Raw genomic sequence first — 199,913 nt, 5'->3', positions numbered from 1 at the left:
GGTGGGCAGGGTCGCGATGAGGTCGGACATGCCGTCGGCCCCCGTGACCAGGCGGACGCAGCGGGTGTCGCGGCCGCGCTGGTGACGTTCGGTGAGGGTGGTGGGGTGCAGTTTCTCGGCCAGGACAGCCAGCCGGGAGCGCAGGCGGGCGGGGCTGCGGCCCTCGGCGGTGGCGACGGCGAGAAGGTCGAACTCGGCCTTCTTCTCGGGCGGGAGGGCTGAGCCGATGTCGGCGATGACGTGGGCGTGGGCGCGGGTGAGAGCCCCCGCCTCCCACGCGGCGAGGGTGGTGGGGTAGTCGTCGACGAGGGTCATCGCCTGACACATCTGCCGCTGCACCGACCGGTCGGAGAGGTTCTCAGCCGCCGCGAGCTCGGATGCGACCTCGCGCAGGGCCAGTTGCGCGGCGCGGGCGGACGCGCGCCGGTCGGCGAGGACGTCGAGGGCGAGGTGCCCGGCCTCAGCGAGAGCGCGGGTGCGGGCGACCTCCGCGGCGGCGAGCACAGCGCCGGTGGAGCGGACCTCGGCGAGCACCGCGGACAGGCCCCGCGGGCCGTTCCCTGCGGGTGTCGACGAGGTCTCGGATGACATGTTCGCATGCTAGCGACGACCTCCGACATTGAACCCAGGTATCGCGGCGCATCCGGCCTGCTTTGGGCCGATCGAGGAGCAGGAAGGCGCGTCGGGACCGTGCGCGCCGGGGAAATCCCAGGTCAGGCGGCAGCGGGTGATCTTGCGGGTGAAGTCCACCACGGCATCCGGATACGTCCGAAAACCGCCGTGCACCCCCGCTGCCGTGGGCGCGACCATCGCGCGAGGGCTCCTGCGCTCACGACCCGAGAGCGACCGCCGCGACGATGCCCGGCGGTGCCTTCACGTCCTCGCCCCGCCAGACGACGTCGGCGGCCCCCGCCTCCTGCACGCGCGCGCTCCACCCGTGTCCGGTGAGCGAGACCTCCACGCGCGCCGGATCCACCGCGAGCCCCCGCCCGTCGGCTTTGAGCACCGCCTCGACGCGCGCCCACGAGAGCGCGTCACCGCCACCCGGCAGCACGCGTGCGAGCCCCTGGGCGTCGGCGGCCACGGCATCCACTCCGATCGCCGCATGCTCCTGCGTCATCGCGACGACCGTCCACCCGGCCGCGTACGACACCGAGACCGCGGCATCCTCCCCCTCCACCCGCACGCGACCGTGTTCGCCGCCGCACGAGGAGCACCGCGAAACGAAGCGAGCGGACGGCAGGAGCCCCGCCAGCACCGCGCGCGAGACCGTTCGACGGTCGATCCCGGGGGGCACCGCGCGCCAGACGACGCGGATTCCGGGACGCAGCGTCACGCCTGCGGTTCGTGCGTCTCGATCGCGACGATCCCCGCGCCCGGGTGCTCGACGGGAACGTGTACGACCGAGAACGCCGCGGGCTCGAGTGCCGAAGAGCTGCCGAGGTACGAGCCCCGCATGGTGCCGGTGGCCAACGCCAGCTCGTGCATGATGTCGGGGAGCACGGGACCGTGGCTGACCACGACGACGGGCTTGCGGGCGCGGACGCGTTCTCCGACGACAGCACGCGCGTCGGCGGTGCCCTCTTCCCAGGCGTCCTGACCGATCGCGGCGCTCACGACGATGCGCTGGCCGAGCGCCTGCGCGATGGGGGTCGCGGTGCGCACGCATCGCTCGGCCGGACTCGACACGATCCGACGCACGCCGAAGGCGAGGAGGGGGCCGACGATCGCCTGCGACTGCCGGCGTCCGCGGGGGGTGAGGGGCCGGGCGGTGTCGGTGCCGTCCCACTCGTCGCGCGAGCGGGCCTTCGCATGGCGCAGCACCACGATCGGGAACGTCGGCAGTGCGCGTTCGTCGACGATCCGCGTGAACTCGTCGAGGATCTCGGTGTCGACCGGGTAGCTGAGGTGCTTGCGCGCCTTCTTCAGGCTCACCCACTCGATCGCCGCGACCTCTTTGTTGGGCACGAAGCTCGAGGTGCGCACGGCGGCATCGGTGGCTTCGGCGGCCCAGTAATGCACGATCTTGGTGCGCGAACTCGGCATCCGGTACCGAGATACCCCGACCGGCACGCCGAGGCTCACCCGGATGCCGGTCTCTTCGCGGATCTCGCGCACGGCCGTCTCGGCGAGCGTCTCACCGGGGTCGACCTTGCCCTTGGGCAGGGTGACGTCGCGGTACTTCGTGCGGTGGATGACGAGGATCCGCAGCTTGCCCTCGACGATGCGCCACACGACACCGCCGGCGGCGTAGACGGCGGTCTCCGTCACCGCGCCGTCCGCGAGCGTCGCTTGCGCTGCACCAGGCTCATCGTGTGCTCCTGCAGGTCGACGAGCGGGGCGCCCTCGGCGTCGACGCTGTGACGCGTCCACTCGCCCTCCGACCCGAGGTGCCACGAACTCGTGCCGTCGTCCATCGCCAGGTCGAACAGCGAGGTGAGCTCGCGCACCTGACCCGGGTCGACCACGCGCACGAGCGCCTCGACGCGGCGGTCGAGGTTGCGGTGCATCATGTCGGCGCTGCCGATGAACATCTGCGTGTCGCCGTCGTTCGCGAACGAGAAGATGCGCGAGTGCTCGAGATAGCGGCCGAGGATCGAACGCACCGTGATGTTCTCGCTCATGCCCTCGACGCCGGGCTTGATCGAGCAGATGCCGCGGACCCAGACCTCCACGGGTACGCCCGCCTGGCTGGCGCGGTACAACGCGTCGATGATCTGTTCGTCGACCATCGAGTTGACCTTGATGCGCACGCCCGCGGTCTTGCCGGCGAGGGCGTTCTGGCGCTCCTTCTCGATGTGTCGAAGGAGGCCCTTGCGCAGGTGCAGGGGGGCGACGAGCAGACGCTTGAACTTCTTCTCGATCGCGTAGCCGCTCAGCTCGTTGAACAGGCGCGTGAGGTCGCGGCCCACCTGGTCGTCGACCGTGAACAGACCGAAGTCCTCGTAGATGCGGCTCGTCTTGGGGTTGTAGTTGCCCGTGCCCACGTGGCTGTAGTGGCGCAGGCGCCCCTCTTCTTCGCGGATGACGAGGGCGAGCTTGCAGTGCGTCTTGAGCCCCACGAGGCCGTAGACGACGTGGACGCCGGCCTTCTCGAGCTTGCGCGCCCAGACGATGTTGTTGGCCTCGTCGAAACGGGCCTTCACCTCGACGAGCGCGAGCACCTGCTTGCCCGCCTCGGCGGCGTCGATGAGCGCCTGCACGATGGGGCTGTCGCCCGAGGTGCGGTACAGCGTCTGCTTGATGGCGAGCACGTGCGGGTCGCGGGCGGCCTGCTCGAGGAACGCCTGCACGCTCGTCGCGAACGACTCGTAGGGGTGGTGCACGAGCACGTCGCCCTTGCGGATCGCGCCGAACAGATCGGCGCGGCCGTTCTGCTCGGGCGGCTGGAAGGCCAGCGCCGTCTTGGGCACGTGGGGCGGGTAGCGCAGGTCGGGCCGGTCGATGCGCGACAGGTCGAACAGGCCGCGCAGATCGAGGGCACCGGGCAGGCGGTAGACCTCCTGCTCGGTGATGTCGAGCTCGCTCAGCAGCAGCGAGCGGGTGACCTCATCCATGTCCTCGGTGATCTCGAGGCGGATCGGGGGTCCGAATCGACGGCGCAGCAGCTCGGCCTCGAGCGCCTGGATGAGGTTCTCGGTCTCATCCTCTTCGATCGTCATGTCTTCGTTGCGCGTGAGGCGGAACGCGTGGTGGTCGAGCACCTCCATGCCCGGGAACAGGTCGCCGAGGTGGTTGGAGATGAGCTCCTCGAGAGGGAGGTAGCGCACGCCCGGCCCGTCGCCGCCGATCTCGACGAAGCGGGGGAGCATGGGGGGCACCTTGAGGCGCGCGAACTCCTGGCGGCCGGTGCGCGCGTTGCGGATGCGGATCGCGAGGTTCAGCGACAGACCCGAGATGTAGGGGAAGGGGTGCGCCGGGTCGACGGCCAGCGGCATGAGCACCGGGAAGACGTTGCGCTGGAAATATTCGGTGAGTCGCTCGGCGGTGGGCTCGTCGAGCGAGCCCCACGACACGACCTCGATGCCCGACTCGGCGAGGGCGGGGCGCACCTTCTCGGTCCATGCCGCCGCGTGGCGCAACTGCAGACGATGCGCTTCGGCCGAGATGTCGGCGAGAACGTCGAGGGGGGCACGACCGACGTTGGTGGGAACGGCCAGGCCCGTGACGATGCGGCGCTTGAGCCCGGCCACGCGCACCATGAAGAACTCGTCGAGGTTGCTGGCGAAGATCGCCAGGAAGTTCGCGCGCTCCAGCACCGGGACGGTGGGGTCTTCGGCGAGCTCGAGGACGCGCTGGTTGAACGCCAGCCAGCTCAACTCGCGGTCGAGGTAGCGGTGGTCGGGCAGCTGGTCGTCTTCGACTTCTACGGCTTCGTCGAAGTCGTCGTCGTCGGCGTCGCCGAGTCCGGCATCCAGCGCGTCGTGTTCGATCATCCCCACATCATTGCAGGGGTCGGTGACACGCGCGTGAACACGCGGTGCGCGTGGCCGCGATGCGGCCTCAGGCGGGGGCGGATGCCGCGGGCTGGGGGTCGTCTTCGTAGACGTTGAACCGATAGCCGACGTTGCGCACCGTGCCGATGAGCTGCTCGAGATCGCCGAGCTTGGCGCGCAGGCGCCGCACGTGCACGTCGACCGTGCGCGTGCCGCCGAAGTAGTCGTAGCCCCAGACCTCGCTGAGCAGCTGCTCGCGCGTGAACACCCGCGAGGGGTGGGTGGCGAAGAAGTGGAGGAGCTGGAACTCCTTGTAGGTGAGGTCGAGCGGCTTGCCGTGCACCTTCGCCGAGTAGGAGGACTCGTCGATCGTGATGCCCGACGTCGAGATGCGCGTGGAAACCTGTTCAGCACTCCGTCGGCCCATGGCCAGGCGGATGCGCGCGTCGATCTCGGCGGGGCCCGCTCCCACGAGCACGACGTCGTCGATGCCCCAGTCGGTCGAGACGGCGGTGAGACCGCCCTCGGTGATGATGAGCACGAGGGGAGCCTCGATGCCGGTGGTCGAGAGGATCTTGCACAGCGACTTGGCGCCGACGAGGTCGAAGCGGGCGTCGACGAAGATCACGTCGGCGCTCGGCGCGTTGACCAGCTGGGCGGCCTCGGCCGGGATCTGACGGACGCGGTGGCTCAGCAGTTCGAGCGCGGGCAACGCCGCGCCGCCGCCGGGGGCGGAGCTGAGAACGAGAAGCTGAGCCAAGGAGACCTCCCCGCGCGGTCTGCCGCGCACCCGATCATCTTAGGGTGACCCGGCGCGCCGCTCGTGTCACCGGCGTTCCGCGTGCGCGGGAGCGCACCCGTGGGTGATGATGGGGACATGTCGACCCCCGACCTCGCGCCGCGCCGGACCTTCGGCGGCATCGTCGCCGTGTGGGTGCTCGCGGCCGTCGCCGGAGTGCTCATCGGCCTGTTCGTCCCCGCGCACTGGCGCGCGCAGTGGATCAGCGTCGCTCTCGGCGGGTGCCTGATCGTCTCGTTCGCCGTGCAGCTCTGGTACGGCCGCTCGCAGGCCTTCATCCAGCGCATGGCGATCAGCAGTCTGGGCGCCGCGGTCGTGCTGGGTGTCATCACGGCCGGTTTCGCGCTGGCGGCGGTCGTCTCGGGCTAGAGTTGGGGCATGGACCTCCTCGCGCTCGAACTGTTCTTCCTGGGACTCCTCGGCCTCGCCTCTCTTTCGATCGCCTTCGTGTCCGGAACGGTCATCTGGAACCTCTTCCGCGGTCAGCGCTGACGGTCGTCTCGTGATCGAGATTCCGACCGATCTCCCCGCCGACCTCGTCCCGCTCTCGTGGCTCGTCGGCGTCTGGGAGGGCACCGGCGTCATCGACTACGAGGTCGACGGACGTTCCTATTCGGGTGAGTTCGCCCACCGGGTGAGTTTCAGCCACGACGGCGGCGCGTTCCTCAACTACTCCGCCGACGCCTGGCTGATCGACGCGGGCGACCGCCGTCCGCTCGTCTCGGAGATCGGCTACTGGCGCCTCGCCCGGCCCGCGGGCGACGCCGACGCCGGTCCCGCCCTGCTTCCCCCCACCGCTCCCGCCGTCGAGCGCACCGCCGACGACGTCGAGGCCCTGCGCAACGCCGACGGCGGCTTCGACATTGAGGTCAGCCTCGTGCACGCCGATGGGGTGCTCGAGCTCTACGTCGGTCAGGTGAAGGGTCCTCGCATCGACCTCGCCACCGACGCCGTCGTGCGCGCCTCGGGCGCGAAAATCTACACCGCGGCGACGCGACTGTACGGCCTCGTCGACAACCATCTCCTGTGGGCGTGGGACATCGCCGCCCTGGGCCGCGAGCTCGGCTCGCACGCCTCGGCGCGTCTCGCCCGGGCGGAGTGATCATGGCCTCCCTCTCCGAGATCCCCGGAGCCGTGCTCGACGACCGCGGCCTCCGCCACGTGGGCTCGCCCGTCGCGGAGCAGCGACGCCTGGCATCCGGAACCGCCGTCGCGCCCCTGGGCGACCGTCGCGTCGTCTCGGTGTCGGGTGAAGACCGCCGGAGCTGGCTCGACTCGTTGTCGTCGCAGGCTCTCACGCACCTCGCCCCGGGCGTGTCGACCGAGATGCTCATCCTCGATCCGCAGGGTCGCGTCGAGCACGCGGCATCCGTCGTCGACGACGGCGAGACCGCCTGGTTGATCGTCGACGCGGCGGATGTCGAGGGCCTCGCCGCCTGGCTCACGCGCATGCGCTTCCGCCTGCGGGTGGAGGTGCAGGACCTCGCGGCCGACCTTTTCGTGGTGGGCGGCACCCGCGCCGCGGTGAGCGGGCTGGCCGCCGTCGCGCCGGTCTGGATCGACCCGTGGCCCGACGTGTCGCCCGGTGGGTGGGCCTACGCCCGCGTCGATCAGCACCCGGGAGCCGACCGCGACTGGGCCGAGGCGATCCTGGATGCCGCGGAGTTCGACGCCCTCGTCGGGCGCGCGGCGCGCGGCGAGATCTCCGTCGCGGGACTCGACGCCGTCGAGGCGCTCCGGGTGGCCGCCTGGCGCCCGCGCGTGTCGGTCGATGCCGACGAGCGACTGCTCCCGCACGAGATGGACTGGCTGCGCACCGCGGTGCACATGTCGAAGGGCTGCTACCGCGGCCAGGAGACCGTCGCGAAGGTGCACAACCTCGGTCACCCGCCGCGTCGGGTGGTCGCTCTGCAGCTCGACGGCAGTGACAACGTGCTCCCCGCCCGCGGCGACGCGGTTCGCGCCGGTGACGACGTGATCGGTGCGATCACCTCGGTGGCCGTGCACCACGAAGAGGGACCGATCGCGCTCGCCCTGGTCAAGCGCAACGCGCCCGAGGGGGTCCCGCTGATCGTCGACACCGCCGACGGCCCCCTCGCCGCCGCCGCGGAGACCGTCGTCCCCGCCGACGCGGGGGCGACCGCCTCCGTTCCGCGTCTTCCGCGCCTGGGCCGCCGCCGCTCCGCGGAATGACCGACGACGACGCCTCGACGACCGTCGGGGTCGTCGTGCCCCGATCCCGGCTGCGCACCACGCTGCGCCGAAGGGCGCTCCGGGTGCGCGAGTCGCTCCCGGCCGCCGCGCAGATCGTCGTCGCCGCCACCGCCGCCTACGCGTTCGCCCACTTCGTCCTCGGCCACCCCGTGCCGTTGCTCGCGGCCACCGTGACCGTGTCGAGCCTCGGGCTCGTGCGCGACGCGCGGCCGTGGCGGGTCGCCGAGACCGTCGCGGGCATGCTCGTCGGCATCCTGATCGCCGAGCTCGTGCTGTTGCTCGCCGGCGCCGGGTGGTGGCAGATCGCGCTCGCGATGTCCCTGACGCTCGTGGTCGCGCGCTTCCTCTCGCCGCAACCGGGGTTCGCCCTGGCCGCGGTCACGCAGTCGCTCATCGCGCTCGTGCTCGTCACCGGTGCACCGTTCCTGCGTCTCGTCGACGGCGCGGTCGGCGGGCTCGCCGCCCTCGTGGTCACCGCCCTCATTCCCCGTACCCTGCGACGCACCGAGCTGCGCGATGCCGACGAACTTTTCGACGCGCTCGATGCGGCGATGGCGAGCATCGTGCGGGCGCTCCGACGGGGCGACCGCGTCCGCGCGGAGCGCGCCCTCGAGCGCGCCCGGTCACTGCAGACCTACGTCGACGCGTGGAGCGGATCGCTCGAGTCGGGGCGCGAGGTGGCGCGCATCTCGCCGTTCCTGCGGCGCCAGCGCAGCGAGTTGCAGCGGCACGAGCGCGTGCGCGCGGCCCTCGACCTCGCCACCCGCAACCTGCGCGTCGTCGCGCGGCGCGCGGCGTACCTGTGCGCCGACGGCGTGAGTCGCCCGGTTCCGGCCGACCTGCTCGCCGACCTCGCCCGCGGTGCGGCGCTCGTTCGCGAGAGCCTCGACGACATCTCGATCGAGCCGGTCGCGAGAGAGGCCGTCGCCGCGGTTGCGCGCCGCCTCGACCCGGCCGCGCTGCTGCCCGACGGAGGTGTGGGCGAGCTCAACCTCGTGTCCGCGCTGCGACCGCTCGCCGTCGACCTGATGGTGGCGGCGGGCATGCCGGCCGCCGAGGCGCAGGCGTTGCTCCCGCGCATCTGAGCTCAGCGCGGAGCGACCGCGTGCCAGGCGACGCCGACCTCGCCCAGCCGCCACCGCTCGCGGCGCAGCAGCGGCCACCCCGCCTCCTGCAGGGCGAGCATCGCGGTGCGCCAGCGGTGCACGGGACCGAACGGGGCGACCACGGCGGCGCGGACCCACTCGCGCTCCAGGGCCGTGACGAAGGAGTGCACGCGCTCGCCCTCGACGTTGCGGTGGATGAGGGCCTTCGGCAGTCTCTCGGCCGCGACGGCGGGGGAGTCGAGCTCGGCGAGCCGCAGCGACACGGTGAGCGACCGGGGCACGGCATCCGCCCCCACCTCCACCCAGGTGGCGATGCGCCCGATCTCGTCGCAGGTGCCCTCGACCAGGATGCCGTCGGGCTGCAGCCGCGCGCACATGCGGGCCCAGGCGTCGGCCACGTCGGCCTCGTCGTACTGGCGCAGCACGTTCATGGCCCGGAGCACCGCGGGGCGACGCCCACCCGGCAGCGGCACCTCGAACCCGCCGCGCGCGAACGACACGCCCTCGACGCCCGCGGACTGCTCCCGCGCGCGGGCGACGCGGTCGGGGTCGATCTCGAGGCCGAGCACCTCGGCGTCGGAGCGCTGGCTGCGCAGGCGCGCGAGGAGCTCGAGCGGAGTGACCGCGCTCGCGCCGAAACCCAGATCGACCACGAGCGGGTCGTCGGTGCGCCGCAGCACCGGATGCCGCGCGATCCAGCGGTCGATGCGGCGCAGACGGTTGACGCCGGTCGTGCCCCGGGTGGGACGTCCGACGGGCGAGGGGGTCACTCCGACATGATGCCAGCCCGGGCTCGGGTGCGAGGCGCGCGCCTCGATAGCATGGACCCATGCCTCACACGCTGATCCTGCTCCGCCACGGGCAGAGCGAATGGAACAAGACCAACCAGTTCACCGGCTGGGTCGACGTGCGACTCACCGATCAGGGCAAGGCGGAGGCGAAGCGCGGCGGCGAACTGCTCGCCGAGTCCGGCATCCTGCCCGACGTGCTGCACACCTCGGTGCTCAGCCGCGCGATCCAGACCGCCAACCTCGCCCTCGACGCGGCCGACCGCCTGTGGATCCCGGTCAAGCGCTCGTGGCGTCTGAACGAGCGCCACTACGGCGCCCTGCAGGGCAAGGACAAGGCCCAGACGCTCGAGGAGTTCGGCAACGAGCAGTTCATGCTCTGGCGCCGCTCGTTCGACGTTCCGCCGCCACCGCTGCCCGCCGACGACCAGTACAGCCAGGTCGGCGACCCCCGCTACGTCGGCATCGACGGCGAGGTGCCCGACACCGAGTCGCTGAAGATCGTCATCGACCGCATGCTGCCCTACTGGCACAGCGACATCGTCCCCGACCTGCGGGCCGGCAAGACCGTGCTCGTCACGGCCCACGGCAACTCGCTGCGCGGACTGGTCAAGCACCTCGAGGGCATCAGCGACGCCGACATCGCCGAGCTGAACATCCCCACCGGCATCCCGCTGGTGTACCGCCTCGACGACGAGATGAAGCCCCTCGGCCCGGGCGAGTACCTCGATCCCGAGGCCGCCGCCGCGGGAGCCGCCGCCGTGGCCGCGCAGGGCAACAAGCACTGAGACCGCAACGACGAAGGGGGCGGATGCCATGGCATCCGCCCCCTTCGTCGTTCGCGATCAGATGACCGGGCTGGGCTCCACGACGGTGTCGTCGTCGGCCCCGGCCCAATCGCCGGTCGCCAGGTAGATGACCTTCTTCGCGACCGAGACCGCGTGGTCGGCGAAGCGCTCGTGGTAGCGGCTGGCGAGCGTCGCGTCGACGGTCGCCGTGGCCTCGCCCTTCCAGGAGTCGCCCAGCACCTTCTCGAAGACGTTCACGTGCAGCTCGTCGATGGCGTCGTCGTCGTCGCGGATCGCCTCGGCGAGGCGCAGGTCCTGCGTGCGCAGCAGCTCGGCGAGCTTGCGCGCCACCTCGACGTCGAGTTCGCCCATGCGGGTGAAGGTGCTCTTGAGGCCCTTGGGGATCGCACGCTCGGGGAAGCGCGAGCGGGCGAGCTGAGCGATGTGCTCGGCCATGTCGCCCATGCGCTCGAGCGAGGCGCTGACGCGCAGCGCCGTGACGACGATGCGCAGGTCGCGGGCCACGGGCTGCTGGCGCGCGAGGATCTCGATGGCCAGCTCGTCGAGCTCGACGGCCTTCTCGTCGATGATCGCGTCGGCTTCGATGACCTCTTCGGCCAGGGAGACGTCACTGGTTCCGAACGCACGGGTGGCGCGGTCGATCGCGATGGTCACGAGGTCGGCGATCTCGACCAGGCGGCTCTGGACGTCCTCGAGGGACTGGTGGAATACTTCGCGCATCGCGGGTACCTTCCTCGTCGGCGGCACGGCACAGGGAGTCCCGCGGCCTTCGGGGATTCTTCCCAGCGAAGGTTAACGAGTGGTGCAGTGACAGTGAATAGTAGCCTCTGCCGTGCCGGTGGCGGGGGTGAACGGCCGGTGACGCCGAATCGCCCCCTCTACGCTGAACGTATGGAACACACGCAGCTCGTGCTGCTCGCGCTCCTCGCCGGCCTCCTCGTCGGAGCAGCGATCGTCGGCCTCGTGGTCGGCGCCCTCCGCGCTCGCGACCGTTCGATGGCGCAGACCGCGGTCGACGTCCCCGAGGGCGTCGAGGCGATGCTCGACGCGATGGACGACCCCGCTTTCGTCTGCGACACGTCGTCGACGGTGCTGGCGCTGTCGCCCGCGGCCGAGGTGTTCGGCGTGCACGCCGGCGAAGTCATCGCGGCCGAGGAACTCAAGCGCGTGGCGCGCGTCGCCCGCGACACCGGATCCGCCATCGCCGAGAACCTGCGTCTGCGTCGCGGCGCCGCGCCGGCCGAGGCCCGACTCGTGGCCGTGCGCGCGACGCCGATCTCGGCCCGGCTGACGCTCCTCGTGCTGCGCGACATCACCGAGCGCGAGCGCGTCGAGGAGATGCGCCGCGACTTCGTCGCCAACACCAGTCACGAGCTGAAGACCCCCGTCGGCGCCGTGGGCCTGCTCGCCGAGGCGATCGAGTCGGCCGCCGACGACCCCGCCCAGGTGCGGCACTTCGCCTCGCGCATGCAAGCCGAGGTCACCCGGCTGGCGGCGCTCGTCAACCGCATCATGAGCCTCTCGCGCCTGCAGGCCTCCGACGAGTTGCGCGACGTGAGGGACGTCTCGATCGACGAGGTCGTCACCGCCGCCCTCGAGGCCTACACCGTGCAGGCCGATGCCGCCCAGGTCACCGTCGTGCGCGGCGGCACCAAGGGGCTGTGGGTGCGCGGCGAGCCGCAGATCCTCACCGAGGCGCTCGGTAATCTCGTCGCCAACGCCATCGCCTACTCGCCGCAAGGCTCGAAGGTGGGCGTGGGCGTCAAGCTCGACGACACCGTGGTCGAGATCGCCGTCACCGACCGCGGCATCGGCATTCCCGAGACCGACCAGCACCGCGTGTTCGAGCGCTTCTACCGGGCCGACCAGGCGCGCTCGCGTCGCACCGGCGGCACCGGCCTCGGCCTCTCGATCGTCAAGCACGCCGTGCAGCGCCACGGCGGCGAGGTGCGGCTGTGGTCGCGCCCCGAGCGGGGGTCGACCTTCACCATCCGCCTGCCGATGACCGAGGCGCCCGACCTCGACACCGTTCGTCCGAAGCCCCGTCGCAAGTCCCGCAAGACCTCGACGACACCCGTACCCGCGAAGGGAGACACCGCATGACCCGCGTTCTGATCGTCGAGGACGAGCCCGATCTGGCCGACCCGCTCGCCTACCTGCTGCGCCGCGAAGGATACGAGGTGGAGATCGCCGAAGACGGCGCGCTCGCCCTCACCGCCTTCCGCGAGCGCGGAGCCGACATCATCCTGCTCGACCTGATGCTGCCCGGAATGCCCGGGACCGAGGTCTGCCGTCAACTGCGGCTGACCTCGCAGGTGCCGGTCATCATGCTGACCGCGAAGGATTCCGAGGTGGACATCGTCGTCGGTCTCGAGCTCGGCGCCGACGACTACGTCACCAAGCCCTACTCGACGCGCGAGCTGCTCGCCCGCATGCGCGCGGTGCTGCGGCGACGCACACCCGATGACGCCGACCTCGACGACCGCGTCCTCTCGGGCGGTCGCGTGGTGCTCGACATCGACCGGCACACGGTGGCCGTCGACGGAGCCGAGATCAGCATCCCCCTCAAGGAGTTCGAGCTCCTCGAGGTGCTGATGCGCAACGCCGGTCGCGTGCTCACGCGCGGCCAGCTCATCGACCGGGTGTGGGGGACCGATTACTTCGGCGACACCAAGACCCTCGACGTGCACATCAAGCGCATCCGCTCGCGCATCGAGCGCAACCCGAGCGAGCCGGTCATGCTCGTGACGGTGCGCGGCCTGGGCTACCGCTTCGAGGCCTGAGCCCGGGCCCCGCCCGCCGGGAACGACGAAGGCGCCGACGGATCACCGTCGGCGCCTTCGTCGTGTGATCAGGAGGCGGGCGTCGCGCTGGGCGTCGGCGTCACCGTCGGCAGGCCGCCGACCGGGGTCAGCGAGCTCGAGGGCTGCGGGGTCGGCGCGAGCGTCGACAGATACTCGAGGGCGCCGTCGAGCACGGGCACCTGGATGAGTGCGCCCTGGCCGTCGCCGGACTGGAAGTACACGGGCACCGTGGTGCCGGGGGCGGCGTCGATGCCGTCGAGGCGGAGGGGCTCGACGTCGTCGGACAGGTCGCCGAGGCTCAGCGTGCGGTTGGCCGGCACGTTCACCGACGAGCGCACGGCCGAGGAGCCCTCGCCGACCTCGACGCGCAGCGTGAGCGGGTCGGAGGTCGAGTTGACGACGGCGGCGACGAGGTTGCCGGTCGTGCCCTCTTCGTCGACGACGATGAGGGCGTTGCGCACGTCGAGGGGGCCGGAGTCTGCGGGGACGTTCACGCCGTCGGACGCCGAGTACGGGATGGTGGTCGCCTGGGGGGCGATGAGGTTGCACCCGGTCGTGCCCACCAGGACAGCGGCACCCAGGGCGACGGACGCGATCAGGCGCGTTTTCACGGATCCTCCAAGATCGACGGACGGCATCCTGTTCATCCTACGGGGTCCGCGCCGCGCGGCCGTTCCCGCACACATGTCCACGGTCGCCCCGCGTGCGGGTGGGGGAGGGGCCCAGGGTGGGCGGAACCTTAGCGCATGCGGGCCTGTGGTATCCTGGATGTTGCCGAAAGGACATAACTCCATGCTTTTTGAGGTTGGCGAGACCGTCGTTTACCCGCACCATGGCGCGGCCACGATCATCGAGGTCAAAGAACGCGTTATCAAGGGCGAGACGAAGAAATACCTGAAGCTCAACGTCACCCAGGGAGACCTCGTCATCGAGGTCCCTGCTGACAACGTCGACCTCGTCGGCGTTCGCGACGTGATCGGCAAAGAGGGTCTCGACCGCGTGTTCGAGGTGCTGCGTGCGCCCTTCACCGAGGAGCCGACCAACTGGTCGCGTCGCTACAAGGCGAACCTCGAGAAGCTCGCGTCGGGCGATGTGATCAAGGTCAGCGAGGTCGTGCGCGACCTGTGGCGCCGCGATCAGGACCGCGGCCTGTCGGCCGGCGAGAAGCGCATGCTGGCCAAGGCGCGTCAGATCCTCGTCTCCGAGCTGGCCCTCGCGGAGAAGACCGACGAAGACCGTGCGAGCGTCGTGCTCGACGAGGTCCTCGCGTCCTGACGCTCCGGCGCCGCGACCCCCGCGCTGACGCCCCGTCCCCGTCGTCGAGAACCGATGACGCGGGCCGGGGCTTTCGGCGTTCCACGGTGTGCGTCGGCTCGCGCTAGCGTGATCGGGTGACTCTCACCCCCGTCCCCCACCTCGCGGTCATCGTCGTCGCGGCGGGCTCCGGCACCCGCCTGCGCGGGGGAGCGCCCAAGGCGTTCGTGGGCCTCGACGCCCGGTCGATCCTGCACCACGCACTGCGGGGGGTGTTCTCCGCCCCGGCCGCGCAGGTCGTGGTGGTCGTCCCCGAGGGCTACGAGGGCGACGCGACGACCGATGCGCTCGACGCCGCGGGCGACCGGGGCGATCTCGTGACGGTCGTCACGGGCGGAGCGACCCGCCAGCAGTCCGTCGCCGCAGGGCTCGCGGCCCTGTGGGGCGATGTCGACGCCGTCCTCGTGCACGACGCCGCCCGGGCGCTGACCCCGGCCGCGGTGTTCGAGCGCGTCGTGGCCGCGCTCGACGACGGCGCCGTCGCCGTGATCCCCGTTCTCCCCGTCGTCGACACGATCAAGCGCGTCGACGGGGCCGGCCGGGTCGTTGCCGCGGTGGACCGGTCGGAGCTCGCGGCGGCCCAGACGCCGCAGGGCTTCCGTCGCTCCGTGCTCGAGGCGGCCGCGGCATCCGCCGACGCCGACCACACCGACGACGCCGCCCTCGTCGCCGCCGCCGGGCACCCCGTCGTCACGGTCGAGGGCGATGCCCGCGCGTTCAAGGTCACGACCGCTCCCGACCTCGACCGCGCCCGCTCGCTCGTCACGGCCGCCCCCGAGGTCGAGGCCGCGCCGACACCGGCGACCGGCATCCCGCGCGTCGGCCTGGGCACCGACGTCCACGGCTTCGGCGGCGAGGGCACCCTCTGGCTCGCGGGTCTCGAATGGCCGGGCGAGCAGGCCCTCTCGGGTCACTCCGACGGCGACGCCGTCGCGCACGCGATCGTCGACGCCCTCCTTGCTGCGGCGGGGCTCGGTGACATCGGCACGCACTTCGGCACCGACCGGCCGGAGTTCGCCGGCGCTCACGCCACCGCCTTCCTCACGCACACGGTCGGCCTGCTGGCGGCGGCCGGGTGGCGGGTGGGCAACGTCTCGGTGCAGGTGCAGGCCAATCGACCGCGCTTCGCCGCGCGTCGCGTCGAGGCCGAACGGGCCCTGTCCCACGCCCTCGGCGGCGCCCCGGTCTCGGTGAGCGCGACCACCACGGACGGACTGGGCTTCACGGGACGGACCGAGGGGGTCGCGGCCTTCGCGACCGCGCTCGTCGTGCCGGCCTAGAGCTCGCGCGTCATGAAGGTCGACAGCGGATCGGGCGAGTAGGGCGGGAACGCCGGGCACTCCACGAAGCCTTCGCTGGCGTACAGGTTCCGGGCGGCGACGAAGTCGGTCGTACTGCCGGTCTCGAGCCAGAGGCTCCGGATGCCGCGTTCTCGCGCATCGGCCATGATGCGGCGCAGGATCGCTCGGCCCACACCGCGACCCAGGTGCGCCTCGACGACCCGCATCGACTTCAGCTCGGCCCGCTGGTCTTCGAGGTCTTTGCAGGCGCCGATGGCGGCGATCTCGCCGTCGATCCAGGCCGACCACAGGGTCACGCCTTCGGAGGTGAGGCGGTCGACGTCGAGGGCGTGGACGCTCTCGGCCGGGGTGTTCTCGTGCATTCCGGCGAGATGGGCGGCGACGAGGGCGCGCGTCGGTTCTCCGGACAGGTCGTCGGGGCGAATGGTGAGGTCCACGTCGGCACCCTAACCGCTGCATGTTTGACGCACGGGTCGCGGCGAGGGGCGGCCGGTAGGCTGGCCCGGTGACCGTTCGGCTGTATGACACGAAAGCGCAGGAGCTGCGCGACTTCGTTCCCCTCGACCCGTCGAACGTCACGGTCTACGTCTGCGGCCCCACCGTGCAGTCGGGTCCCCACATCGGTCACGTGCGGGCCGCCCTCGCCTTCGATCTGCTGCGCCGCTGGCTCGCCCACCGCTACGGCCGAGTCACGTTCGTGCGCAACGTCACCGACATCGACGACAAGGTGCTCGCCAACGCGAGCGACGACGAGCCCTGGTGGGCGTTGGCCTATCGCATGGAGCTCGAGTTCTCGCGCGCGTATGCCGCCGTCGGCATCCTGCCCCCGACCTACGAGCCGCGCGCGACCGCATCGGTCACGCAGATGCAGGAGCTGATCGCCGAGCTCATCGAGCGCGGTCACGCCTACGCCGCCGCCGGCGACGTGTACTTCGACGTGCGCTCGTGGCCGGCCTACGGCGAGCTGACCCGCCAGAGCCTCGACGCGATGGAGTCGGCGACCGACGCCGATCCCCGGGGCAAGCGCGATCCGCGCGACTTCGCGCTGTGGAAGGGCTCCAAGGCCGACGAGCCCGCCTCGGCCACCTGGGCATCGCCGTGGGGCGCCGGACGACCCGGCTGGCACATCGAGTGCTCGGCGATGTCGCGCCGCTACCTGGGTCCGGAGTTCGACATCCACGGCGGCGGTCTCGACCTGCGCTTCCCGCACCACGAGAACGAGATCGCCCAGTCGACCGCGGCCGGCGACGCCTTCGCCCGCTATTGGGTGCACAACGGCCTCGTCACCGTCGACGGACAGAAGATGTCGAAGTCGCTCGGCAACTTCACGCTCGCCGCCGACGTGCTCGACGCCCACGACCCGCTCGTGGTGCGCTACGCCCTCGCCGCGGCGCACTACCGCTCCAACCTCGACCTGAGCGAGGCGTCGTGGGCCGAGGCCGAGTCGGCCCTCGGACGCATCCGCACCTTCCTCGAGCGCGCCGAGCGCGTCGCCCGGCCGGGCTGGTCGGAGGCCGAGGAAGGCCTTCCGACGGAGTTCGTCGAGGCGATGGACGACGACCTCTCGGTGCCGCGGGCGTTGGCCGCGATCCACAGCAGCATCCGGTCGGGAAATGCGCTGCTCGACGCGGGCAAGTACGATGAAGCGAAGCAGGACGTCTCGGACGTCCAGCAGATGACGCTCCTCCTGGGGATCAATCCGCACTCTCCCCAGTGGAGCAGCGTCGGCGGAGGAGCCGAGACCGCCGCTCTGGACACCCTGGTCCAGACGATGATCACGCAGCGCGCACACGCGCGTGCGGACAAGGATTGGGCGGCCGCGGATCGCATCAGAGACGCGATCGCCGCCGCAGGAATCACGCTGGAAGACACTCCAGCCGGAACACATTGGAGTATCGATGGCTAAGCCTGGACGCCCGGGAGCACGCAACCCCGGCAAGAAGAAGGGGCCGCTCAAGGGCACCGGCGGGCACTCCCGCAAGGCGCTCGAGGGTCGCGGTCCCACCCCCAAGGCCGAGGACCGCGCCTGGCACCCCGCCGGCAAGCGCAAGGCCGCCGAAGAGCGGTACGCCGCCGCCGGCGGCAAGGGCCGCCCGGGTGTGCGTGCGGTCGGCAACCTCAACCGCAAGAGCCCCAAGGCCGCCGACGACACCGAGACGGTCACCGGCCGCAACTCCGTGCTCGAGGCGCTGCGCGCGAAGATCCCCGCCACGGCGATGTACATCGCCCAGCGCGTCGAGATGGACGACCGCGTCAAAGAGATGCTGTCGATCGCGACCAACCGCGGCATCCCGGTGCTCGAGGTCACGCGCCCCGAACTCGATCGCATGGCCGGCTTCGACGGCGTGCACCAGGGCGTCGCGCTCAAGGTGCCGCCCTACTCCTACGCCCACCCGCAGGACCTGCTCGAGCAGATCATCGACCGCGGCGAGGTGCCGCTGCTGGTGGCCCTCGACGGCGTCACCGACCCCCGCAACCTCGGCGCGATCATCCGCTCGACGGGCGCCTTCGGCGGTCAGGGCCTGATCATCCCCCAGCGCCGCTCGGCGAGCGTCAACTCCGCCGCCTGGAAGACCAGCGCCGGAGCGGCCGCCCGCATCCCCGTCGCCCTCGCGGCGAACCTGACGGCGACGCTCAAGGAGTTCAAGAAGCAGGGCGTGTTCGTGCTCGGCCTCGACGGCGACGGCGACGTGTCGCTGCCCGCCCTCGAGCTCGCCGACCGTCCCGTGCTGATCGTCGTCGGCTCCGAGGGCAAGGGCCTGTCGCGCCTGGTCACCGAGACCTGTGACCAGGTCGTGTCGATCCCCATCTCGACGGCGACCGAGTCGCTCAACGCCGGCATCGCGGCATCCGTCGCCCTGTACCAGGTGTCGACGATGCGCGCGACGCGCTGACGGCTCAGGCCGGACGCATCCGGTCGAGCGCGGCGAGGGAGGGCTCGAACTCGCCGCGCTCGATCGCGTGCCCGACCGCGACGATCGCGTCGTTGACGGGAGTCGGGATGCCGAGTCGCCGGCCCGCCGCGACCACGGCGCCGTTGATGTCGTCGACTTCGCTGCGACGCCCCTTTCCCCAGTCCTGCAGCACCGTCGTGGTGGCCCCGGGCACGGTGAAGCGCGAGTAGAGGACGTCGAGCATCGTCTCGACGACGTCGTCGGATTCGGCGATGGACGCCGCGGTGAGCCCGAAGATCGGGAGCACACGGTGCTCACCTGCGACCCGGAGCGCCTCGCGCCCCGCTTCGAGCATGAGCTCGCGCATGCCGGCGACCCGGATCGCGTCGACCATGGGCAGGCCCAGCGCTGCCGTCGGGACGAGGACCGAGGCGTTGCTGACGAGCTTCATCCATTTCGCCGAGCCGATGTCGTCGACCCGGGCGACTTCGCCCGCGTGCGAGAGCACGTCGGCGACATCGGGCCCCCGTGGGGCCGTGATGTCCACGGCGAACCACGAGCGTTCCGGGTCGACGTGGCGATGCACGATCCCCGGCTCGGTCATGGTCGAGGAGATCTCGATGACCGTCCCGACGCAGCGATCGGGGCCGACCACGTCGGCCACCGTCTGCGTCGTCATGCCGTTCTGCACCGCCGCGACGGCCCCGTCGTCCGCGAGGTACGGCTCGATGAGGGCCGAGGCCCATCGCGCGTCGTAGGCCTTCGTCACCAGCAGCACGAGGTCGAACCGCTCCCGCAGGGTCGCCACCTCGCACAGGTGCAGCACCCGCGGGTGCACGTGGCGCGTGCCCGCGGGAGTGTGCACGCGCAGCCCCTCCGCCCGCATGGCTTCGACGTGCGCGGGCCACTGCTCGATGAAGACCGGGTCGAGACCCGCGTCGATGAGGTCGGCGCCGATCGACGCCCCATTGGCGCCAGTGCCCAGCACGGCGATGGACGATATGGACATCGTGCTCCTTCGTTGGAGTGACAGCGAACGCATGACGTATGTGCCGCGACTTCATCCAACAATGCTGAACGAAAAGCGGGCTCTTGCCGGATGTTACGAGAGAGTGTAAACCAGGAACGAACATTCTCGATGGGGAGAAGCCATGACCGAAACCGCACCCGCGGCCGAACAGTTCTCGGCCGACCGCCCGTTCGTCTTCCGAGGCGCCACCGTCATCACGATGGATGAGCAGGGCGTTCTCGACGACGCCGACGTCCTCGTGATCGGTCGCGACATCGCCGCCGTGGGGCACCGACTCGAGGTGCCCGAGGGCACCCTCGAGATCGACGCCTCCGGGGGCATCGTGACGCCGGGCTTCGTCGACACGCACCGGCACATGTGGCAGTCCGCGTTGCGCGGCTTCGGCGGCGACTGGGCGCTGAGCCAGTACTTCGTCTTCTACTACCTCAACTGGGGTGAGGTGTTCCGCCCCGAAGACGTCTACGCCGGCAACCTCCTCAGCGCCCTCGAGTCCGTCGACACGGGCGTGACGACGACCCTGGACTGGTCGCACGGTCTGCGCACCCCCGAGTACGGCGAAGCCGCCCTCCAGGCCCTGCGCGAGATCCCGGGGCGCTTCGTACTCGGATACGGCAACTACCTCGGCGCCCCGTGGGAGTGGGCGAACGCCCCCGAGTTCCGCGACTTCGTCTCGCGGAACTTCTCGAGCCCGAACGACATGATGGGCTTGCAGCTCGCCTTCGACGTGCCCGGTGCCTCCGACTTCCCCGAGCGCGGCGCCTTCGAGGCCGCCCGCGACCTGGGTCTTCGCGTGACCACCCACGCCGGTGTGTGGGGAGCGACCACCGATACCGCCATCACGCAGATGTACGACGCCGGATTCATGACCCCCGAGGTCTGCTACGTGCACTCGGCGTCGCTGAACGAGCAGAGCTACCAGAAGATCGCGGCCACCGGCGGCACGGTGTCGGTGGCCACGGAGTCGGAGCAGAGCGCCGGGCAGGGGTACCCCTCGACCTGGGCGATCCGCAAGCACGGGATCCCGGCCTCGCTGTCGATGGACACGAGCGTGTGGTGGAGCGCCGATTTCTTCTCCGCGATGCGCGCCACCCTCAGCGCCGACCGGTCGCGCGACCACCTCGAGGCCCACGCGCGCGGTGAGACGATCGTCGCCAACCGCCTCCGGGCGGAGGACGTGCTGCGGATGGCGACCATGGGCGGCGCCCTCTCCCTCGGGATGGAGGACCGCATCGGCTCCCTCACCCCGGGCAAGCGCGCCGACATCGTGCTCATCAAGAACGACGAGTCTCCCGCGATGACGCCGATCCTGCACCCGTACGCCCACGTGGTGTACCAGGCCGGCACGGCCGACGTGCACACCGTCGTCGTCGACGGACGCGTGGTGAAGTACCAGGGCGTGCGCATCGGGCTTCCGCTCGCGCCCGTGCGCGACAAGGTCGCCGCCTCGGTCGAATACGTCCGCTCGAAGCTCGGCGAGAAGGCGTGGGCCGAGGGCATGCACCCCGAGATCCCCGTCGACGAGGCGATCGAGAACCCCTACCGCTACACCGACGGCGACGCGCACGTCGTCGCCCGTGCCCAGGACTGAGAGGACCGCATGATCCTGCACGCCGCGCTGTTCACCTGGAAGGCCGACGTCGGCGACGAGGAGGTGGAGGCGCTGACGGCCGCGCTCGAGGACATGGCATCCGCCCTGCCGATGCTGCACACCTATCGCTGCGGACCGAACCTGCGCCTGCGACCGAGCCCCAGCGACTACGGCGTGGTCGCCCTCGTGGACGATGACGCGGCGCTGACGGCCTACCTCGACTCGCCGCAGCACGCGGCGGTCTACGACGCGCACCTCGCGCGCATGATCGAGACGCGCCAGGCCGTGCAGATCGTCGTGCCCGACGGAACCGCGCTGTGACGCGCATGCGCGCCGCGGTGCTCCACGCCGCGGGAGACCTGCGCATCGAGGAGAGGGAGATCCCGACGCCGGGACCGGGCGAGGCGCTCGTGCGCATCACCGGGTGCGGAGTGTGCGGGTCGGATGCCACCGAGTACACCCGCGGACCGGTGCTGACCGAGCTGCCGGTCGTGCTCGGACACGAGTTCACCGGGACCATCGAGGCGGTCGGCGACGGCGTCGATCTCGCCGTCGGGGCGCAGGTGGTGTGCGGAGCGGGGATCTCGTGCGGGCGCTGCAAGCCGTGCCGCGCAGGACGCACGAACCTGTGTCGCCGGTACCGCACCGCGGGGCTCCAGGTCGACGGGGGACTGGCCGAGTTCGTGGCGGTGCCCGCGGCGACCCTGCTCGACGTCACCGCGAACGCCCTCACCGCCGACACCCTCGCCCTGGCGCAGCCGATGGCCATCGCCGTGCACGCGGTCGCCCGCAGCGGACTGACGGCGGGCCAGGATGCCGTGGTCCTGGGCATCGGCGGCATCGGGGCCTTCCTCACCCACGCGGCGGCCGCCGTGGGCGCGCGCGTGCTGGCGGTCGACCGCTCCACGGAGAGATTGGATCTGGCGCGCGCCCTCGGGGCAGAGTCGACGCTGCTCGCCGGAGAGCGCTCGCTCGCCGAGGCTCTCGCGGACGCCGATCGCGAGGCCGACGTGCTGTTCGAGGTGAGCGGGTCGCGGGCCGGCTGGGACGAGGTCGTCGCCGCGGCGCTTCCCGGGGCGGTGCTCGTGCCCGTCGGCATCCAGCGCGACGAGATCCCCGTGCCGCTGGGCGCATGGACCCTGCGGGAGTACACGATCGTCGGCACCGTCGCGCACGCGATGGCCGCCGACCTTCCGCGCGCCGTCGAGCTCCTCGCCGCGCGTGCGGACTGGAGCGACCTCGCCTCCGAGGTCCTTCCCCTCGACGAGGTCGCCGAGGGGGCGCTCGTGCCGTTGACCAACGGGGGCGCGCGTCAGATCAAGACGGTGATCGACCCCGCCGCGTCGGAGCGTCGACCCGCGCGCCACGGATCGGCGCGCTGAGCGCGCTCAGCGGTCGAGGTCGTCCATCGCGCGCAGCACGTCGACGGCGGAGCCGATCGTGTCGCGCGGGGCGCCAAGGTTCTGTCCCGCCGAGGGCATGGCCTGATTGTGCTCGCGGCGGCCGACGACGAACCAGATACCGCGGGCGATCGCGTCGCTGCTGTTGACGTAGAGATGCGGTCGCACGGAGTCGAAGTGCAGGCTGTCACCGGCGTGCAGCGTGAAGGTGTCGAACTCGAGGCGGAGCGTGAGCTCGCCCTCGAGGAGGTAGGCGTACTCCATGCCCGCGTGGCGCATCATCTTGCCCTCGACCGAGCTGGACGCCCCCGGCTCGTAGGTCACGAGGAGGGCGTCGGCGGGTCCGGCCCCGGCGGCGAGGCGCTCCCAGCGCACGCCGTTCTCCATGTCGAGCACGGCGTTGTCGGCCGCGTGCTGCACCGTGGGGTCGCCCGCCACGGGCTCGGGGGCCGGGGCGGCCGCGCCCACGTGCGAGGTGGGCGAGACGCCGAGCAGCTCGTCGATCGAGATGCCGAGGTGGGTGACCATCGCGTACAGGGTCGAGACGGAGGGCTGGGTCTTGCCCGTCTCGACCTGCGAGATCAAGCTCGCCGAAACCCCGAGCGCGGTGGCCACGCTGCGCAGGCTGAAACCCTTCTGCAGCCGTGCGTCGCGCAATCTGCTGCCGATGTCGTCGGTCATCTCGGCGCCTCCTCGTCCGAAGGCGGCGATCCCCGTCACGGAGCCCCCGCCTCTCGGGGGTCCACGCTACCCGCCGCCGTGCGCCGGGTTTGTGCGCCGCGCCTGAACACCCGCGGCCTCAGCTCCGCCGGGGCACGTCGAGGAGGATCTCGAGGTTCGCCGTCGACCGCGGCATCCGCCCCGCCTCGATCTCGCGCGCGAGGTGGACGGTGTGGGCGTTGTAGGGGGCGTCCTGCCCCGCGGCTTCGAGCACCGAGACGATCAGACCGTTCACCTCGGCGTACTCGCCGTGTCGATCCTTCATCCAGTCCTGCAGCACCGTCGTCTTGGTGTCGGGCAGCGAGAAGCTGTCGAGCACCGCCCCGAGCAGGTCGGAGGCGTAGCGGTCGGGATCGGTCACGGCGTCGTCGGTAAGACCGAAGATCGGAACGAGGCGGCTACCGTCGGCGAGGGCCGCGCGTGCCGCCTCCTTTCCGCACTCGATCATGAAGTCGTGCACGCCGGGGAGCGCCACGGCCGACGCGAGGGGGAGGTCGAGGATGGCGGAGGGCACGAGCTCTCCGGCGTTGGCGACGAGCTTCATCCACTTCGAGGAGCGGATGTCGTCGGAGACGTCCACCCGGCCGGTGTGCGAGAGCACGGCCTGGATCTCGGGTTCGCGGCCCCGGGCGGAGTCGTCGTACGCGCCGACGGCGAACCAGGAGCCGGAGACGGGCGTCTGGCGGTTGACGATGCCGGGCTCGAACATGTTCGAGGCGACCTCGATGACCGCGCCCATCGTGCGGTGCGGCCCCACCGCGGCCGCGATCGCGTCCTGCGTCATGCCGTTCTGCAGCCCCACCACGAGACCGTCGTCGGCGACGTGGGGGGCGATGAGCTCGGCGACCCACCGGGTGTCGTAGGCCTTGACCACGATGAACACGATGTCGAACGGCTCGCGCAGGGTCGCCACCTCGCACAGGTGCAGCGGGTGCACCGGCGTCACGTGCGTCTCGTCGGGCAGCCGCACCTCGATGCCGCGCTCGCGCATGGCCTCGACGTGGGCGGGCCACTGCTCGATGTAGGTGACGTCGAGTCCGGCGCGCAGCAGGTCGGCGCCGATACTGGCCCCCTGTGCTCCGGTTCCGAGCACGGCGATCCGGGGGTTCGCTCTGGTCATGGGTCCTCCTCGACTCCGACAAGCGTTTGCTGTGACTTTACAAATCTGCGTGTGACTGTACAGTCGCGTGTAGTTCAGCACAACGTCGGGTCGAGGAAGACCCCACGGATCGCGAAGGAGCGAGCATGCGCACCCTCATCCGCAACGTGGCCGCGGCCACCGTCGACGATCGGCTCGGGGACGTCCCGCGCACGGACATCCTCATCGAGGACGGGGTGATCCGCGAGATCCGCCCCGACATCTCCGCGGCCGACGCCGAGGTGATCGACGGCCGCGACAAGATCGCCATCCCGGGCATGGTCGACACGCACAGGCACACGTGGCAGACGGCGTTGCGCGGCATCCTCGCCGACGGCAACATCCCCGACTACCTGCGCGGGATCCGCCTGCACATGGCGCCGCTGTACCGCGCCGACGACATGTACGCCGGCAACTACGTCGGCGCCCTGGACGCCCTCAACTCCGGCATCACCACGATCGTCGACTACTGCCACAACATCCTCGACCCCGACGGTGCGCACGCCGCCGTCACGGGACTGCGGGATGCCGGCATCCGGGCCCTCTACGCCCACGGGCTCACCCCCATCACCACCAACACCTGGAGTCAGTCGCGCGGCGGCTCGGCGGCCGGGTCGGATCCCGCGGCCCTCGCCACCCGCGCACGGCTGGCGACCGAGATCCGCGAGCGCTACTTCTCCAGCGACGACCAGCTCCTGCGCTTCGGGATCGCCCCCCAGGAGCTCGCGATCGCGCCCGTCGCCGACGTCGCGGCGGAGTTCCGCCTCGCGAGGGAGCTGGGGGCGCGCATTACCTTCCACGCCAATCAGGTCATGGTTCGCCAGCTCTTCCAGGACGTCGAGGTGCTGCACGCGCACGGCCTCCTCGCCGAGGATCTGCTGCTTGTGCACTGCACCTTCAACACCCCGCGCGAGTGGGAGCTGCTGGAGGGGAGCGGGGTGACGGTGTCGGTGTGCGCCGAGACGGAGATGCAGATGGGCATGGGATACCCCGCCATCGCGGAGACCACCGCCCACACGCCCGGGCCGAGTCTGGGTATCGACTGCGTCTCGGGCAACGGCGGCGACATGCTCTCGCACGCGCGTCTGGTGCTGCAGGCCTCGCGATACCGCGCCGACGAGCCCGAGTACGCCGCCATGCGCGCCCCCCAGCGCATGGCGTGGACGACGCGCGACGCCCTGCGGTGGGCGACGCTGAACGGGGCGCGGGCCGCGGGTGTCGACCATCTCGTGGGCTCTCTCACGCCGGGCAAAAGAGCCGACATCGTGCTGGTGGACATGTCGGGCATCAGCCAGGTGGGGTGGAACCGGGAGGATCCGACCGGGGCGGTGCTCTCGCAGGGCAACGCGGGGTGCATCGACACGGTGTTCGTCGACGGAAAGGTGGTCAAGCGCGATGGCGCGCTCGTCCACGTCGACGTGCGCGCGGCGACCGACGCGCTCGAGCGCTCCCACGAGCACCTCTACGCGCAGATGGGCGGGGCGCGGTCGTTCATCCCGCAGCCCCCGATCGATATTCCGCTGTACCGGGAACGCGCCTGAGGTGCAGTTCGACTGCACGTTGTGCAGCAGAGTGGTAACAAATACTTGACATGTTCAGTCAGGCTTTTTAGCATCCAATCACGAAACACCACCGGCGCGACGACGCTCCGGTTCGACGAGGGAGTCACCATTCCATGAGCACGCGCACGCTGCTGCGGGGAGGGACCGTGATCACGGCGGTCCGACCCGGCGAGGTCCTCACCGACACCGACATCCTGATCGGCGCCGACGGCACCATCGAGGCCATCGGTCGGGGGCTGGATGCCCTCGACGCCGAGGTGATCGACGTGCGGGGCCGCATCGTCCACCCCGGCTTCGTCGACACCCACCGCCACACGTGGCAGTCGGTCGTGCGCAACCTCGCGTCGGACTGGTCGTTGACCGAGTACCTCGCCGGACTGCACACGGGCCTCAGCAAGCACTTCCGCCCCGAAGACACCTACACCGGGAACTACCTCGGAGCCCTCGAGGCCCTCGACGCGGGGATCACCACCCTCGTCGACTGGTCGCACAACCTCGCCACCCCCGCGCACGCCGACGCCGCCGTGGCCGCGCTCAAGGACACCGGCATGCGCGCCGTCTTCGCCCACGGCGGCGGAGCCGACCAGTGGGGGAGCCTCCCCTCGGCCAACGTGCACCCCGACGACGCGCGTCGCGTCCGCGACGAGCACTTCTCCTCCGACGACGGCCTGGTCACGATGGCACTCGCCCTGCGCGGACCGCAGTTCGTCACCCCCGAGGTCAACGTCGCCGACTTCCGCCTGGCCGCAGACCTCGACCTGCGCGTCACCATGCACGCGGGAGACGGGTACTGGGGCAAGTCCGGACCGATCCACAAGCTCGCCGCCGACGGGCTGCTGTCGGACCGCATCACCTATGTGCACTGCTGCACGCTGGCCGACGACGAATTGCGCCTCATCGCCGACAGCGGCGGGACCGCCTCGGTCGCCCCCGACGTCGAGATGCAGATGGGACACGGTTTCCCCGCCACCGGCCGCCTGTTGCGCGCCGGCATTCGTCCCACCTTCTCGATCGACGTCTGCAGCTCGAACGGCGGTGACATGTTCGCCACGATGCGCACCGCGATCGGCATGCAGCGCGCCCTCGACAACGCCCCCTCGGTCGACACCGGTGAGGTGCTGGAGCGCATCAGCCTCACGTGCGCCGAGGTGGTGCAGTTCGCCACGATCGACGGCGCCCACGCCGCGGGCCTGGCCGACAAGACCGGCTCGATCGCGGTGGGCAAGGCCGCCGACGTCGTGGTGCTCGACGACCGCTCGCTCGCCCTCACCCCGCTGAACAACCCCATCGGCAGCCTCGTGTACTCGGCTCACCCGGGCCTCGTGCGCGATGTGTTCGTGCAGGGGCGCCGGGTGAAGAAGGACGGCGAGCTGGTCGGCGTCGACATCGCGAAGCTGAAGGCGGATGCCGAGGCCTCGCGCGAATTCCTGCTCGGCGAGATGCCCGAGGCGCGTCTGGACGGCACGTGGCACCCCGCTCTGGTGACGGCATGACCGACCTCGCGGCGCCCCCGCGCACCGCGCCCAAGGACCACGGTCCCGCCGCGCGCACGGTGCTGGCTTGGCCCGGCACCCGCGCGTTCATCGCGGTCGCGGCGCTCTTCGTGATCAGCCCGCTGATCGCCCCGGGGAGTGTCGGACCGACGGCGATCGTGTCGATGCTGCCGTTCGCCGCCCTCATCGCGATCGTCGCGATCGGTCAGACGCTCGTGATCCAGCAGGGCGGGCTCGACCTCTCGATCCCCGGGGCCGTGACCCTCGGCGCGCTCATCGTGGCCCGCTTCGGCGGGGACGATGCGCTGGGTCTGCCCGCCGCGATCGTCACGGCCGTCGTGGCCGTCGCCGCCTTCGGCCTGGCCAGCGGTCTCGTCATCACCCTGTTCGGTCTTCCGCCGCTCGTGGTGACGATCGCGGTCAACGCGCTCATGATCGGCACGGTGCAGGCGGTTTCGGGCGGATTCGCGACGCAGAGCCCCGACGCCCTGAACCAGTTCGCGTTGAGCCGCTGGGGTGGCATCCCCGTCCTGGTGTTCTTCGCCCTCGCCCTGACCCTCGTCATCCACGTCGTCTTGAAGATGACCCGGCTCGGGCGCCGCTTCGAGCTGGTGGGCGAGAACCCGCGCAGCGCCGCGAACCTCGGCATCGGCACCCGCGGGTACACGATCGTCGCCTACGTCCTGTCGGCCGCGCTCGCCGCGGCGGGCGGCATCCTCCTGGCGGGGCTGCTACGCACTCCGACCCTGACCGCCGGCGACGACTACCTCCTGCCCTCGATCGCCGCCGTGGTCCTGGGTGGCACCGCCCTCACGGGCGGACGCGGCAGCGTCGTGGGCACGGCGCTCGGCGCCCTCTTCCTCGCCCAGCTCACCCAGCTGGTCCAGACGTTCACGCAGGCCACCGCCGTGCAGAACATCGTGCAGGCGCTCATCATCGGCGTCGGCATCGTCGCCCAGTTGCAGCTGGGCGGCACCACCTCCCGCATCCGGAACCTCATGCGACGTCGGCCCATGGTCTGACATCCCGATCGCCCTCGCCCGCGAGCCCTCCGCGGCCGGCGGGGCGGTCCGTCGCGCCCTCACCCGTTCTTCCACCCGATCACCACTCGAAGAGGAGTACCCCATGATCACCACAGCACCCGCGCGACGAGCAGGTCTCGCCGCCATCGCCCTCGGCGCCCTCGTGCTCGCCGGTTGTTCGTCGACCAACAGCGCCGGCGGCGGAACCGGCGGCGAAGGATCGAGCAACCTGACCGGCGACATCGCCGCCGGCAGCACCGGCACGATGTCGCAGTTCACCGACATCTCCGGCATCTGCCCCTCCGACGAGAGCGAGAAGGTCTCGGTCGGCGTCGTCGACGGATACGGCACCAACACGTGGTCGAAGACCGTGCTCGCCGAGATCGAGAGCGAAGCGGCCAAGTGCGCCGCGATCTCGGGCGTCGAGTTCATCGCCGGTCGCGGCGACCTCGAGGCCACCACCTCCGGCATCACGAGCCTCGCGGCCAAGGGCACCGACATCATCCTCGTCATCCCCGACGCCGGCCCCGGCGAGGCGCACCTGCCCGCGATCCGTCAGGCCACGCAGGCCGGCTCCACCGTCGTGAACTTCGCCTCCGACCCCCAGGGAACGGCGGGCACCGACTACCTCGACTACGCCGACCAGATCCCCTCGTTCGTGGGCAAGTCGAAGGCCCAGTGGATCGTCGACCGGCTCGGCAGCGCCGGCGGCAACGTCGTGTTCTTCGGCGGCCCCTCGGGCGCCCTGGTCTCGACCCAGGAGTACGCCGGAGCCAAGGAGGTCTTCGACGCGAACCCGCAGATCACGCTCGTCAACAGCGAGCCGATCTGGACGAACTGGGACCCGGCACAGGCGCAGCGGGCCATGGCCGGTGTCCTGTCGCAGGGAACGCCCATCAACGCGATCATCGCGGACTACGGCGCATCCGCCTCGGGCGTGATCCGCGCGTACGAGGCGGCGGGCCAGACCCTGCCGATCCTCACCTCCACCGACGACAACTCCCTCAGCTGCGGCTTCGCCGACCTGAAGGCGAAGAACCCCGGCTACGAGCTGGCCACCGTGTCGTCGCGCACGTGGATCGGCCGCGTGGCCCTGCGCAAGGCGCTCGCCGCGAAGTTCGGCACCGCCGATGACGAGCCCTCGCTGTACGAGCTGTCGCTGTTCGAAGACTCCACCGGTTCGGCCGAGGGGTCCAAGACGCCCGAAGAGGCCTGCCTGCCCGACGCGCCGTCCGACGCGACGCCGTCGACGCTGCTGAGCTCCGACGAGATCACGAAGCTGTTCGGCTGATGAACGAGACCCCCACGGCCGTGGCCTCCGCACTCACTCTCTCGGGCATCACCAAGACCTACCCCGGTGTCACCGCTCTGGACGCGGTCTCGGTCGACATCGCCGCCGGTCGCGTGCACGCCGTGCTCGGCGAGAACGGCGCCGGAAAGTCCACGCTCGTGGGGATCGCGGCCGGATCGGTGGTGCCGGATGCCGGGACCATCGGTCTCGCCGGCCGCGAGTTCGACCGCATCCGCCCCGCCGAGGCGCGTGAGGCGGGGCTGGCGATCGTCTACCAGATCCCCGCCCTGGCGCCCTCGCTGAGCGTGGTGGATGCCGTGCTGCTGCTCCTGCCGGCGAGCAAGCGCCCCTCGCGGCGCACCGCGGCGGCGTGGGTGACCGCCCACTTCGCCCGTCTCTCGCTGTCGATCGACCCGCACGCGCAGGTGTCATCGCTGTCGTTGCGCGAGGCGCACCTCGTCGAGATCGCCGCCGCCCTGGCATCCGATCCCCGGGTGCTCGTGCTCGACGAACCGACCGAAGCGCTCGGACCGGAGGAGACGGCCTGGCTGTTCGGCCAGGTGCGCTCGCTCCTGGCCGACGGGGTGGCGATCGTCTACATCACCCACCGCATCCCCGAGGTGATGGAGATCGGCGACGACCTCACGGTGCTTCGCGACGGTCGTGTCGTGGGCCGCGGTCTCGTCGAGGACTTCTCGGCCGACGAGGTCGTCGAACTCATCGTCGGACGCTCGCTCGAGACGACCTTCCCCGACAAGCCGGCCGCTCCGGCGGCATCCGAGACCCCCGCCCTCGAAGTCCTCGAGCTCAGCGGCGAGGGGTACGAGAACGTGTCGTTCTCGGTCTATCCCGGACAGATCATCGGTCTCGCCGGTGTCGAGGGCAACGGCCAGCGGCGCGTTCTGCGCGGCATCGCCGGCAGCGGCTCGAGCGACGGCCGGGTGCTCGTGGGCGGGCGCGAGATCTCGGTGCGTTCGCGCCGCTCCGCCGCGGCGGCGGGGGTCGTCTTCCTCCCCGGCGATCGCATCGGCGAGGCGATGTTCGGCAAGATGTCGATCCGCGAGAACGCCGTCGCGGGCGCGCTGGGTGCGGCGATGCCCGGCGGTTTCGTCCGCCGTCGCCGCGAGTACTACCTGACCCGTGAGGGAGTGGCCGGTCTGGCTGTGAAGACGCCGCACTTCGAGGTGCCGGTGTCGGCGTTGTCGGGTGGCAACCAGCAGAAGGTTCTGCTGGCGCGGGGCCGGCTCGGCGACCCGAAGGTGCTGCTCGTCGAAGACCCGACGCAGGGAGTGGACGCCGGCGCCCGCGTCGACATCTACGCCTTCCTGCGCGAGCTGGCCGCCTCCGGTGTCGCCGTCGTCGTCCTGTCGACGGATGCCGTCGAGCTCGAGGGACTGTGCGATCGCGTCGTTGTCTTCTCCCGTGGGCGCGTGCAGACCACCCTCGTCGGCGACGAGGTCGACGAGCGCGCCATCACGGGAGCCGCGGTGATGTCGTCGGAGACGGCATCGGTCGAAGTGGCCGTGCACGCGCGACGCTCGCGCTCGCGGAGCCTCTTCGCCGGAGAGACGCAGGCGGTCGTGCTGCTCGGGCTCGCGGTGGCGCTGTCGATCGTGACGTCGTTCGTGTCGTCGGCCTTCCTCAGCCCGTTGAGCATCAGCCAGCTGCTCGCGGCGGCGAGCGTGCTCGTCTTCGTCGGCTTGGCACAGCTCGTGGTGGTGATGACCGGGGGCATCGACCTCAGCATCGGATCCGTCACCGCCCTGTCGGCGGTCATCCTGTCGTTCTTCGCACAACAGGGCCTCGCCTTCTTCCTCATCGGCGTCGTGCTCGCCCTGGCCGCGGGTGCCGCGGTCGGCTTGATCAACGGCCTCCTCGTCACCCGGCTCTCGCTGCCACCGGTGATCGCGACCCTGGTGAGCTCGATCGCCGTGCTCGGGGTGGCCCAAGTGCTCCGCCCGAGCCCGGGGGGTGCGGCCCGCGCCGACGTGCTCACGACCCTCGGGCTCGCGATCGCGGGAGTGCCGATGATCCTCGCCCTGGCCGTCGCGCTCGCCGTCGTGATGTGGTTCGTCATCCAGCGCACCCGCGGGGGCCGCGCGCTGCGCGCCGCCGGGTCCGACCCGGTCAAGGCCAACCGCATGGGCGTGCGCGTGCCGCGCACCCGGCTGCTGGCATCCGTCGCCGCCGGCACCCTCGCCGCCGTCGCGGGCCTCGCGGTGTACTCGCGCTCGGGTATCGGCGACGCGAACGCCGCGCAGGCGCTGACGCTCACCTCGGTGACAGCCGTCGTCATCGCCGGCGCGAGCATCTTCGGCGGGTCGGGGTCGGCGCTCGCCGTCGCGGCGGCAGGGCTGCTCCTGCAGACGGTGACGAGCGCGCTGGCGTTCCTCTCGCTCGGTCTGTCGTGGCAGTACTGGATCCAGGGCGCGTTCGTGCTGTTCGCGGCCGTCGTGCCGCTGGTCATGCTGCTCGTCCGCCGCCGCCGCCCCTCGAGCGTGCGGTCGGGCTGAACGCCTTCTACCGCGACATCCCCTCTTTCAGCCCTCTAGGAAGGCCCAACATGAAGAACACCGGAACCACGGGCACCAACGGTGTCGACTGGGAGGCGCGCGTCGACTTCGATCGTCTGCGCGACGAACGGCTGGCGCGGGTCAAGGCCGAGCTCGACCGCTCCGAGCTCGGGGCGGTGCTCGCCTTCGACTTCTCGAACATCCGTTACATGACGGCGACCCACATCGGCACGTGGGCGATGGACAAGCTGATCCGCTTCAGCCTGCTCACCCGCAACACCGATCCGATCTCGTGGGACTTCGGCTCCGCGGCGAAGCACCACGCGCTGTACAACCCATGGCTCGACGTCACGACCTCGGAGATGGATGCCGACCCCCACGCCCCGCACGAGGGCACCAAGCGTCCGCGCCTCGAGTCGGGGGCCCGCGCGGGCATCTCGACGCTGCGCGGGGCGTTCCCCCCGGATGCCGGCATCGCCGAGGAGGTCGCGCGCAAGATCAAGCGCGAGCTGGAGAAGTTCGGCGTCGCCGACCAGCCCCTCGGCGTCGACGTGATCGAACTGCCGATCCTCTTCGCCCTCCAGCAGGTCGGCATCCGCGTCGTCGACGGCCAGCAGGTGTTCATGGAGGCCCGGCGCATCAAGACCGGCGATGAGATCCGGCTCCTGACCCAGGCCGCGTCGATGGTGGATGCCGCCTACGAAGACCTCTACCGCTTCCTCCGACCCGGCGTCCGCGAGAACGAGGCTGTCGGCCTCGTCGCCAAGACCCTCTACGACCTCGGGTCGGAGTACGTCGAGGGCGTCAACGCCATCTCGGGCGAGAGGTGCTCCCCGCACCCGCACGTCTTCTCCGACCGGCTCATCCGCCCCGGCGACCCCGCGTTCTTCGACATCCTGCACAGTTGGAACGGCTACCGCACCTGCTACTACCGCACGTTCGCGGTGGGGTCGGCGAGCACGAAGCAGAAGGACGCGTACACGCGGGCCCGCGAGTACATGGATCGTGCGATCGCGCTCGTCCGCCCTGGTGCGACGACGGCCGACATCGTCTCGGTGTGGCCCACGGCACAGGAGTTCGGCTTCGCCGACGAGGAGGCGGCGTTCGCGTTGCAATACGGACACGGCGTGGGGCTGTCGATCTGGGAGAAGCCGATCTTCTCGCGCCTGGTGTCGTTCGATCACCCCGAGGAGCTCAAGGAGGGCATGGTCTTCGCCCTCGAGACGTACTGGCCCTCGGCCGACGGATGGGGCGCGGCGCGCATCGAGGAGGAGGTCGTGGTGACGGCCGACGGGTGCGAGGTCATCACCAAGTTCCCCGCCGAAGAGCTGCTCATCGCGGGCCCGCGTTACATCGCCGTCGGCGGTCCCCTCAACAACCAGCGCGACTCGCAGTCGCACTTGAACACCACGTGGGGCCGCGGGGAGCAGTGATGGCATCCGTCGGTTTCCTCGGCCTCGGCTCGATGGGCGCGGCGCTCGCGCGCCGGCTCGTCGACGCCGGTCACGACGTGCACGTGTGGAACCGCTCGCGCGGAGCCGTCGACGACCTCGTCGCGGCGGGCGCGGTGGCATGCTCGGCGCCCGCGGACGCCCTGGCGTTCGAGGTGTCGTTCTCGATGCTCGCCGACGACGCCGCGGCCCTGGGGGTGCTGGATGCCGGCACGGTGGCATCCGCTCCCGGAGGCGTCCACGTCAACCTCGCCTCCATCAGCCCGGCGGCGGCGGCGGAGCTGCGGTCGCGCTTCGCCGCGGCGGGATCGGGGTACGTGGCGGCGCCAGTCCTCGGCCGGCCCGCGGTGGCCGCGGAGGGCAAGCTCAACGTGCTCGTCGCGGGGGAGGCGGCCGCCGTCGAGGCCGCCGCGCCGTTCCTGGAGCTCTTCGCCGCGCGCCTCTGGCCCCTCGGCGCCGAGGCTCCGACGGCCAACGCGGTCAAGATCGCGGTGAACTACGACATCATCCACGCGATCCAGGCGATCGGCGAGTCGGTCGCCCTGGTCGAGGCGCGGGGGGTCGACCCGCGCCTGTTCGTGGAGATCCTCACCTCGACGCTCTTCGGAGGAGTCGTCTACGGCGGGTACGGCGGAATGATCGCTGCGCAGGCCTACGACCCGCCCGGCTTCGCCATCGGTCTCGGGTACAAGGATCTGCGGTTGAGCGCCGAGATCGCCGCCGAGACGGGCACGCACCTTCCGACCCTCGCCGCGCTGACGGCCGTGTTCGAGCGCGCGATCGACGACCCCGACCTGGCCGAACTCGACTGGGGCGCGGCCGCCGAAGTGACCCGCCGTGGTCTGCTCGCGGCATCCGACGACGACGACGAAAGAGGAGGCGCAGCGTGACGCGCAGGTATCTGGTGGTGGGCGGGACCTCGGGCATCGGGCGCGAGATCGCCGCCTCCCTCTCCGCCGACGGACACGAGGTGACCCTGACGGGTCGCGATGCGGGCGTCGCGGCGGCGGTGGCGGCCGAGATCGGACCGAACGTGCGGGGCATCGCCGTCGACATCTCCGAGCCCGAGCACATCGCGCCCGCCCTCGCCGACGTCGGTCCTCTCGACGGCCTGGTGCTCGCCGCCATCGAGCGCGACGCCAACACCGTGCGTGAGTACGACATCGCCCGCGCTCGGCGCCTCGTCACCCTGAAACTCGTGGGGTACACCGAGACGGTGCACGCGCTGCTCGATCGGCTCGTGCCGCAGCGCTCGACGGGCATCGTGCTCTTCGGCGGTCGCGCGAAGGACGCGCCCTACCCCGGGTCTGTCACGGTCTCGACGATCAACGGCGGGGTCGAGGGACTCGCCACCGCGCTCGCCCTGGAGCTCGCGCCCCTGCGCGTGAACGCCCTGCATCCGGGGATCATCGGCGACAGCCCCTTCTGGGCCGGCAAGCCCTCGGGCGTGCTCGAGGGGTACTCGTCACGGACTCCCGGAGGCGAGCTGGCGACGATGGCCGACGTCGTCGATGCGACCCGATTCCTGCTGCACAACGAAGGAGTCTCGGCGGCCAACCTCTACGTCGACCGCGGGTGGCGCATCACCTGAGCGCGGCGTCGGCGTCGAAGATCTCCGGATGCCGTTCGAGCTCGATGCGCGTGCGTCGGATGTGCCGCTCGAGCACGTGCGCCGCCTCCTCGGCGTCGCCGCGGCGCAAGGCGGCGACGAGGAGGCGATGGTCGTGGTGGGCCGCGCCGTCGTGACGCGCGTGCGCGGCGGCGACGAACGCGCGGCGGTAGTGGTGCGTGCGGTTCCAGAGCCCCACGACCGTGTCGCTGAGCATCACGGTGCGCGCGGGGGCGTACGTGAGGAGGTGGAAGGCGCGGTCGTGCACGAGGAACTCCTCGGCATCCGCCCCCTCCATGAGATCGGCGAGACCGTCGAGCTCGTCGAGGTCGGCGGGGGTCAGCAGGGGAGCGCTGAGGCCGAGCAGCACCGGTTCGATCCGCTCGCGCACGAGGTAGAGCTCCTCGCACTCCGCGAGGGTCAGGCGCGAGACCCACGCGCCGGAATTCGCGACCAGGGTGACGAGTCCTTCGGACTCGAGCAGGCGCAGGGCCTCCCGCACGGGGAGGCGGCTCGTGGTGTGCCGGGCGGCGAGGTCTTCTTGCCGGATCCGCGTGCCGGGCGGGTGGACACCGCGCAGGATCTCCTCGCGCAGCACGTCGGCGATCCCGGTGCCGGCTCGCCCGTGATCACGCATCGGGGGGAGGGCACCGCTCATTCGGCGGGCCTCGCGGGGTGCCAGAGCAGCGTGGGCGCGTCGCGCTCGTACGCCTTGCCCTGGGGATAGCTGACGAGCTCGAACTGCATGCCCCACGGCGCGCGGAAGTAGATCCATCGCTGTCCGGCCGATGCGGCCCCGCTGGAGACCGGCTCGCCCATCACCTCGACGTCGTGCGCGCGAAGGTGGGCGATGGCGGCGTCGAGGTCGTCGACGTACAGGGCGAGGTGGTGGCCGCCGATGTCGCTGTTGCGCGGGGGAGGGGCCTGCCCGTCGGCGGCGTCGTAGGCGAACACCTCGAGGTTGGTGCCCATGCCCAGTCGGTAGAAGCGGATCTCGCGGATGGCCGTGCGCGGGTGCACGCCGAGCTGCCGTGTCATCCAGTCGCCTTCGCCGCTGCGGCCCGGAAGGGTGTACACCGGCTCCGCTCCGAGGACGCCGACGAGGAAGGTCTCGGCCTCGTCGAGATCGGGCACGGTGACGCCGATGTGGTCGCTGCCGCGCAGTCCGGGAAGTCCCATGCCGTTCTCCTTCATTGGATCCAGTCGGACGTCTTTTGCGCCCATACTGCCGCACTTCTTCGGTCTCGCGCCTTGTATTGGAGACAATCGCATCGTACAGTGACGGTGAACATTCTGTATAGAAAGACGCAACGACGCGTGAGGAGCGACATGGCCAAGCGGAAGCGGCTGACCACCGGTGTCGAGTGGGTGCAGCTCGAGACGACGCCCGCCGATTGGAAGGCGGCCGACCCGGCCCTGCTGGGCACGATGCTCGGTCAGCTCCACCTCATCCGGGCGTTCGAGGAGGCGGTCCTCGACCTCGCCGGCGCCGGCCTCGTGCACGGCCCCGCGCACTCCAGCATCGGCCAGGAGGGCGGAGCGGTCGGCTCGATCGTCGGCATGCGGTCGACGGATGCCGTGAACGGCTCGCACCGCGGACACCACCAGTTCCTCGCCAAGACCCTGACCCACGTGTCGAACGGAGTGCTCGACCCGAGCGCCCTCGTCACCCCCGACGTGCAGACCCTGCTGGACCGCACGCTGTCCGAGATCCTCGGCTTGGCGTCGGGCTTCTCGGGCGGCCGCGGCGGCTCGATGCACCTGCAGTGGCTCGAGGCCGGGGCCCTCGGCACGAATGCCATCGTCGGCGGAGGTGCGCCGCTCGCCACCGGTCACGCGTGGGCGCAGAAGCACGCCGGCACCACCGACGTCTCGGTCAACTACTTCGGCGACGGCTCGAGCCAGATCGGGTCGGTGCTGGAGTCGATGAACCTCGCCTCGACCTGGAAGCTCCCGGTCGCCTTCTTCATCGAGAACAACCTCTACGCCGTCTCGACGCGCGCCGAAGAGGCCAGCGCCGACACCCGCTTCTCGGTGCGCGGGCAGGGCTTCTCGATCCCCGCCTGGCGCGTCGACGGAATGGATCCCCTCGCCGTGCACCTGGCCATGGGCGAGGCGTTCGAGCGCATGCGCTCCGGTGAGGGGCCCGCGGTCGTCGAGGCCGAGGTGTACCGCTTCTTCCACCAGAACGGCCCGTACCCGGGGAGCGCCTTCGGCTACCGGACGAAAGACGAGGAGGGGCAGTGGCGCGCTCGCGATCCGCTGGAGCGGGTCGCGAGCGAGATGCGACGCCTCGGGCAGATCGACGAGGCCGAGGCGGCCACCGTCCGCGAGCAGGCGGTCACCGCCGTCGCGCAGTCGGTCGCCGCGATCGTCGAGGCCGACCCCGATCGCCCCGGTCGCCGCCGCATCCGCCCCGAACTCTGGCCCGATCCCGCCGTGGTCGACACGGGCATCCGCGGCGACGCCTCCGAACTGGCCGACCTCACGGCGACCGAGCCGAGCGAGTGGTCGGGTCCGTGGCGCGACGCCAAGTTCGTCGAGGCCGTCGCCCAGACGATGGATCGGCGGATGCAGACCGACCCGCGCATCATCGTGCTCGGCGAAGACGTGCACCGCCTCGGTGGCGGCACGAACGGCGCGACGAAGGGACTCGCCGAGAAGTACGGTCCCGATCGCGTGATCGGGACGCCGATCAGCGAGAACGGGTTCTTCGGCGCCGCCGGCGGCATCGCGATGGACGGCCGCTTCCGGCCGGTCGTGGAGTTCATGTACCCCGACTTCATGTGGGTGGCAGCCGACCAGGTGTTCAACCAGGTCGGCAAAGCGCGCCACATGTTCGGCGACAACAACACGATGCCCCTCGTTCTGCGCACCAAGGTCGCGATGGGGTCGGGCTACGGCTCGCAGCACCTCATGGACCCCGCGGGCATCTTCGCCACCCAGGCCGGGTGGCGCATCGTCGCGGCCTCGACCGCCGCGGACTACGTGGGACTCATGAACGCCGCGCTCGCCCTCGAAGATCCGGTTCTCGTCATCGAGCACGTCGACCTGTACGGCACGCCCGATCGCGTGCCCGACATCGACCTCGACTACATCATTCCGCCCGGAAGCGCGGCCGTCCGTCGTGCGGGAGAGGACGTGACGGTGCTGACCTACCTGTCGATGGTGGGACACGCCCTCGAGGCGGTCGAGCAGACGGGGGTGGATGCCGAGGTGATCGACCTGCGCTGGCTCGACCGCGCGTCGCTGGACTGGGACACGATCGGCGAGAGCATCCGCAAGACCAACGCCGTCCTCATCGTCGAGCAGGGCTCCCGCGGTCCGTCGTACGGCGGGTGGCTCTCGGACGAGATCCAACGGCGCTTCTTCGACTGGTTGGACCAGCCCGTCGAACGCGTCACCGGAGGCGAGGCGAGCCCCAGCATCTCGCGGGTGCTCGAGAGGGCGGCCATCGCCCGCACAGAAGAGGTCGTCGCGGGTCTGGAACGCGTGCGCGCGGCAGGGGGGATGAACTGATGGCCATCGTCGTCCGCATGCCCGAGATCGCCACGGGGGCCGCCGAGGCCGCCATCCAGAGCTGGCTCGTCGAGGTCGGGAACCCCGTCCGCGCGGGCGAGGCGCTCGTCGAGATCGAGACCGAGAAGGCCGTCGTCGACTACGAGGCCGAGCGCTCCGGCGTGCTCGCCGGCATCCTGCTCGCGGCGGGGGAGGCCGCGGCCGTCGGCGTGCCGATCGCCGTGCTCGCCGAGGAGGGCGAGAGCGTCGATGCCGCGCTCGCCGCTGTCGGCGGACCCTCCGCGACGGATGCCGTTTCCGCCGACGACAAGGACGGGGCGACGGATGCCGCCGACGCGGCCCCTCGCGTGCCCGCCGTGCCCGCCCGCGGTGCCGAAGAGGTCATCGCCGCCGCGCCCGAGGAAGCGGCATCCGCCCCCGCCGCTCCCGCGACGCCCCCGACCTCTCGCACCCCCGACGCGGCTCCGGTCGCCGCCCCCGCGGGGGAGGAGCAGCGGCTCTTCGCCTCGCCCCTCGTGCGGCGTCTCGCCGGCGAACGGGGCATCGACTTGCACGACGTGCCCGGCTCCGGCCCGCGCGGACGCATCGTGCGCCGCGACCTCGACGCGTACGTCCCTCCCGCCGCCGCGGAGGCCGACGACGCGGTTCGGACCGCAGCCGTTCCCGCCACCGCGCCGGCCGGAAACCCCGAAAGGAGCGCTGACCCCGTCGGTGCCGCCTTCGGGGACGTGCCCCACACCGGCATGCGCCGCGCGATCGCCCGGCGTCTCGCGGAGTCCAAGGCCACGGTCCCGCACTTCTACCTGCTGGCCGATTGCCGCGTCGACGAGCTGCTCGCCCTCCGCGCCCGCATCAACGACGGACGCAGCTCGCGCATCTCGGTGAACGATCTCGTGGTGAAGGCCGTCGCGGGAGCCCTCCGCGACGTGCCCGAGGCGAACGCGATCTGGACCGACGACGCCACGCGCCGCTTCACCTCGGCCGACATCGCGGTCGCGGTATCGGTGCCGAGCGGCCTGTCGACGCCGGTGGTCCGCGGCGCTGATCGCCTCTCGGTGTCGGAACTCGCCGCCACTGTGCGCGATCTCGCCGAGCGGGCGCGCGCCGGCACGCTCAAGCAGCGTGAGATCGAGGGCGGGTCGTTCTCGGTGTCGAACCTCGGGATGTACGGCACCACCTCGTTCTCGGCGATCATCAACCCGCCGCACGCGGGGATCCTGGCCGTGGGGGCGGCGACGAAGCGACCCGTCGTCGACGACGACGGCGAGCTGGCGGTGGCGACGGTCATGTCGGTCACCCTGTCGGCGGACCACCGCGTGCTCGACGGGGAGCTCGCCGCCCGCTGGCTCGCGGCCTTCGTCGCCCGCATCGAGAACCCGCTGCAGATCCTGCTCTGAGGGTCCGCGCCGAGGATTCTCCTCTGAAAGCGCGCCGAACACCCCGGGTCGCGTTGCCCGCGCGGTGAGATCACGGCACGCTGGGTCGAGGACGAGGTCTCGTCCCTTCGACTCACGAAAGGAACGCCCATGCCCCGCATCGCCGTCATCGGAGGCACCGGCTACGCCGGCAGCAACATCGTGACCGAGGCCGTGCGCCGTGGTCACACGGTCGTCTCGGTCGCGCGCACGGTGCCCGCCGAGCGCGTCGAGGGTGCCACCTACATCGAGGGGACCGTGCTCGACGTCCCCGGCCTGGTGGCGGAGCTCGAGGGCGTCGACGTGGTCGTCTCGGCCGTCGCCCCCCGCGGCGACATGGAGGGCAAGCTGCGTCCCGCGATCGCCGAGCTCGTCGCGGCCCTGCCGGAGAACGTGCGCATCGGGGTCGTGGGAGGGGCGGGCGGATCGCTCGTCGCCGAGGGCGGGCCGCGCCTGATCGACACCGACGGTTTCGCCGAGGAGTACAAGCCCGAAGCGCGCGAGGCCATCGGCATCCTCGAAGACCTCGAGGCCGACGACACCGGACGCGACTGGTTCTACGTGCACCCCGCGGGCGGCTTCGGCGCCTGGGCCCCGGGCGAGCGCACCGGCTCGTACCGCGACGGCGGCGCCGTGCTCGTCACCGACGACGAGGGCAACTCCTTCATCGGCGGTGCGGACTTCGCGGTCGCCGTCATCGACGAGATCGAGAACCCGAAGCACTCGCGCGAGCGTTTCACCGTCGGGTATTGACCCGCGGAACATCGAGGCCGCGGCATCCGGATCAGCTTCCGGATGCCGCGGCCTCGGTCGTTCTGCCGTGTTCGGTCCGTCAGACCAGGTCGCGCCAATCGACCAGGTCGGTGTCGGTGGTCGGCACCTCGCCCGTCGATGGGGCGTCGGCGTCCGACACCGTCGGGATCGACAGCGTGTCGGTGGGAGGCCCCATCACGGTGGCCTCGTCGCGGCGGTGACGCAGCACGTCGTCGATATACGAGCTGACGACCTCGGCCAGCGGCACCGACCGGCCCCGCGCCTGCGACATGTACCAGCGGTGCTCGAGCACCTGGTGGAACACCTCGGCGGGCTCCAGCTTGGCGCGCAGGTCCCAGGGGATCGCCATGACGATCGGCTCGAACACGCGGGTGAGCCACTCGTGCGCGACCATCTCCTCGTCGGCGCCGAGACGCGAGACGCGGGCGCGGAACTCGTCGAGGTCGTTCAGCAGGCGACGAGCCTGGTTCTCCTCGACGTCGAGTCCGGTGAGCCGCAGCAGGCGACGCTGGTGGTGACCGGCATCCACCACCTTCGGCTGGATCGACACCCGGGTGCCGTCGCTCGCGGTGCGGATCGACATCTCGCCGATGTCAAAGCCGAGGGCGTTCAGGCGGTGCACGCGCTCGGTGATGCGCCATGACTCGTCGACGCCGAAGGACTCCTTGTCGGTGAGCGCGCCCCACAGCGAGTGGTACGACGACACCAGACCGTCGGCGACCGCGACCGCGTCGACGCCGCCCTCGAGGCGTCCGCCGGCTTCGAGGTCCATGATCTCGCCCGCGATGTTGATGCGCGCGATGTCGAGGTCGTGGGCGCGCTGGCCGGGGGTCAACCTGTTGCCGTGCAGCTCGCCCGTCTCGGCGTCGACGAGGTACGCCGCGAACTCGCCCGCGTCACGGCGGAAGAGCGTGTTCGACAGCGAGACGTCGCCCCAGTAGAAGCCGACGTTGTGCAGACGCACGAGCAGCACCGCGAGGGCGTCGACGAGACGCGTGGCGGTATGGGGGCGCAGCACCTGGGTGAACAGGGCGCGGTAGGGGAGCGAGAAGCGCAGGTGCGCCGTCACGAGAGCCGCGGGAAGCGGGCGACCCGAGGCGTCGGTGCGCCCGGCGATGACGGCGACGCGGTCGACGCACGGGGCGTCGAGGCGGTCGAGGTTGCCGAGCATGTCGTACTCGCGACGGGCCATCTCCTCGGTCGTCTCCTTGATCGCGACGACCCGACCCGAAAGGTTGGCGAAGCGCACGAGGTGACGGGAGATGCCCTTCGGCAGGGCCACGATGTTGCTGCTGGGCCAGTCGGCGAGACCGGTCGACCAGGGGAGTTGCAGAAGCCCCGGGTCGACGGTGCTGGCGGTGATGCTGAGCGATTCGGACACGGATGCCTCCGGGAAATGAGGCGGCGCGCCCCCGCCCGAGAAGATCCGGGTCGGGGACGCGCCGCGTCGGTGCGTGGGTCAGGCCGAGGCGATGGCCCGGTTGGTCAGGCGCTCGCCCGACTCGAGGTCGAAGACGTGGATGTGTCCGGGGACCGGGGCCAGCACGACCGTCTCGCCCGCGTTGGGGTGACGGCGACCGTCGACGCGCGCGACCAGGTCGGTGCGCTTGCCGTTGATGTCGGTGTGACCGTAGAGGTAGCCGTCGGCGCCCAGCTCCTCGACGAGGTCGACGACGACCGTGAGGCCGCGGCCGTCGGCCGGGGCGACCTGAATGTCTTCGGGGCGCACACCGATGGTGACCTCGGAGCCGTTGGCCTTGCCCATGGTGTCGGCCTCGATGGGAACGACCAGATTGCCGAACTGCACGCCACCCTCGGCCAGGTCGGCCGTGAACAGGTTCATCGCGGGCGAGCCGATGAAGCCGGCCACGAAGACGTTCTTGGGGGTCTCGTACAGGTCGCGCGGGGTGCCGACCTGCTGGAGGAGGCCGTCCTTGAGCACGGCGATGCGGTCGCCCATGGTGAGCGCCTCGGTCTGGTCGTGGGTGACGTAGACCGTGGTGACGCCGAGGCGACGCTGCAGCGACGCGATCTGTGTGCGGGTCTGCACGCGGAGCTTGGCGTCGAGGTTCGACAGCGGCTCGTCCATGAGGAAGACCTGGGGCTGACGCACGATGGCGCGGCCCATGGCGACGCGCTGACGCTGACCACCCGAGAGGGCCTTGGGCTTGCGGGTCAGGTACTGCTCGAGGTCGAGCAGCTTGGCGGCCTCGAGCACGCGGGCGGCGCGCTCTTCCTTGCCGACGCCGGCGATCTTGAGCGCGAAGCCCATGTTCTCGGCCACGGTCATGTGCGGGTACAGCGCGTAGTTCTGGAAGACCATCGCGATGTCGCGGTCCTTGGGCGGGACGTCGGTGACGTCGCGGTCGCCGATGAGGATGCGGCCGGAGTTGACCTCTTCGAGGCCGGCGAGCATGCGCAGCGAGGTGGACTTACCGCAGCCGGAGGGGCCGACGAGAACGAGGAACTCGCCGTCTGCGACGTCGAGGTTGAGCTTGTCGACCGCGGGGCGGGTTCCGCCCGGGTACAGACGGGTTGCGTTGTCGAAGGTGACGGACGCCATGTTTTCTTCTCCTTCACCGGCAGGTACGTGCCGGACGATCCGTAGTGAATGGAATGAACGGGGGCGACCCCGTGCGCCCGACGTTGGACGCAGGGTCAGTATCGCACGTGTCTGGTCATTTCTCAGCCAGCCTGGCTACCATCGATGGGCGGTCGCCCCACCCGCGCGGCCCCCCTGATTTCGTGCGGCGTCGTCCGCGCCCGGAAGGTTTCATGTCCCACGACCAGTCCCCGAACGTGCCCGCCGAACGCGATCGTCGCGAGGCGGTGCGCGAGAAGGCGCAGCAGGTCAAGGCAAAGCAGACGCGGTGGCGCATCGCCCGTCGCTCGCTGATCGGCATCGGCGCCGTCGCGGTCATCGCCGTCGGCGCGGTCGGAGTCTCGTTGGCCCTCAACTCGCGCGAGGCGCGGTCGCAGGCCCTTCCCGATGCGGCGAACGAAGACGGCTTCGTCGTCACGAGCGCCTCGGCGGTCGAAGACCCCCTGGCCGACCAGACCGTCGACGGCAGCGCCGCGAGCATGTCGGCGCAAGCCGCGCCCACCGCCGAGCCTTCCGCGGCGGCGACCCCCGAGCCCACCGGCACCGCCGCCCCCGTCGACATCCGCGTGTACGTCGATTACATGTCGACCGAGGCGCGCGAGTTCCAGACGGCCAACGCCGGGCAGCTGTCGAAGTGGGTGACTGATAAGGCCGCGACGCTGACGTACTACCCGGTGGCGATGCTCACCTCGAAGTCGAACGGCACCAAGTACAGCCTGCGCGCCGCCGGCGCCGCCGCCTGCGTGGCCACGCACTCGTCGGACCGCTTCTTCGCCTTCAACCACGAGCTGCTCACCAACCAGCCCGCGGTCGACTCCGACGGCTACAGCGACCAGCAGCTGGCCGACATGGCGCAGGGCGCCGGTGTGAGCGACATCGCGACGGTGCGCGAGTGCATCGAAGACGAGACCTACACCGCGTGGGCGAAGTCGGCCACCGACCGCGCCATCAAGGGCCTGCCCGGAACCGACGGCCAGGCGCTCACCGCCACGCCCACCGTGCTCGTGAACGGCACCGAGTACGTCGGAAACATGGACGACCCGAAGGAGTTCGCGCAGTTCGTGCTCACGGTCGACAGCAACGCGTACTACTCGACGGCGACGCCGACACCGTCTGCGACTCCCTCGGCGACGCCGTCCGCGACCCCGGTGGGCTGACCGATCCGCTCAGAAGACGGTTTCATGTGGGATTCTGGTCACATGAACGATGAGCTCGAGGACTCCCCGCCGCGGCGGTCCCGTGATCAGCTGAATGCGTGGGTCGCGGAGTTCCGCGAGCAGGGTCACTTGTTCGCGGGTCAGCTCAAGGTCGTCGAGCAGGAAGACGCCGACAGCCAGGACACCGGCCTCGTGGTGATGAACCTCATGAACGCCAAGGCGTCCATCTACATGCAGCCGACGGGCTACGACGAGCCCCTCTGGGAGGCGACGCTCACCTCGCGTCCCGACGATCTGACGCTGACGCCGCACGAGATGGCGAGCCTCGCGGCCGAACTCGTGGTCGCGGGCAACCTGTGCTCGTTCCTGCAGTGGAAGTCGCTCGAGTGGGACCGCGAGAGCGGAATGCACCGCTCGTGACCTGTCAGGAACGGCTCGTCCGTCGTTCTAGACTCGTCGATCGAGATGCTCCGCGTCTCACGCCGGCTTGGCGCAATTGGTAGCGCACCGTACTTGTAATACGGGGGTTGCAGGTTCAAGTCCTGTAGCCGGCACCTCTTTTCAGGCGTCAATCCCGGATGCCGCGACAAAATCTTCTACGACGCGTGCCGAGCCGTCCATTCCCGGAAGGGGGCGGTCGCGTCGTCGACCGCGACCTGTTCGCTCTCGAGCGTGCGCTCCGACACGGGCTTGGAGTATTCGTCGTAGAAGGTGGCGAGCGTCATCAGACGGTTCCCGTCCTCATAGTGCTCGCCCTCTTCTTCGCGGGTGACGGCGAAGAAGAGCCGGTCCGGCTGCGCGTAGTAGACGGCCCCCAGGCACATGGGGCAGGGGTAGGCCGTGACGTACATGTCGTGGCCCGAGAGGTCGCTGAGCCCCTTCTCGGCGGCGGCGCGGATGGCGCGGATCTCGGCGTGCGCCGTGGGGTCGCCCTCCTGGGCGACGTGGTTGACGGCGTCGACGACGATCTCGCCGTCCTTGACGATGAGGCACGCGAACGGCTTGCCGCCCGCGTCGACGTTCTCCCTCGCGCGCGAGATGGTCAGTGCCGAGAGTTCCTGGTGGTTCATGGCTCGACGCTAGGCGAGCGCCTCCGGCGCGGACCGGGGTGTGCCGTCGGGGCGGTTCGTGCTACCGCGTCACGAGAACGTCCGTGCGAGCGCGACGAGGAAGAGGAACCCCGATGACACCGTGACGAGGCCGGCCAGAAGGGCGCCCGCGATGCTCGCCCAGCGCAAGGGACCCGGCCGCGATCCCGCCTCCCACGCGAACATCAACGCAGCGACGCCGACCACCAGCATCACCAGGGCACCGAGCAGGCCGGCGGGGGCCCACACGGCGGTCGAGAGCGCGACGACACCGGCCACGAACGCGAGCACGTGCCGCGGGTGGTTGCCCGGAGGGGGTTCGTCGGATCCCACGTGAATCCGTCAGCGCAGGCGCACGCGCAGCCATCGCACGCCGTGCGGGGCGAGCGTGAGACCCGCACCGAGCCACACGGGGTGCACAGCGACGAGATCGAGCGCCTCGGGTGCGAGCCCCGACAGCGTGACGGCGGCGATCTCGGCGGGGGAGTCGGCGACGTTCGCCAGCACGAGCACCGCGAAGCCGTGGTCGCCCGGACGTAGAAAGGCGACGACGGATGCCACGTGCGTGTCGAACGCGACGAGCTCGTTGCCCGCGAATTCCGGCGTCGACCGACGCACCTCGGTCAACCGCGTGAGGCGCGCGTACACGCGACCGGCGACGGTGTCGGCATCCGTTCGCTCCGCGTACCTCTCGGCGGGGCGGTGCGGTCGGTGCACCCAGCGGCTGTCCCCGGCCTCTTCCGCGCGCTCGGCGTAGGAGTAGTCGTTGAGCTGCGCCACCTCGTCGCCGAGGTAGAGAAGCGGGATCCCGCCCGTCGACAGGGCGAGCGCGTGCGCGAGGATCACGCGGTCCTCGCCTCCCGCGTCGCCGGCTTCGATTCCCGCGAGCGAGGCCGTGGTGCCGGTCACCCGGGCGTCGCCGGTGCGCGGGTTCTCCTGGAACGGCACGCCGCGGGCGAACGATCCCTCGGCGCGGCCCACGTAGAAGTCGTTGAGGAAGCGGCGATGCGGGTACGCGTCGATGCCGAGCTCGGCGGCGTCCTCGTCGGCGAAGGTCCAGCCGATGTCATCGTGACTGCGCACGTAGTTCACCCACGCGGTACCCGCGGGCAGGGCGTGGCGGCGTTCGAGCGCCTGCTGCAGCAGACGGCCGTCACGGGTGGCGAGCGCCTCCCAGGTCAGCGCCATCTGCAGCGGGTTGTACGAGATCTGGCATTCGTCGGGCGAGATGTACGACACCACCTCGTCGGGGTGCACGATCGCCTCCGACTTGAACAGCATCCCGGGGGCGGCCATGCGCAGCACGGCGTTGAACGCCTGCAGCAGCAGGTGCGCCTCGGGGAGAGACTCGCAGGCAGTGCCGAGCTGCTTCCAGATGAAGGCCACGGCATCCATCCGCAGGATCTCCACGCCCTGGTTCGCGAGGAAGAGCATCTCACCCGCCATCGCCTCGAAGACGGCGGGGTTGGCGTAGTTGAGGTCCCACTGGAAGTGGTAGAACGTCGCCCAGATCCAGCGGCCGTCGCCGAGTTGCACGAACGAGCCGGGGTGGTCGTCGGGGAAGATCTCGCGCGTCGTCCGCTCGTAGGCGTCGGGCATCTCGCGGTCGGGGAAGATCAGGTAGAAGTCCTCGTACCCCGCCTCGCCCGCGATGGCCTTCTGCGCCCACTCGTGCTCGTTGCTGGTGTGGTTGAAGATGAAGTCGACGACGAGCGAGATGCCCGCCCGTCGCAGGTCGGCGGCCAGCTCAGCGAGCTCCTCCATCGTGCCGAGCTTCGGGTTCACGCGGCGGTAGCTCGACACGGCGTAGCCGCCGTCGCTGTTGCCCTCGGGGCTGTCGAACAGCGGCATGAGGTGCAGGTAGGTCAGCCCGAGTTCGCGGAAGGAGGGGATCGAATCCCGGATGCCGCTGAGCCCGCCCGCATACCGATCGACGTAGCAGACCCCTCCGAGCATGCGCTCGCTCTCGAACCAGTCGGGGTCGCTCGCACGTTCGCGATCGAGCGCCTTGAGCGCGCGCGGTCGCGAGACCCACGAGCGTCGCGCCAGATCGACGATCGACGCGAGGCGCTCGAAGCCGTCGGGGCGGTCGCCGTACAGGCGCACGAACAACTCGTGCAGGCGCGGGAGATGCCGTTCGGCACCGGCGAGGAACTCGCGTTCGGCCTGCGCGTCGGTGAGGGAGGAGAGGATCCGCGCGACGTCGTGGGATCCGGAGTGCAGCTGTGTCACGTGCAAAGCCTGACGCATGATCGGCCTTCCGGGCGACAGCGGCGCGGACCGGCGGGCGCCGAGGAGGCTCTGCGGACCCGCCCCGGCCCGTACGATCGACGATGGCTCCCGCGCGGGAGCGCGGAGGGAGAGCGGTGTCGGAGCGCGGATCGGTCGGCATCGCCGTCGCCGGAGCGGTGCTCATCGGCGCCCTCACGGCCCTGCAGGCGCGCATCAACGGCTCGCTCGGCGCCGCGGTCGGCGACGGCATCGTCGCGGCGGCGATCTCGTTCAGCTCGGGCCTGGTCATCCTCATCGTCCTGTCGCTGGTCGTGCCGGAAGGGCGCCGCGGCTTCGGACGACTGGTCGCCGGCATCCGGTCGCATTCCGTGCCGCCGTGGATGCTGCTCGGCGGGCTCGCGGGGGCGTTCACCGTCGCCGGTCAGGGCCTCACGGTCGCCACGATCGGCGTCGCCCTGTTCACGGTCGGCTTCGTCGCCGGCCAGACCACGGGCGGTCTCGTGCTCGATCGGGTCGGCTTCGGCCCGGCCGGTGTCGTGCCGGTGACCGTGCGCCGCGTGGTCGGCGCCGTCCTCGCGATCGCCGGCGTCGTGGTGTGCCTGTCGGGAGACGCCCTCGGGGACGTGCCCCTGTGGATGCTGATCGTCCCCGCGGTCGCCGGTGCCGGCGTCGCCTGGCAGCAGGGGACGAACGGTCGCCTGCGCGTGCGCGTGGAGAGCCCGCTGACGGCGACCCTGGTGAACTTCATCGGAGGAACGATCGTGCTGGTGATCGCCGCCCTCATCCATGTCGGCGTCGTCGGGGCGCCGCGCGCGATCCCCACCGCGCCGTGGCTCTACGTGGGAGGGGCGGTCGGGGTCGTCTACATCTTCTTGTCGGCGGTGGTCGTGCGCCGCACCGGCGTGCTGCTGCTCGGACTCGGATCCGTCGTCGGCCTGCTGTCGACCTCTGTGCTGCTCGACGCCCTCTGGCCCGCGCCCGCCGCCCCCTCGACCCCGGTCGCCCTGCTCGCGGCGGTCGTCGCGATCGCGGGCGTCGTGGTCGCGGCCGTGCCGTGGCGGCGGCGTCGAGGCACCTGATCGGCCCCGCGCATACGACGACGCCGCCGGCCGGAGCCGACGGCGTCGTGGGGGATCACCTCAGAGGCGGGTCTCGTCGAGCGTTCGGCGCTTCTTGCCTCCGGGCATGCGCGAGAGGTGCTTCGCGGCATCCACCGTCTTGCGGCGCACGGGGCGCGAGCGCTGCGGCTTGCCCCCGACGTAGAGCCACCCCAGCAGCACCTCGCCCTTGGCGAGACCGTGCGCTTTCGCGAGCACCTTGCTGCGGGTGTTGTCGTCGGTGCGCCAGAACACGCCGAAGCCCGCCTCGTCGAGCACCAGGCTCAGCATGTGGGCGACTCCGGATGCCACGGCCTCCTGCTCCCAGGCGGGGATCTTCTTCGAGCTGAGGTCGGCGACGACCGCGATGATCAGCGGGGCGCGGCGGGGCTTCGAGGAGAGCCCCTTCTTGCCGTCGGCCTTGTTGAGCGCGCGCGCGAGCACGTCGCGATCGGTTCCCCGGATCTCGATGAGACGCCAGGGCCGCAGGGTCTTGTGGTCGGCGACGCGACCTGCCGCGGCGACGAACGCCTCGAGCTCGGGTCCGGTCGGGGCGAGGTCGGTGACCTTCGACCACGACCGGCGGTCGCGCATGGCTTCGAGCGCGCTCATGCCTCGGCGTTGGGGGAGTCGGCGGGGGTGAAGTTCAGCGACAGCGAGTTCATGCAGTAGCGGTCGCCGGTGGGCGTGCCGAACCCGTCGGGGAAGACGTGGCCCAGGTGCGAGCCGCAGTTCGCGCAGCGGACCTCGGTGCGCTGCATGCCGTGGCTGTTGTCGTCGATGAGCTCGACGGCCTCGGGGCGCACCGACTCGTAGAAGCTCGGCCATCCGCAGTGCGAGTCGAACTTGGTGCCGCTCTGGAACAGCTCGTTGCCGCACGCGGCGCAGGTGTAGAAACCGGCGCGGCTCTCGTCGAGCAGCTCACCGGTCCAGGCGCGCTCGGTGCCCGCCTGGCGCAGCACGGCGTACTGCTCGGGGCTCAGCTCGGCGCGCCACTGGTCGTCGGACTTGTCGACGGCGTAGGTCATGGGGTTCTCTCCTTCGTCTCCTCCATTCTCCCCTGGGCGCGGGCGATCGGGTCGGGCTGGGATGATCGAAGAGTGGATCCGGATGCCGTGACGACGACCGTCGCCCGCTACGGGCGCTTCGCCCGAGACGAGGCCCCCGGCCGCTCGGCGGTCTACGAGGCATGGGCCCAGCGGGTCGTCGACGACCCCGCGGTCGCGTCCGCCCTCGCGCGGATCCCCGAGACGCGCCGGCAACCGCCTCTCGTGTTCGCCGTGCTCCGTCTTCTCGGAGCGCCCCTCGACGACGTCGACGCGTGGGCGCGGTGGGTCGTCGCGAACGCCGACGAGGTGGCGGCCCAATGCGCCCGCCGCAGCGTGCAGACGAACGAGCCGCTGCGGTGCGCTGCCCTGCTTCCCGCGCTCTCGCTCATCGACGGGCCCATCGCGCTGCTGGAGGTGGGGGCGAGCGCGGGTCTGTGCCTCTACCCCGACCGTTACGCGTACCGCTACCGCCGGGGTTCCGAGACGATCGGCCTGGATCCGACCGATGGCGCGGGCACCGTCACGCTCGAGAGCGAGTTGACGGGCTCGCCCGACCTCCGGATGCCGCAGATCGTGTGGCGCGCGGGCATCGACCTGAACCCCCTCGACGCGCGCGACGACGGCGACCGGGCCTGGCTGACCGGCCTCGTGTGGCCGGGGGAGGAGGGGCGTCGAGAGCGCATCGCGGGAGCGCTGGACATCGCCGCGGCCGACCCGCCCCTGCTCGTCGCCGGCGACGGGGCCGCGGCGCTGCCCGCGCTCGCCGCTCGGGCTCCGCGCGACGCCACGCTCGTCGTGACGACGCCCGGGGTGCTCGCCCACGTTCCGCGTGCGCATCGCGGGGAGGTCATCGCCGCGGCCCGCGCCGCCGGGCGGTGGATCACCCTCGACGCCCCGGGCCTTCACGATGCGTGGTCGCAGACCCCGCGTGTCACCCGCGGCGGCTTCGCCCTCGCCCTCGACGGCGACGTCGTCGCGGAGGTCGATCCGCTCGGGGCGTGGGTGGCGTGGCATCCGGGATCGCACGCGGCCCCGCAGTAGCGTCGAGCTGTGCCTTTAACCGACCGTGATCTCGCGTTCCTCGCCTTCGAGGGTGAGTGGAAGCGCCACGCGGGTGCGAAAGAGGAGGCGATCCGCGCCGAGTTCGACCTGACGCCCGCGCGGTACTACCAACTGCTCGGTCGTCTCATCGACACCCCTGAGGCCCTCGCCCACGACCCGATGCTGGTGCGTCGTCTGCGCCGCCGTCGCGACGAGGCCGCGGAGCGCCATCGGGTGCGCCTCGGGCGAACAGCGTCTCGCTGAGAAGACCCGAAAACTCCGACCGGTAGCATCGTCGAATGGCCAGATCGACCTTCCCGCGGGATCGCTTCGACGACCTGCCGGACGCCTCCGGCCGCGTCGGGGCGCACCGCGCCGAGAGCCCGCGTTCGCGCAGCTGGATCGTGTTCCTGTGGGCGGCCATCGCCACCCTCGTGCTGATCATCGCGGGCGTCTTCGGCACCCTTGTGCTCTCGGGGCGACTGTCGTTCGGCGAGGCCGACGCGCCCGCGCCCGTCATCTCCGCCGAGCCCACCACGCCGTCGGTGGTCGACACGTCGTACACGGTCGTCGTGCTCAACGGCACCCCGCAGGACGGTCTGGCCGCGTCGCTGCGCGACCAGATCGTCGCCGCCGGGTGGTCGAGCGACGACGTCGAGACCGGCAACTCCGACACCACCGACTTCGCCACCACCACCGTCTACTACAAGGGCGAGGGCGACGCCGCCGCGGCGGAGGGGCTCGCGCAGACCATCGGCGGAGCGCAGACCGCGCAGAGCGACTTCCTCCAGCCGGCCGACGACCCCGGCACCCCCGACGACGAGAGCGCGGCCAAGCGGCTCATCGTCGTGATCGGCCTCGACCGGGCCGGCGGCGCCACGCCCGCACCCACGGGCTGATCCCTGCGACCGAGCCCCGCGAGCCGCGTGTTTCCGCGGCGTAACAACTTGGGGGCACGCGCGTCAACAATGCCCGCGAACCCCCTCGCGGCGGCATCCGGCGTGCTTACGATGACCTCGTCGTACAGCAACAGGAGATTCGCATGACCCAGGGCACTGTCAAATGGTTCAACGCCGAGAAGGGCTTCGGCTTCATCACCGTCGCTGACGGGCAGGACGTCTTCGTCCACTACTCGAGCATCGAGATGTCGGGCTTCCGCGTCCTCGAGGAAGGACAGGCCGTCGAGTTCACCGTCGGCAACGGGCAGAAGGGCCCGCAGGCGGAGTCGGTGCGCCTGGCCTGACCGCTGCATCGAACGCCGTGGCATCCGCACTCCGGATGCCACGGCGTTCGTCGTTCCACGAGGGTCCGGTGGCTTGCACTCCCCAGGGGCGAGTGCCAGAATGAGTTAGCACTCGCATTCGTCGAGTGCCAAATTTGGAAGTCACCCGTCCGGGAGGGACGACACACTTATGGCAAAGATCATCGCTTTCGACGAAGAGGCCCGACGCGGTCTCGAGCGCGGCCTCAACACGCTGGCCGACGCCGTCAAGGTGACCCTGGGCCCCCGCGGTCGCAACGTCGTGCTCGAGAAGAAGTGGGGCGCCCCCACGATCACGAACGACGGTGTCTCGATCGCCAAGGAGATCGAGCTCGACGACCCGTACGAGAAGATCGGCGCCGAGCTGGTCAAGGAGGTCGCCAAGAAGACCGACGACGTCGCGGGTGACGGCACCACCACCGCCACCGTTCTCGCCCAGGCGCTCGTGCGCGAGGGCCTGCGCAACGTCGCGGCCGGCGCCGACCCCATCTCGCTCAAGAAGGGCATTGAGAAGGCCGTCAAGGCCGTCACCGACGAGCTGCTCGCCTCCGCCAAGGAGGTCGAGTCCAAGGAGCAGATCGCCGCCACCGCGTCGATCTCCGCCGCCGACCCCGCGATCGGCGAGCTCATCGCCGAGGCCATCGACAAGGTGGGCAAGGAAGGCGTCGTCACCGTCGAGGAGTCGAACACCTTCGGCACCGAGCTCGAGCTCACCGAGGGCATGCGCTTCGACAAGGGGTACATCAACCCCTACTTCGTCACCGACCCCGAGCGTCAGGAAGCGGTCTTCGAAGACCCGTACATCCTGATCGCCAACCAGAAGATCTCCAACATCAAGGACCTTCTGCCGATCGTCGACAAGGTGATCCAGGAGGGCAAGGAGCTCCTCATCATCGCCGAGGACGTCGAGGGCGAAGCCCTCGCGACGCTCGTGCTCAACAAGATCCGCGGCATCTTTAAGTCGGTCGCCGTCAAGGCTCCTGGCTTCGGCGACCGTCGCAAGGCGCAGCTGCAGGACATCGCGATCCTCACGGGCGGCCAGGTCATCACCGAAGAGGTGGGCCTCAAGCTCGAGAACGCGACCGTCGACCTGCTCGGCCGTGCCCGCAAGGTCATCATCACCAAGGACGAGACCACGATCGTCGAGGGTGCCGGTGAGTCGGAGCTGATCGAGGGTCGCGTGACCCAGATCCGCCGCGAGATCGAGAACACCGACAGCGACTACGACCGCGAGAAGCTCCAGGAGCGCCTCGCGAAGCTCGCCGGTGGCGTCGCCGTCATCAAGGCCGGAGCCGCGACCGAGGTCGAGCTCAAGGAGCGCAAGCACCGCATCGAAGACGCCGTGCGCAACGCCAAGGCCGCTGTGGAAGAGGGTGTCGTCGCCGGTGGTGGCGTCGCGCTCATCCAGGCCGGCAAGAACGCTCTCGGCAACCTGAACCTCGTCGGTGACGAGGCCACGGGCGCCAACATCGTTCGCGTCGCCATCGAGGCCCCGCTCAAGCAGATCGCGCTCAACGCCGGTCTCGAGCCCGGTGTCGTGGCGAACAAGGTCGCCGAGCTCCCCGTGGGCCACGGCCTCAATGCCGCGACCGGTGAGTACGGTGACCTGTTCGCACAGGGCATCATCGACCCCGCCAAGGTGACCCGCTCGGCTCTGCAGAACGCCGCGTCGATCGCAGGGCTCTTCCTCACGACCGAGGTCGTCGTCGCCGACAAGCCCGAGAAGGCCGCCGCTCCCGCGGGCGACCCGACCGGTGGCATGGACTTCTGATCCACGCCTAGGCATCGCACAGAAGGCCCCCTCCTCCGGGAGGGGGCCTTCTCGCATATCCGGACGACTGCGTCCTCGCCGGCGGCGCTCCGGTGGCGCGGCGGGTCCCAGGTCGAAACCGCGTCCCGCGCGCGATCGGCGGAAGGAACCGCAGGGGATCGCCCTTGCGGTGCGAGGCGGCTCAGGCCTCGTCGACCTCGGGGCGGTAGGCCTCGGGGAGACGCTCGAGAGGCTGCGTCTCGATGAGCGCGTGCTCCTCGACGTCGCGTCGGTCGGCGAGGGGGAGCGAGACGCGGAACGTCGCACCGCCGCCGGGGGTGTCGACGACCTCGACCGTGCCGTGCAGCAGGTCCACGATCGAGGCGACGATCGACAGACCGAGCCCCGACCCTCCGGTCTCGCGCGTGCGCGAGGTGTCGGCGCGCCAGAAGCGCTGGAAGATCTGCTCGCGGATCTGCTCGGGAACGCCCTCGCCGTGATCGATGATCTCGATCCAGCCCATGTCGCTCTCGGCATCCACCCCCACCCGCAAGCCGATGGGGGAGTCGTCTGCGGTGAACCGGCGGGCGTTGCCGAGGAGGTTCGCCACCACCTGGCGCACTTTGTTCTCATCGCCCAGCACGATCGGGGCCAGACGCGGGGTCGCGCGCAGCAGACCCGGACCGGGCGCGGTCGCGGGGGTCTCTCCCGTGGTCGCCGCCGGGTCGGACGCGTCCTTGGTCCGTCGGCGGAGCCGCGAGAGCGTCGCGCCCGCGATCGCCATCGCCGACGTCGGGGGTGCCGCACGGCGGCGGCTGGCCGATGTCGAGGGGCGACCGCCGGCATCGAGCAGCGGATCGAGGGTGATGGTCGGCAGGACCAGTTCGTCGCGAGAGGTCGTGTCGTCGACCGTCACCTCGCGCTGTGGAGAGGTCACGCGCAGGTCGAGGGCGGCGTCGCGCGCGATGGGGCGCAGATCGAGCTCGGTGATGGAGACGTCGCGGCGCTCGTCGAGGCGGGCGAGAGCCAGCAGGTCTTCGACGAGGGCGCCCATGCGGATCGCCTCCTTCTCGATGCGCTCCATCGACTGGGCCACGTCTTCATCCGAGCGGATCGCCCCCATGCGGTACAGCTCGGCATAGCCGCGCATCGTGACCAGCGGTGTGCGCAGTTCGTGACTGGCGTCGCCGATGAACCGGCGCATCTGGCGGACCGTCGCGTCGCGCTGACCGATGGCGCCGTCGATGCGGGCGAGCATCGCGTTGATCGCGGTCTTGAGTCGACCCACCTCGGTGTCGGGCACGATGTCGGTGAGGCGCTGGCTGAAGTCACCGGCGGCGATGTCCATCGCGGTCGTCTCGACCTGGCGCAGGTTGCGGAACGCCAGGGTGACCAGCAGACGCGTCAACAACGCGGTCGCGATGAGGATGAGCAGGGCGACGAACGCGTAGATGCCCAGGTAGGCCGCCACGATCCGATCGGTCGGCGCGAGGGGTTGGATGACCATCTGCGTGTAGACGCCCGGATTGCCCTGCGGCTGCAGCACCCCGACGCGCGCGAGGAAGTGCTGCCCCGAGGTGGGGTCTTCGAGCTCGATGCGTTTGTCGATCTGCAGGTAGGTCTGCTCGAGCGTGAAAGTCTGCGGGATGTCGGGAAGCGACGTCGACGCCGTCCCGTTGTAGAACGCCTCGCGCTGGCCGTCGGGGCCGTACACGACGACCATCGAACCGATCTGCGGGGCGTTGTCGACCTGCGAGAACACCGTCTGCCCGTCGACCGACGCCGTGGTGAAGATGCTGTTGGCGATGCTTCCCGCCGCCTGCTGCGCGAGCTGCTCGTCAAGGTTGTTCACCAGGGTCGTGCGCAGGAACACCATCGTGCCGATGCCCGCGGTGAACAGACCGATGGCGAGGAGCGCGACGGTGACGCCGGTGACCTTGGTGCGCAGACTCAGGCCGCGCCACCAGCGCGTGAGGGAATCGTCGGAGGGCGACAGGGGCGATGCCTTCCGCTCAGGCGGTCTTGCCCGACTTCAGCATGTAGCCGAAGCCGCGCTTGGTCTGGATGAGCGGTTCCGAGGAGTGGGGATCGATCTTGCGACGCAGGTACGAGATGTAGCTCTCGACGATGCCCGCGTCGCCGTTGAAGTCGTACTCCCACACGTGGTCGAGGATCTGCGCCTTCGACAGCACGCGGTTGGGGTTCAGCATGAGGTAGCGCAGCAGCTTGAACTCGGTGGGGCTGAGGTCGATCGAGACGTCGCCGACGCTCACGTCGTGCGTGTCCTGGTCCATCGTCAGCTCACCCGTCCGGATGATCGACTCCTCGTCGGCCTGCATCGTGCGGCGCAGGATCGCCTGGATGCGGGCGACGATCTCGTCGAGGCTGAACGGCTTGGTGACGTAGTCGTCGCCTCCCGCGTTCAGGCCCATGATCTTGTCTTCCGTCTCGTCCTTGGCGGTGAGGAAGAGGATCGGCGCGGTGTAGCCGGCGCCGCGGAGCCGCTTGGTGACGCTGAAGCCGTTCATATCGGGCAGCATCACGTCGAGCACGATGAGATCGGGTTCTTCTTCGAGCACGGCCGAGATCGTCTGCGCGCCGTTGGCCACGGCTCGCACCTGGAAACCGGCGAAGCGCAGGCTCGTGATGAGCAGGTCGCGGATGTTCGGTTCGTCGTCGACGACGAGGATGCGAGGAGCTGTCATGCCCTCATTATCGTGATCCCACCCAGCAAAGTGCTGGATATGGCTCGGAAAGCCGCACCCTGGTATGTCTCAGGCGGCTGCGGCGTCGATTCCGTCTGCGTCGAGGATCGTGTACGCATACCCCTGCTCGGCGAGGAAGCGCTGGCGGTTCTGCGCGAAATCCTGGTCGACCGTGTCGCGGGCGATGAGCGTGTAGAAGCTCGCGGTGTGGTTCGACTGCTTGGGTCGCAGCAGGCGTCCGAGGCGCTGCGCCTCTTCTTGACGGGAGCCGAACGACCCCGACACCTGGATGGCGACGGAGGCCTCGGGCAGGTCGACCGAGAAGTTCGCCACCTTCGAGACCACCAGCAGCGGGATGCTGCCGTCACGGAAGCCCTGGAACAGCTCCTCGCGCTCGGAGATCGGGGTCGCTCCGGTGATCTGCGGAGCGCCGAGGGCCTGAGCCAGCTCGTCGATCTGATCGAGGTACTGACCGATCACGAGCACACGCTCTCCCGGATGCCGCTGGACGAGCCGACGCGCGACCTCGATCTTCGCCGGCGCGGTGGCGGCCAGGCGATAACGGTCCTCGTCGGCGGCGGCGGCGTACTCGAGCCGTTCGTCGGCGGGGAGGTCGATGCGCACTTCGTAGCAGGCGGCGGGGGAGATGAAGCCCTGGGCCTCGATCTCCTTCCACGGTGCGTCGAACCGCTTGGGACCGATGAGGCTGAACACGTCGCCTTCGCGACCGTCTTCGCGCACGAGCGTCGCGGTGAGGCCGAGCCGACGGCGCGCCTGCAGGTCGGCGGTGAGCTTGAACACCGGTGCGGGGAGCAGGTGCACCTCGTCGTACAGGACGAGGCCCCAGTCGAGCGCATCGAGCAGGGCGAGGTGGGCGTACTTGCCGCCGCGCTTGGCGGTGAGGATCTGGTAGGTCGCGATGGTGACCGGCTTGATCTCCTTGACCTGGCCGGAGTACTCGCCGATCTCCTCGGGCGTCAGGCTGGTGCGCCGCAGCAGCTCGTCGCGCCACTGGCGCGCGCTGACGGTGTTGGTCACCAGGATCAGCGTCGTCGTGCGCGTGTCGGCCATGGCCCCGGCGCCCACGAGCGTCTTGCCCGCGCCGCAGGGGAGCACGACGACGCCGGACCCGCCCTCGGAGAACGACTCGACAGCCTGGCGCTGGTACGGGCGCAGGCTCCAGCCGTCTTCGGCGAGATCGATCGGGTGGGGCGTGCCCGGGGTGTAGCCCGCGAGATCTTCGGCGGGCCAACCGATCTTGAGCAGTTCCTGCTTGATGTGTCCGCGCGCCCAGGCGTCGACGAGGAAGGTGTCGGGGCTCGGGTGCCCGATCAGCAGGGGAGCGATGCGCTTGTTGCGCGAGACCTCGCTGAGGACGGCGGCATCCGTCGAGCGGAGCACGAGGGCGCCCTCGCCGTTGCGTTCGATGACGAGGCGGCCGTAGCGGTTGACGGTCTCGCGGATGTCGGTGCTGACCGAGGCGGGCACCGGGAAGCGCGACCAGTTGTCGAGGGTCGCGAGCATCGCGTCGGCGTCGTGGCCGGCGGCGCGGGCGTTCCACAGCCCCAGGCGCGTGATGCGGTAGGTGTGGATGTGCTCGGGCGCGCGTTCGAGTTCGGCGAACACCGCCAGCTCGTGCCGCGCCGTTTCCGCCTGAGGGTGAGCCACCTCGAGGAGCACGGTGCGATCGCTTTGCACGATGAGGGGACCGTCAGCCATAACGTTCGATCCTACCGGGGTCGGAGAAGGCCGGGCCGACCGTGCACGCCGTGCGGCGTCACGCGACGGGAGCGACGCCGTCGATGTGCGACAGCGGCAGGGTGCGTTCGACGTCGGCGCCGCGGTCGCGCCCGCGCAGGCGTCCGCCGCCCAGACCCGTCGCCTCGAGACGGAACACGCGCGCGCTGCCGTCGGGCAGGCGCACCGTCACATCGATTACCGCGCGAGCGCGTACGGCCTGATCCAGCTCGCGTTCGAGCCACGCGGCATCCGAGTCCTCGGCCCCCGCGCGCAGGCGCGCGATCAGCGGGGCGTAGGTCTCATCGGCATCCGCGCCGGGAGTCTGCTCGGTGGCGAGCCTGGCGCGCTCGAGGGCCCGCGGTCGGCCCTGCTCGTCGACCGCGACGGCGGGGTAGTGCGCGTCGGTGAGCGCCCAGAAGACCACGTCGGCCGACACGTGCGACTCGAGGGCGTCGTCGGTGCGGGTGAGCGCGATCGAGCGGAGCGACTGGTCGATCTCCATCGAGCGCAGCAGCGTCTCGTCGTCGGTGACGACCCGCGTGAGGGACGAGGCCGCCTCGGTCATCACGCGCACGCGGCCGTGCTCCGCCGCGGTGCGCTCGATGACGTACGCGAGCGGCTGGGGGAGGCCCGTCAACGAGATGCCCGAGAGGAACTCGCGCAGCGAGTCGGCGGTCTCGCCCGCGGTGATCGCGGCGCCGATGGTCGCGGCGCTGAAGCGGTAGCTCGAGGCCTGGGCGCGCGACTCGCGCGTGGCCATCGACCGCAGGCGCACGTCGAGGTGGGGAGCGAGGGGGCCCGGGGCGATGGCGGTGAGGTCGTTCTGCAGGTAGACGCGGTCGACCTCGGGCGGGAGCAGTTCGCGCAGCGCGGAGGTGTCGACGTCGCCGCCCTCGGCGAGGGGCTGAGCCCACGGGGTGATGCGGCCCGCGGCATCCGCGAGTCCCCACCGGATGAGGCGTTCGGTCCACAACGCCGCGCGCTCGGGAGCCTCGGGGTCGAAGGGGGTCGCGCCGGCCCACAAGTGCAGGGGGATCCACCCTCCGTTCTCGGAGCGGTAGGCGCGGGGGAGGGCGTCGCGCAGCGCGACGGCGGTCTGCTGCCACCGCTCGAGCGTGGGCAGCTTGAGCCATTCGCGACCGGCGGGCGAGACGAGCCAGGCACGGTCGTTCGATCCGAGCAGTCCGACCGAGGCGGCGAGTCCGACCAGCAGATCGGCGTCGGCGGGGGTCTCGACGGCTCCCGCATCGACCAGGCGGCGGCGTTCGGTCGCGCCCAGCGAACCCGATCCGATGCGCCCGAGCGGGGATCCGAGGGTCTGCAGGAGCACATCGGCGACCGAGGCGGCGTTGGTGAACGCGGCCTCGGAGGCAGCGGCGACGGATGCCGCGGACTCGGAGGCACCCGGTTCGCGTGCGGCGGTGCGCGGCTCGGCGAGACCGTCGGGACGGGCCTCGCGCACGGCATCGGCGACCGTGGGGAAGGGGACGCCCGCGTCGTCGACGAGGGCCCGAGATGCGAGGTCGGCGCGCACGCGGCCGGTCGCGGCCTCGCCGTCGACGGCGGCCACGAGCGCCTCTGCCTCGTCGCGGGAGAGGGTGGGAAGGCCGCGCGCGACCGATGCCGGCTCGAGCAGGGCTTCCGCGGCGTCGAACATGTCGCGCCAGGTGCTCGAGGGCGAGATCTGCCGCTCGTCGAAGAGACGGCCGAGCTCGGTGTCGGTGAGCGCGCTCAACGAGACCGCCAGTGCGCGTTGTGCGGAGGTCTCGGCCACGTCATCGGGCCCTGTTGGCCCGGCCCTTTCGGACGAAATTCATGATGAGCAGAGCGATGATGAGCGCGAAGCCGACGGGGAGTGCGAACAGCGGAAGGACGACGATCAAGGGCCATGCACCCTGGGTGAAGTCGCTGACTCCGAGCGGCTGCGCGAAGATCACGATGAAGAAGCACACGATGGACACGACGACCAGGCCGAGTGACATGAAAGTCAGGATGCGGTCGATGCGGCGGACGGGGACGTCGTCGCCCGGCGTGCTGCCACCGGAGGTGCGGGTGCTCATCGGGCTCAGCCTACTGCCTGGCGGCGGTGCCGTAGGCTGGAAGACCGGGATCCGATCGGCTCCCGCGTTCCGCCGCGCGATCCGCGCACTCATCCAGCGAGGTGTCCATGCCCACCGGCAAGGTCAGGTTCTACGACGACGAGAAGGGCTTCGGCTTCATCAGCACCGATGACGGCCAGGACGTGTTCCTGCACGCCACGGCTCTGCCCGCCGGAACCCCGGGCCCGAAGGCCGGGACCCGCCTCGAGTTCGGCGTGGCCGACGGCAAGCGCGGTCTGCAGGCGCTCTCGGTGCGCGTGCTCGATGCCCCCGTCAGCTTGTCGAAGCGCTCGCGCAAGCCCGCCGACGACATGGCGATCATCGTCGAAGACCTCGTCAAGCTGCTCGACGGCATCGGTGGCGACCTCCGTCGCGGTCGCTACCCCAACGGCCCGCACGCCCAGAAGATCGCCGCGGTCCTGCGCAAGGTCGCCGATGACTTCGAAGCCTGAGTCGGCCGCGGACGAGCGCCTGACCGGCGCCCACGATCTCGCGGTGTCCGCGCTGCGCGAGATCACCCCCGCCGACACGATCGGCCCCGCCGCCGACTACGCGCTCGAAGACGACGGGGTCGTCTCGCTGCGCTTCCACACGCGCCTCTCCGGCTACCCCGGATGGTTCTGGACCGTCAGCGTGGCGGTCGTCGACGACTCCGAGCCGACCGTGCTCGAGGTCGAACTGCTGCCCGGTGACGGAGCGCTGCTCGCCCCCGACTGGGTGCCGTGGGCCACGCGTCTCGCCGAGTATCAGGCGGCGCAGGTCGCTGCCGCCGCGTCCGACGACGACCACGACGACGACCATGGTGACGACGACGATCACGACGGCGACGACCCCGACGACGACGAAGAAGACGATGACGACGAGGAGCCGAAGGCGCGTTTCCACGCCGGCGACCTCGACGGCGTCGACATCGACGAGCTCGACGCTCCGGCCGCGGAGGCCGACGACGACGATGACGACGACGCCCTCGATGACGACGACGACGACGACGAGGACGACGACGACCGCGACGAGGGCGACCGCGACGAGGGCGACCGCAGCTACTGACCTCTGAACGACGAAGGCCGTCCCGCGCGATGCGGGACGGCCTTCGTCGTTCGTGGCGTCAGGCGCCGGGCAGATTCTCGATCGTGTAGTCGATGGCGCCGATCAGGCGCCGCACATCGTCGGGCTCGATCGAGACGAACGTCGCCACGCGCAGCTGGTTGCGGCCCAGCTTGCGGTACGGCTCGGTGTCGACGATCCCGTTGGCGCGCAGGCTCTTCGCGATCGCGCTCGCATCGATGCTGTCGTCGAAGTCGATCGTGACGACGACGGGCGAGCGGTCGGCGGCGTCCGCGACGAAGGGGGTCGCCACCGCACTGGCATCCGCCCACTCGTACAAAGCGGAGGACGACTCCGCCGTGCGCGCGGCCGCCCACTCGAGGCCGCCGTTGTCGAGCATCCAGCCGAGCTGCTCGTCGAGCAGCAGCAGGGTCGCCAGGGCGGGGGTGTTGAGCGTCTGCTGCAGGCGGGAGTTGTCGACCGCGTTCTTGAGGCTGAGGAACTCGGGGATGTAGCGGTCGGATGCCGCGATCTTCTCGATGCGCGCGATCGCCGCGGGCGAGACGGCGGCGTACCAGATGCCTCCGTCGGAGCCGAGGTTCTTCTGCGGGGCGAAGTAGTAGACGTCGGCCTGGGTGACGTCGAAGTCGATGCCACCCGCGGCGCTGGTGGCATCGATGACGGTCAGCGCACCGGCATCCGCGTTCACACGCTGGACGGGGGCCGAGACGCCCGTCGAGGTCTCGTTGTGGGGCCAGGCGTAGACGTCGACGCCCTCGACGGCCTCGGCGACCGTGCGGGTGCCCGGCTCGGCGCGGCGCACGTCGGGAGCCTGCAGCCACGGCGCCGCGGCGGCCGAGGCGAACTTGCCGCCGAACTCGCCGAACACGAGGTTCTGGCTGCGGTTCTCGATGAGGCCGAAGGCCGCGGCGTCCCAGAACGCCGTCGACCCGCCGTTGCCGAGGATGATCTCGTATCCCTCGGGCAGGCGGAACAGCTGCGCGAGACGCTCGCGCGTGCTGGCGACGAGGTTCTTCACGGGCGCCTGACGGTGCGAGGTTCCGAGGATCGACGCCCCGCGGGTGACGAGGGCCTCGAGCTGCGCGCCGCGCACCTTCGAGGGGCCGCACCCGAAGCGACCGTCGGCGGGCAGGAGATCGGTGGGGAGTTCCACGTGCGGCATGGCACTGATTCTAGGGCGAGCCTCCGGGCCCGCCCGCGCTCATGTCGGAGGGGGTCGGTAGGCTGGGAGGACTTGCCGCGCGACATCGAGGACACCTGAATGACCGATCTGATCGACACCACCGAGATGTACCTGCGCACGATCCTCGAGCTCGAAGAGGAGAAGATCGTGCCCCTGCGGGCGCGCATCTCCGAGCGCCTGGGGCACTCCGGACCGACGGTCTCGCAGACGGTCGGGCGTATGGAGCGCGACGGTCTCGTCGTCGTGTCGGAGGACCGCCGGCTCGAGCTCACCGACGCCGGCCGTCAGAAGGCCGTCGATGTCATGCGCAAGCACCGTCTCGCCGAGCGTCTGCTCAGCGACGTGATCGGCCTCGACTGGGCCTACGTGCACGATGAGGCCTGCCGTTGGGAGCACGTCATGAGCGAGCAGGTCGAGCGCCGCCTCGTCGAGCTGCTCGGGCACCCCACCGAGTCGCCGTACGGCAACCCCATCCCCGGGCTCGACCAGCTCGGCGACGCCAGCAGCGTCACGTTCGACGACGGCGTGGTCGGCCTGGTCCGCAAACTCACCGACGCGGGCGGACCCATCTCGGGCACCGTTCGCCGTCTCGCCGAACCCGCGCAGGTCGATCCCGAGCTGCTGCAGCAGCTGAAGGCCGCGGGCGTCCTGCCCGGAGCCCACGGCGACTACCGCTTCAACGAGGGCTACGTGCTCGTGCAGATGGACGGCGTCGGCGAAGGCCTCGAGCTGCCCGTCGAGGTGGCCTCGCACATCTTCCTCGTCGCCGAGGCCTGATCACCGGCACTCCTACCCGAGCATCCGCCGTGCACGCCTCCAGAAGCGTGACATGTTCGTTATCTTCGGGTAGCCTCTGAAGGTCCACAGGCGAGAAGCCCGCCGTCGGACCCCTCGCGGTTTTGCCTCATCGGCTCGTCGTCTGCAGAGGGTGAAGCCCGCACATCGTGCCCCTTATTCGAGTGCTGACGAGCCAGCGTGACCGCCCCCGGGTGATCGCGCAGAGGCGCCGGAGGAACTTTGGCTGAAAACACCGATCCCGCTGCGGACCTACCCGAGGTCCCCGCGACCGGACCCACACGCAAGAGCACCCGTGCCGCTGCCGTCGTCCCGTCGGCGAAGCGTCCCGTGGTCACCTCGATCACCGCGGCCGCACCCGCCGCCCGCACCGCACCCGCGCGCAGCGCGTCGTCGCAGCGCCGGTTCGGCAAGCCCGTGCGCAGCGCCGTGATCCTGTCGATGGTCGCCGGCCTCGTCGCGACGGTCGCGATCCCCGCGTACGCCGCGACCATGCCGGCCGCCGAGACCGTGACCCTGCAGCAGATGTCGGCTCCCGACAACCAGTCGCTGGTCGTCGCGTCCGACTCCACCGCCGCGACGCTCGATCGCAGCAGCTACTCGGCGACCACCGCCGAAGAGATCCAGAAGAAGAAGGATCAAGAGGCCGCCGCGGCCGCCGCCGCCGAGCGCGCCCGTCAGCTGGCCGCCAACGCGTCGAAGGCGTCGAGCTCGTCGAGCTCCGTGAAGGTCGACCTCAACATGACCGCACCGGGCTCCGGCGAGGTGCGCTGGCCCCTCACCAGCTACGTGCTGGGCCGTGGCCTGTGGGACTCCGGCTACCACCAGGGCGTCGACCTGCTCGCGCCGCAGGGGCAGCCGATCTTCGCCGCCGCCGCCGGCGTCGTGAAGGTTTCGCAGGAGAGCTACGGCGGCTACGGCGTCGCGATCGTCATCGAGCACGTCATCAACGGCCAGAAAGTCTCGACCACCTACGGCCACATGACCTACGGCAGCCGTCAGGTGCAGGCGGGTGAGACCGTCGCCGCGGGCCAGGTCATCGGCCTCGTCGGTTCGACCGGCAGCTCGACCGCCAACCACCTGCACTTCGAGGTGCACATCAACGGCTCGGTCGTCGACCCCTACGCCTGGTTGCAGCAGAACGCGGGCTGAGGCCCACCCATCACGCGAGACGGCGTGTCGGAGACGGTGTTCTCCGACACGCCGTCTGCTGTTTCCCCGAGTGGCCGACCCCGGGCGTGTCGTGGTGGGTTAGCCTGTCCTCGACGTCGGAAGAACCGAAGGGAAGACCGATGAACACCAGCCCGCGCATCCGCACCATGGATGCGCTCGGGCTGCTCGTTCTTCGGCATCGTGTGTTCGGATGCCGCGGCCTCGCCGTGACTTCGAAGGCGCTGTCTGCCTAGACAGCGCCTTTTTTCATACCCCTGAGTGCCCTCCTCGTCACGAGTCGAACATCCGAGAAGCCGTCTCGGCCATTCGAGAGGAAACGGAATGCGCACACTGGTGCTGAACGCGGGCTACGAGCCCCTCGCGGTCGTGTCGTTCAAGCGAGCCCTCGTGCTCGTGATGAACGAGAAGGCCACCGTCGTCGAACGCATCGAGGAAGACCCCGTCTGGGCGGCCGCGGGCGAGTACGATCGCCCGGCCGTGATCATCCTCACCCGCTACGTGCGGGTTCCGGGAGCCCGTCGCGTCCCCGTCACACGCCGCGGCGTGCTGCGGCGCGACGCCCACCGGTGCGGGTACTGCGGCAAGGCGGCATCGACCATCGACCACGTCATGCCCCGCTCGCGCGGAGGTAAGGACACGTGGGAGAACCTCGTGGCGTGCTGCCTGGCCTGCAACAACATCAAGGGCGACCGCACCCCGCAGGAGATGCGGTGGGAGCTCCGGCTCGTTCCGGCGCCCCCGCACGGCTCCTCGTGGACCGTTCGCGGCGTCGACAAGAGCGACCCGCGGTGGGAGCCGTACCTGGCGTTGGCGGCCTGAGCACGGCATCCGGGATCATCCACTCCCCGAACGCTCAGGCGTGCAGGGGAGCGAGGTCTTGCAGACCGGTCACGCGCAGGAGGTCGAGGCGGTCGGCATCCGGAGTGCCCGGGGCCACCGGCGGCCGCGACGGCGGGCGCAGGATGAGGTCATGACGACGACACTCATCACCGGAGCAAACCGCAGCCTGGGCCTGGAGACCGCCCGGCGCCTCATCGACGCCGGCCACACGGTCTATGCCGGCATGCGCGACCTCGCCACGGGCGACGACGTCCGGGCGCTCGGCGCTCACGCCGTGCAGCTCGACGTGACCGACCAGGCGAGCGTGGACGCCGCGTTCGCCACCCGGGAGTTCCACGACCGCACCGGGCGGATCGCGTACTGAGGGCACGCGGGGTGCCGGGCGGGGTGCGATACCCGCTCGGGGTCGATGTCGGAGGTCGATCGTATCTTCGAGCCACAGGGATTGAGGCGATAGAACAGATGTTCTAACCTGTGGGAGTGAGGGCGATCATGCGGGACCAGGTACAGGCCGTACCCGACATCCATGCGCTGCGCGATCGCCTCGAGCGCATGCAGGGGCGGCGCATGGACGCCCCGGTGCTGCCGACCCATCCCGCGTTCACCTCGCTGCTGCCCGGCGGGGGGCTCCGGTCGGGGTCGGCGTACTCCCTCGCCCGTTCCGCCTCGTTGCTCTTGGCGCTCATGGCGCGCCCCTCGCAAGACGGGGCCTGGTGCGGGGTCATCGGCATGCCCGAGCTCGGTGCCGAGGCGGCGGAGAAGTACGGACTCGACCTCGATCGGCTCGTGTTCATCCCCGACCCCGGGCCGCGCTGGCTCGCGGTGACGGCGACGATCACCGAGGTGCTGCCGGTCGTCGCCGTCCGGCCCCCGGCCGGCTCCTCCGCCGCACGCGGGGGCGCCGAGACCACGCGCCTGGCCGCGCGTCTGCGCGATCGCGGGTCTGTGCTGCTCGTGCAGGGGGAGTGGCCCCAGGCCGAGGCGGTCATCGACGTGGCCGACCCCCGATGGTCGGGTCTCGGGCAGGGCCACGGATACCTGGCGGGTCGTGAGCTGACGGTGTCGGTGAGCAGCCGCCGTTCGCCGAACGCGCGGCGGGCTCGCATGCTGCTCCCCGCCGCCGACGGGTCGATCGAGCTGCTGGGCGCCCCCGCCGAGCGGCTCGTCCCGCGCGAACGCGACGCCTTTCGTGCGCGGGCGGTCGGCTGATGCAGGCGCCCACGCGCAGCCTGGTGCTGTGGTTCCCCGACTGGCCCATCACGGCGTTCGCGCACGAGGCCACCACCCCGCCGAAGCCGGATGCCGCGGTGGCGGTGTTCGCCAACAACCTCGTCGTCGCCTGCTCGTGGGCTGCCCGCGCGCAGGGCGTGCGCCGGGGGCAGAAGCGTCGCGACGCCCAAGCGCTGTGCCCGACGTTGCAGGTGGTGGCGGCCGATCCCGTCCGCGATGCGCGGGCGTTCGCCCCCGTCGTCGCGCGGATCGAAGAGCGGGCGCCCGGCGTGCAGATCGTGCGGCCCGGTCTGTGCGCGCTGCGGTCCCGAGGACCGGCGCGGTACTACGGCGGCGAGGCCGAGGCGGCGCGCATGTTCATTCGCCTGCTCGACGACGAGGGGTTCTCCGGGGTGCGGGCGAGCGTGGCCGACGGCGTGTTCACGGCCGAGCACGCGGCACGGTCCGCCGCCGCGGACGACCCGGTGCGCATCGTCGCGCCCGGAGATGCGGGGGTGTTCCTCGCGCCCCTGTCGATCGCCACGCTCGACGACGACGAATTCGGCAGCCTCCTCTCGCGACTGGGCGTGCACACGCTGGGCGCTCTCGCGGCCCTGCCCGTCGAGCGGGTGCGTGAGCGCTTCGGCGAACGCGGCGTGCGGTTGCACGCCCTGGCCGCGGGGCTCGACTCCCAACCGGTGCAGCCGCGCACGCCCCCGCCCGAGCTGCACCGCGAGGTGGCGTTCGAACCCCCGCTCGAGCTCGCCGACCAGATCGCGTTCGGCATGCGCGTCGCGGCCGAGGAATTCATCGCACAACTGGGAGCGCACGATCTGGTGTGCACCGAACTGCGGGTCGTGCTCACGGGCGAGCGAGGTGAGCGCAGCGAACGCGTATGGCTGCACCCCGGGTCGTTCGACGCCGCCGGTGTCGTCGATCGCGTGCGCTGGCAGTTGGCCGAAGACGCCCAGGGCATCTTCGGCAGCGGGGTGGCCGGGGTGCACATCGAGCCCGAAGCCGTCGACGCCGCCGCCCATCACGCCAAGGGGCTGTTCGGCGCCGGCCCCGACGAGCGCGTGCACCACGCCCTCTCGCGTGTACAGGCCATGCTCGGCCACCGCGGGGTGGTGACCCCCGTCATCGGCGGCGGCCGCTGGCTCGCCGAGCGTCAGGTGCTCGTGCCCTGGGGCGACAGGGCGATCACCGCAAAAGACCGCGCCCGCCCGTGGCCCGGCAGCCTCCCCGACCCCCTGCCGGCCGTCGTCTACCCCGAACCCCGGCCGGTCGGCGTCACCGACATCGCCGGCGCCTCCGTCACGGTGGGCGAGCGCGACGTGCTCAGCGCTCCGCCGGCGGTGCTCGAGACCGCCGGGCAGCGCCGCCGCATCAGCGAGTGGGCAGGTCCGTGGCCCATCAGCGAACGCGGGTGGGACCCCCTGCGCGCGCGGCGCGCCCACCGCTTCCAGGTGGTCGACGCTGATGGCGGCGCGTGGCTGCTGGTGGTCGAAGAGGGCGAATGGCGAGCGGAGGGGCGTTATGACTGAGGGTCGATCCGTCTCGGCCGGGCCCGCGGGGCGTGCCGCGGCCGCCCGGTCGCGCGAGGCAGGGGTGCGCTGATGGGCTGGAACAACCCCCCGGTGAAGTGGTCGGAGCTCGAGCGCATGCTCAGCGACGCCCGACGCCCGACCGGCACGCCGACCAACGGCGACGGCGGAGACAGCCCGGCCTGGTCGCACAAGCGCGGCGCCTACGTGCCGCCGTCGATCGAGCGCCCCGCCGACGCTGTGCCCTACGCCGAGTTGCACGCGCACTCGTCGTACTCGTTCCTCGACGGCGCCTCCTCACCCGAAGAACTCGTCGAAGAGGCCGAGCGCCTCGGCCTGCATGCGCTCGCCCTCACCGATCACGACGGCTTCTACGGGATCGTCCGCTTCGCCGAGGCGGCCGAGGCCCGAGCGGTCAAGACGGTGTTCGGGGCGGAACTGTCACTCGGGCTCACCGGCCCGCAGAACGGCGAGGCCGACCCCGAAGGATCCCACCTGCTCGTGCTCGCCCGCCGAGAAGAGGGGTATCACCGCCTGGCCGCCGCGATCACCCACGCGCAACTCACCGGTGCCGAGAAGGGGCGTCCCGTCTACGACCTCGAAGAGCTCGCCGCGCGCGCCGGCGGGCCGGAGGATTCACACTGGGCGGTGCTCACCGGATGTCGCAAGGGTGCGGTGCGCCAGGCGCTGGCATCCGAGGGCCCCACCGGCGCCGCCCGCGAACTCGACACCCTGGTGCGGTTGTTCGGCCCCGGGTCGGTCTACGTCGAGCTCATCGACCAGGGCGACCCGCTCGATTCGCGTCGCAACGACGTGCTGGCCGCTCTCGCCGCAGAGAGGGGACTCCCGACGCTCGCGACGAACAACGTGCACTACGCCGCCCCGCAGAAGCAGCTGCTCGCCGCAGCGGTGGCCGCGGTGCGGGCGAATCGGGGCCTCGACGAGCTCGACGGGTGGCTTCCCTCGCACGCGGGCGCGCATCTGCGTTCGGGGGTCGAGATGGCGGCGCGCTTCGCCCGGTACCCGGGGGCGGTGGCGCGGACGGTGACGCTCGCCGACGAGATCGCCTTCCCGCTGCGTCGGGCCAAGCCCGCACTGCCGAAGCAGAAGGTGCCCGAGGGGCACACGCCCATGTCGTGGCTGCGTCATCTGGTGTGGGAGGCCGTGCCCCGCAAGTACCCGAATCTGTCCGACGACGATCGACGGCGCATCGAGCGCGAGCTTGAGGTCATCGAGATGAAGGACTTCCCGGGCTACTTCCTCATCGTCTACGGCATCGTGGCCGAGGCGCGGCGGCGCGGCATCCTGTGCCAGGGGCGCGGCTCGGCGGCCAACAGCGCCGTCTGCTACCTGCTCGACATCACCGCCGTCGACTCGATCTTCTACAAGCTGCCGTTCGAACGGTTCCTGTCGAGCCTGCGCGACGAGGAGCCCGACATCGACGTCGACTTCGACTCCGACCGTCGCGAAGAGATCATCCAGTGGGTCTACGGCGAGTACGGACGCGAGCGGGCGGCGCAGGTCGCGAACGTCATCCAGTACCGCCCCAAGAACGCGGTGCGCGACATGGCGCGCGCGCTCGGGCACTCCCCGGGGCAGCAGGACGCCTGGTCGAAGCAGGTCGAGCGCTGGGGAGCGACGCTTGAGTCGGGAGCCGACCACGACATCCCCGACCAGGTCATCGAGTTCGCCTCCGAGCTGCTCAAAGCCCCCCGACACCTCGGCATCCACTCCGGGGGCATGGTGCTGACCGATCGACCGGTGGGCGAGGTCGTGCCCATCGAGCACGCCCGCATGGAGAACCGCACGGTGATCCAGTGGGACAAAGACGACGCCGCGTGGATGGGACTGGTGAAGTTCGACCTGCTGGGGTTGGGCATGCTCGCGGCGCTGCAGTACTGCTTCGACCTGATCCGCGACGCCACGGGCGAGTCCTGGGAGTTGTCGACGCTGCCGAAAGAAGAGAAGGCGGTGTACGACATGCTCTGCCGGGCGGACTCGATCGGGGTGTTCCAGGTGGAGTCCCGCGCCCAGATGGGGTTGCTGCCGCGCCTGCAGCCGCGAAAGTTCTACGACCTGGTCGTGCAGATCGCGCTCATCCGCCCCGGGCCCATCCAGGGTGGGGCCGTGCACCCGTTCGTGCGGCGCAAGCTCGGACAGGAGCCCATCACCTACGTGCACCCCAAGCTCGAACCGGTGCTCGCGCGCACGATGGGCGTGCCGGTGTTCCAGGAGCAGCTCATGCAGATGGCCGTCGCCATCGGCAACTGCTCGGCCGAAGACGCCGACCTGCTGCGGCGGGCGATGGGGTCCAAGCGCGGGCTCGAGCGCATCGACTCCCTGCGCGAGACGCTCTACGCCGGCATGGCCGAGAACGGCCTGGTCGGGCAGGTCGCCGACGAGCTGTACGCCAAGATCCAGGCGTTCGCGAACTTCGGGTTCGCGGAGTCGCACTCGCTGTCGTTCGCTCTGCTCGTGTACGCCAGCTCGTGGATCAAGCTGCACTACCCGGCGGCCTTCCTCGCGGGACTCCTGCGCGCGCAGCCCATGGGCTTCTACTCGCCGGCGACGCTCACCGCCGACGCACGTCGACACGGCGTGGTCGTGCGCCGCCCCGACCTGTTGCGTTCGGGGGTCGAGGCGACGCTCGAGGCCGTCGACGGGGCGGAGGCGAGCGCGGGGGCGAGCGCCCGCGCGGGGGTGCGGTTCGAGGCGGCACCGGATGCCGCGACGAGAGCGGCATCAGAGGGGATCAGCGGTACCGCCGCCCGCGGCCGGCCCGCACCGACCGGGCTCGACGCGTGCGCGCACGCGGAGCAGCCGCCTACCGGGGAGTTCGATCCGTCGGAACCCGATGAGACGCTCGCGCACCGGCGGGACGGCGGATTCACCGTGCGACTCGGACTCGCGGGGGTCACCGGCATCGGTGCCAAGGTGGCCCAGCGCATCGTCGCCGAGCGCGAGCGAAACGGCGCCTACCGCGACCTGCGCGATCTCGTGCGGCGCACGGGGCTGGTCACCGCCCAACTCGAGGCCCTTGCCACGGCAGGCGCTTTCGAGAGCCTCGGGCACACGCGCCGTGAGGCGATCTGGTTGTCGGGTTCGGCGGCCCAGGACCGCCCCGAGTTCCTGCCCGACTCTCTCGTGGCCGTGCAGCCTCCGCTGTTCACCGACCCGTCGAGCTACGAGATCCTCGCGTCCGACCTGTGGGCGACAGGGCTCTCCGCCGACGATCATCCGATGACGCATTTCCGTTCCGCCCTCGATGCGCGCGGAGTGCTCACCTCCCGTGAACTGCGCACCTTCGAGACCGATCGGCGCATCGAGGTGGCCGGGCTCGTCACCCATCGTCAGCGGCCGGCCACGGCATCCGGGATCACCTTCCTCAACCTCGAAGACGAGCACGGGCTCATGAACATCATCTGCTCGGTCGGGGTGTGGAACAGGTATCGGCGCGTGGCGCGCGAGTCGCCCGCCCTGATCGTGCGGGGCATGCTCGAGCGCTCGGTCGAGGGGGTGACGAACGTGGTGGCCGACGGATTCACCGATCTGCGCGTCGGTGTCGCCCACGCCTCGCGCGACTTCCGGTGACGTCGGAGGGCGTCACTAGACTCGGGCCCACCGTGGTTCGTTCCGATCAGACAGGGGAAACGACATGACCGACACTCCCACTCCGCCCGACGGCTGGTACCCCGACCCTGCCGGAGGCGGCGGACTGCGCCGCTGGAACGGCACCTCATGGACCGACGAGGTGCGTTCCGCCGACGGCGCGTCGAGCGCCTCGACGCAGGGGGCGGATGCCGCCGCGCACGACGACCACGCGGATGCAGCTGTCGCCGGCGAGGTCGCCGAGCACGGCGCAGCCGGTTACGACGCCGCCAGCGATGTTGCCGAGCACGATGTTGCCGAGCACGATGCTGTCGGGCGCGACGCCGTCGGTCACGACGCAGCCGGTCACGTCGCCGAGCACGATGCTGCCGGTCACGACACTGCCGATCACGACGCAGCCGGCGATGTCACCGAGCACGATGCTGTCGGCCACGACGCCCTCGATTACGACGCGGTCGGCCACGACGCGGGCGGCCACGACGCCCTCGGCCACGACGCGGTCGGCCACGATGCTGCTGGACACGACGCGGTCGGCGCTGCTGCCGGTCTCGACGCCGTCGGGTACGGCGCTGCCGGTCACGGCGAACACCCCGTGGCGGCGGAGTCGCACGACTCGGATGCCGACGGGGTAAAGCCCGACCCGCTCGGCGCGGCCGACCGCCAGGCGTCCGCCGAGGCGCCGGGCGAGCCGCGTGCGCACGAGTCGGCTCAGACACACGGCTCGAGCGGTGCTGCTGCGGCGGCCGCCGCTGCCGGCGCGGTCGGGGGAGCTGCCGCAGCGGGAGTCGCCTCGGCCCACGGTGCCTCCACGGACTCCGGCGCAGCGTCCGGTTCGGGTGCCGCACCCGGATACGGCGCGGCCGCCGGCTCGGGCGCGACTCCGGGGTACGGCGCGACGCCGGCATCCGCTCCCGCCTACGGTTCGACACCCGCCTACGGCTCCACGCCCGGCTACGGTTCGACCCCCGCATACAGCTCGGCACCCGGATACCCGAACGCCCCTGCCTACCCCGCCTCGACGCCCGCCGGGTACGACGCCGCCCCGCGCCGCGACATCAAGACCAACACCGTCTGGATCTGGCTGATCGTCGCGCTCCCCCTGGTGAGCGTCCTCAGCCTGTTCCTCTTCGACTGGGGATCGTACATCCGCGACTCGGTCTACGCCGACCTGGCCTCCGGAGGCATGGGTGGTCCGTCGATGGCGGGCTCGCTCGTGACGATCGTGGCGAGTGTCGTGAGCCTCGTGCTCGCCGCCTTGACCGTGCTGTTCGCCTTCCTCGACTGGCGTCAGCTGCGCGCGCGGGGCGTGGACCGTCCGTTCCACTGGGCCTGGAGCTTCACAGTCCTCGCCATCGGCACCGGGCTCGTCTACATCATCGGTCGAGGCGTCGTGCTGCGTCGTCGCACCGGCTCGGGGCTCGCGCCCGTGTGGGCGGCCATCGCGGTTACCGTCGTCACGCTCATCATCGGCAGCGTGTGGCTCGTCATGATCCTGAGCCAGGTGTTCGCGGTCATTCAGGAGCTGCAGTACATGTACGGGTACTGACCCACCGCCGACCGGGCCGGATTCGCCGCACGGCGGGACCGGCCCGGTCGCGTGCCGGGCGGGCTCAGCTCGTCTGCCCCGCCCGCGCCGTCAGCACCGCATTCAGCAGAGCGTGTGCCGTGTCGTCCTTCGAGCCCGCCACCTCGGCGACCACTGCGCCGTCGCGGTCCACGATCACCAGGGCGTTCTGCGTCGATTCGAAACCCTGCGTCCACCCGACCGCGTTCGCGGCCAACAGGTCGACGCCCTTGCGTGCGGCCTTCGCCCGGGCGCGTTCGAGCAGTTCGGCATCGCCACTCACGGTCTCAGCGGCAAACGCGACGATCGTCTGCCCCGCGCGGCGGTTCGCGACCAGCCCTGCCACGACGTCGCGGTTCTCGCGCAACTTGAGAGTCAGGGTGCCGGGGGAGTCCTGCTTGCGCAACTTGGTGTCCGACACCGACGCGACGGAGTAGTCCGCGACCGCGGCCGCCATGACGATGACGTCGGCGTCGGGGGCAGCGGCATCCATCGCCCGTCCGAGCTCGTCGGCCGTGCCCACCCCGATGACCTCGATGCCCGGTCCGGGCCGCACGACGCCATCGAGATGAGCGGCGACGAGGGTCACGCGCGCCCCGCGCTCGGCGGCGGCGTGGGCGATCGCCACGCCCTGGCGACCACTCGACCGATTGCCGAGAAAGCGCACGGGATCGATGGGCTCGCGAGTGCCGCCCGCGCTCACGACGACCGCCAAGCCCTCGAGGTCTCTCGAACGCGCGACGAGGGCGAGAGCGGCCGAGGCGATCTCTTCGGGCTCCGACATGCGACCCGGACCCGAGTCGCCTCCCGTGAGCACGCCGTCGGCGGGCCCCACGACGTGGACGCCCCGCGCACGCAGCACCTCCATGTTGTGCACGGTCGCCGGATGCCGCCACATCTCGGTGTGCATCGCCGGCGCCACCAAGACGGGAGCGGTCGTCGCCAGCAGCGTCGTGCCGAGAAGGTCGGATGCCAATCCCGCCGCCATCGATGCCAGGGTGTTCGCGGTCGCGGGGGCCACGATGACGAGGTCGGCCGACTGGCCGAGCGAGACGTGCCGCACCTTCGCGACGTCGTCGTGCACCGAAGTGGTCACCGGATTGCGACTCAGCGCCTCCCACGTCGGCAGCCCGACGAACCGCAGCGCGTCGGCGGTGGGGACGACGTGCACGTCGTGCCCGGCCTTCACCAGCAGCCGCACGAGGCTCACGGTCTTGTAGGCGGCGATTCCCCCGGTGACTCCGACGACGACGAACATCGCCCCAGTCTCCCAGTTCGTGCGCGCGGCGGGTGGCGCGTCACCAGAACAGGAGAAGTCACGGAAACAGGCTGTTACGGCGCCGATCGTCCTGTTCCGGTGACTCCTCCTGTTCTCATGACGTCGCGGGTGCGTGAGGGGCGACGCGCGAGGAGCGGCGCTCACGGCGGGGGCTCGAGCGCGAACGGCCCTGTCCCTCCGCCCGCGAGTAGCGTTGACGGAATGTGCACGGTCGTGATCGACGTCCCCCACCGCGCGGGTGAGCCCGTGCGTCTCCTCGCCGTCCGCGACGAGGAGCGCGATCGTCCGTGGCGGGGCCTCGGCGCCTGGTGGCCCGAGCGTCCCGGCGTTCTGGGCGTGCGCGACGACCGCGCCGGAGGAGCCTGGCTGGCCGTCGACCCCGACGCCGGGCGACTCGCGGTGCTCCTCAATCGCGAAGACCTCTCGGCCCGCCGCGACGACGAGGTCGTGAGCCGGGGGAGCATCCCCCTCGATGCGGTCGGCGCCGGCATTCCGGACACTCCTCCCACGCGCGGCTTCAATCTCGTCGTGGTCGATGCCGACGCTGCCCACCTCGTCGAATGGGACGGCCTCATCGCGCGACGGACGACACTCGCCCCCGGGACCCACATGATCGCCCACCACGCGGTCGACGACCCCGGCACCCCGCGCATCGCGCGCTGGCTCGAGGCGTTCCGCGATGCGGGCCTCGCCGAGGGATCGGAATGGTGGATGCCGTGGCTCGGCGTCGTCGAGTCCTCCACCGCCGATCCGTCGGCATCGGTGCTGCGCCGCGACGAGCACGACGGGCACGTGCTCGAGTCGCTGTTGGTGTGTGCGGCGACGGTCGGTCCGGCCGGCGTCGAGCTGAGCCAAGCGACCCCCGTCGAGCCGGGGACCTGGGACGACGGTCTCATCGCGGGCCTGCGACACGGCATCCGCCCGCTCTCTTCCGACGACTCGGGGGCCGGGTCGCGCGCGACGGCCTCGCCCCGTACCGCGCAGTAGGCTGGAAAAGCCCCGCCTCCGTAGCTCAGGGGATAGAGCGCCGCACTCCTAACGCGGGCGTCGCAGGTTCGAATCCTGTCGGGGGCACCGTTGTTTCTCGCCGCGCGCGGGCGCTCGCCGCCGGCGTCGTCTGCGCGGTCGCGCCGCGGGAGGAGATTCGGTCGGCGGAAAATCTCGCGGGCCGGGTCGGTGCTCCCGTGCCCGATCATCCTCCGCTGCCCCCACGGGCCGCCGCGCGGGCGCCGGGGACGTGCCGCGATCGGATGATCCCGCGTGTCCACCGCGACGGCCGCCCCCGCATCACCCCTCGGCACCCGCCCGTTGCCTCGTCGTGCTCCGTCGTGGCATGATTACTGAACGATCGGTCGGAAAACCTCGCGGGTGAGGTGGACGGGCCCCGCCAGAGTCGGCGGGGGAGAGGAAGACGATGGCGGAGGCGTTTCTCATCGGCGGTGCGCGCACCCCGGTCGGGCGGTACGGCGGGGCTCTGGCATCCGTTCGTCCCGACGACCTCGCGGCCCTCGTCGTCGCCGAGGTGGTGGCCCGCGCGGGCGTTCCCGGCGAGGCGATTGACGAGGTCATCCTCGGCGCCGCGAACCAGGCGGGGGAGGACAACCGCAACGTTGCCCGCATGGCCGTGCTGCTCGCGGGGCTTCCCGACAGCATCCCGGGTCTCACCGTCAACCGCCTCTGCGCCTCGGGCATGAGCGCGATCGCGCTCGCCGCGCAGGCCGTGCGCGCGAGAGACGCCGACCTCATTGTGGCCGGCGGCGTCGAGTCGATGACCCGCGCGCCCTGGGTGCAGGCGAAGCCCGAGAAGGCGTGGGCGAAGCCCGGGGCGGCGTTCGACACCTCGATCGGCTGGCGCTTCACCAACCCGCGTCTCGCCGCGCGCGACAAGGCCACCTTCTCGATGCCCGAGACGGCCGAAGAGGTCGCTCGCCTCGACGGGATCTCGCGGGCGGATGCCGACGCCTTCGCGCTGCGCAGCCACGAGCGGGCGATCGCAGCTCAGGATGCCGGTCGCTTCGCGGGCGAGATCATCGGCGTCGGCACCGGTCGGGGCATCGTCGACACCGACGAAGGTCCGCGCCGCGACACCTCGATCGACGCGCTGGCGAGGCTCAAGCCGGTCGTGAAGGACGGCGAGGTCGTCACCGCGGGCAACTCCAGCTCGCTCAACGACGGGGCCTCGGCCCTCCTCGTCGCGAGCCCCGCAGCCGTCGAGCGCTACGGACTCCGGCCTCGCGCGCGGATCGTCGCGCACGCCTCCGCGGCTCTCGCTCCCGAGATCATGGGGCTCGGCCCCGTGCCGGCGACCGAGAAGGCCCTCGCGAAGGCCGGGCTCTCGGCATCCGACCTCGGCGCCGTCGAACTCAACGAGGCCTTCGCCTCGCAGTCGCTCGCGTGCATGCGCCGCCTCGGGCTCGACCCCGAGATCGTCAACTCCGACGGAGGGGCGATCGCGCTGGGGCATCCGCTGGGCTCGAGCGGCTCGCGGCTCCTCGTGACGCTGCTCGGGCGCCTCGAGCGCGAGAGCGCGCGCTACGGCCTCGCCACGATGTGTGTCGGCGTCGGCCAGGGCACCGCGATGATCGTGGAGCGGATCAATGGCTGAGTCTCGTACGTCGGCCCGGGCCCCTGAGCCCACCCAGGTCCCTGAGCCTGTCGAAGGGACCGGTACCCACGAAGCCCCGGGGCCGGAGGCGTCGACGGGCTCAGCCCCCGGCGCCTCAGGCACAGCCGTCGGCGCGCCGGGGTCAGCGCGCCTCCGCATCGACGCCGCCGACGACCGCATCGTCGCGACCCTCGACCGCCCCGACGTGCGCAACGCGATCGACCAGGCCATGGTCGACGAGCTGCACGCCCTCTGCGACGAGCTCGAGGCGGATCCCCGCACCCTCATCGTCACCGGTGCGGGCGGGATCTTCGCCGCGGGAGCCGACATCGCCCAGCTGCGCGAGCGCACGGGCGACGACGCGCGACGCGGCATCAACGCGACGGTGTTCGATCGCATCCGGCACCTCCCGATGCCCGTGGTCGCCGCCGTCGACGGCTTCGCGCTGGGCGGGGGAGCCGAGCTCGCCTACGCGGCCGACATCCGCCTCGGCACCCCGCGCGTGCGCTTCGGCAACCCCGAGCCGGGCCTCGGCATCATCGCCGCCGCCGGCGCCTCGTGGCGTCTGCCCGAGATCGTCGGCCACGCCCGCGCGAGCGAGCTGCTGCTCACCGCGCGCGTGATCGACGCCGACGAGGCTCTCGCCTGGGGGCTGCTGTCGAGCGTGCACGAGCCCGACGACCTGCTGCCCGCCGCGCACGCGATCGCCGACCGCATCGCTGCGAACTCGGCGCGCGCGACGATCCTCACCAAGCGCGCTCTGCTCGCGCCCCGCGCCGACCACCCCGCGATCGACGGAGAGCTGCAGGCCGAGCTCTTCGACAGCGCCGACAAACGCGCCCGCATGACGGCGTTCCTCGAGAGGAAGAAGAAGTGACCCTTCCCGAGACCACGTCTCCCTCCCGCGCCGGCACCGCCGCTGCGCCCGACTCCGCGCCCGCCGGAGCCACGGCATCCGTCCCCGCCGTCGTCGGGGTGCTCGGCGGAGGCCGCATGGGCGCCGGGATCGCGCACGCCTTTCTGCTCGCCGGAGCCCGCGTGCACGTCGTCGAGCGCGACGAGGCCGCTGCCGCCCAGGCACGGGAGCGCGTCGACACCGCCCTGGCCCGCTCGGCCGAGCGCGGAACGCAGGTTCCGGATGCCGACACCCTCACCACCGGTGTCGACGCAGAAGCGTTCGCCGAGGCGGGCCTCGTGATCGAGGCCGTGCCCGAGGATCGCGACCTCAAGCTCGACGCCCTCGCGCGGATCGAGCGAGCTGTCCAGGGCGATGCGGTCGTGGCATCCAACACCTCCTCCATCTCGATCGACGCGCTCGCCGCCTCGCTCGCTCGTCCCGACAGGTTCCTCGGTCTGCACTTCTTCAACCCCGTGCCGGCGTCGGCCCTCGTCGAAGTGGTGACCGGGGATGCCACCACTGCCGCGGTCGTCACGCGAGCGACCCAGTGGGTCGAGGCGATCGGCAAGACCGCCGTGGTCGTCCGCGACGCGCCGGGCTTCGCATCGAGCCGCCTGGGGGTCGCACTCGGGCTCGAGGCGATCCGCATGCTCGAAGAGGGCGTGGCCACCGCGCACGACATCGACACCGCGATGGAGCTGGGCTACCGGCACCCGATGGGGCCCTTGCGCACCACCGACATCGTCGGACTCGATGTGCGCCTCGGCATCGCCGAAGAGCTCGAGCGCGCGTTCGGCGCGCGTTTCACCCCGCCCGCTTTGCTGCGCGACCTCGTCGCCCAGGGGCACCTGGGCCGCAAGACCGGCCGCGGATTCTACGAATGGAGCGCCTGATGACCTTCCTCCCCAGCTACGTGAACGGCGCCTGGTGGGCCCCCGAGAGCGACCCCGACGCGGCGATCGTGCGCGACGCCTCGACGGGTGCGGAGATCGTGCGCGTCAGCACGCGCGGGCTCGATCTGGCGGGAGCCGTCGCCTTCGCCCGTGAGACGGGGCAGAAGAGCATCGGCGCGCTGACCTTCCACCAGCGCGCGATGGTGCTGAAGAACCTCGCGATCGCGCTGAACGAGCGCCGCGAAGAGCTCTACGCCCTCTCGGAGCGCTCCGGCTCGACCCGCCGCGACTCCCTCAGCGACCTCGATGGCGGCATCGGCGTGCTGTTCACCTTCTCGTCGAAGGCGCGGCGCGAGCTGCCCGCCGGCACGGTCGTGCTCGACGGACCGATCGAGCCGCTGTCGAAGGACGGCTCGTTCCTCGGCCGGCACGTCTACACGCGCCTGCCGGGCGTCGCGGTGCAGATCAACGCCTTCAACTTCCCGATGTGGGGTGCGCTCGAGAAGTTCGCGCCGGCGTTCCTCGCCGGGCTCCCCACGATCGTCAAGCCCGCGACCCCCACCGCCTACGTCGCCGAGGCGTGGGTGCGCATGGTCGTCGAGACCGGTCTGTTGCCCGAGGGATCGCTGCAGCTGGTGAGCGGGAGCGTCCCGGGCCTGTTCGACCTGCTCGACCTCGGCGACACGGTCGGGTTCACCGGCAGCGCCTCGACCGCTGAGCGCCTGCGCGCCCAGGCGAAGCCCGGCGTGCGGTTCACGAGCGAGACCGACTCGATCAACGCCTCGATCCTCGGCCCCGACGCCACCCCCGGAACCCCCGAGTTCGACGCTTACGTCAAACAGCTGCTGGTCGAGCTCACGACCAAAGCGGGTCAGAAGTGCACGGCGATCCGCCGCGCGATCGTGCCGACGGGCATGACGGATGCCGTGGCCCAGGCCCTGCGCGACAAGATCGCCGAGCGCGTGGTCATCGGCGACCCGCGCGCCGAGGGCGTGACGATGGGGCCCGTCGTGTCGATCGCCCAGCGCGACGAGGTGCTGCGCCAGGTTCGCGCCCTCACCGACGCCGGCGGGCGCTTCGTGGTCGGATCCGCCGAGGCTCCCGAGGGAGCTCCCGCCGACGGCGCGTTCCTGCAGCCGATGCTGCTCTCCTTCGCGGATGCCGCGACCCCGGCCGTCAACGACATCGAGGCGTTCGGCCCGGTCGCCAGCATCGTCGAGTACGCCGACGTCGCCGAGGCTGCGACCATCGTGGGCCGCGGCGGGGGATCGCTCGTCACCAGCGTCGCCACCCACGACCCCGACGTGGCGACCGAGCTGCTCACCCGCGTGGGCGCGATGAACGGCCGCGTGCTCTTCCTCGACCGCGACGACGCCCGCACCTCGACCGGACACGGCGCCCCCGTTCCGCACCTCGTGCACGGCGGACCCGGCCGCGCCGGCGGCGGTGAGGAGCTCGGTGGCATCCGCTCGGTGCTCCATTACATGCAGCGCACCGCGATCCAGGGCTCGCCCCGCATGCTCACCGCGTTGACCGGGGTGTGGCATCCGGGAGCCGAGACCGACTCCGCCGGCGTCCACCCGTTCCGCAAACCCCTCTCGGATCTTCGGATCGGGGATGCCGTGGAATCGGCCGAACGCGAAGTCACCCTCGACGACATCGAGGTGTTCGCGAACTTCACCGGCGATACGTTCTACGCCCACATGGACGAGGAGTCCGCGGCGGCGAACCCCTTCTTCCCGGGGCGCGTCGCGCACGGCTACCTGCTGGTGTCGTGGGCGGCGGGGCTCTTCGTCGACCCCGCGCCGGGCCCGGTGCTCGCCAACTCGGGGCTCGAGAACCTGCGCTTCGTCACCCCCGTCTCACCCGGCGACCGCATCCGCGTCGCCCTGACGGCGAAGCAGATCACCCCGCGCGAGACCGACGAGTACGGCGAGGTGCGGTGGGACGCCGTGATCCGCAACCAGAACGACGAGCTCGTCGCGCAATACGACGTGCTCACGCTCGTGGCCAAGACGTGGGCGCCCGCTCCTCGGCCGGCAGGGGTGCTCGCATGAGCCTGCGGCCGATGATGCGCAACGACAACGCCTCGCGCATGCTCGGCATGGTCGTCGAGCACGACGCGCCGGGGGAGTCGCGCGTGTCGATGACCGTGCGCGACGACATGCTCAACGGCTTCGCCATCACCCACGGCGGACTCGTCTTCACCCTCGCCGACACGGCGTTCGCGATCGCGTGCAACGAAGACGAGCGGGTCACGGTCGCCGGGGGCGCCGACATCACGTTCTTGAAGTCGACGACCGCGGGGCAGACGCTCACCGCGACGGCCGCCCGCCGTGCGCGCAGCGGCCGGACGGGCCTGTACGACATCCGTGTGACCGACGAGACGGGCGACCTCGTCGCCGAGGTGCGCGGCCGCAGCATCACGACGGATCGCCGGCCGCCGGCACCCGCCGACGCACGCTCAGCGATTCGCGCAACCTCAGTGCCACGCGCCGGGGTCGCGGCTGAGGATGTGCAGATCACTGAGGGTGCGCAGGGCGCGGGGCGTTCGGGCGCGGACACGTCCCGCGACGCACGCTCAGCGATTCGCGCAACCTCAGCGCCACCCGCCGGTGTCGCGGCTGAGGATGTGCAGATCACTGAGGGTGCGCAGAGCACCGGCCCCCGGGCTGGGCACGCCCCGGTCCCTTCGACACGCTCAGGGACCACCGCAACCGACCCCGCACCCGAGCGCGACGAGGCGCTCACGACCACGGAGGTGTCCCGATGACCCTGACCGCCGCACCGCGCCCCGACTTCCTGGCATCCGTCGATCCGACCGCGATCCCGCTCGAGAGCCTGCGCGCGCTGCAGCTCGAACGGCTGCAGTGGACCGTGCGCCACGCCTACGAGAACGTCGCGCTGTACCGACGGAAGTTCGACGAGGCCGGGGTCGGCCCCGACGACATCCGCAGCCTCGACGACATCCGCCTGCTGCCCTTCACGACCAAGGCCGACCTGCGCGAGACCTACCCCTTCGGCATGTTCGCGGTGCCGATGGCCGACGTCCGCCGCATCCACGCGTCGTCGGGCACGACCGGCCGCCCCACCGTCGTCGGCTACACCGCGGGCGACCTCGACCGGTGGGCCGATCTCGTCGCGCGGTCGCTGAGTGCCGCCGGCATCCGCGCCGGAGATCGCGTGCACAACGCCTACGGTTACGGCCTGTTCACCGGCGGTCTCGGCGCCCACGCGGGCATCGAGCGCCTCGGCGCGACCGTGATCCCGATGTCGGGCGGGCAGACCGCGCGGCAGGCGCAGCTCATCCAGGATTTCGAGCCGGATGCCATCCTGTGCACGCCCAGCTACCTCCTGACCATCGCCGACGCGCTCGAGGCGGCCGGCGTCGACCCGCGCTCGACCTCGCTGAAGGTCGCGGTGCTCGGCGCGGAGCCGTGGACGAACGAGATGCGTCACGAGATCGAGCGTCGCCTCGACCTCGTCGCGGTCGACATCTACGGCCTGAGCGAGGTGATGGGCCCGGGCGTGGCATCCGAGAGCGCCCTCACCAAGGACGGTCCGCACATCTGGGAAGACCATTTCCTGCCCGAGACGATCGACGGCGACAGCGGTGAGCCCGTCGGCGACGGTGAGCTCGGCGAGCTGGTGTTCACCTCTCTCACGAAGGAGGCGTTCCCGGTCATCCGTTACCGCACCCGCGACCTCACCCGGTTGCAGCCCGGCTCGGCGTTCCCGGCGATGCGGCGCATCGAGAAGATCACCGGCCGTAACGACGACATGATCATCCTGCGCGGCGTGAACCTCTTCCCGACCCAGATCGAAGAGATCGTGTTGGGCATCGAGAAGCTCACCCCGCACTTCGTGCTCGAGCTGCGTCGAGAAGGACGAATGGATGCCATGACCGTGCGGATCGAGCGGCATCCGGCCCTCGACCGCGAGGTGTGCGAGGCCGCCGGCGTCGTGCTGCAGCAGCGCATCAAGGTGCTGATCGGCACGACCGTCGACGTGCGCGTCGAGGAGCCGGGCGTGCTGCCCCGCAGCGAGGGCAAGTACAAGCGCGTGTACGACCTGCGCTGAGAACCGGGGTCCGCCGGCCCGGCGGGCCGGGCGGGATGCGCCGCGCCTCTCGGGCACAACGCAGGAGATCGGGGCGGCTCCGCCCGAGTCGCCCGCCGGATCAAGGGGATCGGGTCCGCCGCGCCGCCCGGTCTCCTGCGTTGTGGCCCGGCTGCGTTGTGGCCCGGCCCGCGATGCGGCCCGGCCCGCGATGCGGCCTCCCCGACGCGGCTCGACGAACGGGCCTCGCGCCCGCGCGCCGAGGACGCACCGCTTCGTCGAGGACGCACCCGTCGGGCTTCAATCGGGTGCGTCCTCGACGGCCGCGTGCGGTCTCGCCGAGGCGGCGGGGGCCGCGTGGCGCCTCAGCCTCCCGAGCGCGCGAGGGGCGTGTCGTCGAGCCCGTCGATGAGGTCGCGGAGACTGTCGAAGACGCTTTCGGCCCCGGCATCCGTCAGCTCTTCCCGGGAGAAGCCGCCGGTTCGAACGGCGATCGTGGGAACGGATGCCTTCGAGGCGGCGATCGCATCCCAGGGGGAGTCGCCGATCATGACGCCGTGTGCGCCCGAGACGCGTGCGAGCGCGGTCTGCACGAGATCCGGCGCGGGTTTGCTGGCCTCCACGTCGTCGGACGTCGTCCACGCGTCCGCGAGCTCGCGCGCATCGAGCAGATCGAGGAAGTGCTCGACGTGGTCCTTCTTGCCTGAGCTCGCCAGCACGACGCGGAAGCCCCGCTCTTTGACGGCCAGCAGCAGGTCGTGCGCGCCGTCGAACGGGCGGACCTCGTCGATGAAGGGGGAGATCTCCTCGCTCCAGGCGTCGCGCAGGGCGTCGCCGTGCTGGCGCTCGACGGCGTCGCCCCCGAGTGCGGGGACGAGCTGGTCGCCGCCTTTGCCGATCGAGCGGTGGATCCGCCAGACCGGCAGAACGAGGTCGAAGCGCCGGAACGCGCGGTACCACGCGAGTGCGTGCTGGTAGTTGGTGTCGACGAGGGTGCCGTCGACGTCGAAGATCGCAGTGTCGGCCATGACCCCACTCCATCCGGTCGGAGTTCGAGGGTCACGGCCGTTGCAGCTCGTGCGTCCCCCGGCTACACTTTTACTGAACGATCGGTCTGTAAAAGGAGTCGACGATGACGATGACCGCCCCCACGACGGAGGCCCTCGACGGCGAGGCGATGTTCGACGCCCTGATCGAGGCCGACGGACGCATCGAGCCGCGCGATTGGATGCCCGACGGCTACCGGCGCACGCTGATCCGCCAGATCTCGCAGCACGCGCACTCCGAGATCATCGGCATGCAGCCCGAGGGGGCGTGGATCTCCCGCGCGCCGAGCCTCAAGCGCAAGTCGATCCTGCTCGCGAAGGTGCAAGACGAGGCCGGCCACGGGCTGTACCTGTACTCCGCCGCGCAGACCCTCGGCATCACGCGCGACGAGATGACGCAGCAGTTGGTCGACGGCAAAGCGCGGTACTCGTCGATCTTCAACTACCCGACCCCGACGTGGGCCGACATGGGGGCGATCGGCTGGCTCGTCGACGGCGCCGCGATCTGCAACCAGGTGCCGCTGTGCCGTGCGTCGTACGGACCCTACGGCCGCGCGATGGTGCGTATCTGCAAAGAGGAGTCGTTCCACCAGCGTCAGGGGTTCGAGATCCTGCTGACGCTCATGCAGGGCACCGACGAGCAGCGGAAGATGGCTCAGGATGCCGTGGACCGGTGGTACTGGCCGAGCCTGATGATGTTCGGACCTCCCGATGACGACTCGCCCAATTCGGCGCAGTCGATGGCGTGGAACATCAAGCGCTTCAGCAACGACGACCTGCGCCAGCGCTTCGTCTCGATGCTCGTGCCGCAGGCCGCGGTGCTGGGCGTGACCCTGCCCGACCCCGAGCTGCGCTTCAACCACGAGACGGGCCAGTACGACATGGGCGAGATCGACTGGACCGAGTTCCAGGAGGTGCTCGCGGGTCGGGGGCCGCTCAACCGCCAGCGCCTGCAGAACCGCCGCGCCGCGCACGAAGAGGGTGCGTGGGTGCGAGAGGCCGCGGCGGCCTACGCCGTCAAGAAGAGCGCCGCCCGCACCGAGACGGCGGCCGCCTGATGGCCACCCCCGGCGGCAGCCCCGCCGAGACCTGGCCCCTGTGGGAGGTCTTCGTGCGCGCGAACCGCGGTCTGAGTCACGTGCACGTCGGCTCCCTCCACGCGCCCGACGCCGAGCTCGCGGTGCGCAACGCCCGCGACCTCTACACCCGTCGCGGTGAGGGCGTCTCGGTGTGGGTCGTGCCCTCGGATGCCGTGACCACGAGCGACCCGGGAGCCAAGGGCGCGTTCTTCGAGTCGCCCGCGGGCAAGAACTACCGGCACGCGGTGTACTACACCGCGTCGGAGGGGGTGCCGCACCTGTGAGCAGGTCGACCGATCACGGCGCGGCGCCGGTGGCCGAGCCCGACGCGGGGGACCGGTCCCTTCGACAGGCTCAGGGACCTGGCGCAGCGACGGTGGCTGAGCCTGTCGAAGCCCCTGACGCCCACAACCCTCACGGCGGCGACCCGCACGGCGACGTCTCGCTCGACGTGCGCGAGCTCTCGGCCGAGTTGGCCGGGGGAGAGGACCGCGCGACCGACCCCGACGTCGCCGCCTACGCGATGCGCCTCGGCGACGACGCGCTGATCCTGTCGCAGAACCTCTGCGGCTGGATCGCCCGCGCACCCGAGCTCGAAGAAGACGTCGCCCTCGGCAACATCGCCCTCGACCTGCTCGGTCACGCCCGCTCGCTCCTGCGCTACGCGGGGTCGTACGACGGCCGCAGCGAAGACGACCTCGCCTACTGGCGCGACGAGCCCGAGTTCCGCAGCGCCTGGCTGTTCGAGCTGCCGAACGGCGACTTCGCCCACACGATCGCCCGTCAGCTCCTGGCATCCGCGTATCTGCTCGAGCTGTACCGCGAGCTCACGGCATCCGCCGATCCGGTGATCTCCGCGGTCGCGGCGAAGGCCGAGAAGGAGGTCGACTACCACCGCGACCACGCGGTGCAGTGGACGCTGCGCCTCGCCGGCGGCACCGACCAGTCGCGTCGGCGCTTCCTCGTCGCTCTCGACGACGTGTGGCCGTACCTCGACGAGCTGTTCCGCGACGAGCCGCTGCACGAGCGTCTCGAGGGGACCGCGGTGCGCCCCTCGTCGCTGCGCGGTCGCGTCGACGACGTGCTCGGGGCCGTCCTGGCCGAGGAGGACGTGCCCGTCCCCTCGATCCCCGGCTCCTCCGCGGGGGGTCGCCGCGGCGCCCACCACCCGTCGTTCGGGCCGTTGCTCGCCGAGATGCAGGTGCTGGCCCGCCGGCATCCGGGAGCGACGTGGTGACCGCGACGCTCGCACGCGCGCGCGAGGTCGTCGCGGCCGTCGTCGACCCCGAGGTGCCGGTGCTCACGATCGACGACCTCGGCGTGCTCCGCGACGTGCGCCTCGACGGTGACACGGTGACCGTCACGATCACCCCGACCTACTCGGGCTGCCCCGCGGTCGACGCGATCCGCGACGACATCGTGCTCGCGCTCACCGCGGCCGGTTTCGATCACGCCGTGGTGAAAACGACGCTCACCCCCGCGTGGACGACGGACTGGATGAGCGACGACGGCAAGCGCAAGCTCTCCGAGTACGGCATCGCGCCGCCGACCGGACGTCCGCCCGCGGGACCCATCCGCGTGATGCTGAGCGTCGCCTGCCCCCGCTGCGGTTCGCTGAACACCCGCGAGGTCTCGCGCTTCGGCTCCACCTCGTGCAAGTCGCACTGGGAGTGCCGCGCGTGCCTCGAACCCTTCGACCACTTCAAGGCCCTCTGATGACGATGACGGATGCCACGACCCCGGCCGCCACGCCCGGAACCCCGCGCGCCCGCGCCCGCTTCCACACCCTCCGTGTCGCCGACGTGCGCCCGCTCACCGCGACCGCGATCGAGGTGACCTTCGCGGTGCCCGACGACCTCGCCGACGCGTTCGACTACGCGCCCGGTCAGTACGTCGCGCTGCGCGCCCGCATCGACGGCGAGGAGCTGCGCCGCTCGTACTCGATCTGCCGACCGCCGGCGCGCGGCTCGATCAGCGTGGGCATCAAGCGCGACCCTGACGGTCGCTTCTCGACGTGGGCGCACGAGGGCCTGCGCCCCGGCGACGAGGTCGACGTCATGAGTCCCCAGGGCACCTTCGTCTCGAAGGCCTCGACCTCGACGGGCCACGTGGTCGCGATCGCCGCGGGCTCGGGCATCACCCCGATCATGGCGCTCGCCGCCGACGTGCTCGAGCGGTCCGCCGACAGCCGCATGACCATCGTCTACGCCAACCGGTCGTCGACCGACGTGATGTTCGTCGACGAGCTCGCCGACCTCAAGGACCGCTATCCGTCCCGCCTCACGCTGCACCACGTGCTGTCCCGCGAGCAGCGCGCGGCGCCCGTGTTCTCGGGTCGCATCGACGACGAGCGGCTGCGGCTGATCCTCTCGCGGCTCATCGATCCGGCATCCGTCGACGAGTGGTTCCTGTGCGGGCCGTTCGCCCTCGTCGAGCTGTGCCGCGAGGTGCTCGCCGAGGTCAGCGTGCCGCGGGAGCGCGTGCGCTTCGAGCTGTTCACCGCGGGCGAGGGCGACGCCCCCGCGCAGACCGGGGGAGCGCGCCCGGTGCGCGTGCGCCAGGACGAACCCGTTCGCCGCATCGACTTCACGCTCGACGGGCAGTCGGCTTCGGTCGACAGCCCGGTCGCGGCGAACGAGACGATCCTCGCCGCCGCGCTCCGCGTGCGCCCCGATGTGCCGTTCGCGTGCGCGGGAGGCGTGTGCGGAACCTGCCGCGCCCGCGTGATCGAGGGCGCCGTGTCGATGACCGAGAACTACGCCCTCGAGCCCGACGAGATCGAGCGCGGGTACGTCCTCACCTGCCAGTCGCACCCGAGCACCGACGCCGTCCGCGTCGATTACGACGGGTGAGCGCGATGATCGACTACCGCTTCGACGAGGGCGTCGCCGAGATCGTGCTGAACGCGCCCGCTCGCCGCAACGCGCTCGGACTCGACGACCTGCACGAGCTCGCCGCCGCGTACGACCGCGCCGAGGCCGACGGCGCCCGCGCCGTGCTGCTGCGCGGAGAGGGCCCGTCGTTCTGTGCCGGCCGCGACATCTCGGGCGTCGATCCCGCGACCGACGACGTCGGCGGCTACCTCGACGACACGCTCACCCCGCTGCTGCGACGTATGGCGATGTTCCCCGCACCGACCTTCGCCGTCGCGCACGGCGCGTGCCTCGGCGTGGGACTCGGCCTGCTGATCGCCACCGACGTCGTCTACGTCGCCGACACCGCGAAGATCGGCTCGCCCTTCGCCGCCCTCGGTGCGACCCTCGACTCGGGCGGTCATGCGCTGTTCGCCGAGCGCCTCGGCATCCATGCGACCCTCGACCTCATCTACACCGGACGCCTGATGTCGGGCGACGAGGCGGTGCGCGCGGGGCTGTTCTCCCGGGTCTTCCTGACCGACGAGGTGACGGATGCCACGGCGCTGGCGGCCCGTACGGCGGCGGCGGGGCCGACCGCGGCGTTCCGCGCGAGCAAGCGCGTCGTGGCCGCGGTGCGCGACGGGCGCCTCGGGTTGTGGGACGCGATGGCCCTGGAGAACCGCGCGCAGGCCGCCCTGGCCGCCACGGCGGACTACCGCGAGGGGTTCGCCGCGTTCCAGGCCAAGCGTCGACCGGAGTTCACGGGCCGCTGACGCGCAATCCGAGTACCCGTGCGCGATCCGTCCGTGGGGCGCGGTGGCATCGCTGATTGAATCGGACCATGCCGCGCATCGACGATGACGACGAACTCGCCGATCTCCGCCGACGGGCCTACGCCCCCGGGGCGGACATCTCCGCCGACCCGGTGGCGCTGCGCCGACTCATCGAACTGGAGAGCCGCGCGAGCGCCGACGACCCCGCTCCGCCCGTGCCGGAGGCCACCGACGAGCCGAGCGAGCCGAGCGATGCGCAGGAACCGCCCGCGGCATCCGACCCGCCGCGTCGGAGGTTCCGGATGCCGCGCCTGCGGCGTTCCACGACGATCCTGCTGACCGCGGCGGCCCTCGTCGTCGCGTGCGCCGCGACGGCGCTCGTGCTGGTGCAACGCGTGCAGACCGACCCCCTGCAGGTCGGGGCGACGCAGATCGCGCGTCTCGCTCCCGATCCGGATTTCGACGTCCCGGCCGCGCTGACCCGGGGCGTCACGAGCGCGGTGTCGGCATACGAAGAGTTCGAGGGCTTTCGCGTCATCACCTACGCCCCGTTCGAGGCCGACGAGAACGCAGCCCGATGCATGACGGTGTGGCAGCCCGACCTGCTCGAGGTCACCAACGGCGGCTTCTCGTATGACGGGCGCCTGTTACTGGATTCGTGCGGAGCGGGGACCTTCCCGGCCAACGGAGCGCTGCAGCTCACGGCAGACTCCGCCGAGATCCGGGCGACCGATCTGCCTCCCGGCACCGCCCTGCAGTTCGTCTACGACGCCCCGAACGAAGAGATCGTGGTCTTCCGGGGCTGAGGTCGCGGCATCCGCCCCGTTCTCGCGCGCTCGTTCGCGCCGCGCGAACGCCGCACCGCGCGCTCGTCGCGCCGCGCGATCGCCGCGCCCCGCGCTGCTCGCGGCCCACACTCATCGCGAGACTTCATCTCGCTGACATCGCCGTTGCAGCCTGACGCGGGGATGTCAGCGAGGTGCAGTCTCGGGCACTCTGCGCACCCTCGCGGCCCCCCCGGCAGATCCGCCGAACGCGAAGACACCCCGATCGGCCCGCCGCACGAGCCCGCACACGACGATGCCCCGGCGCGCGGCCGGGGCATCGATCGAAAAGCGTCAGCGCGTCAGGCGGCGTTCGTCACCGCGAACTGCACCGAGCCCTGCTCGGGGTCGACCTGCGCGTCGAGCACGCGGTCGTCGAGCACCGCTGCGGCGTCGCTGTCGAGGAAGACGCGCGCTCCGGCGTTCTCGACGACGGCGTCGCCGGTGGCAGGGGCGTCGACGACGCTCAGCTTGAACTGCGACTCGGGGGAGCCGGCACCCTCGATCCGGATGCCGCTGTGCGGGGCGTCCGGAATCTGGGCGGTGATGGTCTTGACGGCGGTCGTGGCCTCTTCGGTGAGCGTCAGCATGGGCGACTCTCTTTCTCTGATCGACGACAGAAGTCAGCCACGATGCCGAGAATCCGCGCGGCTCTCAACCTCAGACGGCCATTGCCAGGGCTTTCCCACCGGGTGCCCAGGCGTCAGGGGAGCAGTCCCGCGCGGCGCGCGCGGGTGACCGCGGCGTGCCGCGTCGAGGCGTCGAGCTTGGCCATCGCCGAGGCGAGGTACGACTTCACGGTGGTCTCGCGCAGTTGCAGGGTGGTCGCGATCTCGCCGTTGGTCGACCCGACTGCCGCGCACGCGAGTACGTCGATCTCGCGGCGCGAGAGGTGCACGTCGGGGTCGGGGGTGGTTACGGGGATGTCGCCGGTGAGGGCGGCGAGCCGGCCCTCGACGTCTTCGAGGCGGCGGCGCACGCTGTCGTCGCCGACGGTGGCGGCGATGCTGCGCAGTTGCGCGTAGCTCTCGCGGATCTCTTCCCGTGCTCCGGCGCTGAGCCCGCTCTCGGGGGTGGGCGCCGACTGCAGGCGGCGCTCGACCTCGGCGCGCACGCGCAGTTCGGTGCCGAGCTCTCCGGCGACGTCGAACGCGGGGCGCGCTTCGACCTCGCCGACCGGCGCCTGGGCCCACGAGCCGCAGTAGAGCACGCCACGTGCGGTGCCGCCCACGAGCACGGGCACGGCGAACAAGGTCGCGATCCCCTCGCCGAGGATCGCGCGGTCGTAGTCGTGGGTGATCGAGCGCGAGGTGCGGTAGTCCAGGGTCATGCGGGGGCGCCGCTCGATGAGCGCTCGTCCGCCGAGGCCGCGCGAGGCGTGCACCACCAGCCCCTCGATGCTGCGCGTGCGGGCGCCGACGATGCTCGACACGTGCACGGCGCCGTCGTGCTCGAGGCCGCCGAAGGCGACGGGGAAATGCGTGCGTCGGGCGAGTTCGACGACCGCGTGCGACACGAGCGTCGCATCGTCTCGAAGTGCGGAGGGTGCAGCCACGCACTACCTACTTCCGGGGGTGACGGCTTCATCGCCGCGTTTCGTAGCGTCGACTGTATCACCGGGAAAGCTGACGCCGACCCGGACTTTTCCCCGATCGGCGCAGCGTTGCGCCGGACGCATGAGGCAAGGAGGCCACATGACGGATCGTCGGATCGACGACGCGCACACCAGCGGCGTCGACTACATCGCGGTCGAGGAGTCCGCCCCGTTCCGGGAGTTGAAGCGGCGGCAACGCAGCTTCGTCTTCCCGCTCGCGGTGGCGTTCCTCGTCTGGTACTTCGTCTACGTTCTGCTGTCGTCGTTCGCGCCGGAGTTCATGGCGCAGCCGGTCAGCGGCGCCATCACCGTCGGGCTGCTCTTCGGGCTCGGCCAGTTCGTGACCACGTTCGCCATCACCATGGGCTACGTCGCGTACGCCAACCGTCGCCTCGACCCGGGGGCCGAGCAGCTGCGCTCCGAGCTCGAACGCGCTGAGGGGGGTCGCTCGTGAACGACGTGCTCGCCTCCATCGATGCGGCCGTGCAGACGGTCGAGAACAACCCGGTTCTGAACATCTCGATCTTCGGCGCGTTCGTCGCCGTGACGCTGTTCATCGTGATCCGGGCCAGCCGCAACAGCAAGACGGCGGCCGACTACTACGCCGCGGGCCGGTCGTTCACGGGTCCGCAGAACGGCTTCGCGATCGCGGGCGACTACCTCTCGGCGGCGTCGTTCCTCGGCATCGTCGGGGCGATCGCGATCAACGGCTACGACGGTTTCCTCTACTCCATCGGCTTCCTGGTGGCGTGGCTGGTGGCTCTGCTGCTCGTGGCCGAGCTCATGCGCAACACCGGCAAGTTCACGATGGCCGACGTGCTGTCGTTCCGGCTCAAGGAGCGTCCGGTCCGCATGGCCGCGGCCATCACGACCCTCGCGGTGTGCTTCTTCTATCTGCTCGCGCAGATGGCGGGTGCCGGCGGACTGGTGTCGTTGCTGCTCGGCATCACCGAGCGGGTGGGGCAGTCGATCGTGGTGGCCGTCGTCGGCATCCTGATGATCGTGTACGTGCTCATCGGCGGCATGAAGGGCACCACGTGGGTGCAGATCGTCAAGGCGTTCCTGCTCATCGGCGGCGCGGTCGTCATGACGGTGTGGGTGCTCGCGATCAACGGCTTCAGCCTCAACACCCTGCTCGAGAGCGCCGTCGCGGCGTCGCCGAAGGGCGACGCCGTGTTGGCCCCGGGCCTGCAGTACGGCAAGAACCCATGGGACTTCATCTCGCTCGCGCTCGCCCTCGTGCTCGGCACCGCGGGCCTCCCGCACGTGCTGATGCGCTTCTACACGGTGCCCACCGCGAAGGAGGCCCGTCGCTCGGTGGTGTGGGCCATCTGGCTGATCGGCCTCTTCTACATCCTCACCCTCGTGCTCGGTTACGGCGCGGGTGCCCTCGTGGGGTCGGATGCCATCCTCGCGGCGCCCGGCGGAGTCAACGCCGCCGCCCCCCTCCTCGCCTTCGCGCTCGGCGGTCCGCTGCTGCTCGGTTTCATCTCGGCGGTCGCGTTCGCGACGATCCTGGCGGTGGTGGCGGGTCTCACGATCACCGCGGCCGCGTCGTTCGCCCACGACATCTACGCGAACGTCGTGAAGAAGGGCGACGTGCCGCCCGACGGAGAGGTCAAGGTGGCGCGGCGCACGGTGATCGTGATCGGCGTGCTCGCGATCCTGGGCGGCATCGGAGTCCAGGGACAGAACGTGGCCTTCCTGGTCGCCCTCGCCTTCGCCGTCGCGGCGTCGGCGAACCTGCCGACGATCCTCTTCTCGCTGTTCTGGCGCCGGTTCACCACGCGCGGTGCGGTGTGGAGCATGTACGGCGGGCTCGGCTCGGCGCTCCTGCTGATCTTCCTCTCGCCGGTGTTCTGGGGAACCCCCACGAGTGTGTTCGTGAACACGGGAGTGGCGATCTGGCCGTTGAACAACCCGGGCATCGTCTCGATCCCGCTCGGGTTCTTCCTCGGCTGGCTCGGGTCGGTGACCTCGCGCGTCGCGGAGGATCGGCGCAAGGCCGCCGAGATGGACGTGCGCTCACTCACCGGCTTCGGAGCCGAGAAGGCCTCGAACCACTAGCGGCCCGCTGCGGTCGCCCGGCGCCCGGTCCTCGCTTCGGCGGGGCCGGGCGTCGTCGCGTGCGGGTGCGGTGGTCGTCGGCATCCGCCCCCCTCATCCCACGGCGCGTCCCCCAGGAGAATCGGAGAGGGTGCGAGCCGAGACGCTCACGCGGAGGCGCGGTCCGCCTCGTCGACCGGGAGGGAGCCGCCCAGCAGCGCCTCCGCCTCCAGCGTCAGCAGGAACCGCTTCACCTCGGGATGACCGCCGTACTCGCCGATCGATCCGTCGGAGCGCACGACGCGGTGCACCGGAACGACGATCGAGAACGGGCTCGACGCGCACGCGGTACCCACGGCGCGAGCGGCGCGATCGACGCCGGCCATTCGCGCGACCTCGCCGTACGAGGCCACCTCGCCGTAGGGAATCTCGCACGTCGCCTCGAGCGCTGAGCGGGTGAACCCGCGCACGAGGCGGAAGTCCAGCGGCACGTCGAACTCCCGGCGCGCGCCGTCGAAGTACTCGTCGAGCTGCGCCACGAGCGACGCCCCCACTGCGGAATCCGGCTCGGCCATGACCCCCAGTCGATGGGCGATGCTTTCGCGGGCGAGGTCGAGACCGTCGTGCGCGACGTCGAGGCGCACGAGGGCGTCGTCGACGAACGTGAGCAGGACCGGCCCCACCGGGCTGTCGTAATCGGTGCTGGTGACTCTGTTCATGCGCTCATCCTCACGACCGCGTCGGTCTCGTGCTGCGGCGGATGCCGGGAATGGGGACGATCCGCTCGACTTGCCACCTGTGGAGGAAGCGCCGATCGCGCGGCGTGTCGTCTATTCCCGCGAAACTCGCGCCCGCTGCGCGGGATCCCGCATCGACCGGCTTAGTCTGGCAGGTGTGTGGCGAGCTGAGGACGGGACCGTGATCGGTACCGACGGAGACGAATCGACGTCCGTCGATCCGGGCGAGCTGCGACTGTCAGAGCCCGGCATCGTCGTTCGCCACGTCGCCGACCCCGAACGCGACCGCATCAGGGCCGAGGCCGCGGTGCTCGGCGGCCGCTCGACGCTGCTGCGTTTCGACGACGCCCGCGACGCCGGCATCGACATCACCAAGGCGCACCCGGGCTCGCTCCCGCAGTTCATCACGGGTCGCGCGACCATGCTGAGCAACCTGTTCCGCGACGAGGTCGCCCTGCGCACGGCGCGAATGGCCGCAGAACGCATCACCGCCAAGAACGTCGAGCTGCGCACCGCGCGCGGCCTCGAACCCGTGCACCTGGCCGTGGGCCTGTCGGCGTGGAAGATCGGGGGAGTGGAGTGGTCGGCCCCTGTGCTGCTGCGTCCGCTCGCCATCCGTCGCCACCACGGCGACTTCGAGCTCAAGCTGCACGGCGCGTTCGTGATGAACCCCGAGCTGGCGCGTGCGTTCCGCACTCACCTCGGCATCCAGATCGACAGCGCGGCTCTCGCGGGTCTCGCCTACGACCAGGGTGTCTTCAAGCCGCAGCCGGTGATCGACCACATCCGTCGCCTGACCACGCACGTGCCGACCTTCGTCGTGCACCCCCGCCTGATCATCTCGTCGTTCGCCGACGTCGGTTCGGGCATGGCGCGCGACACGCACGACCTCGACGACACGCTGTTGAACGCCCTCGCCGGTCACGCCGACGACCGCGCGCGCATCACCGTGCGCCGCGCCGAGCCGGCCGTCGTCGGGCCCGACGAGCGCCCGCCCGCCGCCGACACCCTTCTGCTCGACGCCGACGCCGAGCAGGAGCGCGTTCTCGCGCGCATCTCCGCCGGGCATTCCCTCGCGGTCCACACGCTCCCCGGCACGGGCGGCACGCAGACGGTCATCAACGCGATCGGCCAGCTCGTGCACGACAACAAGCGCGTACTCGTCGTCAGTGCTCGCCGGTCGACGCTCGACGGCATCCGGCACCGCCTCGCCGGCGTCGGTCTCACCGGACTCGCCGTCTCGCCGCACCACGTGCGCCGCGATCTCATCCGCGCGATCGGCCGCAACGAGAAGGCCGAGCAGCCCAAGGTCGCCGAGATCGACGACGCGCTCGTGCGGCTGCGCACCGTGCTGCGCGACTACCGCTCGGCGGTGACCGAGCCGCACCTGGCCCTGGGCGTCTCGGCGCTCGACGTGCTGCGCGAGCTCACCAAGCTGGCATCCGTCTCTCCTCCGCCCTCGACCGCGGCGCGCTTCGACGTGGCCACTCTCGAGCGTCTGTCGGGTCGCCGCGACGCAGCCGCGCGGGCTCTGGCGATGGCCGCACGACTGGGCGAGTTCCGCTTCGGCCCCGACGACTCTCCCTGGTACGGCGTCAGCTTCACCCGCACCGAAGACGCGCGGGCCGCGCACGACCTGGCCGGCAAGCTCCACTCCTCCGACGTGCCGCGCCTCATCGAGCGCGGGTACGAGCTCATCGCGCAGACGCGCATGCGCCCGTTCCAGACCGTGTCGGAGCTGGGTTCGTACCTCAAACTGCTGCAGGGCATCCGCGAGTCGCTCGACCGCTTCAGCCCCAGCGTGTTCGAGCGCCCCATCGGCGAGCTGATCGACGCGCATTCGCCGCGCCGCGACGGCTCCGCGATGAGCGGGCCCAACCGTCGTCGGCTCAAGCGCCTGTCGAAGGAGTACGTGCGCCCGGGCGTGCACGTGCCCGACATGTACGAGGCGCTCATGCGCATCCAGCAGCAGCGCACCGAGTGGCACCGACTCGTCGAGGCCGGCGTCGCCCCCGAGGTGCCCCTCGGCCTCGCCGACGTGCACGTGGCGTGGCAGCGCACCGACGCCCTGCTGGGCGAACTCGATCAGATCCTCGGCCGACAGGGCTCGGAGCGCCTGGCGACCCTTCCCGTGCAGCGCCTCGTGCGCACGCTCGCGGGTCTCGCCGCCGAATCGGAGTTCTTCGACAACCTCGTCGAGCGCGCGCAGCTGCGTTCCGAACTCGCCCGCCTCGGCCTCGAGCAGCTCCTCGTCGAGCTGTCGGTGCGCCACGTCCCCGAAGAGCGGGTCGGCGCCGAGCTCGAGTTCGCGTGGTGGCAGTCGGCTCTCGAGCACCTGCTGCGCAGCGACCGCGCCCTGCTGGGCGCGAACACCAGCGTCGTCGACCGTCTCGAGCGCGACTTCCGTCTCGTCGACGAGGCGCACGCGGCGGCGGCCGGTCCGCTTCTCGCGGCGCAGCTCGCGACGCAATGGCGCATCGGCATCGTCGATCACGCCGATGAGGCGACGGCCCTCAAGCACGCGCTGAAAGACGGCCTGCACACCGCGCAAGAGATCTCGGATGCCGCGCCCACCCTGCTGCGCACGCTCGCGCCGGTGTGGTTGGCGTCGCCCTATGAGGTGCCCGATGTGCCGTGGGACCTGGCCTTCGACGTCGTGATCATCGCGGATGCCGCGGCCCTGTGCCTCGCCGAGGCCACCCCGGCCCTGCGCCGGGCGCGCCAGGTGGTGCTCTTCGGCGACCCGGTCGTGCAGAAGCCGACCCCGTTCCGCGTGAGCGCGGCGATCGCTCCCACCCTCGACGACGAAGACGGCGTCGAGGGCGACGAGGTGCCGTTCGACGACCGGTCGGTGTTCGAGCGGGTGGCCGAGCTGCTGCCGGTCGAGACCCTCACCCGCAGCTATCGCGCCGGGGGAGAAGACCTCTCGCAGCTCGTCAACGACGCCTTCTACGGCGGTGAGATCGTGTCGCTGCCGTGGGCGGGTTCGTACCTCGGACGCGGCAGCCTGAGCGTCGACTACGTCGAGGGCGGAGTCGGCGCGCCCGACCCGGTCAGTGGTGCGGTCGAGAGCCCCGACGCCGAGGTCGCCCGCGTGGTCACCCTCGTGATCGAGCACGCCGTCAACCGCGCCTCCGAGTCGCTCATGGTCGTCACCGCCAGCCGCAAGCACGCCGAGCGCGTGCGTGCGTCGGTCGTGGCGGCGCTGGCCGGACGATCCGATATCGCCGAGTTCGTCTCGCGCGACGCGGCGGAGCCGTTCGCGGTGCTCACGCTCGAAGAGTCGGTAGCCGAGAGCCGCGACCGCGTCGTGTTCTCGCTCGGTTTCGGCCTGACCCGTCACGGGCGCGTGTTGAGCGACTTCGGCGACCTGTCGACGCCCGACGGCGAGCGGCTGCTCACGGTCGGTATGACCCGCGCGCGTCGCTCGATGGTGATCGTGTCGTCGATCCGGCCCTCCGCCTTCGACGACGGACGCCTCGAGCACGGGGCCGCGACCCTCATGGGCATTCTCGGCAACGTTGCCGCGCGCGGACGCGAGACCCGTCTCGAAGACCTCGCCGACCCCCTCACCCGCGCGCTCGCGCGGGAGCTGCGGCAGCTCGGCGTCGAGGTCGATGTGGACTACCGCGGACTGCTGCCGCTGGTCGCGCGCTACCAGGGCAAGGCCGTCGTCGCCGAGAGCGACCCCGAGACGATCGGCGAATCGCTGCGCGAGACGCTGCGTCTGCGCCCGCAGATTCTGCGCCGTCTCGGGTGGCACTACGTGCGCGTGCACGCCTTCGACCTGTACAGCGACCCCGCGGGCGTCGCAGCGCGCATCGCCGGGCTTCTCGGCGTCGCGCCCGCCGACGGCGCAGGCCCCGACACGAGCACCGAACAGCTCGACCTGCCCGGCTGAGCCGGCGATGACGCAGAATCCGGACGGAAGCCCCTCCGGCTCCGATGCAGCGGTGAGTCCCGTCCCTTCGACAGGCTCAGGGACCCCCGCCGCCGCTCGGCAGCCGGTCGTCCGTGTGCGCGGCGCACGCCGCGCACGCTTGATGCCCGCACCCGGCACATCGGCCGAGCCGGCACCCGCCGACGACCCCGCTCGCGGTGCGGCGTCACGCCCCGCGGCATCCGGGCCGAACGATGAACGCATGCTGCGCGAGGTACCCCCGCACTACTGAACGACGGAGCCCACGGCATCCGCTCGCCTCGAGAAGGGCGCGGATGCCGTGGGCTCCGTCGGGACGTCAGGCCTTGTCGTTCTGGCGCTCCAGCAGGTCGCGGATCTGCACGAGCAGCTCCTGCTCGGTGGGGAGCTTCGGTTCGTCGGAGGCGGGCTCGTTCACCCCGGCCCGAGCGGCGGCGATGGCCTTCCACCGGTTCATCGGGTAGACGAACACGAGGTAGACCACGATCGCCACGGCGAAGAAGCTGATGATCGCCGAGAGCAGGGTGGGAAGGGGGAAGACCACTTCCTGCCCGTAGATGCCCGTGATCGACGGCCCGATCTCACCGTTCTCGGCGGGCTTGTAGAACACCTCGATCAGCGGGGTGATGACCGCGCTGACGATCGCGTTGACGACCGCGGTGAACGCCGCGCCGATGACGACCGCGACGGCGAGGTCGATGACATTTCCGCGGAGGATGAACTCCTTGAATCCTTTGATCATGCGCAGGCTCCCCTTCTGGCCGCGCCGACCGGGGCTAGGAGGCCGAGGACGGGGCGGACGTCTTCGTTTCCGACTTCGATGATGTCGAAGAACCGGTCGAGCCGCTACCGGACCCACTGGAGGTGGAGTTGCGGGAGTCGGTGCGGTAGAACCCGGAACCGTTGAAGGTCACCCCGATCGAGCCGTACTGCTTGCGCACCTCACCGCCGCACTCGGGGCACTCGGTGAGAGCGGCATCCGAGAAGGACTGCACGGTGTCGAAGCGGTGTCCGCACTGCTTGCAGGCGTAGGAGTACGTGGGCATGGGGTTCCTTCGGGTGTTCAGGCGATGCGTGCGGTGATCGCGACCGTGCGGGTGGGGGTGACCACGCCCGACACGGGCTGGTCGTGCACGTCGCGCGGCACGTCGTCGATGAGCTCGGAGTCGAAGATCACCGCGTACACCGGCGGGCACTTCTCCATCGAGCCGAGGGTCTTGTCGAAGTAGCCGCGGCCCCAGCCGAGGCGCATGCCGCCCTGGTCGACGGCGGCGGCGGGGATCACCAGCAGGTCGACGTCGTTGACGGCGATGGGCCCGAGCACGTCGCCCACGGGCTCCGGCAGGCCGAACAGCCCCTCGGTGATCTCGGTCTCGGGTGTCGCGACGCTCCAGTCGAGCAGGCCGTCTTCGCGCGTGATCGGCAGGAGCACCCGGATGCCGCGTGCCACCGCCCCGCTGACGAAGGCGTGGGTGCCGGGCTCGGTGGGCGTCGACAGGAAGCACGAGATGCTGCGCGCACCGAGGCGATCGACGAGGGCGTCGAGCTGCTGTTTGACGCCGGCCTCGGCCACCTCGCGCGCGTGCGCCGAGACGGTCTGGCGGCGTTCGCGCAGATCGGCGCGCAGTGCGCGCTTGGCCTGCTCGATGCGATCCGGCATGCCGGTAAGTCTACGTGCGCGCGTGTAACGGCGGTGTCGTCGGCTCCCTATAAGGTATGCCCATGCCTCAAAAGCCCTTCAAGGCCGTGATCCCGGCCGCCGGACTCGGTACGCGCTTCCTTCCCGCCACCAAGGCGATGCCGAAGGAGATGCTCCCGGTCGTCGACAAGCCGGCCATCCAGTACGTGGTCGAAGAGGCCACCGCCGCCGGTATCGACGACGTGCTCATCATCATCGGTCGCAACAAGAACAACATCGCCAACCACTTCGACTCGATGCCCGAGCTCGAGGCCAAGCTGCGCGAGAAGGGCGACAGCGACAAGCTCGCCAAGGTCGAGCACTCGTCCGACCTCGCCGACATCCACATGGTGCGTCAGGGCGAGCCCAAGGGTCTCGGCCACGCGGTGCTGCGCGCCCGCAGCCACGTCGGCGAGCACCCCTTCGCCGTCCTCCTGGGCGATGACCTCATCGACGAGCGCGACGCGCTGCTCACCAAGATGATGGAGGAGTACGACAAGCGCGGCGGTGCCACGGTCATCGCCCTCATGGAAGTCGACCCCGAGCACATCCACCTCTACGGTGTCGCCGCGGTCGAGGCCACCGACGAAGACGACGTCGTCAAGGTCACGCAGCTCGTCGAGAAGCCCAAGGCCGAAGACGCTCCCTCGAACCTCGCGATCATCGGTCGTTACGTGCTCGGCCCCGACGTGTTCGACATCCTCGAGCGCACCGAGCCCGGCAAGGGCGGCGAGATCCAGCTGACCGACGCGCTCGAGGAGCTCGCCACCGGTGGCGGCGACGGCGGCGGCGTCTACGGCGTCGTGTTCCGCGGCCGTCGGTACGACACCGGCGACCGTGTCGACTACATCAAGGCGATCGTGCAGCTCGCGGCCGACCGCGAAGACCTGGGCCCGGCGCTGCGCCCGTGGTTCAAGGAGTTCGCCAAGGGTCTCTGACCCCGCGGGGTGCAATGGATCTTTCGATTCCGAGGCGGCACGGCCAGGTGTCGATCCGCCTCATCCGCAATCGCGATGCGCGCGTCCTCCAGCAGCAGCTGATCGACAACCGCTCGTGGTTGCGTCCGTGGGAGGCGACGAGTCCCGACGGCCCCGTGTCGTTCGACATGCGCCTCGGCATCCGTCGCCTCCTGCAGCAGTACCGCGACGGCGTCGGCGTCCCGCTCGTGATGGCGTGGGACGACGACGTCGCCGGACAACTGAACGTGTGGGGCGTCTCGCGCGGCTCCCTGGCCTCGGCGACGATCGGCTACTGGGTCGCCGAGGAGTTCGCCGGCCGCAACATCACCACGGTGAGCGTGGCGATGGCGACCGACCTGTGCTTCACCGAGCTCAACCTGCACCGCGTCGAGATCTGCATCCGCCCCGAGAACCACGCGAGCCTGCGCGTGGTCGAGAAGCTCGGCTTCCGGTACGAGGGCCTGCGTCGTCGGTACATCCACATCGACGGCGACTGGCGCGATCACTACGCGTTCGCCCTGGTGCGCGAAGAGGTCCCGCACGGCGTGCTCGACCGCTGGCAGCGGGGTCAGGTGCCCCCGGATGCCGCTCGCGTTCCGCCCGCCGACCGCATCTGAGCGCGCTCCCCGGGGTGCTTGCGCCCGATGTGCAGAAGTCTGGGCACGACACGCGGGGGGATGCCGAGGTGTGATCTCTCGGTGGCCTACCTTTGTGCCATGGGTGGGCAGGTTCTCAGCGGTGGCGTGATCGTCTTCGTCGCCGTCGCGCTCTGGCTGGTGTACCTCCTTCCGTCGTGGCAGAGCCGACACCGGTTCACCTCGGTCGAACGCAACGCCGTCCGCCTCAACCAGGCGCTGCGCGTGCTCGCCGAGACGGCCGAGACGCCGCGCGAGGTGCACCTCGAGCTCACCACGCGCACCGCCCACCAGCAGCAGAAGCTCGCGCGGCAGGTGCAGGCGCAGAAAGCCCAGATCGAGCTCGCGGCCGCGAAAGCGCGCCTCGAGGTCGCTCGCCTCGAAACCGCGCGCGATCGTGACGTCGTGAAGGAGCAGCGCGCCGCCGCTCTCGATGTCGCCCGCGCCGAGCGCGCCGCCGCCGTCGAGGTGGCCCGCGCCGAGCGAGCCGCCGCCCTCGAGAAGACCCGGGCCGAGCACGCCGCCGCCCTCGAGCGCGCCCACGCGGAACGCGCCGCGGCGGTCGCCCGTCCCGAGGCCCGCCGAGCGCGTGCCCGCCGTCGCTTCCGCCTGGCCACGACGTCGACCGCGCTGGCCGCTGTCGTCGCGGCTCTGGTCGGTGCGATCCAGGTCGTCGCGGGAGCAGCCCCCGTCGTGCTGATCATCGGGGTCACCGTCGTGCTGGCCTCGCTCGTCGTGCTCCGACGGCTCTCCGTGATCGCGGCCCGCACCCAGGTGCGTCCCGCGGTCGAGGCGACGGCACGCGCTGCGGCCGAGGTGCAGGACGTCGCTCTCGTGCCCGAACCGCGCCCGACCTGGACGCCGCGCGAACTTCCGCGCCCGCTGGTCGCGTCGGCCGGCTCACGCGCCGCCGCCGTCGTCGACGAGCAGATCGCCCGCGAGGCGCTGCGCGCAGCCGCCCGCGAGGAGGCGGCCCGCCACATCGCGGCCACGCAGGCGCCGACGCCCATCGAGACCGCTCGTCCGGTCGAGACGCCCGCCGCCGCTCCCGTGCCGTCGAAGTACGCGGCCATGGGGTACGTCGACGACATCGAGATCGACGACCACGTGCGTCGTCTGCTCGAGCGTCGCGCGTCGGGCCAGTAAGCCCCGCCGACGACGCCACCGACTGCGGGGCGTCACCGCCGACGGCATGGCCGACGACGTGGCATCCGCCGCTCTCACCCGTCGACGCACGGCGCGCCCGGGGTGCGCCCCGCGTCGGGTGACGGGGAGGTGTCGTGATAGTGTTTACGAGGTTTCCGGGCCTGTGGCGCAGTTGGTAGCGCGCCTCGTTCGCATCGAGGAGGTCAGGGGTTCGAATCCCCTCAGGTCCACAGAAAACACAGCGCCGCATCCCTCACGGGGTGCGGCGCTGTTCTGCGTGCGCCTCATTCGGAATGCATCTCCCCGCCGACAATGGGCGACAGCTCCAGGGCCGTCTCGCGGAACACCTGCACCATCGGGTTGAGGGTGTCGGTGAGGCTGCACAGCACCACGGTGGCGGGTTCGATGTCGTCGATCGGCACGTAGGCGAGCTCTTCGCGCTGGTAGCGCCGCGTGGCCGATTCACCGGCGATGTTCACGCCGGCACCGACCGCGACGAGCTCCAGCAGTCCTTCGATGCTGTCGGCCGTGGGCCCGCGCTGCGGGCGCGAGCCGTCGGGCCGCGGGTCGACGAGCCACCAATCGATGACCTCCGGCGCACCGCCGCTGGCCGCGACGAAGACCTCGTCCTTCGTGTCGAGGATCGAGACCGACTCCCGTTCGGCCAGGTGGTGTCCGTGCGGCACGACGAGCACCCGCTGCTCGCGCCAGAGCGGCTCGGTGCGCACGCGGGGGGCGAGCCGCAGAGGCCACGGGGCGAACACCACGTCGACGAGCCCGGCCTCGAGGTCGCCCGCCACGTCGAAGAACCCGAGTCTCCGCATCTCGATGCGCGCGTTCGGCATCTTGTGCAGGGTCGTGCTGATGGCCGCGGTCGTGAGGGCTCCGGCCCCCGCGGCGACGACGCCGACGCGGAGGTGCGGGGCCGTGATGTCGCGCTGCACCGACCTGCCCCACGCGACGATCTGATCATGGTCGTCGCGCAGGCGCCGAGCGAGGGGCAGCAGATCGCGTCCGTAGCTGGTCAGCTCCACCTTGCGGGGATTGCGTTCGAAGAGCTTGACGCCGAGCTTCTGCTCGAGCCGGCTGATCTGCTGACTGAGCGAGGGGGGAGTGATGCTCAAGCGTTCGGAGGCCCGTCCGAAGTGCAGTTCCTCCGCCAGAACGCAGAAGTAGCGGATCGCGTGGATGGGCACGTCCATGTCGCGATCCTAGCTTCCGGCCCGCGCCGCACCCGGCGGGCACGGTCGGTGCGTCGTGTCAGTCCGCCTCGGTCGCCGCACGGGCTCGGCGCGAGGCGAGCGTCTTGCGCACGATCGCGACGACGACGGGGAGCACCGAGATCAGCACGATGACGATCATCAGCACGTCGATGTTGTCGACGATGAACGGGATGCCGCCCAGGAGTAGACCGATGAGGGTCATGGCCACGACCCAGAGCGTCGCGCCCAGGGTGTTCCACAGCACGAACCGGCGGTACGGCATGTGTGCCGTGCCGGCCGCCACCGGCACGTACGTCCGCACGATCGGCACGAAGCGCCCGAGCACGAGCGAGCCGCCGCCGTACCGCTCGAAGAAGCTCTCGGCGTCGTGCAGACGCTCGGGTCGCAGTACGCGGGCACCCTCGCGGAACAAGCGTCGACCGAAGCGTCGACCGAGCCAGTATCCGACCTGGTCGCCGAGGATCGCGGCGGGGATGCCGACCAGCAGCACCTGCCAGGGCTGGATGCCGAGGGGGCCGGCCAGCACCGCGGCGGTGACGAGCAGGGAGTCGCCGGGCAGGAAGGGGAACAGCACGCCCGATTCGATGAAGATCAGCAGGGCGATGCCGCCGAGCACCCACGGTCCGAAAGCGTGGAGGATCGACGCCGCGTCGGGCAGGATCCCGGTCGCCATGGCGACGGAGTGGATGTTCACGGCAGGTTCGCTCCCCGATTCGTTCCGGCGCGCGCGGGGTGGCGGGCACCGGGGTCCGGAGCCGACGTTAACGCACGCGCTCTAAGGAGCCGCCAAGAATTCACGGGCCGTGCGCCGAGGCCGACGAGATGCCGGGCGGCACGGCATCCGGAACCGTCCGACGAGGGCGGCCCTCGTCTTCCCCTGCGCGAGCGGCGATACGACCGACCTCCCAGGGCCGGTGCGGCTCACGACGCGGGATCGGGGAGCGCGGCTCCCGCGCTGATCTCCTGCAGGGCCCAGGAGTTCCCGTCGGGGTCGGCGAAGAAGGCGTAGCGCACCCCGCCGCCCATGTCCTGCACCGGCGACACGTCGAGGCCGTTGGCCGCGAGCCCGGCACGAACGCTGTCCAGGTCGTCGACGACGAGGTGGAGGTTGGACACCGGTGCCCCCGCGCCCATCCCGACGCCGAAGGCGATCGAGCAGGAGGAGCCGGGCGGGGTGAGCTGGACGACCCGCATCCCGTTTCCGGGGGAGACGTCGTGGTCGAGCACGAAGCCGACGACGTCGCGGTAGAACGAGATGCTCCGGTCGACGTCGGACACGGACAGGGGGACCAGCTCGAGGCGCATGCTCACGCGCTCACGCTCGTGCAGGCCGCAACGCTCAGTTGCCCTCGGCCCACCCGCCCGGGGCGGCGATGTTGAACATCCACGCCACGCCCCACGGGTCTCTCAGCTCGCCGTAGAGGTCGCCCCACATCTGCTTCTCGAGCGGCTGCACGACCTCGGCGCCGCGCTCGACGAAGCGATCGTAGAAGCCGCGCACGCGGTCGAGTTCGTCGCTCATGAAGGCCGCGTGCATGCGGTTTGCGCCCCAGCCGCCCTCGGGCTCGTCGAAGCCGTCGGCGCCCATCACGGTGAAGCCATCGGCACGCAGTTCGGAATGCATCACGCCGTCGGTGGGGGCCTCTGTCATGCCGAAGTCGCCGAACGTGCTGATCGTGAGCTCCCCGCCGAAGACCGACTCGTAGAAGGTCATCGCCTCGCGGGCGGCTCCGGCGAACGAGAGGTAGACGACGAGTGAGGTGGCCATGCGGCATCCTTCCGGCGGCGGGGTCGTGTGGCCCTCACCCTAGACCCGAGCTCAGCGAGCGGGAAGAGCGGATGCCGACGGCTCAGGCCCCCTGGTACGTGCGCAGCTGCGCGAGCAGGCGGGGAGCATCGGCGTCGAAGCGCCGCCCGCCGATGAGCACGCCGATCGCGAAAACCACGACGCCCCACACGAGACCGAGCGCGACGGACACCCATCCGGCCGCCGTCACGCCGAAGAAGAGGGCCATCACCGCCGGGATCACGGCGGGCAGAGCGAGCACGGCGGTGAGCCCCCAGCACAACAGGAACGCCAGGAACATCGCGAACGTCGACCCCGGCACCCGCTTGAACGGAGAGTCGCCCGGGGCGGGAGTCGGAATGACGATGATCGCCGAGCTGACGGCGCTGACCCCCAGGCCGACGAGGGTGAGACCGATCGAGCCGCCGACGACCGCGGGCAGAAGCTCCCACGTGCCGACGATCGCGAGCGTCACGGCATCCGCCACGAGAACGAGCGGCACGCTCACGGTCGCGCAACCCAGCATGCGCCCGAGGCGGTCGGCGCGCCCCCGGATGCCGGTCTGCAGGACGGTCGCGAAGGCGGTGCCGTCGTACGAGATGTCGGTGTAGGCCAGCACCCCGGCGAAGAACCCGACCAGCAAGCCCGAGGCGGCGAAGAACGGTCCGTCGAGGTCGCCCCGCGAATAGACGAGCACGAGCACGGGGGCGAAGGGGATCAGCAGCAACTGCCGCAGGTAACGGAAGTCGCGCGTCCACGAGGTGAGCGAGCGCGCCCAGGTGGCACCCACCGGAGTCGAGGGCATGACGCCGAACAGCCCGAGCGATCCCGACCGGCGCGCCGTCGTCGACCGCGTCGGGGGAGCGATGACGGATGCCGACAGGCTCCGCGACCACAGCAGCCACAGCACCGCGAGGGTGGCGACGGCGATGACGAACTTGGCGAGCCCCGTCAGCCAGGCACCCGCGGCCAGGTCGCCGGGCACGGCCCACGCGGCACCGAGGGGCGTCCACGAGATCCCGGTGACGAGGGCCTGCAGGTTCACTCCGCCGGTGCTGGCGGCGTCGAGGGCGTTCAGGAGACCGATGACGAGAGGGCTGGCGAAGATGATCAGCACGAAGCCGATCAGTCCGATGAGCTCGCGCGTGCGTCGCCCTCCGCCGAGTCCGCCGGCCAGTGCGGCGACGGCGCGCGAGGCGACGACGCAGGTCAACAGCCCCAGCGGCACGCACACGAGCGCTGCGACCACGGCGACGGGTTGGCGGGCCCACACGAAGAACGTCGCGAGCACGCCGAGGGTGGTCGCGATCCCCGGCACACCGGTCAGCCCGCCCGCGGTGATCGCGATCATCATCTGACGCGTCGTCATCGGGAAGGGCGCGAGCTTCGCCGGGTCGAGGGTCGTGTCGATCCCCGCGGCGAAGATCGGGCCGATCACCCACCCGAGCAGCAGCGCGGCTCCCGCGGCCGTGACGGTCGCGCGGGCGATGTCGAAGTCGAGGGTGCCGACGAAGAAGAGTCCGATCGCGACCAGGGCCAGCATCCACAGCGCGCCGATCACGCCGAAGATGAAGCCCACGAGCTGCATGGGGCTCCGCGTCAGGGTGTTGCCGAGGACGCGGAACCGGATCTTCAGGACTGTCGCAACCACTGCGGCCCCTCCGCGTGGTGCCGGCCGCCGACGAGCTCGACGAAGCGGTCCTGGAGGGTCTGGCCCCCGCGGACCTGGTCGACGGTTCCGGATGCCAAGAGGCGGCCCTGCGCGATGACGGCGACGTGATCGCACATGCGCTGCACGAGGTCCATGGAGTGGCTCGAGACGATGACCGTGCCGCCCGAGGCGGTGTACCCGCGCAGGATGTCCTCGATGTTCGCCGCCGACACGGGGTCGACCGACTCGAACGGCTCGTCGAGCACGAGCAGACGCGGCGCATGCACGAGGGCGCACGCGAGGGCGACCTTCTTGGTCATGCCGGCCGAGTAGTCGACCACGGGCGTGCCCGCAGCCTCCTGCAGGTCCATGATGCGCAGCAGGTCGGCGGTGCGCGCGGCGACGTCTTCGCGCGCCAGCCCGAACATCATGCCGGTATAGGTGACCAGCTGCTCGCCTGTGAGGCGATCGAACAGCCGCACGCCGTCGGCGAGGTTGCCGATGAGTCTCTTCGCCTCGACCGGCTGCGTCCACACGTCGACACCGTGGATGCGGACGGCCCCCGCGTCGGGGCGCAGCAGGCCCGTCGCCATCGACAGCGTGGTCGTCTTGCCGGCGCCGTTGGGGCCGACCAGCCCGTAGAACGAGCCGGAGGGCACCTCGAGGTCGAGCCCGGCGACGGCGGTCTTCTGACCGAACCGCTTCACGAGGCCGCTGATCTGCATCGCGGGCAGCGAGTCGTCGGAGGTCGGGGGAGCGACCGCGTCGGGCAGGGCGGACGGCGGCGGGACGTCGCGAGGAATGTCGGTCACGTCTCGAACCTAGCGGCGCGCGGGCGCCGCCACCCAGCGTTCGTGTCCGACGCGTCCGCTCTCTGCGTTCTCAGTACCGGATCGCATCGATCACCTTGACGCGGACCGCGACCAGCGCGGGCAGCAGGCCCGCGATCGCTCCCACGACGGTCGCGGCGATCAGGCCGATCACGGCGGCGTCGACCGGGAACGGCGGGAAGTCGCTGACCATGCCCTGCCCGATGACGTCGCGCAGCCACGGGGACTGCACCACGATGATCGACACGGCCACCCCCGCGGCACCGGCGACGACGGTGGCGACCACGCTCTCCATCATCACGGCGAAGAACACCCGGCCCGCGGTCGCACCGAAACTGCGGCGGATGCCGATCTCGCGCACGCGCTGCTTCACCGTGACGAGGGCGATGTTGACCAGGCCGAGGGCTCCGAGCAGCAGGACGAGCACCGCGATGCCGATGACGACCATCTTCGTCACCAGGAGCGGATCGCCCTCCCACGTGCCCCAGTCCTGGCGGTTGACGCTGACCTCGACCCCGTCGCCCAGGGCGGCGGCGAGATCGCGTTCGATCAGCGGGGTGAGCTGATCGGCGAGCTCAGGCGGCACCCACATCTCGTACTGCGTCTGCCCGCCGCCGCCGTAGGGGTCGAACGCGACGGGCGCGGATCCGCGCTCGCCGGCGGTGGCGTCCTGCATGGCCTGAAGGTGGTCGGCGAGCATGAACATCGAGGGCTCGGACTCCCAGTTCGGCGACGGGGTGACGCCCACCACCACGGCGGTCACGCCTCCAGCGGGGATTCCGGATGCCGCTCCCGGCACGCCCTGCCCGCCGAGGGCGACCACCGGGTGAGACTCGAGCGGTGGGTCGCCCATGCGGTGCCAGAACACCTCGTTCACGATCAATCGCGGCGCGAGCTGCGCGGCGTCGTCGGCCGTGAACCACTCGCCCTCCGCCATCTGCACGCGGTGCATCTCGCCGTAGGGCTGATCGACGGCCTGGGTTCCGACCTGGATCGCCCCGTCGGCGAACGGCACGAGCTGCGAGGTGCTGAGCATGCGCGTCGCGTACGTCACCTGGTACCGCTCGACGATGCTGCGCCACGCAGCGTCGGTGGCCGCGGTATCCGGAGTCGCTCCATCGGTGCGGTACGCCGAGACGTTCAGCGTCGCCGGACGCCCCGACATGCGCTCGTTCTGCTCCTGCGTGGACTGCTGCACGATCGCCCCCAGGGCGACGACGGTGGTGAGCGAGCACACGGCGACGGCGACTCCCACCAGCGAGAGCAGCACGCGCATGCGGTGCACGCGGACCTCCTGCCACGCCTCGAGCATCGCGCCGACGAGGGAGGTGAGCGCGCGCATCAGGCGTCTCCTCGCTCGAGGGCGGCATCGCCGGGTGCGCCGTAGCCGAGATCTGGCGCGGCCAGCACTGCGGTGTCTTCGTCGCCGGCGGGAGCCATCTCGCGCCGGTCGCGACGGGTCAGCGGTTCGAGCGAGGGATCGTCGACCGCGGTGAGCACGCCGCGGTCGAGCCGGAAGTGACGGCGGGCGCGGCGCGCGATCGTCGGGTCGTGGGTGATGATGACCTGGGCGGCGCCGGTGCCGGTCGCCACCTCGTCGATCAGCTCCATGACGCTCTGACCGGTGTCGAGGTCGAGCGCGCCGGTGGGTTCGTCGGCGAGGATCAGCCGGGGCCCGCGCACGAGCGAGCGGGCGATGGCCACGCGTTGCTGCTCACCGCCGGAGAGGCGGTCGGGCAGGCTCGACAGCCGGTGCTCGAGCCCGACGAGCTCGAGCATCTCGGCGGCGATCTTCTTGCGCCGCCAGAAGGTGCGCCCCGACGAGTACAGCAACGGCATGGTGACGTTCTCGAGGGCCGTGCGCCCGGGGAGCAGGTTGAACTGCTGGAAGACGAAGCCGATCCCGGCCCCGCGCAACCGGTCGCGAGCGGCCGAGCTGTAACTCCGCACGGGCCGGTCGTCGAAGGTGATCTCGCCGCTGGTAGGCAGATCGAGCAGCCCCAGCATGTTGAGCAGGGTCGACTTGCCCGAGCCCGAGCGGCCGACGATCGACACGTGGTCGCCCGGCTCGATGGTGAGGTGGATGCCGTTCAGGATGGTCAGCGCGGGCTGATCCTGCGGGATCACCGTGCGGGTGACCTCGCGCAGCTCGAGCAGGCTCACGACGCGGGCGCCTGTTGGCAGAACATCGAGCCGTCGGGGTACACGGTGCACCCGTCGTCGGGGACGGCCATCGCGCCCGGCGCGAACTCGAGGAGCTCCTCACCCTCGGTGAGACCGTCGGTGACCTGCACCTGCGTGCCGTCGGTGAGCCCGAGTGCGACCGCGCGCTCTTCGGTGGCGCCGTCGGCGGTGGTGACCCACACGGTGCCGCTCTGCGCGGCTCCCCGCACCGCGGTGGTGGGCACGAGGAGCACGTTCTCGGCGCGACCGCCCGCGATCGTCATCTCGGCCGCGAGCCCGGCGAACACCGTCACGTCGCCCGGCACGCTGCAGGTGGCGGTCGTGCCGGAGCCGCCGCCGCTGCTGCCCGCTCCGCCCGTGCTCGAGGCCTCGCTCGCCCCGGCGGAGGGGTTCTCGCCGGTGCTTCCGGCGAGGGGAGTCGTGATGCGCAGCCCGGTGCAGGTGAACGCGGCGGGGCCACCGGTGATGGTCACCGTCGCCTCGGTCGGACGGTTCAGCAGCCGGTACTGCTGCGCGGGCTCGAGCGAGCCCGAGACCGAGAAGGTCGGCGGTGCGACGGTGCCGGCGCTCGCGCCGATCGCGACCTCCTGCCCGGCGATGACCGACAGCGAGCTGAGCGTGCCGGCGGCGGGCGCCGTGACGTCGGCATAGCGGAAGATCGCGGGCTTGGCCTTGCCCTCGGCGTCGACGCTGTCGGCGGGATCGCGCTCGATGGGCACCTTGACGTCGAAGATGACATCACCCGCCGCGACGGCGGCGCCCTGCGCGACGAAGATGCGGTTGACCGTGCCGGTGGCGGTGACCTTCATCGGCACGGCGGCGTCGGCGGCCACGGTGGCCTTGATCACCACGTCGTTCGTGATCGTGCCGAGGGTGGCGACCGCGCGCGGTTCGACGATGCTCCCCGTCGGCATGGCCGGCGAGTCGTCGACCGGCCGGTCGGGGAAGAACGCCAACTTGATGAGTGCGGCCGCCACGATGGCGACCAGAAGCATGCGCAGAATCGGAAAGACCCACGTGCGTGCGATCCCCATGAAACCCCCCGGAATGGAACCGTCGTCGAACGTTCCTCACCCTAGGGGGCGGCGGATATCGCCGATGTATCGCGCACGAGGGCGTCGGCTGCCGGATCAGTGCGGATCGGCGGCGTTCAGCCGGCGCACCGTCTCGGCGTACCGGCCCTCGGCCTCGGCGTGTCGGAGGAAGCCGACCCGGCTCACCTGCACCTCGGTCGCGTCGGGCTGGTCGCGCAGGATCTCGAACACTTCGTCCGCGAATTCATCCAAATCCATGGCGAACGAGCTCTCGCGCTGGCCCGGCAGCAGGTCGGTGGCGACCGACGGCGGCTCCAGTTCTATCACCGACACGCTCCTGCCCTCGAGCTGCAGACGGAGCGACTCGCTGAACAGATGCACGGCCGCCTTCGTCGCGTTGTAGGTGGGGGTGGCGCGCAGGGGCACGAACGCCAGACCCGACGACACGGTCATGATCGTGGCATCCGTCTGCTTCTGCAGGTGGGGGAGCAGGTGCGCGATCAGACGCAGGGGGCCGAGCACGTTGGTCACGACGGTCTCCTCGGCCGTCGCGAGCACGGCGGGGCCCTGCGTCCAGTCCTCGACCCGCATGACGCCCGCCATCGTGACGAGCACGTTCAGGTTCGGGTGGCGCTCGAGCACGTCGTCGACGGCCCCGCGGATCGAGGCCTCGTCGGCCGTGTCGATGCGGACGGTGTCGATGCCGGGGTGCGTCGCGGCGATCTCGGTGAGGAGCTCCGCTCGGCGACCGCCGACGATGACGGTGTTGCCCGCGGCGTGCAGACGCTCGGCGAGGGCGAGACCGATCCCGCTCGTGGCGCCGGGGATGAAGACGGTGTTTCCGGTGATGTGCATGCCCCCAGTGTTCGGCGTCTGCTCCGGGGCATCCAGGCCCCGTGGATCGGGGGAGCGGCGATCCCTGGATGCCGTGGCGCGCACCGACCAGGATGGAGGAATGGATCGCACGGCGATGGGGGAGTTCCTGCGGGCACGGCGCGAAGCCCTGCGCCCGGAGGACCTCGGCCTGCGACCCGGCGCGCGACGGCGCACGGCGGGGCTGCGTCGCGAGGAGGTCGCCCAGGCGGCCGCGATGTCGACCGACTACTACACGCGCCTCGAGCAGGCGCGCGGACCGCAGCCGAGCCCGCAGATGTTGTCGGCGCTCGCACGGGCCCTGCGCCTGAGCGTCGACGAACGCGACTACCTCTACCGCCTGGCCGGTCACGCCGTGCCCGACCGCCTCGGCCGCGCCGACCATGTCGCCCCCTCGCTGCAGCGCGTGTTCGCGCGCCTGTCGGACACCCCCGCCCTGGTCATCTCGCACCTGGGCGAGACGCTGCTGCAGAACGAGCTGGCGGCCGCCCTCCTGGGCGATCACGTCGGGGCGCGCGGGTGGGAGCGATTCGAGGCGTGGCGGTGGTTCGTGCGGCCCGAGACCGAGCGCGCCAGATACCCCTCCGACGATCGCGACCGTCAGAGCCGCGCGATCGTCGCCGGCCTGCGCGCGGCCGTGGGCGTGCTCGGACCGGTGTCGACCGCGGGCGAGCTCGCCGCCGAGCTCGAGGGGCGCAGCGCGGAGTTCGCCGAGCTCTGGCAGCGGCAGGAGGTCGCCCAGCGCTTCGCCGACCACAAGGTGCTGATCCACCCCGAGCTCGGCGAGATCGAGGTCGACTGCCAGGTGCTCTTCACCGAGGACCGCGCGCAGGCCCTGCTCGTGCTCACCCCCGAACCGCGCAGCGCGGCCGAGGAGAAGATCCGCGTGCTCGGTGTGCTCGGCACGCAGCGCTTCGCCACGTCCTGAACGACGGATGCCACGACCCCGGGCCGCGCGAGCGGTGGGGTCGTGGCATCCGGGATCTGCTCGGATCACTCCGCGGGAGGAGACACCACCCGCGGGGACGTCGGGTCGAGGGGCTCCCCCGTGCCGACGCGGGCGTGGCGTCGCGAGTACGCGAAGTAGATCGCGAAGCCGATGGCCAGCCAGATGAGGAAGCGCAACCACGTCTCGACCGACAGGTTGAGCATGAGGTAGGTGCAGATCAGCGCGGACAGGATCGGGAGCACCGGGTTGAACGGCACGCGGAAGCCGCGCTTGAGGTCGGGGCGCTTGCGGCGCAGCACGATCACGCCGATCGACACGAGGACGAACGCCGACAGGGTGCCGATGTTCACCATCTCTTCGAGGACGCCGATCGGGGTCACCCCCGCGACGATCGCCACGATCACCGTGACCACGATCGAGATCACCCACGGGGTGCGGAAGCGCGGGTGCACCTTGGCGAGGGAGCCCGGGAGCAGACGGTCGCGCGACATCGCGAAGATGATGCGCGTCGCACCGATCAGCAGGGTGAGCACGACGGTGGTCAGACCCGCGACGGCTCCGGCGGCGATGACCGTGGCCATCCACGTCTGACCGTGGAAGGCGAAGGCGTTGGCGAGGGCCGCGGCGGGGTTGAGCTCGGAGTAGGGCACCATGCCGGTCACGACGATGGCGACCGCGCAGTACAGGATCGTGCAGATGACGAGCGAGGCGATGATGCCGATCGGCAGGTCGCGCTGCGGGCGCTTGGTCTCTTCGGCCGTGGTCGCCACGACGTCGAAGCCGATGTAGGCGAAGAACACCAGGGCGGCACCGGCGAGGATGCCGCCGACGCCGAACGTCGCGGGTTCCAGTCCCGACAGGAACTGCAGCAGCGGCTGGGTGAGGCCGGAGGCCGACTCGGTCGGCACGGAGTCGGGGATGAACGGGCTGTAGTTCGCGGGGTTGATGAACAGGATGCCGGCGATGATCACGAACAGCACGATGAACAGCTTCACGGCGACGAGCACGAGGTTCACGCGCAGCGACTCCTTGATGCCCACGGTCATCAGGCCGCCCAGCACGAGCACCAGCAGGATCGCGGGCACGTCGACCACGCCGCCGTACGAGATGGCCTCGGGCAGGGTGATGCCGAGCTGCTGCAGGAAGGTTCCGAGGTAGGCGCTCCATCCCTGGGCGACCACGCTCGCGCCGAGGAACATCTCGAGGATGAGGTCCCAGCCGATGATCCACGCGAACAGCTCACCGAGCGATGCGTAGGAGAAGGTGTAGGCCGAGCCCGAGACGGGCACGGTCGAGGCGAACTCGGCGTAGCACATCGCCGCGAGGCCGCACGCGATCGCGGCGATGATGAAGCTGATGACCACGGCGGGGCCCGCGACGTCGTGGGCGGCACGGCCGGTCAGGGTGAAGATGCCGGCGCCGATGACGACGCCCACACCGAACACCGTCAGATCGAGCGCGCTGAGGGACTTCTTGAGCCGGAATTCGGGCTCATCGGTGTCGGCGATGGACTGCTCCACCGACTTGGTACGGAAAAGGCTCACGGGACGCTTCCTCTGTCTCTGGTGATGTCCCAGGAGCGAACACCACCCGTGGAGGATAGTCCCTCGCGTACGCCCCCATCCATCGCTTGCGAACCCGGCCGACGGCACTCGAATAGCAGATGGAATTGTCGTGCGGGTAATTCATCGATTACAGGTGTAAGGTTTTTCGTATTATGGCTATGAAGCACATCACGCACCTCGTCGACGATCTCGACGGTTCCGTCCTCGAAGACGGGCAAGGAAAGCAGATCACCTTCTCCGTCGAGGGTCGCGCTTATGAAATCGACCTCTCCGACCGCAACGCCGACAAGTTCTATTCGGCGATCGCCCCCTTCGTCGACGCCGCCCGATCGGTTTCGCGCGGCAACACGACCGCCCGTCGCACGCGCACCGCGCGTCGTTCGAGCGACGTCGACCTCGGCGCCGTGCGCGAATGGGCACGCGCCAACGGGCACACCGTGAGCGACCGCGGTCGCGTTCCGGGCACCGTGCTCGACGCGTACGCGGAAGCGAATTCCTGATCGCGTTCCCTTTGCGGTGACCGGCGTTCCGCGCAGGTACGAGCCTTGAGCACCACCACGGCAGCGTTCGCCGTGGTGGTGCTCGACCGTGTGGCGACGGGGGTTCCCCGGCGAGGGCACTTCGACACTTTCCGCGGATGCGGTGAAAGCTGACGAAGGTGCGGGTGAATTTGCAATCCGTCGGGGGGAATGGCTTAGACGTGGGCCTTATCGTCGCGTCATGGCGAAAAAGCACATCACGCAGATGATCGACGATCTCGACGGCCGCATCATCGAAGACGGAACGACCCTCACGTTCTCGCTCGAAGGTCGGGCATATGAAATCGACCTTTCACATGCCAATGCCGCGAGACTCCGCGACGCATTTCACCCGTTCATCTCGGCCGCGCGTGTCACCGGATCCACGGCGACGACAGTGCGCCGAACTCCGCGTGGCCGTGCGATCCCCACTCGCGATCTCACCGACGTCCGCACGTGGGCGCACGAGAACGGCTACGCCATCAACGAGCGCGGTCGCATCTCCTCCGCCGTCCTCGAGGCCTACGACGCCGCACACTGACGGCGTCGCCTCGCCTCGTTCACGTTTCGCCCGCGTCGAAGAGACCGGATGCCCCGCTGAGCGGCATCCGGTCTCTTCTGCGTCGGGGCTGTGCCGTGGGGGGTCAGACCAGGGCGGTGCGCCCGGCGCCGGCGGCGAGGCGCTCGGCGGCGAGACCCTCGGCCGCGGCCAGCGGGGTGACACCGCGCACGGCGGCCTCGTCGAAGACGCGGCGGATCGTGTCGCCGATGCCCGCCACTCGACCCATGATCTGCTCGAGCGTGCCCTGCTCCTTCGCGACGCCGTCGAGGTAGATCACGCCGCCGGCGTTGACCACGAAGTCGGGGGCGTACAAGATGCCGCGGGCCGCCAGTCGATCGGCGCCGGAGCGCTCGGCGAGCGGGTTGTTGGCCGGACCGCAGACGCTGCGCGCGTCGAGGGCGTCGATGACCTCGTCGGTGAGCACGCCACCGATGCCCGCGGGCACGAACACGTCGGCGGGCACGAGGTGCGCCTCGCTCGGCTCGACCCACGCGGCGCCGAGCTCCGCGGCGGCGGTCCGCTTGGCGGGGTTGACGTCGGTGACGGTGAGCTCGGCGCCCTCGGCGGCGAGGCGCTCTGCGAGGCGACCGCCGACCTGGCCGAGACCGGCGATCGTGATGCGGCGGCCGACGACGTCGCCGGTGCCCACGGCCCGCTCGAGCGTCGCCACGAGGGAGGCATAGACGCCGAGGCTGGTGGGGCCGGCCGGTTCGCCGGAGCCGCCGACGGAGTCGGGCAGACCCACGACGTGCGCGGTGCGCTCGCTGACGACCAGCATGTCGTCGGTGGTCGAGCCCACGTCTTCGGCGGTGCGATACAGCCCGCCGAGGCTCTCGACCGCATCGCCGAGGTCGAGGAACGCGGCGCGGCGGCGGTCGGCGTCGAGCACGGTGCCCGGGGGCAGACCGATCACCGACTTGCCTCCGCCGGCGTCGAGCCCGGCGGCAGCGTTCTTGAGCGTCATCGCGGCCGACAGGCGCAGCGCGTCGCCGAGGGCGTCGGTCCACGAGGGGTAGGTCCACAGGCGGGCACCGCCGAGGGCGGAGCCCAGAACCGAGGAGTGCAGCGCGACGGCGATGAAGAGGCCGCTGCGCCGCCCCGTGATCACCTCCACGCGCTCGTGGGTGAAATCGGGCAGGGGCAGGGCGTGGGTCATCGCGTTCCTTGTCGTCGGCCGCCTTGTGGGCGGCACTTCCCGGATGCCGCGGCGTTGCGGCATCCGGGATCCATTCTGACGCGTCGCCGGGCGTCACGCGAGCGTCGGCGCGGCGATCCGGTCGCGATCCGCGCGAGCGCATCTGGCCGACCCGCGCTCGCGCCCGACCGCTCGCGGTGCGCGCTCTAGGCTGTCGGGCATGACCGACGCCCTTCCCGCCCGTAGCCGCCTGGTCGCCGCCGCCCTCGAGGAGGCGGGCATCGCCGGCCGCATCGTCGTGCTGCCGGATGCCGCGTCGACGGCCGCTCTCGCCGCGGCCGCCCTCGGCGTCGAGGTCGGCGCGATCGCCAACAGCCTCGTGTTCTGGAGCGATGGCGAGCCTCTGCTCGTCATGACCAGCGGTGCGCACCGTGTCGACACGGCGGCTCTCGCCGAGCGACTCGGGCGCGGCGGCATCCGTCGGGCGACCCCCGAGCAGGTGCTCGCCGCGACCGGCCAGCCCATCGGGGGAGTGGCCCCGACCGGACACCCCGCGCCCCTGACCACGGTGGTCGACGAGGACCTCGCGGCGTTCCCCGAGATCTGGGCCGCGGGCGGCACGCCGCACACGGTGTTCCCGCTGACGTTCGACGAGCTGGTGCGGTTGACCGGCGGAACGGTGGCGCGGGTCGCCTGAGTGCGGGCGGCGCTGACCTGGGGCTTCGGGGCGGCGCGGCGTCTGTTCGTGGCCCCGGGGCCATCTTTGGTGCCCCGGGGCCACTTCGCGCGCCCCGTGAGGGCGGGTAGGGCCCACTGCGGCGCCCCGGGGCCACGTAGAGCGCCCCATCGGGGAGATGGGGTCCGCTGCGGATCGGCGGTATTGCCCGGGGGAGGCCTGCGCGGCGTCTGACCGTGGCCCCGGGGCCACTTTCGGCGCCCCGGGGCCACGGGGAGTGCCCCATCAGGGGGGACGGGGCCCGCTGCGAGGCCCCGGGGCCACGTCGAGCGCCCCATGAACAGGGAAGGGCCGGGCGGCGGCGGTTCGGGGCGGCGCCGCCCGGCGGGCTCACACCCCGGGGGCGGGTGTGAGCGCTGTGAGGCAGACCACCGCAGCGGCGGCCGACCACGCCTGCGGACGGCAGGCGGCCGGGTAGGGCGTCGGCACCGACGAGTGGGTGCGCGGGTCGCCCGCGTGCAGCTCGGGCACGCGATAGGCGAAGCCCTCGGCGGCATCGAGCAGACCGTCGACGACCGACCGCGCCTCGCCGTGCAGGCCCGCGCGCAGCATGCCGTGCGCGGCGATCGCGGTGTCGTGAACCCAGACGCTGCCCCCGTGGTACGACAGCGGCCAGTATCCGGCGGCGCCGGTCGACATGGTCCGGATGCCGTATCCACTCGACATGCTCTCGTCGAGCAGCAGCTGGGCGACGTGCGCCTCTTCGGCGGGGGAGAGGATGCCGGTGCCGAGCAGGTGCCCGATGTTGCTCGTCAGCGTGTCGACCGGACGCTTGTCGCGGTCCAAAGCGACGGCGGGGTAGCGGCCCTCGGGCGTCTCGACCCAGTACGTCGCGGCGAAACGCTCCTTCAGGTCGGCGGCCCAGGCGCGCCAGAACGCGACGTCGTCGGCATCCGTCCCCTCGCCGAACCGCTCGAGCAGGTCGGCTCCGGCGAGGGCGGCCTCGTAGGCGTACGCCTGCACCTCGCACAGGGCGATCGGACCCTCGGCGAGGCTGCCGTCGCGCCACTGGATCGAGTCGCCCGAGTCCTTCCACCCCTGGTTCGACAGGCCCGTGCCCATGCGGTCGATGTAGTCGAGGAAGCCGTCGCCGTCGCTGTCGCCGCTGTCGCGGATCCAGCCGAGGGCGCCGCGGAGCGTGGGGAGCAGCTCGCGCACCTCGGCCTCGGGCATGCCGGCGCGCCAGGCGTCGGCGAGCAGGCAGATCCACAACGGGGTCGAATCGACGCTGCCGTAGTACTTCGGCGGCAGCACGATGCCCTCGCCGGGGATCTCGAGCGCCGAGGCCCGCAACTCGTGCAGGATCTTGCCCGGCTCCTGCGCGGTCTGCGCGTCGTCGTCGGCGCCCTGCAGACGGGCGAGAACGCGCAGGGTGGATGCCGCGATCTCGCGGTCGAGCGGGAGCGCGAGCCGCGCCGCCCAGATCGAGTCGCGGCCGAAGAGCGTGAAGAACCACGGCGCTCCGGCGGCGAAGAACTCGTCGTCGGGGTGATCGGGGAGCACGAGCCGCAGGGCGTCGAGGTCGTCGAGAGCCGTGCGCAGCCATCGCGACAGGCGCGGGTCGGGGGCGGCCTCGGCGAGGGCAGCGGCATCCCACCGGGCGGGGGCGGTGGCCGAGCCCACGACGAGGGTGTCGTCGCGCAGCGTCAGCGTCCAGCCGATCTCGGCGGAGCCGAAGGGAGCGATCTCGACGTCCCACACGGCCTCGACCTCGTGATCGGTCAACGCCACGCGGGCGCCCGGAGCGACGAGGTCGAGGCCCTGGGCGCCGGCATCCACCCGGGCTTCGTCTCCCTCGATGACGGTGTCGGCGTCGCGAGCGGCCGCGTGACCCGACTTGACCTCGTGCAACTGGGCGAACTCGGGAGTGAGCGCCAGGCGCAGGGTGGTGCGGATCGGGTGATCGACGCGCGAGTGCACGGTCCACGACTCGCTCACCACGCCGTCGGCGATGCGGCGGTCGCGCAGCAGCCGCACCTTCGGGTCGGGGGTGGTGTCGTCGAGCCCGCGCAGCAGTCCGCCGAAGACCACGCGCGAGGCGCCGTCGGGGGCGGTCGAGATCCATTCGATCGGTGAGCCGTCGCAGCTCGCGGCGAGCGCTCGCACGTGTCGCACGTCTCCGTGGTAGACGCCGTGCACCGCGGCCGTGCCCATGTCGCCCGTGCCGTCGGACCACACCTGGGTGGGGGCCCGCAGCACGATGAGCGCATCGCTGAGCAGCGGTTGAAGGGGAGGGGAGTCGACCGTCGTCCCGGCAGGCGAGGTGGTGGGGGCGGTGGTCATTCTTTGACGGCTCCTTCGCTGGCGTTCATGATGCGGCGCTGGAAGATGAAGAACACCACGGCGACCGGGATCGTCATGATGGCCGCGGCCGCGAGTTTGAGGGGGAATTGGCTGCCCTGGCTGAGCTGACCGCTCGCCAGCGCCGCCACGCCCTTGGTCAGGGTGGTGAGTTCGGGCGACTGGGTGGAGATGACGAAGTGGCTCAGCTCGTTCCACGATCCCTGGAACGACAGGATCACGATCGTGATGAGCGCGGGCCGGGCCATCGGCAGCACGACCGACCAGAAGATGCGGAACGTGCCGGCGCCGTCGATGCGGGCCTGCTCCTCGACCGAGGGCGGGATCGACTCGAAGAAGTTCTTCATGATGAACACACCTGCGGCATCCACCAGCAGCGGCAGGATCATGCCGGCGTACGAGTCGTAGATGCCGAGCTGGTTGATCACGAGGAACTTCGGGATCAGCAGCACCACCGTGGGCACGGCCATCACGGCGATCAGGGCGGCGAACACGACCCCGCGGCCGCGGAACTGCAGGCGGGCGAGGGCGTACCCGGCGAGGGAGTTGAAGAACACCCGGCCGGCGGTGACGAACACGGTCACCACGACCGAGTTGCCGAACCACGCGGGGAAGTCGGAGTTCAAGAACAACCGCTCGTAGGCCGCCCACGTGAACGGCTGGGGCGCGAGCGAGATCGGGTCGGCCGCCGCCGCGGCATCCGTCTTGAACGACGTCGCCACCTGCACGAGGAACGGATAGAGGTAGATGACCGCGAGCACGATCAGCAGGACGTAGAGACCGATCTGCCAGCGCAGGGCCTTGCCCGACATGCGGTGCTTGACAGGCCGCGACGGCCCGTCGATGCGCTGCTCGGCGAGGACGGTGGTCTGGGGAGAGGCCGTGGCGGTCATCGCTTCGCTCTCTTCTGTGCGGGCACCTCGTACTGCCGCAGCCGTCGGCGCGAGACCGGGCGGTCGCGCAGCACGAAACGCTGCAGGATCGTGAGCGCCACGATGATGACGAAGAGCACGAAGGCGATCGCCGCACCCTGACCCCACTGCTGCGACAGGAACGCCGACGAGTAGCTGAGGTAGGCGGGCGTCAGCGTGGTCTTTCCGGGACCGCCCTGCGTGCCGGTGTAGATCTGGTCGAACACCTGCCACGTGCCGATGAGGCCGAGGGTCAGCACCGTGAACAGCACGGGCTTCAGCTGCGGCAGGGTCACGCGCCAGAAGCGCTGCCAGCCGGTCGCGCCGTCCATCATCGCGGCCTCCTGCACGTCGGCACCGATGTTCTGCAGGCCCGCGATGAACAGCAGCATGAAGGTGCCCGAGGTGGTGAACACGGCCATCAGGATGAACGCCGACATCGCGACCGAGGGGCCGGCGAGCCAGTCCCACCACGAGACGCCGAGCATCGTGTTGCCGGTGAGGAAGGCCGGGCCGCTGGTGATGCCCACGGCTCCGAGCAGATTGTGCACGACGCCCGACGGATCGCTGAACCAGTTCGGTCCGTTGATGCCGAGCCACGACAGCACCTCGTTGACGGCACCGGATGCCGAGAAGAGGAAGAGCCACAGCACGGTGATGGCCACCGAGCTCGTGACCGAGGGGAAGTAGAAGGCGGTGCGGAACAGGCCGCGTCCGCGCAGGACTGCGCGGTTGACCAGCACCGCGAGGAAGAGCGACAGGGCCGTCTGCAGCGGCACGACCAGCAGCACGTACCAGGCGTTGTTGCGCAGCGCCGTGCCGAAGTCGCGCTCGGCGAGACCTCCGCCGGTGGTGACGGCGGCGTAGTTGTCGAGACCGACGAAGCCGACGTTGGACGAGAAGGGGCTGCCGCGCCCGGTCCAGTCGGAGAAGCTCACCCACAGCGCCATGAGCACGGGGACGAGCAGGAACACGCCCAGGATGATCAGCACGGGGGCGGTGAAGAGCCAGCCGGCGGCGGCCTCGCCGCGCCGGATCCCCGGGGAGGAGGATCCGGCGCGACGCGGCGCTGAGGTGAGAGCACTCATGGTTACTTGGTGATGGCCTCGAGGTTGGACTGCGCCGTCTGCAGCAGCGACTGCGGGTCACCCGTCTTCAGCGACTCCAACTGCGCGTTGAAGTCGGTGATGACGTCGGCGGCACCGGCCATGTTCGGCGGGAACTGCGCGTAGTCGGCTCCGGAGAGGAACGCCGTGAGGTCGGGGTTCGCTGTGCTCCACGCGTCGGCGGCCGACTGGATGGAGGGCATCGGGCCGAAGGCCTTCGAGAACGCCAGCTGCTGGTCGGTGCTCGTCAGGTACTCCACGAGCGAGCGGGCCTGCTCCTGGTTGCCGCTGTCGGCGGCCATGCCCCAGCAGTTGGTGAACTGCAGCGTGCCCTTGCCCCCGGGGCCCGCGGGCAGTTCGGCGACCTGGTACTTCACGTCGGGGTAGTCGGCCGACATGGCGCCGGTGATCCAGTTGCCCTCGATGACCATCGCGGCCTTCTGGGTGCCGAACGCCTCGCCGCCCCAACCCGCGCCCACATCCGACGCGAAGGCGAAGGTGCCGTCGTTCAGGTGCGTCTTGACGTAGTTCAGCGCCTCGACGTCGGCGGAGCTGTCGGCTGTGGCCGTGCCGTCGGAGACGAGTCCGCCTCCGGCCTCGGCCATGAAGGCACCGACGCGCTGGTACTCGGCGCCGAACGCGAGACCGACGCGGCCGTCGGTGGTGAGCTTCTGGGCGACGGATGCCAACTGGTCCCAGGTCGTGGGGACATCGGCATCCGTCAGCCCTGCCGCCGACCACAGGTCGGTGTTGATGATCAGGGCCAGGGTCGAGAAGTCCTTGGGTGCGCAGTAGAACTTGCCGTCGACGGTGAAGTTGTCGACGAGCGAGGGGTAGAAGTCATCCTTGTTCGCCAGGTCGTCGCCGTACGCCGCGATCGAGCCGTTCGCCGCGTATCCGGCGAGGGCCTCGGGGGCGAGGTAGAACAGGTCGGGCGGCGAGCCCGCCGCGAATCCCTGTGAGAGCTGCTGGGGGAGGTCGTTGGCGGTCTGGACCTCGGCCTGCACGCCCGACTGCTCGCTCCAGGCGGCGACGGCGTCGGTGACGGCCGTGGTCTCGGCGTCGCCCGAGGAGCCGATGAGGATGCTGAGCTTGCCCGAGCCCGAGGCCTGGGATTCGCCGGGGGTGTCGTTGAATCCGGAGCCGCACGCGGTGAGCGTGAGGGCTCCGGTGGCGAGAAGTGCGCCGGCGGCGAGCCAGTTCCGGGCGGTGTGCCGTGTCATGTGTCTCTCTCCTTCGATGAGGCATGCGACCCCTCCGGGTGCTCGGAGGGCCGTCAGTTTGATCGTTCAAATGACGGTCCGACAACGCTAAAGAACGGCGGTGCGAGATGTCAAGCGGTTGCCCCTCGGCCTAGGCTGACGGTCTGGCCGCCCGGTCTGCACCCGCCGTCACTGCGCGCGATGCGGATGCCGCGAGCTCCGGCGACCGGATGCGACCATCGACGCAGGGGGAGACGAGACATGGCGAAGGCGCCCACCGTCGACGACGTCGCGCGCGTCGCCGGGGTCTCGCGGCAGACCGTGTCGAACGTCGTGAACACCCCCGACATCGTGCGCGAGGCCACCCGCCTGCGCGTCGAGGCCGCGATCGCCGAGCTCGGCTACCGCCCGCACGCCGCCGCCCGCCGTTTGCGCACGCGCCGGAGCTCCACCATCGGCATCCATCTCGATCCGTACGCCGGCGGGATCTCGGGCGTCGTGCTCGACCGCTTCGTGCACGCCCTCACCGAACGCGCGGGCGAGCGCGACATGCGCGTGCTGCTGTACGCCGCGCGCACGCCCGAAGAAGAGATCGCCCGCCTCGGCGACCTGCTCGAGGGGGGAGAGGTGGATGCCGTCGTCATCACCGGCACCTTTCATGGCGACCCGCGCACGGGGTGGCTGCTCGACCGCGCCCTGCCGTTCGTCTCGTTCGGCCGACCGTGGGGCGAAGACGACGTCGAAGCCCCCGCGCACCTCTGGGTCGACGTCGACGGAGCGGCCGGCACGGGCGCCGCGACCGCGCACCTGCTCGGGCGGGGTTCTTCGCGGATCGCCTTCCTCGGTTGGCCGGGCGGATCCGGCACCGGCGATGAACGCGAGCGCGGCTGGCGCGAGAGCGCGGCCTCGGGACCGCGGTGGGTCGTCGAAGAGAACGTCTCGGCCGCGCGCGACGTGGTCGCCGCAGGGCTCGCCGCCGACCCGGGCGTGACGGGCATCGTCTGCGCGAGCGACTCGCTCGCGATCGGCGCGCACCTCGCCGTCACCGTCGCCGGCCGCCCCGACATCACGGTCATCGGCTTCGACAACACCCCCGCGGTGGAGGCGCTCGGCCTCTCGAGCGTCGAACAGTTGCCCGAGAAGGTGGCATCCGGAGCCCTCGACCTGCTCATGGGCGAGAACGGCACGGTCGTCGCCCCTCGCGTGCCGACGGCGGGCGCGGCGCACGTGTTGGTGGAGCCGCGTCTCGTCGTGCGCTGAGGCGCTGAGGGGCTCGCGCGCGCGGAACGCCCGGGTTGGTGTGGGGCGGGATTTGTCGTCAGGGGCGGAAATCACACGCCCCAAACGACGAAACTCGCCCCGAACAGGCGTGAGGTGGATCCCGGTCGCGGGGCGCGGTTTCGGGGCGCTCGTGCGGCGCTCGCGCGGGCTCGAAACCCCGTTGAGTGTCCAAGACACCCGGACGAATCACGGGAACGTCCAGGTGTTTTGGACACTGAACAGGCTGGCGCGGGGGTCCTCGTTGCGCGTCCCCGAGCGCGCGTCAGGCGTGCCGGCCGATGCGACGGGCGAGCTCGGCGGCGGTTCCGGATGCCGCTGACGCCAGCGCTTCGGCATCGCGCGGGGGTCCATCGGCCGGCCACGTGATCGCGACGGCCGCGGCGGGCCACCCGGCATGGTCGAGCACCGCGGCGGCGACGGAGCGGAATCCGGGCGTGACCTCGCCGTTCTCGCTCGCGTGGCCGTCGGCCCGCACGAGTCGCAGCACCTCGCGCAGCTCGCGCGGCGTCGCGGGGCCGGCGCCGTGGCGCTGGGTGAGGGCCGTGGCATCCGGGAACAACGCCCGCACCTGCTCACGGGGGAGCGCGGCGAGCATGGCCCGCCCCGTGGCGGTGAGGTGCGCGGGCAGGCGCACGCCGACGTCGGTCACGAGCGCGGGGCGGCGCGGAGCGCGCTCTTCGACGATGTACAGCACGTCGCGACCGGCCAGCACGGCGAGGTGCGCCGATTCGCCGACCCGGTCGGAGAGCCCGGCCAGCAGCGGACGGCCGAGGCGGGCGAGGGGCTGTTGCCGGGCGTATCCGCCGCCGAGCTCGAACGCCGCGGTGCCGAGGCCCCACCGTCGATCGCCGGGCAGGTGCACAACGTAGCCGTGCTGCTCGAGGGTCGCGAGCAGGTGATAGACGCTCGAGCGCGGGATGCCGAGGGTCGTCGCGATCGACTGCGCGGCCATCGGGCCGGGCTGGCGCGCGAGCAGCGAGAGGATCCGCAGCGTCTGATCAGCGGCGGGGACCTGCGGGCGGGGAATGTCTGGCATGACAGACACAGGATGCCAGAACCCCGTCGTCGCGCGACAGTGCGCGCGATGGAATCGGCGTATGAACGCGAGCGTCACCGTCGGAAGCCACCCCCTCACCCCTCAGCACGTCGTCGCCGTCGCGCGACACGACGCGCGGGTGACGGTGGACGACGACGCCCTGCAGCGCGTGGCCGACACCCGCTCTCTCGTCGAGGCGCTCGCCGACGACCCGCAGCCGCACTACGGCATCTCGACCGGCTTCGGAGCGCTGGCGACGACCTTCATCGCCGAAGACCGACGCGCCCAGCTGCAGGCGAGCCTCATCCGCTCGCACGCCGCGGGCACCGGCTCCGAGGTGGAGCGCGAGGTGGTTCGCGCCCTCATGCTGCTGCGCCTGCAGACCCTCGCGACCGGTCGCACGGGCGTGCGCCCCGTCGTGGTCGAGACCTACGCCGCGCTGCTGAACAGCGGGATCACCCCGGTCGTGCGCGAGTACGGCTCGCTCGGCTGCTCGGGCGACCTGGCGCCGCTGTCGCACGTGGCCCTCGCGGTGATGGGCGAGGGCGAGGTGCGCGACGCCGCCGGTGATCTGCGATCCGCCGCCGACGCGCTCGCCGCCGCGGGGATCGCCCCGGTCGCCCTGCGCGAGAAGGAAGGTCTCGCCCTCATCAACGGCACCGACGGCATGCTCGGCATGCTGTTGCTGGCCCTGCACGACCTCGAGATGCTGCTCACCACGGCCGACGTCTCGGCGGCGATCTCGATCGAATCGCAGTTGGGGACGGATGCCGTGTTCGCGGCCGACCTCATGGCGCTTCGCCCGCAGCTGGGGCAGGCGGCATCCGCGGCGAACCTGCGCGCGTTCCTCGCCGGCTCGCCGATCGTCGCGAGCCACCGCGGCCCCGAGTGCACCCGCGTGCAGGATGCCTACTCCCTGCGCTGCGCGCCCCAGGTGCACGGCGCCGCGCGCGACACGATGACCCACGCGGCGCAGGTCGCCGAGCGCGAGCTGGCATCCGCCGTCGACAACCCGGTCGTCACCGTCGACGGGCGGGTCGAGTCGAACGGCAACTTCCACGGCGCCCCCGTCGCGTACGTGCTCGACTTCTTGGCGATCGCGGTCGCCGACGTGGCCTCGATGTCGGAGCGCCGCACCGACCGCGCGCTCGATGTCGCCCGCAGCAACGGGCTGCCGCCGTTCCTGGCCGACGAGGTGGGGGTCGACTCGGGCCTGATGATCGCGCAGTACGCCGCCGCGGGCATCGTGTCGGAGCTCAAGCGTCTCGCCGCCCCCGCCTCGGTCGACTCGATCCCCTCGAGCGCCATGCAGGAGGACCACGTCTCGATGGGCTGGGCGGGTGCCCGCAAGCTCCGTCGCTCGATGGACGGGCTCGCCCGCGTGCTGGCGATCGAAGTGCTGACCGGATGCCGCGCCCTCGACCTGCGCGCTCCGCTCGAGCCCGCGGCGGCCACCGGCGCCGTGCGCGACCTCGTCCGCACGCGTGTCGAAGGTCCCGGCCCCGACCGCTTCGTCTCGCCCGAGATCGAGGCCGTGACCGAGCTCGTCGCCTCGGGCGCCGTGGCCCGGGCCGCCCTCGCCCGCGCCCACGCCGACGCCGCCGGGGCCGTCAGCGCGTAGACCGCGTTCGCCCGCACATCCGCCTCGATCGAAGGAGATCACGCTATGACCGACACGATGAACCCCGCGCAGGCTTCCCCCGCTCCAGGCGCCGCCGCTTCGGCATCCGCCCCGCACGGCCCGATCCGCGCGGCGCGCGGCTCCGAGCGCACCGCGAAGAGCTGGGGCGCCGAGGCCGCGAAGCGCATGCTCATGAACAACCTCGACCCCGAGGTCGCCGAGCGCCCCGACGACCTCGTCGTGTACGGCGGTACGGGCAGGGCCGCGCGATCGTGGGCGGCGTTCGACGCTATCGTGCGCACCCTCGACGAGCTCGAGCCCGACGAGACGCTGCTCGTGCAGTCGGGCAAGCCGGTCGGCGTGTTCCGCACGCACGAGTGGGCCCCGCGCGTGCTCATCGCCAACTCGAACCTCGTGGGTGACTGGGCGACGTGGCCCGAGTTCCGCAGGCTCGAAGAGCTCGGGCTCACCATGTACGGCCAGATGACGGCCGGGTCGTGGATCTACATCGGCACGCAGGGCATTCTGCAGGGCACGTACGAGACGTTCGCGGCCGTCGCCGCCTCCCTCGGCCGCGAGTCGCTCGCCGGAACCCTCACCCTCACCGCCGGGTGCGGCGGCATGGGCGGGGCGCAGCCGCTCGCCGTCACGATGAACGGCGGAGCGGTGCTCATCGTCGACGTCGATCGCACGCGCCTCGACCGCCGTGTCGCCCACGGGTACCTCGACGAGGTCGCTCCCGATCTCGACGCGGCCATCGAACGGGTGAGTGCCGCACGCGAGGCGGGCGAGGCGCTGTCGGTCGGCGTCGAGGGAAACGCGGCCGAGGTGTTCCCGGAGCTCCTGGCCCGCGGCATCCGGATCGACATCGTCACCGACCAGACGAGCGCGCACGACCCCCTGTCGTACCTGCCGATCGGTATCTCGGTCGACCAGTGGCAAGCCGAAGCCGCCCGGGACCCCGAGGGTTTCACCCGCCGCGCGCGCGAGAGCATGGCGGCCCACGTGAAGGCGATGGTGGAGTTCCAGGATGCCGGGGCGGCGGTGTTCGACTACGGCAACTCGATCCGTCGCGAGGCCGAACTCGGCGGGTACGACCGCGCGTTCGCGTTCCCCGGCTTCGTGCCCGCGTACATCCGCCCGCTCTTCGCCGAGGGCAAGGGACCGTTCCGTTGGGTCGCGCTCTCGGGAGACCCGGAAGACATCGCCAAGACCGACCGCGCCGTGGCCGAGCTCTTCCCCGAAGACGCAGCTCTCCACCGCTGGCTCGACAAGGCGGGAAAGCAGGTGCACTTCGAGGGGCTGCCCGCGCGCATCTGCTGGCTCGGCTACCAGGAGCGCCACCTCGCGGGGCTGAAGTTCAACGAAATGGTGGCCTCGGGCGAGCTGGCTGGCCCCATCGTGATCGGGCGCGACCACCTCGACGCGGGATCGGTCGCCTCTCCCTACCGCGAGACCGAGGCCATGGCCGACGGCTCGGACGCCATCGCCGACTGGCCCCTGCTCAACGCGCTGTTGAACACCGCGAGCGGGGCGTCTTGGGTGTCGATCCACCACGGCGGTGGGGTCGGAATCGGCCGCAGCATCCACGCCGGACAGGTGTGCGTCGCCGACGGCACCGAGCTCGCCGCCGAGAAACTCGCCCGTGTGCTCGTCAACGACCCCGGCACCGGAGTCATGCGCCACGTGGATGCCGGATACGACCGCGCCCGCGAGGTGGCGGCCGAGCGCGGCCTGACGGTGCCGATGTGGTGAGCGGTTCCGAGCGGGCCGCACGCGCGTTCCTGCTGACGAACATCGGGGAGCTGACGACGAACGTCGCGGCCCCGGGCGACGCCTGCGGAACCCTGCGCGATGCCGCCGTGCTCGTGCGGCACGGACGCGTCGAGTGGGTGGGGTCGGCGGATGCCGCTGCGACCGAGGCTCTGGTGGTGGATGCCGGCGGCCGCGCGGTCATCCCCGGCTTCGTCGACAGCCACACCCACCTGGTCTTCGGCGGCGACCGAGCACGGGAGTTCGCGGCCCGGATGGCCGGCGAGTCGTATGCCGCAGGCGGTATCCGCACCACGGTCGCCGCGACCCGAGCGGCATCCGACGACGAGCTGCGCGCGCGGCTCGCCGCCCTGGTCGGGGAGTGCCGAGCGCAGGGGACGACCACCCTCGAGATCAAGACCGGCTACGGGCTCGACGTCGAGACCGAGACGCGTCTCGCGCACCTGGCGAGCGAGGTCACCGCCGAGGTCACCTTCCTCGGCGCGCACGTCGTGCCGGCGGAATACGCCGGGCGGGGCGACGACTACGTCGAGCTCGTCATCGGCGACATGCTCGACGCGGTGGCTCCGCACGCGCGGTGGATCGACGTGTTCTGCGAGGAGGGGGCGTTCACGCCGACCCAGAGCCGCCGGGTGCTCGAGGCGGGCCGTGCCGCGGGTCTCGGCATCCGGGTGCACGGAAACCAGCTCGGCCACGGCGGGGGAGCGGCCCTCGCCGTCGAACTCGGCGCCGCGGCGGTCGACCACTGCACGTACCTCACCGACGGCGACATCGCCGCGCTCGCCGGATCGGACACGGTCGCGACCCTGCTGCCGGGGGTGGAGTTCTCGACGCGGCAGCCGTACCCCGACGCGCGACGGCTGATCGACGCGGGCGTGACCGTCGCTCTCGCGAGCGACTGCAACCCCGGCTCGAGCTTCACCAGTTCGATGCCGCTCATGATCGCCCTGGCCGTGCGCGAAATGGGGATGACGGTCGCCGAGGCGGTGTGGGCGGCGACCGCGGGAGGTGCCCGCGCGCTGCGCCGCACCGACGTGGGGGGCATCCGGCCCGGCGCGCGCGCCGACCTCGTGATGCTCGAGGCGCCGACCCGCGTTCACCTCGCCTACCGCCCGGGCGTGCCTCTCGTGCGGACCGTGTGGAAGGACGGGGCCGAGGTCTGAGGCATCGTGCGGGTGGTGGGGCACTCGTCAGGCCGCGCCGTTGTGATCCGCTCGCCCGGCCGGTCGGGCCGCGCCGGGCGTCAGGGCGTCAGCAGCTCGAACTCGTCGGGAGGCGTCGCGTCGACGTCGTCCCACGTGCCGTCGTGCCAGGTGAAGATCGCCACGGCGCACGTGACCATGCGCTCGTCGCGGTCGGCGAGACGCGAGACGAGGGCGCTCATGCCGGGGTCGTGCGCGACGACCATCAGCTCGTCGACCCCCGCGGCGCGCGCGGACGCGAGGATCTGCGCGGGATCGGCCAGGTACAGCTCGGCGAGCTCGGTGACCTCGGCGTCGAACGCTGTCGCGAAGAACCGCGCCGTCTCCTTCGCGCGCACGGCCGTGCTCGACAGCACGGTCTCGGGTCGCACGCCCTTGCGCACGACCATCCGCGCCATCGCCGGTGCGTCGCGGCGACCGCGATCGTTGAGCGGACGCTCGTGATCGTCGAGACCTTCGTCGGCCCAGTCCGATTTCGCGTGCCGCGCGAGGATGAGTTGGATCATCGTCTTTCCGCCATTCCTGCCAGGATCTCCAGAACGCACAGCGCGGCCAGGCGCACGGTGCGGGCGTCGGCGGTGTCTGCCGTGGCATCCACCTCGACGATGTCGGCGCTGATCACGCCGGAGTCGCGGGAGAGGCCGCGCACGAGAGCGCGCAGCTCCCACGCCGCGAGGCCTCCGGGAACGCTCGCCGGGCATCCCGGTGCGACCGAGCGGTCGCACACGTCGACGTCGACATCGAGGTGGATGCCGCCGGCGTCTGTCGACGCGGAGCCCGCTCCGGCGATGCGCAGGGCGTCGGCGATCACCGTGTCGATACCGCGACGGCGGAGCTCGTCGAGGGTGATGACGGTGATGCCCGCCTCGTGGGCGCGCTGCGCGTAGGCCGCGGAGTTCGCGAAGTCGGCGATGCCGATCTGCACGATGCGCGAGGGATCGAGCCCGTCGGCGATGAGCCGGCGTACGGGGGATCCGTTCGATTCGCCGTCGCGCAGGTCGAAGTGGGCGTCGAGGGTGATGAGCCCGCGGGCGCGACGTCCTTGAGCGACCGCGTAGGTCGCGGAGTTGTCGCCGCCGAGGGCGATGACCATGCCTACGGCGCTGAGCTCCGCGACGGCGTCGCGCACGCGCTGTTCGCCCTCGTGGCCGTCGGGTTCGGCGACGTCACCGGCATCGACGATGCTCAGCACGTCGTCGAGCGAGACCGGGGGCGGACCCATCAGCGTGGGCGAGAAGCGTCGCAGAGCTGCGCGAACCGCCGCGGGCGTTTCGCCGGCGCCCGTGGGCGAGAGTGACGTGCGCCAGGCGGGGACGCCGAGCAGAGCGGCATCCGGAACCGTGTCGGGCGAGGGGACGGGCCAGTCACCGGCGCGGGGCCAGAGCGGATCGACGGATAGGGCGGTCATACGGCGACGTAGACCCATGCCTCGGCGCCGCTCGACAGCGTGACCCGCGTGCGTCGCGAGACGGTCGCCATGTACTCGTCGGCCGCGTCGAGTTCGTCTGCCGTGAGCTGCAGCACGCGGCCGAACACGCGATCGCGTGGGTCGTCGGTGCGCCGCAGCGCACGATGGCGATCTGCCAGAGCGGAGGCGGTGTCGACGCCGCCGGGATCATGGACGCCGGTGGCGTCGATCCATTCGAGACGGAAACCGGTCAGCGTGTCGTCGTCGCCGTCGACGCGGCGTCCGAACGTGTCGAGTTGCACGTCGGACGACTGCAGCGTCCCGTACGTGAAGAGCGACTCGGCGTCGGTTCCGTCACTCACGCGCCCCAGGCTACTCACCCGGCTGCGTCGCGGGCCGGTGCGACGCGACGGATTTCGTCGAACCGCCGTCAGCGCGCTCACGAACCCCAGATCACGTGGGCGACGGTGAAGATCACGAGCCCCGCGAGGGCGCCGACGATCGTTCCGTTGAGGCGGATGTACTGCAGGTCGCGCCCGACCATCAGCTCGATCTTCTCGGTGGTCTCTTCGGCGTCCCACCGCTCGACGGTGTCGGTGATGATCGAGGCGATGTCGTGCCGGTAGCGGCCCACCACGAACACGGCCGCGTCGGTGACCCAGCCGTCGACGCGCTTCTGCAGGACCTCGTCGCGCTGCAGACGCTCGCCGACCTCGGCGAGGGCGGCCGTGGCGCGGCGCCGGAGGGCGCTGTCGGGGTCGCCGAGCGAGCGGAGCAGCCCGGCCTTCGCGGTGTTCCACGCGTCGGCGGCCAGTTGACGCACGCGCGGGCTGTCGGACACCGCGGCCTTCGCTTCTTCGAGGCGCACCATCGTCGACGGGTCGTGCTGCAGGTTGTCGGCGAGGCGCCCGAGGTAGCCGTCGATCGCTCCACGCGCCTGATGGCGGGGGTCGGCGCGCACGGCGTCGACGAACTGGACCGCCTCGCGGTAGACCGTGTCGTCGACGAGGCGCGCCGCCATGCTCGGCACCCACGCCGGCAGGCGTCGGGACACGAGGCCCTGGAAGGTGTCGCGGTTGTTGCCCAACCACACGGCGATGTTGTCGAGGGCGAGGTCGACCGCCCCGTGGTGCGCTCCCGACGACACGACGCGTTCGAGCCACCCTCCGATCGAGGGGCCCCAGTCGGGCGAGAGGAGGTGCTCGCGGGCGAGGTCTTCGATGAGGCCCTGCACATCGTCGTCGCTCAGCGCGGTGAGCACGCTCGAGGCGAGCGTCGCCCCCTCCGCGGCGACGCGTTCGGCGTGAGCGGGCTCGGCCAGCCAGGCACCCGCACGAGCCGAGAGCGGGGTGGACTCGAGCTTGGTGCGGACGACGTCGCCCTCGAGGAAGTTCGTCTCGACGAACTCGCCCAGTTGGCGACCGATCTCGTCTTTACGGCGCGGGATGATCGCCGTGTGGGGGATTGGCAGACCCAAGGGGTGCCGGAACAACGCGGTGACGGCGAACCAGTCGGCGAGGGCGCCGACCATGCCGCCCTCGGCGGCCGCGCGCACGTACTGCAGCCACTCCACCTCGCGCTGCAGCGAGAACGACACGGCGAAGACGATGGCCATCGCCACCAGCGCACCGAGGGCGACCCCCTTCATGACGCGCAGGGCGCGACGGCGCTCCTGATCGGCCGGGCTCAGAGCGCGCGTGGGCGTGCGCGCCATCAGGAGGTCACCGGTCCGAGCCACGCCGCGGCGGTCGTCGCGTGCGCCGATTCGGCGTCGGACGGGTGGAACATGCCGGCCAGCACGTCGCGGTACAGACGGCTCAGCTCGTGACGCGAGAAGTACGCCGCGCCGCCGCCGACGAGGACGGCGTCGTCGACCACCTCTTTCGCCATCGCCACGGCGCGGTACTTCACGCCCGAGAGCAGCGAGAACCACCGCGGCCCGTGATCGGCGAGCGAGTCGACGTCGTTCGCGAGCGCGGCGAGCTGGGGAGGCATGGCGTCGTAGGCGAGGGCCATGTCGGCGATGCGCCAGCGGATGTCGGGGTCGGTGGCGTAGATGGTGCCGGTCTTCTTCGAGGTACGCGAGGTGGCGGCCTCGACCGCGAGGTCGAGCGCGCGCCGCGCGATGCCGGTGTACACCGACGCGAGCAGGATCTCGAAGACGGCGAAGATGCCGAACACGAGCGGATCGGGCGTGGGACCCGGGTCGATCCGGCGCACGACGCGGTCGGCAGAGGCGTGCGCCCCGCGGAGCTCGGTGGTGCGGCTCTGCGTGCCGCGCATGCCGAGGGTGTCCCAATCGTCGCGCGTGACGACCTCGTCGGTGCGGTCGAGGAAGGCGAAGACCGTCTTCGGGCCGTCGGGCGACTCGGTGTCGAGGCCGTGCACACCGAGGTGGTTCCACACCGGCGACAGCGAGGTGAAGATCTTCGTCCCCGTGAACGTGTAGCCGCCCTCGCCGTCGGGACGCGCCACGGTGTCGCTCCCGGCCAGCACGAGGTCGTTGCCGGCCTCGCTGATGCCGAACGCGAACACCTCGCCCGCGACGGCTCCCTCTTCGACGAAGGCCAGATCGTCGATGCCCCGATCGCGCAACACTTTGGCGACGCCCGTCCACACGAGGTGCATGTTGATCGCGAGGGCCGTCGCCGGGGCCGCCCCCGCCAGCCGCTGCTGCAGCACTGAGGCCTCGGCGAGGCTCAGACCCGCGCCGCCGCGCTCGGTCGGAACCAGGATGCTCAGGTAGCCTGCCGCGCGCAGCTCGTCGAGGTCGTCGTGCGGGAAGGTGTTCTCGTGGTCGTGCACCACGGCTCGCTCGCGGATGCGGGCCAGCAGGTCATCGGGCAGGAACCGAGCCGGATCGAACGAGGTCATGGCATCCATTGTGCTCGGGACCACCGACATCGGGGTGGGGGTGGCGTCCGGCATCCGAACCGCTTCGGGCGATGTCGGCCCGATCGCTCCGACGGCCCCCAGAATGGATGCCATGATCTCGACCGAGATGGCCCTGGCCCTCCGCGAAGCCGGACTCGTGTGGCATCCGCGCTCGGGGGACCGCTTCCAGCTCGACGAGCCGGAGTTCGACGCCGATGTCTTCACCGTGAGCGAGATGACCGTCGAGCCGCGCGATTATCCGACGGGTCGCATCCTCGCGTTCAACGGCACAACCGAGTGGGCGCTCGACTCGGTCGCGACCGAGGACGCCCTGTGGCTGCCGTCGGAATCGCAGCTGCGCGAGCTGCTGCGCTCCACCTTTCGCTCGCTCCGCCGCCTCTCCGACACCTACGAGGTCGAGATCGCGGTCGGCGGATCCACGATCGTGTTCGATCACCCCGAACCCGCCGACGCCTACGCTCTCGCCGTGCTCGAGCTGCTGCGTCGTACGCACTGAGCCGCCGCCGACGGACATGTTCCGGATGCCGGGAACTCCGGCATCCGCTCAGGTGATGGTGGGAACCGGCTCGGTGTCGGGAATGGGGCTGGCATCGCGGTGGCGCAGGTCGGGGAAGCCGCGCACGAAGATCACCGACACGATGAACCCGGCCACGGCGAAACCCGCCGCCGCCACGTACGCGCCGGTCGGGCCGACGCCGTCGACGAGGAAGCCGGCCACGGCGGACCCGGCCGCCGCGCCGATCAGCTGCCCGGTGCCGATCCATCCGTAGGCCTCGGCGGTCTCGCTGAAGCGCACGCTCGCGGAGGTCATGGCGAACATCACGGCCAGCGCGGGGGCGATGCCGGCGCCCGCGACGAGGAGGGTCGCACCGATCCACCACGCGTTCAGTGAGAACACCGTGAGCGAGAGTCCGACCGCCACGATCGCGAAGCGACGGGCCATCGCCCAGCGGCCGATCGGGATGTGCCCGAACGAGAGGCCGCCCGCGAGGCTGCCGACGGCGAAGACGGCGAGGATGAGCCCCGCCTCGAGACCGCCGTGGTCGAAGGTGGCCACGACACCGGCCTCGACGGCCGAACACGCGCCGATGAGGAGGAAGCCGGTGGCCGTGGCGAGGATGACGGGCGGCTTGGCGAGAACGCGACCGAGACCCCGGCGGCTGCGCGGGATGCGCACGCGCCCGACCTCGGGGCTCAGGATGAACCACGCACCGCCGCCGATGAGGATGACCACCACGAGCAGCAGCCCGGGCACCGTGCCGATCTGCGTCGCGACGAGGGTGATGAGCACGGGCGCGAGCACCCAGATGATCTCTTGGAGCGAGGCGTCGAGCGAGTACAGCGGAGTCAGCTGCTTGGAGGGGACCATCTTCGGGTAGATGGTGCGCACGGCCGACTGCACCGGCGGAGTCGACAGACCCGCGATCAGGCCGAGGGTCATGTACAGGGGGAGCGGCATCTCGATCAGCGCGAGGGTCGCGATCGCCGCCGCGCACACGAGGAGCGTGACCGAGAGCACGCGGCGCATGCCCCAGCGGCCCATCCACCGGCTGGTGACGGGACCGGCGACGGCTTGCCCGAGGCTCGTGGCGGCCAGCACGAGACCGGCGGCGCCGTACGAGCCCGTGACGTGCTCGATGTGCAGCAGGACGGCGAGGCTCGTCATGCCGTTGGGGAAGCGCGCGGTCAGCTGCGCGGCGATGATGCGCCCCACGCCAGGGGTTCTGAGGAGTTCGCGGTAGCCGGCCACCGCACAACGCTACCGCCGACCTCCGACACCCGCCGAGCGGTGCCGATCGACGGATGCCGCGACACGCCGCGACACGCCGGAGTCGGGATTCCACCGCCTGTGCGATGTCGGAACCCCCGTCTAGCGTCCGATCTGTGGACAGACGACGGACGACGACGCGAGAACCGCGGAATCGCGCCTGTGAACAGAGCGAGGAGAGGGGGTCGATCTGTGGATGAAATCGTGGACAACCTGTGTTGTACATGGGGAGAGACGGTGGAAAATCACATCGATGTAACTACTACCCCTTGTGGTGCCTTCCGATGTCCGTCCCCATATGTAGTATTGAGGTCCCGGCGAGCCCTGCCCGCCCGGACGAAGATTTTCTAGGGGAGAGAGAGAACGACATGGCGATCACGGTCTACACCAAGCCGTCCTGCGTCCAGTGCACCGCGACGTACCGCGCACTCGATTCGAAGGGCATCGAGTACAACGTGCTCGACCTGTCCGAAGACCCGTCGGCCCTCGAGCAGGTCAAGTCGCTCGGGTACCTTCAGGCCCCCGTCGTCATCACCGACGAGGACCACTGGTCGGGCTTCCGTCCCGACAAGATCGACGAGCTCGCTTCGCGACTCGCCTGATCCCGCGACACGCTCTGAGACCTTCGTCATGAGCGCTGTCATGTCGGCGACCGAGGCTCCGCTGCTGGTCTACTTCTCGAGCGTGTCGGGCAACACCGCACGTTTCATCGAGAAGCTCGGTAAGCGTGCCGTGCGCATCCCGCTCCGGCCGACCGATCCGCCCCTTCACGTCGACGAACCCTTCGTGCTGGTCACCCCCACTTACGGTGGGGGTGCCGGCCGGGGCGTCGAGAAGGGGGCGGTCCCCAAGCAGGTCATCCGGTTCCTCAACGAGGAGCGGAACCGACGCAACATCCGCGGGGTCATCTCCGCGGGGAACACGAACTTCGGCGACGCCTTCTGCCTCGCCGGAGACATCATCGCGCGCAAATGCGCGGTGCCGCACCTATACCGGCTGGAAGTTTTCGGCACCCCCGACGATGTCGAGCGGGTCACCGAGGGATTGGAACGATGGTGGAAGTTGAGCTGACCGACGTGGACGTGAAGACCGAGGCGCGATTCGAGGGAATGGATTACCACGCCCTGAACGCGATGCTGAACCTGTACGACGCAGACGGCAACATCCAGTTCGACGCCGACAAGCGGGCGGCGCGGGAGTACTTCCTGCAGCACGTCAACCAGAACACCGTGTTCTTCCACTCGCTCAAGGAGCGCCTCGACTACCTCGTCGAGAAGGAGTACTACGAGCCCACCGTGCTCGCGAAGTACTCGATGGACTTCATCCAGGAGCTCAACGACCGCGCCTACGGTGCGAAGTTCCGTTTCGAGACCTTCCTCGGTGCGTTCAAGTACTACACGAGCTACACGCTCAAGACCTTCGACGGAAAGCGCTACCTCGAGCGCTTCGAGGACCGCGTCGTCATGACCGCCCTCGCCCTGGCCGACGGCGATCAGCGTCTCGCCGTGCAGCTGGTCGACGAGATCATCTCGGGTCGCTTCCAGCCCGCGACCCCCACGTTCCTCAACGCCGGCAAGGCGCAGCGCGGCGAGCTCGTGTCGTGCTTCCTCCTGCGCATCGAAGACAACATGGAGTCGATCGCCCGCGGCATCAACTCCGCCCTGCAGCTGTCGAAGCGCGGCGGCGGCGTGGCCCTGCTGCTGTCGAACATCCGCGAGGCGGGTGCGCCGATCAAGCAGATCGAGAACCAGTCGTCGGGCATCATCCCCGTCATGAAGCTGCTCGAAGACAGCTTCAGCTACGCCAACCAGCTCGGCGCGCGTCAGGGCGCCGGTGCGGTGTACCTCAACGCGCACCACCCCGACATCCTGCGTTTCCTCGACACCAAGCGCGAGAACGCCGACGAGAAGATCCGCATCAAGACGCTGTCGCTGGGTGTCGTCATCCCCGACATCACGTTCGAGCTCGCCAAGAACGGCGAGGACATGTACCTCTTCTCGCCGTACGACGTCGAGAAGGTCTACAAGAAGCCCTTCGGCGACATCTCGGTCACCGAGAAGTACCGTGAGATGGTCGACGACCCGCGCATCAAGAAGACGAAGATCAACGCGCGCGAGTTCTTCCAGACCCTCGCCGAGATCCAGTTCGAGTCGGGCTACCCGTACATCATGTTCGAGGACACGGTGAACAAGGCCAACCCGATTGCCGGTCGCATCAACATGTCGAACCTGTGCTCGGAGATCCTGCAGGTCAACACCCCGACGACGTACAACGAAGACCTCTCGTACGACACCATCGGCAAGGACATCTCCTGCAACCTCGGCTCGATGAACATCGCGCTGGCGATGGACGGCGGCGACCTCGGCCTCACGGTCGAGACCGCGATCCGCGCCCTCACCGCGGTGAGCGTGCAGAGCCACATCGCCTCGGTGCGTTCGATCGAAGACGGCAACGACCGCTCGCACGCCATCGGCCTCGGCCAGATGAACCTGCACGGCTACCTCGCTCGTGAGCACGTGTACTACGGCTCCGAAGAGGGCATCGACTTCACGAACATCTACTTCTACACGGTGCTCTTCCATGCGCTGCGGGCGTCGAACCGCCTCGCGATCGAGCGCGGCGCGGCCTTCGACGGCTTCGAGAACTCGACGTACGCGTCGGGCGAGTTCTTCGACAAGTACACCGACCAGGTGTGGGAGCCCGAGACGGCCAAGGCCAAGGAGCTGTTCGCGAACGTCCAGATCCCCACGCAGGACGACTGGCGCGAGCTGAAGGCGTCGGTGCAGGCCCACGGCATCTACAACCAGAACCTGCAGGCGGTGCCCCCGACCGGTTCGATCTCGTACATCAACAACTCCACGAGCTCGATCCACCCGATCGCCTCGAAGATCGAGATCCGCAAGGAAGGCAAGCTCGGTCGCGTCTACTACCCGGCTCCGTTCATGACGAACGAGAACCTGGACTACTACCAGGACGCCTACGAGATCGGCTACGAGAAGGTCATCGACACGTACGCCGCGGCCACGCAGCACGTCGACCAGGGCCTGTCGCTGACGCTGTTCTTCAAGGACACCGTCACCACCCGCGACATCAACAAGGCGCAGATCTACGCGTGGCGCAAGGGCATCAAGACCATCTACTACATCCGTCTGCGTCAGCTGGCGCTCGAGGGCACCGACATGACCGAGTGCGTCTCGTGCATGCTCTGAGCCGCTGACCCCTCATCGATCAAGGACACAGGAACGACATGGCTGAGAAGCTGCAGTTGCTGAACCACGTGCAGGCCATCAACTGGAACCGCATCCAGGACGACAAAGACCTCGAGGTCTGGAATCGTCTGGTGAACAACTTCTGGCTGCCCGAGAAGGTGCCGCTGTCGAACGACATCCAGTCGTGGAACACGCTCACCCCCGAGGAGCAGACGCTCACGATGCGCGTGTTCACGGGGCTCACGCTCCTCGACACCATCCAGGGCACGGTCGGTGCGGTCTCGCTCATCCCCGACGCGATCACCCCGCACGAAGAGGCCGTCTACACGAACATCGCGTTCATGGAGTCGGTGCACGCCAAGAGCTACTCGTCGATCTTCTCGACGCTGTGCTCCACGAAGGAGATCGACGAGGCGTTCCGCTGGTCGAGCGAGAACGAGTTCCTTCAGAAGAAGGCGCGTATCGTCATGGACTACTACCGTGGCGACGACCCGCTCAAGCGCAAGGTCGCCTCGACCCTGCTCGAGTCGTTCCTCTTCTACTCGGGCTTCTACCTGCCGATGCACTGGTCGAGCCGCGCCAAGCTCACCAACACGGCAGACCTGATCCGCCTCATCATCCGCGACGAGGCCGTGCACGGGTACTACATCGGCTACAAGTTCCAGCGCGGTCTCGAGACGGTCGACCAGGCCCGTCGCGACGACATCAAGGACTACACGTTCTCGCTGATGTACGAGCTCTACGACAACGAGGTGGGCTACACGCAGAGCCTGTACGACTCGGTCGGCCTGAGCGAAGACGTGAAGAAGTTCCTTCACTACAACGCGAACAAGGCGCTGATGAACCTCGGCTACGAGGCGATGTTCCCCGCGTCGGTCACGAACGTGAATCCCGCGATCCTGTCGGCCCTCTCGCCGAACGCCGACGAGAACCACGACTTCTTCTCGGGGTCGGGTTCGTCGTACGTCATCGGCAAGGCCGAGGCGACCGAAGACGACGACTGGGACTTCTGATCCCTTCTCGAGAACGGCCCCGTGCGAGTGATCGCGCGGGGCCGTTCTTCTTTCTCCAGCCGTAGACTACGAGTAGTAGGACAAAGCCTAATAGGTATAGGCTCTTCGCATGTCCCGCCCCACCCTTACCGCCTCCACAGTCATCCAGACCGCGGCCGACCTCGCCGACTCGTCCGGTCTGACGGCGGTGACCCTCTCCGCGGTCGCCCGTGAGCTCGACGTCCGCACGCCCAGCCTCTACGGGCACGTCCGTGACCTCGCCGCACTCCGCGACGGGATCACGATCCTCGCCCTCGGTGAGCTGAGCGATCGTGCGGGGGAGGCCGTTGCCGGTCGTGCCCGACGCGAGGCGCTGACCGCCCTCTGCGAGGTGCATCGCGACTACGCGCGTCGGCACCCGGGTCGGTGGGAGAGTCTCCAGCGTCGCGCGGGCGAGGCGGCGGTCCGCAGCGACGAGGCGGCGCGCTCGAGCCGCGCCCTCGCCGCCGTGCTGCGGGGTTACGGCATCGCCGAGGAGGACCGCGTCCACGCGATCCGCTTGATCTCGTCGTTCCTCAACGGCTTCCTTCATCTCGAACACGTCGGTGCCTTCGCCCACAGCGCCCCGTCGGCCGACGAATCGTGGATGCCACTCATCGACCGACTCGACGTTCTGCTCACCACCTGGTCAGAGGAGGCCGCACCGTGATCGACACACCACTCACCCTCGACGTGATCCGCGGGGGAGCCGACCTCGAGTCGCTCGCGCACGGCGCGCGTCTGCACCGCCTGCCGCTGCCCTATCGAGAGCGTGAGGCCGATGCCCAGTTCACGATGGTGGAACGCCAGCCTTCCGGCATCCACCTGCGTTTCCGCACGACGGCGACGGCGGTCACGCTGCGCCTGCACGCCACGCGGGTCTCGTATCGAGGGCTGCACCGTGATCGCGGAATGGTCGACGTGATCATCGATGACCGCCTTGTGCTGCGTCGTCCGCTCGTGAACGGTGATGCGCTCGAGCTCGACATGGCCACCGGCGCGGCGACCCCGCGCCCCGGAGACGACGACCTCGTCGTGCTGACCGACCTGGCTGCGGGCGAGAAGACCGTCGAGATGTGGCTGCCCCACAACGAACAGATCGATCTCGTGTCATTGCTCGCCGACGCGCCTCTGGCGGCCGTCGCCGATGAGCGTCCGAGATGGGTGCACCACGGCAGTTCCATCAGCCACGGGTCGAACGCCACCGCCCCGACCGAGATCTGGCCGGTCGTCGCCGCGCGTGCGGCGGACGTGCAGCTGCACAACCTCGGTTTCGGCGGGAGCGCGATGCTCGACCCGTTCATGGCGCGGGTCATCCGCGACACTCCGGCCGACGTGATCAGCGTGAAGCTCGGTATCAACGTCGTCAACGCCGACGCGATGCGGGCGCGTGCATTCCTGCCCGCCGTGCACGGCTTCCTCGACACGATCCGGGAGGGGCACCCCGACACGCCCCTGCTCGTCGTGTCGCCGATCTTCTGCGGCGTCCACGAGGAGACCCCCGGACCGGGAGCCTTCGACATCGAGGCGCTCCGCGCCGGCGAGGTGCGCTTCGTCGCGACCGGCGACCCGGCCGAGGTCGCGCGCGGCGCGCTGACGCTCGAGGTCATCCGCGAGGTGCTCGCTCGCGTCGTCGCCGACCGCTCCGACGATTCGGCGCTGCATTACCTCGACGGGCTCTCGCTGTACGGCCCCGAAGACGCCGCGGCGCATCCGCTGCCCGACGGGCTGCACCCCGACGGCGACACCCATCGCCTCATCGGCGAGCGCTTCGCGGGGGCGGCGTTCTCGAACGGTGCCCCTCTGCGGGCGTAAGCCCCGACACCCCTCCGCTCACTCCGCTGCCAGCGGGTACCCGGTCGCCCCGGGCAGCAGCACGCTCACCTGTCGCCGGATGATGTCGCGTATCTCTTCGTCGGATGCCGCGAGGTGCAGGGTGGCGGTCAAGGTGACGTGCACGATCGCCGTGACGATGCGGGCCGCCGTGGCCGCGGCATCCGGAGCTGCGCCCGTCTTCTGCTGCACGACGCTCGCGACGGCGGACTCCCACCGCCACGCCTGCGCGAGTCCCTCGGCCCGGTGCTCCTCCGCCGGATCGCCGAAGACGAGTTCGTGCAGGTAGATGCGGCCGTTCGAGGGATGCTCGCGCACGCATCCGATGACCGGTGACAACAGCGTCATCACCACCTCGACGGGCGACGCGGTGGACGCGGCGAGAGAGGCGGTCCGGATGCCACGGTCCACGGCATCCGCGAACTTCTCGTTCTGCACCATCATCACCAGCTCCGCCTTGGTCGCGACGTAGCGGAACAGGGTGCCGATCGCGACGTCGGCCTCGTCGGCGATCTGCTGCGTCGTGACGCCGTCGGCGCCATTCCGCGCGAACAGCGCTGTGGCGGCATCCGTGATGCGTCGACGCTTGTCGGCCATCGCGCGTGCGCGGCGACCTGTCGAGGGGGGAGAGGTCATCGCACCTCCTTGACAAACTTGCTGAGTGTGCTCAGTATTGAGTGTACTCGCTCAGATGAGTCGCCGCGAGATCCATCACCACCGACCGCATCCGCGCCTTCCTCCGCGGCTGACACCGACCCATCCCACCCAGGAGAAGATCCATGCGCGCCTTCCTCATCGACGGCTACACCAAGCCCCTCCACGAAGCCGACGCGGCCGAGCCGACGCTGCGCGACGACGACGTGCTCATCGCGGTCGAGGCCGCCGGACTGAACATGCTCGACGAGAAGGTGCGTCAGGGCGAGTTCACGGCCTTCCTGCCGTACTCCTTCCCCGCGATCCTCGGGCACGACGTCGCGGGGACCGTGATCCGCGTCGGCTCGCGTGTGCGGTCCTTCCGGGCGGGGGACCGGGTCTTCGCCCGTCCGCGCGACAATCGGATCGGCACCCTCGCCGAGCGGATCGCCGTCGATCAGGCCGACGTGGCGCTCGCGCCGACCTCGGTGAGCGTGGCCGAAGCCGGTTCGCTTCCGCTGGTGGCGCTCACCGCCTGGCAGGCACTCGTCGAGATCGGTCAGGTCGGGCCTGGGCAGAAGGTGCTCATCCACGCGGGTGCGGGGGGCGTGGGCACCGTCGCGATCCAGCTCGCGAAGCACCTGGGCGCCTCCGTCGCCACCACCGCATCGGGGCGCAACGCCGACTTCCTACGCGAGCTCGGAGCCGACGTCGTCATCGACTACCGCACGCAGGACTTCTCCGAGCAGCTGTCGGGCTACGACTTCGTGCTCGACAGCCTGGGAGGCGAGAACCTCGAGAAGTCGATGCGCGTGCTGCGCCGGGGCGGAACGGCGGTCGGCATCGCCGGGCCCCCGACGCCCGCGTTCGCCGTCCGCCGCGGACTGAACCCGGTGGTGCGTCTGGTGATCGGCGCGCTCAGCCGCAAGGTGCGCAGCCAGGCGAAGAAGCTCGGCGTGCGCTACGAGTTCCTCTTCATGCGGGCCGACGGCGCGCAGTTGGCGCAGATCGCCGGCCTGGTCGACGCGGGCGTCATCCGTCCGGTCGTCGGCGCGACGTACGCGTTCGACGAGGCCCCCGCCGCCCTCGCCTCGCTCGAACGCGGCGGCACGCGCGGCAAGACCGTCGTGCTCGGCGCCTGACGCCCGAAACCTCCTCCTCGAGATCGAAGGACGACATCATGAGCTCGCCCTCCGACGACCGCGTCATCACCTCGTACGCGCTCGCCCCCACCAAGACCATCGACGTCGCCGGCGTCACCTCCGCCTACCGCGAGCTCGGCCCGAAAGAGGACATCCCCGTGGTCTTCTTCGTGCACCTGGCCGCCACCCTCGACAACTGGGATCCGCGCCTCATCGACGCCGTGGCTCGCGAGCGCCGCGTCGTCACCTTCGACCAGCGCGGCGTCGGTGCCTCCACCGGCGCGGTCCCCGCCACGATCGAAGAGGCCGCCGACGACGCGCACGCCTTCATCCGCGCTCTCGGATACTCCCGGGTGGACGTCTTCTCGTTCTCGATGGGCGGCATGATCGCGCAAGACCTCGTGGTGCGGCATCCGGGGCTCGTCCGCAAGCTCGTGCTCACCGGCACGGGCCCGCGCGGGGGAAAGGACATCGACAAGGTCGCGCGCACCACCTCCCTCGACATCGCCCGCGCGCTGATCGCGAGAGCCGACCCCAAGGAGTTCCTCTTCTTCAACCGCGACGCCGTCGGCACGAAGGCCGGTAAGGAGTTCGTGGCCCGACTCCGAGAACGCACGACGGACCGCGACAAGGCGGCCTCGCTCTCGGCGTTCCGGAGGCAGCTGAAGGCCATCGCCCGCTACGGCCGGTCGGCGCCGTCGGACCTGTCCGTGTTCGACGGCCCGGTGCTCATCGCCAACGGAGACAACGACCGGATGGTGCCGAGCGTGCTCTCGCACGACCTGCATCGACGGATGCCGGGATCCGAGCTGATCATCTACCCCCACTCGGGCCACGGCGGCATCTTCCAGTACTGGCGAGAGTTCGTCCCCGTCGCCGTCGCCTTCCTCACCCCCACCGAAAGCTGAGCCGAACATGCCCTCTCTGAACGACGCCGTCATCCTCATCACCGGAGCGAACGGGGGGATCGGTCGCGAGCTGGTCTCCGCCGCCCTGGCCCGCGGCGCAGCTACGGTCTACGCCGCGGCGCGCACGCCCCGGACGTGGGACGACCCGCGCGTGGTCCCGCTCCACCTCGACGTCACCGACCCCGCATCCGTGCGCGCGGCGGTGGACGCGGCATCCGATGTCACCGTCGTGATCAACAACGCCGGGGCCAACCCGCCCACGGCGAGTCTGCTCGACATCGACGAGGCGGACATCGCCGCGAACATGGAGGTCAACTTCTTCGGCCCCGTGCGCGTGGCCCGTGCCTTCGCTCCGGTGATCACGGGTCGCCCGGGAGCGGCGCTCGTCGACATCCACTCGATCGCCTCGTGGTACGCGTTCGGCGGGGTCTACTCGGCGTCGAAAGCGGCGATGTGGTCGGCCACCAACTCCCTCCGCCTCGAACTCGCCCCGCGGGGAGTCCACGTCATGGGTGTGCACATGGGCTACGTCGACACCCCGATGGCCGCACACGCGAGCGGCCCGAAGCTCACCCCCGCCGACCTCGCCGGCCAGGTGCTCGACGGACTCGAGGCGGGGCACTTCGAGGTGCTGGCCGACGACCTGACCCGACAGGTGCGGGCGAGTCTGGCGCAGCCCGTCGAGGCCCTCTACGCGGAGCTGACGGCGCCGGCGGAGTGACCGCGGGCGTCAGTCCTCGATGATGACGGACGCCTGTGTCCGGACGGAGGCGAGGATGTCGGCCACGCTGATGTCGGGCGAGGCGGCGGATGCCATGGTGACGAACATCGCCGCCGCGATCAAGCGTGCCCGCACGGCGGCGTCGTCGTGGGCGCGTCCCGTCCGCGTGGCGATGAGGTCGGTCACCGCCTGCTCCGTCTCGGCGACGAAGCGGAGCGCTTCGGCGTGATGTGGTTCGTGCGCGTCGCCGAAGAGCATCTCGCGCAGGTAGGTGCGACCGTTCTCGACCTGTGCGCGGTTGCACTCGACGATCGGGGCGAGGAGCGCCACGACGCCGTCGAGGGCTCCGGGTCGCGCCTCGGCCGCCGCGCGCCCCTCCGTCAGGGCCTGCTCGTAGTGCGCGTTCTGCACGAGCAGGAGCAGCTCGCCCTTCGTGCGGGCGTAGAGGAACAGCGTGCCCGTGCCGATGTCAGCGGCGTCGGCGATCTCCTGGGTGGTGACGTCGTCGACGCCGCGCGCGGCGAAGAGATCGCCCGCCGCGGCCACGATGCGCTCCAGCTTCGCCTGCTTGTTGCGCTCGCGGCGTCCGACGCTCGGGGAAGCGGATGCCATGGAGTCCTCCGGTGTGGTTCGCTGAGTAGCCTCATGCCTGAGCGTAGTCACACCCCAGCGGGTGCGGTGACGCTCAGGCCGGCCACTCCCGCCCTTCGAGCGCGCCGAGCAGCACCTCGACCGCGGAGCCTTCCATGCCGCGCACCCAGCGTTGCGTCTCGGAGCCGCGCGACGACACCGTGCGCCCGCGTTCGCCGCGCTCGAGCCGTACCTCGACCTGACCCGAGGCGACGCTGACTCCGCGCAGCACCCCGGCGGCCACCATCGCGGCGAGCGGGTCGTGCAGGGCGCACCGCCGGTCGGCGAACACGCGGCCGGCGTAGAAGTCGAGGTAGGCCGGCAGCATGCGGGCCAGCGCATGGGGGAGCGCCCCGGGGATCGCCTCGAGTCGCACGAGGTCGGCGGCATCCAGCGTTTGCGTCATCGTCACATCGAGCGGGACGAGCGTGGTGTCCCAGTCCTGCGCGAACACGACGGCGGCCGACTCGGGGTCGTTGTGAATGTTCGCCTCGGCCCACGCGGTCACGTTGCCCGAGTGACCGAACGCGCCACCCATCACGACGAGGTGGTCGAAACGGGCGACACCGGGCGTCTCGGCGTAGGCGGCGAGGTTGGTGAGCGGTCCGAGCGCGAGCACGGTGAGATCCGGATGCCGTGCCGCGAGGTGGTCGATGAGCTCGACCGCGGGGCGAGCGTCGTGCAGCTGAGCGGCCGTCGCGAGCGCGATTCCGCCCACTCCGTCGTCTCCGTGCACGTGCGGCGCGCCGCCGGCGTAGGAGCGGCCGCGGAAGTCGTGGGCGCCGACCGCGACGGGGATGCCGTCGACCCCGGCGAGCTCGAACAGCGAGAGGGTGTTGGCGGCCGCGCGGGCGGCATCCGTGTTCCCCGAAACCGTCGTCACTCCGACGATCTCGACCGAGGGCTCGGCCAGCAGGTAGGCGAGGGCGAGGGCGTCGTCGATTCCGGTGTCGCAGTCGACGAGGATCGGCCGGCGGCTCATGCGGTCACTCTGTACGTGTCGAGGGCGTCGAGCGCGGGTTGCGAGGCGTCGTCGGCGACGGCCGCGGCACCGACGGCGCACGCGCGGGCGAGCGCGTCGGCTTCGGCGTCACCGCGCAGGAGGCCGACGACGAGGGCCGCGCAGAAGGCATCGCCCGCGCCGACGGTGTTGCGCACGGTCGTCGCGACCCCGGGGGCGGATGCCACGAGCTCGCCGTGCCGGTACAGGCGTGCTCCCGCGGCACCGAGCGTGACGCACAGCAGCGGAGCATCGTGCACCTCGGGCAGCTGCGCGTACTCCGTCTCGTTCACGATGACGAGGTCGCAGGTCTCGAGCAGGTCGCGGGGGAGTGCCCGCGCGGGGGCGGCGTTGAGAGCGAAGAAGCCCGCGGCGTGCGCGGCGGCCGAGACCACGGCATCCGCCACCTCCAACTGCGCGAGCACCGCGGAGTCGGGCTCGATGCCCAGGGACTCAGCGTCGATCGCCGCGTTCGCGCCCGCGCACACGACGATCGAGTTCTCGCCCGTCGCGTCGACGACGATGAGGGCGGTACCGGTGGCCGCCGCGGTGGTCTGCACGCCCGAGGCGTCGACGCCGATCGACGCCAGCTGATCCCGGATGCCGCGCCCGTCGGGGTCGTCGCCGACTCCGCCGATCAGCCGCACATTGGCGCCGAGGCGGGCCGCGGCGACCGCCTGATTCGCGCCTTTGCCGCCGGGGCCGCGCTGGAGCACGCCATCGGCGACGGTCTCGCCCGCGCCGGGGGCGCGCTGCACCCGCGCGGTGAGGTCGACGTTGATGGCACCGACCACGGTCAGCGCTACGGCCCGGTCGGGAGAGGGGGAAGTCGTCACGAGGGTCAAGCTTGTCACGCGTCGTCGCGCTGCACGCTGAAGGACGACAGCGTCGTGGTGATGACGAGGAACTCTCCGCCATCGGCTCGGGCCCTGAGCGCGTCGCGCATCTCGCGGGAGTCCGAGCCCACCTCGGGCAGCGGAAAGGCCTCGAGGACGGCGAGACCCGCGGGCCGCGCATCGGCGGCCCCCTGCAGTTCGGACGCGGAGGGCGTGCCGCTGCACCCGGCGAGTCATCCCGTGAGCGCGAGGACCCCGACCACCGGGGCGCGGTGGCCGGTCAATGCAGCATCAACTTCGCCGAGATGAGCAGCGCCGACACGATCGCCGCGCCCACCGCCGTGAGTACGACTCCGAGGGCCGAGTAGCCGCGGAGGCGTGCTCCGGCGGTCGCGACCACGACGAGGTACGCCATGGCGACGCCGACGCCCCACAGCAGCGCGGTGGGCAGCGACACACCGAACGCGACGAGCACGACGACCACCAACAGGGGGAGGAACGTCACCGACACCATCGGCGCGCTCACGCGCAGGTGGTGCAGGAAGATGCGCGACGGGCGGTCCGTCGAGGTGTCGCCGAGCGAATACGCGAAGACGTGGGTGGCGAAGTACACGACGTTCGTGAGCGCCACCACGGCGATCACCAGCGCGAGGTCGGTGGAGCCCAGGCCGATGAGGGTGGATGCCGAGACCAGGGCCCCGTAGCATCCGGCGCTGATCCGCTCGGCGGCGTCGTGCCCGAGGGTGCGGGATGGGCGGTCGTTCATGACGGTCATCCTCTCGCGGTGCGGCGCCGCAACGCCGCCGACACGATCGCGACGACGGTGCCGACCGCGACGCCGATGATCGTCTCGATCACGCGGTCGCGCAGCAGCATCTCGGGCGTGGCGGGCGAGGCCAGCGAGATCATCAGCAGGGCGAGCGGGGTGATGAAGATCATCGCGATGCCGTAATTGCGGCCCACGAACAGCTCGGACAGCGCCTGAAACGCCACGGCGACGAGGATCGTGAGCCACGGCGGAAGGTGCAGCGCGAGCAGTCCCGCCGCGATCAGCACGCCCAGCAGGGTTCCGAGCAGTCGCTGGGCCCCGCGGATGAGCCGCGCCGTCACGTGCGCGCCGCCGACGGCTGCGACCGCACCGACCATGGCCCAGTACCAGTGCGTGCCCACGAGCAGGGCCCCCGCGAGACCGGCGAGCAGGGCGGCGACGCCGACGGTGGCGGTCATCTCCCACGCCACCGGGCCGATCGACGGTCGGGGGCGGGTGGGCCGCGCCCACGATCCGCGGCGGGCGAGCACGAAGGCGACGGTGACGATGAGGCTCCACGCGACGCTCGCGCCGCCGACGAGCAACACGAGCAACAGCGATGACCAGCCGGCCGGAAGGCTCGCCGTCGCACCGCCGGCGAACACCGCGAAGAGCGCTCCGGGCGGATGCCACTGCGAGCGGTAGGCGAAGAGGGTCACGGCCGCGGCGATCGCCGCCACGACCACGACGCCCACGACGGCGGGGCTCGACAGCGCCGACACGACGGTGCCGATGAGCATGGACGAGACGAGGATCACGCCCGCCGTCGCCTGCATGAGCACGCGCGGACGCGGCTGGTCGGTGCGACCGTACAGCGCCGCGAACGCGCCGAAGCTGGCGTACACGCTGAGGTCGAGGCGTCCGATCAGTAGCAGCACGACGAGCGGCACACCGACGCTGAGAACGGCGCGCACCGCGACCCGGTGGTCTCCTTGACGGGGTCCGACCCGGATCACCCCGGTCCACACGCGCCCCCGGGATTCCGCCACCCCACCAGCCTACGCTTCGCGTGTTCGCTCTCCCGCCCGCTTCGGGGGAGAGGGCTCCGGATGCCGCGGCGTCAAGGAGGTGGCATCCGTCGCCCGATCTGCTGGGCTGGGGGCATGGACGCCGAACGCGAGAAGGGGCCGATCGAGCCCGGCCCCGAACCCGACACCACGACCGCCGCCGAGGCCGACCGCTCCGACGACTCGCTCGACGGGGACGATCAGCCGATCGAGTGACCTCTCGACGTCGAGGCGAGCGCACCGGTGCCGTCAGGGGCATCCGTAGGCTGGAAGCCCCCGACTCGCGAGGAGAGACGTGTTCCGCACGCCCCTGACCCTGTTCCGCTCGCTCGCGATCGCCGAGGCGATCTCGTGGACGCTGCTCATCGGCGGCCTCATCCTGCGAGCGGTCGCCGATCTGCCGCTCGCCGTGACCATCGGCGGCTCCATCCACGGCTTCGTCTTCTTGGCCTACGGCGCCACCGCCGTGCTCGTCGCGCTCAACCAGCGCTGGGGTCTCGGCCCCGCCGTGGTCGCCGTGGCCAGCGCCGTGATCCCCTACGCGACGGTTCCGACCGAGATCTGGCTGCACCGCACCGGGCGCCTGCGCGGAGAGTGGCGTCTCGACGCCACCGACGACCCGCGCGATCAGCGGCCCATCGACCGACTGCTGCGCTTCTTCCTGCGTCGGCCCTGGGTGCTCGCCCTCGCACTGGTCGCCGCCGTGGCGCTCGTGTTCGTCGTGCTGCTGATCGTGGGCCCGCCCGGCGGCAAGGGCTGAGGCCCCACCCCCCCCTGCTCATTGTCCAGAACACCCGGACGATTTTTCGAGCCGTTCGGGTGTTCTGGACACTCAGCAGCGGGTGACGCGGGCCGAGCTCCGCGCACGGAACCGGCCGGACGCGGCCCCGCTCAGCGCACGTGGATGCGCACGGCCGACGGCGCGATACGGCACGTCGCGGTGAAGGTCTGGACGGTGCCCGACACCGTCGCCCCGGCAACCCCGGTGTCGAGCAGCTCGACCGCGCCGCCGCTCGCGTGCAGGGTGGGCGTCGCGTCGCTGAAGCGGTGCATCGCACCCCCGTTGCGGCTCGAATACCAGACGTCGATGTCGATCCGCTCGATCGGCCCGGTGGTCGAGGTGGCACGCCAGTCGATGGCCGCCAAGCCTCCGCCGCGGCTCTCCATCGTCAGGGTCACGCTGCCGCATTCCTCGCCGCCGACCGCTTCGGTGCGCAGGGGCTGATCATCGGGGGTGATGTCGGCGCCGCAGAGATCGATCGAATGGATGCGGGCGTATTCGCGTCCTTTTCCGGCGATGCTCGAGCAATCCGCCAGCAGCGCGGTCGCCACGCTCGCGGCGAAGGGATCGTCGGGTGCGGCCGCAGGCGGTGTCGGCGCCGGAGTCGCGGAGAGCAAGGCCGCCGTCGTGATGACGGCGAGGCCGAGGGTGCCGAGGGACGCGGAGATCGTGCGCACGCCCATGCTGGCCCCCTTCGTCGCGGTCGAGGGAAATCTACGCCCGACTGGGCCGCGCGGCCACGGCTTGCGTCAGCGCTTCGTCGACACCGTGACCGTGAACTTGCGATCGCGCGCGACCTGACGGGTCGGTCCGACCAGGCGCTCGAGGGCGGGCCGGTACTGCAGGGCGGAGTTCCACACGGTCCACAGTTCCCCGCCGGGGGCGAGCACGCGGGCGGCGTCGGCGAACATGCGCGGAGCGAGCTGGTCGGTGACCGCGGCGCCCGAGTGGAAGGGCGGATTGAGCGCGATGAGGGTCGCCGTGGCATCCGGCTGCGATCGCATCATGTCGTCGCGCACGACCTGCACACGGTCGGTGACGCCGTTGGCTTCGGCGGTGGCGCGGGCCGACGCGACGGCGATGGCCGACTGGTCGCACGCGATGACCTCGAGCGACGGATGCCGTACGGCCAGGGTGGCGGCGACGACCCCGGTTCCGCAGGCGAGGTCGATCGCACGGCCGTCGCGGGGAGCGGGGAGGTGCGTCAGGAGCAGGCGCGTGCCGATGTCGATCGAGGCGCCGGCAAAGGCGCCGCCGAAAGCTCTGATCCGGATGCCGTCGACCTCCGCGGCATCCGGTTCGGGTTCGACGCCGTCGTGCGGGCCGCGCGCGATCAGCACGCGGGACTTCTGCCGCGCGTGGCTGACGTCGAGGCGGTCGAACCTCTCGCGCAGCACGTCGTTCATGGTCACGGTCATGTGCTTGAGGCGTCCGCCGGCGTACACGACGACGTCGGGGTGCGCGTGCAGGGCGATCAGGCCCGCGATGTCGGCGAGGGCGCGCAGCGATCGGGGCAGGCGCAGCAGCACGACGCGGGCGCCCGAGAGCAGCGACGCGTCGAGGGCGTGCGAGGTGAACGCGTCGCCGAGATCCGCCTCGACCGCGTTGGCGCGGAGCGCCTCTTCGCCGAGGATCTCGTCTTGATGCACGCGGATGCCGCGAGCCCCGGCATCCGCCGCGCCCAGGGTGAGGGCGCCGAAGGCGTCGCCGATCACGACGAGTTCTCGCTCGCCGAGGCGGGCACGGTCGTCGGCGGATTCGTCGAGGATCAGTCGATCCGCCGCGTCGACCGCGACGAGGTCGGGGCCTTCGAGATCGGGTCTGCGGCGGAGAGCGTCGAACGAGAAGGGCACCGTGCCACGCTACCCGGGCCGGGGTTCGAACGTGCCCGTCATCGGGCGGTGACGGGTTACCGGGTGCCGAAGTGGAACGGCAGGGCCAGAGAGGCCGAGACGAGGATGATGCCGAGCGCGAAGAACAGCGCGGGTGCGGCGAGCGAGAACGACAGTCCGGTGAGCAGCATGCCGCCGACGAACAGGATGAGCGAGACGATGAACATGGGGTTCCCTTCGGTCGCTCCAGGCTATCGTGCCGCGTCGGCGCTCCGGTCCGCGGGTGGGGGCGGCGTGGCGCTTTCCGGCAGGTCTGCACCGGATGCCGCGGGGCCCGTGCCGGGACGGGACGCGCCGCCCAGGACCGACAGCGTCCACAGCGTGCTGCCGGCCACGGCTGCGGGCATGACGGCGACGGCCCCGAGCGGCACGAGGAAGCACAGCTGGGTCGCCACGCCGAAACCGAGGGCCCGGGCGCGGTGGCTCTTGATGATCGCGCGCCGGGCGCGTCGGTCGAGACCGCGCGCAGAGAGCGAGCGCGAGGTGAGCTCGTCGGCGAGCAGCCATCCGGTCAACGCGACTCCGGTGGCGAAGCCCACGACGCCGCCGACGAAGGGGATGAGGCCGATCGCCCACGCGAGCAGAGCGGCGAGGATTCCGCGCAGGATGAGGCGCACGCTGTCGCCCACCGCACGCCAGAAGCCGTACTCGGCGTCGGGAACGGTGCCGGTGATGCTGCGCTCGGTGGCGCGCCATATGCGGTCGTAGAACGGCTCGCCCACCGCGAGGGTGACGGCCGTGAACGACACCACGGCGATCAGCAGGGCGGCGCCGAACGAGGCGATCCCGATGGCGGTGCGCACGGTCGTCGCCCAGAACGGGGCCCAGGTGTCGGCGAACGGGGTCCAGTCGTCGACGAGTCCGGGGAGCACGAGACCCCACCCGACGAGCGCTCCCGCGAAGACGAGGCCCACGAGGGTGCCGGGGATGAGGCCGAGCGCCATCGCCCCGGGCGTGCGGCGCCACTGACCGAGCCCGCGGAGCAGGAGCCCTGCCCCGGTGAGGAATTCGCGCATGCGGGAAGTCTCGCAGACCTTCGTTCTCGGTCGCCTCTTGCGGACCGCGGCGGGCGGGCGCCGGTGTCGGAGGCCCCTGGCAGGATGCCGGTATGCGCATCCGCACCACGTCGACCCAGCGCACCTACCGCTACGTGCGCCTGGCGATCATCGGGGCCACGGTGTTCCTCGCGGTCGGGGTGGGCGTGCAGATCGCGCGCGGGGGAGTGCTGCCCTCCGTCAGCGCCGCGTACTACACGCCCGCGGGACCGGTCTTCATCGGAGCGCTCAGCGCCATCGCCCTCGCGTTGCTCGCGCTGTCGGGGCGCAGTCTCGAGCAGGGGCTTCTCGACATCGCGGCCGTGCTGGCGCTGGGGGTGGCCTACGTGCCGACGACGGTGGCCGCGGGCGTCTGCCCGAACGTCGCGCGCTGCGTGCCGCCCGAGGTGCGGGCGACGGTGGCGAACAACGCCGTTTCGGCGGCGGTCATCGTGGTGGTCGGGGTCGTGGCGGCGCTGGTGCTCGCGCGGGTGCAGGGTTCGGCGACGCGAGGGGTGTTCCTCACAGCGGGTGTCGTGCTCGCGCTGACCGCGGCCGCGGCGATCTGGGGGTTCTCGGCTCCCGAGGCGTTCCTCGCCGCCGCGCACGAGGTCGCCGCCGTGGCGTTCTTCCTCGCGATCGCGGGTGTCGCCGCGCTCGCCGCGTGGCGCCCGCAACCGCGCGATGCTCCCCGTCGGGGCGTGCGGGCCGCCTACGGCATCGTGGCGGCGGCGATCCTCCTGACGCTCGCGCTGCTCGTCGCCGGGGTCGTGCTCGGGGTGGACGAGAGAGGCTTCCCCGTGGTGTTCGTGGGCGAGGCGGTGGCGCTTGTGCTGTTCGCGGTGTTCTGGCTCATCCAGACCGTCGAGCTGTGGAACGAGCCGGATCCGAGCCTGCGGGAATAGCCGAGGCGGGCTCGCGTTGAAGTTGATACGACGGCGCTCAAGATGCAAACTTGAGCGAACCGCACTCACGTATCACAGGAGACGGAATTGCCCGAAGACTTCACCCCCGGCGCCGGGGAAGACGGCGCCCAGTCGTTCGACGAGTTCCTCGCGCGCTACCTCGCGGGCGAGCAGGCACGTGCCGAACGGTCCATCGATCTGAGCCGCTTCCTCAGCGCCCGCACGCAGGAGGCCCTGCAAGAGGCCGGACGCTACGCCCTCGGTCGCGGCCAGCGCGAGCTCGACGCCCTGCACGTGCTGCACGTGCTCGTCGGCCGCTCGCCGGCCAAGGACGCCGTCGCGCGCCTGGGAGCCGACCCTGCCGCGATCGCCCGCGCCGCGGAGAGCCGGCTGCCTGCCGCGGGTTCGCCCGCGAACGTCGACGGCGCCGTCGTCGCCGGCTCCGTGCAGCGTGCGCTGTTCCACGCGTTCCAGGTCGCGCGCGCCGCGGGCTCGACCTACGTCGACCCCGACCACCTGTTCTTCGCCCTCGTGCTCGCGCAGGACGCCCCCGCCGGGCAGATCCTCGCGCAGGCGGGCGTCACCGCCGAGGCCCTGACCCAGGGTGTGCGCGACACGGTCATGGGCGGCGAGTCCGACGAGGTGGCCGGGGAGTCGGCATCCGTCACCCCGAACCTCGACCGTTTCGGCACCGACCTCACCGCTCGTGCCGCGGCGGGCGAACTCGACCCCGTGATCGGCCGCGCCGACGAGATCGAGCAGACGATCGAGATCCTCAGCCGTCGTACGAAGAACAACCCCGTGCTCATCGGCGAGGCCGGCGTCGGCAAGACCGCCGTCGTCGAAGGCCTGGCCCGTGCGATCGTCGCGAACGAGGTTCCCGAGCAGCTCCGCGACACCCGCGTGGTCTCGATCGACCTGGCCGCGATGCTCGCCGGGGCGCGCTACCGCGGCGACTTCGAGGAGCGCCTCACCCAGACGATGGATGAGATCGCGGCATCCGACAAGCTCGTCGTCTTCATCGACGAGGTGCACACCCTCGTCGGTGCCGGTGGCAGTGGAGACGGCTCGATGGACGCCGGCAACATCCTCAAGCCGCGCCTCGCGCGAGGCGACGTGCACCTCATCGGTGCGACGACGCTGCGCGAGTACCGCACGATCGAGAAGGACCCCGCCCTCGAGCGGCGCCTGCAGCCCGTGCGTGTCGGCGAGCCCTCGCTGCCGGATGCCGTGGAGATCCTGCGCGGCCTGCGCTCGGCGTACGAGCAGCACCACGCCGTCACCTACACCGACGACGCCCTGCGCGCCGCGGTGGAGCTCAGCGACCGCTATCTGAGTGACCGCGTGCTGCCCGACAAGGCCATCGACCTGATCGACCAGGCCGGAGCACGCCTGCGCCTGCGCCTCGGTGTGAGCGTCGACACGTCGTCGCTGCTCGAGCGTCTCGCGACCCTGGAGGCCGACAAGAACGCCGCCGTCTCGGCCGAGCACTACGAAGAGGCCTCGCGCCTGCGCGACGAGATGGCGGCGGTGCAGGCGCGGCTCGACGACGCCACGAGCGCGCCGCGTGGCGCCGCTGTCGTCGACGAGCCCGAGATCGCCGCGGTGATCAGCCGGGCCACCGGCATTCCCGTCGCACGCCTCACCGCCACCGAGCGGGGGCGCCTGGCCGAGCTCGAGACCGAGCTGCACGCCCGCGTGATCGGTCAGGACGACGCGGTCGCCGCCGTCGTCAAGGCGGTGCGCCGCAACCGCACCGGAATGGGCGACGAGAACCGTCCGGTCGGTTCGTTCCTGTTCCTCGGCCCCACCGGCGTCGGCAAGACCGAGCTGGCGAAAGCCCTGGCCGGGTCGCTCTTCGACGACGACGGCGCCGTGATCCGCTTCGACATGAGCGAATTCGGCGAGCGCCACACGGTGTCGCGTCTGATCGGTGCCCCTCCGGGATACGTCGGCTACGACGAGGCCGGCCAGCTCACCGAGCGCGTGCGCCGCAACCCTTACGCCGTCGTGCTGTTCGACGAGATCGAGAAGGCGCACCCCGACGTGTTCACCCTGCTGCTGCAGGTGCTCGACGACGGTCGCCTGACCGACGGACAGGGGCGCACGGTCGACTTCCGCAACACCGTCATCGTGATGACCTCGAACCTGGGCGCCGAGGTGCTCGCGTCGCGCTCCGGTGCGATCGGCTTCACCACCACGGGCCGCGAGTTCGCCGACGACGACCTGCGCGACCGCGTGATGGGCAAGCTCCGCGAGGCGATGCGGCCCGAGTTCCTCAACCGCATCGACGACATCGTGCTGTTCCGCAAGCTCGAGAAGACGCAGCTGCTCCAGATCGTGCGTCTGCTGCTGAACGCGACCTCGCGCCGGCTCGCCTCCCGCGAGGTGACCCTCGAGGTGACGGATGCCGCGATCGACCGCCTCGCCGAGGTCGGCTACGAGCCCGAGTACGGAGCGCGGCCGCTGCGCCGGGTCATCCAGCGCGAGGTCGACGACCGCATCGCCGATCTGTTCGTCGCCGGCGACCTCGTCGACGGGGGAACGGTGACGGTGGATGCCACGGCATCCGGCTTCACGGTCATGCCCGTCATCACGGCGCTCGCCGCCTGACGAGTCTTCTCTCGACGCCCCCGGTGCTTCGGTGCCGGGGGCGTCGTCGTGCGTGCGGGCGGCGCCCGCGGCGGACGTCGGGCGGGGGCCGGTGCGGATAGGAGCGCGAGCAGAACTCCGGAGAAATGGGCGGAGGACGGCGCCGTGGGGCAGTTCGGACGTGATCCTGCGTCAAAGTTCCGGAGTTGTGCACGACCCGACGACCGGACGGCCGCCACCCCCGCCCCGATGTCGGAGGTTCGAGGCAGAGTAGGAGCATGAGTCGTATCGGCACGATCTTCAGCCCGTACCCGCACCCGCCCGAAGAGCTGCGCGACGCCGCGCGTGCGGCCGAAGACGCCGGGGTCGAAGAACTGTGGCTGTGGGAGGACTGTTTCCGCTCGTCGGCGTGGGCGGCCGCCGCCGCGGCGCTCGCCGTCACCGACCATCTGCGCATCGGCGTGGGCATCGCGCCGCTCCCGCTCCGCAACGTCGCCGCCTCCGCGATGGAGGTCGCCACGATCGAGCGCATGTTCCCCGGCCGACTCCTGCCCGGCTTCGGCCACGGGGTGCAGGACTGGATGCGCCAGGTGGGGGCGAAGGCGGCCTCGCCGCTGACGCTCATGCAGGAGCAACTCCCGGCGCTGCGCGCTCTGCTGGCCGGAGAAACGGTCAGCACCGAGGGGCGGTACGTGACGCTTCGCGACGTCACGCTCGATTGGCCGCCCGCCCAGGCCCCGCTCGTCTATGCGGCAGCCGAAGGCCCGAAGACGCTCGCGCTGGCGGGGGCGGTGGCCGACGGCGTCGTGCTCGACAGCCGGCACACGGTCGACGAGATCGCAGCGGCGGTGCGCACCGTGAACGACGCGCGGGCGGGGGCGGGTCGCCAGGGCCGCGCCGACATCGTCGCCTACGTGCTCACCGCGTTCGGTCCCGATGCGCGCGAGCGCGCAACCGCCGTGCTCGCCGACCGCGAAGACGCCGCCGATCGGGTGCTCGCGGGCTCCGTGTCCGAGGTCGCCGAGGGCGTGGCCCGCTTCCAGGCTGCGGGCGTCGACGACGTCGTGCTCCTGCCGACCGACGACGTCGATCTCGCCGCGTTCTTCTCCGCGGTCGGCCAGGTCGCGGTCGCCATCCCCGACGCGGGAGGCGTCTCGTGACCCGCGGTGTCGTCTCGATCGGCGTCGCGGGGTCGCTCGGGCCCGATGCGATCGCGGCGATCGCCCCCGCCGTCGAATCAGCCGGCTTCCACACCCTGTGGGTCAACGACACCCCCGATGGCGACGCCCTCGCCGCGCTCGCCGCCGCGGCCCGTGTCACCGACCGGCTGCGACTGGCCACGGGCGTCGTGCCCGTCGACCGCCGTCCGGCTCCCGAGATCGCGGCGGAGGTGTCGTCGCTGGGCCTCCCGCTCGACCGGCTGACGATCGGCATCGGCTCGGGCATGGCCCGCCAAGGAGCCCTCGCCCGCGTCCGCGAGGCCGTCGAGCAGCTGCACGGTGCGGGCATCGAACGCGTGCTGGTCGGAGCGCTCGGGCCCAAGATGCGCCACACCGCGGTGGAACTCGCCGAGGGCGTGCTGCTGAACTGGGTGCCGCCCGTCGAGGCGGCACAGCAGGCAAGCGAACTGCACTCCCTCGCGCCCGCGACGCACGTGGCGGTGTACGTGCGCACGGCCATCTCCGCCGCCGCGCGCGGACGCCTCGACGAAGAGACCGCCCGGTACGCGTCTTTCCCCAACTACGCCGCGAACTTCGAGCGGATGGGCGTGGATGCCATCGACACGACGATCCGCGACGCCTCGGAGTTCGATGGCGCCCTCGACGCCTATACCGGGGCGGCCGATGAGGTCGTGCTGCGCGCGATCGTTCCCGACGACACGGTCGAGGCCTACCTCGACTTCGTGCGGCGCACGGCGCCCTCTCCGGCCTGAGGCGACATGAGTCGATGGAAGACTGGGCGGATGCCGCACCGCCGAGGCCTCACCGTCCGATCCGTCGCCCGCGGAGCTCTCGCCGCCCTCCTGGTCGGGGCGGGGGTGAGCCACGTGACCTGGGGCCGCCGGGGCTACCGGATCGTGGTCCCGGGCTGGGCCACACGACTGCTGCGCACCGACAAAGACGCCATCGTCGTGGCATCCGGAGCCGTCGAGGTGATCCTCGGAGTCGCTCTCGTCGCCCTGCCCCGTGAGAGGTCGCGCATCGGCGTGGCGATCGCGGCGTTCTTCGTCGCGGTGTTCCCGGGCAACGTGCACCAGTGGCGTACCGGCCGCGCGGCGCCCGGCCTGCAGACCGATCGCGCACGGTTCCTCCGCCTGTTCCTGCAGGTGCCGCTCGTGGCGTGGGCGTGGTGGGCGACGCGCGAGCGCTGACCCGCGGGCACTGACGCCACCGCCCGCGCTCGCCCGCGTTCCGCCCGCCGCGCGATTACGCCGCTGCGCCGAGCTCCATGACGCCGCTCTCGAAGGCGGCTCGCGCGAGCACCTTGTAGCCGTGCTCGGGGAAGAACACGGTCAGCCGGTCGGCCTCGATCCCCATGACCGTGCCGACACCGAACTCGCCGTGCTGCACGGTCGAATCGATCCGGATGCCGTCGGCATCCGCCTCCGCGGGCTCGGCGTCGACGGGGGTCACCGTCGCTCCGGTGCCACAGCGATCGCATGAGCCGCACTGATCCGGCGTCTCGACCCCGAAGTACTCCAGCAGCGCTCGGCGGCGGCAGTGCGAGGTCTCCGCGTAGCCGCGCATGATCTCGATGCGCGAGGCGCGGATACGCTCCTCCGCCTCATCGCGCTCGCGAACGGCCGCGACCGCGTCTCCTGCCGAGGCCTTCTTGGCCGCCGACACCCCGTCGGGGCCGGACACGGCGAGGCCGCACGCGACGAGCTGGTTCAGCACGCGCCCGATCGCACGGACCGAGCGGCCGGAATCCTCGGCGATGGCTTTCGCCCGCAGCGGCGTCTTCGCGCGGCCCAGGGCGTCCCACACCCCGGCCACGTCGGCGCGCTTGCTGTGCCCGCCGGCGAAGAAGGAGCGCAGCGAGAAGTCCTCGGCGCGGTAATGCAGGATCGCGCGGGCGGGCTGCCCGTCGCGCGCCGCCCGGCCGATCTCCTGGGCGTACGAGTCGAGCGACTCGGTGACGTCGGCGTGCACGACCAGACGCACGTCCGACTTGTCGACGCCCATGCCGAATGCCGAGGTCGCCACGACCACGTCGAGCTCGCCCGCGCTCCAGGCCGCGTGCACCTCGTCGCGCCGCTTCTGCGCCATGGCCCCGTGGTACGGCGCTGCGCGCACCCCGAGCGCGACGAGCTCGTCGGAGTAGGCGTCGGTCTCTTTGCGCGTCGCCACGTACAGCAGCGCCGGGCCGCCGGCATCCTGAACATCGGCGAGCACCGCGCGACGCTTGTCGAGATCGTGCTCGTGGCGGCGGACCGACATGTGGATCTCGGGGCGGTCCATTCCGCGGACCTCGAGGTGCGGTTCGCGCATGCCGAGGCTCGCCACGATGTCGTCGCGGACGGGGGCGGATGCCGTGGCCGTGAGGGCCAGGATCGGGGGATGCCCCAGCGCCTCCACGGCGTCGCCGATGCGCGCGTAGTCGGGCCGGAAGTCGTGGCCCCACGCCGACACGCAGTGCGCCTCGTCGACGACGACCAGCCGTACGTCGGCCTTCGCGAGCCGGTCGAACACCTCGGTGTTCGCCAGCTGCTCGGGAGCGAGGAACGCGTAGACCGCATCAGGGCCCTCGATCGCGGCCCACGCGCGCTTCTTGCCCGCCGCGCTGGTCCGCGAATTCAACGCGACCGCCGCGGGAGCGTCGGGGGCGGCGTCGATCGAGTCGATCTGATCGCGCTGCAAGGCCAGCAGCGGCGAGATCACGACCGTGACCCCGCCCAGCTCGCAGCCGGCGATCTGGTACACCGCCGATTTGCCCGCGCCGGTGGGGAAGACCACGAGGGTGTCGCGCCCGCCGATGACCGCATCGATCGCCTCCGCTTGACCCGGAAGCAGGTCGTCCCACCCGAAGACCTCGCGGGCGGTGCGGGCGGACTGTTCGAGAGTGGCGGGAGCGTTCACAAGGCCTCATTCCTGGGGGAGGTCCCCAGCACACCTCAGACCTCCGACATCGGTTCGGGGGTTGCGAGCCGCACCGACGTGTGATCAGCTCCGCGCCCCGAGAGCAGGTCGAGCCCTAGGCATTCGAGGGGCGACGACGCAACCGCGTCTTCGATGTCGGAGGGTGCTGACAGGATGCGGCCATGCTCTTCGCAGAGATCGAGACGGCCCTCGCGGCGGTGACGAACACGCGTTCGCGCCTCGCCAAGATCGACGCTCTCGCCGCGGTGCTCCGCGGCCTCGAGCCCGACGAGATCGAACCCGCGATCGGGTTGCTCACGGCATCCCCTCGACAGGGACGACTCGGCGTCGGCTGGCGCACCCTCTCGACGCGCGGCGGGGAGCACGCCGAGACCCCGTCGCTGACGGTCGCCGACATCGACGAGACGTTCTCGCGCCTCACCGGGATCGGCGGGTCGGGCTCCGCGGCGGCACGCACGAGCCTCCTCGACGAGCTCGCCCAGCGCGCGACGGCGGGGGAGTGGAACCTGCTCATCCGCATCATGACGGGCGAGCTGCGCACCGGCGCCCTCGAAGGCGTGCTGCTGGATGCCGTCGCCCGAGCCGCTGAGCGCGACGGCGCAGCCGTGCGACGGGCCGCGATGCTCTCGGGCGATCTCGGAGCCACGGCCCGGGTCGCTCTGACCGGGAGCGACGACGACCTGGCCGCGGTGGGACTCATCGTGCTGCGCGGCGTGCAGCCGATGCTCGCCTCCACGGCGACCTCGGTCCGCGAGGCGCTCGAGGTCGCGGGGCGCGCCTCGGTCGAATACAAGCTCGACGGTGCCCGTGTTCAGGTGCACCGCCACGGCGACGACGTGCGCGTGTTCACCCGCACCCTCGCCGACGTCACGCACCGGGTACCCGAGATCGTCGACGTCGCTCTCTCGCTGCCCGTCGACGACGTGATCCTCGACGGCGAGACCCTGTCGCTCGATGAGGACGGCGGGCCGCGTCCCTTCCAAGACACCATGGCGCGCTTCGGCGCCGAGACCGCTCGCGCCATCGCGTTACGTCCGTGGTTCTTCGACATCCTCCACGTCGACGGCCGCGACCTCGTCGACGAGCCGCTGTCCGCACGCCTCGATGAGCTCGAGCGGATCGCCGCCGAATGGCGCATCCCGGCGATCCTCACCGACGACGCCGAGCAGGCCGAGACGTTCGCCCGCGATGCGCTCTCCGCCGGGCACGAAGGCGTCATGGTGAAGGGGCTGGATGCCGCGTACACGGCCGGCCGCCGCGGCAAGAGCTGGCTGAAGGTCAAACCGGTGCACACATTCGACCTCGTCGTGCTGGGGGTCGAACGCGGCTCCGGCCGCCGTGCGGGCTGGTTCTCGAACCTCCACCTGGGGGCACGCGATCCCGACGGAGTCTTCGGCGAACCCGGTGGATTCGTCATGGTCGGCAAGACCTTCAAGGGACTCACCGACGAACTGCTGACGTGGCAGACCGCGCATTTCGCCGAGCGCGAGACGGGGGAGGTCCCCGGGGGCATCCGCGTCGTCCCCGACACCGTCGTCGAGGTCGCGATCGACGGCGTGCAGCGATCCGTGCGCTACCCCGGCGGCGTGGCGCTGCGCTTCGCCCGCGTGAAGACCTACCGTTCGGACAAGACCGCGGCCGAGGCCGACACGATCGACACGCTTCGCGCGCTGCTGCCCGGCGGCGGCGCTGCGACGGAGGGATGACGCGATGAGTCTGGCGCCTTGGCTCGACGGCGAGCTCGGCTACCGCAGTTTCGGAACGCCCGGAGCCCCGCGCGCCGTGTTCGTCCTGCGGACCGGCGACGTTTCGACGACCGATCCCGATGCCAGCGTCACCTCGGGATTCGACGTGCGGGTGGTCGCGGTCGGGCTCGACGCGCCCGAGCTCGAAGACCCGCCGGTCTTCGGCGGCCAGACGCCCGCCGGGCTGACCGTCGAGGCGCTGCGCGAACTCGTCGCCCGTGAAGCACCGGGCGTCACCGTGGGCCTCGTCGGTGAGCGCTCGGCCGGGGCCATTGCGATCTACCTCGCCGCGGCTCTGGGGGAGGTCGTCGACCGCCTCGCGATCGTCGGTGTGCCGAGTCCCAACGATCCGTTGAGCCGCGACCTGCGCACGCCGCTGCTCGACGACCTCGCCGCCGAGGTGCTGGTCGTCGTCGGGGGTGACGGCCCGGCCGACGTCGCCGACGCCACCTGGTACGTCGAGCGCATGCGGTCAGCCGAGGCCGAGGTCGTTCCGGATGCCGAGATCACCTCGGTCAACAATCACGTCACTCTGACGACGGTGTGGGAGCGCGTGCTGTCGCACGTCGCCCCCGGCTCCGCGCGGCGCTGACGCGACGGCCAACCCCCGCGCCGCTGGCGAGCCCCCGCGCCGCCGGCGAGCCCCCGCGCCGCTGGCGAGCCCCCGCGCCGCTGGCGAGCCCCCGCGCCGCCGGCGAGCCCCCGCGCTGCTCCCGCGCCGACGGCCAGCCCCCGCGCCGACGGCCAGCCCCCGCGCCGCCGGCCAGCCCCCGCGCCGCCCGCGCTGCCCCCGCGCCGACGGGCGAGCGCCAGCGCGCCCCTGCGGCGGGTCAGCCGCGCGTCAGTGCCTTGACCAGTACGACGTTCGACTCCTCGTCGACCTCGACGTGATCGGTCTGCGCCTTCAGGAAGTCCGAGAAGCTGCGGAACCCGAGTGCCTTCTCGCTGAATGAGGGGTCGAGCCGCTTCATCAGGTCTTTCACCGCGGAGGCGTGCAACCACTCTCCGTCGGCGCGCTCGGCCTCGAGCTGCATCGCGCGATCGAGAAGGTCGACGGCGGGGTCTTTCGAGCGCTTGCGGGCGCGCGGGCGCGAGGGGGTGCTGTCTTTCTTCGTCTCAGAGAGCTTCGGAATGCCCGGGAGCGAGTCGTACGCGTCGAAGCGGTCGCAGGCCGCGGCCAGCGACTTCGCGGTCGACCCCGCCACTCCCACGCCCACGACGTACCGGCCGAGGCGCTTGCACCTCTGGGCGAGCGGCACGTAGTCGCTGTCGCCCGCGACGATGACGACGTGCGTGAGGTCGGGCAGGCGGAACATGTCTTCGACGGCATCCACGGCGAGGCGGATGTCGGCGCCGTTCTTGGCGTATGCCGCCGCGGGGAAGAGCTGCACGAGATCGACCGCGCGGGCGACCAGCTGAGAGCGGTACTCCGCGTTGACCGGCGACGACCAGTCGGCGTAGGCGCGCGTGAGAACCAGGGTGCCGAACGAGGCCGCGTAGTCGATGACGGCTCCCACGTCGATGGTCGCCTTGGTGAGGCGTTCCGCGATCTCGGGGTCGAGGGGGTTCTCGGCGATCTTCTGCCGATCGCGCGAGTAGGCGTTCCGTCCGTGGACGCGGTCGTACCACGACATCACGATGTTGTCGAAGTCGAGGTAGACGGCGACGCGGGCGGTCTGCGTATCGGGCATGGGTCCAGTCTGGTCGGTCGCGGACGGTTGCGGAACGCCTCGAGGGCTCAGCGCTCGGTGGGGTAGACGACGCCGATCTGCCGGCGCACCTCGTCGAGCACGCCCATGATCGCGACGGTCTCGTCGATGGACAGGAGGTCGTTGGATCCGGCTCCGGCGGCGACGAAGCGCTCGGCGGCGAGAGCCTGGTACTGCATGCCGCGGCCCTCGACCTCGCTCGAGTACTCCTCGACGACCTCGTTCGACGGCAGCACGACGCGGAACGAGGTGGGGGTGTACCAGACGCGGTCGATCTCGATGCGGGCTTCGGTGCCGACAATCTGCGCGGTGTTCGCGCCGGCGCCGCGCGACGACGACACGGTGGTCGAGACGGTTCCACCGGGGTGCACGAGCGCGGTGGCGACCTCGGCGTCGCTGCCCGCGTCGGACAGACGGGCGACGGCGGTGATGCGCTCGGGCAGGCCCAGCACGTCGACGGCGAACGACAGCGGGTAGATGCCCAGATCGAGCAGCGCACCGCCACCGAGGGCGAGGTCGTTGAGGCGGTGGGCGGGGTCGGTCGAGATCTTCTGCGTGTGATCGGCCGACACCACGCGCAGCTCGCCGAGGGTGCCGGCGGCGATGATCTCGCGGATGCGCACCATGTGCGGCAGGTACCGCGTCCACATCGCCTCCATCGCGAGCAGCCCCTTCGCTGCGGCCGCGTCGCGGATGGCCGCGGCCTCGGCCTGGTTGAGGGTGAAGGGCTTCTCGACGAGCACGTGCTTTCCGTGCTCGAGGGCGAGCAGGGCGTTGTCGACGTGACCGGGGTGCGGGGTCGCGATGTAGACGATGTCGACGTCGGGGTCGGCGACGAGCTCTTCGTACGAGCCGTGCGCGTGCGGAATGTCGTACTTCTCGGCGAAGGCCCGCGCGCTGTCGAGCCGGCGCGAGCCGACGGCGGCGACGTCGAGGCCCGCGGTGCGCAGGTCGGAGGTGAAGGCGTGCGCGATGCCGCCCGTTGCGAGAATGCCCCAGTGCAGTCCGGTCATGGGGTCCACCGTATCGGCGCCCGCCGACATCGCGGTCGATCGAGCCGCGATGCGCACACGACTCGCCTCTAGGCTCGGGTCATGACGCCCGTCGAGCGCTTCCGCGAGTTGCTGTCGATCCCCACCGTCTCGCGCGTGGATCCCGCCGAGGTCGACGACGACGCTTTCGAACGCTTCCACGCCGCACTCGCTCGCCTGTACCCGCTGGTCCACGAACGTCTCGAGCGCGAGGTGGTGGCCGGCCGCTCGTTGCTGTACCGCTGGCGCGGCGACACCCCCGAGGCTCCGCTCGTGCTCCTCGCGCACCAGGACGTCGTACCGGTCGACGGCCAGTCGTGGCGGCATCCGCCCTTCGCCGCCGAGGTGGTGGGGGAGGGTCCGGATGCCGAGATCCACGCCCGCGGTGCGATCGACGACAAGGGGGCCCTGGTGGCGATCCTCGAGGCGGTCGAGCAGGCGCTCGCCGACGGGGTGACCCCGCGCACCGACGTGTGGCTCGCGTTCGGCCACGACGAGGAGACCCACGGCACCGGGGCTCGGGCCATGGCCGCGGTGCTGGCCGAGCGCGGGGTCGTCCCCGCTCTCGTGCTCGACGAGGGGGGCGCCGTCGTCGAGGGGGCCGTGCCCGGGGTGGCCGCTCCGACCGCGATGATCGGCGTCGCCGAGCGCGGGGTCGCGACCTTCGACCTCGTCACCCGAGAGGCAGGAGGACACGCCTCGACCCCGCCGCGCCTGCCCGCCACCGCTCGTCTCGCTCGCGCGATCGACCGCCTGCGTCGACGGCCGTTCCCGCGGCGCCTGACCGCGCCGGTGCGGGCGATGCTCGGCACCGCGGCGGCCCACACCGGCGAGCCGCTGGCGACGCTCTTCCGCCGCACCGCGGTGTCGGCCCCGCTGGTGACGGCCGCCCTCGCGCACCTCGGACCCGAGACGAACGCCCTCGTGCGCACGACGGCCGTGGTGACACGACTCGAGGGCTCGGCGGGCGAGAACGTGCTGGCCACCACCGCCCGCGCGAGCGTCAACGTGCGCCTGCTGACGGGGGAGACGCTCGCCGACGTCTCGGTGCACCTGCGCCGCGCGGTGGCCGATCCGCTGGTCGACATCGAACTGCGCCAGGGCAACGATCCCTCACCGGTGTCGCCATGGCGCGGAGAAGTGTGGCGCCGCCTGTCGCGTACGGTCTCGGTGACCCTCGGCGACGACGTGGTGCCGCTGCCCTACCTGCAGTTGGGGGCCAGCGACAGCCGGTTCTACACGGGTCTCACCGACGCGGTGTACCGCTTCGCGCCCTTCCACCTCAGGCGGGCCGAACGCGACGCTCTGCACGCGCCCGACGAACGCATCCGCGTCGAGGTGTGGCTCCGCGGCATCCGGTTCTATCGAGCCCTCCTCGAGTCGTGACGGGGGCGCCCGCGGCGGAGGTGCGCCACCGCCGCCGCGCGGTGCGCGAAGCCGGTTCCGTCGCGCCTGGCAGGCCGGGCGAACGGGCCCGACCCACCCGCGATCGAGCGAACAGGGCACGTTCCGCTATTGTCGTGTGACCGGTCACGCAACAGCGCGCGACCCGCAACGAGGCGGACATGAGCGACACCGAGACCCCGGATGCCACGGGCAAGGCCCCCAGCATCCGCGACGTCGCGCGGCTCGCGGGCGTGTCGTACCAGACCGTCTCGCGGGTGATCAACAACAGCCCGCAGCTGCGGCCCGAGACGGCCGCGAAGGTGCGCTCGGCGATCGCCGAACTGAAGTTCGTGCCGAACCAGGCGGCCCGTGCGCTGGCGACGAACCGGTCGCGGCTGATCGGCGTGCTGGGTCCGCGCATGACCACGCACGGCACCTCGGCGATGGTGCAGGCGATCGAGTCGGTCGCTCGGGCAGCGGGCTACCGACTCACCCTCACCAACTTGGCCACGAGCGCCGCGGACGACGTGCGCGCCTCGATCGACCACCTCATGCAGCAATCGGTCGAGGGGCTGATCGCCGTCGCGCCGCAGACGCGCGTGGTGCCGATCCTCGATGAGCTGAAGCTCCCGGTCCCGGTGCAGATCGTGGCCTCGACGGGAACGTCGAGTTCGCACAACGACCAGACCGCGGGCGCCCGCGCCGCCGTGCGCCATCTCATCGAGCTCGGGCACTCGCGCATCCTGCACATCGCCGGCCCGCGGGACTGGGTCGAGGCCGATCATCGGATGCGGGGGTACCTCGCCGAGATGGACGCGAACGACCTGACACCGCGGCCGCCGGTGCTGGGCGACTGGACGGCGCAGTTCGGCTTCGAGGCGGGTCTCGAGCTGTTGCGCACCGAAGACGCCACGGCGGTGTTCGCGGGCAACGACCATATGGCGCTCGGGTTCATGCATGCCGTGCGGGCCATAGGTCGCTCGGTTCCCGAGGACATCTCGGTCGTCGGGTTCGACGACGTGCCCGAATCCGCCCACCTGTGGCCGCCGCTGACGACGGTGCGCCAGGACTTCGCGGGCATCGGAGCCCGCGCGATCACCGACCTGCTGAGCAGGTTGGGGGAGTCGTCGGATGCCGTCGGGCCCTCGGAACCCGATCATCTGCGCCTCATCGTGCGTTCGTCGACCGCTCCGCCCTCGCGCTGAGTTCGTCACGTTTCGGCAACGGACGCCTCCGCGACGCGCCGGGACTTGACATCCCTGGCTCACCGCGATGTAGCATCACACACACAATGTGAACGGTCACATGACCGGGTCACACGGCCGACGGGACTCGCTGCGGAGCGGATCCGTCGAGACGAAGACGTTTCGAACGACACGGGTGAGCCGTGTCGCCGACCGGCCTCGTTTCGCCCCGCCGCCCGTGCGCCCCGACGTGCGCCGACAGCACTGCGCGGTGGACTCCAGGGGAGACGCCGCGACAACCACCCAATGGAGGGAACCAGAGTGAAGAAGCACAGCATGCTCAAGGCGATCGCGGGCGCGGGCGTCCTCGCGCTCGGCATCGGTCTCGCCGGTTGCGCCGGTGACCGTACCGGCGCCAGCAGCGGAGACTCGCAGGAGGCCGGCGGCACCATCGGTGTGGCCATGCCGACCCAGCAGTCGGAGCGGTGGATCGCCGACGGCAACAACGTGAAGTCGCAGCTCGAGGAGCTCGGCTACCAGGTCGACCTGCAGTACGCGAACGACGACATCCCCACCCAGGTCTCGCAGATCGAGAACATGATCACCACGGGCGCCAAGGCCCTGATCGTCGCCTCGATCGACGGCACGACCCTCACCGACGTGCTGCAGCAGGCCAAGGACGCGAACATCCCCGTCATCGCGTACGACCGCCTCATCAACGGCACCGAGAACGTCGACTACTACACGACGTTCGACAACTACAAGGTCGGCGTCCAGCAGGCCACCTCGCTCCTGACCGGCCTGGGCGTCCTCGACGCCTCGGGCAAGGAGACCGGCGCCGCCGGCCCCTTCAACGTCGAGCTGTTCGCCGGTAGCCCCGACGACAACAACGCCACGTTCTTCTGGAACGGCGCGATGGACACCCTGAAGCCCTACATGGACAAGGGCGTGCTCGTGGTCCCCTCGGGCCAGACCGAGTTCGGCCAGGCGGCCATCCTCCGTTGGCTGCCCGAGACGGCGCAGAAGCGCATGGAGAACATCCTCACCGTCATCGGCGGCACCAAGCTCAACGGTGTGCTCTCGCCCTACGACGGTCTGTCGATCGGCATCATCTCGGCCCTCACCTCGGGCGGCTACTCGGCCAGCGACCTGCCCGTCATCACGGGTCAGGACGCCGAGGCCGGCTCGATCAAGTCGATCATCGCCGGTGAGCAGTACTCGACGATCTTCAAGGACACGCGCGAGCTCGCCAAGCAGGCCGTGACCATGGTCGACGACATCCGCAAGGGTGAGACCCCCGAGACGAACGACACCAAGACGTACGACAACGGCAAGAAGGTCGTCCCCTCGTACCTCCTGCAGTCGACGATCGTCACCAAGGACAACTACAAGGAAGTCCTCGTCGACAGCGGTTACTACACCGAGGACGACCTCAAGTAATCCCTCGGAGGGGCTCCGGCTCCTCCACCCCGCCTCCGCCCCCACCATCCCGACCGGCCACGAGCCGGTTCTGCAAGGAGGACCTCGTGAGCACCATCCTCGAGATGCGCTCGATCACCAAGGAGTTCCCCGGCGTCATCGCGTTGGCCGACGTGTCGTTGACCGTCGAGCGCGGGACCGTCCACGCCATCTGCGGCGAGAACGGCGCCGGCAAGTCGACCCTCATGAAGGTGCTCAGCGGTGTGTATCCCGCGGGCGACTACCGAGGCGAGATCGTCTTCGACGGGCAGACCGTCGAGTTCAAAGACATCCGCGACAGCGAAGCGGCCGGCATCGTCATCATCCACCAGGAGCTGGCGCTGAGCCCCTACCTCTCGATCGCCGAGAACATCTTCCTCGGCAACGAGATCACGAACCGCGGCCTCATCGACTGGGACGCCACCAACCGCGAGGCGGCGAAGCTGCTGGCGCGCGTGGGTCTGGGCGACAGCCCCGACGTGCCGGTCAACGAGATCGGCGTCGGCAAGCAGCAGCTCGTCGAGATCGCCAAGGCCCTGTCGAAGGACGTCAAGCTCCTCATCCTCGACGAGCCCACCGCGGCGCTGAACGACGACGACTCCGAGCACCTGCTCGATCTGATCCGCCACCTGCGCGGCCAGAACATCACGTGCATCATCATCAGCCACAAGCTCAACGAGATCCGCGCGATCGCCGACGAGGTGACCATCATCCGCGACGGTCGCACGATCGAGACGCTGGATGTGGCCACCGGCGGCACCAGCGAAGACCGCATCATCCGCGGGATGGTCGGTCGCGAGCTCGAGAACCGCTACCCCGACCGCGACGTCGAGATCGGCGACGAGGTCCTGCGCATCGAGGATTGGAACGTCAGCCACCCCACCGACGGCAACCGCACCGTGATCCACCAGGCGAACCTCACGGTCCGCGCGGGCGAGGTCGTCGGCATCGCGGGTCTGATGGGCGCCGGTCGCACCGAACTCGCGATGAGCGTGTTCGGCAAGAGCTTCGGCTCGAAGATCTCGGGCAACGTCTACATCCGCGGTCAGAAGGCCGACACCTCGACGGTCCCCGCGGCCATCCGCAGCGGTCTCGCCTACGTGACCGAGGACCGCAAGGGTGCAGGTCTCAACCTGATCGACACGATCAAGCGCAACATCTCGCTCGCGGGAATGCGCAAGCTCGTCAAGGGCGGGTTCGTCGACGGCGACGAGGAGTACCTGGTCGCCAACCGCTACCGCAAGTCGATGAACATCAAGGCACCCAGCGTCGACGTGGTCGTGGGCAAGCTCTCGGGCGGCAACCAGCAGAAGGTCGTGCTGTCGCAGTGGCTCTTCTCCGACCCCGAGGTGCTCATCCTCGACGAGCCGACCCGCGGCATCGACGTGGGCGCCAAGTACGAGATCTACACGATCATCAACTCTCTCGCGGCGCAGGGGAAGGGGGTGCTCGTCATCTCTTCGGAGCTGCCCGAGCTCCTCGGCATCTGCGACCGCATCTACACCCTCAGCGAAGGCCACATCACCGGCCAGCTGCCCATCGAAGAGGCCACTCCGGAGGCCCTCATGGTGCTCATGACGAAGGAGAAGGAAGCCGACCATGTCAGCGCTTGACAACACTGCGACCCAGGCGGGCCCGGGCGGCACGCCCCGCGGTCCCGTGGGAGGCGGAGCCGGGGGAGCCGGCAGCCTCGTGACGTTCTTCACCTCGCGCCTGCGCGAGATCGGCATCTTCATCGCCCTCATCGTCATCGTGCTGCTGTTCCAGGCACTGACCGGCGGGCGCCTGCTCACCGCGGGCAACGTGTCGAACATCATCGTCCAGAACAGCTACATCCTGATCCTCGCGATCGGCATGGTGATGATCATCATCGCCGGCCACATCGACCTGTCGGTCGGTTCGGTCGCCGCCTTCGTCGGTGCGGTCTCCGGTGTGCTCATCGTGCAGTGGGGCCTGCCCTGGTGGCTCGGCATCCTGCTGTCGCTGGTGCTGGGTGCCGTGGTCGGCATGTGGCAGGGCTTCTGGGTGGCCTACATCGGCATCCCGGCCTTCATCGTGACGCTGGCGGGCATGCTGCTGTTCCGCGGTCTCACGCAGATGACGCTGGGCAACACGCAGATCACGCCGTTCCCGACCGAGTACCGCGCCCTGGGTGGCGGGTACCTCTTCCCCGACCTGTTCCCGGCGGCGACTTCTCCCGCCGAGTGGATCACGGTCGCCCTGGGCGCGCTGACCCTGGTGCTCTTCGTCGTCTCGCAGATGCGCCAGCGTGCGAAGCGTGCGGCCCTCGAGCTGCAGAACGACCCGATGGCGGCGTTCCTGGTCAAGGTCATCGGCGGCAGCGCGCTGATCGCCTACCTCACCTACCTGCTGGGTGTGGCTCCCGGTTCGCGCGGCACGCCCATCGTGCTCGTCGTGCTGGCACTTCTGATCATCGGCTACTCGACGGTCATGAGCCGCAGCGTGTTCGGCCGTCACATCTACGCGATCGGTGGCAACCGCACCGCCGCGAAGCTGTCGGGCATCAACACCCGCCGCGTCGACTTCATGCTGTTCGTGAACATGGGTGTGCTCGCGGCCCTGGCCGGCATCGTGTTCACGGGTCGTCTGAACTCGGCCGGCCCCGGCGCCGGTAACCTCTTCGAGCTCGACGCGATCGCCGCCTCGTTCATCGGTGGAGCCGCCGTGCAGGGTGGTGTCGGCCGCGTGGTCGGCGCGATCGCCGGTGGCCTGGTCATGGGTGTGCTCAACAACGGCATGTCGCTCATGGGCATCTCGACCGACGTGCAGCAGTTCATCAAGGGCCTCGTGCTTCTTCTGGCCGTGGCTTTCGACGTGTGGAACAAGAACCGCACGCGCGGTTGATCCACGCGTCTTCATCGAACGCCCCGTCGCCTCGTGCGGCGGGGCGTTCGTGCGTGTGCGACGCATCGGTGGGAGAGGATGGACGGATGCCGCCTCGTCCGATCCTCCGTGCCGCGGCCGCGCTGGCGCTGGTCGCCGTCGCGCTGACGGGATGCACGTCGTCGCGCGTGCAGACCCAGGGCTCGAACGACGGAGCCGGCGTGATCGGCGTCTCGCTGCCCGCCGAGGCCGACGCGCAGTGGAGCCGGGGCGGCGATGCGCTGAAGGCCGAGCTGGTCGCGCGCGGGTACGCCGTCGATCTGCAGTTCGCCGCGGGCGATGCGCGCACGCAGGGCTCTCAGGTGCAGAACATGCTGACGAAGGGGGCGGATGCCGTGGTGGTGGCCCCCGTCGCGGCCGGCGATCTGGCGGCTCCGCTCGAGGTCGCGAACAGCGACGGCGTCCCCGTCGTGGAGTTCGGGCGTTCGCTCGCGGGCGTCGATGCGGCGGCCGCGTTCGCGCCGGATCCGACCGAGATCGGGCGCGCTCAGGCCGAGGCGCTGCTCGCCGACCTGCCGTCATCAGCGTCCGAAGAAGAGGTTTCGGATGCCGCGACGGAGCCGTCGCCGTCGCCGTCCGATGCGCCGTCGCCCGCGGCATCCGCCCCCGCCACCCCGACCGTCGCGCGCGTCGCGCTGATCACCGGGTCGTCGGACGATCCGTGGGACGAGCAGCGGTTCGCGGCGGCGCTCGACGCGCTGCAGCCGGCGATCGACGCGGGCGAGATCCAGCTGGTGTCGGGTGCGAGCCTCGAGGCCGCGGCCGTCGACGAGGACACCGCCGCGGCGCAGGCCGCCGCCGCCGAGAAGCGTGTTCGCGCCCTGCGCGTGGATGCCGATGCGCCCACCGCCGTCCTCGCCCTCGGCGACGCGGTCACCCGCGGTGTCGTGACGGCCCTGACCACCGATCCGCCCGTCGAGGAGTCGCCGAGCCCGAGCCCCCGCGCGACCGCGAGCCCGACTCCCGAGGCGCCCGCGCCGCTGGTGGTGGGCACCGGGGCCGACGTCGAGACCGTCCGGGCTCTGCGCGACGATGTGCTCGACGCGACGATCTTCGCCGACCCCCGTGCCCTCGTCGACGCCACCGCCGACGCGGTGCAGGCGCTGCTCGACGGCGAGACGCCGGCGTCGGGCGAGGGGGTCGCGCCGAGCATCGTGCGCCCCGACGACGTCGAAGAGCTCATCTCCTCGGGCTGGATCTCGACCGACGAGCTCTGAGGGCGCATCATTCGGGTTTTCCCGAATGCGGCTCGGGGGCTGCCCGGGCGGTGCGAGCGCGGGGCTGCGCCCTAGCGTGGAACCCATGACCACGGCATCCGTCCTTCCGCCTCCGCCCTCGACCCCGCCGGTCGCGCCCGCACCGCCGTCCGCGGCCGACGTGCGCCCCGTGCGCATCGGCTCGCCCGCCCGCGTCGCCGGCGCCGCCGCCCAACTGGCCGCCCTCGGCATCGTCGGCCCGGGCGTCTTCGCGGGGCTCATCGGATTGCTCAGCTCCGGATTCGGCCTGCTCGCGGCGCTGCTCATCGGCGTCGTGGTGCTCGTCGCGTTCGTCTACGCGCTCTTCGCCCTGGCGTGGTTCGAGCGGGCGCGCCTCGAGGGCCTGTACGCCTTCGGCCTCGCTCTGTTGCGCCCGCGCCGCAGCCCCAAGCCCGGCTTCGGCTGCGTGCTGCACACCATCTGGCTGCAGGCGATCGACCCCCTGCAGTGGCGCGCGGTCGCCTCGTTCGCGATCTCGACCGTGCTGGGTCTCGCGACCATCACCATGCTCGGAGGCCTCGCTTGGGGCCTGGCGCTCTCGGTCAGCCCGCTGTTCGGCTGGCCCAACCGGCGCTTCCTCGGCATCGTGCCGCTCGAGGGGATCGCGGCTCCGGTCGTCGGCATCCTCGCCGTGATCGTCGGCGCCGCCGCGGTGATCGGCCTGGCCCTGCTGCAGGGCGTCATCGCCCGGGCGATCTTCGTGCCCTCGCGCGAGGCGCAGCTCGTCGAACAGGCGCGCACCTCCGACTCGCGTCGGGCCGGGGCCGTCCGCGCCGCCGAAGTGGAGCGCACCCGCATCGAACGCGACCTGCACGACGGCGTCCAGCCGCGGCTCGTCTCGATCGGCATGACGCTGGGCCTGGCCCAGACCAAGATCGAAGACGACCCCGAGGCCGCGAAAGCCCTGGTCGCCGAGGCCCACGCCTCGACGAAGTCGGCCATCACCGAACTGCGGCAGCTGGCCCGCGGCATCCACGCCTCGGTGCTCGAGGATCGGGGACTGGATGCCGCGCTCTCGGCCCTCGCGTCGCGCTCGCACATCCCCGTGACGCTCGACGTGCGACTGCCCCGACGGTGCGGTCGCGCCGCGGAGGCGGCGGTGTACTTCGCGATCGCCGAGACCCTCACCAACGCCGCCAAGCACTCGCGGGCCACGGCCTGCCGCGTGCACGTGCGGGTGCGCGACGACGGCTCGCTCTGGGCCCGCGTCGAAGACGACGGCTTGGGCGGTGCGCGCATCGTGCCCGGCGGTGGCCTCGACGGCATCGTCAACCGCGTCACCGCCGCCGGCGGCACGGCGCGCATCGACAGCCCGCAGGGCGGGCCGACCACCGTGGAGGTGAACGTCCCGTGCGCGTCTTGATCTGCGAAGATTCCGTGCTGCTGCGCGAGGGGCTCGTGCGCCTCCTCGCCGATGACGGCCATGAGGTCGTGGCGGCGCTCCCGGATGCCGAGGGCCTCGAGCAGGCCGTGTCGGACACGGCGCCGGAGCTGTGCATCGTCGACGTGCGGCTGCCGCCGACCTGGACCGACGAGGGCATCCGCGCGGCGATCGCGCTGCGGGTGCGGCATCCGGGTCTCGCCGTGCTGGTGCTGTCGCAGTACGTCGAAGAGCGCTATGCGAGCGACCTGATCGCCGACGGCCAGGGCGCCCTCGGCTACCTGCTGAAGGACCGCGTCGCCGACGTCAAGGACTTCCTCGCCGCGGTCGCCTCGATCGCGGGCGGAGCCACGGTGCTCGACCCCGAGGTGGTGGCGCAGCTGCTCACCCGGCGCCGCCGTGACGAACGCCTGCAGAGCCTCACCGAACGCGAGCGCAGCGTGCTCGCCCTCATCGCCGAAGGGCGCTCGAACCAGGCGATCGCGGCCGCGCTGTTCGTCTCGGAGGCCAGCGTCGAGAAGTACATCACCGCCATCTTCACCAAGCTCGGCCTCGAGCAGGACGAAACGGGCAACCGCCGCGTGATCGCCGCGCTCGTCCACCTCGGCCACGACACCACCGGAGCTGCGTCATGACCCTCGAAACCCCCCTCGCCCCGACCCCCGATCCTGAGCCCCAGCCGCCCCGCCGGGGAGCCGCCTTCGCCGTGTCGATCATCACCATCGCCGTCGGCGCGTGTATCGCGCTCGGCACCCTCGCCGGCACCGGGGCCTCGGCCGTGGTGTCGCTGCGCGACACGGGCGAGAACAGCGCCGTGCTCGACAGCAGCGTGGAAGGCCTGACCGACGTCGACATCGACGTGGCCGCGGGCGCCCTCACCGTCGCGTACGGCGACGTCAGCGAGGCCCGGCTCGACGCCGACCGCGAGGGGCCGCGCGGCTGGAGGTTCGACCGCCGCGGAGACACCCTGCGCGTGTCGTCACCGGAGGGACCCTTCGCGGGGGTCGGCACCGGCTCCCGCGCGACGCTCACCCTTCCGCGCGAGCTTGAGGGCAGCGGCATCCGCGCCTCCATCGACGTCACGGGCGGGTCGCTCGACCTCGACGGTGACTTCGGGGCGTTGTCGGTGCAGCTCGCCGGTGGAGCGGCGACGCTGCGCGGATCGGCGGCCGAGCTCGACGTGTCGGTCTCGGGTGGGGCCGCGACGGCTCGGGTCGACGACGTGTCGACCGCGTCGTTCGAGGTGGCCGGGGGCGACCTCACTGCCGAGCTCGGGGGCCTCACCCCCGACCGCACGAAGGTCGACGTCACGGCCGGTTCGGCCGACCTCACCCTGCCCGACGACGACTACCGCGTGAACGTGGACGACGGCCTCGGCCGGATCGACAACGAACTGCGCACCGACGCCTCCGCCACGGCGCGGGTCGACGTGCAGGCGACGATGGGCCAGGTGCGCCTGCACTCCTGAGGTCCACCCGCGTGAGGGGTCATCTTCGGTCGCTTCGAGCCGCGCTCGGCGACAGAAGGTGACCCCTCACGCGCTCTTGAGCGCCTTCGCGATGCGCTGCGGAGACACCGGCTCGGCCGTGCCGAGGCGCTGGGCGAACAGGCTCACGCGCAGTTCTTCGAGCAACCAGCGCGTCTGCACGAGGTTCGCGGGGGCGTCGGCCGGCAGCGGAACCGTCCCGCCGGCTTCGACGAAGCCCGCGGCGGAGCGCTCGTACTCGGTCATGCGCTGGCGGTCACGGCCGGGGTTGTCGGACAGCGTCTTCACCCGGTCGAGGGCTCCGGCCAGATAACGCGGCAGATGCTGCAGCCGCGCGAGGCCCGTGCGCGAGAGGAAGCCTGGGAAGATCAGGCCCTTCAGCTGCCCGCGCACATCGTTCAGCGCGCCGAGCAGCGTGATCGACGAGGCATTCTTCATCGCGCGGTCGACCTCGCGCTGCGCGAGCAGGATCTTCGCCGCGAGCGACACCGTCTGGAAGGTGCGATCGACGGATGCCGCGGAGAAGGCGTCGCGCACGCGTTCGAAGTCGGCCTTCGTGCGCACGACGCCGCTCGGCGCCTCGCGCAGCAGCACGTCGTCGGCGAGGGCCACGCGTGCATCCTCGATGAGCGCCTTGGCGTTCTGGTACGGCGAGGCTGCGAGGGCGAGCTTCTCGTTCGCCGTGAGGTGGTCGAGCACGTACGTCGCGGGGGAGGGGACGGCCAGCAGCAGGAGACGACGGATGCCGGCACGCGTGTGCCGCGCGGCGTCTTCGGGCGTCGCCTCCACGCGCAGGGCGACGCTGTCTCCCTCATCGACCAGGGCGGGGTAGCCGCGCACGACGCCGCCGGCGACCGGGGTGTCGACGACCTCGGTGAGCTCGTCGAGATCCCAGGTGGTCAGCTTCGAGCGCGAGGCGAAGGCGGGGGAGGCCTCGGCGACCTTCGCGGCTCGCTGCGCCGGGCGAGCGATCGTCGACTCGACGCTGGAGCGGGCCTTGTCGGCGAGGCGGCGCTGCAGGGTCGCCAGGTCGCGGTCGCTGCCAATCGCGCGGCCGCGCGCGTCGACGGCGCGGAACGACGGCATGAGGTGGCCGGGAACCCGCTCGAGCTCGAAGTCGGTGGCGCTCACCCGCTGGTTCGCGACGCGCTGCACGAGGGCGGCGAGGGCGTCGACGAGCGTCGTCTTCGGCAGACCGTTCGCGTGCTCGGGGCCCTTCTCGGCGAGCTCGGCCGAGAATTTCTCCGCCCAGTCGGCGGCGGGCACGACGTTGCGGCGGATGGTTTTCGGCAGCGCGCGCAGCAGCGCGGTGACGAGCTCGTCGCGCATACCCGGAACCTGCCAGTCGAACCCGTCGGGGCGCAGCTGTGCGAGCAGCGGCAGCGGAACAACGACCGTGACGCCGTCATCCGGCGCGCCGGGTTCGAAGCGGTACGCGAGGTTGAGGGTCTGATCGCCCTGCCGCCAGCGCGCGGGGAAGGCGCGGTCGTCTCCCTGGGCGCGGTCGCCGGTGAGATCCGACTCGCGCAGGTCGAGCAGGTGCGGGGTGCGGTTGGAGGCGTCCTTCCACCACGTCTCGAACGATCGCACGTCGGTGACGTCGGCCGGGATGCGGGCGTTGTAGAACGCGAACACGGCCTCGTCGCCGATGAGGATGTCGCGGCGACGCTCGCGCTCCTCGATCTTCTCGAGCAGGCGGCGCTGCTCCTGGTTGCGGCGGAGGAACGCGGTGAGGCGCTTGTCGAGCACCGAGGGATCCCACTCGCCCTCCACCAGCGCGTGGCGCACGAACATCTCGCGTGCGAGCGGCCGGTCGAAGCGCGCGAGCTGCACGCGGCGTCGCCCGACGAGCTCGACCCCGAAGAGGGTGACCTTCTCGTAGGCGGCGGCGGAGCCGGCATTCTTCGACCAGTGCGGCTCGCTGAGCGAGCGCTTGACCAGGTCGGGCGCGAGCTCTTCCGCCCACGCCGGGTCGACGGCGGCGACCGTGCGCGCGAACAGGCGCGAGGTCTCGACGAGTTCGGCGGCCATGACGGCCGAGGGGCGCTTCTTCTTCAGCCCCGAGCCGGGGAAGATCGCGAACCGCGCCCCGCGGGCGCCGATGTACTCGCCCTTGGTGGGGCGGGCGTCACCCGGCGCCTTGCGGTCTTTGGCCTGCGCCATCGTGCGGGGGTCCAGGATGCCGAGGTGCGACAGCAACCCGGAGAGGATCGCGCGGTGGATCGCATCGCCGGCGGCGTGCCCCTGGAGGGCGGTGTTCTGGTCGCCGGCTTTCGAACCATGTCCCGATTTCGTCGCCGCATGTCCCGAATTGTGCGGCCTGGAGGGGTCGGAGCCAGCCAAAAGTGGGACATGGTTCCGCGCGCGCCCGCCGCGACGGCCTCCGTCGCCGGAGCCCCTCGCACCGCCCTCGTCCGAGCCGCGCTCGCCCCCGAGCGACCGCAGCTGCCGGTGCACGTCCATCCACTCGCGCACGCGCACGTAGTTGAGGTGCTCGCTGCGGCACAGGCGCCGGAACGCGCTCGAGCCGAGCTCGGCCTGCTTCTCCTGGAGGTAGTCCCAGAGGTTCAGAAGGGAGAGGAAGTCGCTGGTGGGGTCGGTGAATCGCGCGTGGAAGCGGTCGGCCTCCTCGCGTCGCTCCTCGGGCCGTTCGCGCACGTCTTGGATCGACATGCCCGACACGATCGCGAGCACCTCGCTCGACACGTCGTTACGCCGCGCCTCGATGAGCATGCGCGCGAAGCGCGGGTCGATCGGCAGGCGCGCGATCTCGCGCCCGATCTCGGTGAGGCGAGGGCCGTCCTCGCGCGGACCACGTCCGCCGCGCTGCCGGGACGGGTCGCCGTCGTCGCGCACGTCGCGGTCTCGCGAGGTGTCGGCCCCGCGCGAACCGGGAGCGGGCAGCTTCACCGCGCCGAGCTCGACGAGCAGGTCGAACGCCGCCTTCACCCCTCGCGAGTCGGGCGGGGTGAGGAACGGGAAGGCCTGAATGTCGCCGAAGCCGAGCGACAGCATCTGGAGGATGACGGATGCCAGCGACGTCCGCAGGATCTCGGGTTCGGTGTACTCCGGACGGCGCGTGAAGTCGTCTTCGGAGTAGAGCCGGATCGCGATGCCGGGCGAGGTGCGCCCCGCACGACCGGAGCGCTGCTGGGCCGAAGCCTGCGACACGGCCTCGATCGGCAGGCGCTGGATCTTCGACCGGTTGCTGTAACGCGAGATGCGGGCGGTTCCGGTGTCGACGACGTACCGGATGCCGGGAACGGTGAGACTCGTCTCGGCGACGTTCGTGGCGAGGATGACACGGCGGCGCACACCCGCGACGCTCGAGCGCTCGAACACGCGGTGCTGTTCGGCGGCCGACAGGCGTCCGTAGAGGGGAAGCACCTCGGTGGGGGAGGTGTCCTTCTGGTACGCCCCGCGGATGGCATCCGCCGCATCGCGGATCTCGGCCTCGCCGGGGAAGAAGACGAGCACGTCGCCCGGGGCCTCGCGATCGAGTTCGCGCAGGGCCGCGACGACGGCTCCGACCTCGTCGGCGTCGTCGTCGGAGCGACCGGGCTTGGCAGCCGGCCGTGCAGAACTCCGGACTTTCTGCGGGCCGGTCGCCGCTCGCCCGCGGGATGACGGGGCGTCGGTGTCGTCGGCATCCGGAATCTCCGGAGTCGTGCTCGCGTCGTCGGCGCCGTCGACCGGCCGATATCGGATCTCGACCGGGTACGTGCGGCCCGACACCTCGATGACCGGCGCCGGGGTCGGTTCGCCGCCCGGCTCGGTCGGGGCCGCGGCGAAGTGCCGCGCGAAGCTCTCGGGGTCGATGGTCGCCGAGGTGACGATGACCTTGAGGTCGGGGCGCTTCGGCAGGATGCGGCGCAGATAGCCGAGCAGGAAGTCGATGTTGAGCGAGCGCTCGTGCGCCTCGTCGACGATGATCGTGTCGTAGCGGCGCAGCAGCCGGTCGCGGTGGATCTCGTTGAGCAGGATGCCGTCGGTCACCAGCGCCACGCGCGTGTCGGCCGACACCTTGTCGGTGAAGCGCACCTTGTAGCCGACGGTCGAGCCGAGCGGAACCTGCATCTCCTCGGCGATGCGCTCAGCGATCGTGCGCGCGGCGATGCGGCGAGGCTGGGTGTGTGCGATGGAGGTGCGGCCCAGCTCGAGGCAGATCTTGGGCAGCTGCGTGGTCTTGCCCGAGCCGGTCGCCCCGGCGACGATCACGACCTGGTGGTCGCGGATGGCGTGCGCGATCTCGTCCCGCGCGGCGCTGACGGGCAGCTCGGGCGGGTAGACGATGACGGGTTCGACAGACACAGCCTTCCAGCCTATCGCGCGCTGATCCCTCGGCGCCCAGCGCGCACCGAATCTCGCGTGAGGGGTCGCTTCTTGTCGCCTGGCGCGCGGCTAGGCGACAGAAAGTGACCCCTCACGCAGGACGACTCACGGCATCGACGCCTTCTGCGCCAGGATCCGGCGCACCGCCGCATCGACCTTGGCGGCGAACGCGGGGTCGGCCTGCGCGCGGGCGAGCACGGCCTGGTGCATTTCGGCGTACACCGAGGGGTCGGCCGAGACCAGCAGCAGGTCGATGCCGGCGTCCACGGCGAGCGTCGCGCGATCCGCGGGCGACCACGGCTGCACCTGCCGCGCGGCCGAGAGGTCGTCGACGGTGACCACGCCGTCGAAGCCGACGCGATCGCGCAGCACACCGACCACGGCGGGCGAGAAGGCAGCCGGCGCCGAGGGATCGATCTGCGCGTAGATCGCGGTCGAAAGCATCACGACCCCGGGCCCCTGCGGCAGCACACTCGAATACACGCCCACGTCCGCTCCGTCGGCGGTGACGGTGTCGTCGGTCACGCCGCTGCGGGTGTCGGTGTTCTCCGTCACGCGACCGAGTCCCGGGAAGTGCTTGAACGTCGGCAGCACGCCGCCCGCACGCATGCCCGCGGCGAAGGCGCCGACCTTGGCGGCGACGGTGGCGCCGTCGTAGCCGTACTCGCGGGCCAGCGCGCCGATCGGGGGGTTGGATGCCGCGGCATCCGGGCTCGCGACGATGTCGGCCACGGGAGCGAGGTTCATGTTCACCCCGGCCGACGCGAGCTGCGCGCCCCACGTGGTCGCCGCCGCCTGCAGCGAAGCGTCGTCCCGCTGGCCCTGCCGGACGGCCGAGGGGATGTCGTCGAACCCGGGGCCCGACAGCACCTGCACGGTCCCGCCCTCTTGATCGGTGGCGACCCACAGCGGCGGCTGGCCCGCTGCGACGGCCGAGGTGAAGCCCTGCACGAGGGCTGCGGTGGCCTCGGCTCCCGCCGCGGAGCGCCCGTGCAGGAAGATTCCGCCGATGTGGTCGTTCTGCACGGCCGCGAGGGTCGTCGGGTTGGCGCCCTCGACCGAGGTGCCGACCATGAACATCTGCCCCACCTTGTCGCTGAGGCTCATGCCCGCGAGCGGGTCGGGCGTGCGCGTGGGGGTGGGGGTCGGCGTGGGGGTGGGGGTGGCGGATGCCGAGGGGGTCGGGGTGGCGGAGGGGGCTGCGGCGGGCGCGCAGCCGGCGAGGGCGAGCGCCGCGACCACGACGAGCATCGAGAAGCGGGGGGCGGTCTTCACCTCTCGATGGTGGCTCATCGACCTGAGCGTCCGGTCCCCGCGCGGGCGGCTTGCGCTCGCGCGGGGCGGGGCGTAGGGGCGGGCGGCGGGGCGGGGATCAGCCGTTGCCGGCGGAGCAGGTCGCCTGGTCGGCCTTGGTGCCGCTGACGTTGCTGGGCAGCTCGACGACGCCGGGCGTGCCACTGGCGCCGGGGGAGGCGCTCGCATCCGGAGCCGGGGTGCCCTCGACGGGGGCCGAGGCATCGGGAGTCGGCGTCGGAACCGATGGGTCGGCGACGACCCCACCGTTGCCGTTGGCCTCACCGGTGAGGGCGAGGGCCGCGTTGCTGTTCAGCGCGTCGAACAGTACCTGCGCGGAGGCCTCGTCGGGGACCACGTGGTTGGAGTTGTACGGATCCGGAAGCACCGGGTACTGCACGAACGTGAACTCGCTGAACGGCACGTCCTTGAGCGTGTACGCGAGCTGCGCGATGCGGATCGGGTCGGCGAGGCTCTCGCTCGGCTCGATGTTGTTCACCGCGGTGTTCGCGAGGCCGATGAGGGTGCCGGGGTTCGACAGCACCTCGTCGCTGCGCAGTTTGTTCACCAGACGCGACATGTACTGCTGCTGGTTGCCGATGCGGGCGAGGTCGCTGCCGTCGCCGACGCCGTAGCGGGTGCGCAGGAAGGCGAGGGCGTCGAAGCCCTTGACCACGCGAGGTCCGGCGTCCCATGTGATGCCGGCATCCGGATCATCGATTCCGTCGCCGCCGATGCACACCTCGACACCCCCGATCGCGTCGGTGATGTTGACCACGTTGCCGAAGCTCACCTTCGCCGCGAACGGGATGCTCTGACCCGTCAGGCCGGAGACGGTGTCGGCGACGCAGGGCAGGCCGCCGTCTTCGTAGGAGGTGTTCATCGAGGCCCTGTCGGTGCCGCCAAAGACCGAGCCGTCTTCGTTCGTGCACTCGGGAATCGCGACCTGCAGGTCGCGGGGGAACGACACGACCGTGACGCGCCGCGGATTGGCCGAGACGTGCAGCAGCATGTTGACGTCGTTGCGGGCGCCGTCGTTCTCGGGGTCGGAGCAGCGAGGACCGAAGGCGGCCGCCACGACGTCGTCGCACTCGTCGGTGCCGACCACCAGCACGGCGAAGGGCTCGCTGTACTCGCTCAGCGCGGGCGGCTCGGCCGGAGCATCCTTCAGTGGCACCGCGGCCTCCTGCAGGCGGCTCGTCAGCGACCAGGCGTAGAAGCCGCCGACCGCGACGGCGGCGACGACGACGACCGCGGCGACGATGGCGACGGCTTTCACGCCGCGACGCCAGGGCGACGCGGGCTCTCGGCGCGCGTGCTGCGGAGGAGGCTTCATCCGGTCAGTCAACCACGGCGCGGCCTGCGGAGGTGAGAGACCCGCACGGGGCGACCGGTCGCTGCCGGCCGCCCCGTGCGGGCGGGGATTACTGTCCGCCCTCGGTGAGGGTGACGTCGATCGGCGTGTAGTCGCCGTCGACGGTGACGCCCTCGTCCTTCAGCGCGGTGAGCGCGGCCTGCACGTAATCGTTCGAGTACGCGGATGCCGGCGGCTCGGTCGTGATGAGGTTGAGGCCGTCCTGGTTCTTGGCGGCCAGGGCGCCCTTGACCGTCTTGTCCCACGCGGCGGAGTCGACGACGCCGAAGTCGCCGCCGGTCCAGATGAGCTTGTTGACCTCGTTCATCTGCCACAGCTGGTGGGTCGGTCCGACGGGGAAGGCGCTCACGTCGGGGGCGGTCGCGGCCGTGTAGGTGATGTCGGCGGCCTCAGTGGGGTTGTCGCGCGCGAACACCCAGCCCTTGATGACGGCCTTCAGGAAGCGCGTGGCGGCGTCGGCGTAGGCGGGGTCTTCCGACAGGCGCTTCGTGTCGGCCCAGATCGCGTCCTGCAGCATGGCGCCTGCGGTGTCCTCGTACGAGATCACGTCGATGTCGTCCATCGTGTAGAGCTTCCCGGTGGCGGGGTTCACCGTCTCGAGCAGCTGGGCGAGCTCGTTGTAGGTCATCGCCTGGGCGGCATCCACGTCCTTGTCGAGCAGGGCGTTCATCGAGAAGTCCTGCGTGGTGATCTGCACGGTGGAGGCGTCGAGGCCCTTGTCGGCCATCGCGGCGAAGATCTCCCACTCGTTGCCGAAGCCCCACGAGCCGATGCGCTTGCCCTCGAAGTCGTCGACGCTCGTGATGCCCGAGCCCTTCCACGACACCTGGGTCGTCCCCGACTTCTGGAACACCTGCGCGATGTCGGTGAGCTCGACGCCCTGGTTCTCCATCGTGCCGAGCACCTTGGGCACCCACGCGACGGCGAAGTCGACGTCGCCGGCGACGAGGGCGTCCTGCGGAACGATGTCACCGCCGGAGGGGACGACCTCGACGTCGTCGAAGCCCTCCTCCTGGAAGTAGCCCTTATCGAGCGCGACGTAGTAGCCGGCGAACTGCGCCTGCGGCAGCCACTGCAGCTGCAGCTTCACCGAGGTCAGGGGCGTGAAGTCCTCCGTCGAGGCGGCGTCGGGGGTCGAGCTTCCGGCGCAGGCGGAGAGGGCGAGGGATGCCGCGGCGAGTGCGGCCATCGCGCCGAGGGCGCGACGTGTGCTGTGTGACATGGGTGTCCTTTCGGGAGGCGGGTGGTGCAGGTGTGGAGCGAGTGGAACCTGTTCTGTCGAGGGCGGGTGGAGGTGCCGGTCAGGCCGGCGGACGCCCCGCGCCGAGGCGTCGCGAGACGACGCGTTCGAGCAGCGAGGTGACGAGGAAGAAGACGAGACCGATCGCGATGCCGCCCGCGACGAACGCCCAGGCGAGCGAGGCGCGTCCGGATTTGGCGTAGGTGGCGATCGCGGTGCCGATGCCGTCGGCGGGTCCGCCGAAGTACTCGGCGACCAGGGCCGAGATGACCGCGAGCGAGGCGGCGACGCGGATGCCGGTGAGCAGGTACGGCAGGGCGGTGGGCAGCGTCAGCAGGCGGAAGGTCTGCGAACCGTTCGCTGCTGTCGCGCGGAAGAGGTCGCGCTGCACGGGCCGGGTCTGCTGCAGGCCGCGCAGGGTGTTGACGAACACGGGGACGAAGGCGGCGATCCCGGCCACCGCCTGACGGCCGAACTGGCTCGATGCGCCGAACATCGTGTTGAGGATCGGCGTGAGGGCGACGATCGGCACGACCGCGAGGGCGGCGATGAGCGGAGCCGTCATACCGTCGACGGGCCGCCAGGTGGCGGCCAGCGCCGCCAGGGCGACCGCCACGACGCTGCCCGCGACGAGGCCGACGAGCGCATTGGTGCCGGTGATGGCGGCGGCTTCGGCCACCAGCGGCATCCGCCCGGTGAGCTCGCCCGCGATCGCGATCGGGTCGGGCAGCATGCGCGGGGCGGAGCCCGAGGCCACGTAGGCGAACCACAGCGCGAGGCCGAGCACTCCGACGAGCACGGGCGCCGCGAACCGCACCCACGAGGGCAGGCGGGTGGCCGTCATCGCTCGTTCACCCGTTGCAGGGGAGTGCCGTGCAGGGCCTCGCGCACGGCGGTGACGCGCGCGAAGTACTCCGGCGATTCGCGCAGGGCCTCGTCGCGCGGGCGTCCGGGGCGCGTATCGATCACGTCGGTGATGCGGCCGGGGCGCGGGCTCATGACGACCACGCGGTCGGAGAGGAAGACCGCCTCGGGGATCGAGTGGGTGACGAAGACCACCGCGGCTCCCGTCTCGGCGGCGATGCGGGCGAGTTCGGTCTGCAGCCGTTCGCGCGTCATCTCGTCGAGGGCGCCGAACGGCTCGTCCATCAGCAGCAGCTGGGGCGAGGCGGCGAGAGAGCGGGCGATGGCGACGCGCTGCTGCATTCCGCCCGAGAGCTGGTCGGGGTAGCGGCCGACGAAGTCGGACAGGCCGACGAGCTCGGCGAGTTCGGCCACGCGGGCGTCGCGCTTCGCCTTCGCCCACCGGTGCAGTTCGAGCGGCAGCGCGATGTTCGCCGCGACCGTGCGCCACGGCAGCAGTCCCGCCTGCTGGAAGGCGATGCCGTAGTCCTGGTCGAGGCGGGCCCGCCGGGCGGTCTTGCCGAAGATGGTGAGCTCTCCCGCGGTGGCGTCGTCGAGGTCGGCGATCAGCCGCAGCAGCGTCGACTTTCCGCAGCCCGACGGCCCGATGAGCGAGACGAATTCGCCCGCGGCCACCTCGAGGTCGACGCCGGTGAGGGCGGTGACCTCTCCGGATGCCGCGGGGAACACCTTCCCGATTCCGGTGGCGTGCACGGCGGGGGTGGGTGGGGTGGTCATCGGGTCTCCTCTCCGCGACGGAAGCGGTGCAGCGTCACGCCGATGAGCGCGACGCCCGCGGCGGCGACGAGCCCGATCACGACGGTGCCGAAGGTCGGTGCCCAGGGGGCGGCGGGGTCGGACGAGGCTTGACCGGCGAGCTGGATGAGCATGCGGCCGATGCCGCCGCGCAGGCCGATCGACACCTCGGCGACGACGGCGCCGACCACGGCCGAGGCGGCGGCGAGGCGGAGCGCCGGCAGCAGGTGCGGAACGGCGGCCGGCAGGCGCAGGTGCACGAGCGTCTGCCACCATCCCGCCGACTGGGTGTGGAAGAGGTCGCGGTGCAGGGCGTCGGGCGACTCGAGTCCGCGCAGGGTTCCGATCGCGACGGGGAAGAAGGCGAGGTACGACGCGATGAGGGCGACCGAGAACCACTGCGGCCACGGCACCACCCCCGCGCGGTCGATCTGGTTGCCCAGCGCGTTGACCACGGGGGCGAAGGCGATGAGCGGCACGATCTGACTCACCACGATCCAGGGCAGCAGGCCCCACTCCACCAGGCGCCAGCGCTGCATCGCGATGCCCAGGATGCCGCCGACCACCACGCCGATCACCCAGCCCACCGCGGCGAGGCCGAGGGTGGTGCCCGCGGCCTCGAGCACCGAGACGATCAGCGGGGGAGTCGCCCCGCCGCTCGTGGGCTGGAACATCCGCGCGACCATGTCCCACACGTGCGGCATGGCGCGGTCGTGGGTGCGGGGGAGCAGGATGACGCCCGATCCGGCCGATCCGTCGCCGCCCACGGTGACCCCGTCGGCGGGACCGAGGAGCTTGTAAAGCTCCCAGAGCGCGACGAGGGCGGCGACGCCCGCGACGCCCCACCCCACCCGGGCGACCAGCCCCGACGAATGTGCGGCCCCGCGCCGCGGCATCCGCCCGCCCGTGTCGGGGACGACCCCGGTCACGGAGCCGGGGGCCACCGCCTGATCGGTCACCGCTTCGCCGTCACCGGGGGAGTGAGCGCGGGGATCACGCTCTCGCCGTAGACCCGCATCGTCTCCTCTTTGTTGTCGTGCTGCAGGTAGCCGGCGAACTGGGTGACGCCCAGCGCGCGCAGCTTCTCGAGCTTGGCGATGTGCTCCTCGGCGGTGCCGAGCACGCAGAAGCGCTCGACGATCTCGTCGGGCACGAAGTCGACGTGGTCGTTGTTGCTCTTGCCGTGCGAGTTGTAGTCGTATCCCGTGCGGCCGGCGATGTAGTCGGTGAGGGCAGCCGGTACGTTCCCTTCGGTCCCTGAGCCTGTCGAAGGGCCGTACTTCGCGACGATGTCGGCGACGTGGTTGCCCACCATCCCGCCGAACCAGCGGCACTGCTCGATCATGTGCGCGCGCGATTCGGGGGTGTCCTCGCCGATGTACATCGGGGCGGCGACGCAGAAGGCGATCTCGTCGGGGTCGCGTCCGACGTTCTCGGCGGCCTCCCGCACGGTCTTGATCATCCACTCGGCGATGTCGAGGTCGGCGAGCTGCAGAATGAAACCGTCGCCCACCTCTCCGGTCAGCTTGAGCGCGAGGGGGCCGTAGGCGGCCACCCACACGTCGAGCTTCGATCCGCGGCTCCAGGGGAACTGCAGGGTCGCGCCGTTGTACTCCACGGCGCGGGAGTTGCCGAGCTCGCGGATCACGTGGATCGACTCGCGCAGTGCCTTCAGCGTCGTCGGCTGCCCGTTCGTGACGCGCACCGCCGAGTCGCCGCGGCCGATGCCGCAGATCGTGCGGTTGCCGTACATCTCGTTCAGCGTCGCGAAGGTGGAGGCCGTGACCGTCCAGTCGCGCGTCGCGGGGTTGGTCACGAAGGGGCCGACCGTGATGCGGCGGGTGGCCGCGAGGATCGCCGAGTGCACCACGTACGGCTCCTGCCACAGCAGGTGCGAGTCGAAGGTCCACACGTGGCTGAAGCCGTGCGCCTCGGCGAGCTGCGAGAGCTGCACCGTGCGGGCGGCGGGGGGATTCGTCTGCAGGACGACACCGAAGTCCATGGGGTCTCCTCTCAGACCAGGTACTGGCTCAGGCCGCGCTTGATGTAGCGACCGTGACCCTTGTCGCCGGTGTAGCCGCCGGCATCCACCACCACCCGACCCCGCGAGAGCACCGTGTCGACGCGACCGTCGATCTCGTAGCCCTCCCACGCGGAGTAGTCCATGTTCATGTGGTGGCTGCGGCCCTCGCCGACGCCGATCGAGGTGTGCCCGTTCGGGTCGTAGACGACCACGTCGCCGTCGGCGCCGGGTTGGATGACGCCCTTCTGCCCGTACATGCCGAACATGCGCGCGGGGGTCGTGCTGGTCAGCTCGACCCAGCGGGGGAGCGTGATCTGCCCGGTCACGACGCCCTGGTACATGAGGTCCATCCGGTGCTCGACCGAGCCGATGCCGTTGGGGATCTTCGCGAAGTCGCCGACGCCGAGCTCCTTCTGGTCTTTCATGCAGAAGGGGCAGTGGTCGGTCGACACCATCTGGATGTCGTTCGTGCGCAGCGACTGCCACATGTGGTGCTGGTGGCCCTCGTGCTTCGATCGCAGCGGCGTCGAGCACACCCACTTCGCGCCCTCGAAGTCGCCCCACTCGGCGCTCGAGGCGCCGAGCTGGTCTTCGAGCGAAAGATAGAGGTACTGCGGGCAGGTCTCGCCGAACACGTTGAGACCGCGGTCGCGCGCCTCGGCGATCTGCTCGACCGCCTGCTTCGCGCTGACGTGCACGACGTACAGCGGGGCGCCGGTCAGATCGGCGAGCATGATCGCGCGATGGGTGGCCTCTTCCTCGGCCTGCCAGGGGCGGGTCGTGCCGTGGAAGTACGGGCTCGTCTCGCCACGGGCGAGGGCCTGCTGCACGAGCACGTCGATGATGGCGCCGTTCTCGGCGTGCATCATCATCATCGCGCCGTTGTCGGCGCCCTTCTGGAACGCCCGCAGGATCTGGCCGTCGTCCGAGAGGAACACGCCCTTGTAGGCCATGAAGAGCTTGAAGCTCGTCACGCCCTCGGCGATGAGCTCGTCCATCGCGGTGAGCGAGCTGTCCTGCACGTCGGAGAGGATCTGGTGGAAGCCGTAGTCGATCGCGCACTGCCCGGCGGCCTTGTCTTGCCAGGCCTGGTAGCGGTCGAGGATGTTCTCGTCGGGGTACTGCACGACGAAGTCGACGATGCTCGTCGTTCCCCCGATCGCCGCGGCACGCGTGCCGGTCTCGAAGGTGTCCGAAGCCTCGGTGCCGCCGAAGGGCATCTGCATGTGGGTGTGCGCGTCGATGCCGCCCGGGATCACGTACTTGCCCGTGGCGTCGACGACGGTGTCGACGGATGCCGCGAGGTCGTGGCCCAGCAGGGTCGAGCCCGGCTGCAGCACGGCGACGATCTTCTCGCCGTCGATGAGCACGTCGGCGGCGCCCGTTCCGGTGGCGTTGACGACGGTGCCGCCCGAGATCAGGGTGGTCGCCATCTCAGGCCTCCACGATCTCGCCGTAGGTGTCGGGCCGGCGGTCGCGGTAGAACTGCCAGTCGTCGCGCATCTGCTGCACGAGGTCCATGTCGAGGTCGCGCACGAGGATCTCCTCGTGCTCGCCCGAGCCGAGCGCACCGACGTGGTTGCCGCGCGGGTCGATCACCTGGCTCGTGCCGTAGAAGGTCACGGCATCCGCCCCGTACTCGTTGTCCTCACGGCCGACGCGGTTGGGCTGCAGCACGAAGTAACCGTTGGCCACGGCCGCGCACGGACCCTCGACCTCCCACAGGCGGTTCGACAGCCCGGGCTTGGTGGCGTTGGGGTTGAAGACCATGTGCGCGCCGTTCAGGCCCAGCTCGCGCCAGCCCTCGGGGAAGTGGCGGTCGTAGCAGATGTACATGCCGACCTTGCCGACGGCGGTGTCGAACACGGGGTAGCCGAGGTTGCCGGGGCGGAAGTAGAACTTCTCCCAGAACTTGTCGAGGTGGGGGATGTGATTCTTGCGGTAGCTGCCGAGCACGGTGCCGTCGGCGTCGACCAGCACCGAGGTGTTGTAGTAGACGCCGGTCTGGGCCTCCTCGTAGATGGGGAGCACCGTGACCAGGCCGAGCTCCTTGGCGAGGGCCGCGAACCGCTGCACGATGGGGCCGTCGACGGGCTCGGCGTAGCGGTAGTACTTCTGGTCCTGCGTGATGCCGAAGTAGGGACCGTAGAACAGCTCCTGGAAGCACAGCACCTGCGCTCCCTGCGCGGCGGCGTCTCGAGCGAACTGCTCGTGCTTGTCGAGCATCGACGCTTTGTCGCCGGTCCAGGTCGTCTGCGTGATCGCTGCGCGCACCGTCGTCATGGGGCTTCCTCGTTCCTGTGGGCCTGCTCGAGTTCTGTTACTGTCGCGCCTGAACATTTCTCGACGATTTCTCCCGGTGTCACCGCCGTAAAGTCTCGGCTCGGTGGCGGGGGAGTTTCCGGATGCCAGGGGGAGGGCCGCCGATGCTCGCACCCGAATCGCTGGTCGAGCGCAGTTCTGCGGGCCTCGCGGCCGAGATCGCCCGACGCGTGAGCGAGGGCGCGCTGGCACCGGGGAGCCGGTTGCCGACCGTGCGCGAGGTCGCCGCGACCCTGGGCGTCTCGACGGGCACCGTCGCGGGGGCCTGGCGCGCGCTCGCCGACGCGGGAGTGGTGACTTCGCGCGGACGGGCCGGCACCTTCGTGCGCACTGAGCGCCGCGAGTGGTTGAGCCCCCGCGTGCAGGGGATGTCGGTCGCCCCCGCACCCGGAGCTCCCCGCGGACTGGGGTCCGGCCCGCAGCGCGCCGCGATGCGCCTCGACCTCTCGCTCGGCACCCCCGACCCCGCGATGCTGCCCTCGATCGAGCGCGCGCTCGCCGGGGCGCGGCCCCGCGCCGACACCGGGCGCTACCACGACCTCCCGGTGCTCCCCGACCTGCACGACGTGCTGCGCGAGCAGTGGCCCGTGCGCGGGGTCGAGGCGCTCACGGTGGTCGACGGCGCCCTCGACGGCATCTCGCGCACGCTCGACCAGGTCGTGCGCTTCGGCGATCGCGTCGCGGTCGAGTCGCCCGGCTTCCCGTACTTCTTCGACCTGGTCGACGCGGCCGGGGCCGTGCCGGTGCTGCTCGAGGGCGACGCCGACGGGGTGCTCCCCGCCTCCCTCGCCCGCGCTCTCGCGCAGCGGCCCTCGGCGGTGATCCTGCAACCGCGCGCGCAGAACCCCACGGGCGCCTCGATGTCGCTCGATCGCGCTCGCCGCCTCGCCAACGTGCTGCTGAGCGTGCCCGGCGGCAGTCGCGTCACGGTCATCGAAGACGACCACTCCGCGCTCATCGCCTCGGCGCCGCCCGTGTCGCTCGCCCTCTGGGTTCCCGCGCAGGTCGTGCACGTGCGCGGGTTCTCGAAATCGCACGGCCCCGACCTGCGCATCGCCGCCCTCGGCGGACCCGCGGCGATCGTCGACCGCATCGTGCGGCGGCGCATGCTGGGTCCCGGGTGGACCTCGCGCCTGCTGCAGGCGGTGCTGCTCGAACTGCTCACCGACTCCCGGTCGATCGCGCCCGTGCGCACCGCCCGGCTCATCTACCGCGACCGTCTCGACCGCCTCGCCACGGCGCTTCGGCGCCTGGGGGTCGAGGTGGGCGACCCCGACGGCATCAACGTCTGGATGCCGGTGCGCGACGAACGCGCGGCCGTCGTGCACCTCGCCGCCGAGGGCATCGCCGTCGCCGCCGGAACCCCGTTCGTCGCCGACGCCGCGACCGCGTCCGACCGCGAGCCGCGCGTGCGCGTCACGGGCGGATCGGTGGTCGAGAACGTGCGCCTCGTCGCCGAGGCCCTCGCCCGGGCCGCCGACGCCGCTCCCTTGGCGTGAGGCCGCCGTCAACCCCGATCCGCATGTCGGAGGCCGCTTCTAGGGTGGAAGACATGACCGTTCCTTCAGTTCAGCTCAACGACGGAAACTCCATCCCCCAGCTCGGCTACGGCGTGTTCCTCGTGCCCGCCGACGACGCCGAGCGCGCCGTGTCCGAGGCGCTCGAGGTGGGCTACCGCCACATCGACACGGCCGCCATCTACAAGAACGAAGAGGGCGTCGGCCGCGCCATCGCCGCCAGCGGCATCGCGCGCGACGAGCTCTTCGTCACCACCAAGCTCTGGAACGACCGCCACGACGGCGATGAGCCGCTCGCCGCGATCGACGAGAGCCTGCAGAAGCTCCAGCTCGACGCCGTCGACCTCTACCTCATCCACTGGCCCACGCCGAAGAACGACAACTACGTGCACGCGTGGCAGAAGATGATCGAGATCCGCGAGTCGGGCAAGACCCGCTCCATCGGCGTCTCGAACTTCCTCGTGCCGCACCTCGAGCGCATCGTCTCCGAGACCGGTGTCACCCCCGTGGTGAACCAGATCGAGCTGCACCCCGCCCTCAGCCAGCGTGAGATCGCGGCCTGGGGTCAGCAGCACGACATGCACATCGAGTCGTGGGGCCCCCTCGGCCAGGGCAAGTACGACCTGTTCGAGCTGCCCGCCGTCAAGGACGCCGCCGAGGCGCACGGCAAGTCGCCCGCCCAGGCGGTGCTGCGCTGGCACATCCAGCACGGCTTCATCGTGTTCCCCAAGTCGGTGCGCCGTGAGCGCCTCGAGGAGAACTTCGACCTGTTCGACTTCGAGCTCACCGCCGACGAGATGGCCGCGATCGACGCGGTCGACCCGGGCGACGGCTCGGGCCGCGTCGGCACGCACCCCGACGACCTCAACTGAGGTCGGCGCACCCGCGCGCATGAACCGCCTCGCGAACGCCTCGAGCCCCTACCTGCGGGCCCACGCCGACAATCCCGTCGCGTGGTTCCCCTGGGGGGCCGAGGCGTTCGCGCTCGCGGCCGAGAAAGACGTCCCCGTGATGGTCTCGATCGGCTACAGCACCTGCCACTGGTGTCACGTGATGGCCCGCGAGTCGTTCGAGGACCCCGAGACCGCGGCCGAACTCAACGCCGGCTTCGTGTCGATCAAGGTCGATCGCGAAGAGCATCCCGACGTAGACGCCGCCTATCTCGACGCGGCATCCGCCTTCACCCCGCACCTCGGCTGGCCGTTGACCGTGTTCGCCTCTCCCGAGGGGCGCGTGTTCTACGCCGGCACCTACTTCCCGCCCACCCCTCGGCCCCCGCAGCCCTCGTTCCGCCAGGTGCTCGCCGCCGTGCGCGAAGCCTGGACCGAGCGCCGCGACGAGGTCGACGCCACCGGGGCATCGCTGCGCGAGGCGCTCGCGGCCGCGGCATCCGCCCCCGCCGACGCCCCGCCGAGTCTCGACCAGCTCGCAGCCGCCGCCCGCGCGGTCGCCGCGCGCGAAGACCGCGAGTACGCCGGCTTCGCCGCCGGCCCCGCGTTCGAGACGCCGAAGTTCCCCAACACCCCCGTGCTGCGCTTCCTGCAGCATCCCGCGCTGGTTTCGGAGGTTCCGGATGCCGCGGCCGTCGCCTCCCGCGCGCTCGGGGCCATGGCGGGCTCCGACCTGCACGACCCAGTCGACGGCGGGTTCTTCCGCTACGCCACGCGCCGCGACTGGAGCGTGCCGCACTACGAGCGCATGCTCACCGACAACGCCGGTCTCATCGAGGTCGCCCTTGCCGCAGGCGACGAGGCCTCGGCGACCGACGCCGCCCGGTTCGTCGTCGACGTGCTGCAGCTGCCGTCGGGTGGCATCGCCGCCGCTCAAGACTCCGAGTCCATCATCGACGGCGCCCGCAACGAGGGCGGGTACTACCGCGCCGTCGACCGATCCGGCCTGCAGGCCCCGGCGCTCGACGCGAAGGTCGTCAGCGGGTGGAACGGCCACGCGATCGCCGCTCTCGCTGCCGCCGGCGCCCGCACCGACCCGCGCTTTCTCGAAGCTGCCCGGTGGGCCGCCGACGCGGTGCTCGAGAGCAACGTCGCCGACGACGGAACCCTGCGCCGCGCCTCATTGGATGAGATCCGCTCCGCCGCCCCCGCGACGCTCGAAGACTACGGCGGGCTCGCGCGCGGCCTGCTCGCGCTCGCCCGCGCGACCGGCGAGGTCGCTTACGCCGCGCGAGCGCGGGCTCTCGTCGATCTGTGCCTCGGCGACGACGGCATCCACCCGCCCGGAGGCGGCGACGCCGTGCTCGTCGCCCAGGGTATGCAGTCGCACGCCGTGCCCACCGACGGCGCCTCGCCCTCGGGTCCGTCGGTGTTCGCGGCCGCGGCCCTCGACCTCTGGCGCCTCGGCGCGGGCGAGCGCTACCGCGACGCGACCGAGTCGCTCGTGCGCGCCGCCGCAGAGGCCGCTCTGTCGTCGCCCCTCGCACACGGAGCGATCCTCGAGGTCGCCGTGGGGCTCGCCGCGGCGCCGCGCCAGGTGGTCGTGGTCGGCGAGGCCGATGCCGAGATCGCCGAGGCCGCGCGCCGCGTGAACGCCGACGTCGTCGCGATCGTCTCACCCGCCCAGGCTCAGGCGTTCGCCGAGGCGGGTTTCGAGCTCTTCGAGGGCAAGGTCGCGCAGGGCGGCGAGGCGACCGCTTACGACTGCCGCGCGTTCGCCTGCGCCCTGCCGACGACGGATCCGGCGCGGCTGGTCTGACGCGCGGGGCGTGAGGCGGTCGCGGGAGCGCCGCCTCCGGGGCGCGCCCTGCCGTGTGAGATGCCCGGGCCGACGGATGATGAGGCGGTCGACCCCCGCCCGTCCCCCTTCCGGGGGACATCAGCGTGACGAGCCCGCAGCGGGCTGAGTGGACGGGTGATTCGCACGCGTGGACGCCGCGGAATTCCGCAGCGACGCCCGTTGCCTGGATGAACGCTATGCGCACGATCAGTGCCGTCTGAATACAGGCGACGTTGACCGCCACGTTGGCGGGCCCCGGGGGTGCGCGTGCTCTCTGTCTCTCGTCTCGCTTTCGTGTCGGTCGTCACGACCGCCGCCCTCCTGGTCGGGTTCGCCGTTCCGGTCGACGCCGCGCAGGCCGCGTCGCAGCCGGATGCCGTGGCGCCGGTCACCGATGGTCCCGCCCTTCCATCGACCGATGAGGCATCCACCGCACCGCAGCTGCCCGCGGGATCGTTCGACATCCCGTCGCCGCCGACCGACGTGCCGACCTCGGCGGTCGAGACGGTCACGCCGCCGCCGAAGCCGGACGTACCTCTTGACCTGAGCTTCACGCCGTCGACCGACGGGCTCGAGATCATCGACGAGTCCGAGACCTCGACGACCTACCGCGCGCCGTCGGGCGGTGAGATCACCCGCCTGACCACCGATCCAGAGCGCGCGAGCGAGGGCGACGGCGCGTGGTCCGACATCAACACCTCGGTCTCGCGCGACGGCGAGGCCTGGACCGTCGACGACCACCCCCTCGCTCCCGTCTTCCGCGGGGGTCCCGACGAGGCGCCCGGTGTCACGGTGACGCGGAAGGGCCACGACGTGTCGTTCTCGCTGATGGGTGCCGAGCCGGGCGAGGTGGCAGCGCCGTTCTGGTGGTGGGACGACTGGAAGCAGCTGACCTACCGCGACGTGGTCGGCTCGTCCGATCTCGAGTACCGCATCGAGCCGGGCGCGGTGAAGGAGTCCGTCGTCCTCGACGCGGCGCCCACGTGGCGCACGTCGTGGACGTGGCGCATCGACGCCGGCGCTCTCACCCCGACCCTCGGCGAGGCGGATTCGGTGAGCTTCACGGATGCCGACGGCGCCGAGGTCCTGATGATTCCGACCCCCGTCGCGTTCGACTCGAGCGGAGTCGATGGCGCCTCCGACGACGCGACGGTCGCTCTCGACGCGTCGCTCCGACAGGCAGTCGACGGCTCCTGGCGCTACACCCTTCGCGCCGATCGTGACTGGCTGCGCGACCCGGAGCGCGTCTACCCGGTGCGCATCGACCCCACGGTCATGACCCCCCGCTCGACCACCGCGTACAAGTCCGACGGCACCGTGCGTAACGGATCGACGCTGATCGGCAACACGCGCGAGGGAAACCGTGACAGGTTCTGGCGATCGGTCGTCTCGTATGACTACGGATCCATACCGGGTCAATTCATTTCGCGCGCTGCGTTGGGTTTTGGCTGGGACGGCGGCGGAACGAGGTCTGCCCAGCAGGGGTGGGTGCAGCACGCCAGCGCATTTTCATACAACGGCATGGGGCCACACCTCAGCTGGTTCACGCTAGGTGAAGGTACGACGACGACCACGGGCGACGGCTTGGCTGCCCGCCTGGCCAGTCAGCTTCGCATCGGCGACCGTCCCGCCTTCATGATCGGCGGCTACGAGGGCTCGACGTACTCGCTCAAGAGCCTCCAGACCAATCTTTGGGTGGAGTCGTGGGAGTACCCCCACGTGTGGGGCAACGGACCCCGCGAAGATCAGACGGGAGTCGGCCTCACGCCCACGCTGGGCCTGACTGCCACCAACCCGGGCGGTATCCGGCAGCACTACCGCTTCGAAGTGGCGACCGACCCCGGCATGTCCAATGTCATCGCGGCGTCGAACTGGAGCACGGGAACGCAATACCAGGTCCCCTGGGGCATCCTCCGAACCGGGACTTCGTACTACTGGCGCGTCTGGTTGATCGACGATGCAGACGGTCACCTCGGTCAGAGCACAGAGACCCAGTCGCCCGTCTACCGCTTCACGACGAACCAGGTTCCCCTTCCGGATGCCGCGACCGCGACGCCCGGCTCCCCGGTCACCGAGACCGCGACCACCGTCACGACCCTGACACCGCAGTTGCAGATCGGCGCGGTCTCCGACACCGACGGCATCGGCGGCTCGATGACGTACCAGTTCAAGATCGCCACCGGTCAAGACGCCCGCTCGGGCGCCGTGGTCACGTCGGGCTGGGTGAGCGCGGTGAACGGCGTCGCCTCGTGGACCGTCCCCGTCGGAACCCTGCAAGACGGCGGCGTCTACTCGTGGACCGTCACCACGAACGACGGCCAAGACACCACGACCGAGAACACGTGGGTGCGGCGCCTCCGCACCGATCTGCGCCTCGGTGCCTCGGGCCCCTCGCCCTACGACACGGCCGGGGCGGTCACGACCAACCTCGCGAACGGCAACGTCAACGTCTCGTTCGCCTCGCCCACAGTGCAGACCCTGGGCGGCGCGATGGGCATGTCGTTCACCTACAACTCGCAAGAGGTGCCGCAGGCGAACCGTGGGTTGCTCGCTGAGTACTTCGATGCGCGGGTGAACGGCAGCCCACCGTCCTCCGCTGACGGATACACCTTCGCCGACAAGGTCCCGGCGATGGTCCGCACCGATCCCGCGGTGTCGTTCCAGTGGGGATCCGGCGTGCCCGCCGAGGCTCTTCCCGCCGACTACTTCCTCGCGCGGTGGACCGGATTCGTGACCCTTCCGCCCGAACTGATCGGCCGCGAGGTGCGGTTCGGGGCTTCGCACGACGACGGCATCCGGGTCACCTACGACGGACGCAAGCTGATCGACCGGTGGCAGCACGGTTCGCAGACCACCACCGACGGCGCGACCGTCACCGGCGCCGGCGGGGCGAAGCCGATCCAGGTCGAGTATTACGAGAGCGTCGGGATCGCGTCGATCGACCTCTGGGTCGAATACACGCCCGAGGGGGCGTCCGCTCCCACGCGCATGAACGTTCCGCCCGACTGGTTCACGAAGCGCGTGACGACGCTGCCGCAGGGGTGGGGCGCGTCGGTGCCGCTCGCGGGGGTCGCGGCGAGCTGGGTCTCGGCCCAAATCACCGACGCGTCGGTCGTCCTCACCGACGTCACCGGCAAGTCGCACACGTACACGAAGGTCGCGGCCGGCGGCTACACGCCGCCGACCGGCGAGTACGGCGTGCTTTCGCTCGACGGAAACGGCTGGGTCGTCTTCACCGACGAAGACGGGACGGTCTACCAGTTCTCGAAGGAGGGGCGCGTGGCATCCGCCACTCCGCCCGAAGACGTCCGCAAGGCCGCCGCACCCCAGGCGCTGCTGAACGCCAACGGCGTCACCACGCAGATCGTCGACCCGGTGTCGAAGAGCGGCGACCAGTACCTGCGCGCCGTCGCCTTCACTTATCAGAACGGCGATCGCACGGCCTGCCCCGAACGCTCCGGAGACGGCTTCGCCAAGGCCCCCGTCGACATGCTGTGCCGCATCGCGTACCCCGACGGCTCCGAGTCGCGCTTGTTCTACAACGGCAACGGACAGCTCGCGGGGATCCTCGATCCCGGCGACGAGCTCACGTTGTTCGGCTATGAGAACGCGGGAGGGCTGCTGAGCCAGATCCGCGACGCCACGGCGAACGACGGGCGGCCCCTCACCGCTGCGGCCTCGGCGAACGATCCGGCCTCGACGACCGTCGCCTACGACAGCGGGCGCGCGGTCGGCGTGACCCTTCCCGCTCCCGACGGCGTCACGGCATCCGCTCGCCCCTCTCGCACCTACGGCTACGGCTCGGGTCAGACGACCGTGACCATCGCGGGATTGTCGGGTCCGTCGCAGACGGTGACCTACGACGCCTCGTGGCGCCAGACGGCATCGACCACCGCCATGGGCGTATCGACCAGCCAGCAGTGGGACGCGTCGAAAGACCTCGTGCGACGGACGACGGATGCCACGGGCCTCGTCTCCACGCGGATGTACGACCGCACCGATCGGCCGGTGGCCGCGTACGGGGCCGCGCCCGCCGCGTGCTTCGGCAGCGACGGCGTGCCTGTGCAACAGCCCGAGAGCGTGCAGGGATGCGGCATCGTGCCCCCGTCATCGACCACGACCTACGACGGCGGCATGAACGGCCTGCAGGCGGCGTACTACTCGAACACCGAGAAGCTGTCGGGCAAGCCCGAGGCGTACGGGCTCGGTCTCGAGGGCGTGAGCGGGGGAGCGGTCGACCGCGACTGGGGTGAAGCCGCGCCCATCGCGGGCATCTCGGCCGATCACTGGTCGCTGCGTCTGACGGGTCTCATCACCTTCCCCGAGGCGGGCACCTACCGCCTCCGCACCACGAGCGATGACGGGGCGCGGGTGTGGCTCGACGACGTTCGGGTGATCGACAGGTGGCGCCCGCAGGGGGCGACCGACGAGACGAGCGCTGCCTTCACGGTC

At 70.9% G+C, this 199,913-nt stretch carries 183 protein-coding genes, 3 tRNA genes and 2 pseudogenes (1 of these 188 only partly in view); 106 read left to right on the top strand and 82 right to left on the bottom strand.

Annotated features, from left to right (window positions below; translation table 11 throughout):
• The 5 genes from M3667_RS11890 to M3667_RS11870 form a co-directional block, all read right to left on the bottom strand.
• On the bottom strand, positions 1–591 hold a 591-nt coding region (locus M3667_RS11890), incomplete at its 3' end, for a DUF222 domain-containing protein (RefSeq protein ID WP_251508233.1).
• Positions 592–829: 238 nt separating this feature from the next.
• Positions 830–1,336: a hypothetical protein gene (locus M3667_RS11885; protein ID WP_251508231.1), complete on the bottom strand. Its 507-nt coding sequence runs from the start codon at positions 1,334–1,336 to the stop codon at positions 830–832.
• Entirely contained in the window at positions 1,333–2,271 is a 939-nt protein-coding gene (locus M3667_RS11880; RefSeq protein WP_251508229.1) for an NUDIX hydrolase, read from the bottom strand. Before M3667_RS11880 ends, M3667_RS11885 begins: the two co-directional genes overlap by 4 nt.
• The gene (locus M3667_RS11875) at positions 2,268–4,436 is read right to left on the bottom strand and encodes an RNA degradosome polyphosphate kinase (protein ID WP_251508227.1); all 2,169 of its coding nucleotides are present in this window, start codon (positions 4,434–4,436) and stop codon (positions 2,268–2,270) included. The genes M3667_RS11880 and M3667_RS11875 overlap by 4 nt, the downstream gene beginning before the upstream one ends.
• 67 nt (positions 4,437–4,503) lie before the next feature.
• Positions 4,504–5,196 (bottom strand): winged helix-turn-helix domain-containing protein, encoded by a 693-nt coding sequence (locus M3667_RS11870; RefSeq protein ID WP_144833818.1) that lies wholly within the window; start codon positions 5,194–5,196, stop codon positions 4,504–4,506.
• 117 nt (positions 5,197–5,313) lie between these two features.
• Between M3667_RS11870 and M3667_RS11865 the strand changes: the two genes are divergently transcribed.
• From M3667_RS11865 to M3667_RS11850, 4 genes are all read left to right on the top strand, one after another.
• Positions 5,314–5,604, top strand: a complete 291-nt coding sequence (locus M3667_RS11865) for a hypothetical protein (RefSeq protein ID WP_251508225.1) — start codon at positions 5,314–5,316, stop codon at positions 5,602–5,604.
• A gap of 133 nt (positions 5,605–5,737) precedes the next feature.
• A complete protein-coding gene (locus tag M3667_RS11860) occupies positions 5,738–6,337 on the top strand; it encodes an FABP family protein (RefSeq protein ID WP_251508223.1) in 600 nt (199 codons plus the stop codon).
• A gap of 2 nt (positions 6,338–6,339) precedes the next feature.
• Positions 6,340–7,428 carry a folate-binding protein YgfZ gene (locus tag M3667_RS11855; RefSeq protein ID WP_251508221.1) on the top strand — a complete coding sequence of 363 codons (1,089 nt, stop codon included), beginning with the start codon at positions 6,340–6,342 and terminating at the stop codon, positions 7,426–7,428.
• On the top strand, positions 7,425–8,534 hold the full coding sequence (locus M3667_RS11850) for an FUSC family protein (protein ID WP_251508220.1): 1,110 nt from the start codon (positions 7,425–7,427) through the stop codon (positions 8,532–8,534). Before M3667_RS11855 ends, M3667_RS11850 begins: the two co-directional genes overlap by 4 nt.
• A 2-nt stretch (positions 8,535–8,536) precedes the next feature.
• Here the strand turns inward: M3667_RS11850 and M3667_RS11845 are convergent, their stop codons facing one another.
• Entirely contained in the window at positions 8,537–9,325 is a 789-nt protein-coding gene (locus M3667_RS11845; RefSeq protein ID WP_251508218.1) for a class I SAM-dependent methyltransferase, read from the bottom strand.
• Between the two features lie 59 nt (positions 9,326–9,384).
• On the opposite strand from M3667_RS11845, the gene M3667_RS11840 reads away from it, so the two are divergent.
• On the top strand, positions 9,385–10,131 hold the full coding sequence (locus M3667_RS11840) for a phosphoglyceromutase (RefSeq protein ID WP_251508216.1): 747 nt from the start codon (positions 9,385–9,387) through the stop codon (positions 10,129–10,131).
• Between the two features lie 57 nt (positions 10,132–10,188).
• Here the strand turns inward: M3667_RS11840 and phoU are convergent, their stop codons facing one another.
• The gene (phoU, locus tag M3667_RS11835) at positions 10,189–10,872 is read right to left on the bottom strand and encodes a phosphate signaling complex protein PhoU (RefSeq protein WP_251508214.1); all 684 of its coding nucleotides are present in this window, start codon (positions 10,870–10,872) and stop codon (positions 10,189–10,191) included.
• A gap of 171 nt (positions 10,873–11,043) precedes the next feature.
• Here phoU and M3667_RS11830 point away from each other — a divergent pair, with 171 nt between their 5' ends.
• Both M3667_RS11830 and M3667_RS11825 read left to right on the top strand, forming a co-directional pair.
• Positions 11,044–12,255 (top strand): cell wall metabolism sensor histidine kinase WalK, encoded by a 1,212-nt coding sequence (locus tag M3667_RS11830; protein WP_251508212.1) that lies wholly within the window; start codon positions 11,044–11,046, stop codon positions 12,253–12,255.
• On the top strand, positions 12,252–12,935 hold the full coding sequence (locus M3667_RS11825; protein WP_251508210.1) for a response regulator transcription factor: 684 nt from the start codon (positions 12,252–12,254) through the stop codon (positions 12,933–12,935). Before M3667_RS11830 ends, M3667_RS11825 begins: the two co-directional genes overlap by 4 nt.
• A gap of 68 nt (positions 12,936–13,003) precedes the next feature.
• Here M3667_RS11825 and M3667_RS11820 read toward each other — a convergent pair whose 3' ends face one another.
• A complete protein-coding gene (locus M3667_RS11820; RefSeq protein ID WP_251508208.1) occupies positions 13,004–13,594 on the bottom strand; it encodes a DNA modification methylase in 591 nt (196 codons plus the stop codon).
• A 154-nt stretch (positions 13,595–13,748) separates the two neighbouring features.
• Between M3667_RS11820 and M3667_RS11815 the strand changes: the two genes are divergently transcribed.
• Both M3667_RS11815 and ispD read left to right on the top strand, forming a co-directional pair.
• Positions 13,749–14,231, top strand: coding sequence for a CarD family transcriptional regulator (locus M3667_RS11815; RefSeq protein ID WP_056229249.1), 483 nt, complete (start codon positions 13,749–13,751; stop codon positions 14,229–14,231).
• 116 nt (positions 14,232–14,347) lie between these two features.
• Positions 14,348–15,550, top strand: a complete 1,203-nt coding sequence (gene ispD, locus M3667_RS11810) for a 2-C-methyl-D-erythritol 4-phosphate cytidylyltransferase (RefSeq protein WP_251508205.1) — start codon at positions 14,348–14,350, stop codon at positions 15,548–15,550.
• Here ispD and M3667_RS11805 read toward each other — a convergent pair.
• Entirely contained in the window at positions 15,547–16,008 is a 462-nt protein-coding gene (locus M3667_RS11805; protein WP_251508203.1) for a GNAT family N-acetyltransferase, read from the bottom strand. The genes ispD and M3667_RS11805 overlap by 4 nt on opposite strands.
• 68 nt (positions 16,009–16,076) lie before the next feature.
• Here M3667_RS11805 and cysS point away from each other — a divergent pair, with 68 nt between their 5' ends.
• Positions 16,077–17,477 carry a cysteine--tRNA ligase gene (gene cysS / locus M3667_RS11800; RefSeq protein ID WP_251508201.1) on the top strand — a complete coding sequence of 467 codons (1,401 nt, stop codon included), beginning with the start codon at positions 16,077–16,079 and terminating at the stop codon, positions 17,475–17,477.
• Positions 17,470–18,465 carry a 23S rRNA (guanosine(2251)-2'-O)-methyltransferase RlmB gene (gene rlmB, locus M3667_RS11795; RefSeq protein WP_251508199.1) on the top strand — a complete coding sequence of 332 codons (996 nt, stop codon included), beginning with the start codon at positions 17,470–17,472 and terminating at the stop codon, positions 18,463–18,465. The genes cysS and rlmB overlap by 8 nt, the downstream gene beginning before the upstream one ends.
• 4 nt (positions 18,466–18,469) lie before the next feature.
• Here the strand turns inward: rlmB and M3667_RS11790 are convergent, their stop codons facing one another.
• A complete protein-coding gene (locus M3667_RS11790; protein WP_251508197.1) occupies positions 18,470–19,474 on the bottom strand; it encodes a ketopantoate reductase family protein in 1,005 nt (334 codons plus the stop codon).
• Positions 19,475–19,616: 142 nt separating this feature from the next.
• Here M3667_RS11790 and M3667_RS11785 point away from each other — a divergent pair, with 142 nt between their 5' ends.
• From M3667_RS11785 to M3667_RS11775, 3 genes are read left to right on the top strand one after another with little or no spacing between them, the layout of a single operon-like run.
• Positions 19,617–21,083, top strand: coding sequence for an amidohydrolase family protein (locus tag M3667_RS11785; RefSeq protein WP_144833848.1), 1,467 nt, complete (start codon positions 19,617–19,619; stop codon positions 21,081–21,083).
• A 9-nt stretch (positions 21,084–21,092) separates the two neighbouring features.
• The gene (locus tag M3667_RS11780; RefSeq protein WP_251508195.1) at positions 21,093–21,404 is read left to right on the top strand and encodes a Dabb family protein; all 312 of its coding nucleotides are present in this window, start codon (positions 21,093–21,095) and stop codon (positions 21,402–21,404) included.
• Positions 21,405–21,409: 5 nt separating this feature from the next.
• Entirely contained in the window at positions 21,410–22,465 is a 1,056-nt protein-coding gene (locus tag M3667_RS11775; RefSeq protein ID WP_251508246.1) for a zinc-binding dehydrogenase, read from the top strand.
• A gap of 6 nt (positions 22,466–22,471) precedes the next feature.
• Here M3667_RS11775 and M3667_RS11770 read toward each other — a convergent pair whose 3' ends face one another.
• Complete coding sequence (locus M3667_RS11770; protein ID WP_144833854.1) at positions 22,472–23,164, bottom strand: helix-turn-helix domain-containing protein; 693 nt, start codon at positions 23,162–23,164, stop codon at positions 22,472–22,474.
• A 118-nt stretch (positions 23,165–23,282) separates the two neighbouring features.
• Positions 23,283–24,323 (bottom strand): ketopantoate reductase family protein, encoded by a 1,041-nt coding sequence (locus M3667_RS11765; protein ID WP_251508193.1) that lies wholly within the window; start codon positions 24,321–24,323, stop codon positions 23,283–23,285.
• Between the two features lie 125 nt (positions 24,324–24,448).
• Between M3667_RS11765 and M3667_RS11760 the strand changes: the two genes are divergently transcribed.
• From M3667_RS11760 to M3667_RS11725, 8 genes are all read left to right on the top strand, one after another.
• Positions 24,449–25,882, top strand: coding sequence for an amidohydrolase family protein (locus tag M3667_RS11760; RefSeq protein WP_251508191.1), 1,434 nt, complete (start codon positions 24,449–24,451; stop codon positions 25,880–25,882).
• A gap of 134 nt (positions 25,883–26,016) precedes the next feature.
• Complete coding sequence (locus M3667_RS11755; RefSeq protein ID WP_251508188.1) at positions 26,017–27,396, top strand: amidohydrolase family protein; 1,380 nt, start codon at positions 26,017–26,019, stop codon at positions 27,394–27,396.
• Positions 27,393–28,418 carry an ABC transporter permease gene (locus M3667_RS11750; RefSeq protein WP_251508186.1) on the top strand — a complete coding sequence of 342 codons (1,026 nt, stop codon included), beginning with the start codon at positions 27,393–27,395 and terminating at the stop codon, positions 28,416–28,418. Before M3667_RS11755 ends, M3667_RS11750 begins: the two co-directional genes overlap by 4 nt.
• 103 nt (positions 28,419–28,521) lie before the next feature.
• Positions 28,522–29,709: a substrate-binding domain-containing protein gene (locus tag M3667_RS11745; protein ID WP_251508182.1), complete on the top strand. Its 1,188-nt coding sequence runs from the start codon at positions 28,522–28,524 to the stop codon at positions 29,707–29,709.
• The gene (locus tag M3667_RS11740; protein ID WP_251508180.1) at positions 29,709–32,222 is read left to right on the top strand and encodes an ATP-binding cassette domain-containing protein; all 2,514 of its coding nucleotides are present in this window, start codon (positions 29,709–29,711) and stop codon (positions 32,220–32,222) included. The genes M3667_RS11745 and M3667_RS11740 overlap by 1 nt, the downstream gene beginning before the upstream one ends.
• Positions 32,223–32,272: 50 nt before the next feature.
• Positions 32,273–33,655, top strand: a complete 1,383-nt coding sequence (locus tag M3667_RS11735) for a Xaa-Pro peptidase family protein (RefSeq protein WP_144833868.1) — start codon at positions 32,273–32,275, stop codon at positions 33,653–33,655.
• On the top strand, positions 33,655–34,563 hold the full coding sequence (locus M3667_RS11730; RefSeq protein ID WP_251508178.1) for an NAD(P)-dependent oxidoreductase: 909 nt from the start codon (positions 33,655–33,657) through the stop codon (positions 34,561–34,563). Before M3667_RS11735 ends, M3667_RS11730 begins: the two co-directional genes overlap by 1 nt.
• Positions 34,560–35,264: an SDR family NAD(P)-dependent oxidoreductase gene (locus tag M3667_RS11725; RefSeq protein WP_251508175.1), complete on the top strand. Its 705-nt coding sequence runs from the start codon at positions 34,560–34,562 to the stop codon at positions 35,262–35,264. The genes M3667_RS11730 and M3667_RS11725 overlap by 4 nt, the downstream gene beginning before the upstream one ends.
• On the opposite strand, the gene M3667_RS11720 is transcribed toward M3667_RS11725, so the two are convergent.
• Positions 35,257–35,940 carry a GntR family transcriptional regulator gene (locus tag M3667_RS11720; RefSeq protein ID WP_251508173.1) on the bottom strand — a complete coding sequence of 228 codons (684 nt, stop codon included), beginning with the start codon at positions 35,938–35,940 and terminating at the stop codon, positions 35,257–35,259. The genes M3667_RS11725 and M3667_RS11720 overlap by 8 nt on opposite strands.
• The gene (locus tag M3667_RS11715; RefSeq protein ID WP_251508172.1) at positions 35,937–36,461 is read right to left on the bottom strand and encodes a VOC family protein; all 525 of its coding nucleotides are present in this window, start codon (positions 36,459–36,461) and stop codon (positions 35,937–35,939) included. The genes M3667_RS11720 and M3667_RS11715 overlap by 4 nt, the downstream gene beginning before the upstream one ends.
• 150 nt (positions 36,462–36,611) lie before the next feature.
• On the opposite strand from M3667_RS11715, the gene M3667_RS11710 reads away from it, so the two are divergent.
• The 3 genes from M3667_RS11710 (at position 36,612) to M3667_RS11700 (ending at position 40,969) form a co-directional block, all read left to right on the top strand.
• The gene (locus M3667_RS11710; RefSeq protein WP_251508170.1) at positions 36,612–38,801 is read left to right on the top strand and encodes a thiamine pyrophosphate-dependent enzyme; all 2,190 of its coding nucleotides are present in this window, start codon (positions 36,612–36,614) and stop codon (positions 38,799–38,801) included.
• Entirely contained in the window at positions 38,801–40,198 is a 1,398-nt protein-coding gene (locus M3667_RS11705) for a 2-oxo acid dehydrogenase subunit E2 (RefSeq protein WP_251508168.1), read from the top strand. The genes M3667_RS11710 and M3667_RS11705 overlap by 1 nt, the downstream gene beginning before the upstream one ends.
• Positions 40,199–40,327: 129 nt before the next feature.
• A complete protein-coding gene (locus M3667_RS11700) occupies positions 40,328–40,969 on the top strand; it encodes an NAD(P)-dependent oxidoreductase (protein WP_251508166.1) in 642 nt (213 codons plus the stop codon).
• 79 nt (positions 40,970–41,048) lie between these two features.
• Here M3667_RS11700 and M3667_RS11695 read toward each other — a convergent pair whose 3' ends face one another.
• Both M3667_RS11695 and M3667_RS11690 read right to left on the bottom strand, forming a co-directional pair.
• On the bottom strand, positions 41,049–42,371 hold the full coding sequence (locus M3667_RS11695; protein WP_251508165.1) for a DUF4032 domain-containing protein: 1,323 nt from the start codon (positions 42,369–42,371) through the stop codon (positions 41,049–41,051).
• 78 nt (positions 42,372–42,449) lie between these two features.
• Positions 42,450–43,553: an ABC transporter ATP-binding protein gene (locus M3667_RS11690; protein WP_251508163.1), complete on the bottom strand. Its 1,104-nt coding sequence runs from the start codon at positions 43,551–43,553 to the stop codon at positions 42,450–42,452.
• Between the two features lie 212 nt (positions 43,554–43,765).
• Between M3667_RS11690 and M3667_RS11685 the strand changes: the two genes are divergently transcribed.
• The 3 genes from M3667_RS11685 to M3667_RS11675 all read left to right on the top strand — a co-directional run bounded on the left by M3667_RS11685 (position 43,766) and on the right by M3667_RS11675 (position 45,303).
• Positions 43,766–44,749 carry a thioredoxin domain-containing protein gene (locus tag M3667_RS11685; protein ID WP_251508161.1) on the top strand — a complete coding sequence of 328 codons (984 nt, stop codon included), beginning with the start codon at positions 43,766–43,768 and terminating at the stop codon, positions 44,747–44,749.
• A gap of 42 nt (positions 44,750–44,791) precedes the next feature.
• Entirely contained in the window at positions 44,792–45,169 is a 378-nt protein-coding gene (locus M3667_RS11680; RefSeq protein WP_251508158.1) for a hypothetical protein, read from the top strand.
• Between the two features lie 61 nt (positions 45,170–45,230).
• Positions 45,231–45,303, top strand: a tRNA-Thr gene (locus M3667_RS11675).
• Positions 45,304–45,345: 42 nt separating this feature from the next.
• Here the strand turns inward: M3667_RS11675 and M3667_RS11670 are convergent.
• The 3 genes from M3667_RS11670 to M3667_RS11660 form a co-directional block, all read right to left on the bottom strand.
• Entirely contained in the window at positions 45,346–45,819 is a 474-nt protein-coding gene (locus M3667_RS11670) for a nucleoside deaminase (RefSeq protein WP_251508156.1), read from the bottom strand.
• A gap of 69 nt (positions 45,820–45,888) precedes the next feature.
• The gene (locus tag M3667_RS11665) at positions 45,889–46,170 is read right to left on the bottom strand and encodes a hypothetical protein (protein WP_251508154.1); all 282 of its coding nucleotides are present in this window, start codon (positions 46,168–46,170) and stop codon (positions 45,889–45,891) included.
• A 9-nt stretch (positions 46,171–46,179) separates the two neighbouring features.
• A complete protein-coding gene (locus tag M3667_RS11660; RefSeq protein WP_251508152.1) occupies positions 46,180–48,069 on the bottom strand; it encodes an amylosucrase in 1,890 nt (629 codons plus the stop codon).
• A gap of 101 nt (positions 48,070–48,170) precedes the next feature.
• Here M3667_RS11660 and M3667_RS11655 point away from each other — a divergent pair, with 101 nt between their 5' ends.
• The gene (locus M3667_RS11655; protein WP_251508151.1) at positions 48,171–49,148 is read left to right on the top strand and encodes a DMT family transporter; all 978 of its coding nucleotides are present in this window, start codon (positions 48,171–48,173) and stop codon (positions 49,146–49,148) included.
• Positions 49,149–49,208: 60 nt separating this feature from the next.
• Here the strand turns inward: M3667_RS11655 and M3667_RS11650 are convergent, their stop codons facing one another.
• Complete coding sequence (locus tag M3667_RS11650; RefSeq protein WP_230705363.1) at positions 49,209–49,778, bottom strand: nitroreductase family protein; 570 nt, start codon at positions 49,776–49,778, stop codon at positions 49,209–49,211.
• Positions 49,775–50,194: a peptide-methionine (R)-S-oxide reductase MsrB gene (msrB, locus tag M3667_RS11645; protein ID WP_251508148.1), complete on the bottom strand. Its 420-nt coding sequence runs from the start codon at positions 50,192–50,194 to the stop codon at positions 49,775–49,777. Before msrB ends, M3667_RS11650 begins: the two co-directional genes overlap by 4 nt.
• A gap of 72 nt (positions 50,195–50,266) precedes the next feature.
• Between msrB and M3667_RS11640 the strand changes: the two genes are divergently transcribed.
• The 5 genes from M3667_RS11640 (at position 50,267) to groL (ending at position 54,288) form a co-directional block, all read left to right on the top strand.
• Positions 50,267–51,256, top strand: coding sequence for a DUF2332 domain-containing protein (locus M3667_RS11640; protein ID WP_251508145.1), 990 nt, complete (start codon positions 50,267–50,269; stop codon positions 51,254–51,256).
• A 9-nt stretch (positions 51,257–51,265) separates the two neighbouring features.
• Entirely contained in the window at positions 51,266–51,520 is a 255-nt protein-coding gene (locus M3667_RS11635; RefSeq protein ID WP_251508144.1) for a DUF3263 domain-containing protein, read from the top strand.
• Positions 51,521–51,555: 35 nt separating this feature from the next.
• Positions 51,556–52,155 (top strand): LytR C-terminal domain-containing protein, encoded by a 600-nt coding sequence (locus M3667_RS11630; RefSeq protein ID WP_251508143.1) that lies wholly within the window; start codon positions 51,556–51,558, stop codon positions 52,153–52,155.
• Between the two features lie 143 nt (positions 52,156–52,298).
• Entirely contained in the window at positions 52,299–52,499 is a 201-nt protein-coding gene (locus tag M3667_RS11625; RefSeq protein WP_144833918.1) for a cold-shock protein, read from the top strand.
• Positions 52,500–52,668: 169 nt separating this feature from the next.
• Positions 52,669–54,288 carry a chaperonin GroEL gene (groL, locus tag M3667_RS11620; protein WP_144833920.1) on the top strand — a complete coding sequence of 540 codons (1,620 nt, stop codon included), beginning with the start codon at positions 52,669–52,671 and terminating at the stop codon, positions 54,286–54,288.
• Between the two features lie 181 nt (positions 54,289–54,469).
• Here groL and M3667_RS11615 read toward each other — a convergent pair whose 3' ends face one another.
• From M3667_RS11615 to M3667_RS11595, 5 genes are all read right to left on the bottom strand, one after another.
• Complete coding sequence (locus tag M3667_RS11615) at positions 54,470–56,143, bottom strand: cell wall metabolism sensor histidine kinase WalK (protein WP_251508142.1); 1,674 nt, start codon at positions 56,141–56,143, stop codon at positions 54,470–54,472.
• 136 nt (positions 56,144–56,279) lie between these two features.
• Positions 56,280–56,972, bottom strand: a complete 693-nt coding sequence (locus M3667_RS11610; RefSeq protein WP_055838218.1) for a response regulator transcription factor — start codon at positions 56,970–56,972, stop codon at positions 56,280–56,282.
• Positions 56,973–57,041: 69 nt separating this feature from the next.
• Positions 57,042–58,691, bottom strand: coding sequence for a DNA repair helicase XPB (locus M3667_RS11605; protein WP_251508141.1), 1,650 nt, complete (start codon positions 58,689–58,691; stop codon positions 57,042–57,044).
• Between the two features lie 58 nt (positions 58,692–58,749).
• Entirely contained in the window at positions 58,750–60,486 is a 1,737-nt protein-coding gene (locus M3667_RS11600) for a helicase-associated domain-containing protein (RefSeq protein ID WP_251508139.1), read from the bottom strand.
• A gap of 1 nt (position 60,487) precedes the next feature.
• A complete protein-coding gene (locus tag M3667_RS11595) occupies positions 60,488–60,772 on the bottom strand; it encodes a multidrug ABC transporter ATPase (protein ID WP_251508137.1) in 285 nt (94 codons plus the stop codon).
• 107 nt (positions 60,773–60,879) lie between these two features.
• Between M3667_RS11595 and M3667_RS11590 the strand changes: the two genes are divergently transcribed.
• Both M3667_RS11590 and M3667_RS11585 read left to right on the top strand, forming a co-directional pair.
• The gene (locus M3667_RS11590; RefSeq protein WP_144833929.1) at positions 60,880–61,263 is read left to right on the top strand and encodes a cold-shock protein; all 384 of its coding nucleotides are present in this window, start codon (positions 60,880–60,882) and stop codon (positions 61,261–61,263) included.
• A complete protein-coding gene (locus M3667_RS11585) occupies positions 61,247–61,858 on the top strand; it encodes a DUF3027 domain-containing protein (protein WP_251508135.1) in 612 nt (203 codons plus the stop codon). Before M3667_RS11590 ends, M3667_RS11585 begins: the two co-directional genes overlap by 17 nt.
• Before the next feature lie 58 nt (positions 61,859–61,916).
• Here the strand turns inward: M3667_RS11585 and serC are convergent, their stop codons facing one another.
• A complete protein-coding gene (serC, locus tag M3667_RS11580; RefSeq protein ID WP_251508132.1) occupies positions 61,917–63,038 on the bottom strand; it encodes a phosphoserine transaminase in 1,122 nt (373 codons plus the stop codon).
• A 99-nt stretch (positions 63,039–63,137) separates the two neighbouring features.
• Between serC and M3667_RS11575 the strand changes: the two genes are divergently transcribed.
• The 8 genes and pseudogenes from M3667_RS11575 to M3667_RS17130 all read left to right on the top strand — a co-directional run.
• The gene (locus M3667_RS11575; RefSeq protein ID WP_251508130.1) at positions 63,138–63,836 is read left to right on the top strand and encodes a metal-dependent transcriptional regulator; all 699 of its coding nucleotides are present in this window, start codon (positions 63,138–63,140) and stop codon (positions 63,834–63,836) included.
• A 240-nt stretch (positions 63,837–64,076) separates the two neighbouring features.
• Positions 64,077–65,006: a M23 family metallopeptidase gene (locus M3667_RS11570; protein ID WP_251508129.1), complete on the top strand. Its 930-nt coding sequence runs from the start codon at positions 64,077–64,079 to the stop codon at positions 65,004–65,006.
• A 342-nt stretch (positions 65,007–65,348) separates the two neighbouring features.
• A complete protein-coding gene (locus M3667_RS11565; protein ID WP_144833937.1) occupies positions 65,349–65,846 on the top strand; it encodes an HNH endonuclease in 498 nt (165 codons plus the stop codon).
• A gap of 151 nt (positions 65,847–65,997) precedes the next feature.
• Positions 65,998–66,192: pseudogene (locus M3667_RS11560) on the top strand (SDR family NAD(P)-dependent oxidoreductase); the annotation flags it as partial.
• Positions 66,193–66,359: 167 nt separating this feature from the next.
• Positions 66,360–67,076, top strand: a complete 717-nt coding sequence (locus tag M3667_RS11555) for a hypothetical protein (RefSeq protein WP_154097498.1) — start codon at positions 66,360–66,362, stop codon at positions 67,074–67,076.
• A complete protein-coding gene (locus M3667_RS11550; protein WP_144833945.1) occupies positions 67,076–68,620 on the top strand; it encodes a DNA polymerase Y family protein in 1,545 nt (514 codons plus the stop codon). The genes M3667_RS11555 and M3667_RS11550 overlap by 1 nt, the downstream gene beginning before the upstream one ends.
• Positions 68,621–68,692: 72 nt before the next feature.
• A complete protein-coding gene (locus M3667_RS11545; RefSeq protein WP_251508127.1) occupies positions 68,693–72,211 on the top strand; it encodes an error-prone DNA polymerase in 3,519 nt (1,172 codons plus the stop codon).
• Positions 72,212–72,275: 64 nt separating this feature from the next.
• Positions 72,276–72,350: pseudogene (locus M3667_RS17130) on the top strand (hypothetical protein); the annotation flags it as partial.
• 6 nt (positions 72,351–72,356) lie between these two features.
• On the opposite strand, the gene M3667_RS11540 reads toward M3667_RS17130, so the two are convergent.
• On the bottom strand, positions 72,357–72,809 hold the full coding sequence (locus M3667_RS11540) for a hypothetical protein (protein ID WP_251508125.1): 453 nt from the start codon (positions 72,807–72,809) through the stop codon (positions 72,357–72,359).
• Positions 72,810–72,821: 12 nt separating this feature from the next.
• On the opposite strand from M3667_RS11540, the gene M3667_RS11535 reads away from it, so the two are divergent.
• Positions 72,822–73,775: a hypothetical protein gene (locus M3667_RS11535; protein WP_251508123.1), complete on the top strand. Its 954-nt coding sequence runs from the start codon at positions 72,822–72,824 to the stop codon at positions 73,773–73,775.
• 64 nt (positions 73,776–73,839) lie between these two features.
• On the opposite strand, the gene coaBC is transcribed toward M3667_RS11535, so the two are convergent.
• Complete coding sequence (gene coaBC, locus M3667_RS11530; RefSeq protein WP_251508121.1) at positions 73,840–75,051, bottom strand: bifunctional phosphopantothenoylcysteine decarboxylase/phosphopantothenate--cysteine ligase CoaBC; 1,212 nt, start codon at positions 75,049–75,051, stop codon at positions 73,840–73,842.
• A gap of 222 nt (positions 75,052–75,273) precedes the next feature.
• Between coaBC and M3667_RS11525 the strand changes: the two genes are divergently transcribed.
• The 8 genes from M3667_RS11525 to M3667_RS11490 all read left to right on the top strand — a co-directional run bounded on the left by M3667_RS11525 (position 75,274) and on the right by M3667_RS11490 (position 83,548).
• Positions 75,274–76,059: an NRDE family protein gene (locus M3667_RS11525; RefSeq protein WP_251508119.1), complete on the top strand. Its 786-nt coding sequence runs from the start codon at positions 75,274–75,276 to the stop codon at positions 76,057–76,059.
• A 14-nt stretch (positions 76,060–76,073) separates the two neighbouring features.
• Positions 76,074–76,146, top strand: a tRNA-Arg gene (locus M3667_RS11520).
• 340 nt (positions 76,147–76,486) lie between these two features.
• Positions 76,487–77,677: an acetyl-CoA C-acyltransferase gene (locus M3667_RS11515; protein ID WP_251508118.1), complete on the top strand. Its 1,191-nt coding sequence runs from the start codon at positions 76,487–76,489 to the stop codon at positions 77,675–77,677.
• Positions 77,670–78,554: an enoyl-CoA hydratase/isomerase family protein gene (locus M3667_RS11510; RefSeq protein WP_251508117.1), complete on the top strand. Its 885-nt coding sequence runs from the start codon at positions 77,670–77,672 to the stop codon at positions 78,552–78,554. Before M3667_RS11515 ends, M3667_RS11510 begins: the two co-directional genes overlap by 8 nt.
• Positions 78,551–79,468 (top strand): 3-hydroxyacyl-CoA dehydrogenase family protein, encoded by a 918-nt coding sequence (locus M3667_RS11505; protein ID WP_251508116.1) that lies wholly within the window; start codon positions 78,551–78,553, stop codon positions 79,466–79,468. Before M3667_RS11510 ends, M3667_RS11505 begins: the two co-directional genes overlap by 4 nt.
• Complete coding sequence (gene paaZ / locus M3667_RS11500) at positions 79,468–81,525, top strand: phenylacetic acid degradation bifunctional protein PaaZ (protein ID WP_251508115.1); 2,058 nt, start codon at positions 79,468–79,470, stop codon at positions 81,523–81,525. Before M3667_RS11505 ends, paaZ begins: the two co-directional genes overlap by 1 nt.
• Entirely contained in the window at positions 81,522–82,241 is a 720-nt protein-coding gene (gene paaI / locus M3667_RS17035; RefSeq protein ID WP_308196456.1) for a hydroxyphenylacetyl-CoA thioesterase PaaI, read from the top strand. The genes paaZ and paaI overlap by 4 nt, the downstream gene beginning before the upstream one ends.
• Positions 82,238–83,548 carry an AMP-binding protein gene (locus M3667_RS11490; RefSeq protein WP_251508114.1) on the top strand — a complete coding sequence of 437 codons (1,311 nt, stop codon included), beginning with the start codon at positions 82,238–82,240 and terminating at the stop codon, positions 83,546–83,548. The genes paaI and M3667_RS11490 overlap by 4 nt, the downstream gene beginning before the upstream one ends.
• Before the next feature lie 344 nt (positions 83,549–83,892).
• Here the strand turns inward: M3667_RS11490 and M3667_RS11485 are convergent, their stop codons facing one another.
• The gene (locus M3667_RS11485) at positions 83,893–84,555 is read right to left on the bottom strand and encodes an HAD family hydrolase (RefSeq protein WP_251508113.1); all 663 of its coding nucleotides are present in this window, start codon (positions 84,553–84,555) and stop codon (positions 83,893–83,895) included.
• A 104-nt stretch (positions 84,556–84,659) separates the two neighbouring features.
• Here M3667_RS11485 and paaA point away from each other — a divergent pair, with 104 nt between their 5' ends.
• From paaA to M3667_RS11450, 7 genes are all read left to right on the top strand, one after another.
• Positions 84,660–85,631, top strand: a complete 972-nt coding sequence (paaA, locus tag M3667_RS11480; RefSeq protein ID WP_251508112.1) for a 1,2-phenylacetyl-CoA epoxidase subunit PaaA — start codon at positions 84,660–84,662, stop codon at positions 85,629–85,631.
• Positions 85,631–85,936 carry a 1,2-phenylacetyl-CoA epoxidase subunit PaaB gene (gene paaB, locus M3667_RS11475; RefSeq protein ID WP_055838158.1) on the top strand — a complete coding sequence of 102 codons (306 nt, stop codon included), beginning with the start codon at positions 85,631–85,633 and terminating at the stop codon, positions 85,934–85,936. Before paaA ends, paaB begins: the two co-directional genes overlap by 1 nt.
• 92 nt (positions 85,937–86,028) lie before the next feature.
• Positions 86,029–86,889, top strand: coding sequence for a 1,2-phenylacetyl-CoA epoxidase subunit PaaC (gene paaC / locus M3667_RS11470; RefSeq protein ID WP_251508111.1), 861 nt, complete (start codon positions 86,029–86,031; stop codon positions 86,887–86,889).
• The gene (paaD, locus tag M3667_RS11465) at positions 86,883–87,368 is read left to right on the top strand and encodes a 1,2-phenylacetyl-CoA epoxidase subunit PaaD (protein WP_251508110.1); all 486 of its coding nucleotides are present in this window, start codon (positions 86,883–86,885) and stop codon (positions 87,366–87,368) included. The genes paaC and paaD overlap by 7 nt, the downstream gene beginning before the upstream one ends.
• Positions 87,368–88,504 carry a 1,2-phenylacetyl-CoA epoxidase subunit PaaE gene (gene paaE / locus M3667_RS11460; protein ID WP_251508109.1) on the top strand — a complete coding sequence of 379 codons (1,137 nt, stop codon included), beginning with the start codon at positions 87,368–87,370 and terminating at the stop codon, positions 88,502–88,504. The genes paaD and paaE overlap by 1 nt, the downstream gene beginning before the upstream one ends.
• Before the next feature lie 5 nt (positions 88,505–88,509).
• Positions 88,510–89,280 carry an enoyl-CoA hydratase/isomerase family protein gene (locus tag M3667_RS11455; protein WP_251508244.1) on the top strand — a complete coding sequence of 257 codons (771 nt, stop codon included), beginning with the start codon at positions 88,510–88,512 and terminating at the stop codon, positions 89,278–89,280.
• A gap of 68 nt (positions 89,281–89,348) precedes the next feature.
• Complete coding sequence (locus tag M3667_RS11450; RefSeq protein ID WP_251508108.1) at positions 89,349–90,086, top strand: hypothetical protein; 738 nt, start codon at positions 89,349–89,351, stop codon at positions 90,084–90,086.
• Positions 90,087–90,406: 320 nt separating this feature from the next.
• Here the strand turns inward: M3667_RS11450 and M3667_RS11445 are convergent, their stop codons facing one another.
• Together M3667_RS11445 and M3667_RS11440 are read right to left on the bottom strand one after the other, a co-directional pair.
• Positions 90,407–90,694 carry a Fe-S cluster assembly protein HesB gene (locus tag M3667_RS11445; protein ID WP_251508107.1) on the bottom strand — a complete coding sequence of 96 codons (288 nt, stop codon included), beginning with the start codon at positions 90,692–90,694 and terminating at the stop codon, positions 90,407–90,409.
• A 113-nt stretch (positions 90,695–90,807) separates the two neighbouring features.
• On the bottom strand, positions 90,808–91,659 hold the full coding sequence (locus M3667_RS11440; RefSeq protein WP_251508106.1) for a LuxR C-terminal-related transcriptional regulator: 852 nt from the start codon (positions 91,657–91,659) through the stop codon (positions 90,808–90,810).
• Positions 91,660–91,798: 139 nt separating this feature from the next.
• Between M3667_RS11440 and M3667_RS11435 the strand changes: the two genes are divergently transcribed.
• Complete coding sequence (locus tag M3667_RS11435; protein WP_251508105.1) at positions 91,799–92,152, top strand: DUF485 domain-containing protein; 354 nt, start codon at positions 91,799–91,801, stop codon at positions 92,150–92,152.
• Positions 92,149–93,765: a sodium/solute symporter gene (locus M3667_RS11430; protein ID WP_251508104.1), complete on the top strand. Its 1,617-nt coding sequence runs from the start codon at positions 92,149–92,151 to the stop codon at positions 93,763–93,765. The genes M3667_RS11435 and M3667_RS11430 overlap by 4 nt, the downstream gene beginning before the upstream one ends.
• 146 nt (positions 93,766–93,911) lie before the next feature.
• Here the strand turns inward: M3667_RS11430 and M3667_RS11425 are convergent, their stop codons facing one another.
• The gene (locus M3667_RS11425; protein WP_251508103.1) at positions 93,912–94,463 is read right to left on the bottom strand and encodes a methylated-DNA--[protein]-cysteine S-methyltransferase; all 552 of its coding nucleotides are present in this window, start codon (positions 94,461–94,463) and stop codon (positions 93,912–93,914) included.
• A 199-nt stretch (positions 94,464–94,662) separates the two neighbouring features.
• On the opposite strand from M3667_RS11425, the gene M3667_RS11420 reads away from it, so the two are divergent.
• On the top strand, positions 94,663–98,382 hold the full coding sequence (locus M3667_RS11420; protein ID WP_251508101.1) for an AAA family ATPase: 3,720 nt from the start codon (positions 94,663–94,665) through the stop codon (positions 98,380–98,382).
• A 337-nt stretch (positions 98,383–98,719) separates the two neighbouring features.
• On the opposite strand, the gene mscL is transcribed toward M3667_RS11420, so the two are convergent.
• The 3 genes from mscL to M3667_RS11405 are packed head-to-tail and all read right to left on the bottom strand — an operon-like array spanning position 98,720 to position 100,060.
• Positions 98,720–99,142 (bottom strand): large conductance mechanosensitive channel protein MscL, encoded by a 423-nt coding sequence (gene mscL, locus M3667_RS11415; protein WP_251508100.1) that lies wholly within the window; start codon positions 99,140–99,142, stop codon positions 98,720–98,722.
• Between the two features lie 34 nt (positions 99,143–99,176).
• Positions 99,177–99,446, bottom strand: a complete 270-nt coding sequence (locus tag M3667_RS11410; RefSeq protein ID WP_251508099.1) for an FmdB family zinc ribbon protein — start codon at positions 99,444–99,446, stop codon at positions 99,177–99,179.
• 17 nt (positions 99,447–99,463) lie between these two features.
• On the bottom strand, positions 99,464–100,060 hold the full coding sequence (locus tag M3667_RS11405; RefSeq protein ID WP_251508098.1) for a 5-formyltetrahydrofolate cyclo-ligase: 597 nt from the start codon (positions 100,058–100,060) through the stop codon (positions 99,464–99,466).
• 56 nt (positions 100,061–100,116) lie between these two features.
• Here M3667_RS11405 and galU point away from each other — a divergent pair, with 56 nt between their 5' ends.
• The 4 genes from galU (at position 100,117) to M3667_RS11385 (ending at position 103,048) form a co-directional block, all read left to right on the top strand.
• Positions 100,117–101,016 (top strand): UTP--glucose-1-phosphate uridylyltransferase GalU, encoded by a 900-nt coding sequence (gene galU / locus M3667_RS11400; protein WP_251508097.1) that lies wholly within the window; start codon positions 100,117–100,119, stop codon positions 101,014–101,016.
• Between the two features lie 14 nt (positions 101,017–101,030).
• Entirely contained in the window at positions 101,031–101,654 is a 624-nt protein-coding gene (locus tag M3667_RS11395) for a GNAT family N-acetyltransferase (protein WP_251508096.1), read from the top strand.
• 99 nt (positions 101,655–101,753) lie between these two features.
• The gene (locus tag M3667_RS11390) at positions 101,754–102,818 is read left to right on the top strand and encodes a large exoprotein (protein WP_251508095.1); all 1,065 of its coding nucleotides are present in this window, start codon (positions 101,754–101,756) and stop codon (positions 102,816–102,818) included.
• Between the two features lie 157 nt (positions 102,819–102,975).
• Positions 102,976–103,048, top strand: a tRNA-Ala gene (locus M3667_RS11385).
• A gap of 54 nt (positions 103,049–103,102) precedes the next feature.
• Here the strand turns inward: M3667_RS11385 and M3667_RS11380 are convergent.
• The 10 genes from M3667_RS11380 to M3667_RS11335 form a co-directional block, all read right to left on the bottom strand.
• Positions 103,103–104,020, bottom strand: a complete 918-nt coding sequence (locus tag M3667_RS11380; RefSeq protein WP_251508094.1) for a LysR family transcriptional regulator — start codon at positions 104,018–104,020, stop codon at positions 103,103–103,105.
• A gap of 58 nt (positions 104,021–104,078) precedes the next feature.
• Positions 104,079–104,714 (bottom strand): DedA family protein, encoded by a 636-nt coding sequence (locus M3667_RS11375; RefSeq protein WP_251508242.1) that lies wholly within the window; start codon positions 104,712–104,714, stop codon positions 104,079–104,081.
• A 248-nt stretch (positions 104,715–104,962) separates the two neighbouring features.
• Positions 104,963–105,352: a VOC family protein gene (locus M3667_RS11370; protein ID WP_251508093.1), complete on the bottom strand. Its 390-nt coding sequence runs from the start codon at positions 105,350–105,352 to the stop codon at positions 104,963–104,965.
• A gap of 28 nt (positions 105,353–105,380) precedes the next feature.
• Positions 105,381–105,809, bottom strand: a complete 429-nt coding sequence (locus tag M3667_RS11365; RefSeq protein ID WP_251508092.1) for a glyoxalase/bleomycin resistance/extradiol dioxygenase family protein — start codon at positions 105,807–105,809, stop codon at positions 105,381–105,383.
• Positions 105,810–105,891: 82 nt separating this feature from the next.
• Positions 105,892–107,478, bottom strand: a complete 1,587-nt coding sequence (locus M3667_RS11360; protein ID WP_251508090.1) for a hypothetical protein — start codon at positions 107,476–107,478, stop codon at positions 105,892–105,894.
• Positions 107,460–108,203 carry an ABC transporter ATP-binding protein gene (locus M3667_RS11355; protein WP_251508240.1) on the bottom strand — a complete coding sequence of 248 codons (744 nt, stop codon included), beginning with the start codon at positions 108,201–108,203 and terminating at the stop codon, positions 107,460–107,462. The genes M3667_RS11360 and M3667_RS11355 overlap by 19 nt, the downstream gene beginning before the upstream one ends.
• A gap of 157 nt (positions 108,204–108,360) precedes the next feature.
• Positions 108,361–109,650: an ABC transporter permease gene (locus tag M3667_RS11350; RefSeq protein ID WP_251508088.1), complete on the bottom strand. Its 1,290-nt coding sequence runs from the start codon at positions 109,648–109,650 to the stop codon at positions 108,361–108,363.
• On the bottom strand, positions 109,650–110,471 hold the full coding sequence (locus M3667_RS11345) for an ABC transporter ATP-binding protein (RefSeq protein WP_251508086.1): 822 nt from the start codon (positions 110,469–110,471) through the stop codon (positions 109,650–109,652). The genes M3667_RS11350 and M3667_RS11345 overlap by 1 nt, the downstream gene beginning before the upstream one ends.
• On the bottom strand, positions 110,468–111,487 hold the full coding sequence (locus M3667_RS11340; protein WP_251508084.1) for an efflux RND transporter periplasmic adaptor subunit: 1,020 nt from the start codon (positions 111,485–111,487) through the stop codon (positions 110,468–110,470). The genes M3667_RS11345 and M3667_RS11340 overlap by 4 nt, the downstream gene beginning before the upstream one ends.
• A 135-nt stretch (positions 111,488–111,622) precedes the next feature.
• Positions 111,623–112,381 (bottom strand): SDR family oxidoreductase, encoded by a 759-nt coding sequence (locus tag M3667_RS11335; protein ID WP_251508082.1) that lies wholly within the window; start codon positions 112,379–112,381, stop codon positions 111,623–111,625.
• Positions 112,382–112,481: 100 nt separating this feature from the next.
• Between M3667_RS11335 and M3667_RS11330 the strand changes: the two genes are divergently transcribed.
• Positions 112,482–113,327 carry a helix-turn-helix transcriptional regulator gene (locus M3667_RS11330; RefSeq protein ID WP_251508080.1) on the top strand — a complete coding sequence of 282 codons (846 nt, stop codon included), beginning with the start codon at positions 112,482–112,484 and terminating at the stop codon, positions 113,325–113,327.
• Positions 113,328–113,392: 65 nt separating this feature from the next.
• Here the strand turns inward: M3667_RS11330 and M3667_RS11325 are convergent, their stop codons facing one another.
• Positions 113,393–114,892 (bottom strand): amino acid permease, encoded by a 1,500-nt coding sequence (locus M3667_RS11325; protein ID WP_251508078.1) that lies wholly within the window; start codon positions 114,890–114,892, stop codon positions 113,393–113,395.
• 179 nt (positions 114,893–115,071) lie between these two features.
• Between M3667_RS11325 and M3667_RS11320 the strand changes: the two genes are divergently transcribed.
• Positions 115,072–115,413, top strand: a complete 342-nt coding sequence (locus tag M3667_RS11320) for an Lsr2 family protein (RefSeq protein WP_307212703.1) — start codon at positions 115,072–115,074, stop codon at positions 115,411–115,413.
• 220 nt (positions 115,414–115,633) lie between these two features.
• Complete coding sequence (locus M3667_RS11315) at positions 115,634–115,972, top strand: Lsr2 family protein (protein WP_251508074.1); 339 nt, start codon at positions 115,634–115,636, stop codon at positions 115,970–115,972.
• A gap of 103 nt (positions 115,973–116,075) precedes the next feature.
• On the opposite strand, the gene M3667_RS11310 is transcribed toward M3667_RS11315, so the two are convergent.
• On the bottom strand, positions 116,076–117,149 hold the full coding sequence (locus M3667_RS11310) for a Glu/Leu/Phe/Val dehydrogenase family protein (RefSeq protein ID WP_251508072.1): 1,074 nt from the start codon (positions 117,147–117,149) through the stop codon (positions 116,076–116,078).
• Between the two features lie 199 nt (positions 117,150–117,348).
• Between M3667_RS11310 and M3667_RS11305 the strand changes: the two genes are divergently transcribed.
• Entirely contained in the window at positions 117,349–117,825 is a 477-nt protein-coding gene (locus M3667_RS11305; RefSeq protein WP_251508070.1) for a YbaK/EbsC family protein, read from the top strand.
• A gap of 369 nt (positions 117,826–118,194) precedes the next feature.
• Here M3667_RS11305 and M3667_RS11300 read toward each other — a convergent pair whose 3' ends face one another.
• The 4 genes from M3667_RS11300 to M3667_RS11285 are packed head-to-tail and all read right to left on the bottom strand — an operon-like array spanning position 118,195 to position 123,405.
• The gene (locus M3667_RS11300; RefSeq protein WP_251508068.1) at positions 118,195–120,147 is read right to left on the bottom strand and encodes a glycogen debranching N-terminal domain-containing protein; all 1,953 of its coding nucleotides are present in this window, start codon (positions 120,145–120,147) and stop codon (positions 118,195–118,197) included.
• A complete protein-coding gene (locus M3667_RS11295) occupies positions 120,144–121,058 on the bottom strand; it encodes a carbohydrate ABC transporter permease (protein ID WP_251508066.1) in 915 nt (304 codons plus the stop codon). The genes M3667_RS11300 and M3667_RS11295 overlap by 4 nt, the downstream gene beginning before the upstream one ends.
• Positions 121,055–122,164, bottom strand: a complete 1,110-nt coding sequence (locus M3667_RS11290; RefSeq protein WP_251508063.1) for a carbohydrate ABC transporter permease — start codon at positions 122,162–122,164, stop codon at positions 121,055–121,057. Before M3667_RS11290 ends, M3667_RS11295 begins: the two co-directional genes overlap by 4 nt.
• Before the next feature lie 2 nt (positions 122,165–122,166).
• Complete coding sequence (locus M3667_RS11285; protein WP_251508061.1) at positions 122,167–123,405, bottom strand: extracellular solute-binding protein; 1,239 nt, start codon at positions 123,403–123,405, stop codon at positions 122,167–122,169.
• A 240-nt stretch (positions 123,406–123,645) separates the two neighbouring features.
• Between M3667_RS11285 and M3667_RS11280 the strand changes: the two genes are divergently transcribed.
• Positions 123,646–124,644, top strand: a complete 999-nt coding sequence (locus M3667_RS11280) for a LacI family DNA-binding transcriptional regulator (RefSeq protein ID WP_251508060.1) — start codon at positions 123,646–123,648, stop codon at positions 124,642–124,644.
• 283 nt (positions 124,645–124,927) lie between these two features.
• On the opposite strand, the gene M3667_RS11275 is transcribed toward M3667_RS11280, so the two are convergent.
• Entirely contained in the window at positions 124,928–125,701 is a 774-nt protein-coding gene (locus M3667_RS11275) for an IclR family transcriptional regulator (protein ID WP_251508059.1), read from the bottom strand.
• A gap of 61 nt (positions 125,702–125,762) precedes the next feature.
• Between M3667_RS11275 and hutH the strand changes: the two genes are divergently transcribed.
• From hutH to hutI, 3 genes are read left to right on the top strand one after another with little or no spacing between them, the layout of a single operon-like run.
• On the top strand, positions 125,763–127,322 hold the full coding sequence (gene hutH, locus M3667_RS11270; protein WP_251508058.1) for a histidine ammonia-lyase: 1,560 nt from the start codon (positions 125,763–125,765) through the stop codon (positions 127,320–127,322).
• Positions 127,323–127,367: 45 nt separating this feature from the next.
• Positions 127,368–129,077 (top strand): urocanate hydratase, encoded by a 1,710-nt coding sequence (locus tag M3667_RS11265; protein WP_251508057.1) that lies wholly within the window; start codon positions 127,368–127,370, stop codon positions 129,075–129,077.
• Positions 129,071–130,258: an imidazolonepropionase gene (gene hutI / locus M3667_RS11260; protein WP_251508056.1), complete on the top strand. Its 1,188-nt coding sequence runs from the start codon at positions 129,071–129,073 to the stop codon at positions 130,256–130,258. The genes M3667_RS11265 and hutI overlap by 7 nt, the downstream gene beginning before the upstream one ends.
• A gap of 80 nt (positions 130,259–130,338) precedes the next feature.
• On the opposite strand, the gene M3667_RS11255 is transcribed toward hutI, so the two are convergent.
• From M3667_RS11255 to M3667_RS11235, 5 genes are all read right to left on the bottom strand, one after another.
• Positions 130,339–130,803, bottom strand: a complete 465-nt coding sequence (locus tag M3667_RS11255; RefSeq protein WP_251508055.1) for a histidine phosphatase family protein — start codon at positions 130,801–130,803, stop codon at positions 130,339–130,341.
• A complete protein-coding gene (locus M3667_RS11250; RefSeq protein ID WP_251508054.1) occupies positions 130,800–131,705 on the bottom strand; it encodes an agmatinase family protein in 906 nt (301 codons plus the stop codon). The genes M3667_RS11255 and M3667_RS11250 overlap by 4 nt, the downstream gene beginning before the upstream one ends.
• On the bottom strand, positions 131,702–132,067 hold the full coding sequence (locus M3667_RS11245) for a gamma-glutamylcyclotransferase family protein (RefSeq protein WP_251508053.1): 366 nt from the start codon (positions 132,065–132,067) through the stop codon (positions 131,702–131,704). Before M3667_RS11245 ends, M3667_RS11250 begins: the two co-directional genes overlap by 4 nt.
• A 77-nt stretch (positions 132,068–132,144) precedes the next feature.
• The gene (locus M3667_RS11240) at positions 132,145–133,419 is read right to left on the bottom strand and encodes a DUF445 domain-containing protein (protein WP_251508238.1); all 1,275 of its coding nucleotides are present in this window, start codon (positions 133,417–133,419) and stop codon (positions 132,145–132,147) included.
• On the bottom strand, positions 133,419–134,579 hold the full coding sequence (locus tag M3667_RS11235) for an acyl-CoA dehydrogenase family protein (protein WP_251508052.1): 1,161 nt from the start codon (positions 134,577–134,579) through the stop codon (positions 133,419–133,421). Before M3667_RS11235 ends, M3667_RS11240 begins: the two co-directional genes overlap by 1 nt.
• Positions 134,580–134,691: 112 nt before the next feature.
• On the opposite strand from M3667_RS11235, the gene M3667_RS11230 reads away from it, so the two are divergent.
• Positions 134,692–135,096 (top strand): pilus assembly protein CpaE, encoded by a 405-nt coding sequence (locus M3667_RS11230; RefSeq protein ID WP_144834324.1) that lies wholly within the window; start codon positions 134,692–134,694, stop codon positions 135,094–135,096.
• Between the two features lie 48 nt (positions 135,097–135,144).
• Here the strand turns inward: M3667_RS11230 and M3667_RS11225 are convergent, their stop codons facing one another.
• Positions 135,145–136,350 (bottom strand): MFS transporter, encoded by a 1,206-nt coding sequence (locus M3667_RS11225; RefSeq protein WP_251508051.1) that lies wholly within the window; start codon positions 136,348–136,350, stop codon positions 135,145–135,147.
• A gap of 386 nt (positions 136,351–136,736) precedes the next feature.
• Here M3667_RS11225 and nrdH point away from each other — a divergent pair, with 386 nt between their 5' ends.
• From nrdH to M3667_RS11195, 6 genes are all read left to right on the top strand, one after another.
• Complete coding sequence (gene nrdH / locus M3667_RS11220; protein WP_055838040.1) at positions 136,737–136,970, top strand: glutaredoxin-like protein NrdH; 234 nt, start codon at positions 136,737–136,739, stop codon at positions 136,968–136,970.
• 28 nt (positions 136,971–136,998) lie between these two features.
• A complete protein-coding gene (nrdI, locus tag M3667_RS11215) occupies positions 136,999–137,439 on the top strand; it encodes a class Ib ribonucleoside-diphosphate reductase assembly flavoprotein NrdI (RefSeq protein ID WP_251508050.1) in 441 nt (146 codons plus the stop codon).
• Positions 137,421–139,577, top strand: a complete 2,157-nt coding sequence (gene nrdE, locus M3667_RS11210) for a class 1b ribonucleoside-diphosphate reductase subunit alpha (RefSeq protein WP_251508049.1) — start codon at positions 137,421–137,423, stop codon at positions 139,575–139,577. Before nrdI ends, nrdE begins: the two co-directional genes overlap by 19 nt.
• Positions 139,578–139,615: 38 nt before the next feature.
• A complete protein-coding gene (gene nrdF / locus M3667_RS11205) occupies positions 139,616–140,590 on the top strand; it encodes a class 1b ribonucleoside-diphosphate reductase subunit beta (protein ID WP_144834045.1) in 975 nt (324 codons plus the stop codon).
• A gap of 109 nt (positions 140,591–140,699) precedes the next feature.
• On the top strand, positions 140,700–141,278 hold the full coding sequence (locus tag M3667_RS11200) for a TetR/AcrR family transcriptional regulator (RefSeq protein ID WP_251508048.1): 579 nt from the start codon (positions 140,700–140,702) through the stop codon (positions 141,276–141,278).
• Positions 141,275–142,423, top strand: a complete 1,149-nt coding sequence (locus M3667_RS11195; protein ID WP_251508047.1) for a GDSL-type esterase/lipase family protein — start codon at positions 141,275–141,277, stop codon at positions 142,421–142,423. The genes M3667_RS11200 and M3667_RS11195 overlap by 4 nt, the downstream gene beginning before the upstream one ends.
• Positions 142,424–142,441: 18 nt before the next feature.
• Here M3667_RS11195 and M3667_RS11190 read toward each other — a convergent pair whose 3' ends face one another.
• Entirely contained in the window at positions 142,442–143,077 is a 636-nt protein-coding gene (locus M3667_RS11190) for a TetR/AcrR family transcriptional regulator (RefSeq protein WP_251508046.1), read from the bottom strand.
• A gap of 143 nt (positions 143,078–143,220) precedes the next feature.
• Between M3667_RS11190 and M3667_RS11185 the strand changes: the two genes are divergently transcribed.
• The 3 genes from M3667_RS11185 to M3667_RS11175 are packed head-to-tail and all read left to right on the top strand — an operon-like array spanning position 143,221 to position 145,845.
• Complete coding sequence (locus M3667_RS11185) at positions 143,221–144,216, top strand: NADP-dependent oxidoreductase (protein WP_251508045.1); 996 nt, start codon at positions 143,221–143,223, stop codon at positions 144,214–144,216.
• A 38-nt stretch (positions 144,217–144,254) separates the two neighbouring features.
• Complete coding sequence (locus M3667_RS11180; protein ID WP_251508044.1) at positions 144,255–145,124, top strand: alpha/beta fold hydrolase; 870 nt, start codon at positions 144,255–144,257, stop codon at positions 145,122–145,124.
• A gap of 7 nt (positions 145,125–145,131) precedes the next feature.
• A complete protein-coding gene (locus M3667_RS11175) occupies positions 145,132–145,845 on the top strand; it encodes an SDR family oxidoreductase (protein ID WP_251508043.1) in 714 nt (237 codons plus the stop codon).
• Between the two features lie 9 nt (positions 145,846–145,854).
• Here the strand turns inward: M3667_RS11175 and M3667_RS11170 are convergent, their stop codons facing one another.
• The 5 genes from M3667_RS11170 to M3667_RS17030 form a co-directional block, all read right to left on the bottom strand.
• Positions 145,855–146,457: a TetR/AcrR family transcriptional regulator gene (locus M3667_RS11170; RefSeq protein ID WP_251508041.1), complete on the bottom strand. Its 603-nt coding sequence runs from the start codon at positions 146,455–146,457 to the stop codon at positions 145,855–145,857.
• A gap of 73 nt (positions 146,458–146,530) precedes the next feature.
• Entirely contained in the window at positions 146,531–147,457 is a 927-nt protein-coding gene (locus M3667_RS11165) for a nucleoside hydrolase (RefSeq protein ID WP_251508040.1), read from the bottom strand.
• On the bottom strand, positions 147,454–148,311 hold the full coding sequence (locus M3667_RS11160) for a PfkB family carbohydrate kinase (RefSeq protein WP_251508039.1): 858 nt from the start codon (positions 148,309–148,311) through the stop codon (positions 147,454–147,456). The genes M3667_RS11165 and M3667_RS11160 overlap by 4 nt, the downstream gene beginning before the upstream one ends.
• 280 nt (positions 148,312–148,591) lie before the next feature.
• Entirely contained in the window at positions 148,592–149,077 is a 486-nt protein-coding gene (locus tag M3667_RS11155) for a hypothetical protein (RefSeq protein WP_251508038.1), read from the bottom strand.
• Positions 149,078–149,082: 5 nt separating this feature from the next.
• A complete protein-coding gene (locus M3667_RS17030; RefSeq protein WP_251508037.1) occupies positions 149,083–150,108 on the bottom strand; it encodes an FUSC family protein in 1,026 nt (341 codons plus the stop codon).
• A gap of 313 nt (positions 150,109–150,421) precedes the next feature.
• On the opposite strand from M3667_RS17030, the gene M3667_RS11145 reads away from it, so the two are divergent.
• Complete coding sequence (locus M3667_RS11145) at positions 150,422–150,886, top strand: DUF3817 domain-containing protein (RefSeq protein WP_251508036.1); 465 nt, start codon at positions 150,422–150,424, stop codon at positions 150,884–150,886.
• A 131-nt stretch (positions 150,887–151,017) separates the two neighbouring features.
• Here the strand turns inward: M3667_RS11145 and M3667_RS11140 are convergent, their stop codons facing one another.
• From M3667_RS11140 to M3667_RS11125, 4 genes are all read right to left on the bottom strand, one after another.
• Positions 151,018–151,590 carry a hypothetical protein gene (locus M3667_RS11140; protein WP_251508035.1) on the bottom strand — a complete coding sequence of 191 codons (573 nt, stop codon included), beginning with the start codon at positions 151,588–151,590 and terminating at the stop codon, positions 151,018–151,020.
• 66 nt (positions 151,591–151,656) lie between these two features.
• Positions 151,657–152,760, bottom strand: a complete 1,104-nt coding sequence (locus M3667_RS11135) for a class I SAM-dependent methyltransferase (RefSeq protein WP_251508034.1) — start codon at positions 152,758–152,760, stop codon at positions 151,657–151,659.
• A 56-nt stretch (positions 152,761–152,816) separates the two neighbouring features.
• Positions 152,817–152,966 (bottom strand): hypothetical protein, encoded by a 150-nt coding sequence (locus M3667_RS11130; protein ID WP_013585971.1) that lies wholly within the window; start codon positions 152,964–152,966, stop codon positions 152,817–152,819.
• A 24-nt stretch (positions 152,967–152,990) separates the two neighbouring features.
• The gene (locus tag M3667_RS11125; protein ID WP_251508033.1) at positions 152,991–153,815 is read right to left on the bottom strand and encodes an EI24 domain-containing protein; all 825 of its coding nucleotides are present in this window, start codon (positions 153,813–153,815) and stop codon (positions 152,991–152,993) included.
• A 92-nt stretch (positions 153,816–153,907) separates the two neighbouring features.
• Here M3667_RS11125 and M3667_RS11120 point away from each other — a divergent pair, with 92 nt between their 5' ends.
• The 5 genes from M3667_RS11120 (at position 153,908) to M3667_RS11100 (ending at position 159,701) form a co-directional block, all read left to right on the top strand.
• A complete protein-coding gene (locus M3667_RS11120) occupies positions 153,908–154,738 on the top strand; it encodes a hypothetical protein (protein ID WP_251508032.1) in 831 nt (276 codons plus the stop codon).
• 87 nt (positions 154,739–154,825) lie between these two features.
• A complete protein-coding gene (locus M3667_RS11115) occupies positions 154,826–157,351 on the top strand; it encodes an ATP-dependent Clp protease ATP-binding subunit (RefSeq protein ID WP_251508031.1) in 2,526 nt (841 codons plus the stop codon).
• A gap of 257 nt (positions 157,352–157,608) precedes the next feature.
• Positions 157,609–158,490 (top strand): LLM class flavin-dependent oxidoreductase, encoded by an 882-nt coding sequence (locus M3667_RS11110; protein ID WP_251508030.1) that lies wholly within the window; start codon positions 157,609–157,611, stop codon positions 158,488–158,490.
• Positions 158,487–159,263, top strand: a complete 777-nt coding sequence (locus M3667_RS11105; RefSeq protein WP_251508029.1) for an LLM class flavin-dependent oxidoreductase — start codon at positions 158,487–158,489, stop codon at positions 159,261–159,263. The genes M3667_RS11110 and M3667_RS11105 overlap by 4 nt, the downstream gene beginning before the upstream one ends.
• A gap of 30 nt (positions 159,264–159,293) precedes the next feature.
• Positions 159,294–159,701 carry a hypothetical protein gene (locus M3667_RS11100; RefSeq protein ID WP_154097547.1) on the top strand — a complete coding sequence of 136 codons (408 nt, stop codon included), beginning with the start codon at positions 159,294–159,296 and terminating at the stop codon, positions 159,699–159,701.
• A 55-nt stretch (positions 159,702–159,756) separates the two neighbouring features.
• Here the strand turns inward: M3667_RS11100 and M3667_RS17025 are convergent, their stop codons facing one another.
• Complete coding sequence (locus M3667_RS17025) at positions 159,757–161,409, bottom strand: RecQ family ATP-dependent DNA helicase (RefSeq protein ID WP_251508027.1); 1,653 nt, start codon at positions 161,407–161,409, stop codon at positions 159,757–159,759.
• Between the two features lie 182 nt (positions 161,410–161,591).
• On the opposite strand from M3667_RS17025, the gene M3667_RS11090 reads away from it, so the two are divergent.
• Both M3667_RS11090 and M3667_RS11085 read left to right on the top strand, forming a co-directional pair.
• Complete coding sequence (locus M3667_RS11090) at positions 161,592–163,136, top strand: ATP-dependent DNA ligase (RefSeq protein ID WP_251508025.1); 1,545 nt, start codon at positions 161,592–161,594, stop codon at positions 163,134–163,136.
• A gap of 4 nt (positions 163,137–163,140) precedes the next feature.
• A complete protein-coding gene (locus M3667_RS11085; RefSeq protein ID WP_251508023.1) occupies positions 163,141–163,767 on the top strand; it encodes a hypothetical protein in 627 nt (208 codons plus the stop codon).
• Positions 163,768–164,005: 238 nt separating this feature from the next.
• Here the strand turns inward: M3667_RS11085 and M3667_RS11080 are convergent, their stop codons facing one another.
• Both M3667_RS11080 and M3667_RS11075 read right to left on the bottom strand, forming a co-directional pair.
• Complete coding sequence (locus tag M3667_RS11080) at positions 164,006–164,866, bottom strand: NYN domain-containing protein (protein WP_251508022.1); 861 nt, start codon at positions 164,864–164,866, stop codon at positions 164,006–164,008.
• Between the two features lie 47 nt (positions 164,867–164,913).
• Positions 164,914–165,897, bottom strand: coding sequence for a Gfo/Idh/MocA family protein (locus M3667_RS11075; RefSeq protein WP_251508020.1), 984 nt, complete (start codon positions 165,895–165,897; stop codon positions 164,914–164,916).
• A gap of 81 nt (positions 165,898–165,978) precedes the next feature.
• Here M3667_RS11075 and M3667_RS11070 point away from each other — a divergent pair, with 81 nt between their 5' ends.
• The 9 genes from M3667_RS11070 to M3667_RS11030 all read left to right on the top strand — a co-directional run bounded on the left by M3667_RS11070 (position 165,979) and on the right by M3667_RS11030 (position 176,952).
• Positions 165,979–167,301, top strand: coding sequence for a M20/M25/M40 family metallo-hydrolase (locus M3667_RS11070; protein WP_251508019.1), 1,323 nt, complete (start codon positions 165,979–165,981; stop codon positions 167,299–167,301).
• A gap of 179 nt (positions 167,302–167,480) precedes the next feature.
• Positions 167,481–168,506 carry a LacI family DNA-binding transcriptional regulator gene (locus M3667_RS11065; RefSeq protein WP_251508016.1) on the top strand — a complete coding sequence of 342 codons (1,026 nt, stop codon included), beginning with the start codon at positions 167,481–167,483 and terminating at the stop codon, positions 168,504–168,506.
• A 315-nt stretch (positions 168,507–168,821) separates the two neighbouring features.
• On the top strand, positions 168,822–169,925 hold the full coding sequence (gene chvE / locus M3667_RS11060) for a multiple monosaccharide ABC transporter substrate-binding protein (protein ID WP_154097599.1): 1,104 nt from the start codon (positions 168,822–168,824) through the stop codon (positions 169,923–169,925).
• Positions 169,926–170,029: 104 nt separating this feature from the next.
• Positions 170,030–171,556, top strand: a complete 1,527-nt coding sequence (gene mmsA / locus M3667_RS11055) for a multiple monosaccharide ABC transporter ATP-binding protein (RefSeq protein ID WP_144834331.1) — start codon at positions 170,030–170,032, stop codon at positions 171,554–171,556.
• A complete protein-coding gene (gene mmsB, locus M3667_RS11050) occupies positions 171,543–172,808 on the top strand; it encodes a multiple monosaccharide ABC transporter permease (protein WP_251508014.1) in 1,266 nt (421 codons plus the stop codon). Before mmsA ends, mmsB begins: the two co-directional genes overlap by 14 nt.
• An 86-nt stretch (positions 172,809–172,894) precedes the next feature.
• Positions 172,895–174,064: a substrate-binding domain-containing protein gene (locus tag M3667_RS11045; protein WP_251508011.1), complete on the top strand. Its 1,170-nt coding sequence runs from the start codon at positions 172,895–172,897 to the stop codon at positions 174,062–174,064.
• Between the two features lie 85 nt (positions 174,065–174,149).
• A complete protein-coding gene (locus M3667_RS11040; protein WP_251508009.1) occupies positions 174,150–175,466 on the top strand; it encodes a histidine kinase in 1,317 nt (438 codons plus the stop codon).
• Positions 175,454–176,119: a response regulator transcription factor gene (locus M3667_RS11035; protein ID WP_251508007.1), complete on the top strand. Its 666-nt coding sequence runs from the start codon at positions 175,454–175,456 to the stop codon at positions 176,117–176,119. The genes M3667_RS11040 and M3667_RS11035 overlap by 13 nt, the downstream gene beginning before the upstream one ends.
• Complete coding sequence (locus M3667_RS11030; protein WP_251508005.1) at positions 176,116–176,952, top strand: DUF2807 domain-containing protein; 837 nt, start codon at positions 176,116–176,118, stop codon at positions 176,950–176,952. Before M3667_RS11035 ends, M3667_RS11030 begins: the two co-directional genes overlap by 4 nt.
• A gap of 66 nt (positions 176,953–177,018) precedes the next feature.
• Here M3667_RS11030 and M3667_RS11025 read toward each other — a convergent pair whose 3' ends face one another.
• From M3667_RS11025 to M3667_RS10980, 10 genes are all read right to left on the bottom strand, one after another.
• Positions 177,019–181,281: a DUF3418 domain-containing protein gene (locus M3667_RS11025; protein WP_251508003.1), complete on the bottom strand. Its 4,263-nt coding sequence runs from the start codon at positions 181,279–181,281 to the stop codon at positions 177,019–177,021.
• Positions 181,282–181,407: 126 nt separating this feature from the next.
• The gene (locus M3667_RS11020) at positions 181,408–182,577 is read right to left on the bottom strand and encodes a glycoside hydrolase family 3 N-terminal domain-containing protein (protein ID WP_251508001.1); all 1,170 of its coding nucleotides are present in this window, start codon (positions 182,575–182,577) and stop codon (positions 181,408–181,410) included.
• 97 nt (positions 182,578–182,674) lie between these two features.
• On the bottom strand, positions 182,675–183,931 hold the full coding sequence (locus M3667_RS11015) for an LCP family protein (protein ID WP_251507999.1): 1,257 nt from the start codon (positions 183,929–183,931) through the stop codon (positions 182,675–182,677).
• An 88-nt stretch (positions 183,932–184,019) separates the two neighbouring features.
• A complete protein-coding gene (locus M3667_RS11010) occupies positions 184,020–185,192 on the bottom strand; it encodes an ABC transporter substrate-binding protein (RefSeq protein WP_251507997.1) in 1,173 nt (390 codons plus the stop codon).
• Between the two features lie 79 nt (positions 185,193–185,271).
• Positions 185,272–186,054 (bottom strand): ABC transporter permease, encoded by a 783-nt coding sequence (locus M3667_RS11005; protein ID WP_251507995.1) that lies wholly within the window; start codon positions 186,052–186,054, stop codon positions 185,272–185,274.
• Complete coding sequence (locus tag M3667_RS11000; RefSeq protein ID WP_251507993.1) at positions 186,051–186,851, bottom strand: ABC transporter ATP-binding protein; 801 nt, start codon at positions 186,849–186,851, stop codon at positions 186,051–186,053. The genes M3667_RS11005 and M3667_RS11000 overlap by 4 nt, the downstream gene beginning before the upstream one ends.
• A complete protein-coding gene (locus M3667_RS10995) occupies positions 186,848–187,828 on the bottom strand; it encodes an ABC transporter permease subunit (RefSeq protein WP_251507992.1) in 981 nt (326 codons plus the stop codon). The genes M3667_RS11000 and M3667_RS10995 overlap by 4 nt, the downstream gene beginning before the upstream one ends.
• Positions 187,825–188,871 carry a TIGR03842 family LLM class F420-dependent oxidoreductase gene (locus tag M3667_RS10990; RefSeq protein ID WP_251507989.1) on the bottom strand — a complete coding sequence of 349 codons (1,047 nt, stop codon included), beginning with the start codon at positions 188,869–188,871 and terminating at the stop codon, positions 187,825–187,827. Before M3667_RS10990 ends, M3667_RS10995 begins: the two co-directional genes overlap by 4 nt.
• 11 nt (positions 188,872–188,882) lie before the next feature.
• The gene (gene hydA / locus M3667_RS10985) at positions 188,883–190,325 is read right to left on the bottom strand and encodes a dihydropyrimidinase (protein ID WP_251507987.1); all 1,443 of its coding nucleotides are present in this window, start codon (positions 190,323–190,325) and stop codon (positions 188,883–188,885) included.
• Position 190,326: 1 nt separating this feature from the next.
• A complete protein-coding gene (locus M3667_RS10980; RefSeq protein ID WP_144834205.1) occupies positions 190,327–191,175 on the bottom strand; it encodes a nitrilase-related carbon-nitrogen hydrolase in 849 nt (282 codons plus the stop codon).
• 143 nt (positions 191,176–191,318) lie between these two features.
• Between M3667_RS10980 and M3667_RS10975 the strand changes: the two genes are divergently transcribed.
• The 4 genes from M3667_RS10975 to M3667_RS10960 all read left to right on the top strand — a co-directional run.
• A complete protein-coding gene (locus M3667_RS10975) occupies positions 191,319–192,713 on the top strand; it encodes an aminotransferase class I/II-fold pyridoxal phosphate-dependent enzyme (protein WP_251507985.1) in 1,395 nt (464 codons plus the stop codon).
• A 53-nt stretch (positions 192,714–192,766) separates the two neighbouring features.
• Complete coding sequence (locus M3667_RS10970) at positions 192,767–193,603, top strand: aldo/keto reductase (protein ID WP_144834209.1); 837 nt, start codon at positions 192,767–192,769, stop codon at positions 193,601–193,603.
• A 19-nt stretch (positions 193,604–193,622) separates the two neighbouring features.
• Complete coding sequence (locus M3667_RS10965) at positions 193,623–195,440, top strand: thioredoxin domain-containing protein (RefSeq protein WP_251507984.1); 1,818 nt, start codon at positions 193,623–193,625, stop codon at positions 195,438–195,440.
• 288 nt (positions 195,441–195,728) lie between these two features.
• Positions 195,729–199,913, top strand: the 5' portion of a protein-coding gene (locus M3667_RS10960; protein WP_251507983.1) for a PA14 domain-containing protein. It continues 2,574 nt past the right edge of the window; 4,185 of the gene's 6,759 nt are visible here — the first part of the coding sequence; the start codon lies at positions 195,729–195,731; its stop codon lies beyond the right edge, outside the window.

It is taken from the genome of Microbacterium sp. P26, from assembly GCF_023712585.1.
Taxonomy (GTDB): Bacteria; Actinomycetota; Actinomycetes; order Actinomycetales; family Microbacteriaceae; genus Microbacterium; species Microbacterium algihabitans_A.
The sequence above is the reverse complement of the archived record's forward strand: the minus strand, read 5'-3'. Positions and strand labels throughout refer to the sequence as shown.

Bases quoted from the DNA above. Each gene is read 5' to 3' on its own strand.
- M3667_RS11875 (WP_251508227.1), bottom strand. From the start codon at position 4,436: ATGATCGAACACGACGCGCTGGATGCCGGACTCGGCGACGCCGACGAC.
- M3667_RS11865 (WP_251508225.1), top strand. From the start codon at position 5,314: ATGTCGACCCCCGACCTCGCGCCGCGCCGGACCTTCGGCGGCATCGTC.
- M3667_RS11855 (WP_251508221.1), top strand. From the start codon at position 6,340: ATGGCCTCCCTCTCCGAGATCCCCGGAGCCGTGCTCGACGACCGCGGC.
- M3667_RS11850 (WP_251508220.1), top strand. From the start codon at position 7,425: ATGACCGACGACGACGCCTCGACGACCGTCGGGGTCGTCGTGCCCCGA.
- M3667_RS11840 (WP_251508216.1), top strand. From the start codon at position 9,385: ATGCCTCACACGCTGATCCTGCTCCGCCACGGGCAGAGCGAATGGAAC.
- phoU (WP_251508214.1), bottom strand. From the start codon at position 10,872: ATGCGCGAAGTATTCCACCAGTCCCTCGAGGACGTCCAGAGCCGCCTG.
- M3667_RS11830 (WP_251508212.1), top strand. From the start codon at position 11,044: ATGGAACACACGCAGCTCGTGCTGCTCGCGCTCCTCGCCGGCCTCCTC.
- M3667_RS11825 (WP_251508210.1), top strand. From the start codon at position 12,252: ATGACCCGCGTTCTGATCGTCGAGGACGAGCCCGATCTGGCCGACCCG.
- M3667_RS11820 (WP_251508208.1), bottom strand. From the start codon at position 13,594: ATGCCGTCCGTCGATCTTGGAGGATCCGTGAAAACGCGCCTGATCGCG.
- M3667_RS11815 (WP_056229249.1), top strand. From the start codon at position 13,749: ATGCTTTTTGAGGTTGGCGAGACCGTCGTTTACCCGCACCATGGCGCG.
- rlmB (WP_251508199.1), top strand. From the start codon at position 17,470: ATGGCTAAGCCTGGACGCCCGGGAGCACGCAACCCCGGCAAGAAGAAG.
- M3667_RS11790 (WP_251508197.1), bottom strand. From the start codon at position 19,474: ATGTCCATATCGTCCATCGCCGTGCTGGGCACTGGCGCCAATGGGGCG.
- M3667_RS11785 (WP_144833848.1), top strand. From the start codon at position 19,617: ATGACCGAAACCGCACCCGCGGCCGAACAGTTCTCGGCCGACCGCCCG.
- M3667_RS11780 (WP_251508195.1), top strand. From the start codon at position 21,093: ATGATCCTGCACGCCGCGCTGTTCACCTGGAAGGCCGACGTCGGCGAC.
- M3667_RS11775 (WP_251508246.1), top strand. From the start codon at position 21,410: ATGCGCGCCGCGGTGCTCCACGCCGCGGGAGACCTGCGCATCGAGGAG.
- M3667_RS11770 (WP_144833854.1), bottom strand. From the start codon at position 23,164: ATGACCGACGACATCGGCAGCAGATTGCGCGACGCACGGCTGCAGAAG.
- M3667_RS11765 (WP_251508193.1), bottom strand. From the start codon at position 24,323: ATGACCAGAGCGAACCCCCGGATCGCCGTGCTCGGAACCGGAGCACAG.
- M3667_RS11760 (WP_251508191.1), top strand. From the start codon at position 24,449: ATGCGCACCCTCATCCGCAACGTGGCCGCGGCCACCGTCGACGATCGG.
- M3667_RS11755 (WP_251508188.1), top strand. From the start codon at position 26,017: ATGAGCACGCGCACGCTGCTGCGGGGAGGGACCGTGATCACGGCGGTC.
- M3667_RS11750 (WP_251508186.1), top strand. From the start codon at position 27,393: ATGACCGACCTCGCGGCGCCCCCGCGCACCGCGCCCAAGGACCACGGT.
- M3667_RS11745 (WP_251508182.1), top strand. From the start codon at position 28,522: ATGATCACCACAGCACCCGCGCGACGAGCAGGTCTCGCCGCCATCGCC.
- M3667_RS11740 (WP_251508180.1), top strand. From the start codon at position 29,709: ATGAACGAGACCCCCACGGCCGTGGCCTCCGCACTCACTCTCTCGGGC.
- M3667_RS11735 (WP_144833868.1), top strand. From the start codon at position 32,273: ATGAAGAACACCGGAACCACGGGCACCAACGGTGTCGACTGGGAGGCG.
- M3667_RS11730 (WP_251508178.1), top strand. From the start codon at position 33,655: ATGGCATCCGTCGGTTTCCTCGGCCTCGGCTCGATGGGCGCGGCGCTC.
- M3667_RS11720 (WP_251508173.1), bottom strand. From the start codon at position 35,940: ATGAGCGGTGCCCTCCCCCCGATGCGTGATCACGGGCGAGCCGGCACC.
- M3667_RS11715 (WP_251508172.1), bottom strand. From the start codon at position 36,461: ATGGGACTTCCCGGACTGCGCGGCAGCGACCACATCGGCGTCACCGTG.
- M3667_RS11710 (WP_251508170.1), top strand. From the start codon at position 36,612: ATGGCCAAGCGGAAGCGGCTGACCACCGGTGTCGAGTGGGTGCAGCTC.
- M3667_RS11705 (WP_251508168.1), top strand. From the start codon at position 38,801: ATGGCCATCGTCGTCCGCATGCCCGAGATCGCCACGGGGGCCGCCGAG.
- M3667_RS11700 (WP_251508166.1), top strand. From the start codon at position 40,328: ATGCCCCGCATCGCCGTCATCGGAGGCACCGGCTACGCCGGCAGCAAC.
- M3667_RS11690 (WP_251508163.1), bottom strand. From the start codon at position 43,553: ATGGCGTCCGTCACCTTCGACAACGCAACCCGTCTGTACCCGGGCGGA.
- M3667_RS11685 (WP_251508161.1), top strand. From the start codon at position 43,766: ATGTCCCACGACCAGTCCCCGAACGTGCCCGCCGAACGCGATCGTCGC.
- M3667_RS11680 (WP_251508158.1), top strand. From the start codon at position 44,792: ATGAACGATGAGCTCGAGGACTCCCCGCCGCGGCGGTCCCGTGATCAG.
- M3667_RS11670 (WP_251508156.1), bottom strand. From the start codon at position 45,819: ATGAACCACCAGGAACTCTCGGCACTGACCATCTCGCGCGCGAGGGAG.
- M3667_RS11655 (WP_251508151.1), top strand. From the start codon at position 48,171: ATGGCTCCCGCGCGGGAGCGCGGAGGGAGAGCGGTGTCGGAGCGCGGA.
- M3667_RS11650 (WP_230705363.1), bottom strand. From the start codon at position 49,778: ATGAGCGCGCTCGAAGCCATGCGCGACCGCCGGTCGTGGTCGAAGGTC.
- msrB (WP_251508148.1), bottom strand. From the start codon at position 50,194: ATGACCTACGCCGTCGACAAGTCCGACGACCAGTGGCGCGCCGAGCTG.
- M3667_RS11630 (WP_251508143.1), top strand. From the start codon at position 51,556: ATGGCCAGATCGACCTTCCCGCGGGATCGCTTCGACGACCTGCCGGAC.
- M3667_RS11625 (WP_144833918.1), top strand. From the start codon at position 52,299: ATGACCCAGGGCACTGTCAAATGGTTCAACGCCGAGAAGGGCTTCGGC.
- groL (WP_144833920.1), top strand. From the start codon at position 52,669: ATGGCAAAGATCATCGCTTTCGACGAAGAGGCCCGACGCGGTCTCGAG.
- M3667_RS11615 (WP_251508142.1), bottom strand. From the start codon at position 56,143: ATGGTGTTCCTGCGCACGACCCTGGTGAACAACCTTGACGAGCAGCTC.
- M3667_RS11610 (WP_055838218.1), bottom strand. From the start codon at position 56,972: ATGACAGCTCCTCGCATCCTCGTCGTCGACGACGAACCGAACATCCGC.
- M3667_RS11605 (WP_251508141.1), bottom strand. From the start codon at position 58,691: ATGGCTGACGGTCCCCTCATCGTGCAAAGCGATCGCACCGTGCTCCTC.
- M3667_RS11595 (WP_251508137.1), bottom strand. From the start codon at position 60,772: ATGAGCACCCGCACCTCCGGTGGCAGCACGCCGGGCGACGACGTCCCC.
- M3667_RS11590 (WP_144833929.1), top strand. From the start codon at position 60,880: ATGCCCACCGGCAAGGTCAGGTTCTACGACGACGAGAAGGGCTTCGGC.
- M3667_RS11585 (WP_251508135.1), top strand. From the start codon at position 61,247: ATGACTTCGAAGCCTGAGTCGGCCGCGGACGAGCGCCTGACCGGCGCC.
- serC (WP_251508132.1), bottom strand. From the start codon at position 63,038: ATGCCGCACGTGGAACTCCCCACCGATCTCCTGCCCGCCGACGGTCGC.
- M3667_RS11575 (WP_251508130.1), top strand. From the start codon at position 63,138: ATGACCGATCTGATCGACACCACCGAGATGTACCTGCGCACGATCCTC.
- M3667_RS11565 (WP_144833937.1), top strand. From the start codon at position 65,349: ATGCGCACACTGGTGCTGAACGCGGGCTACGAGCCCCTCGCGGTCGTG.
- M3667_RS11555 (WP_154097498.1), top strand. From the start codon at position 66,360: ATGCGGGACCAGGTACAGGCCGTACCCGACATCCATGCGCTGCGCGAT.
- M3667_RS11550 (WP_144833945.1), top strand. From the start codon at position 67,076: ATGCAGGCGCCCACGCGCAGCCTGGTGCTGTGGTTCCCCGACTGGCCC.
- M3667_RS11545 (WP_251508127.1), top strand. From the start codon at position 68,693: ATGGGCTGGAACAACCCCCCGGTGAAGTGGTCGGAGCTCGAGCGCATG.
- coaBC (WP_251508121.1), bottom strand. From the start codon at position 75,051: ATGTTCGTCGTCGTCGGAGTCACCGGGGGAATCGCCGCCTACAAGACC.
- M3667_RS11525 (WP_251508119.1), top strand. From the start codon at position 75,274: ATGTGCACGGTCGTGATCGACGTCCCCCACCGCGCGGGTGAGCCCGTG.
- M3667_RS11515 (WP_251508118.1), top strand. From the start codon at position 76,487: ATGGCGGAGGCGTTTCTCATCGGCGGTGCGCGCACCCCGGTCGGGCGG.
- M3667_RS11510 (WP_251508117.1), top strand. From the start codon at position 77,670: ATGGCTGAGTCTCGTACGTCGGCCCGGGCCCCTGAGCCCACCCAGGTC.
- paaZ (WP_251508115.1), top strand. From the start codon at position 79,468: ATGACCTTCCTCCCCAGCTACGTGAACGGCGCCTGGTGGGCCCCCGAG.
- paaI (WP_308196456.1), top strand. From the start codon at position 81,522: ATGAGCCTGCGGCCGATGATGCGCAACGACAACGCCTCGCGCATGCTC.
- M3667_RS11490 (WP_251508114.1), top strand. From the start codon at position 82,238: ATGACCCTGACCGCCGCACCGCGCCCCGACTTCCTGGCATCCGTCGAT.
- M3667_RS11485 (WP_251508113.1), bottom strand. From the start codon at position 84,555: ATGGCCGACACTGCGATCTTCGACGTCGACGGCACCCTCGTCGACACC.
- paaA (WP_251508112.1), top strand. From the start codon at position 84,660: ATGACGATGACCGCCCCCACGACGGAGGCCCTCGACGGCGAGGCGATG.
- paaB (WP_055838158.1), top strand. From the start codon at position 85,631: ATGGCCACCCCCGGCGGCAGCCCCGCCGAGACCTGGCCCCTGTGGGAG.
- paaE (WP_251508109.1), top strand. From the start codon at position 87,368: ATGACGATGACGGATGCCACGACCCCGGCCGCCACGCCCGGAACCCCG.
- M3667_RS11455 (WP_251508244.1), top strand. From the start codon at position 88,510: ATGATCGACTACCGCTTCGACGAGGGCGTCGCCGAGATCGTGCTGAAC.
- M3667_RS11450 (WP_251508108.1), top strand. From the start codon at position 89,349: ATGCCGCGCATCGACGATGACGACGAACTCGCCGATCTCCGCCGACGG.
- M3667_RS11445 (WP_251508107.1), bottom strand. From the start codon at position 90,694: ATGCTGACGCTCACCGAAGAGGCCACGACCGCCGTCAAGACCATCACC.
- M3667_RS11435 (WP_251508105.1), top strand. From the start codon at position 91,799: ATGACGGATCGTCGGATCGACGACGCGCACACCAGCGGCGTCGACTAC.
- M3667_RS11425 (WP_251508103.1), bottom strand. From the start codon at position 94,463: ATGAACAGAGTCACCAGCACCGATTACGACAGCCCGGTGGGGCCGGTC.
- mscL (WP_251508100.1), bottom strand. From the start codon at position 99,142: ATGATCAAAGGATTCAAGGAGTTCATCCTCCGCGGAAATGTCATCGAC.
- M3667_RS11410 (WP_251508099.1), bottom strand. From the start codon at position 99,446: ATGCCCACGTACTCCTACGCCTGCAAGCAGTGCGGACACCGCTTCGAC.
- M3667_RS11405 (WP_251508098.1), bottom strand. From the start codon at position 100,060: ATGCCGGATCGCATCGAGCAGGCCAAGCGCGCACTGCGCGCCGATCTG.
- galU (WP_251508097.1), top strand. From the start codon at position 100,117: ATGCCCATGCCTCAAAAGCCCTTCAAGGCCGTGATCCCGGCCGCCGGA.
- M3667_RS11395 (WP_251508096.1), top strand. From the start codon at position 101,031: ATGGATCTTTCGATTCCGAGGCGGCACGGCCAGGTGTCGATCCGCCTC.
- M3667_RS11390 (WP_251508095.1), top strand. From the start codon at position 101,754: ATGGGTGGGCAGGTTCTCAGCGGTGGCGTGATCGTCTTCGTCGCCGTC.
- M3667_RS11380 (WP_251508094.1), bottom strand. From the start codon at position 104,020: ATGGACGTGCCCATCCACGCGATCCGCTACTTCTGCGTTCTGGCGGAG.
- M3667_RS11375 (WP_251508242.1), bottom strand. From the start codon at position 104,714: ATGGCGACCGGGATCCTGCCCGACGCGGCGTCGATCCTCCACGCTTTC.
- M3667_RS11365 (WP_251508092.1), bottom strand. From the start codon at position 105,809: ATGGCCACCTCACTCGTCGTCTACCTCTCGTTCGCCGGAGCCGCCCGC.
- M3667_RS11355 (WP_251508240.1), bottom strand. From the start codon at position 108,203: ATGCAGATCAGCGGCCTCGTGAAGCGGTTCGGTCAGAAGACCGCCGTC.
- M3667_RS11350 (WP_251508088.1), bottom strand. From the start codon at position 109,650: ATGCGCGCGCTCACCTCCCTCGTCGGCGCGATGCTCGAGGCGTGGCAG.
- M3667_RS11340 (WP_251508084.1), bottom strand. From the start codon at position 111,487: ATGCTTCTGGTCGCCATCGTGGCGGCCGCACTCATCAAGTTGGCGTTC.
- M3667_RS11335 (WP_251508082.1), bottom strand. From the start codon at position 112,381: ATGCACATCACCGGAAACACCGTCTTCATCCCCGGCGCCACGAGCGGG.
- M3667_RS11330 (WP_251508080.1), top strand. From the start codon at position 112,482: ATGGATCGCACGGCGATGGGGGAGTTCCTGCGGGCACGGCGCGAAGCC.
- M3667_RS11320 (WP_307212703.1), top strand. From the start codon at position 115,072: ATGAAGCACATCACGCACCTCGTCGACGATCTCGACGGTTCCGTCCTC.
- M3667_RS11315 (WP_251508074.1), top strand. From the start codon at position 115,634: ATGGCGAAAAAGCACATCACGCAGATGATCGACGATCTCGACGGCCGC.
- M3667_RS11310 (WP_251508072.1), bottom strand. From the start codon at position 117,149: ATGACCCACGCCCTGCCCCTGCCCGATTTCACCCACGAGCGCGTGGAG.
- M3667_RS11305 (WP_251508070.1), top strand. From the start codon at position 117,349: ATGACCGACGCCCTTCCCGCCCGTAGCCGCCTGGTCGCCGCCGCCCTC.
- M3667_RS11300 (WP_251508068.1), bottom strand. From the start codon at position 120,147: ATGACCACCGCCCCCACCACCTCGCCTGCCGGGACGACGGTCGACTCC.
- M3667_RS11295 (WP_251508066.1), bottom strand. From the start codon at position 121,058: ATGACCGCCACGGCCTCTCCCCAGACCACCGTCCTCGCCGAGCAGCGC.
- M3667_RS11290 (WP_251508063.1), bottom strand. From the start codon at position 122,164: ATGAGTGCTCTCACCTCAGCGCCGCGTCGCGCCGGATCCTCCTCCCCG.
- M3667_RS11285 (WP_251508061.1), bottom strand. From the start codon at position 123,405: ATGACACGGCACACCGCCCGGAACTGGCTCGCCGCCGGCGCACTTCTC.
- M3667_RS11280 (WP_251508060.1), top strand. From the start codon at position 123,646: ATGGCGAAGGCGCCCACCGTCGACGACGTCGCGCGCGTCGCCGGGGTC.
- M3667_RS11275 (WP_251508059.1), bottom strand. From the start codon at position 125,701: ATGCCAGACATTCCCCGCCCGCAGGTCCCCGCCGCTGATCAGACGCTG.
- hutH (WP_251508058.1), top strand. From the start codon at position 125,763: ATGAACGCGAGCGTCACCGTCGGAAGCCACCCCCTCACCCCTCAGCAC.
- M3667_RS11265 (WP_251508057.1), top strand. From the start codon at position 127,368: ATGACCGACACGATGAACCCCGCGCAGGCTTCCCCCGCTCCAGGCGCC.
- M3667_RS11255 (WP_251508055.1), bottom strand. From the start codon at position 130,803: ATGATCCAACTCATCCTCGCGCGGCACGCGAAATCGGACTGGGCCGAC.
- M3667_RS11250 (WP_251508054.1), bottom strand. From the start codon at position 131,705: ATGACCGCCCTATCCGTCGATCCGCTCTGGCCCCGCGCCGGTGACTGG.
- M3667_RS11240 (WP_251508238.1), bottom strand. From the start codon at position 133,419: ATGGCGCGCACGCCCACGCGCGCTCTGAGCCCGGCCGATCAGGAGCGC.
- M3667_RS11235 (WP_251508052.1), bottom strand. From the start codon at position 134,579: ATGACCTCGTTCGATCCGGCTCGGTTCCTGCCCGATGACCTGCTGGCC.
- M3667_RS11230 (WP_144834324.1), top strand. From the start codon at position 134,692: ATGATCTCGACCGAGATGGCCCTGGCCCTCCGCGAAGCCGGACTCGTG.
- nrdH (WP_055838040.1), top strand. From the start codon at position 136,737: ATGGCGATCACGGTCTACACCAAGCCGTCCTGCGTCCAGTGCACCGCG.
- nrdI (WP_251508050.1), top strand. From the start codon at position 136,999: ATGAGCGCTGTCATGTCGGCGACCGAGGCTCCGCTGCTGGTCTACTTC.
- nrdE (WP_251508049.1), top strand. From the start codon at position 137,421: ATGGTGGAAGTTGAGCTGACCGACGTGGACGTGAAGACCGAGGCGCGA.
- nrdF (WP_144834045.1), top strand. From the start codon at position 139,616: ATGGCTGAGAAGCTGCAGTTGCTGAACCACGTGCAGGCCATCAACTGG.
- M3667_RS11200 (WP_251508048.1), top strand. From the start codon at position 140,700: ATGTCCCGCCCCACCCTTACCGCCTCCACAGTCATCCAGACCGCGGCC.
- M3667_RS11190 (WP_251508046.1), bottom strand. From the start codon at position 143,077: ATGACCTCTCCCCCCTCGACAGGTCGCCGCGCACGCGCGATGGCCGAC.
- M3667_RS11185 (WP_251508045.1), top strand. From the start codon at position 143,221: ATGCGCGCCTTCCTCATCGACGGCTACACCAAGCCCCTCCACGAAGCC.
- M3667_RS11180 (WP_251508044.1), top strand. From the start codon at position 144,255: ATGAGCTCGCCCTCCGACGACCGCGTCATCACCTCGTACGCGCTCGCC.
- M3667_RS11175 (WP_251508043.1), top strand. From the start codon at position 145,132: ATGCCCTCTCTGAACGACGCCGTCATCCTCATCACCGGAGCGAACGGG.
- M3667_RS11170 (WP_251508041.1), bottom strand. From the start codon at position 146,457: ATGGCATCCGCTTCCCCGAGCGTCGGACGCCGCGAGCGCAACAAGCAG.
- M3667_RS11165 (WP_251508040.1), bottom strand. From the start codon at position 147,457: ATGAGCCGCCGGCCGATCCTCGTCGACTGCGACACCGGAATCGACGAC.
- M3667_RS11155 (WP_251508038.1), bottom strand. From the start codon at position 149,077: ATGAACGACCGCCCATCCCGCACCCTCGGGCACGACGCCGCCGAGCGG.
- M3667_RS11140 (WP_251508035.1), bottom strand. From the start codon at position 151,590: ATGGGCGTGCGCACGATCTCCGCGTCCCTCGGCACCCTCGGCCTCGCC.
- M3667_RS11130 (WP_013585971.1), bottom strand. From the start codon at position 152,966: ATGTTCATCGTCTCGCTCATCCTGTTCGTCGGCGGCATGCTGCTCACC.
- M3667_RS11125 (WP_251508033.1), bottom strand. From the start codon at position 153,815: ATGCGCGAATTCCTCACCGGGGCAGGGCTCCTGCTCCGCGGGCTCGGT.
- M3667_RS11120 (WP_251508032.1), top strand. From the start codon at position 153,908: ATGCGCATCCGCACCACGTCGACCCAGCGCACCTACCGCTACGTGCGC.
- M3667_RS11110 (WP_251508030.1), top strand. From the start codon at position 157,609: ATGAGTCGTATCGGCACGATCTTCAGCCCGTACCCGCACCCGCCCGAA.
- M3667_RS11100 (WP_154097547.1), top strand. From the start codon at position 159,294: ATGCCGCACCGCCGAGGCCTCACCGTCCGATCCGTCGCCCGCGGAGCT.
- M3667_RS11090 (WP_251508025.1), top strand. From the start codon at position 161,592: ATGCTCTTCGCAGAGATCGAGACGGCCCTCGCGGCGGTGACGAACACG.
- M3667_RS11085 (WP_251508023.1), top strand. From the start codon at position 163,141: ATGAGTCTGGCGCCTTGGCTCGACGGCGAGCTCGGCTACCGCAGTTTC.
- M3667_RS11080 (WP_251508022.1), bottom strand. From the start codon at position 164,866: ATGCCCGATACGCAGACCGCCCGCGTCGCCGTCTACCTCGACTTCGAC.
- M3667_RS11075 (WP_251508020.1), bottom strand. From the start codon at position 165,897: ATGACCGGACTGCACTGGGGCATTCTCGCAACGGGCGGCATCGCGCAC.
- M3667_RS11070 (WP_251508019.1), top strand. From the start codon at position 165,979: ATGACGCCCGTCGAGCGCTTCCGCGAGTTGCTGTCGATCCCCACCGTC.
- M3667_RS11065 (WP_251508016.1), top strand. From the start codon at position 167,481: ATGAGCGACACCGAGACCCCGGATGCCACGGGCAAGGCCCCCAGCATC.
- chvE (WP_154097599.1), top strand. From the start codon at position 168,822: ATGCTCAAGGCGATCGCGGGCGCGGGCGTCCTCGCGCTCGGCATCGGT.
- mmsA (WP_144834331.1), top strand. From the start codon at position 170,030: ATGCGCTCGATCACCAAGGAGTTCCCCGGCGTCATCGCGTTGGCCGAC.
- mmsB (WP_251508014.1), top strand. From the start codon at position 171,543: ATGTCAGCGCTTGACAACACTGCGACCCAGGCGGGCCCGGGCGGCACG.
- M3667_RS11045 (WP_251508011.1), top strand. From the start codon at position 172,895: ATGCCGCCTCGTCCGATCCTCCGTGCCGCGGCCGCGCTGGCGCTGGTC.
- M3667_RS11040 (WP_251508009.1), top strand. From the start codon at position 174,150: ATGACCACGGCATCCGTCCTTCCGCCTCCGCCCTCGACCCCGCCGGTC.
- M3667_RS11030 (WP_251508005.1), top strand. From the start codon at position 176,116: ATGACCCTCGAAACCCCCCTCGCCCCGACCCCCGATCCTGAGCCCCAG.
- M3667_RS11015 (WP_251507999.1), bottom strand. From the start codon at position 183,931: ATGAAGCCTCCTCCGCAGCACGCGCGCCGAGAGCCCGCGTCGCCCTGG.
- M3667_RS11010 (WP_251507997.1), bottom strand. From the start codon at position 185,192: ATGTCACACAGCACACGTCGCGCCCTCGGCGCGATGGCCGCACTCGCC.
- M3667_RS11005 (WP_251507995.1), bottom strand. From the start codon at position 186,054: ATGACGGCCACCCGCCTGCCCTCGTGGGTGCGGTTCGCGGCGCCCGTG.
- M3667_RS11000 (WP_251507993.1), bottom strand. From the start codon at position 186,851: ATGACCACCCCACCCACCCCCGCCGTGCACGCCACCGGAATCGGGAAG.
- M3667_RS10990 (WP_251507989.1), bottom strand. From the start codon at position 188,871: ATGGACTTCGGTGTCGTCCTGCAGACGAATCCCCCCGCCGCCCGCACG.
- hydA (WP_251507987.1), bottom strand. From the start codon at position 190,325: ATGGCGACCACCCTGATCTCGGGCGGCACCGTCGTCAACGCCACCGGA.
- M3667_RS10980 (WP_144834205.1), bottom strand. From the start codon at position 191,175: ATGACGACGGTGCGCGCAGCGATCACGCAGACGACCTGGACCGGCGAC.
- M3667_RS10975 (WP_251507985.1), top strand. From the start codon at position 191,319: ATGCTCGCACCCGAATCGCTGGTCGAGCGCAGTTCTGCGGGCCTCGCG.
- M3667_RS10970 (WP_144834209.1), top strand. From the start codon at position 192,767: ATGACCGTTCCTTCAGTTCAGCTCAACGACGGAAACTCCATCCCCCAG.
- M3667_RS10965 (WP_251507984.1), top strand. From the start codon at position 193,623: ATGAACCGCCTCGCGAACGCCTCGAGCCCCTACCTGCGGGCCCACGCC.